At 61.5% G+C, this 220,845-nt stretch carries 235 protein-coding genes, 5 tRNA genes, 1 pseudogene and 2 riboswitches (2 of these 243 only partly in view); of the genes and pseudogenes, 116 read left to right on the top strand and 125 right to left on the bottom strand.

Annotation, left to right across the window (positions count from 1 at the left end; genetic code table 11):
- Together holA and K3762_RS01990 are read left to right on the top strand one after the other, a co-directional pair.
- Positions 1-730, top strand: the 3' portion of a protein-coding gene (gene holA, locus K3762_RS01995; protein ID WP_132444113.1) for a DNA polymerase III subunit delta. It extends 269 nt beyond the left edge of the window; 730 of the gene's 999 nt are visible here — the last part of the coding sequence; its start codon lies off the left edge, out of view; its stop codon occupies positions 728-730.
- A 19-nt stretch (positions 731-749) separates the two neighbouring features.
- The gene (locus K3762_RS01990; RefSeq protein WP_067624420.1) at positions 750-1,343 is read left to right on the top strand and encodes a glutathione S-transferase family protein; all 594 of its coding nucleotides are present in this window, start codon (positions 750-752) and stop codon (positions 1,341-1,343) included.
- Here the strand turns inward: K3762_RS01990 and K3762_RS01985 are convergent.
- Positions 1,340-2,518, bottom strand: a complete 1,179-nt coding sequence (locus tag K3762_RS01985; RefSeq protein ID WP_132444112.1) for a TIGR03862 family flavoprotein — start codon at positions 2,516-2,518, stop codon at positions 1,340-1,342. The genes K3762_RS01990 and K3762_RS01985 overlap by 4 nt on opposite strands.
- Positions 2,519-2,639: 121 nt before the next feature.
- Between K3762_RS01985 and K3762_RS01980 the strand changes: the two genes are divergently transcribed.
- A complete protein-coding gene (locus K3762_RS01980; RefSeq protein WP_240791559.1) occupies positions 2,640-2,945 on the top strand; it encodes an HNH endonuclease in 306 nt (101 codons plus the stop codon).
- On the opposite strand, the gene K3762_RS01975 is transcribed toward K3762_RS01980, so the two are convergent.
- Positions 2,942-3,556 (bottom strand): enoyl-CoA hydratase/isomerase family protein, encoded by a 615-nt coding sequence (locus tag K3762_RS01975; protein WP_132444111.1) that lies wholly within the window; start codon positions 3,554-3,556, stop codon positions 2,942-2,944. The genes K3762_RS01980 and K3762_RS01975 overlap by 4 nt on opposite strands.
- Complete coding sequence (locus tag K3762_RS01970; protein ID WP_260011209.1) at positions 3,553-4,302, bottom strand: SDR family oxidoreductase; 750 nt, start codon at positions 4,300-4,302, stop codon at positions 3,553-3,555. The genes K3762_RS01975 and K3762_RS01970 overlap by 4 nt, the downstream gene beginning before the upstream one ends.
- 143 nt (positions 4,303-4,445) lie before the next feature.
- On the opposite strand from K3762_RS01970, the gene K3762_RS01965 reads away from it, so the two are divergent.
- The 6 genes from K3762_RS01965 to lpxK all read left to right on the top strand — a co-directional run bounded on the left by K3762_RS01965 (position 4,446) and on the right by lpxK (position 10,733).
- Complete coding sequence (locus tag K3762_RS01965) at positions 4,446-5,975, top strand: DUF2125 domain-containing protein (protein ID WP_260011208.1); 1,530 nt, start codon at positions 4,446-4,448, stop codon at positions 5,973-5,975.
- A 112-nt stretch (positions 5,976-6,087) separates the two neighbouring features.
- Positions 6,088-7,434: a TldD/PmbA family protein gene (locus K3762_RS01960; RefSeq protein ID WP_132444109.1), complete on the top strand. Its 1,347-nt coding sequence runs from the start codon at positions 6,088-6,090 to the stop codon at positions 7,432-7,434.
- Positions 7,427-8,203, top strand: coding sequence for a 3'(2'),5'-bisphosphate nucleotidase CysQ (locus K3762_RS01955; RefSeq protein WP_132444108.1), 777 nt, complete (start codon positions 7,427-7,429; stop codon positions 8,201-8,203). Before K3762_RS01960 ends, K3762_RS01955 begins: the two co-directional genes overlap by 8 nt.
- A gap of 63 nt (positions 8,204-8,266) precedes the next feature.
- Entirely contained in the window at positions 8,267-8,509 is a 243-nt protein-coding gene (locus K3762_RS01950) for a DUF4170 domain-containing protein (protein WP_132444107.1), read from the top strand.
- A 6-nt stretch (positions 8,510-8,515) separates the two neighbouring features.
- Positions 8,516-9,760, top strand: coding sequence for a 3-deoxy-D-manno-octulosonic acid transferase (locus tag K3762_RS01945; RefSeq protein WP_067624444.1), 1,245 nt, complete (start codon positions 8,516-8,518; stop codon positions 9,758-9,760).
- Positions 9,747-10,733 (top strand): tetraacyldisaccharide 4'-kinase, encoded by a 987-nt coding sequence (gene lpxK / locus K3762_RS01940; RefSeq protein ID WP_260011204.1) that lies wholly within the window; start codon positions 9,747-9,749, stop codon positions 10,731-10,733. Before K3762_RS01945 ends, lpxK begins: the two co-directional genes overlap by 14 nt.
- Here the strand turns inward: lpxK and K3762_RS01935 are convergent.
- Genes K3762_RS01935 through K3762_RS01925 form a run of 3 tightly spaced genes read right to left on the bottom strand, consistent with a single transcriptional unit; the run spans position 10,730 to position 13,081 of the window.
- Positions 10,730-11,848, bottom strand: coding sequence for a CaiB/BaiF CoA-transferase family protein (locus K3762_RS01935; RefSeq protein ID WP_132444105.1), 1,119 nt, complete (start codon positions 11,846-11,848; stop codon positions 10,730-10,732). The genes lpxK and K3762_RS01935 overlap by 4 nt on opposite strands.
- Positions 11,848-12,534, bottom strand: coding sequence for a DsbA family protein (locus K3762_RS01930; RefSeq protein ID WP_067624454.1), 687 nt, complete (start codon positions 12,532-12,534; stop codon positions 11,848-11,850). The genes K3762_RS01935 and K3762_RS01930 overlap by 1 nt, the downstream gene beginning before the upstream one ends.
- Positions 12,535-12,571: 37 nt before the next feature.
- Positions 12,572-13,081, bottom strand: a complete 510-nt coding sequence (locus K3762_RS01925; protein WP_132444104.1) for a DUF721 domain-containing protein — start codon at positions 13,079-13,081, stop codon at positions 12,572-12,574.
- An 82-nt stretch (positions 13,082-13,163) separates the two neighbouring features.
- Here K3762_RS01925 and mutY point away from each other — a divergent pair, with 82 nt between their 5' ends.
- The 3 genes from mutY (at position 13,164) to K3762_RS01910 (ending at position 15,937) form a co-directional block, all read left to right on the top strand.
- Complete coding sequence (mutY, locus tag K3762_RS01920; RefSeq protein ID WP_260011197.1) at positions 13,164-14,228, top strand: A/G-specific adenine glycosylase; 1,065 nt, start codon at positions 13,164-13,166, stop codon at positions 14,226-14,228.
- A gap of 66 nt (positions 14,229-14,294) precedes the next feature.
- On the top strand, positions 14,295-15,443 hold the full coding sequence (locus tag K3762_RS01915; protein WP_132444103.1) for an alkane 1-monooxygenase: 1,149 nt from the start codon (positions 14,295-14,297) through the stop codon (positions 15,441-15,443).
- A gap of 68 nt (positions 15,444-15,511) precedes the next feature.
- Positions 15,512-15,937 (top strand): response regulator, encoded by a 426-nt coding sequence (locus K3762_RS01910; RefSeq protein WP_120349989.1) that lies wholly within the window; start codon positions 15,512-15,514, stop codon positions 15,935-15,937.
- Between the two features lie 114 nt (positions 15,938-16,051).
- On the opposite strand, the gene K3762_RS01905 is transcribed toward K3762_RS01910, so the two are convergent.
- The 3 genes from K3762_RS01905 to K3762_RS01895 form a co-directional block, all read right to left on the bottom strand.
- Positions 16,052-17,152 (bottom strand): site-specific DNA-methyltransferase, encoded by a 1,101-nt coding sequence (locus K3762_RS01905; protein WP_067942027.1) that lies wholly within the window; start codon positions 17,150-17,152, stop codon positions 16,052-16,054.
- 88 nt (positions 17,153-17,240) lie between these two features.
- On the bottom strand, positions 17,241-17,870 hold the full coding sequence (locus K3762_RS01900) for a ribonuclease HII (RefSeq protein WP_132444102.1): 630 nt from the start codon (positions 17,868-17,870) through the stop codon (positions 17,241-17,243).
- A 127-nt stretch (positions 17,871-17,997) separates the two neighbouring features.
- Complete coding sequence (locus tag K3762_RS01895; RefSeq protein ID WP_067942030.1) at positions 17,998-18,579, bottom strand: hypothetical protein; 582 nt, start codon at positions 18,577-18,579, stop codon at positions 17,998-18,000.
- A 216-nt stretch (positions 18,580-18,795) separates the two neighbouring features.
- On the opposite strand from K3762_RS01895, the gene K3762_RS01890 reads away from it, so the two are divergent.
- The 3 genes from K3762_RS01890 (at position 18,796) to K3762_RS01880 (ending at position 20,911) form a co-directional block, all read left to right on the top strand.
- The gene (locus K3762_RS01890; RefSeq protein WP_120349986.1) at positions 18,796-19,104 is read left to right on the top strand and encodes a hypothetical protein; all 309 of its coding nucleotides are present in this window, start codon (positions 18,796-18,798) and stop codon (positions 19,102-19,104) included.
- Position 19,105: 1 nt separating this feature from the next.
- Positions 19,106-19,780: a hypothetical protein gene (locus K3762_RS01885; RefSeq protein WP_082849503.1), complete on the top strand. Its 675-nt coding sequence runs from the start codon at positions 19,106-19,108 to the stop codon at positions 19,778-19,780.
- 108 nt (positions 19,781-19,888) lie between these two features.
- A complete protein-coding gene (locus tag K3762_RS01880; protein ID WP_067623574.1) occupies positions 19,889-20,911 on the top strand; it encodes an aspartate-semialdehyde dehydrogenase in 1,023 nt (340 codons plus the stop codon).
- Between the two features lie 80 nt (positions 20,912-20,991).
- Here the strand turns inward: K3762_RS01880 and K3762_RS01875 are convergent, their stop codons facing one another.
- A complete protein-coding gene (locus K3762_RS01875) occupies positions 20,992-21,642 on the bottom strand; it encodes a carbonic anhydrase (protein ID WP_067942032.1) in 651 nt (216 codons plus the stop codon).
- A gap of 155 nt (positions 21,643-21,797) precedes the next feature.
- On the opposite strand from K3762_RS01875, the gene K3762_RS01870 reads away from it, so the two are divergent.
- The 3 genes from K3762_RS01870 to K3762_RS01860 all read left to right on the top strand — a co-directional run bounded on the left by K3762_RS01870 (position 21,798) and on the right by K3762_RS01860 (position 24,400).
- A complete protein-coding gene (locus K3762_RS01870) occupies positions 21,798-22,175 on the top strand; it encodes a hypothetical protein (protein WP_120349985.1) in 378 nt (125 codons plus the stop codon).
- A gap of 63 nt (positions 22,176-22,238) precedes the next feature.
- Positions 22,239-23,621: a M17 family metallopeptidase gene (locus K3762_RS01865; RefSeq protein WP_132444101.1), complete on the top strand. Its 1,383-nt coding sequence runs from the start codon at positions 22,239-22,241 to the stop codon at positions 23,619-23,621.
- A complete protein-coding gene (locus K3762_RS01860) occupies positions 23,618-24,400 on the top strand; it encodes a C40 family peptidase (RefSeq protein ID WP_260011190.1) in 783 nt (260 codons plus the stop codon). The genes K3762_RS01865 and K3762_RS01860 overlap by 4 nt, the downstream gene beginning before the upstream one ends.
- On the opposite strand, the gene K3762_RS01855 is transcribed toward K3762_RS01860, so the two are convergent.
- Positions 24,397-24,744 carry a DUF2794 domain-containing protein gene (locus K3762_RS01855; protein WP_067622201.1) on the bottom strand — a complete coding sequence of 116 codons (348 nt, stop codon included), beginning with the start codon at positions 24,742-24,744 and terminating at the stop codon, positions 24,397-24,399. The genes K3762_RS01860 and K3762_RS01855 overlap by 4 nt on opposite strands.
- 130 nt (positions 24,745-24,874) lie before the next feature.
- Here K3762_RS01855 and paaI point away from each other — a divergent pair, with 130 nt between their 5' ends.
- Together paaI and paaK are read left to right on the top strand one after the other, a co-directional pair.
- Positions 24,875-25,312, top strand: coding sequence for a hydroxyphenylacetyl-CoA thioesterase PaaI (gene paaI / locus K3762_RS01850; RefSeq protein WP_067942039.1), 438 nt, complete (start codon positions 24,875-24,877; stop codon positions 25,310-25,312).
- A complete protein-coding gene (gene paaK / locus K3762_RS01845; RefSeq protein ID WP_132444099.1) occupies positions 25,312-26,622 on the top strand; it encodes a phenylacetate--CoA ligase PaaK in 1,311 nt (436 codons plus the stop codon). The genes paaI and paaK overlap by 1 nt, the downstream gene beginning before the upstream one ends.
- 14 nt (positions 26,623-26,636) lie before the next feature.
- On the opposite strand, the gene K3762_RS01840 is transcribed toward paaK, so the two are convergent.
- Complete coding sequence (locus tag K3762_RS01840; RefSeq protein ID WP_132444098.1) at positions 26,637-27,116, bottom strand: I78 family peptidase inhibitor; 480 nt, start codon at positions 27,114-27,116, stop codon at positions 26,637-26,639.
- A gap of 155 nt (positions 27,117-27,271) precedes the next feature.
- On the opposite strand from K3762_RS01840, the gene mbfA reads away from it, so the two are divergent.
- From mbfA to K3762_RS01810, 6 genes are read left to right on the top strand one after another with little or no spacing between them, the layout of a single operon-like run.
- Positions 27,272-28,246, top strand: coding sequence for an iron exporter MbfA (gene mbfA / locus K3762_RS01835; RefSeq protein WP_067622184.1), 975 nt, complete (start codon positions 27,272-27,274; stop codon positions 28,244-28,246).
- Between the two features lie 55 nt (positions 28,247-28,301).
- Complete coding sequence (locus K3762_RS01830) at positions 28,302-29,231, top strand: AEC family transporter (RefSeq protein WP_093927832.1); 930 nt, start codon at positions 28,302-28,304, stop codon at positions 29,229-29,231.
- Positions 29,232-29,259: 28 nt separating this feature from the next.
- Positions 29,260-30,093 carry an S-formylglutathione hydrolase gene (gene fghA, locus K3762_RS01825; protein ID WP_132444097.1) on the top strand — a complete coding sequence of 278 codons (834 nt, stop codon included), beginning with the start codon at positions 29,260-29,262 and terminating at the stop codon, positions 30,091-30,093.
- A gap of 3 nt (positions 30,094-30,096) precedes the next feature.
- A complete protein-coding gene (locus K3762_RS01820) occupies positions 30,097-30,549 on the top strand; it encodes a YaiI/YqxD family protein (RefSeq protein ID WP_067622176.1) in 453 nt (150 codons plus the stop codon).
- Positions 30,550-30,581: 32 nt separating this feature from the next.
- A complete protein-coding gene (locus K3762_RS01815) occupies positions 30,582-31,202 on the top strand; it encodes an HAD family phosphatase (protein WP_132444096.1) in 621 nt (206 codons plus the stop codon).
- Complete coding sequence (locus K3762_RS01810; protein WP_132444095.1) at positions 31,199-32,113, top strand: ornithine cyclodeaminase family protein; 915 nt, start codon at positions 31,199-31,201, stop codon at positions 32,111-32,113. The genes K3762_RS01815 and K3762_RS01810 overlap by 4 nt, the downstream gene beginning before the upstream one ends.
- On the opposite strand, the gene K3762_RS01805 is transcribed toward K3762_RS01810, so the two are convergent.
- The gene (locus K3762_RS01805; protein ID WP_120349975.1) at positions 32,110-33,351 is read right to left on the bottom strand and encodes an MFS transporter; all 1,242 of its coding nucleotides are present in this window, start codon (positions 33,349-33,351) and stop codon (positions 32,110-32,112) included. The genes K3762_RS01810 and K3762_RS01805 overlap by 4 nt on opposite strands.
- 124 nt (positions 33,352-33,475) lie before the next feature.
- Here K3762_RS01805 and K3762_RS01800 point away from each other — a divergent pair, with 124 nt between their 5' ends.
- Positions 33,476-33,907, top strand: coding sequence for an Lrp/AsnC family transcriptional regulator (locus K3762_RS01800; RefSeq protein WP_132444094.1), 432 nt, complete (start codon positions 33,476-33,478; stop codon positions 33,905-33,907).
- 1 nt (position 33,908) lies between these two features.
- Here K3762_RS01800 and K3762_RS01795 read toward each other — a convergent pair whose 3' ends face one another.
- The 4 genes from K3762_RS01795 to K3762_RS01780 are packed head-to-tail and all read right to left on the bottom strand — an operon-like array spanning position 33,909 to position 36,872.
- Entirely contained in the window at positions 33,909-34,862 is a 954-nt protein-coding gene (locus K3762_RS01795) for an OmpA family protein (protein WP_120349974.1), read from the bottom strand.
- Positions 34,859-35,428 carry a peroxidase-related enzyme gene (locus K3762_RS01790; protein WP_067939608.1) on the bottom strand — a complete coding sequence of 190 codons (570 nt, stop codon included), beginning with the start codon at positions 35,426-35,428 and terminating at the stop codon, positions 34,859-34,861. Before K3762_RS01790 ends, K3762_RS01795 begins: the two co-directional genes overlap by 4 nt.
- An 11-nt stretch (positions 35,429-35,439) precedes the next feature.
- Entirely contained in the window at positions 35,440-36,156 is a 717-nt protein-coding gene (locus tag K3762_RS01785) for a GNAT family N-acetyltransferase (RefSeq protein ID WP_132444093.1), read from the bottom strand.
- A complete protein-coding gene (locus tag K3762_RS01780) occupies positions 36,153-36,872 on the bottom strand; it encodes a molybdopterin-binding protein (protein WP_120349972.1) in 720 nt (239 codons plus the stop codon). The genes K3762_RS01785 and K3762_RS01780 overlap by 4 nt, the downstream gene beginning before the upstream one ends.
- Positions 36,873-36,920: 48 nt before the next feature.
- Between K3762_RS01780 and sfsA the strand changes: the two genes are divergently transcribed.
- Both sfsA and map read left to right on the top strand, forming a co-directional pair.
- A complete protein-coding gene (gene sfsA, locus K3762_RS01775; protein WP_132444092.1) occupies positions 36,921-37,628 on the top strand; it encodes a DNA/RNA nuclease SfsA in 708 nt (235 codons plus the stop codon).
- A gap of 51 nt (positions 37,629-37,679) precedes the next feature.
- Positions 37,680-38,510: a type I methionyl aminopeptidase gene (gene map / locus K3762_RS01770; protein WP_120349970.1), complete on the top strand. Its 831-nt coding sequence runs from the start codon at positions 37,680-37,682 to the stop codon at positions 38,508-38,510.
- Positions 38,511-38,539: 29 nt separating this feature from the next.
- Here map and K3762_RS01765 read toward each other — a convergent pair whose 3' ends face one another.
- From K3762_RS01765 to K3762_RS01730, 8 genes are all read right to left on the bottom strand, one after another.
- Entirely contained in the window at positions 38,540-39,616 is a 1,077-nt protein-coding gene (locus tag K3762_RS01765) for a DUF1513 domain-containing protein (RefSeq protein ID WP_260011175.1), read from the bottom strand.
- Positions 39,616-40,602, bottom strand: coding sequence for an imelysin family protein (locus tag K3762_RS01760; protein WP_260011173.1), 987 nt, complete (start codon positions 40,600-40,602; stop codon positions 39,616-39,618). Before K3762_RS01760 ends, K3762_RS01765 begins: the two co-directional genes overlap by 1 nt.
- Positions 40,602-42,143, bottom strand: a complete 1,542-nt coding sequence (locus tag K3762_RS01755; protein ID WP_409202462.1) for a di-heme oxidoredictase family protein — start codon at positions 42,141-42,143, stop codon at positions 40,602-40,604. The genes K3762_RS01760 and K3762_RS01755 overlap by 1 nt, the downstream gene beginning before the upstream one ends.
- A 51-nt stretch (positions 42,144-42,194) precedes the next feature.
- The gene (bfr, locus tag K3762_RS01750) at positions 42,195-42,680 is read right to left on the bottom strand and encodes a bacterioferritin (protein ID WP_067628967.1); all 486 of its coding nucleotides are present in this window, start codon (positions 42,678-42,680) and stop codon (positions 42,195-42,197) included.
- Positions 42,677-42,925, bottom strand: coding sequence for a bacterioferritin-associated ferredoxin (locus tag K3762_RS01745; RefSeq protein WP_067628965.1), 249 nt, complete (start codon positions 42,923-42,925; stop codon positions 42,677-42,679). The genes bfr and K3762_RS01745 overlap by 4 nt, the downstream gene beginning before the upstream one ends.
- 61 nt (positions 42,926-42,986) lie before the next feature.
- Complete coding sequence (locus tag K3762_RS01740; protein WP_132444090.1) at positions 42,987-44,249, bottom strand: imelysin family protein; 1,263 nt, start codon at positions 44,247-44,249, stop codon at positions 42,987-42,989.
- A 130-nt stretch (positions 44,250-44,379) separates the two neighbouring features.
- Entirely contained in the window at positions 44,380-44,937 is a 558-nt protein-coding gene (gene rsmD / locus K3762_RS01735; protein WP_132444089.1) for a 16S rRNA (guanine(966)-N(2))-methyltransferase RsmD, read from the bottom strand.
- Positions 44,934-46,139 (bottom strand): NAD(P)/FAD-dependent oxidoreductase, encoded by a 1,206-nt coding sequence (locus K3762_RS01730; protein WP_260011167.1) that lies wholly within the window; start codon positions 46,137-46,139, stop codon positions 44,934-44,936. Before K3762_RS01730 ends, rsmD begins: the two co-directional genes overlap by 4 nt.
- Positions 46,140-46,227: 88 nt before the next feature.
- Here K3762_RS01730 and K3762_RS01725 point away from each other — a divergent pair, with 88 nt between their 5' ends.
- Positions 46,228-46,716, top strand: a complete 489-nt coding sequence (locus tag K3762_RS01725; RefSeq protein ID WP_132444087.1) for a peroxiredoxin — start codon at positions 46,228-46,230, stop codon at positions 46,714-46,716.
- A gap of 76 nt (positions 46,717-46,792) precedes the next feature.
- Here K3762_RS01725 and K3762_RS01720 read toward each other — a convergent pair whose 3' ends face one another.
- The 8 genes and pseudogenes from K3762_RS01720 to K3762_RS01685 form a co-directional block, all read right to left on the bottom strand.
- A complete protein-coding gene (locus K3762_RS01720; protein WP_260011163.1) occupies positions 46,793-47,638 on the bottom strand; it encodes a mechanosensitive ion channel family protein in 846 nt (281 codons plus the stop codon).
- Between the two features lie 12 nt (positions 47,639-47,650).
- Positions 47,651-47,959 (bottom strand): 4a-hydroxytetrahydrobiopterin dehydratase, encoded by a 309-nt coding sequence (locus K3762_RS01715; protein WP_132444085.1) that lies wholly within the window; start codon positions 47,957-47,959, stop codon positions 47,651-47,653.
- Positions 47,956-49,143 (bottom strand): GNAT family N-acetyltransferase, encoded by a 1,188-nt coding sequence (locus tag K3762_RS01710; protein ID WP_132444084.1) that lies wholly within the window; start codon positions 49,141-49,143, stop codon positions 47,956-47,958. The genes K3762_RS01715 and K3762_RS01710 overlap by 4 nt, the downstream gene beginning before the upstream one ends.
- Before the next feature lie 48 nt (positions 49,144-49,191).
- The gene (locus K3762_RS01705) at positions 49,192-49,953 is read right to left on the bottom strand and encodes a glycerophosphodiester phosphodiesterase family protein (protein ID WP_120349961.1); all 762 of its coding nucleotides are present in this window, start codon (positions 49,951-49,953) and stop codon (positions 49,192-49,194) included.
- Positions 49,950-50,408: a RidA family protein gene (locus K3762_RS01700; RefSeq protein ID WP_132444083.1), complete on the bottom strand. Its 459-nt coding sequence runs from the start codon at positions 50,406-50,408 to the stop codon at positions 49,950-49,952. The genes K3762_RS01705 and K3762_RS01700 overlap by 4 nt, the downstream gene beginning before the upstream one ends.
- Before the next feature lie 91 nt (positions 50,409-50,499).
- Entirely contained in the window at positions 50,500-51,810 is a 1,311-nt protein-coding gene (locus K3762_RS01695; RefSeq protein ID WP_132444082.1) for an HlyD family type I secretion periplasmic adaptor subunit, read from the bottom strand.
- Positions 51,807-53,542, bottom strand: a pseudogene (locus K3762_RS01690) (type I secretion system permease/ATPase). The gene K3762_RS01695 and the pseudogene K3762_RS01690 overlap by 4 nt, the downstream one beginning before the upstream one ends.
- A gap of 115 nt (positions 53,543-53,657) precedes the next feature.
- Entirely contained in the window at positions 53,658-55,913 is a 2,256-nt protein-coding gene (locus tag K3762_RS01685) for a transglycosylase domain-containing protein (RefSeq protein WP_201722071.1), read from the bottom strand.
- Between the two features lie 271 nt (positions 55,914-56,184).
- On the opposite strand from K3762_RS01685, the gene amt reads away from it, so the two are divergent.
- Entirely contained in the window at positions 56,185-57,492 is a 1,308-nt protein-coding gene (amt, locus tag K3762_RS01680; protein WP_132444080.1) for an ammonium transporter, read from the top strand.
- Between the two features lie 59 nt (positions 57,493-57,551).
- Here the strand turns inward: amt and K3762_RS01675 are convergent, their stop codons facing one another.
- The 5 genes from K3762_RS01675 to K3762_RS01655 form a co-directional block, all read right to left on the bottom strand.
- Positions 57,552-59,276, bottom strand: coding sequence for a histidine kinase N-terminal 7TM domain-containing protein (locus K3762_RS01675; RefSeq protein ID WP_260011153.1), 1,725 nt, complete (start codon positions 59,274-59,276; stop codon positions 57,552-57,554).
- A gap of 200 nt (positions 59,277-59,476) precedes the next feature.
- Positions 59,477-60,658, bottom strand: coding sequence for an amino acid aminotransferase (locus tag K3762_RS01670; RefSeq protein ID WP_260011149.1), 1,182 nt, complete (start codon positions 60,656-60,658; stop codon positions 59,477-59,479).
- Positions 60,659-60,691: 33 nt separating this feature from the next.
- Positions 60,692-61,546, bottom strand: coding sequence for a 3-mercaptopyruvate sulfurtransferase (gene sseA / locus K3762_RS01665; protein ID WP_260011146.1), 855 nt, complete (start codon positions 61,544-61,546; stop codon positions 60,692-60,694).
- Positions 61,547-61,805: 259 nt separating this feature from the next.
- Complete coding sequence (gene smpB, locus K3762_RS01660) at positions 61,806-62,294, bottom strand: SsrA-binding protein SmpB (RefSeq protein WP_067266812.1); 489 nt, start codon at positions 62,292-62,294, stop codon at positions 61,806-61,808.
- 47 nt (positions 62,295-62,341) lie between these two features.
- The gene (locus tag K3762_RS01655) at positions 62,342-63,160 is read right to left on the bottom strand and encodes a sulfotransferase family protein (protein ID WP_132444077.1); all 819 of its coding nucleotides are present in this window, start codon (positions 63,158-63,160) and stop codon (positions 62,342-62,344) included.
- Between K3762_RS01655 and K3762_RS01650 the strand changes: the two genes are divergently transcribed.
- From K3762_RS01650 to K3762_RS01640, 3 genes are all read left to right on the top strand, one after another.
- On the top strand, positions 63,069-63,266 hold the full coding sequence (locus K3762_RS01650) for a hypothetical protein (RefSeq protein ID WP_260012847.1): 198 nt from the start codon (positions 63,069-63,071) through the stop codon (positions 63,264-63,266). The two genes, K3762_RS01655 and K3762_RS01650, sit on opposite strands and share 92 nt — an antisense overlap.
- 63 nt (positions 63,267-63,329) lie before the next feature.
- Positions 63,330-64,907, top strand: a complete 1,578-nt coding sequence (locus K3762_RS01645) for a DUF5928 domain-containing protein (protein ID WP_132444076.1) — start codon at positions 63,330-63,332, stop codon at positions 64,905-64,907.
- Between the two features lie 109 nt (positions 64,908-65,016).
- Positions 65,017-65,529 (top strand): PepSY domain-containing protein, encoded by a 513-nt coding sequence (locus K3762_RS01640; RefSeq protein WP_165935542.1) that lies wholly within the window; start codon positions 65,017-65,019, stop codon positions 65,527-65,529.
- A 116-nt stretch (positions 65,530-65,645) separates the two neighbouring features.
- Here the strand turns inward: K3762_RS01640 and K3762_RS01635 are convergent, their stop codons facing one another.
- The 3 genes from K3762_RS01635 to K3762_RS01625 form a co-directional block, all read right to left on the bottom strand.
- Positions 65,646-68,156 carry a cation:proton antiporter gene (locus K3762_RS01635; protein ID WP_260011140.1) on the bottom strand — a complete coding sequence of 837 codons (2,511 nt, stop codon included), beginning with the start codon at positions 68,154-68,156 and terminating at the stop codon, positions 65,646-65,648.
- Positions 68,157-68,232: 76 nt separating this feature from the next.
- Complete coding sequence (locus tag K3762_RS01630; RefSeq protein ID WP_120349950.1) at positions 68,233-68,862, bottom strand: DUF1523 family protein; 630 nt, start codon at positions 68,860-68,862, stop codon at positions 68,233-68,235.
- A gap of 128 nt (positions 68,863-68,990) precedes the next feature.
- Positions 68,991-69,779, bottom strand: coding sequence for an alpha/beta hydrolase (locus K3762_RS01625; protein ID WP_260011136.1), 789 nt, complete (start codon positions 69,777-69,779; stop codon positions 68,991-68,993).
- Between the two features lie 91 nt (positions 69,780-69,870).
- Between K3762_RS01625 and K3762_RS01620 the strand changes: the two genes are divergently transcribed.
- The gene (locus K3762_RS01620; RefSeq protein ID WP_260011133.1) at positions 69,871-71,346 is read left to right on the top strand and encodes an NAD-dependent succinate-semialdehyde dehydrogenase; all 1,476 of its coding nucleotides are present in this window, start codon (positions 69,871-69,873) and stop codon (positions 71,344-71,346) included.
- Positions 71,347-71,404: 58 nt separating this feature from the next.
- On the opposite strand, the gene K3762_RS01615 is transcribed toward K3762_RS01620, so the two are convergent.
- The 9 genes from K3762_RS01615 to K3762_RS01575 form a co-directional block, all read right to left on the bottom strand.
- Entirely contained in the window at positions 71,405-71,662 is a 258-nt protein-coding gene (locus K3762_RS01615; protein WP_260011131.1) for a DUF6525 family protein, read from the bottom strand.
- Between the two features lie 15 nt (positions 71,663-71,677).
- A complete protein-coding gene (locus tag K3762_RS01610; protein ID WP_260011128.1) occupies positions 71,678-72,352 on the bottom strand; it encodes a metal-binding protein ZinT in 675 nt (224 codons plus the stop codon).
- Positions 72,353-72,538: 186 nt separating this feature from the next.
- Positions 72,539-73,093: a hypothetical protein gene (locus K3762_RS01605; protein WP_260011126.1), complete on the bottom strand. Its 555-nt coding sequence runs from the start codon at positions 73,091-73,093 to the stop codon at positions 72,539-72,541.
- A gap of 247 nt (positions 73,094-73,340) precedes the next feature.
- Positions 73,341-73,811: an Hsp20 family protein gene (locus K3762_RS01600; protein ID WP_067631156.1), complete on the bottom strand. Its 471-nt coding sequence runs from the start codon at positions 73,809-73,811 to the stop codon at positions 73,341-73,343.
- Positions 73,812-73,960: 149 nt separating this feature from the next.
- Complete coding sequence (locus tag K3762_RS01595; RefSeq protein WP_409202461.1) at positions 73,961-74,791, bottom strand: trypsin-like serine peptidase; 831 nt, start codon at positions 74,789-74,791, stop codon at positions 73,961-73,963.
- Positions 74,792-74,840: 49 nt separating this feature from the next.
- Positions 74,841-76,169, bottom strand: coding sequence for a glycolate oxidase subunit GlcF (gene glcF / locus K3762_RS01590; RefSeq protein ID WP_132444068.1), 1,329 nt, complete (start codon positions 76,167-76,169; stop codon positions 74,841-74,843).
- Positions 76,170-76,182: 13 nt separating this feature from the next.
- Entirely contained in the window at positions 76,183-76,551 is a 369-nt protein-coding gene (locus K3762_RS01585; RefSeq protein ID WP_132444067.1) for a hypothetical protein, read from the bottom strand.
- On the bottom strand, positions 76,548-77,666 hold the full coding sequence (locus K3762_RS01580) for an FAD-binding protein (RefSeq protein ID WP_132444066.1): 1,119 nt from the start codon (positions 77,664-77,666) through the stop codon (positions 76,548-76,550). Before K3762_RS01580 ends, K3762_RS01585 begins: the two co-directional genes overlap by 4 nt.
- Positions 77,663-79,114 carry an FAD-linked oxidase C-terminal domain-containing protein gene (locus K3762_RS01575; RefSeq protein WP_132444065.1) on the bottom strand — a complete coding sequence of 484 codons (1,452 nt, stop codon included), beginning with the start codon at positions 79,112-79,114 and terminating at the stop codon, positions 77,663-77,665. The genes K3762_RS01580 and K3762_RS01575 overlap by 4 nt, the downstream gene beginning before the upstream one ends.
- A 184-nt stretch (positions 79,115-79,298) precedes the next feature.
- Between K3762_RS01575 and K3762_RS01570 the strand changes: the two genes are divergently transcribed.
- Positions 79,299-79,655, top strand: coding sequence for a hypothetical protein (locus K3762_RS01570; protein WP_132444064.1), 357 nt, complete (start codon positions 79,299-79,301; stop codon positions 79,653-79,655).
- A 23-nt stretch (positions 79,656-79,678) separates the two neighbouring features.
- On the opposite strand, the gene rlmH is transcribed toward K3762_RS01570, so the two are convergent.
- From rlmH to K3762_RS01555, 3 genes are all read right to left on the bottom strand, one after another.
- The gene (gene rlmH / locus K3762_RS01565) at positions 79,679-80,149 is read right to left on the bottom strand and encodes a 23S rRNA (pseudouridine(1915)-N(3))-methyltransferase RlmH (protein ID WP_067940986.1); all 471 of its coding nucleotides are present in this window, start codon (positions 80,147-80,149) and stop codon (positions 79,679-79,681) included.
- Between the two features lie 23 nt (positions 80,150-80,172).
- Complete coding sequence (rsfS, locus tag K3762_RS01560) at positions 80,173-80,544, bottom strand: ribosome silencing factor (RefSeq protein WP_067631153.1); 372 nt, start codon at positions 80,542-80,544, stop codon at positions 80,173-80,175.
- A gap of 184 nt (positions 80,545-80,728) precedes the next feature.
- Positions 80,729-82,084, bottom strand: coding sequence for a mechanosensitive ion channel family protein (locus K3762_RS01555; protein ID WP_120349938.1), 1,356 nt, complete (start codon positions 82,082-82,084; stop codon positions 80,729-80,731).
- A 278-nt stretch (positions 82,085-82,362) separates the two neighbouring features.
- Here K3762_RS01555 and leuC point away from each other — a divergent pair, with 278 nt between their 5' ends.
- The gene (gene leuC, locus K3762_RS01550; protein WP_067940991.1) at positions 82,363-83,769 is read left to right on the top strand and encodes a 3-isopropylmalate dehydratase large subunit; all 1,407 of its coding nucleotides are present in this window, start codon (positions 82,363-82,365) and stop codon (positions 83,767-83,769) included.
- A gap of 38 nt (positions 83,770-83,807) precedes the next feature.
- Here the strand turns inward: leuC and K3762_RS01545 are convergent, their stop codons facing one another.
- The gene (locus K3762_RS01545) at positions 83,808-84,023 is read right to left on the bottom strand and encodes a DUF2945 domain-containing protein (protein WP_067268510.1); all 216 of its coding nucleotides are present in this window, start codon (positions 84,021-84,023) and stop codon (positions 83,808-83,810) included.
- 80 nt (positions 84,024-84,103) lie between these two features.
- Between K3762_RS01545 and leuD the strand changes: the two genes are divergently transcribed.
- The 5 genes from leuD (at position 84,104) to K3762_RS01520 (ending at position 88,246) form a co-directional block, all read left to right on the top strand.
- Positions 84,104-84,709, top strand: a complete 606-nt coding sequence (gene leuD / locus K3762_RS01540) for a 3-isopropylmalate dehydratase small subunit (RefSeq protein ID WP_120349936.1) — start codon at positions 84,104-84,106, stop codon at positions 84,707-84,709.
- Positions 84,710-84,984: 275 nt separating this feature from the next.
- Positions 84,985-85,815: a hypothetical protein gene (locus K3762_RS01535; protein ID WP_120349935.1), complete on the top strand. Its 831-nt coding sequence runs from the start codon at positions 84,985-84,987 to the stop codon at positions 85,813-85,815.
- Positions 85,698-86,804 (top strand): endonuclease/exonuclease/phosphatase family protein, encoded by a 1,107-nt coding sequence (locus tag K3762_RS01530; protein WP_132444062.1) that lies wholly within the window; start codon positions 85,698-85,700, stop codon positions 86,802-86,804. The genes K3762_RS01535 and K3762_RS01530 overlap by 118 nt, the downstream gene beginning before the upstream one ends.
- A 70-nt stretch (positions 86,805-86,874) precedes the next feature.
- Positions 86,875-87,981, top strand: a complete 1,107-nt coding sequence (gene leuB / locus K3762_RS01525; RefSeq protein ID WP_067939242.1) for a 3-isopropylmalate dehydrogenase — start codon at positions 86,875-86,877, stop codon at positions 87,979-87,981.
- A gap of 188 nt (positions 87,982-88,169) precedes the next feature.
- Positions 88,170-88,246: transfer RNA gene (locus K3762_RS01520), tRNA-Pro, on the top strand.
- A gap of 52 nt (positions 88,247-88,298) precedes the next feature.
- On the opposite strand, the gene K3762_RS01515 is transcribed toward K3762_RS01520, so the two are convergent.
- Both K3762_RS01515 and K3762_RS01510 read right to left on the bottom strand, forming a co-directional pair.
- Positions 88,299-89,057, bottom strand: a complete 759-nt coding sequence (locus K3762_RS01515) for a MauE/DoxX family redox-associated membrane protein (protein ID WP_132444061.1) — start codon at positions 89,055-89,057, stop codon at positions 88,299-88,301.
- Positions 89,058-89,203: 146 nt separating this feature from the next.
- The gene (locus K3762_RS01510; RefSeq protein ID WP_132444060.1) at positions 89,204-90,601 is read right to left on the bottom strand and encodes a sensor histidine kinase; all 1,398 of its coding nucleotides are present in this window, start codon (positions 90,599-90,601) and stop codon (positions 89,204-89,206) included.
- Positions 90,602-90,819: 218 nt separating this feature from the next.
- On the opposite strand from K3762_RS01510, the gene queC reads away from it, so the two are divergent.
- The 5 genes from queC to K3762_RS01485 all read left to right on the top strand — a co-directional run bounded on the left by queC (position 90,820) and on the right by K3762_RS01485 (position 93,935).
- On the top strand, positions 90,820-91,521 hold the full coding sequence (queC, locus tag K3762_RS01505; protein ID WP_120349931.1) for a 7-cyano-7-deazaguanine synthase QueC: 702 nt from the start codon (positions 90,820-90,822) through the stop codon (positions 91,519-91,521).
- Positions 91,521-91,874 carry a 6-carboxytetrahydropterin synthase QueD gene (gene queD / locus K3762_RS01500; RefSeq protein WP_132444059.1) on the top strand — a complete coding sequence of 118 codons (354 nt, stop codon included), beginning with the start codon at positions 91,521-91,523 and terminating at the stop codon, positions 91,872-91,874. Before queC ends, queD begins: the two co-directional genes overlap by 1 nt.
- Entirely contained in the window at positions 91,871-92,578 is a 708-nt protein-coding gene (gene queE, locus K3762_RS01495; RefSeq protein WP_132444058.1) for a 7-carboxy-7-deazaguanine synthase QueE, read from the top strand. Before queD ends, queE begins: the two co-directional genes overlap by 4 nt.
- A gap of 15 nt (positions 92,579-92,593) precedes the next feature.
- Positions 92,594-93,058 carry a preQ(1) synthase gene (gene queF / locus K3762_RS01490; protein WP_067624216.1) on the top strand — a complete coding sequence of 155 codons (465 nt, stop codon included), beginning with the start codon at positions 92,594-92,596 and terminating at the stop codon, positions 93,056-93,058.
- A 211-nt stretch (positions 93,059-93,269) separates the two neighbouring features.
- Positions 93,270-93,935: a L,D-transpeptidase gene (locus K3762_RS01485; RefSeq protein WP_067624211.1), complete on the top strand. Its 666-nt coding sequence runs from the start codon at positions 93,270-93,272 to the stop codon at positions 93,933-93,935.
- Positions 93,936-93,981: 46 nt separating this feature from the next.
- Here the strand turns inward: K3762_RS01485 and K3762_RS01480 are convergent, their stop codons facing one another.
- Both K3762_RS01480 and K3762_RS01475 read right to left on the bottom strand, forming a co-directional pair.
- Positions 93,982-94,254: a hypothetical protein gene (locus K3762_RS01480; protein WP_120352118.1), complete on the bottom strand. Its 273-nt coding sequence runs from the start codon at positions 94,252-94,254 to the stop codon at positions 93,982-93,984.
- Between the two features lie 109 nt (positions 94,255-94,363).
- Positions 94,364-94,440: transfer RNA gene (locus K3762_RS01475), tRNA-Arg, on the bottom strand.
- Between the two features lie 172 nt (positions 94,441-94,612).
- On the opposite strand from K3762_RS01475, the gene K3762_RS01470 reads away from it, so the two are divergent.
- Both K3762_RS01470 and K3762_RS01465 read left to right on the top strand, forming a co-directional pair.
- Positions 94,613-95,650 (top strand): LacI family DNA-binding transcriptional regulator, encoded by a 1,038-nt coding sequence (locus K3762_RS01470; RefSeq protein WP_311198986.1) that lies wholly within the window; start codon positions 94,613-94,615, stop codon positions 95,648-95,650.
- On the top strand, positions 95,647-96,861 hold the full coding sequence (locus K3762_RS01465; RefSeq protein WP_260011108.1) for a winged helix-turn-helix domain-containing protein: 1,215 nt from the start codon (positions 95,647-95,649) through the stop codon (positions 96,859-96,861). The genes K3762_RS01470 and K3762_RS01465 overlap by 4 nt, the downstream gene beginning before the upstream one ends.
- Here K3762_RS01465 and K3762_RS01460 read toward each other — a convergent pair.
- Positions 96,858-97,553: an aspartate/glutamate racemase family protein gene (locus K3762_RS01460; protein WP_120349928.1), complete on the bottom strand. Its 696-nt coding sequence runs from the start codon at positions 97,551-97,553 to the stop codon at positions 96,858-96,860. The genes K3762_RS01465 and K3762_RS01460 overlap by 4 nt on opposite strands.
- 163 nt (positions 97,554-97,716) lie before the next feature.
- Here K3762_RS01460 and K3762_RS01455 point away from each other — a divergent pair, with 163 nt between their 5' ends.
- The 8 genes from K3762_RS01455 (at position 97,717) to K3762_RS01420 (ending at position 105,363) form a co-directional block, all read left to right on the top strand.
- Positions 97,717-98,958, top strand: coding sequence for an FAD-binding oxidoreductase (locus K3762_RS01455; RefSeq protein ID WP_260011107.1), 1,242 nt, complete (start codon positions 97,717-97,719; stop codon positions 98,956-98,958).
- Between the two features lie 38 nt (positions 98,959-98,996).
- Complete coding sequence (locus K3762_RS01450) at positions 98,997-99,986, top strand: TRAP transporter substrate-binding protein (protein WP_120349926.1); 990 nt, start codon at positions 98,997-98,999, stop codon at positions 99,984-99,986.
- A 76-nt stretch (positions 99,987-100,062) separates the two neighbouring features.
- Positions 100,063-100,587, top strand: coding sequence for a TRAP transporter small permease (locus K3762_RS01445; RefSeq protein ID WP_067631297.1), 525 nt, complete (start codon positions 100,063-100,065; stop codon positions 100,585-100,587).
- 4 nt (positions 100,588-100,591) lie between these two features.
- Entirely contained in the window at positions 100,592-101,908 is a 1,317-nt protein-coding gene (locus tag K3762_RS01440) for a TRAP transporter large permease (protein ID WP_120349925.1), read from the top strand.
- 6 nt (positions 101,909-101,914) lie between these two features.
- The gene (locus tag K3762_RS01435) at positions 101,915-102,850 is read left to right on the top strand and encodes a hypothetical protein (protein ID WP_260011106.1); all 936 of its coding nucleotides are present in this window, start codon (positions 101,915-101,917) and stop codon (positions 102,848-102,850) included.
- Positions 102,843-103,571, top strand: a complete 729-nt coding sequence (locus K3762_RS01430; protein ID WP_132444052.1) for an allophanate hydrolase subunit 1 — start codon at positions 102,843-102,845, stop codon at positions 103,569-103,571. The genes K3762_RS01435 and K3762_RS01430 overlap by 8 nt, the downstream gene beginning before the upstream one ends.
- A complete protein-coding gene (locus K3762_RS01425; RefSeq protein ID WP_260011104.1) occupies positions 103,568-104,599 on the top strand; it encodes a biotin-dependent carboxyltransferase family protein in 1,032 nt (343 codons plus the stop codon). Before K3762_RS01430 ends, K3762_RS01425 begins: the two co-directional genes overlap by 4 nt.
- Positions 104,596-105,363, top strand: coding sequence for a LamB/YcsF family protein (locus K3762_RS01420; RefSeq protein WP_132444050.1), 768 nt, complete (start codon positions 104,596-104,598; stop codon positions 105,361-105,363). The genes K3762_RS01425 and K3762_RS01420 overlap by 4 nt, the downstream gene beginning before the upstream one ends.
- Here K3762_RS01420 and K3762_RS01415 read toward each other — a convergent pair.
- Complete coding sequence (locus K3762_RS01415) at positions 105,360-106,229, bottom strand: branched-chain amino acid aminotransferase (protein WP_132444049.1); 870 nt, start codon at positions 106,227-106,229, stop codon at positions 105,360-105,362. The two genes, K3762_RS01420 and K3762_RS01415, sit on opposite strands and share 4 nt — an antisense overlap.
- Before the next feature lie 171 nt (positions 106,230-106,400).
- On the opposite strand from K3762_RS01415, the gene K3762_RS01410 reads away from it, so the two are divergent.
- The 5 genes from K3762_RS01410 to dxs all read left to right on the top strand — a co-directional run bounded on the left by K3762_RS01410 (position 106,401) and on the right by dxs (position 110,825).
- On the top strand, positions 106,401-106,913 hold the full coding sequence (locus tag K3762_RS01410; RefSeq protein ID WP_120349920.1) for a MarR family winged helix-turn-helix transcriptional regulator: 513 nt from the start codon (positions 106,401-106,403) through the stop codon (positions 106,911-106,913).
- Complete coding sequence (locus K3762_RS01405; RefSeq protein WP_067628577.1) at positions 106,910-107,611, top strand: response regulator; 702 nt, start codon at positions 106,910-106,912, stop codon at positions 107,609-107,611. Before K3762_RS01410 ends, K3762_RS01405 begins: the two co-directional genes overlap by 4 nt.
- A 108-nt stretch (positions 107,612-107,719) precedes the next feature.
- Positions 107,720-107,962: an exodeoxyribonuclease VII small subunit gene (locus tag K3762_RS01400; protein WP_067264990.1), complete on the top strand. Its 243-nt coding sequence runs from the start codon at positions 107,720-107,722 to the stop codon at positions 107,960-107,962.
- A gap of 8 nt (positions 107,963-107,970) precedes the next feature.
- A complete protein-coding gene (locus K3762_RS01395) occupies positions 107,971-108,855 on the top strand; it encodes a polyprenyl synthetase family protein (RefSeq protein ID WP_132444048.1) in 885 nt (294 codons plus the stop codon).
- Between the two features lie 41 nt (positions 108,856-108,896).
- Complete coding sequence (gene dxs / locus K3762_RS01390) at positions 108,897-110,825, top strand: 1-deoxy-D-xylulose-5-phosphate synthase (protein WP_132444047.1); 1,929 nt, start codon at positions 108,897-108,899, stop codon at positions 110,823-110,825.
- Here the strand turns inward: dxs and K3762_RS01385 are convergent.
- The 8 genes from K3762_RS01385 to K3762_RS01350 form a co-directional block, all read right to left on the bottom strand.
- Positions 110,822-111,418, bottom strand: a complete 597-nt coding sequence (locus K3762_RS01385; protein ID WP_120349917.1) for an exopolysaccharide biosynthesis protein — start codon at positions 111,416-111,418, stop codon at positions 110,822-110,824. The two genes, dxs and K3762_RS01385, sit on opposite strands and share 4 nt — an antisense overlap.
- A gap of 26 nt (positions 111,419-111,444) precedes the next feature.
- Positions 111,445-112,299, bottom strand: coding sequence for an SDR family oxidoreductase (locus K3762_RS01380; RefSeq protein ID WP_120352116.1), 855 nt, complete (start codon positions 112,297-112,299; stop codon positions 111,445-111,447).
- A gap of 51 nt (positions 112,300-112,350) precedes the next feature.
- Positions 112,351-113,049, bottom strand: a complete 699-nt coding sequence (locus K3762_RS01375; protein WP_260011085.1) for a YjbF family lipoprotein — start codon at positions 113,047-113,049, stop codon at positions 112,351-112,353.
- Positions 113,046-114,656: a YjbH domain-containing protein gene (locus K3762_RS01370; RefSeq protein WP_260011082.1), complete on the bottom strand. Its 1,611-nt coding sequence runs from the start codon at positions 114,654-114,656 to the stop codon at positions 113,046-113,048. Before K3762_RS01370 ends, K3762_RS01375 begins: the two co-directional genes overlap by 4 nt.
- On the bottom strand, positions 114,610-115,215 hold the full coding sequence (locus K3762_RS01365) for a YjbH domain-containing protein (RefSeq protein WP_260011079.1): 606 nt from the start codon (positions 115,213-115,215) through the stop codon (positions 114,610-114,612). Before K3762_RS01365 ends, K3762_RS01370 begins: the two co-directional genes overlap by 47 nt.
- A 153-nt stretch (positions 115,216-115,368) precedes the next feature.
- Entirely contained in the window at positions 115,369-117,252 is a 1,884-nt protein-coding gene (locus tag K3762_RS01360) for a nucleoside-diphosphate sugar epimerase/dehydratase (RefSeq protein WP_067628587.1), read from the bottom strand.
- Between the two features lie 242 nt (positions 117,253-117,494).
- Positions 117,495-118,106 (bottom strand): sugar transferase, encoded by a 612-nt coding sequence (locus K3762_RS01355; RefSeq protein WP_067942490.1) that lies wholly within the window; start codon positions 118,104-118,106, stop codon positions 117,495-117,497.
- 10 nt (positions 118,107-118,116) lie between these two features.
- Positions 118,117-119,001 (bottom strand): NAD(P)-dependent oxidoreductase, encoded by an 885-nt coding sequence (locus tag K3762_RS01350; protein WP_165935539.1) that lies wholly within the window; start codon positions 118,999-119,001, stop codon positions 118,117-118,119.
- A gap of 152 nt (positions 119,002-119,153) precedes the next feature.
- Here K3762_RS01350 and K3762_RS01345 point away from each other — a divergent pair, with 152 nt between their 5' ends.
- The gene (locus tag K3762_RS01345) at positions 119,154-120,272 is read left to right on the top strand and encodes a polysaccharide biosynthesis/export family protein (RefSeq protein WP_120349913.1); all 1,119 of its coding nucleotides are present in this window, start codon (positions 119,154-119,156) and stop codon (positions 120,270-120,272) included.
- 6 nt (positions 120,273-120,278) lie between these two features.
- Here the strand turns inward: K3762_RS01345 and K3762_RS01340 are convergent, their stop codons facing one another.
- Positions 120,279-121,523 (bottom strand): glycosyltransferase family 4 protein, encoded by a 1,245-nt coding sequence (locus K3762_RS01340; RefSeq protein WP_132444044.1) that lies wholly within the window; start codon positions 121,521-121,523, stop codon positions 120,279-120,281.
- 123 nt (positions 121,524-121,646) lie between these two features.
- On the opposite strand from K3762_RS01340, the gene ade reads away from it, so the two are divergent.
- The 6 genes from ade (at position 121,647) to msrA (ending at position 127,668) form a co-directional block, all read left to right on the top strand.
- Entirely contained in the window at positions 121,647-123,449 is a 1,803-nt protein-coding gene (gene ade / locus K3762_RS01335; protein WP_132444043.1) for an adenine deaminase, read from the top strand.
- Entirely contained in the window at positions 123,446-124,909 is a 1,464-nt protein-coding gene (locus K3762_RS01330) for an AMP nucleosidase (protein WP_067624625.1), read from the top strand. The genes ade and K3762_RS01330 overlap by 4 nt, the downstream gene beginning before the upstream one ends.
- Positions 124,910-125,036: 127 nt before the next feature.
- A complete protein-coding gene (locus tag K3762_RS01325) occupies positions 125,037-125,324 on the top strand; it encodes an HU family DNA-binding protein (RefSeq protein ID WP_007118569.1) in 288 nt (95 codons plus the stop codon).
- Between the two features lie 439 nt (positions 125,325-125,763).
- Complete coding sequence (locus tag K3762_RS01320) at positions 125,764-126,633, top strand: DMT family transporter (RefSeq protein WP_120349910.1); 870 nt, start codon at positions 125,764-125,766, stop codon at positions 126,631-126,633.
- 79 nt (positions 126,634-126,712) lie between these two features.
- Complete coding sequence (msrB, locus tag K3762_RS01315; RefSeq protein WP_067624619.1) at positions 126,713-127,162, top strand: peptide-methionine (R)-S-oxide reductase MsrB; 450 nt, start codon at positions 126,713-126,715, stop codon at positions 127,160-127,162.
- Positions 127,159-127,668 (top strand): peptide-methionine (S)-S-oxide reductase MsrA, encoded by a 510-nt coding sequence (msrA, locus tag K3762_RS01310; RefSeq protein ID WP_067942613.1) that lies wholly within the window; start codon positions 127,159-127,161, stop codon positions 127,666-127,668. The genes msrB and msrA overlap by 4 nt, the downstream gene beginning before the upstream one ends.
- A gap of 29 nt (positions 127,669-127,697) precedes the next feature.
- Here msrA and K3762_RS01305 read toward each other — a convergent pair whose 3' ends face one another.
- From K3762_RS01305 to K3762_RS01255, 11 genes are all read right to left on the bottom strand, one after another.
- Positions 127,698-129,704 (bottom strand): hydantoinase/oxoprolinase family protein, encoded by a 2,007-nt coding sequence (locus K3762_RS01305; protein WP_260011071.1) that lies wholly within the window; start codon positions 129,702-129,704, stop codon positions 127,698-127,700.
- A gap of 11 nt (positions 129,705-129,715) precedes the next feature.
- The gene (gene queG / locus K3762_RS01300) at positions 129,716-130,780 is read right to left on the bottom strand and encodes a tRNA epoxyqueuosine(34) reductase QueG (protein ID WP_132444041.1); all 1,065 of its coding nucleotides are present in this window, start codon (positions 130,778-130,780) and stop codon (positions 129,716-129,718) included.
- A complete protein-coding gene (locus tag K3762_RS01295; protein WP_067624607.1) occupies positions 130,780-131,448 on the bottom strand; it encodes a glutathione S-transferase family protein in 669 nt (222 codons plus the stop codon). The genes queG and K3762_RS01295 overlap by 1 nt, the downstream gene beginning before the upstream one ends.
- A gap of 58 nt (positions 131,449-131,506) precedes the next feature.
- Entirely contained in the window at positions 131,507-132,235 is a 729-nt protein-coding gene (gene mtgA, locus K3762_RS01290; protein ID WP_132444040.1) for a monofunctional biosynthetic peptidoglycan transglycosylase, read from the bottom strand.
- Between the two features lie 7 nt (positions 132,236-132,242).
- A complete protein-coding gene (locus K3762_RS01285; protein ID WP_132444039.1) occupies positions 132,243-132,947 on the bottom strand; it encodes an SGNH/GDSL hydrolase family protein in 705 nt (234 codons plus the stop codon).
- Positions 132,948-133,196: 249 nt separating this feature from the next.
- On the bottom strand, positions 133,197-137,729 hold the full coding sequence (gltB, locus tag K3762_RS01280; protein ID WP_260011068.1) for a glutamate synthase large subunit: 4,533 nt from the start codon (positions 137,727-137,729) through the stop codon (positions 133,197-133,199).
- Positions 137,726-138,160, bottom strand: a complete 435-nt coding sequence (locus K3762_RS01275; RefSeq protein WP_067942620.1) for a GFA family protein — start codon at positions 138,158-138,160, stop codon at positions 137,726-137,728. Before K3762_RS01275 ends, gltB begins: the two co-directional genes overlap by 4 nt.
- Entirely contained in the window at positions 138,157-138,630 is a 474-nt protein-coding gene (locus tag K3762_RS01270) for a GFA family protein (RefSeq protein ID WP_165935538.1), read from the bottom strand. The genes K3762_RS01275 and K3762_RS01270 overlap by 4 nt, the downstream gene beginning before the upstream one ends.
- Before the next feature lies 1 nt (position 138,631).
- Positions 138,632-140,065, bottom strand: coding sequence for an NAD(P)-dependent oxidoreductase (locus tag K3762_RS01265; RefSeq protein WP_120349902.1), 1,434 nt, complete (start codon positions 140,063-140,065; stop codon positions 138,632-138,634).
- Positions 140,066-140,224: 159 nt separating this feature from the next.
- Positions 140,225-141,031: an undecaprenyl-diphosphate phosphatase gene (locus tag K3762_RS01260; protein WP_120349901.1), complete on the bottom strand. Its 807-nt coding sequence runs from the start codon at positions 141,029-141,031 to the stop codon at positions 140,225-140,227.
- On the bottom strand, positions 141,031-142,017 hold the full coding sequence (locus tag K3762_RS01255; protein ID WP_260011062.1) for a complex I NDUFA9 subunit family protein: 987 nt from the start codon (positions 142,015-142,017) through the stop codon (positions 141,031-141,033). The genes K3762_RS01260 and K3762_RS01255 overlap by 1 nt, the downstream gene beginning before the upstream one ends.
- A gap of 168 nt (positions 142,018-142,185) precedes the next feature.
- Here K3762_RS01255 and K3762_RS01250 point away from each other — a divergent pair.
- Positions 142,186-142,271, top strand: a tRNA-Leu gene (locus K3762_RS01250).
- 144 nt (positions 142,272-142,415) lie between these two features.
- Here K3762_RS01250 and K3762_RS01245 read toward each other — a convergent pair.
- From K3762_RS01245 to K3762_RS01220, 6 genes are all read right to left on the bottom strand, one after another.
- On the bottom strand, positions 142,416-143,729 hold the full coding sequence (locus tag K3762_RS01245) for a hypothetical protein (RefSeq protein WP_260011060.1): 1,314 nt from the start codon (positions 143,727-143,729) through the stop codon (positions 142,416-142,418).
- A gap of 2 nt (positions 143,730-143,731) precedes the next feature.
- Complete coding sequence (locus K3762_RS01240) at positions 143,732-144,016, bottom strand: hypothetical protein (RefSeq protein ID WP_260011057.1); 285 nt, start codon at positions 144,014-144,016, stop codon at positions 143,732-143,734.
- A 212-nt stretch (positions 144,017-144,228) separates the two neighbouring features.
- On the bottom strand, positions 144,229-144,723 hold the full coding sequence (locus K3762_RS01235; protein WP_260011053.1) for a hypothetical protein: 495 nt from the start codon (positions 144,721-144,723) through the stop codon (positions 144,229-144,231).
- A 70-nt stretch (positions 144,724-144,793) separates the two neighbouring features.
- Positions 144,794-145,306: a hypothetical protein gene (locus tag K3762_RS01230; RefSeq protein WP_260011050.1), complete on the bottom strand. Its 513-nt coding sequence runs from the start codon at positions 145,304-145,306 to the stop codon at positions 144,794-144,796.
- Positions 145,303-145,722, bottom strand: a complete 420-nt coding sequence (locus K3762_RS01225; RefSeq protein ID WP_260011049.1) for a hypothetical protein — start codon at positions 145,720-145,722, stop codon at positions 145,303-145,305. Before K3762_RS01225 ends, K3762_RS01230 begins: the two co-directional genes overlap by 4 nt.
- 55 nt (positions 145,723-145,777) lie before the next feature.
- A complete protein-coding gene (locus K3762_RS01220; protein ID WP_260011046.1) occupies positions 145,778-146,359 on the bottom strand; it encodes a hypothetical protein in 582 nt (193 codons plus the stop codon).
- Between the two features lie 106 nt (positions 146,360-146,465).
- Here K3762_RS01220 and K3762_RS01215 point away from each other — a divergent pair, with 106 nt between their 5' ends.
- Together K3762_RS01215 and K3762_RS01210 are read left to right on the top strand one after the other, a co-directional pair.
- Positions 146,466-146,702, top strand: a complete 237-nt coding sequence (locus K3762_RS01215; RefSeq protein ID WP_260011043.1) for a helix-turn-helix transcriptional regulator — start codon at positions 146,466-146,468, stop codon at positions 146,700-146,702.
- Complete coding sequence (locus tag K3762_RS01210; protein ID WP_260011041.1) at positions 146,699-146,938, top strand: hypothetical protein; 240 nt, start codon at positions 146,699-146,701, stop codon at positions 146,936-146,938. The genes K3762_RS01215 and K3762_RS01210 overlap by 4 nt, the downstream gene beginning before the upstream one ends.
- Positions 146,939-147,422: 484 nt before the next feature.
- Here K3762_RS01210 and K3762_RS01205 read toward each other — a convergent pair whose 3' ends face one another.
- The 14 genes from K3762_RS01205 to K3762_RS01140 all read right to left on the bottom strand — a co-directional run bounded on the left by K3762_RS01205 (position 147,423) and on the right by K3762_RS01140 (position 157,312).
- Positions 147,423-148,040: a Fic family protein gene (locus K3762_RS01205; RefSeq protein WP_260011038.1), complete on the bottom strand. Its 618-nt coding sequence runs from the start codon at positions 148,038-148,040 to the stop codon at positions 147,423-147,425.
- Entirely contained in the window at positions 148,037-148,225 is a 189-nt protein-coding gene (locus K3762_RS01200; RefSeq protein WP_260011035.1) for a hypothetical protein, read from the bottom strand. The genes K3762_RS01205 and K3762_RS01200 overlap by 4 nt, the downstream gene beginning before the upstream one ends.
- A gap of 418 nt (positions 148,226-148,643) precedes the next feature.
- On the bottom strand, positions 148,644-148,874 hold the full coding sequence (locus tag K3762_RS01195; RefSeq protein ID WP_260011032.1) for a hypothetical protein: 231 nt from the start codon (positions 148,872-148,874) through the stop codon (positions 148,644-148,646).
- Positions 148,875-148,922: 48 nt separating this feature from the next.
- On the bottom strand, positions 148,923-150,692 hold the full coding sequence (locus tag K3762_RS01190) for a hypothetical protein (protein WP_260011031.1): 1,770 nt from the start codon (positions 150,690-150,692) through the stop codon (positions 148,923-148,925).
- Positions 150,685-151,023 (bottom strand): hypothetical protein, encoded by a 339-nt coding sequence (locus K3762_RS01185; protein WP_260011030.1) that lies wholly within the window; start codon positions 151,021-151,023, stop codon positions 150,685-150,687. The genes K3762_RS01190 and K3762_RS01185 overlap by 8 nt, the downstream gene beginning before the upstream one ends.
- Entirely contained in the window at positions 151,020-151,457 is a 438-nt protein-coding gene (locus K3762_RS01180; RefSeq protein ID WP_260011029.1) for a DUF5681 domain-containing protein, read from the bottom strand. The genes K3762_RS01185 and K3762_RS01180 overlap by 4 nt, the downstream gene beginning before the upstream one ends.
- Positions 151,454-152,284 carry a hypothetical protein gene (locus tag K3762_RS01175; RefSeq protein ID WP_260011028.1) on the bottom strand — a complete coding sequence of 277 codons (831 nt, stop codon included), beginning with the start codon at positions 152,282-152,284 and terminating at the stop codon, positions 151,454-151,456. Before K3762_RS01175 ends, K3762_RS01180 begins: the two co-directional genes overlap by 4 nt.
- 103 nt (positions 152,285-152,387) lie before the next feature.
- Positions 152,388-152,678 carry a hypothetical protein gene (locus K3762_RS01170; protein WP_260011026.1) on the bottom strand — a complete coding sequence of 97 codons (291 nt, stop codon included), beginning with the start codon at positions 152,676-152,678 and terminating at the stop codon, positions 152,388-152,390.
- Positions 152,679-152,863: 185 nt separating this feature from the next.
- Positions 152,864-153,043 carry an AlpA family transcriptional regulator gene (locus K3762_RS01165; protein WP_260011024.1) on the bottom strand — a complete coding sequence of 60 codons (180 nt, stop codon included), beginning with the start codon at positions 153,041-153,043 and terminating at the stop codon, positions 152,864-152,866.
- Between the two features lie 698 nt (positions 153,044-153,741).
- Complete coding sequence (locus tag K3762_RS01160; RefSeq protein WP_260011021.1) at positions 153,742-153,921, bottom strand: AlpA family transcriptional regulator; 180 nt, start codon at positions 153,919-153,921, stop codon at positions 153,742-153,744.
- A 73-nt stretch (positions 153,922-153,994) separates the two neighbouring features.
- Positions 153,995-155,182, bottom strand: a complete 1,188-nt coding sequence (locus K3762_RS01155) for an integrase arm-type DNA-binding domain-containing protein (RefSeq protein WP_260011018.1) — start codon at positions 155,180-155,182, stop codon at positions 153,995-153,997.
- A gap of 267 nt (positions 155,183-155,449) precedes the next feature.
- Complete coding sequence (locus K3762_RS01150; protein ID WP_132444034.1) at positions 155,450-155,845, bottom strand: PleD family two-component system response regulator; 396 nt, start codon at positions 155,843-155,845, stop codon at positions 155,450-155,452.
- A 75-nt stretch (positions 155,846-155,920) separates the two neighbouring features.
- On the bottom strand, positions 155,921-156,100 hold the full coding sequence (locus K3762_RS01145; protein ID WP_120349893.1) for a hypothetical protein: 180 nt from the start codon (positions 156,098-156,100) through the stop codon (positions 155,921-155,923).
- 129 nt (positions 156,101-156,229) lie between these two features.
- Complete coding sequence (locus K3762_RS01140; RefSeq protein WP_132444033.1) at positions 156,230-157,312, bottom strand: NAD(P)/FAD-dependent oxidoreductase; 1,083 nt, start codon at positions 157,310-157,312, stop codon at positions 156,230-156,232.
- Between the two features lie 253 nt (positions 157,313-157,565).
- Between K3762_RS01140 and K3762_RS01135 the strand changes: the two genes are divergently transcribed.
- Genes K3762_RS01135 through K3762_RS01120 form a run of 4 tightly spaced genes read left to right on the top strand, consistent with a single transcriptional unit; the run spans position 157,566 to position 161,904 of the window.
- Positions 157,566-158,657 carry an ABC transporter ATP-binding protein gene (locus tag K3762_RS01135; protein WP_132444032.1) on the top strand — a complete coding sequence of 364 codons (1,092 nt, stop codon included), beginning with the start codon at positions 157,566-157,568 and terminating at the stop codon, positions 158,655-158,657.
- A 60-nt stretch (positions 158,658-158,717) separates the two neighbouring features.
- The gene (locus K3762_RS01130; protein WP_120349890.1) at positions 158,718-159,761 is read left to right on the top strand and encodes an ABC transporter substrate-binding protein; all 1,044 of its coding nucleotides are present in this window, start codon (positions 158,718-158,720) and stop codon (positions 159,759-159,761) included.
- 60 nt (positions 159,762-159,821) lie between these two features.
- Complete coding sequence (locus tag K3762_RS01125; RefSeq protein WP_132444031.1) at positions 159,822-161,051, top strand: ABC transporter permease; 1,230 nt, start codon at positions 159,822-159,824, stop codon at positions 161,049-161,051.
- A 4-nt stretch (positions 161,052-161,055) separates the two neighbouring features.
- On the top strand, positions 161,056-161,904 hold the full coding sequence (locus K3762_RS01120; protein WP_120349888.1) for an ABC transporter permease: 849 nt from the start codon (positions 161,056-161,058) through the stop codon (positions 161,902-161,904).
- 63 nt (positions 161,905-161,967) lie between these two features.
- Here K3762_RS01120 and K3762_RS01115 read toward each other — a convergent pair.
- Positions 161,968-162,043: transfer RNA gene (locus K3762_RS01115), tRNA-Ser, on the bottom strand.
- 170 nt (positions 162,044-162,213) lie between these two features.
- Here K3762_RS01115 and K3762_RS01110 point away from each other — a divergent pair.
- From K3762_RS01110 to K3762_RS01050, 14 genes are all read left to right on the top strand, one after another.
- Positions 162,214-163,506: a tyrosine-type recombinase/integrase gene (locus K3762_RS01110; protein WP_260011013.1), complete on the top strand. Its 1,293-nt coding sequence runs from the start codon at positions 162,214-162,216 to the stop codon at positions 163,504-163,506.
- Complete coding sequence (locus tag K3762_RS19665; RefSeq protein ID WP_409202460.1) at positions 163,503-163,682, top strand: helix-turn-helix transcriptional regulator; 180 nt, start codon at positions 163,503-163,505, stop codon at positions 163,680-163,682. The genes K3762_RS01110 and K3762_RS19665 overlap by 4 nt, the downstream gene beginning before the upstream one ends.
- Positions 163,675-164,385 carry a hypothetical protein gene (locus K3762_RS01105; RefSeq protein ID WP_260011010.1) on the top strand — a complete coding sequence of 237 codons (711 nt, stop codon included), beginning with the start codon at positions 163,675-163,677 and terminating at the stop codon, positions 164,383-164,385. Before K3762_RS19665 ends, K3762_RS01105 begins: the two co-directional genes overlap by 8 nt.
- A gap of 85 nt (positions 164,386-164,470) precedes the next feature.
- On the top strand, positions 164,471-164,734 hold the full coding sequence (locus K3762_RS01100) for an AlpA family transcriptional regulator (protein WP_260011008.1): 264 nt from the start codon (positions 164,471-164,473) through the stop codon (positions 164,732-164,734).
- A gap of 106 nt (positions 164,735-164,840) precedes the next feature.
- On the top strand, positions 164,841-165,209 hold the full coding sequence (locus K3762_RS01095) for a hypothetical protein (RefSeq protein ID WP_260011004.1): 369 nt from the start codon (positions 164,841-164,843) through the stop codon (positions 165,207-165,209).
- Positions 165,210-165,312: 103 nt separating this feature from the next.
- Positions 165,313-165,534: a hypothetical protein gene (locus K3762_RS01090; RefSeq protein ID WP_260010999.1), complete on the top strand. Its 222-nt coding sequence runs from the start codon at positions 165,313-165,315 to the stop codon at positions 165,532-165,534.
- Positions 165,531-165,926, top strand: coding sequence for a hypothetical protein (locus K3762_RS01085; protein ID WP_260010995.1), 396 nt, complete (start codon positions 165,531-165,533; stop codon positions 165,924-165,926). Before K3762_RS01090 ends, K3762_RS01085 begins: the two co-directional genes overlap by 4 nt.
- A complete protein-coding gene (locus K3762_RS01080; RefSeq protein ID WP_260010992.1) occupies positions 165,926-167,104 on the top strand; it encodes an AAA family ATPase in 1,179 nt (392 codons plus the stop codon). The genes K3762_RS01085 and K3762_RS01080 overlap by 1 nt, the downstream gene beginning before the upstream one ends.
- Positions 167,105-167,291: 187 nt before the next feature.
- Entirely contained in the window at positions 167,292-167,738 is a 447-nt protein-coding gene (locus K3762_RS01075; RefSeq protein ID WP_260010989.1) for a DUF5681 domain-containing protein, read from the top strand.
- A 223-nt stretch (positions 167,739-167,961) separates the two neighbouring features.
- The gene (locus K3762_RS01070; protein WP_260010987.1) at positions 167,962-168,237 is read left to right on the top strand and encodes a hypothetical protein; all 276 of its coding nucleotides are present in this window, start codon (positions 167,962-167,964) and stop codon (positions 168,235-168,237) included.
- A gap of 90 nt (positions 168,238-168,327) precedes the next feature.
- A complete protein-coding gene (locus K3762_RS01065) occupies positions 168,328-168,720 on the top strand; it encodes a hypothetical protein (protein WP_260010986.1) in 393 nt (130 codons plus the stop codon).
- Positions 168,720-170,450 (top strand): hypothetical protein, encoded by a 1,731-nt coding sequence (locus K3762_RS01060; RefSeq protein ID WP_260010985.1) that lies wholly within the window; start codon positions 168,720-168,722, stop codon positions 170,448-170,450. The genes K3762_RS01065 and K3762_RS01060 overlap by 1 nt, the downstream gene beginning before the upstream one ends.
- Complete coding sequence (locus K3762_RS01055) at positions 170,447-172,975, top strand: hypothetical protein (RefSeq protein WP_260010978.1); 2,529 nt, start codon at positions 170,447-170,449, stop codon at positions 172,973-172,975. The genes K3762_RS01060 and K3762_RS01055 overlap by 4 nt, the downstream gene beginning before the upstream one ends.
- A 2-nt stretch (positions 172,976-172,977) precedes the next feature.
- A complete protein-coding gene (locus tag K3762_RS01050; protein WP_260010975.1) occupies positions 172,978-173,310 on the top strand; it encodes a hypothetical protein in 333 nt (110 codons plus the stop codon).
- Between the two features lie 39 nt (positions 173,311-173,349).
- On the opposite strand, the gene K3762_RS01045 is transcribed toward K3762_RS01050, so the two are convergent.
- The 3 genes from K3762_RS01045 to K3762_RS01035 all read right to left on the bottom strand — a co-directional run bounded on the left by K3762_RS01045 (position 173,350) and on the right by K3762_RS01035 (position 175,667).
- Positions 173,350-173,868 carry a hypothetical protein gene (locus tag K3762_RS01045; RefSeq protein ID WP_260010973.1) on the bottom strand — a complete coding sequence of 173 codons (519 nt, stop codon included), beginning with the start codon at positions 173,866-173,868 and terminating at the stop codon, positions 173,350-173,352.
- A 104-nt stretch (positions 173,869-173,972) separates the two neighbouring features.
- Positions 173,973-174,809: a hypothetical protein gene (locus tag K3762_RS01040; protein ID WP_260010972.1), complete on the bottom strand. Its 837-nt coding sequence runs from the start codon at positions 174,807-174,809 to the stop codon at positions 173,973-173,975.
- A gap of 573 nt (positions 174,810-175,382) precedes the next feature.
- A complete protein-coding gene (locus K3762_RS01035; protein ID WP_260010970.1) occupies positions 175,383-175,667 on the bottom strand; it encodes a hypothetical protein in 285 nt (94 codons plus the stop codon).
- Positions 175,668-176,056: 389 nt separating this feature from the next.
- Between K3762_RS01035 and K3762_RS01030 the strand changes: the two genes are divergently transcribed.
- From K3762_RS01030 to K3762_RS01015, 4 genes are all read left to right on the top strand, one after another.
- Positions 176,057-176,674: a hypothetical protein gene (locus K3762_RS01030; RefSeq protein ID WP_260010968.1), complete on the top strand. Its 618-nt coding sequence runs from the start codon at positions 176,057-176,059 to the stop codon at positions 176,672-176,674.
- Positions 176,652-177,341, top strand: a complete 690-nt coding sequence (locus K3762_RS01025) for a hypothetical protein (protein ID WP_260010967.1) — start codon at positions 176,652-176,654, stop codon at positions 177,339-177,341. Before K3762_RS01030 ends, K3762_RS01025 begins: the two co-directional genes overlap by 23 nt.
- Positions 177,338-177,850 (top strand): hypothetical protein, encoded by a 513-nt coding sequence (locus K3762_RS01020; protein ID WP_260010965.1) that lies wholly within the window; start codon positions 177,338-177,340, stop codon positions 177,848-177,850. Before K3762_RS01025 ends, K3762_RS01020 begins: the two co-directional genes overlap by 4 nt.
- Positions 177,851-177,920: 70 nt before the next feature.
- Positions 177,921-178,418 carry a hypothetical protein gene (locus tag K3762_RS01015; RefSeq protein WP_260010963.1) on the top strand — a complete coding sequence of 166 codons (498 nt, stop codon included), beginning with the start codon at positions 177,921-177,923 and terminating at the stop codon, positions 178,416-178,418.
- A gap of 732 nt (positions 178,419-179,150) precedes the next feature.
- Here K3762_RS01015 and K3762_RS01010 read toward each other — a convergent pair.
- Positions 179,151-179,768 (bottom strand): DUF3800 domain-containing protein, encoded by a 618-nt coding sequence (locus tag K3762_RS01010; protein ID WP_260010962.1) that lies wholly within the window; start codon positions 179,766-179,768, stop codon positions 179,151-179,153.
- 166 nt (positions 179,769-179,934) lie between these two features.
- Positions 179,935-180,010 (bottom strand) — tRNA-Lys (locus K3762_RS01005).
- Between the two features lie 104 nt (positions 180,011-180,114).
- Here K3762_RS01005 and dapF point away from each other — a divergent pair.
- The gene (dapF, locus tag K3762_RS01000; protein WP_132444180.1) at positions 180,115-180,948 is read left to right on the top strand and encodes a diaminopimelate epimerase; all 834 of its coding nucleotides are present in this window, start codon (positions 180,115-180,117) and stop codon (positions 180,946-180,948) included.
- Positions 180,945-182,198: a tRNA (N(6)-L-threonylcarbamoyladenosine(37)-C(2))-methylthiotransferase MtaB gene (gene mtaB / locus K3762_RS00995; RefSeq protein ID WP_120349886.1), complete on the top strand. Its 1,254-nt coding sequence runs from the start codon at positions 180,945-180,947 to the stop codon at positions 182,196-182,198. The genes dapF and mtaB overlap by 4 nt, the downstream gene beginning before the upstream one ends.
- 253 nt (positions 182,199-182,451) lie before the next feature.
- Here mtaB and K3762_RS19635 read toward each other — a convergent pair whose 3' ends face one another.
- The 5 genes from K3762_RS19635 to K3762_RS00970 form a co-directional block, all read right to left on the bottom strand.
- On the bottom strand, positions 182,452-183,846 hold the full coding sequence (locus tag K3762_RS19635) for a cytochrome c1 (protein ID WP_276321493.1): 1,395 nt from the start codon (positions 183,844-183,846) through the stop codon (positions 182,452-182,454).
- A gap of 11 nt (positions 183,847-183,857) precedes the next feature.
- Entirely contained in the window at positions 183,858-185,201 is a 1,344-nt protein-coding gene (petB, locus tag K3762_RS00985) for a cytochrome b (protein WP_067265773.1), read from the bottom strand.
- A gap of 15 nt (positions 185,202-185,216) precedes the next feature.
- Positions 185,217-185,777, bottom strand: coding sequence for a ubiquinol-cytochrome c reductase iron-sulfur subunit (gene petA, locus K3762_RS00980; protein WP_007118534.1), 561 nt, complete (start codon positions 185,775-185,777; stop codon positions 185,217-185,219).
- A gap of 190 nt (positions 185,778-185,967) precedes the next feature.
- Positions 185,968-186,576, bottom strand: coding sequence for a glutathione S-transferase (locus tag K3762_RS00975; RefSeq protein WP_120349884.1), 609 nt, complete (start codon positions 186,574-186,576; stop codon positions 185,968-185,970).
- 60 nt (positions 186,577-186,636) lie between these two features.
- Positions 186,637-187,251, bottom strand: coding sequence for an FMN-binding negative transcriptional regulator (locus K3762_RS00970; protein ID WP_260010956.1), 615 nt, complete (start codon positions 187,249-187,251; stop codon positions 186,637-186,639).
- A gap of 59 nt (positions 187,252-187,310) precedes the next feature.
- A riboswitch (FMN riboswitch) is annotated at positions 187,311-187,448 on the top strand.
- A 76-nt stretch (positions 187,449-187,524) separates the two neighbouring features.
- Here K3762_RS00970 and K3762_RS00965 point away from each other — a divergent pair.
- Positions 187,525-188,007, top strand: coding sequence for a 6,7-dimethyl-8-ribityllumazine synthase (locus K3762_RS00965; RefSeq protein ID WP_132444028.1), 483 nt, complete (start codon positions 187,525-187,527; stop codon positions 188,005-188,007).
- Here K3762_RS00965 and K3762_RS00960 read toward each other — a convergent pair.
- The 3 genes from K3762_RS00960 to thiB are packed head-to-tail and all read right to left on the bottom strand — an operon-like array spanning position 188,004 to position 191,192.
- Positions 188,004-188,696: an ATP-binding cassette domain-containing protein gene (locus tag K3762_RS00960; protein WP_260010948.1), complete on the bottom strand. Its 693-nt coding sequence runs from the start codon at positions 188,694-188,696 to the stop codon at positions 188,004-188,006. The genes K3762_RS00965 and K3762_RS00960 overlap by 4 nt on opposite strands.
- A complete protein-coding gene (locus K3762_RS00955; RefSeq protein ID WP_260010938.1) occupies positions 188,683-190,239 on the bottom strand; it encodes a thiamine/thiamine pyrophosphate ABC transporter permease ThiP in 1,557 nt (518 codons plus the stop codon). Before K3762_RS00955 ends, K3762_RS00960 begins: the two co-directional genes overlap by 14 nt.
- Positions 190,215-191,192 (bottom strand): thiamine ABC transporter substrate binding subunit, encoded by a 978-nt coding sequence (gene thiB / locus K3762_RS00950; protein WP_260010937.1) that lies wholly within the window; start codon positions 191,190-191,192, stop codon positions 190,215-190,217. Before thiB ends, K3762_RS00955 begins: the two co-directional genes overlap by 25 nt.
- 34 nt (positions 191,193-191,226) lie before the next feature.
- Positions 191,227-191,328: riboswitch (TPP riboswitch) on the bottom strand.
- A gap of 92 nt (positions 191,329-191,420) precedes the next feature.
- On the opposite strand from thiB, the gene aroC reads away from it, so the two are divergent.
- The 3 genes from aroC to cobO all read left to right on the top strand — a co-directional run bounded on the left by aroC (position 191,421) and on the right by cobO (position 194,155).
- The gene (gene aroC / locus K3762_RS00945) at positions 191,421-192,530 is read left to right on the top strand and encodes a chorismate synthase (RefSeq protein ID WP_132444024.1); all 1,110 of its coding nucleotides are present in this window, start codon (positions 191,421-191,423) and stop codon (positions 192,528-192,530) included.
- 10 nt (positions 192,531-192,540) lie between these two features.
- Positions 192,541-193,479: a DMT family transporter gene (locus tag K3762_RS00940; protein WP_067935337.1), complete on the top strand. Its 939-nt coding sequence runs from the start codon at positions 192,541-192,543 to the stop codon at positions 193,477-193,479.
- Between the two features lie 70 nt (positions 193,480-193,549).
- A complete protein-coding gene (gene cobO / locus K3762_RS00935; RefSeq protein ID WP_132444023.1) occupies positions 193,550-194,155 on the top strand; it encodes a cob(I)yrinic acid a,c-diamide adenosyltransferase in 606 nt (201 codons plus the stop codon).
- A gap of 59 nt (positions 194,156-194,214) precedes the next feature.
- On the opposite strand, the gene K3762_RS00930 is transcribed toward cobO, so the two are convergent.
- The gene (locus K3762_RS00930) at positions 194,215-195,762 is read right to left on the bottom strand and encodes an alkaline phosphatase (protein WP_260010925.1); all 1,548 of its coding nucleotides are present in this window, start codon (positions 195,760-195,762) and stop codon (positions 194,215-194,217) included.
- 207 nt (positions 195,763-195,969) lie between these two features.
- Between K3762_RS00930 and pcaF the strand changes: the two genes are divergently transcribed.
- The 15 genes from pcaF (at position 195,970) to K3762_RS00855 (ending at position 208,604) form a co-directional block, all read left to right on the top strand.
- Complete coding sequence (gene pcaF, locus K3762_RS00925; protein WP_132444021.1) at positions 195,970-197,175, top strand: 3-oxoadipyl-CoA thiolase; 1,206 nt, start codon at positions 195,970-195,972, stop codon at positions 197,173-197,175.
- Positions 197,176-197,203: 28 nt separating this feature from the next.
- Complete coding sequence (paaA, locus tag K3762_RS00920; protein ID WP_132444020.1) at positions 197,204-198,196, top strand: 1,2-phenylacetyl-CoA epoxidase subunit PaaA; 993 nt, start codon at positions 197,204-197,206, stop codon at positions 198,194-198,196.
- A 5-nt stretch (positions 198,197-198,201) separates the two neighbouring features.
- A complete protein-coding gene (paaB, locus tag K3762_RS00915) occupies positions 198,202-198,546 on the top strand; it encodes a 1,2-phenylacetyl-CoA epoxidase subunit PaaB (RefSeq protein WP_260010921.1) in 345 nt (114 codons plus the stop codon).
- 32 nt (positions 198,547-198,578) lie between these two features.
- Positions 198,579-199,301, top strand: a complete 723-nt coding sequence (paaC, locus tag K3762_RS00910; protein ID WP_240791568.1) for a 1,2-phenylacetyl-CoA epoxidase subunit PaaC — start codon at positions 198,579-198,581, stop codon at positions 199,299-199,301.
- Positions 199,295-199,843 carry a 1,2-phenylacetyl-CoA epoxidase subunit PaaD gene (gene paaD / locus K3762_RS00905; protein ID WP_132444019.1) on the top strand — a complete coding sequence of 183 codons (549 nt, stop codon included), beginning with the start codon at positions 199,295-199,297 and terminating at the stop codon, positions 199,841-199,843. The genes paaC and paaD overlap by 7 nt, the downstream gene beginning before the upstream one ends.
- Positions 199,844-199,850: 7 nt before the next feature.
- The gene (locus K3762_RS00900; protein ID WP_132444018.1) at positions 199,851-200,915 is read left to right on the top strand and encodes a 2Fe-2S iron-sulfur cluster-binding protein; all 1,065 of its coding nucleotides are present in this window, start codon (positions 199,851-199,853) and stop codon (positions 200,913-200,915) included.
- A gap of 10 nt (positions 200,916-200,925) precedes the next feature.
- Positions 200,926-202,950 (top strand): phenylacetic acid degradation bifunctional protein PaaZ, encoded by a 2,025-nt coding sequence (paaZ, locus tag K3762_RS00895; protein WP_132444017.1) that lies wholly within the window; start codon positions 200,926-200,928, stop codon positions 202,948-202,950.
- Complete coding sequence (locus K3762_RS00890; protein ID WP_132444016.1) at positions 202,940-203,719, top strand: PaaX family transcriptional regulator C-terminal domain-containing protein; 780 nt, start codon at positions 202,940-202,942, stop codon at positions 203,717-203,719. Before paaZ ends, K3762_RS00890 begins: the two co-directional genes overlap by 11 nt.
- Before the next feature lie 55 nt (positions 203,720-203,774).
- Complete coding sequence (locus K3762_RS00885) at positions 203,775-204,389, top strand: ribonuclease D (RefSeq protein ID WP_067630549.1); 615 nt, start codon at positions 203,775-203,777, stop codon at positions 204,387-204,389.
- Positions 204,386-205,354, top strand: a complete 969-nt coding sequence (locus tag K3762_RS00880) for an SIS domain-containing protein (protein WP_132444015.1) — start codon at positions 204,386-204,388, stop codon at positions 205,352-205,354. The genes K3762_RS00885 and K3762_RS00880 overlap by 4 nt, the downstream gene beginning before the upstream one ends.
- Positions 205,355-205,360: 6 nt before the next feature.
- Positions 205,361-205,969 (top strand): LPS export ABC transporter periplasmic protein LptC, encoded by a 609-nt coding sequence (gene lptC / locus K3762_RS00875; protein WP_120349867.1) that lies wholly within the window; start codon positions 205,361-205,363, stop codon positions 205,967-205,969.
- A gap of 26 nt (positions 205,970-205,995) precedes the next feature.
- The gene (lptA, locus tag K3762_RS00870; RefSeq protein ID WP_386283852.1) at positions 205,996-206,469 is read left to right on the top strand and encodes a lipopolysaccharide transport periplasmic protein LptA; all 474 of its coding nucleotides are present in this window, start codon (positions 205,996-205,998) and stop codon (positions 206,467-206,469) included.
- The gene (lptB, locus tag K3762_RS00865) at positions 206,466-207,224 is read left to right on the top strand and encodes an LPS export ABC transporter ATP-binding protein (protein WP_120349865.1); all 759 of its coding nucleotides are present in this window, start codon (positions 206,466-206,468) and stop codon (positions 207,222-207,224) included. The genes lptA and lptB overlap by 4 nt, the downstream gene beginning before the upstream one ends.
- A 308-nt stretch (positions 207,225-207,532) precedes the next feature.
- Positions 207,533-208,099 (top strand): ribosome hibernation-promoting factor, HPF/YfiA family, encoded by a 567-nt coding sequence (hpf, locus tag K3762_RS00860; RefSeq protein ID WP_067630564.1) that lies wholly within the window; start codon positions 207,533-207,535, stop codon positions 208,097-208,099.
- Between the two features lie 40 nt (positions 208,100-208,139).
- The gene (locus K3762_RS00855; protein ID WP_067630567.1) at positions 208,140-208,604 is read left to right on the top strand and encodes a PTS sugar transporter subunit IIA; all 465 of its coding nucleotides are present in this window, start codon (positions 208,140-208,142) and stop codon (positions 208,602-208,604) included.
- Positions 208,605-208,656: 52 nt separating this feature from the next.
- On the opposite strand, the gene K3762_RS00850 is transcribed toward K3762_RS00855, so the two are convergent.
- The 7 genes from K3762_RS00850 to K3762_RS00820 all read right to left on the bottom strand — a co-directional run bounded on the left by K3762_RS00850 (position 208,657) and on the right by K3762_RS00820 (position 217,579).
- On the bottom strand, positions 208,657-211,788 hold the full coding sequence (locus tag K3762_RS00850; RefSeq protein ID WP_120349864.1) for an efflux RND transporter permease subunit: 3,132 nt from the start codon (positions 211,786-211,788) through the stop codon (positions 208,657-208,659).
- Complete coding sequence (locus K3762_RS00845) at positions 211,785-213,026, bottom strand: efflux RND transporter periplasmic adaptor subunit (RefSeq protein ID WP_260010916.1); 1,242 nt, start codon at positions 213,024-213,026, stop codon at positions 211,785-211,787. The genes K3762_RS00850 and K3762_RS00845 overlap by 4 nt, the downstream gene beginning before the upstream one ends.
- Positions 213,027-213,068: 42 nt before the next feature.
- Complete coding sequence (locus K3762_RS00840) at positions 213,069-213,539, bottom strand: GbsR/MarR family transcriptional regulator (protein ID WP_067939715.1); 471 nt, start codon at positions 213,537-213,539, stop codon at positions 213,069-213,071.
- A 128-nt stretch (positions 213,540-213,667) separates the two neighbouring features.
- Entirely contained in the window at positions 213,668-214,234 is a 567-nt protein-coding gene (locus K3762_RS00835; RefSeq protein WP_067629471.1) for a membrane integrity-associated transporter subunit PqiC, read from the bottom strand.
- Between the two features lie 3 nt (positions 214,235-214,237).
- A complete protein-coding gene (locus K3762_RS00830; RefSeq protein ID WP_120349862.1) occupies positions 214,238-216,322 on the bottom strand; it encodes an intermembrane transport protein PqiB in 2,085 nt (694 codons plus the stop codon).
- Positions 216,315-216,974 (bottom strand): paraquat-inducible protein A, encoded by a 660-nt coding sequence (locus K3762_RS00825; RefSeq protein ID WP_201722075.1) that lies wholly within the window; start codon positions 216,972-216,974, stop codon positions 216,315-216,317. Before K3762_RS00825 ends, K3762_RS00830 begins: the two co-directional genes overlap by 8 nt.
- The gene (locus K3762_RS00820) at positions 216,932-217,579 is read right to left on the bottom strand and encodes a paraquat-inducible protein A (protein WP_132444012.1); all 648 of its coding nucleotides are present in this window, start codon (positions 217,577-217,579) and stop codon (positions 216,932-216,934) included. Before K3762_RS00820 ends, K3762_RS00825 begins: the two co-directional genes overlap by 43 nt.
- A gap of 157 nt (positions 217,580-217,736) precedes the next feature.
- Between K3762_RS00820 and K3762_RS00815 the strand changes: the two genes are divergently transcribed.
- On the top strand, positions 217,737-218,297 hold the full coding sequence (locus tag K3762_RS00815; protein ID WP_132444011.1) for a type 1 glutamine amidotransferase domain-containing protein: 561 nt from the start codon (positions 217,737-217,739) through the stop codon (positions 218,295-218,297).
- Positions 218,298-218,348: 51 nt separating this feature from the next.
- On the opposite strand, the gene K3762_RS00810 is transcribed toward K3762_RS00815, so the two are convergent.
- The 3 genes in view from K3762_RS00810 to K3762_RS00800 are tightly spaced (at most 17 nt apart) and all read right to left on the bottom strand, a layout consistent with a single transcriptional unit that may run on beyond the window.
- On the bottom strand, positions 218,349-219,452 hold the full coding sequence (locus K3762_RS00810; protein WP_132444010.1) for a CaiB/BaiF CoA-transferase family protein: 1,104 nt from the start codon (positions 219,450-219,452) through the stop codon (positions 218,349-218,351).
- A complete protein-coding gene (locus K3762_RS00805; protein WP_132444009.1) occupies positions 219,449-220,420 on the bottom strand; it encodes a C45 family autoproteolytic acyltransferase/hydolase in 972 nt (323 codons plus the stop codon). Before K3762_RS00805 ends, K3762_RS00810 begins: the two co-directional genes overlap by 4 nt.
- 17 nt (positions 220,421-220,437) lie before the next feature.
- Positions 220,438-220,845 carry the end of a biotin carboxylase gene (locus K3762_RS00800; protein ID WP_067629482.1) on the bottom strand. Its footprint extends 1,050 nt past the window's final position, so only the last 408 of its 1,458 coding nucleotides appear in the window; its start codon lies off the right edge, out of view — the gene reads right to left on this strand; it ends in the stop codon at positions 220,438-220,440.

Here is a 220,845-nt window from a genome sequence, read left to right as displayed (position 1 = left end):
AAATGACAATATCGCCAAAATCCTGCTCGACGCGCTGAAAGACTGGCAGCCGGGCGACGCGCAGATCATCGTCACGGCGGGCGATCTAAAAAAAACCTCCAAGGTGCTCAAAGCCTTTGAGAGCCACCCCAACGCCTATGCCACCGCGATCTATGATAACCCGCCCGACCGGGCCGAGATCGAACAGATGCTAAAGGATGCGGGCCTCACCCCCGAGGCCGACGCCATGGCCGCGCTCAGCGATCTGGCCCGCACCCTTGATCCGGGTGATTTCCGCCAAACGCTAGAGAAGATCACGCTCTATAAACTGGGCGACAGCACCCCCATCGGGCTGGAAGACATTGCCGCCTGCGCCCCCACCTCAACCGAGGCTGAGGTCGACGACATCCTGCATGTCGTCGCCGAGACCCGCGCCGCCGAAATCGGCCCGGTGATGAGCAAGCTTCAAGGCCAAGGTGTGAACCCGGTGACCCTCATCATCATGGCGACCCGGCATTTCCGCACCCTCTACCGCATCGCCGCTAACCCCGGCGCGCCGATCTATGGCGTGCGCGACCGCGACCGCGCCATGCGGCAGGCGCGCAACTGGGGCGCGGTGAAGCTGGAAACCGCGCTTGCGGTGCTGACCGAAACCGACCTCAAGCTGCGCTCTGCTGGGCAGCACGCCCCGGCGCTGGCTTTGGTCGAGCGGGCCTTTATCCGTCTGGCGATGCTGGGCGCACAACGTTGATTTTGGGAGAGGAAATTCAATGTATACTGTCATCGGCGGCACCAAATCCCGCGCTTTTCGCGTCATGTGGATGCTCGAAGAATTGGGCCAACCCTACGCGCTGAACCCCGCCGCGCCGCGCTCGGAAGAGGCGCGCAAATACAACCCTTCGGGCAAGATCCCCGCGCTTGTGGACGGCGATGAGGTACTGACCGATTCCCTCGCGATCATGACCTATCTGGCCGACAAGCACGGCGCGCTGACCGCCCCTGCAGGCACGCCCGAACGCGCGCGGCAGGACGCATTGACCTTTTGGCTGATCGACGAGTTCGACGCGATCCTCTGGGCGGCGGCAAAACACAGTTTCATTTTCCCCGAGGAAGCGCGCGTGCCCGCGATCAAAGACAGCCTCAAGGCCGAGTTCGAACGTGCGGCCAAAAACCTGTCTGACCGCCTGGAGGGGCCGTTTCTGATGGGCGATCAGATCACCGTCCCCGACCTGCTGGCGGTGCATTGCATCAACTGGTCCATCGGCGCGAAATTCCCGCGCGTGGATGATAAACTGAACCTCTGGGCGAAATCCCTGCGCGAACGCCCTGCCTTCGTCGCCGCGATGGCCAAGGAAAACGGTTAACGCCGCGCCCATTCCACAGCATGGCGGCCCGCCCAATGGCCGGTCGCCAGACAACCGTTGATCAGATAGCCGCCCGTGGGCGCTTCCCAATCCAGCATTTCCCCGGCGGCAAAGACGCCCGGCACCTCGCGCAGCATCAGCCCCGCATCCAGCGCGTCGAGCGCTATCCCCCCCGCCGTCGAAATCGCCTCATCCATCGGACGCAGCCCGGCGTGGGCGATGGGCAGGTCTTTCAGCAAGGCGGCCAGCGCCTCGGCCTCCTGCGGCAGCGGGCGCGCCATCTCTTGCAGCAGCGCGATCTGGGCGGGGGTCAGTTTCAGCCGCTTGCGCAGATGGTTGGCCTGACTGTCCTTGTCGCGCGGCTTCGCCAAACGTGCCGCGACATCGCGGACCTGCAAGTCCGGCAGCAGATCAAGCGACAGCCCCTGCCCTTCGCGCAGCCCGCGCGAGACGCTGTAAATGCCCCCGCCCTCCAGCCCACGGGCCGAGATCACCGCCTCCCCACGTGAGGTGTAGGGGCCAGCGCGCCATGCCACACCCTTGAGCGCCGCGCCGAAATGTCGGGTCATATGCGGCGACCAATCGACCAGCAGCCCGACGTTGGCCGGGGCGAAATCGCGCAGGGCCACGCCGCGCTCGGCCAGCAGGGGCGCCCATGACCCCGTCGCGCCAAGCCGCCGCCAACTTGCACCGCCAAGGGCCAATACCGTCACATCGGCCTCGACCACTTCCCGCCCGCCGGGCGTATCGAAAACAAAGGCATCCCCGTCCCAGCCCTGCCACTGCCAGCGGGTGTTGATCGTCACCCCGCATTCCGCCAGCCGCGCAAGCCAAGCCCGCAGCAGCGGAGAGGCTTTCATCGCACGGGGGAAAACCCGCCCCGTCGAGCCGGTAAAGACCTCTTGCCCCAATCCTTCGGCCCAGTCCTGCACCGCTTGGGTATCGAAGGCTTCCAGCATCGGGCGCAAGGCGGTCTGCGCCTCTTCATAGGCGGCGAGAAAGGGCGCGAACGGTTCGGACTTGGTCAGGTTCAACCCGGATTTGCCCGCCATCAAGAACTTGCGCCCGACCGAGGGCTTCGTCTCACAAAGCGTGACCGACAGCCCCGCCTTTGCCATGGCCTCGGCCGCCATCAGCCCTGCGGGGCCGCCCCCGATGACCAAGGCGCGGGTCACGCGGCGCGCCCTTCGGTCTGATTTTCTGACGGGGAAGCCATCGGCCTGTCCTTGCCTTGGGGAGGATTTGACACATCCTCTTGCCTGCCGTGGCCCTGCAATGCAAGCGAAAGGGAGGACCGTGACCGAAGGCGAGGACTTACCAGATTGCCCGCTCTGCCACCGGCCCATTCCTCGGGATGTGCCACAGAGCCTGCATCATCTCATCCCCAAGCTGCGCGGCGGCAAGGGGGGGCCGACGGTGCTGATGCACCACATTTGCCACCGCGAGGTGCACGCCGCTCTGACCGAGACTGAGTTGGCGCGGCACTACAACACGCCTGAAGCGCTGCGTGGCCATCCGAGGCTGGCCAAATTCGCCGCATGGGTGGCGAAACGCCCGCCCGGTTTTCGTTCCAAAGTGCCGGGTGGCACGCGCAAGCGTTAGGCGGGGCTGCACATCCGTTTGATTTCCTGCGCGATTTCGGGCCGCGCAGCCAGCGTATCGGCGGCCAGCGCCAGCGCGTGATCCTGCAGTTCTTCCGCCTCGACAAGGCGGTCGATCAGGCCAAAGGTCAGCGCCTCCTCCGCCGTGATCTTCTGCCCGCCCATCAGCAAAAGCTTGGTCCGCGCAGGGCCGATCAGCGCCGCCATCCGCGCCGGGTCCGAGGGCTGCGGCAAAAACCCGAGCTTCATCACCGGATAGAAGAATTTCGCCCCCGGCACCGCGATGCGCAGATCGCAGGCCAGCGCCATGCCCATCGCACCGCCCGCCAGCGTGCCATTGAGCGCGGCAATGCTCAGCCCCGGCAGGGCAGCCACTGCGCCCGACAGACGCTCCCAAACATCCGATTTCGCCAATCCCGCGCGGGCTTCGTCAAGATCGGCCCCCGCGCTGAACACCTTGCCGCGACCGGTCAGGATCACCGCGCGGGCGGCCTGTGCCTCCTCCATGATATCGGCGAGTTCGACCAGCATGGCATGGGTCAGGGAATTGGCCTTGTCGGGGCGGTTGATCGTGACGGTCCAGATGTCGCCCGCGCGGTCAAGCTCGATCATATGAGGCCCACCGCCTTGCGGATGCCCTCATCCCGCAGGGAAATCTCATCGCCGAGGAAACGATCCGCCTCGGGGCCGCACATCCACAGCAGCGTGCGCGCGGGCCAATCGGCGGGGATATGCACGTCCCAGTCAAGCTGGCTGACTGGGTTCACGCCGCTGTCTTTGATGTCGCGCTGCATGTCGGTGGCCACGGTGCCCGGCGACAGACCGATGGCGCGGATGCCGTTGCCGCCCTCCTCGTGGTGCAAACACTGGGTCAGCATATTCGCCGCCGCCTTGGAGGCGCAGTAGTGGCTCCATGCCTCCACCGGGTTGTGCGCGGCCCCCGAAGAGATCGTCAGCACCGTGCCGCCGCCGTTTTCCTTCATCAGTGGCAGAGCCGCGCGCATGCCGTGAAAGACGCCAGTCACGTTGATGTTGATCGCCTTGGCCCAATCCGACGGATCGGCCTCTGCCATGAGCGAGATCGGATCGATCACGCCTGCATTGTTGATCAGCACATCCAGCCCGCCAAACGCCCGGCGCGTTGTCTCAACCGCAGAGGTCATCTCGTTATAGCGGGTCACATCGCAGGGGATGGCGATGGCGCGATTGCCCAACTCTCCGGCCAATTCGGCGATGGCATCCTGACTGCGCGCCAACAGGGCGACATTGGCGCCTGCCTCGGCGAAAACCCGCGCGGCGGCGGCGCCGATGCCCCGGCTGGCACCGGTAATCATGATCGTCTTGCCTGTCATGTCCATGGGGTGATCCTTCCGCTAATTTTGTACATTACTTGGAGGCTGTGGTAATCTGCCGATCAACCCGGGTCCAGCCTCGCGTCGCTTGACCCTGCGCGGGGATTGGCAGACCCTATGCACAACTCATTGCCGAAAAGGATTTTCCGATGTCTCGCATCCCCACAGCGTCGCTGCTTCTCGCCCTGCCGGTCACGCTGGCCTCGACGCCCCTCTGGGCCGACCTGACCCCTGCCGAAGTCTGGGGCGATTGGCGCCAGTATATGCAGAGCATGGGCTATCAGGTTGAGGCGAGCGAAGCCTTTGACGGCGCGGACCTAACCGTCAGTGATGTGACCCTGAAGATGGACATGGCCGAAGAGGGTGGCGATTTTTCCCTGTCGCTCGGCACGCTGCGTTTCGAGCCGGAAGGTGACGGCGCGGTCAATATCCGCATGCCCAATGTCATGCCGATGACGATCAACGTCGCGCCTGAAACGCCCGAGGATGAACCGGTGTCGATGGTGTTGAACTATGCCCAGACCGCCCCGGTGATGCGCGCCAGCGGCAGCGCTGAGGCGCTTCAGTATGACTATGCCGCCGACAGCATCTCGCTCACGCTTGCGGGGCTCAAGGTCGGCGAAGAAAGCTATACCGAAGAAGAAGCCAAGTTCACCCTGACCGGCAGCGGCGTCAGCAGCCGGACCGAAATGACCGGGACCGATACGCGCCGCTACGACCAGTCGGGCCGCATCGACAGCCTGCAATATGACGTGGTGATGAAAACCCCCGAGGACCCTGCCCGTGTCGCCGTGAAGGGCGGCGTGGATCAGGTGGTCTTTGACGGCAGCGGCACGCTGCCGATGATTGACGCAGGCGCGGACGTGGCCGCGATGATGCGGGAAGGTCTGACCTTTGGCGGCAGCTTTACCGCTGGCGCAGGCCGCACCGACATGCAAGTCTCTGACCCCGAAAATGGGGAATTTCAGCTGGCCTCAAGCTCAACCGGGGCGAAGCTGGGCGTGGCGATGGGGCCCGAAGGGCTCTCCTATGACGGTGGCCAGCAGAACATCGAGGTCAGCGTCACCGCCGCCGACATGCCCTTCCCGATCCAGTTCAGCATGGCGGAAAGTGCGTTTAATCTGAAAATGCCGGTGATGAAGTCCGAAGAGCCGCAGGACTTTGCCTTTGGCGTCAAGCTCGACAGCTTCAAGATGTCGGACATGATCTGGGGCATCTTTGACCCCACCGGCCAATTGCCTCGCGACCCGGCAACTTTGGTCGTGGACCTGTCGGGCAAGGCCAAGCTGCTGTTTGAACTGATGGACCCCGAAGTCACCGCCACCATGGGCGATGAGGCACCGGGCGAAATTCACGAATTGAACGTAAACGAAGTCACGCTTGACGTAGCAGGGGCCGAGTTCGATGCCACGGGGGCGATCACCTTTGACAACGAAGACATGCAAACCGTGCCCGGCATGCCAAAGCCCGTCGGCGCGCTGGACCTGTCGTTGATCGGCGGCGTGGCCTTGCTCGACAAATTGGTGACCATGGGGCTGATCCCACAGGAGCAGGCACTGGGCGCGCGGATGATGATGGGGCTCTTTACCGTCCCGGGCGAAGGCGAAGATTCCCTGACCTCCAGAATCGAGTTCACCGAAGAGGGCGGCATCCTCGCCAACGGTCAGCAGATCAAATAACAACCGGCGCGGCCTTGGTCTGCGCCCTTTCCGCGTGGGAAAATACAGCGCGGCCCTTGCCCCTCTCGGGGCGGGGGATTACCCCTTTTCCAACCCCAAAAGGAGCCAGACCATGCCAGACGCCCTTGATGCATTGACCAAGTCCCTCCTTCAGGCGGCCACCAAGGCCGGTGCGGATGCGGCCGATGCCATGGCGATCACGGCAAGCTCCGTCTCAATCGAAGTGCGCGGCGGGGCGCTGGAACAGGCCGAACGCTCTGAAGGAACGGACATCGGGCTGCGGGTCTTTGTCGGGCAACGCTCGGCCAATGTCTCGGCCTCCGATACCTCCGCGCGCACGATTGAAGAGATGGCCGAACGCGCCGTCGCCATGGCCCGCGAAGCACCCGAAGACCCCTATGCGGGGCTGGCCGATCCCGCTCAACTCTCTGCCCGCCGCGATGCGGAAGGGCTAGAGCTTTGCGACCCCGCGCCAGAGCCTTCCCCCGAAGCCCTGCAAGATGACGCTGCCCGCGCCGAAGCCGCCGCGCTGGCCGTCGAAGGGGTGAGCCAAGTGCAATCCGCAGGCGCTGGCTATGGCGCACAGAAAATCCATCTCGCGGCGACCAACGGGTTTGAGGGCGGCTATGCCCGCAGTGAACGCGGGCTGTCCTGCGTTGCCATTGCGGGCAGCGGCACGGGGATGGAGCGGGACTACGACGGCGACAGCCGCATCTTTCAGGCCGACCTGCGCGACGCGCAAGAGATCGGCACCCGCGCGGGCGAACGCGCGCTGGCGCGGCTGGATGCGCGCAAGCCGCCCACCGGCAGCTATCCGGTGCTGTTTGACGAACGCATCGCCGCGTCGCTGATCGGGCATCTGCTGGGCGCGATCAACGGTCAGGCGATTTCGCGCGGGGCGTCATTCCTGCGCGATGCGATGGGTGAACAGGTGCTGCCCGAAGGTCTGTCCCTGATCGAAGACCCGTCCCGCATCCGTGCCACCGGCTCACGTCCTTTCGATGCCGAAGGGTTGCCGACCCAGCAACGCGCCATCGTTGAAAAAGGCATCCTGCAAGGCTGGACGCTCGACCTTGCCACGGCCCGCAAGCTGGAGCTTACCCCCACCGGCAACGCCGCGCGGGGCCCCGGCTCTGGCCCGCAGCCCTCGAACTGGAACATCGCGCTGACCCAAGGTGAGGCCAGCCGCGACGATCTGATCGCTGAGATGGGCACCGGGCTTTTGGTGACCTCGATGATCGGCAGCACGATCAACCCCAATACGGGCGACTATTCGCGCGGAGCTTCGGGCCTTTGGGTCGAGAATGGTGAGATCACCCATGCAATCAACGAATGCACCATCGCGGGCAATCTGCGCGACATGCTGCGGGCGATGATCCCCGCCAATGATGCCCGCAGACATCTCAGCCGTGTTGTTCCCTCTCTGCTGGTACCGGGAATGACCCTTGCCGGTGCCTGAGGACGACCTCTCCCTTTTGATCGACGCCGCCCTTAAGGCAGGTGCGGTCGCGCGCGGCTTTGTCGGGGCCACGGCAAAACGCTGGGACAAGCCCGACAACGCAGGCCCGGTGACCGAGGCCGATCTGGCGGTGAATGACCTGCTGCTGGCGGAACTGCGCGGCGCACGGCCCGGCTATGGCTGGCTCTCTGAGGAGACTGAGGACAATACCGACCGACTGGGGCATGAACGGGTCTTCATCATCGATCCGATCGACGGCACCCGCAGCTTTGTCGAAGGCTCTGACACATGGGCGCATTCACTGGCGGTGGCCGAGGCGGGCGAGGTTACGGCGGCGGTGGTCTACCTGCCAATGCGCGACATGCTCTACGCTGCCAGCCGGGGCGGTGGGGCCACGCTGAACGGCACGCCGATCCGCACCTCAGAGATCGGCGATCTGGCCGAGGCGACCGTCCTCGCCGCGCGGCCCGCGCTGGTGGCAGAACGTTGGCACGGCGGCGCACCGCCTGTGTTCAAACGCAGCTACCGTCCCTCGCTCGCATACCGCATGGCACTGGTGGCGGATGCATCGTTTGACGCGATGATCACCCTGCGCCGCACGTGGGAATGGGACATCGCCGCTGGCACCTTGATCGTGGCCGAGGCGGGCGGCACCTGCGCCACCGCCACGGGCGCGCCGCTCAGGTTCAACAATCCCGACCCGCGCGTGGATGGTATCGTCGCGGGCGGCCCAATGGTGCAGCGCGCGCTGATCGACGCCCTTGCGTGACCGGCCCCATCTGCTAGGCACTATGCGCAGCACCGCAGCTTTGACAGATCAAAGGACAGCTCCATGACCCAACGCCTGCACCTTGTTTTCGGTGGCGAACTTGTCGATCCGACCAAGAACGCTTTCAAGAACGTCGACGACATCCATATCGTCGGGATCTTCCCCAACTACGCCAGCGCCTATGACGCATGGAAATCCGAAGCGCACCGAACCGTGGATAACGCCCATATGCGCTATTTCATCGCGCATCTGCACCGCCTGCGCGACGAGGAAACCTCGGCCTCGCCCACCGAAGAGCTGGAATAAACCACCATGGCGGCGCGGTCGCTGGGGCTTGCAGCCTATCGCGCCCTTGTGCGCCGGGGCGGGGCCGAAGACGCAGCGCCCTATGCCGCGCGCCCCGAGGGTGAGCTGGTTTGGATGCATGCCGCCGAGGCGGGCAATGTCTTGGCCGTGCTCGACCTTGCCAAACGTCTGATGGCGATGCGCGACCGCGTCGCGGTGCTGGTGACCCTTTCGGAGAGCGCGGCCACCCAAGACCTCCCGCCGACCGACACCCGCGATCTTTTCATCCTTCCCGCCCCCAGTGAACATCCCGAGAATGTGGCGCGGTTCCTTGACCATTGGCGCCCCGGCTTTTGCCTGTGGACATGGGGTGGGCTGAGGCCCAATCTGGTGTTGGAAACCGCGGCGCGCGGCTGCCCGATGATGATGATCGACGCCGACAGCGCTGGTTTCGATGGTCGCCGGGACCGCTGGATGCCCGATGTGACCCGACAGTTGTTGTCCGCCTTCGATCAGGTGCTCACCCGCTCTCCGGCCGTGCTGCGCCGTCTGGTGCAACTGGGCCTGCCGCGCAGCAAGGGAGAGGTGACTTCGCCACTGCTGACGGGCGGCCAAGCGCTGCGCTGCGCGGAAACGGATCTGGCGGATATGTCGGCATGCCTTGTCGGTCGCCCGGTCTGGTATGCGACACAAATCCTGCCCGAAGAGATACCCGTCGTGCTGACCGCTCACCGCCAAGCGCTGCGTCTGTCGCACCGGTTGCTGCTGATCCTGCACACCCATGACTACCCTACCGCCGATATCGCCTATGAACGCGCCCGCGCGCGGGGATTCACCGCGATGCGGTGGGGGGATGATCCCTACCCCGATGAAACCACTCAAGTCATGGTGGCCGATGACCCCGGCGACCGGGGGCTGTTTTTCCGCGTCGCACCCGTGTCGTTCCTTGGCTCTTCGCTGGTGTCGGGCCATGGCGGCTGCGATCCCTTCGAGGCGTCAGCGCTTGGATCTGCGGTGCTCTATGGCCCCAAGGTGCGGAACTTTCTGCCGTCCTACGGGCGGCTTGCCACAGCAGGGGCAGCGCGGATCGTCAACGATGCGGGTGCGCTTGGCAATGCGGTCTCGCGGTTGATCGCACCGGATCAGGCGGCGACCATGGCCCACGCGGGCTGGGACGTGATCAGCGAGGGGGCCGAACTGGCCGATAGGGTGATCGAATTGATCCAAGACAGCCTCGACGACCATGCGGGGGCCTCAAATGCACGCGCCTGATTTCTGGCATCAGCCCCGACCCGATTGGCGTGCACGGTTGCTGCAGCCACTGGGCGCGCTTTATGCCGCTGCCACCGCGCGGCGGCTGGCCACAGGTACGCCGCTGCGCTTGGATATCCCGGTGATCTGCGTCGGCAATATCAACGCGGGCGGCACCGGCAAGACGCCCACGGTGATGGCGGTGCTGCAATATCTGCTAGAGCGCGGCCATCGCCCGCATGTCGTCTCACGCGGCTATGGCGGCACGCTGGAGGGGCCGGTGCGGGTCGACCCCGTACAGCACAGCGCCGAGAAGGTGGGGGACGAGCCGCTGCTACTGGCCGCATTCTCGGATGTCTGGGTCGCCCGCGATCGTGCCGCGGGTGCGCAGGCGGCAGAGGCTTCGGGCGCCACTGTCGTGGTGCTGGATGACGGCTTTCAGAACCCCGCCTTGGCGCAGGATCTGAGCATCGTCGTGGTGGACGCGGTCAAAGGTTTCGGCAACGGCCTGTGCCTGCCCGCCGGGCCGCTGCGCGAGCCTGTCGCGGCGGGGCTGGCGCGGGCTGACCTGCTGCTTTCCATCGGGGATGAAGCGGCGCAGACCCGTTTCGCGGCAGGGCTACCGAACACCGATCTGCCCCATGCACGCGCCGAACTCGCGCCCCTGCAGACCGGGATGGATTGGTCGGATTCCCAAGTGCTCGCCTTTGCAGGCATCGGCCACCCTGAGAAGTTTTTCGCCACGCTGCGCGGGCTGGGGGCTACGATCCTCCATGCCGAAGCGCTGGAGGATCACCAGCCGCTGACGCCACGGCTGATGCTCCGGCTAGAGACCGAAGCCGCGATGCGCGGCGCCCAGCTTGTCACCACCGAGAAAGACGCCGTGCGCCTGCCGATGGAGTTCCGCGCCAAGGTGCTGACCCTGCCGGTGCGCCTGTCCCTGCCCGAAGGCAATGCGCTGCACGCCGCGCTGGACAGGCTGCCACCGCCCTAGGCCTTGTTGTCTTCGCCCAATTTCGGTGCAGGGCGGTGCAACGAAAGCTCGGCCCCCGAAAAGGTGAAGGGCGAGCGCAGCCCCGGCACGCCATCAAGCTCGATCTGCATGCCCCGCGCCACGACCTGCGGATCGGCCATGACATCGGCCATGTCGTTGATCGGCCCGGCAGGCACGCCATGCGCCTCGCAAGCGGCCAGCAGATCATCCCGGCTACGCAGACGGGTTGCCCCGGTCAGGCGGCGGATCATCTCGGGCCGGTTGGCTACACGGTCGGCGTTCTTGAGGTATTCCGGCGCGGTGGCCATATCCTCAAGCCCCAGCAACTGACACAGCCTCTGGTACTGCCCGTCATTGCCCGTGGCGATGATGAGATGCCCATCGGAACATTCAAACACCTCGTAGGGCGTCAGGTTCGGATGCGCATTGCCCATCCGTGTCGGCGCCTTGCCGGTGGTCAGATAGTTCATCGCCTGATTGCCAGTGATTGCCACCGCACAGTCCAGCAGCGCCATGTCGATATGTTGCCCCACGCCGGTTTGGTGACGCTGGTGCACAGCGGCCAAAATCGCGGTGCTGGCATAGACCCCCGTGAAAATATCGGTGATCGCCATGCCGGATTTCTGCGGGAGGCCGTCCGGCTCGCCGGTGATCGACATCAGTCCGGACATGCCTTGGATGATGAAATCATAGCCCGCGCGGTGGGCGTAAGGACCGGTTTGGCCGAAACCCGTAATCGAGCAATAGATCAGCTTGGGGAACTGCGCAGACAGGCTGGCATAGTCCAACCCGTATTTCGCCAATCCGCCAGTCTTGAAATTCTCAATCAGGATATCCGCGTCGGCCAAAAGTTCCTTGACCTGCGCCTGACCTTCCTCGGTCCGGAAATCCACGGTGACAGAGGCTTTGCCCCGGTTCGTCGAATGGAAATAGGAAGCGGTCACATCCTCGTCACGGGTGACGAAGGGCGGGCCCCATTGGCGGGTGTCATCCCCCGCCGGGCTTTCCACTTTGATCACCTCGCACCCGAGGTCCGACAGTGTCTGACCGGCCCAAGGGCCGGCCAGAACACGCGCCAATTCGACGACTTTCAGTCCTGCAAGCGGGGCGGTCATTAGCCCGCCAGCGCGTCGTCGAGGAGTTCTTTCATGTCGGCATAGGACATGTTCGAGTGTTTCTTGCCGTCGATGACGAAGCTCGGCGTGCTAGAGATATCATCCTCTTTGGAGTTCTCGGTGTACCATGCCACCAGCGCCTCGGCTTTGGCGCCGTCTTTCAGGCATTCGTCCAACGTCTCGTTATCAAGGCCAGCCAGACGGCCAATCTTGCGCAGCTCGTCGACGATGGCCGCAGGCTCGCCCGCGCGGGTCCACTCACTTTGCGATTTGTAGATCAGGTCAGCGATGCCAAAGAATTTCTCTTGCCCGCCGCAGCGCGCCACCATGGAGGCCCAGAGGCCGTAGCGGTCGAAATAGACTTCGCGGTAGATGAATTTCACTTTGCCGCTGTCGATGTAATCAGCCTTCAGCTTTTTGAAGGTGTCGTTGTGGAAGGTCGCACAATGCGGGCAGGTGAAGGAGGCGTATTCGATCATCGTGACCGGCGCGTTTTCATCGCCCATGACCATCTCGGTGATGCCTGAGGTATCCACATCGCCTTCAGTCGTCTGGGCATTCGCGGCACCAACGAAAGGTGTCAGCGCGGTGCTGCCGAGGGGGGAGGAGCCGAAGCTGCTTGCGGCAAACCAGCCACCGACGCCGAGTGTGGCGAGACCGCCAAGGATTACGTTTCTGCGATTCATGAGGTGTTCCTTTGTCTGTTACGTCAGCTTTAGGTGGTCAGCTTTGGTTCTTGTTCAATATGTTCTCGCCCAGACGTGCAAGGGCTTCGCGCAGCCCTTCGTCGGCCACGGGCTGAGCGGCTTCGGCTGCTTTGCGTTGCAATGCAGGGCTCGGAGCGGCCTTTTCGGCCTTGGGCTTATGGTCAAACGCCACCTGCCCTTCGGCAAAGCCGGTCGCCGCCGTCTGGGTGATGCGCACCCGCGCGATCGCGTTATAGCCATAGACCGCGTTGACCCGCGCGCGCAGTTGCTCTTTCTGCATCTCCAGCATGGGCGCATTGGCCCCGGTGGTCAGCAGGGTCAGCGTGGCGCCGATGCCTTCCTTGCGGCCATAGCTGACCTCAACCGGGCGCGAGATGGCGGCAGTTGCTTCGCCTGCGATCTCGGTCCAATGGGTCAACAAGCGCGATTGCGCAAAGCCACGGGTCTCGCTCGCCTTGCGAATCTGCTGCGAGAGCAGGCTGTCGGTGCGTTTAAACCCTTTTGTAGTCGTACGACGTGGCGGCATGGCTTTGTTTCCCGAATATGCTGACATACATAACCATTTGCCCCAGCGTCACCAGCCCCTGCCCTGTGGAAAGGCCTAAACATTGCGTGAGAATACATCCGTCAGCAAGCTGCCGCCGATCCTGCTGGAATGGTACGACACCCATGCCCGCGCCCTGCCGTGGCGGGTGCCGCCGCACGACCGGATGGCAGGTGTCACGCCCGATCCCTACCGCATCTGGCTGAGCGAGGTCATGTTGCAGCAGACCACCGTGGCCACGGTAAAGGATTATTTCGCGCGGTTCACCGCCCGCTGGCCGGATGTGGCGGCCCTTGCTGCGGCTGAAGATGCCGATGTGATGGCCGAATGGGCGGGGCTTGGCTATTACGCCCGCGCCCGCAACCTGTTGAAATGCGCGCGTGTGGTGGTGGCAGACCATGGCGGCAGCTTCCCTGCGGATCATGATGCGTTGCTGAAACTGCCAGGAATCGGGCCCTATACGGCAGCGGCGATCTCTTCCATCGCATTCGATCTGCCCCACGCGGTGCTCGACGGCAATGTCGAGCGGGTGATGGCGCGGGTCTATGACATCCACACGCCGCTGCCCGCTGCGAAGCCCGAGTTGATGGCGCGGGCCGTCGCGCTGACCCCGCAGGACCGGCCCGGAGACTATGCCCAGGCCGTGATGGATCTGGGCGCTACAATCTGCACGCCAAAGTCCCCCGCCTGCGGCATCTGCCCGTGGCGCGAGCCCTGCGTCGCGCGGGCAGAAGGCACAGCGGCGCTGCTGCCAAAGAAAGCCCCGAAAAAGCCGAAACCCGTGCGGCACGGCACGGTCTACCTCGCCCAGCGCGAGGACGGCGCATGGCTGCTGGAAACGCGCCCTGACAAGGGACTGCTTGGCGGGATGCTAGGTTGGCCCGGTTCTGACTGGGTCGACACGTCTGAGCCGCGCCCCGAAGGGACCCCGCCGCTAACAGCCGATTGGCAGCCTCTGCCCAGCGAGGTGCGCCATACATTCACCCATTTTCACCTGATGTTGACCGTGCAGCACGCGCGTGTCAGCCATGATACCGCGCCGCAAAACGGTGAATTCATCGGCCAAAACCAGTTCAGCCCCAGCGATCTGCCCACCGTGATGCGCAAGGCTTTTGATCTGACCCGCTAGCGCCGCGTCAGGCTTTGTACCCCCGGCGATCTGCGGTATATCTGGCGCACAACAATGAGGTGCCCCATGCCGAACCGCATCATCGCCCCACAAGACCTTGCCCGCCTCAGTCGCGCCCTGCCGTTTTGGCTGTCGCTGCTGCTGATCCCGCTGGCGTGGTTTTGTGCCCTGCAAGGCGGCTGGACCATCGCGCTGCTGCCGCTGGTGACGTGGTATCTCTTTTCCCTGCTCGACGCGGTGCTGGGGCTGAACCTCGACAACGCTGATCTGGAGGCGACGGAGGATGATCTCTATTGGTATCGCCTCGTCACGCTGATCTGGACACCGCTGCAATTCCTGACCGTCTTTGGTCTGATCTATTACGCCACGCGGGCCGCGCATCTGGATGCGGCAGAGCGTATTCTCCTGTTCTTCGGCGTGGGCGTCATCACCGGCACCATCGGGATTAACTACAGCCATGAATTGATGCACCAGCGGAACAAGACCGAACGGCGGCTAGCGGATATTTTGCTGGCCATGGTGCTCTATTCTCACTTCCGGTCGGAACATCTGCTGGTGCACCACCGCCATGTCGGCACCCCGCGTGACACGGTGACGGCGCGCTATAACGAAGGGTTTCAACGCTTCTACCCGCGCGTGCTGCGCGAGTCGCTGACCTCGGCCTTTCATGCGGAAAAGAACATGCTGGCGCGCAAGGGGCTGCCGTGGACCGATCCGGGCAATCCGTTTTTCAAATACTGGGCGCTGCAAGCCGCCTTTCTGTTGCTAGCACTGGTGCTGGGCGGATGGAGCGGCTTGGGCCTGTTCCTCGTGCAGGCCGGGGTCGCGATCTGGCAATTGGAACTGGTCAATTACATCGAACACTATGGGCTGACGCGCAAACATCTGGGCGGCGGTAAATATGAGCACGTTCAGCCACGCCACTCTTGGAACGCGGCCCATAAAGCGTCGAACTGGCTGTTGATCAACCTGCAACGCCATTCCGATCACCACTACAAACCCGATCGGCGTTTCCCGGTCTTGCAAACCTATGGTACGGGCGACGCGCCGCAGCTGCCCTATGGCTATCCGGTGATGACGATGGCCGCGATGGTCCCCCCGCTGTGGCGGCGCATCATGAACCCGCGCGTGCGCAAATGGCGCGAGATGTACTACCCTGAGATCACCGACTGGAAAGCCTACAACAAAGCCAGCAATCCCCTGCCCCGTCTCTGAGCGCGGCAACGCAAAGTTAAACTTTGCCTGTCACATAGGCTGCGATTGTTACCAGTGGAGTGGTATTGATGCAGCAACAGCAAGCGCCCTCGGGGGCGGCGTATGATGGCACCTGTCTGATCGTCGAGGACAGTGAGTTTGACAGAGAGAGGCTGCGCCGCGTTCTGGCCCGCGCCTATGGCGGGATGCGGGTGGAGTTCGCCCCCAGCATCGACGCCGCGCGCAAGGCGCTAAGCGCGGGGGACAAGGCGCTGATCCTGCTCGACAACAACCTGCCCGACGGGTTGGGCGCGAATTTCGCGCTGGAACTGGCCTGCGACGACCGCCATGCACAGACGCCGGTGATTATGGTCAGCGATTGGCCCTCCCCCGGCATGTGGGAAAAAGCCGCCTCTGCCGGGGTGCTCTACGTGGTGAATAAATCCGATTTCGATGCCCGCTATATTGACGCCGTGCTGCGTGAGTTTCAGGCCCGCAAGCGGTGGGTGAATTAGGCCGATCCAACAAAAAAACCCCGCCGTGGGGCGGGGTCAAGGTAGGCACCCGTGTGGCTGCCCCTCACGCAGAGGGGCCACGGGTGCCGGCGGTGTTCGATTGTTCGGAGTAGATCAGTTGGCCATCTCGGCCCTGATCTGCTGACGCAGAATGTCGATGGGGACATTCTTGCCGTCTTTCTTGTAGCACCAATAGGTCCAGCCGTTGCAGCTTGGCGCTTTCTCATAGGCCGCGCCCACCTGATGGATCGACCCTTTGACATCGCTGCCAATGAGGGTGCCATCGGCACGGACCTTGGCCTTGTGGCGGCCATTCATGGAATAGAGGTTCTCACCCGGGCGCAGCATGCCGCGCTCGACCAACTGGCCGAAGGGCACGCGCGGCTCGGCACGTTTGGAGGTGGTGGTTTGCAGCGCTTCGTTGTCGAACTTGCGCACCATCGAGATGCGTTTCTCGGCCACCTTGCGGTAAGCTTCCTCGCGCTCGATGCCGATAAAATCACGGCCCAGCATCTTGGCGACAGCGCCGGTGGTGCCGGTGCCAAAGAACGGATCAAGAATCACATCGCCGGGGTTGGTCGAACCAACGAGGATGCGGTGCAGCAGGCTTTCGGGCTTTTGCGTCGGATGCGCCTTGTCGCCTGCTTCGTCCTTCAGACGCTCATGGCCGGTGCAGATCGGCAGCACCCAATCGCTACGCATCTGAATGCCTTCGTTCAGCGCCTTCAGCGCTTCGTAATTAAAGGTGTATTTGCTGTTCTCGCTCTTGCCGGCCCAGATCATCGTCTCATGGGCATTGGTGAAACGCTTGCCGCGGAAGTTCGGCATCGGGTTGGACTTGCGCCAAACCACGTCATTAAGGATCCAGAAACCTTGATCCTGCAGCGCTGCGCCGACACGGAAGATGTTGTGGTAGCTGCCGATCACCCAGATCGCGCCATCGGGTTTCAGCAAACGCCGTGCGGCTTTGAGCCAAGCGCGGGTAAAATCGTCATAGGCCTTAAAGCTGGCGAATTGGTCCCATTCGTCATCAACTGCATCGACCTTGGAGTTGTCCGGGCGATGCAAATCACCTCGCAACTGCAAGTTGTAGGGCGGATCCGCGAAGATCAGATCTACCGACTCTGCTGGGAGGGCGTTCATTGCCTCAATGCAATCGCCCGCAACAATAGTGTTCAAGGGAAGCGCCGCAGCGCCCTTTGTCATCGTTTTCATATCTCTGCCTCATTACCCGGCGCTTAAGCGCTCATTGGTTGTGGATAAAATGGGCCATCAGAGATTCGTGGTCAATTTCTTTTTTGAATCAATCGGTTAACAAATTGGCTTGATACAAGATATTGTGTACCGGCTTGAACAAACGTCTATGGTGTGGGGTCACACCAAGATCCTGCAGCGCGGCCATGTGGCTTTTCGATCCGTAGCCCATATTGGTTTCCCAACCGTAACCCGGATGCTGTTGCGCCAAATCCACCATGAGGTTATCGCGCACGGTCTTGGCCACGATGGAAGCCGCCGAAATGGACAGGCAGCGCGCGTCCCCCTTCACCACAGGTTGCGCAGGCAGCGCCAGATCGCGCGGGAGCATATTGCCGTCAATCAATGCGTAGTCCGCCGCACAGGCCAATCCGGCCAGCGCGCGGGTCATCGCCAGATGGCTGGCACGCAAGATGTTGTGTTCTTCGATCTCTTCGACGGTGGCATGGGCCACGCAAACCACGGCCACCGACATGATCTCATCATAGAGCCGTTCACGGGCGCGGGCGGTCAGCTTTTTGGAATCGTTCAGCCCCTCGGGGATCTGCCCTTCGGTAAAGACCACGGCGGCGGCGGTGACCGGCCCGGCAAGCGGGCCCCGGCCCACTTCGTCCACCCCGGCAATGGTGCGAAAGCCGCGGGCAGCCGCGCCGCGTTCAAATTCAAAGTCAGGTATCATAGGGCGAGGTGAAACCGCATGCGCCGAAAAGGTGCAACCAAAAAAAGAGAAAGGGGAGGCGCCCGAACACCCCCCCTTTCAACACCCGAGCGACAGGGACGTGCCGCTCGGTCAAGGCACGCCGGATTTACCGACGGGCCAAGCTGTAACCCGAGTCGCGCAGGCAGCGGGCATCATAGCCGTAGCGTGCGCCGTCCGCCGTCTTCACGCGCTTGGCGCAGTAGTTGGGCAGTCGGTCGACTTGGGAATAATTCTTTTCAAGGCAGGGCTCGCCAAACATCATCACCTTGCCGTCTTCGCCGTCATAGCTGCGGAAGCACTGCTGCGGCAGCAGCTTGCGGTCCACCCGCTCTGGCAGGGGGCGCACTTCGCGCTCGGGGTAGGTGGCGCGGTCGCGCTCTGGGTAGGTCCGGGCGCTGCGGTGCGGCTCGGGGCGCGGATCGATATAGGGGCGCGGGTGTGGCCTCTTGGAAACCGTGGGGTAATAGCGCGGCGCCTCATAGACGGGGGCGGCACGGCGGCGGGTGACCGTCTCACGCTCGTTGCGCTCTTTGTTGTTGTCGTAGATCATCTTGCCCACGATCGCGACGCCCGCAATCGCGGCGAGGGTGCGCAACACTTCCTTTTCATCGGCGGCGGCAGGGCGGGCACCAAAAGCGGTGATGGCAACCGCTGCGGCGGCGATGGTAGCAATGAACTTGCGGTACATGGGTCTGGTCCCTTCTCGTTTATCGGCGCGTTGCTGCGCCCTTGATCCTCTGCGGTCATAACTCGGGGACCGCGTATCGGTTCGTGTGTCTGTTGGTGCCACCAAATTGGGGTGAGGGCCTAAGACAGGCAATAACAGGGGGGCGTTATCCAATAACAAGGCGCCCAAAACGCCTTGGTTATTGAATAACAGCGGGCGAAAGCGCATTAAAAACATATGAAAAACCCATGTCTCTCAAACCCATGTCTCTCCTTGCTGACCGCGCTGGCGGTCATACTGGCCCTGCCCGCTGCGGCAACGGCTGGATGCTTTGCCGATTACAAGGCCAAGCAAGACAATCCGCTGCGCCTCCATTACGGGGTGGCGCAGATTTCCGGGGCCTGTGAGCCAGCCTCCGCCGAAACCGAACTCACGCCGCGTCTTGCAGCGGAGGGCTGGACATTGTTGAATGTGCTGTCTGTCTTCGGTGACGAAGGCTTGGATCAAAGGAAAGACAGTGCAGGAACATTCTACCTCCGCTTCTGACATGCGCAGATTTGGCGGGCGTTTCGTGATCGGTGGCATCGCCGCCGTGGTCGCCGTGCTTTTGGTCGGGGCGCTTGTCCTGCTTTGGGCGCTGCCGGATGCGAACGTCTTTAATGCTCGGGTTGAGCGGATCTTTATCGAGAATGACGATCTGACCACCCAAGCCGAGATCAAGCTTCTCGAAATCCTCGCCCAGTCCGGCACCGCCTTTTCTGAGACTTTGGCCAGTTACCGCATCGTGATCGTCGTGCTGCTGGTCTTTGCCAGCGCCATGCTGGTCGCGGCGATGGTGTTTTTGTTCATGCTGGTCGGCTTTAACCGCCGCATGGCGCAGATTGAGCGGACCGGCATTCAGGTGAATTCCCTGCTGATCAGCCGCGAAGAGAATACCGTTTACCTTAACAACCTCGGTTTCAAACTGACCGCAGCGGCGATGGAGACGATGTCTGTCTTGGCCGAAGCGCGGATGGACGATGACGTGCTGTCAGGGTCCGAGATCGAAGGCATGATATCGGGCCGCAACGCCGCCGACTGTGATGAGGCCGCCGGGGCCACGCGGATCAAGCGTTTGCGCGACACCTTGGGCAATCAATTGGTGTCGGAACTGCTGGTCAAAAACATCGCCCGGCGTGGCTATATGCTGGCGATCAACAAGGACGTCATCAAGGTTCTTTAACCCCGGCAGAGCGGCGCTCTGCACGGTCTGCGCGCGGCTGGCCCTAGCCAATGCCCCGCAGGCACGTTAAATGGCGTCAAATTTAATTGGACAGACTGGAGTAATCAGATGGGTTATCGCGTCGCCGTCGTCGGTGCCACAGGCAATGTGGGCCGTGAAATGTTGAACATCCTTGCGGAGCGTCAGTTCCCCGTGGACGAGATCGTGGCTCTGGCCAGCCGCCGCTCGCTGGGGTCCGAGATCAGCTTTGGGGACAAGACCCTCAAGACCAAAGACCTCGACACTTTCGACTTCACTGGCTGGGACATGGCGCTTTTTGCCGTGGGCTCGGAAGCGACTAAGAAATACGCCCCTGCCGCTGCCAAGGCGGGCTGCGTGGTGATCGATAACTCCTCGCTTTACCGCTATGATCAAGACGTGCCGCTGATCGTGCCCGAGGTGAACCCGCAGGACGTGCACGGCTATTCCAAGAAAAACATCATCGCCAACCCCAACTGCTCGACCGCGCAGATGGTCGTGGCGCTGAAGCCGCTGCACGATCGCGCCAAGATCAAGCGCGTCGTCGTCTCGACTTACCAGTCGGTTTCCGGCGCGGGCAAGGAAGGCATTGATGAGCTTTGGGATCAGACCAAAAGCATCTACAACCCGACCGATGACAAGCCCGCCAGCAAGTTCACCAAGCAGATTGCCTTCAACGTGATTCCGCATATCGACGTCTTCCTCGAAGACGGATCGACCAAGGAAGAATGGAAGATGGTCGCCGAGACCAAAAAGATCGTCGACCCGTCGATCAAAGTCACCGCGACCTGCGTGCGCGTGCCGGTCTTCGTGGGCCATGCGGAATCGATCAACATCGAATTCGAAGACCACCTCGACGAAGCCGAAGCCCGCGACATCCTGCGCGAAGCGCCGGGTCTCATGGTGATCGACAAGCGCGAAGACGGCGGCTACGTCACGCCGGTGGAATGTGTGGGTGACTTCGCCACCTTCATCAGCCGCATCCGCCAGGACAGCACCATCGACAACGGCATCAACCTGTGGTGCGTCAGCGACAACCTGCGCAAGGGTGCCGCCCTGAACGCCGTTCAAATCGCCGAACTGCTGGGCCGCGAAGTGCTGAAAAAGGGCTGAGGTTCAGCCCCAGTCTAAGAATAAGAAAGGGGGCCAAACGGCCCCCTTTTTCGTCTCTGTCTCATGCGTCTGCGATGGGCTCAAACCGGCTCGAAGGTCTGCGCCTTGGCGTCGTAATATTCCAAGCTTCCCTCGCCGATGTCGGTCCACAGGCCGTGCAAGCTCAGCGTGCCATCTTCGACCTTTTCTTTGATCCACGGGAAGGTCATCAGGTTCTCAAGCGAGGTCATCACCGCCTGACGCTCCAGCAAAAGCTGCTGCTCTGCCGGGTCTTCGACCTTTTCAACCGTCTCGTATTTCGGGCGCAGCAGGTCCATCCAGCGGCCCACGAAACTGTCTTGGTTCTCAAGCTCGGGCGCGTTGCCTTTGCACATCTGGATGCAGCCCGCGACGCCGCCGCAGCTGGAATGGCCCAGCACGATCAGATGCGCGACCTTCAACGCGTTGACGGCATATTCCACCGCCGCCGAAGTACCGTGCTGTTTGCCATCCGGCTCATAGGGCGGGACGAGGTTGGCGATATTGCGGTGGATGAAGAACTCGCCCTGATCGGCCCCGAAGATCGAGGTCACATGCACGCGGCTGTCGCAGCAAGAGATCACCATCGCGCGCGGGCGTTGCCCCTCGGCGGCCAATCGGCGGTACCAGGTTTGGTTCTCGGCATAGCCGGTCGCCTTCCACCCTTGATAGCGTTGCAACAGATACGACGGCAGAGCCTTGGCCTTGTCCATGTGTAAACGTCCCTTAATGCGTGATGTGGTTTTAGCGCAGATAGCGCAAATGCCATACGAATTCGAGAGAAAAGGCACAGCCATCGCAACCCTTTGCACACCTTCCCGCGCCATATTGTCTCAAGGCCGTGGGGGCTGATTGAAGGATGATACCAATGCAACTTATGCAAATACGCCCGACTGAGCAGGTCTATGTCGATCAAGAGCGGCTTGGCCTGCTCTACACGCAACTCGGGGAGGTGGGCGCCGAAGATGTCGTCTGCCGCGCGATGGAGGAATTGGCCCTGCGCCTGTCGCATTGCAAAAAGCTGCACAAGGACCAAGACCGCGCCGGGCTGCGCAAAAGCGTGCACCGCCTGATCGCCATTGCAGAGCAGGTCGGCATGGCGCTGGTCGCACGGGTGGCGGCGGATGTGGTGATCTGTATCGACGCGGGGGATGACACCGCGACCGCCGCCACCCTGTCGCGGTTGATCCGCAGCGGGGAACGGTCGCTCACCGCGATATGGGACTTGCCCGACATCACGATCTGACTGCTTGCGGGTGGCGATGGAAAAGGTAGGCTGCACGCAAATCCAGATTTGCAAAGGTTTGTCATGTCCGCCGAATTCGCCGCCCCCTCCGCCGCCGCCCTGCCGCTTCATGTCTTGAGCGAGGCCGCGCTTGAAGGCTGGCTTGCCGATCAGCCCGGCCCGGTGCAGGCATGGGTCAAGGCCAGCGGTTTTGCGGGTGCTCTTGGTCAGGCGCTTGTGGTGCCGGGGGAGGAAGGCACCCCCGCGCTGGCATTGGCGGGCTACGGCACCGAAGCCGCGCGCCGCAGGGGCCGCTTTCACCTTGCCGCCGCAGCCGCCCGCCTGCCTGCGGGGGACTACCGGATCGAAAGCGGCCTGCCAGAGGACCAAGCCGCGAACGAGGCGCTTGGCTGGCTGCTGGCGGGCTACCGTTTCGACCGTTACCGCGACCAAACCACGCTGGCCGCCCGTCTTGTCGCGCCCAAAAGCATCGACGCCGATCAGATCGCGGCGCTGGCCACGGGTGAAATGCTGACCCGCGACCTGATCAACACCCCCGCCTCTGACATGGGGCCGCCCGACCTGGAAGCCGCCGCGCGCAAATTGGCCGAGCAGCATGGCGCGAAGATCGAAGTCACAACCGGTGATGCGCTGCTAGAGAACAACCTGCCGATGATCCACACCGTTGGCCGCGCCGCCGACCGCGCGCCGCGTTTGATCGACATGGCATGGGGCGACACGGGGCCAAAGCTGACGCTGGTGGGCAAAGGCGTCTGTTTCGACACCGGCGGGCTGAACCTGAAACCCGGTGCGTCCATGGCGCTGATGAAAAAGGACATGGGCGGCGCCGCCGCCGTGCTGGGTCTGGCGCATATGATCATGGCCACCGGCATGGCCGTGCAGCTGCGCGTGCTGATCCCGGCGGTAGAGAATTCGGTCTCCGGCAACGCCTTCCGCCCCGGTGACATCCTGACCTCGCGCAAGGGGCTGACGGTTGAGATCAACAACACCGACGCTGAAGGGCGTCTGGTATTGGCCGATGCGCTGGCGCTGGCGGATGAGGACAAACCGGATCAGATCATCTCGATGGCGACGCTCACCGGGGCCGCGCGGGTCGCCGTGGGGCCTGACCTCGCGCCCTATTACAGCGACGATGCCGCTTTCGTCTCGGCCTTGGAAGACGCCGCTGCGGGGTCTGCCGATCCGGTCTGGCGGATGCCTTTCCATGACGCTTACGAGGCGCTGATCGAGCCCGGTATTGCCGATCTCGACAACGCGCCCAAGGGCGGCTTTGCCGGGTCGATCACCGCAGCGCTTTTCCTGCGCCGCTTTGTGACCGAGAGCAAATATGCCCATTTTGACATCTACGGCTGGCAGCCCGCCGACGCCCCCGCCCGCCCCAAAGGCGGCGCGGGCCAAGGCACCCGCGCGCTCTATGCTGCGCTGCCAGCCCTGCTAAAGCCATGAGCGATCCACGTCTCACCCCGGACCCGGCGCTGGCGAGCCAAAGCCGCGCCGCGCAGGTGGCGGTGCCGGTGGCAGACCTCTTCCGCCGTCCCGACGGCCCACGCGATCGGCAGGTGTTGTTTGGTGAGCCGTTGACCGTGCTGCATGAAGCTTCGGGCTGGGCCTATGTGCAGGCCGAGAAGGATGGCTATTGCGGCTACGTCCTGCAACGCGCGCTGAGCATACCGCGCAAGGCTACGCATCGCGTGTGCGTGCCTGCCACCCATGCCTATACCAGCGCCGATCTGAAATCGCCCGACCTGCTGAGCCTCAGTTTCGGCTCACCCGTCACGGTCATTGCTGAGACCAAGGATTTTGCCGAGACCCCGCAGGGCCATATCCCGCGCGGCCACCTTGCCCCCATCGATCGCCAGGAGGCCGACCCCGCGCAGATCGCGGCGCTGTTCCTCGGCACACCCTACCTTTGGGGCGGCAACAGCCGCTGGGGGATTGATTGTTCCGGTCTCGTGCAGGCGGCGCTGCTGGCCTGCGGCATCCCCTGCCCCGGTGACAGCCACCAGCAGGAGCGCACCGTGGGCGCGCCGGTCGACGGTGACTACCAACGCAACGACCTGCTGTTCTGGAAAGGCCATGTCGCGTTGGTGGTCGATGCCGAAACGATGATCCACGCCAATGCCCACGCGATGGCCGTGAGCTATGAAAACATCACCGATGCCATCGCCCGGATCGAAGCCGCTGGCGACGGGCCGGTGACTGCACATCGCCGCCCCGGCGTTTAATCCACCGACCGGATCAGCTTGCGTTCCAACACCCGCAGCACGGCCTTAAGGTCGTGGCCCCGGCGCAGCACCTGCCCGCCGGTGCCCACCACAGCATACATGCCTTGGCGGTTGCGCAGCTTTGGCCGCTTTTCAATCCGGTAAAGCGGTATCTCCGCCGTGCGCCGAAAGACTGAAAAGACCGCCACTTCTTTAAGGTGGGAAATCCCATAATCGCGCCACTCTCCGGCGGCGACCATCCGGCCATAAAGCGATAGGATCAGCGACAGTTCCGTGCGGTGGAATGCGACCTGTTCCGCGGGGCGCTCGAAGGCCGTGATCGGCGATGGGGGCTCTATGCTCATGGCTTTACAGTTGACCCTGATGGGGGCCAAATCAAGCCCTGACATGGTCGAATGCGCCGCTCAAAATTTCTTGAAAGCGTTACAAAATTGTGCAACCAATCGAAAAAATGAAACACAAAGGCCCGATGGAATGACCCCAGAAGCCCGCGCCCGCAAATGTGCCGAGGTGATGTTCGCCCAAGATTCGGCCTCTGCCGGATTGGGCATGACCATCGACGATGTGACCCCCGGCGGCGCGGTTTTGTCGATGTCGGTGCGCCCGGACATGCTGAACGGTCACGGGATTTGCCACGGCGGATTTATCTTCACACTGGCCGACAGCGCCTTTGCCTTTGCCTGCAACAGCTACAACCAGACCACTGTCGCCCAGCAAAACCAGATCACATATCTCAGCCCCGGCCAGCCGGAGGAGCGGCTGACCGCCACCGCACGCGAAGTGTCGCGCAGCGGTAGGTCGGGCATCTATGATGTGACCGTCACGGGTGAGGATGACCGTGTCGTGGCCCTGTTTCGCGGGCTCTCCCGCAGCATCAAGGGCCAGCTATTTACCGAGGAGGAGCCGACCTGATGAAAGACCTGACCCCCGCGAAGGACACGCTCGACCCGATTGAGATCGCCAGCCGGGACGAGATCAGCGCCCTGCAATTGGACCGTCTGAAATGGTCCCTGCGCCACGCCTATGACAACGTGCCTTTCTACAAGCAAAGCTTTGACGATGCAGGCGTGCACCCCGACGATCTGAAACAGCTTTCCGATCTCTCGCGCTTTCCCTTCACCGTCAAAACCGATCTGCGCGACAATTACCCCTTTGGCATGTTCGCCGTGCCGCGCAATCAGGTGGCGCGCATTCACGCATCATCTGGCACCACCGGGCAGCCGACGGTGGTGGGCTACACCAAGGATGATCTGGCGAACTGGGGCCAAGTCGTCGCCCGTTCCCTGCGCGCGGCGGGGATGCGTCCCGGCGACATGCTGCACAACGCCTATGGCTATGGGCTGTTTACTGGCGGCTTGGGCATTCACCTTGGGGCCGATGCGCTTGGCCTGTCGACCGTGCCAATCTCGGGCGGGATGACCCCGCGCCAAGTGCGGCTGATCGAAGATTTCCAGCCCAAAGGCATCACGGTGACGCCCTCCTACGCCCTGTCGATTTTGGATGAATTCGCCAACCAAGGTATTGATCCGCGCCAATCCTCGCTAGAGGTGGGCATCTTTGGGGCTGAGCCTTGGACCAATGCCATGCGGCTTGAGATCGAGCAGGCCTTCGACATGCATGCGGTCGATATCTACGGCCTCAGCGAAGTCATGGGGCCGGGCGTTTCGATGGAATGTGTGGAGACCAAGGACGGGCTGCACATCTGGGAGGATCACTTCTACCCCGAGATTATTAACCCCGAAACCGGCGCGCCGGTTGAGGACGGCGAGATGGGCGAGCTGGTGTTCACCTCCCTCACCAAACAGGCCTTTCCGATCATCCGCTACCGCACCCGCGATCTGACACGGCTGCTGGCGGGCACCGCGCGCTCCATGCGGCGGATGGAGAAGGTGACGGGCCGCAGCGACGACATGATCATCCTGCGCGGCGTCAACGTCTTCCCCACCCAGATCGAAGAAGCGCTGATGGCCACGCCGGGGCTTGCCCCGCATTTCCAGATCGAACTGTCGCGGCCCGACCGAATGGATCAGATGCGCGTGTTCTGCGAATGCGCCGATGCCAGCGTGACCCCCGACGCCCGCGCCACCGCGATCAAAGCGCTTTCGGCGCAAATCAAGCAAACCGTCGGCATCTCGGTCAAGGTCGAGGTCATGGACGTAGGCGGCGTTGCCCGGTCAGAGGGCAAAGCCGTGCGCATTCTCGACAAGCGTCCGAAGGGCTAGACCGAAAACCTAGCCTAGCCGCAGGTGACCTTGGCGATCTTCCCTTCCGCGTCCAACACGATGTTGGTGCGGTTGGGGTTGGCATCCATCGTCACCGGGTCGCCCTCGGTATAGACGCGCTTGGGCTCGGACACGATGTTTGCCGCCGCGCGGGGACGGCCAATCAGACCCCACCAACTGCCTTCTTTGCAGGATTCCGCCAGTGGCTTGGCAGGCGTGGGCGCTGTAGGCGTGCTGGAACTGCTAGAGTTACTAGACGGCTCATTCACCGCGTCGATCACCGAATTGGGCAGGGGCTTGGGCTTGGTCGTGGAGGCGCGCGCTTCTGTCCGTGCGGGGCGTGGCGCGGTCTGTGTGGGCGGTGTTGTTGTGGCCGCCGGTGGCGTAATCTGCCCCCTCGGCGCAACCGGGGCCGGAATGGGGTTTTGCACCGGCGCTGTCGCCACTTCGGCGCAGCCCGCCACCAATAGGGGTGCCAAGAAAACTAATCTCATGTTCCAAACCTCGTTATTCGCGTGGCGTCGGAGCAAGGGCCGACCATCCCGCAACAGGTAGGTCCATCACGCGCGCCGCCAAGGGCAAGGCGCTTTGCATTTGCTGGAACCCGCCGATGGCCCTACTGTGAGGGCCAGACCACGGAGCCTTCTCGATGCGATTTTCCCTCAACCGCAAACGTTTCAAAGACCTGAGCGAACAAGAGGTGCTGGCGCTGGCCATCTCCTCTGAAGAGGATGACGCGCGCATCTATCGCGACTATGCCGAAAGGCTGCGCGAGGCATACCCCGACAGCGCCGCCGTCTTTGACGGGATGGCCGAGGAGGAGAACGAACACCGCCGCCGCTTGATCGACCTGCACCGCGCCCGTTTTGGGGATGTCATCCCGCTAATCCGGCGCGAACATGTCTCGGGCTACTACGCGCGCCGCCCGGTCTGGCTGATCGAGAACCTGTCGCTAGAGCGTATCCGACAAGAGGCCGCCGCGATGGAACAGGACGCCGAGCGGTTCTACCATGCCGCCGCCGCGCGCACGTCAGACGCGGCGACACGGCAACTGCTGGGCGATCTGGCCGCTGCCGAGGCAGGCCACCACGGCAGCGCGCAGGATTTGACCGAGAAACACCTTAACACCGACAGCCGCAGCGACGAAGACAGCCGCGCGCATCGGCAGTTTTTGCTGACATGGGTCCAGCCGGGGCTGGCGGGTCTGATGGACGGGTCTGTCTCTACCCTCGCCCCCATCTTCGCCACCGCATTTGCCACCCATAACACTTGGACGACCTTCCTCGTCGGCCTTGCGGCGAGCGTCGGGGCGGGCATCTCAATGGGCTTCACCGAGGCGGCATCGGACGATGGGGAACTGTCGGGCCGCGGCTCTCCGATCAAACGCGGGGTAGCCTCGGGCGTGATGACCACGGTGGGCGGGCTGGGCCACGCGCTGCCCTACCTGATCACCGACTTCTGGACCGCAACTGTCGTGGCGATCATCGTCGTCTTTGTAGAGCTTTGGGCCATTGCGTGGATCCAGAATAAGTTCATGGAAACACCCTTCTTTCGCGCCGCGTTCCAAGTGGTGCTGGGCGGCGCATTGGTCTTTGCCGCCGGGGTGCTGATCGGCTCAGGGTAAGGCAAAGAGCCATGCCCCATTGCACCCCAAGGGCGGGCTGGCTAATGCTTGACCCATGGTCGCGATCTTCCTGAAAACCCTGCCGTTCTTTGCGCTGATCGGCCTTGGCTACTGGGCCGGGCGCACGCGGTTTTTCTCAGCCGAAGCGACGGCCTATCTCACCAAATTCGTTTTCTATTTCGCCCTCTCGGCGATGCTGTTCCGCTTTTCCGCCAATCTCTCACTGGCCGAGGTTTGGGACAGCCGCCTTGTCGCCGCCTATCTTTGGGGCACGGCGTTCGTCTATGCCATTGCCAGCCTCGTCGGCTTCCTGCGCGGGCTGGATGTGGCGACCAACGGGATCGAGGCGCAATGCGCCGTGATCGGCAACACAGGGTTTCTGGGCGTGCCGATGCTGACGCTGCTTCTGGGGCCAGAGGCGATCGGCCCCGTGCTGCTGGCGCTGACCGTCGACATGATCATCTTTTCCAGCCTCATCGTGATCCTGATCACCGGCTCCCGCGAGGGGCAGTTGCGGCTGGCGACGCTCAAGATCGTGGGACTGGGGCTGCTGAAAAACCCGATGATCGTCGCCATCACCTTGGGGTTCCTCTGGTCGGGCTTCGGCATCCCGATCCCTGTGCCGCTGAACGAATTCCTCGCCATCCTCGGCGGGGCTGCCACCCCCGGGGCGCTCTTTGCCATCGGCGCTTCGCTGGCTTCCAAATCCGCCGAGCGGATTGAGATCGCAGGCTGGCTGACCTTTTGCAAACTCGTGCTGCACCCGCTTTTCGTGGCCTTTGGTGCGCTGTTTCTTTTCGGCGTCGATCCCTACAAAGCCGGGGTCATCATCGCCGCCGCAGCACTGCCGGTGGCGGGCAATGTCTATATGCTCGCCCAACATTATGGCGTCGCCCCTCAGCGGGTCTCTGCCGCCATTCTCGTCTCAACCACTGTCAGTATCGTGACCGTCAGCCTTGTCGTAGGCTGGGTTTCGGCCCTGTGACACATTCAAGTTCGAAAGGAACGCTGCCATGAAAACCATCTCGGAAAACGCCTGTTTCGGTGGCACGCAGGGGGTTTACTCCCACAACTCCGACGCCTGCGGCTGCGACATGACCTTTGGCCTCTTCCTGCCCGCCGAAGCACAAGACGGCCCGGTGCCGGTGCTGTGGTATCTCTCGGGCCTGACCTGCACCCATGAGAACGCGATGACCAAGGCGGGCGCGCAGCTTTGGGCGGCGGAACATGGCATCGCTGTCGTCTTCCCCGATACCTCCCCGCGGGGCGAGGATGTGGCGGATGATGACGCTTACGACCTCGGCAAAGGCGCGGGGTTCTATGTGAACGCCACGCAGGAGCCTTGGGCCAAACACTACCAGATGTGGGACTATCTGGCCGAGGAACTGCCCGGCCTGATCGGTGAAAACTTCGCCCTCGATATGGAGCGCCAAGGCATCACCGGGCATTCGATGGGCGGCCACGGCGCGCTGACGCTGGCAATGAACCTGCCGGGGCGGTTCCTCTCGGTATCGGCCTTTGCGCCGATCACCCACCCTACGTCGAGCGATTGGGGCAAGAAGCAACTCAGCGCCTATCTGGGGTCGGATGAAAGCACTTGGACGAAACACGACAGCACCCTGCTGATGCGCGAAAAGGGTTTCGACGGGCCGATCCTGATCGACCAAGGCGGCAGCGACCAGTTCCTCGACCTGCTGAAACCCGAAGCATTGGCCGAGGCCATGGCCGCCAAACGCCAGCAAGGCAGCTTCCGTATGCAGCCGGGTTATGACCACAGCTATTTCTTCGTGGCGAGTTTTATGGAAGATCACGTCGCCTTCCACGCCGACGCGCTCTATGCGGGTTAAGCCATGACCGCGCTCTACATCGACGCCGACGCCTGCCCCGTCAAAGCCGAGGCCGAGCGGGTGGCGACCCGCCATAAGGTCAAGATGTTCCTCGTCTCGAACGGGGGCCTGCGCATGTCGCAGAACCCACTGGTCGAGGTGGTGATCGTGCCTGACGGGCCCGACATCGCCGACATGTGGATCGCTGACCGCTGCGGCAAAGGCGATGTGGTGGTCACGGGGGATATCCCGCTGGCCGCGAAATGCGTCGAAGCCGGGGCAAGGGTGCTGAAACATAACGGCGAGGCCCTCACGCAGGCCAACATCGGCAACGTTCTGGCAACCCGCGATCTGATGACCGACCTGCGCGCCGCCGACCCCTTTCGCCAAGGCGGCGGCAAGGGGTTTACAAAGGCCGACCGCTCCCGCTTCCTAGAGGCATTGGAGCGGGAATTGCGCGCGGCAGCGCGGGGTTAGCCCCGCGTTAAGGAATTGATAGGGCAAGTGATATGACACCTCAGGCGGTCGTTTTCGACATCGGCAACGTATTGATCGAATGGCAACCCGAACGCTTTTACGACAGCGTCATCGGCGCAGATCGCCGCCGCGCCATGTTCGATGCCGTCGATCTGCACGGCATGAACGACCGCGTCGACAGCGGCGAAAACTTCCGCGACACGATCTATGCCATGGCCGAGGCGACGCCCGAGTGGGGCGACGAAATCCGCCTCTGGCATGACCGCTGGATCGACATGGCCGCGCCGGTGATCGACCACTCCCTGCGGCTGATGAAGGCGCTTCAGGCGCGCGGCGTGCCGGTCTTCTCGCTCACCAACTTTGGCATCCAAAGCTATGATCTTGCCGCCACGCACTACCCTTTCCTGCGCGAGTTCGACCGCGATTTCATCTCGGGCCACCTGGGCATGATCAAACCGGTGCCATCGATTTATGAGGCCGTGGAGCAGGGCAGCGGCCTGCCGCCCGAAGCGCTGCTCTTTACCGACGACCGCGCCGACAACATCGCCGCCGCCGCCGCGCGCGGCTGGCAGACGCATCATTTCACCGGGCCGCAGGGCTGGGCCGACCGTCTTGTCGCCGCTGGGCTGCTGAGCCGGGAGGAGGCCGCATGACCGACATCCCCAACATCTCCTTCGACGAAGGCGAAGCGCTGCTGGATTGGATCGCCCTGACCGACGCGCTGGCCACGGGCCATGACCTGCCCAAGGCCGAGATTGGCGACACTTTCCTCTATCGCGGCAAGGACACGCTGCTCAGCCGCGCGGCGTGGATCAACGGGCTGGGCATCGCGGTGAAATCCGCCACGATCTTCCCCGGCAATCCCGACCGCGAGGTACCGATGGTCAACGGCGGCGTGTCCCTCTTTGATGACGAAACCGGCACGCTCGCCGCGATCGTGGATTTCCACCTCGTCACCAAATGGAAAACCGCTGGTGACAGCCTGCTGGCCGCGCGGCGGCTGGCGCGACCCGACAGCGAGAACATCCTGATCGTCGGCGCGGGCACCCAAGGCCGCGCCCTGCACGCCGCCTATTCCGCCGCCTTCCCGCAGGCGCGTTTCACGGTCTGGAACCGTACCGCGAAGAACGCCGAGGCGATGGCCGCGGAGCTTAAGATCAACGTGGCGACCGATTTGGAGCAGGCGGTGCGCGCCGCCGATATCGTCACCTCCGCCACCATGTCGACCGACCCGCTGATCAAGGGCGATTGGCTGCAACCCGGCCAGCATATCGACCTCATCGGTGCCTACCGCCCCGACATGCGTGAGGTGGACGACACGGCGCTGTTGCGGTCGCGGGTCTTTGTCGACAGCTTCGACACCACGATCGGCCATATCGGCGAAATCAACATTCCGCTTGAGGCAGGCACCCTCACCCGCGACCATCTGATCGCGGATTACTACGACCTTGAGGTCTTCACCCGCCAAAGCGACGATGAAATTACCCTGTTCAAGAACGGCGGCGGCGCGCATTTGGACCTGATGACCGCGCGCCATATCCTTGAGCGTTGGCGGGCGCGTTAAGCGGTCACCAGCCCCTCCAACCGTTTCTCGCGGATCGGCAGATGGACCACGGCGCTGAACGCCCCCACGGCCACGCCGACCCACCAAACGCCGGTATAGCTGCCATAGATGTCATACATCCGCCCACCCAGCCAAACGCCAAGGAAGCTGCCCAACTGGTGGCTGAAAAAAACGATCCCATAAAGCGTGCCCATATAGCGCAGCCCGTAGATATGCGCGACAAGGCCCGAGGTCAGCGGCACCGTCGCCAGCCACAGCGCGCCCATACCGACGGAGAATAGGATCACCGTCACCGGGGTGATCGGGAACATGATAAAGGCCGCTGCGATCACCGTGCGCCCAACGTAAATCCCCGCCAGCAGGTACTTTTTGGAATAACGCTTGCCCGCCCAGCCCGCCAGCAAGGTGCCCGCGATATTGGCGAGCCCGATGAGCGAGATCGCCACTGCGCCAAGCGCCGAGGTGGTGGTAATGCCGATGTTATGCAGCACACCTCCGGCCAAAATCGGGCCGCACATCTCGGTCACAAAGGCCGGGAAATGCGCGGTGATAAAGGCGAGTTGATACCCGCAGGAGAAGAAGCCCAGAAAGATCAGCGTATAGGACGGATCGCGGAAGGCTTTGCCAAGGATCTGACCCATCGACTCCTCAAGCTCGGCCCGGCTGGCCATCGCAGGCGCGCGCATCATCGGCAGGGTCAGCAACATCGCAAGGATCACGCCCGCGAAGCAGACAAAGGTCATCTGCCACGACATGAAGCTTAGCATCCACTCTGCCACCGGCGCGCCAAAGACCTGCCCCGCACTGCCCGCCGCCGTGGCGATGGCCAGCGACATGGAGCGGTTCTCGTCCGACGCGGCGCGGCCCACCACGGCCAAGATCACGCCAAAGCCCGTGCCCGCGATGCCAAACCCCACCAGCCAAGCATAGGTCTGATGCTCTATCGGAGTGGCGGAATTGGCCGACAAAAGCAGCCCCACCGCATAGACCACCGCGCCGATGATGATCGCCTTTCGGTCGCCGATCTTTTCGGCCAACGCGCCAAAGATCGGCTGCCCGATGCCCCAGGCGAGGTTCTGGATCGCGATGGCGAGGGAAAACTCGCTGCGCGCCCATGCGAATTCTTCGGCAATCGGAATCTGGAAGACACCGAAAGAGGCCCGCACGGCGAAGCTGACCATGATGATGATACAACCGACCATCAGGACCGGTGTGAACAGGGGCGCGCGGCTTTGCATGGAGGAAATCCTTTCCGCGGCAGATTATGGGTTTCCCCGCCGCCGTCAATTGCGCATCCCCAAAGACTGGCCAGCCTGCCCGCGCTGCCGTAAACCCTATTCAACAAAGCAAACGGGATCCCCCATGGACGAGATCGACAACAAGATCATCGCAGAACTGCGGCGCGACGCACGCATGTCCTATTCCGCGCTGGCCGCCTCCACGGGCCTGTCGCGTGTGACGGTCCGCGCGCGGGTCGAACGTCTGGTCAGTTCCGGCGCGATCTTGGGCTTTACGCTGATCCTGAAAGAAGACATGCGCCACAGCCCGATCCGGGGCCATACGCTCTTGGCCATCGAAGGGGCGGGCACCGACCGGATCAAGCGTATCCTCGCGGGCATGCCCGCCGTGCAGGCGATCCATGCGACCAATGGCAAATGGGATTTGATTGTCGAGACGGGGACCGAAACCGTCGAAGAGTTGGACAGCGTGCTGGGCCAAATCCGCCGCATTCAGGGGGTGAGTTCCAGCGAGACGAACCTGCTGCTGGCCACCCAGATGACGGTCACGAAATAGCCTACTCGGCAGAGAGCACCACCACCTCAACCCGGCGGTTCTGCTCGCGGCCCGCTTCGGTTAGGTTGCTGGCCCGCGGCGCGAGATAGCCGGCACCCTGCGCCTCGACCCGGCCGGGGGCTACGTCATAGCTCTGCACCAATCGGTCCCGCACCGCCTCGGCCCGTCTGCGCGACAGGGCGGTGTTGGCATCCAGACTGCCCACCGCGTCGGTATGTCCCACCAGCGCCACGCGCAGATCCGGCTCGGCCTTGAGCAACTCGGCAAGCCGCTCAAGTGTGGCAAAGGGGCCGGGGCCAAGCGCGGAGGTGCCGGTCTCGAACTCCAGCCGGTTGAGGACCAGATGGCCGTCGACCTTCAGGGTTTCTGCGAAATCGCCCGTCGCAGTGGCAAGCGGCACCTCGGCAGTCGCCTCTGGCGTGATGGGGGTGCTTTCCCCTTCGGGCGCGTCGCCGCTGCGGGCTTGGATGATCTGCACATAGGCCGAGGTCGCCGCCGTGCTGGCAAGGATGCTGATCGCCTCGGTCGGCGTTCCGTCCTCGCCCCGGCGCAGGGCGGTGATGAAGTGGAAAGCCCGCAGGTTCACATACATGTTCGGCCCCGGCAGCACCTCCACCGCAAAGCGAAAATCAAAGCCGCCGCATTCCCGCGCAGCACAGTCGAGCACGACGTCAAAGCCCGCCTCGCCCAGCTGCCGCCGCAGCGGGCGCATCACCTGCAAGGCGGTCAGCCCCGGCGTGTCCATCCGCCACGCAGCGCGGCGCACGCTGCCATCCACATTGACCCGCGCCACCTGCCCTTCGGCATAGACACCCACGGGCGCGGCATAGCGGTCCGGCGCGGTGTTACGCTCTGCCGTCAGGCGCGCGGTGCTGGGCAGCGCCAATTCAAGCGCCGCCGCGGGAGCCGCCAGCAGCACCCCGAGCAGAGCCGCAGCAACCCGCGCCCGGCTCATCGCGCCTGCGCGTGGTAATCGTCGTTCGGGCGCATGTCGGTGGCACTGGCCACCCGGTTGGTCATGTTGAAGAACCCGGCCACACTGGCGATGTCAAAGATATCCCGGTCAGTGAAACCCGCATCGCGCAGCGCCTGACGGTCGGCCTCCTCGACCTTGGCGCTGGCCTCGGTCAGCTTTACCGCGAAATCCAGCATGGCCCGTTGTTTGGCCGTAATCTTGGCCACGCGGTAGTTCATCACCAGCGCCTCGCCCAATTGCGGATCGCCCGACATTTCGCGTACTGCAGCCCCATGGGCCACAAGGCAGTAGTAGCATTTGTTGACCGAGGACACCGCCACCGCGATCATCTCACGCTCAAGCTTGCTGAGCGCGCTATCGCCCAGCATCAGATCGTTATACATGCCCGCAAAAGCGTTCAGCTTGTCGATGTCAAAGGCATAGGCCCGCAGAACATTCGGCACCATCCCGAGCTTTTCCTGACAGATGTCGAAATACTTCTGCGTCGCTTCGGGCAGCGGATCGACCATCGGCAGATCAAGGGCGGTGGGCATGTCGTTGGCCATGGTCTTATCCTTCACTCGGTGTTTTGACGGTAATGATAGTGCCCGACCGGGGCAAAGCCCAGTTTGGCGTAAAGCGCCTGCGCGCGGGCATTCGTATCCACGCAGAGCACCGAAAGCCGCTTAGCCCCTTGGGCCTGCCCCCAATGGGCGGCGGCGCGCATGATCCAAGTGGCCACACCTTGGCGCTGTTGATGCGGCAGCACTTCGACGGCGTGCACCATGCAGATGTCCTCGTGCACCCCGGCAAAGGCCACGCCCGCCGGTTTCTCGTTCCAGCGCGCAAGGATGCCTGTTTTGGTCGCCGCGCGGTCCATCACGGCAAGACGCGCAGGGCCGACCCCTCCGGCGGCCCAGACCTCGGCCATGATCGCCAGCGGCTCCCAGATGCAAAAGGCGGTGACCGGGGGCATCGGCACATCTGTCAGCCGGGTAATCGGCGCGCTCAGCACCGTGACCGGATCGACCACGCCGTAGCCCCGCGCGGCCAGCAGCGCGTCGAGATCATCTTCGCCCGCACGCAACATGAAAAGCGGGCGCTGCTCCATCTTGCGCATCGCCGCTTCGGCGGTCGGAATGTCGGCGTCGGTTATCGCCCCACGCGCTGTCGCCGCCGAGACCCGTTTCCCGCCGCCCTGCCCTTCGCGCAGGGTCCATGGCCCGTGATCAAACCGCCGCGCGGCGGGCCATGTCGCGTCACCCGCGTCGAAAAACGCCTGCGCCTCGCTCATGCGAAGGCGGCCTTGAGCTTGACCATCGCCGCTTCGACCATCCCCGGATCGCTGCCGCGGATCACCACATGCGCCCCAAAGATGCCGTCTTTCTGAAACGGGTAGCTGCCCATCGACAAATGCGGATATTCCTCAGCCAGCGCGCCCAGTGGTCCGGCGATATCGCCCTCGCCCCGGTCGATGCGCAGCGTCTCACTGATCAGGGGTTGGCCGCCTGTGAGCCCCGGCAGGACGCTGGCAACCATCGCCTGAAAGACCGTCGGCACCCCGGCCATGACATGCACGTTCTCAACCACAAAGCCCGGTGCGGCAGAGACCGGGTTTTCGATCAGCGCGGCGCCCTCGGGAATGCGCGCCATGCGCAGGCGGGCGTCGTTCATCTGGGTGCCCGCGCGGGCGTAGTGTTCGGCCAAAATCTCGCGCGCATCGTCGCGCACGTCGATATCACGGTTAAAGGCGGCGGCGATGCAATCGGCGGTAATGTCATCATGCGTGGGCCCGATGCCGCCCGAGGTAAACACATGGGCATAGGCACCTGAGAGCGCCTGCACGGCGGCGATGATCGCGCCATGATCGTCCGACACCACGCGCACCTCCTTGAGGTCGATCCCCACTTTCGTCAACTCCCCCGCAAGGTGATGCATATTGCTGTCGCGGGTCCGGCCCGAAAGGATTTCGTCGCCGATGACGATCATCGCGGCGGTGGGGTTTGACATGGGGGCGGCTCCTTGAGGATGGCGTCCCTTCGGTATAGGCCGCGCCTCATGCGCTTTCAAACCCAACTTGTCCCCGCCCGGCTGATCCGCCGCTACAAACGCTTTCTGGCCGATTGCACGCTTGAGGAAACGGGCGAGGAAGTGATCGCCCATTGCGCCAACCCCGGCTCGATGATGGGGCTGGCGGAACCGGGCAGCCGGATTTGGCTCGAGCCGAACGACGATCCGAAGAAAAAGCTGAACTACGGCTGGCGGCTAGTTGATCATGAAAATGGCCATTTCACCGGGGTCGACACCGCCCTGCCCAACCGCGCGATGAAAGCGGCGCTGGTCGCGGGTGAGGTGATGCCACTGGCCGCCTATGCCGAGGTACGACCGGAGGTGAAATACGGCGAAAACTCCCGCATCGACTTTCTGCTGCGCGGTGATGGCCTGCCCGATGCCTATGTCGAGGTGAAATCGGTCACCCTCTCACGCGAAACGGGTCTGGCCGAATTCCCCGACAGCGTCACCACACGCGGGGCGAAACATCTGGGCGAACTGGCGCGGATGGCGCAGGCCGGGCACCGCGCCGTGCTGCTGTATCTGGTGCAGCGCACCGATTGCACGCAGATGACCCTCGCCGCCGATATCGACCCGACCTATGCCGCCGCGTCCCAAGCCGCGCGGGCGGCGGGGCTGGAAATCTACGCCATCGGCACTCATATCACGCCCCAAGCCGTCACACTGGCGCAACCGATCCCCTTTACGGGCTGAGCTGCACTGGCCCTTGCCGGAAAGCCACGCTAAATAGGAGCGAACAAAAGGATGGAGAGAGCGGTGAACAACGCACACCGAGGCCGCCAGACACGCGACGGCATTCGCATTTACGAGCCTTCGGATCACGCCGGGATGCAAGCGGCGGGCCGTCTGGCCGCCACGATCCTCGACGAGATCGCAGAGCATGTCTTCCCCGGTCAGACCACCGGAGAGCTTGACCGCCTGATCGAAGAGAAGGTCAACGCCGCCGGCGCGAAATCCGCGACGATCGGCTACAAAGGCTATCAGCACGCCAGCTGCATCTCGGTGAACCATGTGGTCTGCCACGGGATCCCCAGCGACAAGAAGCTGAAAGACGGCGACATCCTGAACATCGACGTGACCGTGATCGTCGATGGCTGGTTCGGCGACACCAGCCGCATGTATGTGGCGGGCAAGCTTTCGCGCAAGGCCGAGCGGTTGATCAACGTGACCCACGACAGCCTGATGCACGGGATCGAGGCGGTGAAGCCGGGCAATACCTTTGGCGACATCGGCCATGCCATCCAGACATTTGTCGAAGGCCACCGCATGTCCGTCGTGACGGATTTCTGCGGTCACGGTCTGGGGCAGGTCTTTCACGCGCCGCCCAACGTGCTGCACTATGGCCGTCCGGGCACCGGTGCTGTGCTAGAGCCGGGCATGTTCTTTACCATTGAGCCGATGGTGAACCTTGGCCGGGCCGAGACCAAGACACTCGCCGACGATTGGACCGCGGTGACCCGCGACAAATCCCTGTCGGCGCAGTTTGAGCATTCGGTCGGCGTGACCGAAGACGGGGTTGAGATCTTTACCCTCTCGCCCGGCGGGCTGTTCCACCCGACGTATAAGACCGACTAAAACCCGGTGGGGGCAGTGCCCCCGCCCGCCTATCCGTCGATGGCAACCAGATGGTTGTCCCAGGCCCGCGCGGCGGTAGTGAGCCGCGACAGCGCCGCCTCTTGCAGCGACAGGATACCGCCCAGCCCATCCGTGGCGACGAAACCGCCCCGCCCCGGCGCCAACCCGCAGACATCGGCACGGCGGTGACTGGCAATGAAACCACCCTCACTATCAAACAGATGCAGTCGCCCGCCGCGCGGTGACGTGATCCCGACCGCCCCGCCATCTGCCGCGAATGCCACGCTGCCCGCGTAGCCCTGCATCGCGATTTGCTCGGCCAGATCGGCCTCGGCCAATACCGGGTTTTGCCCGCGCCGGTGGAGGCCCAACAACGGCACGGCGTCGTTCGGCTCCCCCTGCCATTGCATCGCAAAGGCCACCTGCCCGTCCGGCGCCAAGGCCAGATGACGGATCGAATTCATGCGCAGATCGTCGGGCAATGTGACCTGCTCCAAAACCTCGCCCGAGAGGCTGACATAAGACAGATTGGGCCGCATATCGTCGATGTTCAGCTTCTCCCGGCCGCTGTCGGGATGGGTGCGGATGCCGCCATTGGCCACCACCAGCACATCCTCGGCCAAGCGGCGGATTTCATGCGGGCCGACCCCGCCTGAGGCGATCTCTCCGATCCGGGCATAGCCCTCGGCACGGGACCACAGGCCGATGCGCCCTTCGCCCGTGTCGATCTCATTCTCGCTGGTGGCGAGGATGGCCCCGCCCTGCAAAAACGCCCCATGTCCGTAGAAATGCCGCCCCTCCGGCGCGTCGAGGCGGTGGGCGACACGGCCCTTCACGCAGTCGATCACCAGTGCAAACCGCCCCGGGCGGCGGGCAAAGGCCACGGCCTCGGGCGCCGTGGGATGCGCGGCGGCGGCATGGCCCCGGTCGGGCAACGGAATCCGGAAAATGTCGTGGCCCGTCCCGTCCAGCCCGAAAAGCGCATAGGCCCCCGAAGGGGCACGCGCGGCGGCAAGGTAGGCAGGGCTGCCAGCGGCGGCCCAACCCATCGCCGGCAAGCTCGACGCGGCGGCGAGACCCGCAAGGAAGTGGCGGCGCGAGGGCATCAATCGCCGTCCGCCGAGTTGAACCCGACGGAAACGCCAAGCGCCGGGGCGATCTCAGCGCTCACGGCCTCGGCAATGGCCCGCACATCATTTTGCAGCGCCTCGACCCGGATACGGCTTATCGGGTCGGCCACCCCGGCAAAGACGGGGTCCTCCAACACGCGCGCGGCGCTCAAGGCGCGGTCGAATGCGGCGTCGGTTTTGGGGGTAGCGGCGTCCGACAGCGTGTCGGCTAGACCCTGCAATGCTTCGAGTGACAACACCACATTGCGCAGGCTGCGGCCCGAACGGCGCGCCTCGGCCACCTGCGGCTTCGGCGCATCAAAACTGCCCATCGGGCGGCCTAGACGTTGGTCCGCGACAAATTCGAGCCCGGTTGCCAAAGCCGTGTAAAGCGCCTGCGATGCCTCGCGCGGGCTGAGGAAACGGTCATTGCCCGCCTCCCCGGCGCTGCGGAGCGCGGCGGCGAAATCCTCTCGCCAAGCGGTGTCGACCTCGCGGCCCAAATTGGCCAGGTCGGCCGCCATCGCGCGGGCCAATGCGCAGCTATAGCTCTCGGCCCCGTAGCCTGCGAAGTCATCGTCATAAAGCAGCCGTTCCAGCGCAAAGAGCCCCCGCGCGGCGATGGAGACTTCGGCGTAATCCCCGCTTGTCGCGATCGGGTCTTCTTCGGCCACCAGTCGCGCCACGCTGCGCCCTACCATGCCGCGCGTGTCGGGCCAAAAGGCGATGGCCAGCCCGCGCCCGTCCTCCTCTAACGGTCCAAGGGTCAGATGCGCGATGCCCATCCATGCGTCGAACGCCTCCTGATAGGCCGGGCGCAGGGCCGTGTCGGTGCAATTGGCCTGCGCTGCAGCGTCGAGCGCCGCAGTGGCAGAGGCGAAACGGGCGGTGCCGGGCAGCGCGTGGTCTTGGATCACCTCCTCCACCCCGGCGAGGGCGGGGGCGGCGGTCAGAAGGAATGTGGCGGTAAGCAGGCTGCGCATCAGAGGCTCTCCAGATAGCGGATCAGGGCGTCACGGTCGGCTTTGGGCATCTCCACCACGGCATCACGGGCGGGCTGGGCTTCGCCGCCGTGCCAGAGCACCGCTTCGAGCAGCGACCGCGCGCGCCCGTCGTGCAGGAATTGGGTATGGCCGTTGACCTGCTCGGTCAAGCCGATGCCCCAGAGCGGCGCGGTGCGCCATTCGCGCCCATTCGCGCGGCCCTCGGGACGGTTGTCGGCCAGCCCTTCGCCCATGTCATGGAGCAAAAGATCGGTCATCGGCCAGATCAGCTGAAAGCTTTGCTCGGGCTGATCCTCCAGTCGTTCGGTCACGAATTTCGGCTGGTGACAGGAGGTGCAGCCGACCTCATGGAACACCGCCTTGCCGCGCAGCACCTCAGGTGCGCCGACATCGCGGCGGGCCGGCACGGCAAGGTTGCGGCTGTAGAAGGTCACCAGATCCAGCCCTTCGGCGTCGATCTCTGCCCCGCGCGCGTCACCATCCCCATGCGGAGCATCGCGGCAGGCTGTCTGCTCGGTGGTGCAATCGCCCCATGCCGCATCGAAGATGGGGGAGGAAATGCCGATGTCCCCCGCAAAGGCGCTGGCGGATTGTTCGCGGATCGTCGGTGCGCCGGATTTCCAGCCGAAACGGCCCAACATCGGGCGCGCGTGCTCAAAGGACCAGACGATCTGCGCCCGACCAGAGATGCCATCGCCGTCGGCGTCTTCGGGGTCCGCGAGGGCCAAGATATCTGCGACTGGGATCGCTTCGAGCAGGCCCAAACCGATCATCGGCGGGGCTACACGGGGGCTGAGCATCGCGCCCTCGGCCAAGGGGCCATACCCGAGGTCTTCGGCACTGTAGGTCGGGCGGCGCAGGCTGGCGATCTCTCCCTCGGAGAGCGCGACCTCCACCTCTTCATAGCGCAGGCCCAGCCGGTATTCCGCCGGATGCCCCGCCACCCCGAAATCCTGCAATTGCCCGCCATAGACCGGATCGGGCCGCGTGCGCGGGGTGGTATCGCCCACCGAAAGCAGGAACGCCTCGATCTCGCTCATTGCCTCTTCGGGGGCGGTGGGGACCGAGATGCGCAGAAACATCGACACCGCGTCATCCTCCGGCCCCTCGGGGGGATGGCCGCGCCCGTCTTTCAGGTGGCAGCGTTGGCAAGAGCGCGCGTTAAAGAGCGGCCCCAGCCCGTCAGAGGCCAGCGTCGAAGACGGCGACGACACCCAGAGCTTTTTGAACAGCCCATTGCCGACCTTGAAATCCAACTCACGCTCAAAGGGAATGTTGCCCGAGGGCAGCGAGAACGCATCGGCATTGCCGCGCGGGCGGACCGTGGCGGCGCCTGCAGGATTAATCTCAAACGGCTCGGGCTTATCAAACTCTTTCGCGGGGGCGATGACCTTGGCGATCCGGGCGGTCTCTTCTGCGGTGCGGGGGATCACCTTGAGATGCGGTTCCTCCAGTGCTTGCGGGGCGGCGGCGGCCATGCTCGCGGCGGCCGCCGTGAGCATCGGAATGAGGAATCGCATGGGGAATGCCTTGGATAGCGGCAGGCCCAAAACCGGGCCTGCCAGTCGAAGTTACTTGCTGTCGTCTGTCGGCTTGGCTTGAAGCTGGCCATAGACGGCCTCGCCCAGTTCGGCCTGAAGCGACAATTGAGTTTCGAGGAAGTCGATATGCCCTTCCTCGTCGGCAATCAATTCCTCGAACAGGTTCTTTGAGACGTAATCGCCCACCTGATCGCAGTGATTGCGCGCCTCAATGTACAGGGTGCGGGCCTCATGTTCGGCGGCCAGATCGGACTCAAGACATTCCTTGACCGTTTCACCGATGCGCAGCGCGTCCAGCTTTTGCAGGTTGGGGTGCCCTTCAAGGAAGATGATCCGTTCGATCAGCTTGTCGGCGTGGTTCATCTCTTCGATGCTTTCCTCGCGCGATTTATCGGCAAGCCGACCATAGCCCCAGTCTTCTTGCAGCCGGTAATGCAGCCAGTACTGGCTCACGGCTGTCAATTCGCTGCGCAATGCCGCGTTGAGATATTCGATGACCTTGTCGTCGCCCTTCATGAACCTGTCTCCTTGTTTGGTTTTGCCTGACTTAGAGTGGTTGTCAGCACAGGCACGGAAAAGTTGCCATTTCCGCGCATGGTAGACAAGAACAGAGGCATGCAACCGCCACAATCGGCTGCTTTGCCCAAGGCACGGTAGATTTTGCCCGCAGTAATGACCGTGCGCGCATCAGAGGCGCGCATCCAGTCGATGGCATTGTTGATGTCGCGATCGGTGATGTTCTGACAGTGACAAACAATCATGGTTTTGCGTATTCCTTGGCTGGCCCCGGGCCGCCGCAGCGGCCCAGAGGAAGGGTTAGGATTACTGGAAGACCGCCTCCGGCGCGTCGAGGCTGTCGGACCCTTCAAAGGCGATTTCGTCACCGCCCAGAACCGTCACGGCACGCTCGATGGCGCGGGTCTGGTTCACCAGCGCATCGACCGCGCCCATGATCAGCGCTTCGCCTTCGGCATTGCCGCGCTCAAGCATCATGTCATAGCTGAAACCCGCTTCGGCGGCGGTTTTGATCTGGCCCAGTTCCACCATGGAGGCGTTCAGCTTGGCGCGCAGGTCTTCGTTGACGGTGGCATCGGCGCTGGCCACGAGGTCAGCCAGCGATGCGCCGGAAACCACGCGGCCATCGACGCGCAGGTATTCGCCCAGATAGACGTTCCGCACGCCCAAACCGTCGTAATAGTGGCTGTTGTGTGTGTTGTCGGAGAAGCAGTCGTGCTCTTCTTCGGGGTCGTTGAGCATGACGCCCAGCTTCATCCGCTCACCCGCCTGCTCACCGTAGGAGAGCGAGCCCATGCCAGTCAGGATCGCGTCGATCCCGGCGTCTTCGTCTGCCAGCACGGCGGCGCGTGCCTCACCGCCTTCGGCCCATTGAGCGGCCATCCATTCCAAATCTCTGACCAGCAGATCGGTCGCGGCTTTCAGGTATTGCCCACGGCGGTCGCAGTTGTCGCCGGTGCAGTCTTCCCCGGTTGCGTAGTCGGTCCAAGGGCGGTTGCCCGCGCCATGCTCAGTCCCGTTCAGGTCTTGGCCCCAGAGTAGGAATTCGATGGCGTGATAGCCGGTGGCGACATTGGCCTCGACCGCGCCCGCCTCATGCAACTGCCCTTCGAGGAGCGCAGGCGTGATCTCGGTGGCGTCCACCTTTTCCCCGCCCAGCGTGAAGGTCGGGTTGGCGATGACGTTCAGAACCGCCAATTGGTTTTCATCCGTCTCGCCGCCATAGGAGGCGTCGACATAGTCGATCAGACCTTCGTCCAGCGGCCAAGCGTTTACCTTGCCTTCCCAGTCATCGACGATGGCGTTGCCAAAGCGGAAAACCTCGGTCTGCTGGTAGGGCACGCGGGCGGCCAGCCATGCGGTTTTCGCAGCCTGAAGCGCATCGGCCGAGGGGGTGGCGATCAGCGTCTCGACGGCGGCTTGCAGCGTCTGCGCGGTAGTCAGGCTGTCTTCGTAGCCCGCCTGCGCGATGTCGGCATAGGTGCCCAGCACCTCGGCCTTGTCTTGTGCAAATGCCGGAGCGGCGGCGCATGTGATCAGCGCAATGGCCGTGGTCGCTTTGAGGCGCATCGAATGTCCTTCCTTGAAAATCACCTTGGTCCCGACGCAGGGCGCGCCGGGCCTTCGGGCAATAGGTGACTTATTCTGTCGGAAAAGACAAGGATCAACCTGAGAGGGGATAGCGCTCGGCAAAAAGCCGTTAGCTTGCAGACCGTTGCAGCAGCGTCACATGGGTATCGCCGTATTTGCGCGTGTCGATCCGGGCGAATCCCTCGGGCGCGTGCATGGGTGCGCTTTCCTCCCAAACGATCATCGCGCCGGGTGCAAACCAGCCGCCTTCGGCTGCCGCAACAAGCGCCTTTTGTCCCAAGGATTTGCCATAGGGCGGGTCAAGGAAGACCAGATCGAAAGGGTCCTGTGCGCATGGCCCCAGCCGCGTCGCGTCATTGCGCAGCAGCCGCGTTTCCGCCTCTGCCTCTAGTTTGCGCATGTTCTCCCCGATCAACTGCTGACCTGTCCGGCCATTCTCAACAAAGCAGACCGACACAGCACCGCGCGACAGGGCCTCGAACCCAAGCGCGCCGGTGCCTGCGAACAGGTCCAACACCCGCGCGCCCTCGATCACATCGTGATGGGTCAACATCGAAAAAAGGCTCTCGCGCACCCGGTCGGAGGTCGGTCGCAGATGCGCCCCGGCGTCGCCCTTGCCAAGCGCGGCAAGCGGTCGGCCACGGTATTTCCCAGCGATAATCCTCATGGTTTCAGCAATGCCTTTAGGTCTGTCTGAGACTCCGCGACCAAAGCCGGGTCTGGCGATTTTCCCGCTTCGATCAGCCGTTTGCCCACCATATAGCCGCGCGGATCGTTCGCGGCATCGACGGCCAGCAACGTTTCGCCAAGGTAGTACCAGAACGACGCGCTGCCTTCGCCAAGGCGGGTGATCACGCGGTCATAGCCTGCGTTCAGCCCGGCGATTTGCAGTTTCACGTCATATTGGTCCGACCAGAACCACGGTTTGGCGATGTATTCCTTACCCGCGCCGAGGATATTTTCAGCGACCACCTCGGCCTGATCGATGGCATTGGGCACGCTTTCCAACCGGATACGCCCGCCGCGATAGGGGAAAGAGGTGCAATCCCCCGCCGCCCAGATGCCCGGCACACTCGTGCGGCCCTGCGCGTCGACCTTGATGCCGTTGTCGATCTCGATCCCTGCTGCTTTGGCCAACGCGATGTCGGGCTCGATGCCCACGCCGGTGATGACGAAATCGGCGGCAATCTCTGTCCCATCGCTCAGCCGTGCGCCGGTGACGTGGCCTTCGCCCAAGAGCCGCTCAAGCCCCACGCCTTCGCGCAGGGTCACGCCGTGGCCTTCATGCAGGGCGCGGAAATAATCACTGGTCTCGGGCGCTGCGACGCGCTGCAGGATGCGGTCGGCCATTTCCACCAGCGTGACCTCTAGCCCCAGCTTGGCCGCGACAGCCGCGGCTTCCAGCCCGATGTAGCCACCGCCGACGATCAGAACCTTCGCGCCCTTCACGAAACGCGGCGCCATGGCATCCACATCCGCCAGATCACGCACGGTAAAGACGCCTTTCAGATCCCCGCCAATCGCCGCTGGCAGCCGACGCGGGAGGGAGCCGGTAGCGAGCACCAGTTCGTCATAGGCGACCTCGCCCTCGGTCGTGCTCAGAACACGCGCCTCGGGGTCAAGCGCGGTAACGCGGCAATCGGTCTTGAGCGCGATCCCTTGGTCGGCATAGAAGGCCTCGGGCCGCAGAAACAGCCGCTCCAGTGTCATATCGCCTAGCAGGTACCCTTTAGACAGAGGCGGGCGTTGGTAGGGCGGGCAAGGCTCGGCCCCGATCAGGGTGATCTTGCCCTCGAACCCGCCATTGCGCAGTTTGGCCACGCAAGAGGCCCCCGCCTGCCCGGCTCCGATCACCACCACATGCTGCATTTGCCTACCCCCGATTGATCTGGTCTCAGTCGCGGTCAAAGCCTATATCTGGCCCCAAGACAACCGCAATGACAGGAGAGACTATCCCATGACGATTTCTCAAGGTTCGACGCTGCCGGACGCGAAACTGGTTCAGATGGGCGCGGATGGGCCCGAGCCGGTGCAGATGGCTGACAAGCTCAAGGGCCGCAAAGTGGTGATCTTTGCCGTGCCGGGTGCGTTCACGCCCACCTGCCACTCTGCCCATGTGCCGAGCTTCGTGCGCACCAAAGATCAGTTCGACGCCAAAGGCGTGGATGAGGTGATCTGCGTCTCCTGCAACGACCCTTTCGTGATGAAAGCGTGGGGCGAAGCGACCGGCGCGAGTGAGGCCGGGATCACCATGTTGGCCGACGCCAGCAGCGCATTCACCCGCGCCATCGGCATGGAGTTCGACGCCGAAGGTGCCGGGCTGGTCAGCCGGTCCAAACGCTATGCGATGCTCGTCGAAGACGGCAAGGTGACACTGTGGCAGCCCGAGGAAAGCCCCGGCACCTGCGAGATTTCCGGCGGCGAAGCACTGCTGGACAATATGTAAAATGCGAACGCCCGGCCAGATTGGCCGGGCGTTTTACTGATGGGGGTGCCCCGTGAAGGGCCACAGACGCGAAGGCCTATTCCGTAGCCTGCACGATGGTGCGTGTGGGGAACGGAATATCCACCCCGCCTTCATCCAACGCCTCTTTGACCTTGCGGGTCATATCGGCCTTGAAGGCAAAATAATCCCCCGCGCTGCACCAGACCCGCACAAGGAAATCGACCGAACTGTCGTTGAGATTGTTCACCTGAATGAAGGGCTCAGGATCGGCATGGGCGCGTTCATCCGCCATGATCGTGCTGCGAATGATCTCTTCGGCGGTCTTGAGGTTCGCGCCATAGCCCACGCCAAAGGTCCATTCCGCACGGCGGGTCGGGTTGACGGAATAGTTGGTGATGACATTGCCCCAAACCTCAGAGTTCGGCACGATGACCTGCACATTGCTGAGGTCGGCCAGCACGGTGTAGTTCAGGTTGATCTGTTTGACCGTGCCCATCTCGCCCGCGATCACAACGAAATCGCCGATCTTGATCGGGCGAAAGAGGATAAGCATGACCCCGGCGGCCACGTTCGACAGGGTGCCCTGCAGGGCCAGACCAATCGCCAGACCCGCCGCACCGATAACCGCCACGACCGAGGTCGTCTTGACCCCGAAAGTGTTGAGCACGAACAAAACGGTAAAGCCCAGCACCACATAGCGCACGATGGAAGCCAGAAATTCGAACAGCATCTCGTCGAGGTGCTTGTTCCGCTTGCCAAGGTTTTCGACACGGTGTTGCAGCCAACTTGAGATGACCCACCCCAGCAACAGGATCACAATCGCGCCGATCACCGAGCCTGCCGCGCTGGCAAGAAACTCCAGTGTCAGCAGATCGGCAATCGTCTTGCCCTGCCACAGTTCCGTTTCAAACAAATCTTGCATCCGGTCTCTCCGTCAGTCTTTCCCGGCCCCAAAGAGACCATCCATCTTGCGCGCCAATTTCGCGTCGAGCGAGCTTAGCCCATCCACGTCATGGGTGATCAACGTCACCTCCACGCGGTGGTAAACATTGCTCCATTCGGGATGGTGATTCCACTTTTCCGCCCAAATAGCCACCCTTGTCATCCAGCCAAAGGCGTCGGCGAAATCCTTGAACTTGAACGTCTTGTGGATCGCATCCCGGCTTTCGACCATCTCCCAGCCGGTATTGAACAGCGGTTGCAGCAGCGTCTTACGGGTCTCGATGCTTAATCTCTCGGTCATTCTTGTTCCTCGATCGTCGTCTTTTTGAAGGGGCCGTAGTCGGTCAGCACGCTGATTTCCTCATCCACGGCGTCGCGTTCGGCCTGCAGATACTCCCCCACGGCAGAGGCAAAGCCCGGATCGCGCATCCAATGCAGCGACCATGTGGGTGACGGCAGATAGCCACGTGCGAGCTTGTGTTCGCCCTGCGCACCCGCCTCGACACGGGAAAGCCCATGGGCGATGGCGAAATCCATGGCGCGATAATAGCACAGTTCGAAATGCAGAAAGGGGTGGTGTTCGGTACAGCCCCAGTAGCGGCCAAAGAGCGTTTCTGCCCCGATGAAGTTCAGCGCCCCGGCAACCCAACGCCCCTCTCGTTCGGCCAGCACCAGCGCGATATCGTCGCGCAGGTTTTCTTGCGCGTGGTCAAAGAATTCCCGCGTGAGGTAAGGCGAGCCCCATTTCCGCGCGCCGGTGTCTTGGTAGAACTGCCAAAAGGCATCCCAATGCTCGGGCGCGATCTGGTCGCCGGTGAAGGTGTGGATCGTGCCGCCAAAATCCTGCGCCTGTGCGCGTTCTTTGCGGATGTTCTTGCGCTTGCGCGAAGACAGGCTGGCGAGGAAACCGTCGAAATCCGCATAGTCGCGGTTGTGCCAGTGAAACTGCTGGCTTTTGCGGCTCATCAGGCCCAGTGCTTCGGCCCGGGCGACCTCCTGCTCGGTGCAAAAGGTCACATGGAGCGACGACAGCGCGTTATTATCGGTCAGCTGCACCGCGCCTTGAACCAGCGCGGCGGTGCCCGCCTCTTCAAACTCGGGCCGCACCAAAAAGCGGCGCCCGGTGGCGGGGGTGTGGGGCACGGCGATCTGCAGTTTGGGGTAATACCGCCCGCCCGCGCGCTCATAGGCATGGGCCCAGTTGTGGTCGAAGATATATTCGCCTTGGCTGTGCGATTTGGCATACATCGGCGCCACGGCGATCACTTGGCCCGCAATCCGCGCCACCAGATACTGCGGCTGCCAGCCCGTGCCGGGGCCGACCGATCCGCTCTGCTCTAGCGCCGACAGGAAACGATAGGTCGTGAACGGGTCACGCGGACGGCCCCCGCCCGCGGCCTCGGGACAGGCGCAGGCGTCCCAGTCCTTTTGGCCGATCTGTGCCAGTTCTGGCACCACGGTAATCTCGATTTCCTGCGCGTTCATCTGAGCCTTGCCTGTCTTGCGTCCTATGTGTGGCCTCGGCCTCGCAGATCAAGAGCGCGGACGCGGCAGATACCCCTCAAAGGTCACGTTCTGCGCCACCTGACGCGCGATGTCTTCCTCAGCTTGGCTGCGGATCGTCCAACAGAGCACCGCCGCCCCTTCGGCCTTTAGCTCAGCCACACGGGGGCGGTTCAGGTCATCGGCCTCATGGCTGATGAAACAGGAGCCGGTGTCGGCATAGTCGGGTATGCCCCGCAGCCGATCGCAGGTGGCTGCGGGCAGCGGCCATTCATCGGGGCGGTAGGCGCTGGTGGTCAGACCGCGTGGCACGTCGGGCAAAAGATGGGCAAGTGCGCGGACCGAATGCGGATTGAACGACATGACCGCCAAATCGCCCCGGTAGCGGCCAAGCAGTTCGGCGGCGGCGGTCTCAAGCGGGCCCCCGTTCGGCCCCATGGCGCCGTCTTGATCCTTGAACTCCACCAAAAGCGGCACGCGCCCAGCGATGAGGTCGAGGATTTCCTCAAGCGTTGGAATCCCCTCGTCGCCGCCCTTTAGCGGGATGGCGGCAAGGGCGCTGGCCTCACGCAGCCGGACCGCGCCGCGCTCTGGTGTCAGCCGCTCCAAAGCATAGTCATGGAACACCATCGCCTTGTTATCGGCGCTGAGTTGTACATCAATCTCGATGCCGACACCTGCATCGACAGCCGCCCGCACGGCGGCGCGGCTGTTCTCGGGCCGCCCGGCAGAGAGATCATGCAGCGCGCGATGCGCCAGCGGAATGTCCAGAAAGGCGGCGGGAAGGGTCATTCGATCTCAAAAATGCCTTCGATTTCGACGGCGACACCCAGTGGCAGTGATGCGGCAGAGACCGCCGAGCGGGCGTGGCGGCCCGCGTCGCCCAAAGCCTCGACCATGAAGTCGGAGGCCCCGTTGATGACCTTGGGCTGGTCAGTGAAATCGGCGGTTGAGTTCACGAAGCCCGTCAGTTTCACAACCCGTATGAGACGGTCCAGATCGCCTCCGCAAGCAGCGCGGACCTGCGCCAAAAGGCTCAGCGCACAGCTGCGCGCGGCGGCGGCCCCGGCGTCGACATCCATACCGTCGCCCAAACGCCCGGTGATCAACCCATCCGGCCCGTTGGAGATTTGGCCCGAAACATAGACGGTATTGCCGGTGACCACAAAGGGCACATAGTTCGCGGCCGGTGCGGGCGCGTCGGGCAGGGTGATGCCGAGATCGGCAAGGCGGGCGGTCAGGGACATGACGGGCTTCCTTTGGTTGCGGGTTCAAGCGGACGCTAACCGCCCTCCGCCCCGAGGAAAAGCCCCTTTGCCGCCCGCCCGGCGCCGCGCATCAGCTTTCGCGGAACGCGCGCGCAAAATAGTCGGCCATCGGTTTCAACAGATAGGCCATCGGAGAGCGTTCGCCGGTGCGGATAAACGCCTCAACCGGCATGCCGGGCAGCAAGATCGTGCCCTCTTCCAGCTTGTCGATCTCGCCGGGGTTAAGCGCAATCTCGGCCCGGTAATAGGTTTGCCCGGTCGCGTCGTCGTCAATGGAATCGGCAGAGACCTGCAAGACCTTGCCCACCAGTTCCGGCGTGGTGCGCTGGTTCAACGCCGAAAGACGCAGATTGACCTCTTGGCCCACGGCGACCTGATCGATGTGGATGGTCTGGACCCGCGCGGCGATGACCAGCGGGCGATCTTGGGGGACGAGGTACATCAACGGCTCCGCCGCGCGCACGACCGACCGCGGGGTTTGGATCTGCATCCCATAGATCACCCCCGACACCGGCGCGCGAATATCAAGCCGGTCAATCTCGGCCCTGAGCGCGCGGCGCTGTTCGGCCATCTCCAACTCGCGGTAGCGCAGGTCGCGCAACTGGGTGATCGCCTCTTCCCGCCCGGCGGAGCGCAGTTTCAGCCGCTCGATGTCAATCTCTGTCACCCGCTCTTGGGATTGCGCCTTTTGCGCCGACAACTCGCCGATCTGGCCGCGCAGACGGGCCTGCTCGCGCATCAGCGTCAAGACGGCAGAGGCCTGCGTCAGGCCACGGTCCAGCAGCGACTGCTGATTACCCAACTCCTCTTCGATCAGCTCCAACTGGCGCGATAGCGCGGCCTCTTGCGCATCGACCCCGCGGATTTGCGCGTTGATCTGCGCCCGGCGTTTGCCCAATTGCTCAAGCTCTTGGGCCACGCTGACGCGGCGCGCGTCAAACAGGTTGCGCTGGCCGTCCACCAGTTCCTGCACGTCGGGATTTTCGGAGGCAGCGGTTCGCAACTCTTCGTCAAAGGTGACCGCCTCGACTTCATCGCGCTGCGCTTCCAGACGGCTGCGGCGGGCCATAAGCTCATAAAGCTGGCCCTCGACGATGGCCAATTGCGAGGTCAGCTGCTCTGCATCCAGACGCAGCAAAGCGTCACCGGCGGCGACACTGTCGCCCTCATCCACAAGGATTTCGGCCACCACACCACCGGTTTCATGCTGGACGATCTGCCGGTTGCGGTCGACTTCGATCCGGCCCGAAGCCACCACCGCCCCGGCGATTTGGCTGGTCACGGCCCAAGTCCCAAAACCGCCGAAAAGCAAGATCAGCCCGAAGAACCCAAGGATCAGGGGCCGGGTTGCCGACCAGCGTTTGTCGCCGTGATCGGTCATACCACGCCCCCCGACCGCGGGGGGGCCTGCTGAATCTCGCGGTGGTTTTGCACCATCCCGGCAAGCACCTCATCCTTGGGACCAAAGGCTTGCGGATGCCGTTATCGAGAACCAGCAGCGTGTCACATTCCTGAATGGCCGCTGGGCGATGTGCCATGATCAGCACCGACCGCCCGCTCGCCTTCATCTGCCGGATTGCGTGGTTCAACGCCTGAGAACCGGTATTGTCGAGGTTCGAATTCGGCTCATCCAGCACCACGATCACCGGGTCATCATAAAGCGCCCGTGCCAGCCCGATGCGCTGCATCTGTCCGCCAGAAAGCCGCACCTGCCCCGCGCGAATGGGCGTGTCATAGCCTTGGGGGAATTCGAGGATCATCTCATGCGCCGCCGCCAATTTGGCGGCCTTGATCACTTTGGCATCGTCGGGGTCGGGGGACAGCCGGGCGATATTCTCGGCGATGGTGCCATCGAACAATTGGACGCGCTGCGGCAGGTATCCGATATGCCGCCCCAAGGTTTCGCTCCCGTAATGCTCAAGGGCGGCCCCATCCAGCCGGATCGATCCGCCCGCAGGCGGCCAGACCCCGGTGAGCGTGCGCGCCAATGTCGACTTCCCCGCCCCCGACGGGCCGATCACGCCCACCGCCTGCCCCGGCTCGACGGTAAAATTGATCGACTTGAGCGCCGCCTGTTTCTCGCCCGGTGCCACGACGGTCAGCGCCTTGGCGACCAGCCGCGCTTTGGGCTGCGGCAGCGCGGTGCGCGGGGGTTCTTCGCTCAAGGCGCCGAGAAGCTGCGCCAGATTGGCCCAACCGGACCGCCCCCGCTGCACCACCGGCCATTGATTCAATGCCAGTTCGACCGGCGCCAGCGCCCGGCCCAGCAGGATCGAGCCTGCGATCATCGCGCCCGGCGTCATCTGGTTTTTCAAGACCAACCACGCGCCGAGCCCCAGCATGGCGGACTGCAGAAACAACCGCAGCGTCTTGGTCATCGCGGTGAACGTGCCGCCCACGTCGGTCGATTTGACCTGCTGCTCCAACGCCTGACCCCGGGCCTGTTGCCAGCGCGAGAATGCCGCGTCACGCATCCCCATCGCTTGCACCATCTCAGCCTCGACCCTGATCTGGTCCGACATTGCGTTCGCTGCCTGCCCCGAGAGGTTTGCACGCGCTTGGCTTTCGCGCGACAGCAACTGGTTGGCAATGGTGATCACCACCAGCACCGCCGCGCCGCTCACCGCCAGCCACCCCAGCATCGGGTGGAACAGAAAGATCGCCGCGAAAAAGATCGGCGTCCAAGGTGCATCGAAGGCGGCCATCAGAACCGGCGATGTCATCAGCCGTTGCACGGCTTCAAGATCGGCAAGGCCCGCGTTGGTCTTCACATCCGGGGCCACGGCGGATTTGCGCACCACCGCGTCGAACACCCGCCGGTCGAGATCGGATTGAAACCGCGCGCCCACCCGCGCCATGATCCGGCCGCGCGTGTAATCCAAGAGCCCCATCACCGCATAGAGAAAGACCACAAGAACCGAGAGGGCGATCAGCGTCTCTTCGGAGCCGGAGCCGAGCACCCGGTCATAGACCTGCAACATATACAGCGGGCCGGTAAGCATGAGCATATTGGCGAATAGGCTGAACAAGGCCACAGCCCAATAAAGCCCACGGCTGCGCCCGCGCACGCGACGCAGTTCGGACAGCCCCCTGTTCACCACATCGCTTTGCATCAATCCCTTTCGAAGCTGCCCACACAGAACCCGACACGCTTCCCGCTTATGGGGAATTGATAATGATTTTGATAACCCAGTGCCATTTTTTTCTCGGGCCGCCGCCCCGACCGCCTTAGCGGTCGAGGAAACTGGGTGCAGGCGCGCTGGCGCCACTGCCGCTGCTGCCGCCGCCAAAGATGTCACGCAGAACGCGGTCGATCACATTGTCCGCGCCGCCGCCCCCCTGATTGCCCCCGCCCTGCGGTTGCTGCGGCTGTGGCTGCGGTTCGGGCTGCGCTTCGCTCAGGTTGCTGGGCGGGGCGGGCGCCTGCATCGGCAACTCCTTGAGGGGCAGCCCATCATGCACGCGGCTCATGGTTTCGCGCCAAATCTCTGCGGGCAGGCCACCGCCTGTGACCCCGGTGAGCGGCGTGTTGTCATCATAGCCCATCCAGACCCCGGCCACATAATCCGCCGAAAAGCCGACGAACCAAGCGTCTTTGTTGGCCGAGGTGGTGCCGGTCTTGCCTGCCAGTTGACGGTCGCCAAACTGGGCGCGCTGGCCGGTTCCCTCCGAGATCACCTTCTCCATCATATAGACCAACTGGCGCGCGGCATCTTCTTGGATGACCCGTTCGTTGATACCGCCGCCGGTGCCCATCAGCGGCTCCGTCTCGCCCAAAAGGCGCAGATCGACCAGCCCGTAGGGGGTCACCGAAGAGCCGCCGTTCAGGATGCCCGCATAGGCGCCCGTCATCTCGAGCAGGGTGCTTTCCGATGCGCCAAGTGCCAGCGCCGGGCCTGCGGCCAGATCGCTTTTGATGCCGAACTGCGTGGCGACCGCACTCACCGTCTCGCGGCCTACGCTTTCCGAGACTTTGACCGCCGGGATATTCAACGAGTCTTTCAGCGCGTCTGTCAGGGAGACCGGGCCTTTGAAGTTCTTGGTGTAGTTCTTGGGGCACCACTCACCCGAACCGGGGATGTTCAGGCAGTAGGGTTCGTCCACGATGATGTCTTCGGGCGAATAGCCCAGATCAAGCGCCGCGGCATAGATGAAGGGTTTGAACGCCGACCCGGTCTGGCGCATCGCCTGCGTGGCACGGTTGAACGCGCCCGCGACCTTGGTCTTGCGCCCGCCGACCAGCGCCCGCACCGCCCCATCAGAAGACATCACCACGATGGCCGCCTGCGCTTTGGAGGTGTCGCGCACCTTGTTTTCAAAGACCCATTTCAGCCCCTCCTCTGCCGCGCGCTGGATGCGCTGGTCGAGGGTGGTTTTGATGATGACATCTTCGGTGGTGTTGCGGGTAAAGAACTCCGGCCCCGAGGACATGACCCAATCGGCGAAATAGCCGCCCGCCTCGGCCTCTGCCGCCTCGGACAGTTGCGCGGGATTGGCGATGGCTTCGTCAGCCTCGGCTGCGGTCAGATAGCCCTGATCTTCCATCAGGCGGATCACCGTGGCGGCACGGCTTTGCGAGCGATCCAGATTGTTGGTGGGCGATAGGGTTGTGGGCGCGGTCAAAAGACCGGCCAGCATCGCGCCCTCAGACGGCGAAAGCGCCGCGGCGGGCTTGCCGAAGAATCGCTGCGCCGCGGCCTCTGCGCCAAAGGCACCGCCGCCCATGTAGGCACGGTTCAGATAGATCGAAAGGATGTCGCTCTTGGAGTATTTAATCTCCATTGCGACGGCAAAAAGCGCTTCTTTGGCTTTGCGGCCCAAGGAAGAGCGACGGCATTCCGCCTCATATTCCTTTTCCGTCATGCCGCTGCTGGGGTCATAGGGCTCGCCCAGGCAAAGCAGTTTGGCCGTCTGCTGGGTGATGGTCGACCCGCCATGGCCGGAAAGAGGGCCGCGGCCCTCGCTTAGGTTGATCCGCACCGCCGAGGCGATGCCCCGGGGGCTGACCCCGAGATGGTTGTAGAATCGCTTGTCTTCGGTGGCGATGACCGCGTTTCGCAGATGTTTGGACACCGAGTCTGCCGAGACCACGCCGCCAAACTGGTCGCCGCGCCAGGCAAAGACCTCTCCCTCCCGGTCGAGCATGGTGACAGAGCCGCGCGCGCGGCCATCCAACAGCGCTTCGAGCGGCGGAATGGTGGTATAGATATAGCCGACAGCCAAGGCGAGAACGAGGAAGGCCACAAGGCTCACGCGCCATGTGATCGTCCAGATCAAACGCCAAATCCAACGGGCCAAGCCAGCAAAGAAACCAATGATTCCCCCGCGCCGAGGGCGTTTGGTGCGCGCGGCCTTGCGGCGGGCCGGTGCTGCCTTGCGCGTGGCCGGTTTGGCCCGCGCAGAGGTCTTGGGCTTGGGTTTGGCCTTGCCCGGATACCGCCTGTCGGCGACCAGAGGGCGTTTGCGCTTGTTCTTGTCAGTCATAAAATCGCCTGCTCGGCCCTATTTTTCGCCACTTTAGCCTGACTGCAGCGGTTTGTTTAGCGCTGCAAGGTCCAATCGGCGTCAAATGTCTGATTAATTTATAGGCAGATTCCAGCCGGCGCCCGCTTTTTAGGCAGCACTGCCAAGCAATGGCGCAAATATGGCAAGCAAACCTGTCCAAGAGCGCCCGATATCCGGTTTTCTCATGCTGCACGGGCAGCCGCCCGCTTCGGTAAGCACGCATTCGGACCCGCAGACAGGAAACGACCATATGAAACCCACCTTAATACTTCCCCTCGCAGCGGCGGTCATCGCCCTGCCCGGGCTGGCGCTGGCACAGGACGCGGAATACGCGACGCTGGCGGATACGACCTTCATCTTCAACACCCTGCTTTTCCTGATCGGCGGTTTCCTCGTCTTTTGGATGGCGGCGGGTTTCGCCATGCTGGAAGCCGGACTTGTCCGCTCCAAGAACGTCACAACGCAGTTGACCAAGAACATGGGCCTCTTTGCCATTGCGGCGGTCATGTATTGGCTGGTGGGCTACAACATCATGTACCCCGGTGACGGCAATTGGATCATGGAAGGCGTCTTTGGCACCTTCGCCACCAAAGACATCAAGACCGAGATTGACGCAGGCGGCTATTCCAACGCTTCCGACTTCTTCTTTCAGTTGATGTTCTGCGCCACCACCGCCTCCATCGTGTCCGGCGCGCTGGCCGAGCGGATCAAACTCTGGCCCTTCCTGATCTTCGTGGTCGTGCTGACCGGCTTCATCTACCCGATCGAAGCATCTTGGCAGTGGGGCGGCGGTTTCCTTTCCGCAATGGGCTTTAGCGACTTTGCCGGGTCGACCCTTGTGCACGCCGCTGGTGGCTTTGCCGCCCTCGCTGGTGCCATCGTACTGGGGCCACGTTTGGGCAAATACGGCAAAGATGGCCGCGTTGTGCCGATGCCGGGTTCCAACCTTGCGCTCGCCACTTTGGGCACGTTCATCCTGTGGATGGGCTGGTTCGGCTTTAACGGTGCGTCGCAGCTTGCCATGGGCACAATCGAAGATGTCGACGCCGTGGCGCAGATCTTTGCCAACACCAATATGGCCGCTGCCGCCGGTGCTGTTGCTGCGCTGATCCTGACACAGGTGATGTACAAAAAGGTCGACCTGACCATGGTGCTGAACGGCGCGCTGGCGGGCCTCGTCTCGATCACTGCCGGGCCGCTTGACCCGACATTGTTCGGCGCGCTTTGGATCGGTGCCGTGGGTGGTGTCATCGTGGTCTTCACCGTGCCCATGCTCGACAAGTTCAAGATCGATGACGTGGTCGGCGCGATCCCGGTTCACCTGATCGCTGGCTTCTGGGGCACGCTGGTTGTGCCAGTCTATACCGAGGGCACATCCTTCGTCACACAGATCATCGGCTTTGCCGCGGTTGGCCTCTTTGTCTTCGTCGTCAGCTTCGTTGTCTGGCTGATCCTGAAAGCTGCCGGTGGCATCCGCGTCAGCGAAGAAGCCGAGATCACCGGTCTGGACATGTCCGAACTGGGGATGGAAGCCTACCCCGAGTTCGCCAAGGGCTAAGCCCAAGCCACATCGCCAAGCAATTGACCGCCCGGCCAGCAATGGCCGGGCGGTTTGCGTTAGGCCACCAAGGGTAAAGAAATCGTAAAGGTCGTGCCGACACCCGGCGCGCTGACATAGCGGATACTGCCGCCGTGCCGGTCCAGAATTTGCCGCGTGATATGCATCCCCAGACCGCTGCCATAGGCGGTTTTCGTGTCGGAGCCGTCAAGCTGCGAGAAACGGGCAAAGACCTGCTCTTCCGCCCCCGGAGGAATGCCGCAGCCGCTATCGCTTACCTGCACCAGCGCCATGCCTTCGGCTTGCTCAAGGCTGACTTCTACCAAACCGCCAGGCAAAGAGAACTTCACCGCGTTCGAAAGCACATTGCCAAAAACCTGACCCAACCGCTCTGCATCCGCCTGCACGGTCAGGGGGGCATCAGACAACGCGCAGGTGAAACGGATATCCTTGTCGGGTTGCAGGCTTTCCGCGCGCGCCACAGCGCCCTGCACCAGAGGGCCAAGTGCCACAGATTGAAGGTCAATGCTGAACGCCGCACTGCTCAGGCTTTGCGTGTCGATCAGATCGTTAACCAGCGTCGTCAGCGTCTCGGAACCGTCTGTGGCCTTTCCAAGCAAACGGGCCTTTTGCGCATCGCTCAGCTTTGCGCCGCCCTGTGACAGCAGGCCAAGCGCGCCGTTGATCACCGTCAGTGGGGTCCGCAACTCATGGCTCACCGTGGCAAGGAACTGCATCTGCATCTGCTCGGCGGCGATCGCTTTCTGAGCGGCGATCTTTTGCACCGTCACATCCAAGAGCGCCACCGCCCAACCGACCTGTTTTTGCCCGACACCCAAGGAAATCGCATGAGCGCGTACGGCGAAATGGCGGTGGCCCAACTGGATATCGGTCACGTCCGGCAGGCTACCGTGGGCCGCGAGATGGCGAATGACTGGCCCCAGCTCTCCGAACTCGCTCAGCGGTGCTTCGGGCTCTGCGCCGCGGCGCAACAGGTCGGCCGCAGCCGGGTTCGTCTCAATCGCAACCCCTGATGGGTCGACCACGAAAACCGGGTCGGTGCTGTTGTAGAACAACAGCTCCCGCGCGATCGCGTTGACATCGATCCAGCGGTTGTCAGCCACCAGCCAAACCACCAGCGTCAGCGAAAGCGCAAAGGAAAAGGGCGTCGGATCGGTGTGAAACAGCGTGATCCCGCCCAGAATATAGCCCAGATTGGCCACCATGGGGATCAGCGTCGCGGCGAAGAGCTTTAGGAAAAAGCTGCGCACCGCGGGGTTGGCCGTCCGTACGGCACGGCCCGCCACCACCGCCGCAGCCACGATGACCATGTAAAGATAGGCAATCGCGATAAAAAAGAGCGGGCCATGGTCAGATTGGACGTAGGCCCCCTCTTCGCTCAAAATCCACTTGGTTTCCGGCCCGTAGAATTTCTCATGCCAGCCGCTTGTCACTGCCGCGAGGGTGATCAGCGCCGGCGCAACCCCGGCGCAGATCGGCACCAGAAACCGCGGCACCTTGGCCCCGAGCGCATATTCGTAGAGGAAAAAGGCCCAGAAGGTCGGCAGCAGCACAAAGCCGATCCATGCCCAACGGCTCACTCCAAAGGCACAGGCCGCCGTGGTGGCCGAAAGCTCGACCCCGACTGAAAGAAGCCACATGTCCATGGCCAAGATCGCCAGCAAGAACCAATGTTTGCCGGGCAGACTGCTGTGGCCACGCACCCAATAGCCCAAGACGGTGACAACCGATGCCGTCACAATTACGAGCTGTACGGCTGGCATGCCAACATCCAACCGAATGCATTGAAAAATTGATTCTAAAATTTGCCTGACCTTAAGTTTTCGCTCAAGGTACTCAATCCGGGCAATCGGACCAAGTTCTGTTTTAATGTAGACATTACGGGGGCATAGTGCCCAGTTATGTTATCAACGCTTGGGTCGGCAGGATGTTCGGGCCGCGGCAGGCGCGGCCCGAAATAGCGTTAGATGCCTACGTCGATGATCGCGCGGGCCAGAATTGGCACGCTGTTTTGGTTCAACCCTGCGATGTTCATACGGCTGTCACCAACCATGTAGATGCCATGCTTTTCGCGCAGCGCTTCGACCTTGTCCGGGGTGGTGCCAAGGCGCGAGAACATGCCCCGGTGCTGGGCGAGGAACCCAAAGCGGTCCGACCCGGACAGGCGCTGCAATTCACCGGCGAGCTGCTCACGCAGGGCAAGCATGGCGTTGCGCACGTCTTCCAACTCGGCCTGCCAGTCGGCCTTGAGCGCGTCATCGGTCAGGATGGTCGAAACGATCCGCGCGCCGTGGTCGGGCGGGAAGCTGTAGTTCTGGCGGTTGAGAAAGGCCAAGGTGGCTTGGTTCAGCCCTTGGGCCGCCTCAGAAGCGACCAGCATCAGGATGCCGGTCCGCTCTCGGTAGATACCGAAGTTCTTGGAACAGCTTGCCGCGATCAGGCATTCGGGCACCGAAGACGCCACTTTGCGGGTCGCGGCGGCATCGGCTTCCAGCCCGTCGCCAAAGCCCTGATAGGCGATGTCGATCATCGGCACGGCACCGGTGCTTTGCAGCACTTCGATCACCGCGTCCCATTCACTGCTGTTAAGGTTCGCGCCGGTTGGGTTGTGGCAGCAGCCATGCAGCAGCACCACATCGCCCTTTTTGGCGGTTTTGAGATCTTCGATCATCCCATCGAAGTTCACGCCGCCGGTCGCGCTATCGAAATAGCGGTAGTTGACCACTTCTATGCCCAGATAGGACAGGATCGACAGGTGGTTCGGCCATGTCGGGTCAGAGACGAAAACGCGCGCTTCGGGGTTGGCCATGCGCACCAGTTCAAACGCCTGACGCACCGCGCCGGTCCCGCCGGGGGTGGCGGCGGCGGCAATCGCACCGCGCGGCACGGCATCGCCCAGCACAAGCGCGGCCATCGCGTTGGTATAGGCCGGATCACCAGCCAAACCGGTGTAGACCTTGGTGTCTTGGTTTTCCCAGATGCGCTGCTCGGCGGCTTTGACGGCGCGCATCACCGGGGTGTTGCCGCTGGCGTCTTTGTAAACGCCGACGCCGAGGTCGATCTTCGTGTCACGCGGGTCTTCGCGGTAGGCCTGTACAAGGGCGAGGATCTTGTCAGCGGGTTGCGCCTTGAGCGTCTCGAACATGGGGTTCTCCGGTTGGAAGGTAACTAAAAAGGGTTAAGCCGCGCCGGTGGCGACGGGCACGGTGGGGAACATGCCCCACTCAGCCCATGAGCCATCATAGAGCGACCATTTGCGGTGACCCACCCGCTCCAGCGCCAGCGCCAGCACGGCGGCGGTGATGCCCGACCCGCAAGAGGTGATGACGGGTTTGGCAAGGTCCACGCCCGCCGCCTCGAAAATGGCGCGGGTCTGTTCGGGGGTCTTCATCGTTTTGTCGTCGTTTAGCAATTCGGTGAAGGGCACATTGCGTGCGCCGGGAATATGGCCTGCGCGCAGCCCTTCGCGTGGCTCTGGCGCATCGCCGCGGAAGCGGGCGGCTGCGCGGGCGTCCACGATCTGCGGATCGCCGAGTTTCGAGGCATGGGCGACCTGCGTCACATCGCGCACCAACTGGTTCTGAAAGCGCACGGTCATGTGGCGGTCGCGCGGCACGGGCGGCATATCTTCGGTTTCGCGCCCCTCGGCCTGCCATTTGGGCAGACCACCATCGAGCACGGCGACATTCTCCTGCCCCATCAGGCGGAACAGCCACCAGACACGCGCCGCCGACATCAGCCCGGCGCCGTCATAGACCACCACCTGATGCCCATCACCCACGCCCATCGCGCGCAGGCGCGACATGAATTTTTCGATCGGCGGCGCCATATGCGGCAGGTCCGACCGCGCGTCAGAGATCTCTTCAATGTCAAAGAACCGCGCGCCGGGGATATGGGCGGCGTCATACTCGGCCTTTGGGTCGCGTCCGGCGTCGGGCAGATACCACGAGGCATCAAGGATGCGCAGGTCCGGGTCTTTCAGGTGCTGAGCCAACCAGTCGGTTGAAACCAATGTCTTGGGATCGTCGGCCATCGGGGCCTCCTTCGTCGCGGGCGTTGCCCTTGACTATAACCGGTAGGGGATGCTGGCAAGTGGAAGGGGGTTTGAGAGGTGTAAGGAGGGCCATCGCCTGCCCGTGGGGTGGCGATGCTACGGGCTGTTGGCACCATTTTATGGTTCAGCTTTGATGTGTGCCGTCAAGGAGGCGCCCGCCTCACCAAATCGCCAGCCCGCCGGTACGGGCAGGCGATGGCCCGGCGCCTGCGGCTTGATTCCGGGCCTGCCGTGCGTATCAGCCATGATCCTTCAACAACCGCTGCTTCTGCCGCGACCAATCACGTTTCGCCGCCGTCTCGCGCTTGTCATGCAGCTTCTTACCCTTGGCCACACCGATCTTGATCTTCGCCATGCCGCGATGGTTAAAATACATCACCAGCGGCACCAGCGTCATGCCCTTGCGCTGCGTCGCGTTCCACAGGTCCGCCAATTGCTTGCGGCTGACCAGCAGCTTGCGGCGGCGGCGTTCCTCATGCTGAAAGGTCTTGGCCTGCTTATAGGGCGCCACGTAAGAGTTCACCAACCACAGCTCGCCATCCTCCACGGCGGCGTAACTCTCGGCGATATTCGCCCCGCCTTCGCGCAGAGATTTCACCTCGGACCCTTCAAGGATGATGCCGCATTCGATGTCTTCTTCGATAGCGTAATCAAACCGCGCACGGCGGTTTTCGGCGATCACCTTGTAGTTCGGATCGGATTTGGAGCTGGATTTGACCTGTGACATGCCAAAGCATGTAGAGCGCCCCCCGCCCCGGTGCAAGATGCAGCCGCTCAGTCACCCAGTTTGGCGTGCACCTCATCAAGATCAATCTCACCCACGGGCAGCTTGTTCCCCGGATTGTCGAAGTCATATTTGAACAGATCGAAGTCGCGCTTATAGATCTCGCGCATCAGATGCATCGACAGATCGTCAAAGTAATCCTCAACCGGATGCGCCCGCTTGGGCCCGTGGCCCTCGCTTTCGTTGAACCGGGGGATCGCCGCCAGATCAACCTTATGCGGCGTGTCCACGGCATCGAGCACCTGCTGCATGCCGTCGTTAAACTGCTCGGTCCAAAAGATATTATCGTAGGTGCCACCGTTGATGATGAAGGTGCTGACGTGCCCCGACACCGCAGACCAGTGAATGTCCGGGTCCATCGGCCGCCGCCAACGAATGGTATCACGCGCAAACAGCAAGAAACGCCGGAAACTCGCGATCTGGTCAAACTCCTGCTTGCCGTCATCGCCGCCCACGTCGATCCCGTATTTCTGAACCAGCAGCGGCACCAAATTGCCGCGATACCGCCGCCCATTGCGCTGGATGCCGCAAATCTTGTCAAAAAAGGACGACAGGACCCGCGTGTAGGGATTGCGCACGCAGGTAAAGGCATAGGACTTGCGCGCCGTCACATTATCGGTGATCGGCCCCTGCGATGCATCCAAGGCCCATTTGTGGATGCCTGCCTTGGCATCATGGATGTCGCCGTCAAAGAATTCGCCATGATCGGAATAAAACATGATCTGCCCGATGGTCGAACAGGCGCATTTGGGCACCACCCGGTACACCATGCTCTCGCTCTCCGTCATCCATGTTCCGGGAAAACCCATGCTCACTCGCCTCCTGCTGGCGCTGACTGTTTTAAGCAACAATCTGGCCTTCGCGCAAAAAAGCAAAGAAATGCTGTTTATTCAATCGGTCTTCACGATTAACTAGGTAAGTGATCCACGACAAAAGGCCGATGCAAGCGGGCCGCGACAAGGACATTCGGTATCCTGCATGGCGAAAATTGCCTATATCCTGCTGTGCCACAAGGATCCGGAGGCTGTTATCCGGCAGGCCGAGCGGCTGACCGCCGTGGGCGACTATATGGCGATCCACTTTGACGCTTCCGCCAGTGCCGAGGATTACGCCCAGATCACCGCCGCCCTTGGCGACAACCCCAGCGTCACCTTCCCGCGCAAACGCACCCGCTGCGGCTGGGGTGAATGGTCTTTGGTGCAGGCCACGCTGGATACGCTCACCGCCGCACTGCAAAGCTTCCCCCGCGCCACGCATTTCTACCTGATGTCCGGCGATTGCATGGCGATCAAATCGGCAGAATACGCGCATCAGTTTCTTGATGAGAATGACACCGACTTCATCGAAAGCGTGGATTATTTCGACAGCGATTGGATCAAGACCGGCTGGAAAGAAGAGCGGCTGATCTATCGCCACTGGTTCAACGAGCGCACACAGCGCAAGCGGTTCTACGCGATGTTCGAGGCCCAGAAACGCCTTGGCCTCACCCGCAAAATCCCCGCCGACCTTCAGGTGCAAATCGGCAGCCAATGGTGGTGCCTGCGCCGCCGCACCATCGAGGCGCTGATGGCATTCACCCATCGCCGCCGCGACGTGATGCGCCTTTTCCGCAGCACATGGATCCCGGATGAGACCTTCTTTCAAACCCTCGTGCGCCACCTCGTCCCCGAGGCCGAAATCTCCAACCGCAGCCTGACCTTCCTGCTGTTCTCCGACTACGGCATGCCGGTCACATTCTACAACGATCACTACGATCTGCTGCTCGGTCAAAACCACCTCTTCGCGCGCAAAATCAGCCCCGAAGCGCTGGACCTCAAACGCCGCCTCGGCCTGCTCTATGCCGCCCAAGGCGTGCAATTTCAGATCAGCGACGAAGGCCGCAACCTATTCGACTTCCTCACCGCAAGGGGCCGCATCGGCCGCCGCTTCGCCCCCCGCTTTTGGGAGACCGAAGCCAGCCTTGGCCGCGAGCGTGAATTGCTGATCATCCTCGCCAAGAAATGGCATGTCGCCAAACGGCTCGTCGGTCGGATACGTCAGGAAACCGGCCTCCCGGCGGTGGATTTCCTCTTCAACGAAGAAGACACCCCCCTGCCCGATCTCGGCGGCATTCAAACCTCGCTGGAAAAACGCACCCGCCACCGGCGCGCCTTGATGCGGATGCTTTATGACTACTACGACAGCAGGCGGCTAATCGTCTGCATTGATACATCCAACCTCGACCTGCTGCGCGATTTCGCCTCAGATCGCGCACAGGTGCGCATGCTCGAAGTCGAATGCAAGCTGACAGATGCCTATCTCACCGGCCACGCCCTGCGCATCGGCCTGACCGGGGAACAGACCTCGCAGGAAAACCTCTCGCGCCTGCTGCCTACAATCCGGGGGAACATGCTGCATGAGGTCGACCAGATCCGTGACGCGCAGTTTGAAAATTATACGCGCCTCTCTGAATACGCCGACACCGAAACGAACGCCGCAGCCCTCGCGCGCTTTCTCAACGTGAGCGAGGACAAGGCCCGCGCAATCGCCCAGAGCGACAACCTCTTCGCGGATTAACGCGGGCCTCCCTGCCCCATGGAACACCCCGCTTTGCCAAGCGTTGAACCGCGAACGCCGTCGCCCAATAGGGGGCCGGCAAACCGCAACACATTTCATGAGGTTTCCCATGCCACATAAGTTCACCGCCCTTGCCGCATCTCTCCTGATCGCCCCCGCTGCGCTCTTCGCCCAAGAGACCGCCCCAGAGGCCGAGCGCGTCAGCATGTCCCAGGCCATCAAAGCCGCACAAAGCAGCATCGACGGCGGCGTACTGGAAGCCGAGATCGAAACCGAAGGCGACGCGCTGGTCTATGAAATTGACCTTGTCCGCGGCGAGGCTGTCTACGAAATCACCGTCAACGCCGCAACCGGCGAGGTGATCTCGCAATCCGAAGAACAGCTCACCAGCTTCCTCAGCGGCCTCTTCCAAGAAGATGAACTGCGCGCCGCTGGCACCTCCCGCGATGTGCTGATGAAAGCGCTGGCCGAACTCGAAGGCCAAGACGGCACGAGGATCGAGGAACTCTCGCTCGACGATGAAGATGACCGCATGGTCTATGAGGTCGAACTGACCGATGCGACAGGCGAACGCGAGGTGCTGATTGACGCCTCCACCGGCGAAATCACCCAAGACGACTAACCTCACCCCCAAGGTGCGGCCGCCCCTACCGGCCGCACCCCCCCTATCTTCATCCTTTTTCAAATACCGGTGCGCAACACCGGCCCCAAACACCCCGTCCGCGATTGCCAAGCAGCCTATCCAGCCCCGCCCCCCGAAATCAAATCCACCGGATCGATGCCGCGCTTTTCTGCGCTGGCCCGCACCGCGTCGCGCAGTGCCGCACTCCGTTCCAGCAGGCGGCGAAAGCGGTCTTCGTCCAGCACCAAAAGCGTTGTCGGTGCGATGGCGCGGACGTCCACCCGGCGCACACGGTTCGTCAGGATCGCCATCTGGCCAAACATCTCCCCCCGACCCAATCGCCAAGTCTGACCTGCACTTTCCAACTCGACCGCGCCCGAGGCGATGAAAAACACGCTGCGTGCAGGGCTTTCCTTGTGCAAAACCACATCGCCGATATCTACATAGCGGGTTTTGAGCACCCGACCGAGCCGTTTGAGCGCGCCCTCACCCAGATCCGTAAACAGCGGAAACTGTTCGATAAAAGCGCCGCGCCGCACGGCAAGGTCAAGGCCCGGACGCCCCTCTGCCGCCGTGCGCCGCGTGGCCAATTCCTGCATCAGCGCGGTATAGACCTCAGCCCCGAACAGCCCGTCTTCGCGCATCAACGTGTATTCACGTTCTTCCAGCCGCAGCGCTGTACGGCGGATGAAACGCCGCTCAAGTTCCTCGGCATAGCCCGGATACTGCAGCCGCAGCCCCTCTAGCGCGGTTTCGATGCCTTCGATGCGGCGCGCCAGCAGATCGTGCAGCAATTCCGCCACCCGCCGCCCGTGAATGCGGCGAATACGCCCATCGATAAAGGTGCCCAGATCGCGCAGGATCAGCCGCTGCGACAGCAGCATTTCAAAGCGGTCCGCCGTCATCCGCGCCAAGGGCCCCGAAACGCCGTAGCGCCCGTGCAGCACCGCCGCCGCGCGAAAGGTGCGCCCATAGGCCACGCTGCGCCGCGCCGCGCGCTGGTACCCGCTGCGGCCTTGGGTCCGCGCCCCTTCGATCAGCCGGTCCGCATCCGAGAGCACCAGATCAGCCATCCGGGCCGAGATCGTCCGCTCCCGCACCCGCGCGAGGATCGTGTCGCGCTCGTGCCCTGCCAGCGCGATGAGACCAAGCGCGATCCGGTCCCGGTCAAGGATATCGGTCGCCTCCTCCGCGGTCTTGACCGCCGTCTCAAGCCGTTCGCCAAAGCGTTTGGCTTCGGAGCGCACGATATCCCGGTTCAGATCGTAATTCTCGGTCGTTTGGGCCACGTCTTCGCGCACGGTCTGCAGGGCCACGGCGATCACCTGCCGCGACAGCGCGTGATCGATGGGCGACAGTTGATCCAGCCCCAGCCGCCCGATGATCCAACGCAGCGTCGTACCTTGGGCCAGCAGGGTAAAGAGCGTAAAACCGGTGGCCAAGATACCCACGATCCGCTGGATATCATCCGGCACCCGCACGCTTTCCGTCACCGCCAGCGCCAGCGCCAGCGTAACCGCCCCGCGCAGCCCACCCCAAAGGATCGCCGCGCGGTACGGCCGCTCAACTGGCGGAGAAAGCTTTGCCGCGGTCAGCAAGGGTAGCAGACCAAAAAGGATCACCGCGCGTGCGAAGATGGCAGCCATCACAACCATGGCAATGAGGAAAAAGTCCTCTAGCCGGACTTCCTCCAGCAGACGCGGGATCAGCAGGGCAGCGAGGATAAAGATGAGCGCCCCCGCCCAATGGGCCAACACATCCCAAAGCTCACGCAGGTTGGTCAGCGCCTGCGGCGGCAGCCGTCCCGGCGCGGTCAGGTTCAGCGTCAGCCCTGCCGCGACCACGGCGATCACCCCAGACGCACCAACGCTTTGCTCCGCCACGATATAAGCCAGATAGGGCAACGCGACCGAGATCGACTGCTGCGCCAATTCATGCCGTGCGAACAGCGCCATGACCCAAACCGCGACCCGCGCGCCCAGCCAGCCCACCAGTGCCCCGCCCGCGATCAACATCGGAAATTGCGCAAGTGCGCTGCCCAGTTCCGGGTCGGGAATGCCCAGCATGACATAGCCCATGAACAGACCGAAAAGGGCGATGGCGGCGGCGTCGTTCAGCAGGCTCTCACCCTCAATGATCCGCGCCAACCGCCGCGGGGCCGAGATCGAGCGAAAGATCGAGACCACCGCCGAAGGGTCCGTGGTCGAAACGATCGCCCCGATCAGGAGGCAGGCCGCCAGCGGGATGGCACTGACCCAAAACAGCGCGTAGCCAATGCTAACGGTCGCCACCACCACGGCCACCACGGCCAGCACGAGAATGGGCACCCAGTCATCCACCATGCGCCGCAGGTTCATCCCCAGCGTCGCCTGAAACAAAAGCGTCGGCAGGAAGACATACAGGAAGACGTTAGACCGGATCGGCAGCCCCAGAATGGCCGCCGCCATCGGATTCAGCGCATCCGTCAGATCGGTGCGCAGGAAAAAGATCGCCGAGGCCCCGATGAGGATCCCCACGACCGCAAGGATCACGCTGAATGGCAGTTGCAACCGCGCGGCAAAGGGTTCCGCCAAGCCGATAACGACAAAGAGCGACGCAATGATTGTGGTGACGAGGATGATGTCCATATAGGATGGAATACCAGAATTTAGCTGAATGCGGGACGCTACCTGCCCCGCTCAGCGTTTACAGTTCTTGGTGAGGTTACTTCCGCGCGCGTCGTTCGGCACGCCACCGGGCAAAGCGCCCTCGGCGCGCGGCGAAGTCATCCTCGATCGCCTCGATCCTTGGGTCCAACCGCGCGCGGCGGAACCGCCGCCAGCGCACCCAGATGGCATAGAACAGGGCCGCCACGAGGGTCAGCACGATGATGGTCACAAAGGGGATACCCTTGCTCGCCTCCGGCCCCTCGACCGCGCGGAGCGAAATGGCATTGGGGTAGATCGACAAAAGCTCACTGCGCCAACCGTAATGTTTCAGCGCATAATACTGCGGCGCGCCGGTGGTGCTGCGGGCATCCGCCGCCTCGGCCTGAAGGTTGGCGGTGTCGAATTTGAAATAGGGCGGCCAGCCCCAGCCGGTGTCTTCGTTGCGGTAAACCATGACATCGCCCTTGGCGCGGCGGGTCTGGATGAAAAAGACATCGCGGTTGACCGCTAGCCCGGCACTATCCGTCGCAGAGCCGGCCCAGAAGATCGAACTGTTGCCGAAGTCGATCCGCTTTTCATAGGTGTCCGTGACGCGGACGATATCGGTCTGCGGCAGGGTATAATGGAAGAACGCCGCCACCAGCACCCAGACGGTCACCCAGAACACCCATTTAACGATTCTCATCTTCGGCCCTTTCAATTGCGTCGCGTGGCCGAACAGGGGCCTTTGCCCCTCTGACATAGTGTTTCTGCGGCACTGCGGCAAATGCCTTACGTGCATTAACGCAGGGCATCTGCCGTAAAATTTGGGGCTTAGCTGCCCAATAGCGCTTTGGTCAGACCGCTGTCCGGCTCGGCCAGCGGGTCGATCACGTCAAAATGGTGCTTGCCCTCGGCCACGACCTGTTTCGCGCCCCAACTGCGGGCGAAATTCTCGGCCTGTTCAAGGAAGGCGGGCCGCTCCTGAGCGCCCACCCAGACGGTGACATCAACGCCGTGCGGCGGGGTCATGTTCATCGGGCTTTCGGCCTCGGCCTCGGCCTCGTCCAGCCGCAGGGTGTCGTTCATCTGGGTCTGTAGCAGCGGGGCAAGGTCAGCCACGGGCGAGATTGGCACGATCCGCGTGATCCGGTCGCGCACCTCGGCCCCGAGCAGCAGGGGGTCGGTCATGCGCGCCACCAAATGCCCGCCCGCCGAATGGCCCGACAGAACGATGGTGCCCTGTGTGCGGTTCGCCACTTCGGTCAGCGCAGCGGCGATCTGCGTGGAGATCTCAGAGATACGCACATCGGGGCAAAGGTCATAAGACGGCATCGCCACGGCATAGCCCCGCGCCAGCGGACCGGCGGCCAGATGCGACCAATAGCTCTTGTCGAAGGCCTTCCAATAGCCGCCATGCACGAAAACCACCGTGCCGCGCGAGACGCCCTCGGGCTGGAAGAAATCGAACTTCTGACGGTCCGAGGGGCCGTAGCGCACATTCAACTGCGCCCGCGCCCCCAATGATGCGCGGAATGCCTCCGCCTCCTTTTCCCAGCGGGGCGGAAAGCCGTCGGCCCCGTCGATATTGGCAGCATTTGCATAGGCGTCATCTAGCATCATTTGGGTCTCCCACCCCGGATTTGATCAAACTGAACTGGACAATCATACTCGTTGTTGCTTTGGAGGCTATAGAGAATAGCGGAGAGATGACATGACTGATGCTAAGACGGATCTGAAATCACTGCTGAAAGACCCCAGCCTGCTTGAAACCCGCGCCTATATCGGTGGCCAATGGGTCGACGGTGAAGACGGCACCTTTGACGTGACCAATCCCGCGCGGGGCGATGTCATCGCACAGGTCGCCGACCTCAGCCGTGCACAGGTCGCGGGTGCGATTGCCCAAGCCGAAAAGGCGCAAAAAGACTGGGCCAGCTGGACCGGCAAGGAACGCGCGGCAGTGATGCGCAAATGGTTCGACCTGATGATGGAGAACCAAGACGATCTGGGCACCATCCTGACCGCCGAACAGGGCAAACCGCTGGCCGAAGCCAAGGGCGAGATCGCCTATGGCGCCTCCTTCATCGAGTTCTTCGGTGAAGAAGCCAAGCGCGTCTACGGCGAGATGATCCCCGGCCACCAGCGCGACAAGCGCATCATGGTGATGAAGCAGCCCATCGGCGTTGCCGCTTCGATCACGCCGTGGAACTTCCCCAATGCGATGATCACCCGCAAGGCGGCCCCCGCGCTGGCGGCGGGCTGTTCCTTCGTGGCACGTCCGGCGGCTGAGACACCGCTCTCGGCCATCGTCATGGGTGTGCTGGCCGAACGTGCGGGCATTCCGGCGGGCGTGTTCAACGTGCTGCCGTCCTCCTCGTCTTCGGCTGTGGGCAAGGAATTCTGCGAGAACCCCGCCGTGCGCAAGCTGACCTTCACCGGCTCCACCGAGGTTGGGCGCATCCTGCTGAAACAGGCCGCCGATCAGGTGATGAAATGCTCCATGGAACTGGGCGGCAACGCGCCGTTCATCGTCTTTGACGACGCCGATCTTGATGCCGCCGTCGAAGGCGCGATCATGTGCAAGTTCCGCAACAATGGCCAGACCTGCGTCTGCGCCAACCGGATCTATGTGCAGGCGGGCGTCTATGACGAATTCGCGGCCAAGCTGAAGGACCGGGTGAGCAAGATGAAGGTCGGCGACGGCCTCGAAGAGGGCACTGACCTTGGCCCGCTTATCAACCCCGAAGCCTCGGACAAGGTACGCGAGCACATCAAGGATGCGGTCGACAACGGGGCCGAGATCATTTTAGGTAGCGCCAAGGACGACATGGGCGGCAACTTCTTCGGCCCGACCATCGTGACCGGCGTGACGCAAGACATGAAGGTCGCCAAGGAAGAGACATTCGGCCCCCTCGCGCCGCTGTTCAAGTTCGACGATGTGGACGACGTGATCGCCATGGCGAACGACACGATCTTTGGCCTTGCCTCTTACTTCTATGCCAAGGACCTCAGCCGCGTCTACAAGGTGGCCGAGGCGCTGGAATATGGCATCGTTGGCGTGAACACCGGCATCATCTCGACCGAGCTTGCGCCCTTTGGCGGGGTCAAGCAATCCGGCCTTGGCCGCGAAGGCAGCCACCACGGGATCGAAGACTACCTTGAGATGAAATACGTCTGCCTGTCGGTCTAAGCACCTGAGACGATTGATAGAACGGGGCGTGCCTAGGGCGCGCCCCGTTTGTTTTTGCTCAGTTCTGCAACCGGTCCTGCGCCAGCATCCGGTGCTCTGCGCGGCTTAGGTGGAGGTCGGCCCCCACCGCATCGCCTTCGCAACGCTGCAAGGCCCGACACCACAGCCGATGGGCTGACTGCGGCGACCATGGCAGCGCCGCCTGCGCCAGCCATGCCCTAAGCGGGGGCGGCAATCGGTCATAGGCCGCCATCGGATCCCCCTGACGCCGCCGCTGTTTCAGCCCGCTTCGCAGGTTTCGCTTTCTGCCAGACATGCTGGATGGCCGCCCTTAATGCGCTTGCATATCCGCCGCGATCTCAGACGCGCTCATCTCGGCGGGGAAATAGGTCGGCCAATTTGTCAATTCCTCTAGAACCTTGGCGCGATCGTCACCCCAGTAGAGGTGGTAGTGATCGGCCTTTTGCGGTGCGATGATGTGGTCGCTGAACTGGATAAAGCCCGGCGCTTCGGCATCGCCACCCTCTTTGGCAAAGACATAGCGCACGCCGCGGTTGCCCTTTTCGTAGGTCAGCACTTCGTAGCCATCACTGGCATAGCGCCCCTGCACCGGATCCCCGTCCCGAAAGAAGGTCACGGCGTTGCCCTCGATGGTGATGCGGTCCACATCCGTGGCATAGCCGACATCGTAATAGGCTTTGTACTCCGCCGCTGTTTTGTCGCTGTCTTCGGCCTTGTGCTGCATCACCTCGTCCAGCGCGCCCTGCTGCAAGAGCGGGTAGACCGATTGCCATTCACCCGCCCAATCTGACAGGGGCCGGTCCTTGATCTGTGCGTCATCGAAATAGCCTTTGTAGATGTCGTCTTGGCCGTGGGCATGGTCATGCGCATGGGAATGGTCGTGGTCATGCGATGCCTCTTTCGTATCGGAGAAGGCGGGGGCCGAAAGGGCAATGCCAGCGCTGAGCGTCAGAAAGAAAAGCGGGGATGCGGATGTGTGGGGCATGTCGTTCTCCGTGATGTAACGTGGGTCATGATTCGATATGTTATATCATAACTATTGCGAGGTACCCGCCCCCCAAGACATTTGCAAGCCGACAAGCACCCTGCCCCGGCACATAAAAAAGCCGACAGCACTTTCGTGCTGCCGGCCTCCGGGCGGGGGAGAGAAACGCCCTGGGAGTGACCCGTCTTAGTTGGTCCGGGTCTGCGCCGCGTTGCCCGCATTCACTTGCTGGGTCAGGGCTGCGGCGAATTCTTCGCCTGTCATGCCGATGACAAGTTGGCCTTCGGCGTCAACATCTTGGTCGATCTGCACGACTGCGCGGTCGCTATCGGCAGCGAAATCATTGGCCAGATCGATGGAATAGCGCACAGAGCCATCGGCCTGTGGTTCCGCATTGGAAATCGTGCCAATGACAGTGTCGTCCGACGCGACGGCCACGGTGCTGCCATCCAGCGCGATATCGACATCCGTGTCGCTCTCGCCCGGCATGCTCTCAGCGACCCGGTCTTCGACGTTCAGATCGGTGTCGGCCGAGATGGCGCTATCGGCGCCCGCCGCGACACCAGCACCGGTCGCAGTGTCGGCCATATCGGCGCCTACACCGGCGTTTGCTTCGGCATTCACATCAGCGCCAACGCCGACATCGGCGGTCTGAGCCTGTGCAGCAATCGGGGCGGCCATAAGCGCCGTGACAGCCGTGGTCAGGGTCAGCTTGCGTAGGGAATTTGCATAGTTAGTCATGGTTCTTCCTTTCATTGCGCGTGCGGTACTCTGCACGCTGTTGCCCGAGCACGCCTGCCCGGTCCCCCACTCAACCCGACAGCTTTCGCATGGTTTCCCCCGCCCTGCTGCGCAGCAGAAAGCCGCCGTTTTCGCGCCCCACCTTCGGCAGATATTCTCCCACGAAGGGGCCCCCTCAAGCGCCGTTGCCAACAAAAAAAGGCCCGCTGGATAGCGGGCCTTCATAAAGCTCGGCATGGAACCGGGCTTAGTTCACGGATTTGGCGTCAACCACGTCCTTGTCGATCGACTTCACCTCGGAAGAGATGGCGATCTGGCGTGGTTTCAGGGCCTCAGGCACCTGACGCTCAAGCTCGATATGCAGCATGCCGTTGGCATGGGCCGCGCCGATCACCTGAACGTGGTCCGCCAAATGGAAGCGGCGTTCAAAGGCGCGGGTGGCGATGCCACGGTGCAGGTAGGACTTGGCCTCATCCTCATCAGCCTTGCGGGCCGAAACGATCAGCGCCTTCTCACGGACTTCGACGCTCAGGTCGCTGTCGGAGAAACCAGCCACGGCGATCGAGATGCGGTAGGCATCGTTATCAAGCTTTTCGATATTATACGGGGGATAGCTGGGGGTGGCCCCATCATTTGTCAGAACCCGGTCCATCATGTTGGCGATCTGGTCAAAACCAACGCTGGAGCGGTAAAGGGGTGCGAAATCAAAACTACGCATGTGTTCATCCTCATCAGTGAGCGATTGACATATCGGGCCTTCCACCATTGGACAGACCCGGTTTTTCAAGTGCCGAAGCCCTATTGAGGCACCTCGGCAAAGCTCATGTGGGATGGGTTCTGCGCGCTTTCAAGTCTTGGGCCACAGATTTACGGGCGGATGAATTTCGCCCCGGTGCCACGCTCTTCTCCGACCCGGATGCGTTTGCCTGCCGGGTTGGAATCCAGAAACACACCTTTGCCCGCCACCAGTTCCGCTTGCAGCAACGCCAAGGGCGCGCCCAGAGCGGTGCCAAGGGATACCTGCGTGCCCTCGACCTCGGCCTTGGCCGAAACGACTGAGACGATATGCGCCTCACCTGCGACAATGCTAAAGATCGGCGCGCCGCTGGAGCCGAAATCGACCGCGCAGGAGGTCACCAGAACCCCTTCCTGCTGGGCCAGCACCTTGCAGACCTCTTGCAGGGACGGCGCCTCGGCCCGGTCGCGGGCATAGCTGACCACGCCCACGTTGTCGCCGGGACGCGGACGTGCGGCGGTGCCAAAGGGCCGGATCGTCGTGTTGCGGATGGGGCGGGAGAGTTCCAAGAGCGCCAGATCGTTGCGCACCCGGCCCGAGGAGACCTCACCATCATAGACGTAGTCGGGGTGCACCACGGCGCGGCGGATATCGCGGTAGGCACCGGCGCGGCCATTGCGCCAACCGGCAAGGAATTGCACCTCGCCATGGTCGATCCGGGCCTTGGTTTCGCGGTCAAACAGGCAATGCGCGGCGGTCAGCACCAGACGCGGAGCGATCAACGTGCCGGTGCAAAACCCGGTGCCGCCGATGTCGAGACGGCCCACGGCCTCCCAAGCGGCGGCGTCCACACCGTTGTCAAGCGCCTTGAGCGCACTGTCTTGGGCCAGCGCCGCCGTGGCGAAGGTAAATACGCCGAGAATAGCCGCCAACAATTGTCGCAAAATGCACCTCAAAACCATGTCCACTTTGGCGGATATAGGGGAGTTGCGGCGAAAATACGGCGTAGGCTTAACGCAAACGCGGCACCTGCGCGGGCGCATCGGGATCACGGCTGAGCGCGGGTGGTTTTGGCCCACCGCAGGCCCAATCCAGCAGTTCGACGCTATGCACCACAGGCACCCCGGTGCCCGATCCGATCTGCATCATGCAGCCGATGTTGCCCGCCGCGATGACGTCTGGGGATTTCGCCTCTAGCGTCTTGATCTTGCGTTCTTTCAGCTTTGCCGAAATCTCGGGCTGCATCAGGTTATAGGTGCCCGCCGAGCCGCAGCAGAGGTGACTGTCCGCCGGTTCTACCACCGTAAATCCCGCCTGTTTTAGCAGCGTCTTCGGCGTGGCCTTGATCTGTTGCCCATGTTGCAGCGAACAGGCCGCGTGATAGGCGACGACCATGCCCTGCTCAGCCGGTTCGACAAAGGGCAGGTCCAACTCCGCGAGCAACTCCGTCACATCCTTTGCCAAGGCCGAAACCCGCGCGGCATCCTCTGCCAGTGGGTCATTGCGGAACATATGGCCGTAATCCTTGACCGTGGTGCCGCAGCCCGAGGTGTTGATCACGATGGCATCCAGCCCCTTGCCGTCCATCTCAGCACACCACGCGCGGATGTTGCGGGCGGCATGGGCGTGGCTTTCATCGGTCCTGCCCATGTGATGGGTCAGCGCGCCGCAACAGCCCGCGCCTTCGGCTACCACCACTTCGCAGCCCGCGCGGGTCAGCAACCGGATCGTGGCGTCATTAATATCGGTGTTCAGGGCCTTTTGCGCGCAGCCGGTCATCAGGGCCACACGCCGCAGCGGTTTGCCCTGAGCCGGGAAGCTTTGCGGATCGTCATTGCGGCTGACCGGAGGGATCGTTTTTGGCGCCATCTCAAGCATTGCGCGCAGCCGGGCGTCGGGCATCAGCCGCGCGAAAGGCCGCCCGATCTTGGCCCCCAATAGCGCCAGTCGAAAGCGTGTCGGATAGGGCAGGATCCGCGCCAGCATCCAGCGCAGCGCGCGTTCGCCTAGGGGCCGTTTATACCGTTCCTCGATATAGCTGCGGGCGTGATCGACCAGATGCATGTAATGCACGCCCGAGGGGCAGGTCGTCATACAGGCAAGGCAGGACAGGCAGCGGTCGATGTGCTGGACCGTCTTTGGGTCAGGATCACGGTCATTCTCAAGCATGTCCTTGATCAGGTAAATACGCCCGCGCGGGCTGTCCAACTCATCGCCCAAGACCTGATAGGTCGGGCAGGTCGCCGTGCAGAAACCGCAGTGCACACAGGCGCGCAGAATGTCGTTGCTGCGCTGCGTGTCAGGATCCTGCAATTGCTCGGGGGTAAAGGTGGTTTGCATGGATGCTCCGTTACTATGTGCTGCGCATCAGATTGGCGAGGACAAGGCCGAACCAAGGAACCGTCGTGCCTACGGCCCCCAAAACCCCGCTCCACCGGCGCATGGCGGGGCGCGGATCGGCGCGGCGCAGTGCTTGGACCACCAGCGCGATCACCCCGATCCAAGCGGCCCAGAGGGTGAGGGCGATGACCCCCAGCAACCACGGGCTGTCGCTCCAATAGCGCAGCAGTCCATAGCGCAGGCCGGTGGCGAATAAAAAGGCGGCCAAGACCATCGCCCCCAAGGTGCGGACGGCCCGCAGGGAAGGCGGCACGGCGATCAACGCCTTAAACAGAAACGGGCCGATCAGAAAAACGATGAGAAAGACCAGCATCAATGTCATGGGGTCAGCGCCAAGGCTTCGGCGTTGAAGATGCCGCGCGGGTCGAACTTGGCCCTCAGCCCCGCCGTCAACCGCGCCACGCCCGGCGCTTCGGGTTCCTGCCGGGGCAGCAGAGTCTGCGCCGCGCTTTCGGCCCGCAATAGGGTCGCGTGACCGTCATACCGCCCCAACCGCGCGCGCAGGTCGGTGCCGGGCGCCATGCGCAGCCAGATCAGCCCCCCGGCCCAGTCATAAAGATGTGCCTCGGCCCCGGCTTTTGCCGCCAGCGCGGGGGCCTCGGTCGGGCGGCAGTGCACCCGCCAGACATCCCCCGCCGCCCCATGAAAGGTCGCAACATCGCGCAAATCGCGCCAGAGGGTCGCGGAGGGCTCTGCGTCCAGCACCTCAAGCTCGGCCCCCGTTGCGGCCAGCAAATCCTTCAGCCGCCCCGTCCGGTAGGAGACCGAGGTCTCAAACCCCTCCAACCGCAGAAACGACCGCCCCTGCGCCGGATCATGTGCCGCGCCGGTAACCTCAAAGGGGCTGCGCATGGCCAGCGCCATGGCGGCGATGGCAGCGGCGTCGTCCAGCCCCGAAAGCACGAGCGTTGCGCTGGTTTCCGGGGTGGGCAGCACCTTTAGCGACACCTCGGTCACGGCCCCCAAGGAACCGCGCGACCCGGCCATCAGCTTGACCAGATCATAGCCCGTGACGTTCTTCATCACCCGGCCCCCGTTCTTAATAACGTTCCCCTGCCCATCGACAAAACGCACGCCCAACAGGAAATCCCGCGCGGCCCCCACAGCAAGCCGCCGCGGGCCGCTAACGTTGGCCGCAAAGACCCCGCCGATGGTCGGCGTGCCACTGCAGCCCATAAGCGCGCGGTGGTCCATCGGTTCAAAGGCCAGCCGCTGCCCTTCGGCGGCCAATGTCGTCTCAATCTCGGAGACCGGCGTGCCTGCCTGCGCCACCAGCGTCAGCGCGCCCGGCTCATAGAGGCTGATGCCCCGCAATCCGGCAAGCGACAGGTCCGCCCCCGGCCCGGCCATGCCGCGCGTATTGCCGCCCCGCAGGGACAAGGGCGCCTGCGCACTGCGGATCGCCTCGACCAATTCTGCCTCAGAGGTTACCGTCACGCAGCCACCGATGCGCCGCTGCCACGCCGCCCTTCCGTGACATCCAACGGAAAGACCTTGGCCGGGTTCAAAAGCCACGCCGGGTCAAACACATCTTTCACCGCCAACTGCGCCTCAAGATCCGCCGGGGCATATTGCACATGCATCAGATCGCGCTTTTCGATGCCCACGCCATGCTCCCCGGTCAGACAGCCGCCCGCCTCGACACAAAGCCGCAGGATATCCGCGCCGAAGGCTTCGCATTTTTCCAAATCGCCTGGTTTGTTGGCGTCAAACAGGATCAGCGGGTGCATATTGCCGTCGCCTGCGTGAAAGACGTTGCCGACTTTAAGGCCATAGCTGTCCGACATCTCGCCAATGCGTCGCAGCACCATCGGCAGTTCGTTCACCGGGATCGTGCCATCCAGACACATGTAGTCGTTGATCTGCCCCATCGCGCCAAAAGCCGATTTGCGCCCCAGCCAGATCGCCGCGCTTTCTTCGGCGCTGGTGCTTTCGCGCAGTTCCACCGGGTTGTGGCGGCGGGCGATCTCGGTGATCAGGGCAAGCTGGTGATCAATCTCGGCGTCGGAGCCTTCAACCTCGACGATCAGCAGCGCCTCGCACATCGGGTAGCCTGCATGGGCGAAAGCCTCCGTCGCCTCGATACAGGGGCGGTCCATGAATTCGATCGCAACCGGCAGCACACCCGCCTTGATGATGTCGCTGACACAGGCCCCCGCCACGGCGTTATCGTCAAAGCCCATCAGCACGGGCCGCGCGCCTTCGGGTTTGGGCAGGATGCGCAGGGTGGCTTCGGTCACCACGCCCAGCTGTCCTTCGGAGCCGCAGACCAGCCCCAGAAGGTCCAGCCCGCCTGCATCCATATAGCCGCCGCCGATTTCAACCACGTCGCCATCCATCATCACCATCGTGACGCCCAGCAGGTTGTTCGTGGTGACCCCGTATTTCAGACAATGCGCCCCGCCTGAATTCATCGCGATATTGCCCGCGATGGCGCAGGCCAACTGGCTGGAAGGGTCTGGCGCGTAGAAGAACCCATCCTCCTCTACCGCGCCGGTCACGCTGAGATTGGTGCGCCCGGTCTGCACCCGCATGAGCCGGTTGTCATAGTCTACCTCAAGCACCTCGGCCATGCGGGCCACCCCCAGCACAACACTATCGGCTGTGGGCAGCGCCCCACCGGCGAGCGAGGTGCCCGATCCGCGCGGCACGACAGGCACGCCCTCCTCATGACATATCCGCAGCACGGTGGAGACTTCTTGGGTGCTGGCCGGAAGGGTCACGGCCAAAGGGGGGCATTTATAGGCTGTGAGCGCGTCGCATTCATAGGCGCGGGTCTCATGCGGGTCGTCAATCACGGCATTGCGGGGCAGCGCCGCACGCAGCCGCGCCACGACTCGCGCCTTGCGCGCAATGATCCCGGCATCCGGTGTTGGCATCTGCATCGCGGTCCCTCCTCTTACCCGCAGCATAAAGACTATGCCACAGGTTTGACCAGACTGCCGCGCGCTTGGTGCAATTGCACCACTAATTTGCAGCCTCACGGTGAATTGCGCGGAGCCGCGCTGTGCTTACCTTGGAACCCATCCGAAATGCGCTATATTCAGTTTGTTGTTTTATTGGTGCCACATGTTCAAACGCAGCCTCATTCTCATCCTATTGGCTCTTGCCATGCCGGCCTTGGCCGATCCGCCAGACATTTTGAATGTCACGGTCGATCGACAGGGGGATCTGTGGAAATTTGACGTTACCATCCGCCACAACGACAGCGGTTGGGATCACTATGCCGATGCTTGGCGCATTCTGGACCCCGAGGGGGAGCCTTTGGGCACGCGCAATCTGGCGCATCCGCACACCAAAGAGCAGCCTTTCACCCGTTCGCTGTCGGGCGTGCGCATCCCGGATGGGATGACTGAGGTGAGCATTCAGGCGCGCGACAGTGTGAGTGGCTGGTCGCCGGAATTGGTGACGATCCCGCTGCCCTGACCCCGCCCCTTGATCCCTAAGCCTCAGACCCGGTGATAAGGCCCGCCCGATAGTATCGCGGCGGCGCGGTATAGCTGTTCGGCCAGCATGACCCGCACCAGCATATGCGGCCAGACCATCTTGCCAAAGGACAGCGCGTGATCCGCCTCGGCGCGGAGACTGGGATCAATGCCATCCGCCCCGCCGATGACAAAGGCCAAATCGCCCCGCCCGGCATCACGCCATGTGCCAAGACGTTCGGCGAAAGCGGGGGAGGTTTCGACCTTGCCGCGCTCATCCAACACGCAGATCACCGCCCCTTGGGGGATGGCGCGCCGCAGCAGAACGGCCTCGGCAGCCATGCCGCCGTTTTTCTTATCTTCCATCTCGACCACACGCGCAGGACCAAGGCCCAGACCGCGCCCGGTCCGGTCGAACCGGGTGAGATAATCATCGACAAGAGTTTTTTCGGGACCGGCGCGAAGCCGGCCCATGGCGCAGAGATGTACCCGCATGGCTTAGTCCCGCAAAAGCAGGATCAGTGCGGCATGACCGCAGCCGCGTCTTCGCCGCCCAGCCACATCTTTTCGAGCTGGTAGAACTCACGCACTTCGGGGCGGAAGACATGCACAACAACGTCGCCTGTGTCGATCAAGACCCAGTCGCCGGTTTCGCGGCCTTCCATCTTGGACGTACGTCCGGTGGCGTCTTTGACGGCCTGCGCCAGCTTTTCCGAGATCGCCGAAACCTGCCGCGTGGAGCGGCCCGAGCAGATCACCATATAGTCGCCGATGGCCGTTTTGCCGCGCAGATCGATCTGCACGATGTCTTCGGCCTTGTCGTCATTCAGCGAGGAAAGGATAAGCGCCAGCAGGTCGTCGCTGGTTGCGATTTGCGAGGCGGCAGTCATTGCGGCCCCATGGTCAGCAGCCTGCGCTGCGTCAACGTTAAGAGACAGGACATTGTCCTCCTTCGTAATGCACCGCCAATGCTGAACGCTTGCCCCGGTGCCGAGCCCCCCTAATTTAGCGATATAGGCCAGATTTTTCAATGGACCCTATGCGCTCCGCGTGAACCGGGGCGCAAATCCCCGCCTAGTCAGGCAAATTCTCCGCCGCCGCCACCCTTGAGAGCGCCAATTGACTGTCTTCGATGACTTTCACCTCGCGCTGCGGGAAGGGGATGGAAATGTCGTTTTCCTTGAACGCATCCCAAAGCGCCAGATAGACATTGCCGCGAATGTTGGTCAGCCCGCCGGTCGGATCCTTGATCCAGAAGCGCAGGATGTAATCCACCGACGAATCGCCAAACCCGACGATATGGCAAACGGGCGCCTTGTAGCTTAACACCCGGTCGACGCCCTTGGCCGCATCGACCGCCAGTTTGCGCACCACATGCGGATCATCCGAATAGGCTGTGCCGAAATAGATATCGAGGCGCACAAAGTCATTGGAATGAGACCAGTTCACCACCTGCCCGGTGATCAGGTCTTCGTTCGGGATCAGGTATTCTTTGCCGTCCCGCGTGACCACAGAGGCATAGCGCGCGCCCAGTGTCTGGATCCAGCCAAAGGTCTCCCCCAGACTGATCACGTCGCCCGGTTTGATCGACTTATCGAGCAGAATGATCACGCCCGAGACGAGGTTCGACACGACCTTTTGCAGACCAAAACCAAGGCCCACACCGATCGCACCCGAGAGCACCGCCAGCCCCGTCAGATCAATCCCCACGGCCCGCACACCGATAAAGAACGCCAAACCATAGAGCAGGATCTGCACGCCCTTTACCGCCAGCACTTGCATCGACGGGCTGATGTCTTCGTTTTTACGGATCGTCGCGGCGGTTGTCGTGCTGGCAAGCCGCGCCATGGTCAGCAACGCGCCGACCACCACCAAAGCCGTCAGGACGGTCAATACCGACAGCCGGAACTCCCCAATCGTCAGCGCCACGTCATCCAGAAACACCGCCACATCGTCCGCGACATTCAGCATGTAGAGCGTGGCATAGATCCACAGCCCCCATGTCACCATGCGCCGTAGGGGGCGGTTGCGCACCAGACGCGCGGCAAAGGCGATGCCGACATAGATCGCCGCCAATGTCGCCGCCAAGCCGATAAGATAAGACCGGGATGGCCAAGTGACGTTCTGCATCACCTGATACAACAGCCCCGCCAGCAGCGCGAACCACATCAGCCCCAGCCGCCGCTTGACCTGCACCACCACCCGCAACTGCCACTTGGACCACCCTTCGCGCGAGCGGACCCAGTTTTGCAGCATCACGCCGGTGACCCGATGCAGGATCCACGCCAGCGCAACCAAGGCCAGCAAGATCAAAATCTGGTTCTGCCGCCAACCGGGGCTTAGGACGCTCTCACCAAAGCCGAGCACCCCATCGAACAAAGCCTGAAGCGATAGAAGGAAGTTCGAGAAAGGGTGGGACTCAGGGATCATGTACGGCCTTTGCAACTCAGGAAGATCACGGTTGCACAGGCTCCTCGCCAGAGCAAGAACCGCCGCGCGACCGGCCCCGCACACCGCCCCACGATGCCACCTTGCGAGACTCGCTCAGGGTCTATATCCAAGGCCCCATGATACTGGTGTTTGATCTTTGCGACCGTGCGCGTCTGCGCGAACGCTTTTTCGGCGCGACGCATAGCGTTCTGGCCCGACTATAAGCCAGCCCTCTCAGCCACACCCATAGCCATTCCAAACCACGGGAGAGGACCATCATGTCCCCCAAGACGCTTTACGATAAAATCTGGGACGCCCATGTCGTCCACGAAGCCGATGACGGTACCTGCTTGCTTTATATCGACCGTCACCTCGTCCACGAAGTGACCAGCCCGCAGGCCTTTGAAGGGCTGCGCATGTCGGGCCGTACCGTGCGCGCGCCGGACAAAACCATCGCCGTGCCGGATCACAACGTGCCAACCACCGAAGGCCGCGAAGACCCCGAGGCGATGACCGAGGACAGCCGCATTCAGGTTTCCGCGCTCGACAAAAACGCGCGCGAGTTCGGCGTGCATTATTACCCCGTCTCGGATGTGCGCCAAGGCATCGTGCATATCGTCGGCCCCGAGCAGGGCTGGACCCTGCCCGGCATGACCGTCGTCTGCGGCGACAGCCACACCGCGACCCACGGCGCTTTCGGCGCTTTGGCCCATGGCATCGGTACATCGGAGGTTGAGCACGTTCTCGCCACCCAGACGCTGATCCAGCGCAAGGGCAAGAACATGAAGGTCGAGATCACCGGCAAGCTGCGCCCCGGCGTCACGGCCAAGGACATCACCCTTTCCGTCATCGGCGCCACCGGCACCGCGGGCGGCACCGGCTATGTCATCGAATATTGCGGCGAAGCGATCCGCGACCTGTCGATGGAAGGCCGCATGACCGTCTGCAACATGGCGATCGAGGGCGGCGCGCGCGCGGGGCTGATCGCGCCAGACGAAAAGACCTTTGAGTATTGCAAAGGCCGCCCCCACGCCCCGAAAGGCGCACAATGGGAAGCGGCGATGGACTGGTGGAAAACGCTCTTCTCTGACGAAGACGCCCATTGGGACAAGGTCGTGACGCTGAAAGGCGAAGACATCGCGCCGGTCGTCACGTGGGGCACCTCGCCCGAGGACGTGCTGCCGATCACTTCGGTCGTTCCTGCGCCCGAGGATTTTAAAGGCGGCAAGGTCGACGCGGTGAAACGCGCGCTGGAGTATATGGACCTGACACCGGGCCAGAAACTGACCGACATCCAGATCGACACCGTCTTCATCGGCTCCTGCACCAATGGCCGCATCGAAGACCTGCGCGCCGCTGCCGCCGTGCTGAAAGGCAAGAAGATCAAAGACGGTTTGCGGGCCATGGTCGTACCCGGCTCAGGCCTCGTGCGTGCGCAGGCCGAAGAAGAAGGTCTGGCGGACATCTTCCGCGAGGCCGGTTTCGAATGGCGTCTTGCGGGCTGTTCGATGTGTCTGGCGATGAACCCCGACCAGCTTGCCCCCGGCGAACGCTGCGCGGCCACATCGAACCGCAACTTCGAGGGGCGTCAGGGCTATAAAGGGCGCACGCATCTCGTATCGCCCGGCATGGCCGCGGCGGCTGCTCTCACCGGTCATTTGACCGACGTGCGCGAATTGGCGTGACCGACCGGGGCGTGGATACCGGGCGCGTTGCGCAGGGCTCAGTCGGCCTTGCGCAACTCGCTGCCAGACTTCAGCACTTCGCTGCCGTCGTCCTGTTCGATCTTATAGGCCGGTTCGTCATCGCTCGCTTTGCGGGTCACCTCGCTGCCCTGCAGCTTCAGCGTGATCTTCTGCGTGTATTTCTTGACGATCTTGCCGGTCCCGGTGCCATTGCCCCAGTCCCATTCCACTTTCGTGCCAGTTTGGTACGACATGCCATGCCCTCCTGATACCCCATTTGCCTAGAACGCGCCGGTCAGCGGCGCGGTTCCCGCAATCTCCGAAGGATAACCCGATGGAAAAGTTTACAGAAATCACCGGCACCGCGGCTCCCATGCCGCTGGTGAACATCGACACCGACATGATCATCCCCAAGGTCTTTCTCAAAACGATCAAACGCTCGGGCCTTGGCGTGAACCTGTTCGACGAAATGCGCTATGACCGCGAAGGCAACGAAATCCCCGATTTCGTGCTGAACCAACCACAATACCGCGACGCGCAAATCCTTGTCGCAGGCGACAACTTCGGCTGCGGCTCCTCGCGCGAGCATGCGCCCTGGGCGATCAAGGATTTCGGCATCCGCTGCGTCATCGCGCCCAGCTTTGCGGACATCTTTCACAACAACTGCTTCAAGAACGGCATCCTGCCGATCGTTCTCCCGCAAGAGCAAGTCGACGTGCTGATGAAGGACGCCGAGAAGGGCTCCAACGCGCGGATGACCATTGATTTGGAAGGCCAGACTGTCACCACTTCGGACGGTGAGAAGTTCCCCTTCGAAGTCGATGCCTTCAAAAAGCACTGCCTGCTCAACGGTCTGGACGACATCGGCCTGACGCTTGAAAAGGGCACGGCGATCGACACCTATGAGGATTCGCTCAACCAGAGCCGTCCTTGGGTCTAAGGGCCATTTCTAAACTCAACTTGTGGGCGTAAATCCAGCGCCCACAAGATGTTGCGGCCTGCCATCAACCTGCCACGAAATTGATGCAAGAACGCACCACCCTTTCCCTCAAAATACCCCATAACCCTGCTCTTCTCCACGCGGAGCCTTGAGGCGCGCGCGGAAAGAAGGCAAAAATTGGACAATAATGAGGCGAGCCCCAGCAACCGGGGCCATCAAGTTGGAACAAGCACGCGGCAATGTATCGCGTCTGGCCAGTTTGGAAGGGCAGAGCAGTGATCGGACGAATGACAGGCGCGGCGACGCGTGGCCTATTGGTGGCGCTATTGATAGCCACACCTGCGCTCCTTTTGCCGGGCGCCGATGCGGAATCGAGCCAGATCACCCTGCTCCTCGCCTGTATCGCGTCGATTTTGACCTTCATGGAATACAACTCGCGCCAACCGAGCATCGTCGAATTTCGCGATGCGCCACCCTTCAATCGGCTGCGCTTCATCAGCCTGCTGTTCACCATCGTCGTTCTGTCACTGATCGCACGGGGCCAAGCGGCCCCCACCCTGCTGACAGGCGCACTGACCTCGCTCGGCGTGATCTTGGGCAACGCGCTCGATTTCCCTTATTCTCCGGTGCGGCTGGTCGTGCTGATGATGCCCGCCGATGCCCCCTATGAGGCGGTCAATTTGATCCGCACGGCAGCGGGGCTGGCCTACCTCGTTTCGCTCATCGCATTGGCGACCTTCGTGGTGCTGGTGCGGGTCATGGGCTGGCCCGCCCGCCAAGGCGCCTTTAACGTCTGGGTGAATCTGCCGCTCTTTGATCCGACCGCCGGGGGCGACGTGCTTTACCGTCTGCAACGCGATGCACGGATCAACATCGCGCTTGGGTTCTTGTTGCCCTTCATCATCCCCGCAGTGGTCAAAGCCACTGCCGATCTGCTAGATCCGATCTCACTCAGCAATCCGCAAACCATGATCTGGACAATAAGCGCATGGGCATTCCTTCCGGCCAGTATGATTATGCGGGGCATCGCCATGGGGCGCGTGGCCGAGATGATCCACGACAAACGCCGCCGCGCCTACGCCGAAGCGCATATGCAGGCCGCCTGATCAGACTGCTGCTGGCGTTTTTCCTGCTGACTGGTTTCGCACAGGCCGAGCCGCTGCGCATCGCCACCTTCAACACCGAATTGTCACGCAAAGGGCCGGGCATTCTGCTGCGCGACATCCTGCGCGGCGATGACCCAAGCATCGCTTCGGTGGTGCAGACCATCGCCGCCGCCGATCCCGATATCATCGCCCTCCAAGGCATTGACTACGATCTCGAACGCAGCGCCCTTAATGCCCTCGCCGATGCCCTCACCGCCGCAGGCGCGCCCTACCCCCACCGCTTTGCCGCACCCCCCAACGCAGGCCGCCAAAGCGATGTAGATCTGAACGGTGACGGCAAGCTCGGTGGCCCGCGCGACGCCCAAGGCTATGGCCGTTTCTTTGGCCAAGGCGCCATGGCGCTCCTCTCACGCCACCCGATCCTGACAGAAGACCTACAGGACTTCAGCACCCTCATTTGGCGCGACCTCCCCGGCTCGCTCTACCCGATGATCGACGGCAAGCCCTTCGCCGGAGCCGAGGCCCACGCCACGCAACGTCTGTCGTCCAACAGCCACTGGGCCCTGCCCGTCCAGCTGCCCGACGGCCCAGTCACCCTGCTGACCTACCACGCCACCCCACCCGTTTTCGACGGCCCCGAAGACCGCAACGGCCGCCGCAACCACGATGAAACAGCCTTCTGGTCTCACCACCTTGCCGGAGTGATCGGCACCCCGCCCCAAGATGCTTTCATCCTCCTCGGCGATGCCAACCTTGATCCTACGCGCGGTGAAGGACGCGGTGACGCCATCGCCAGGCTGCTCGCTCACCCCACCTTGCAAGATCCGCTGCCCGACCAATCTACAGTCGACTGGTCGCAAACCGGCCCGATGCGCGTCGACTACATCCTGCCCTCCCGCGACTGGCAGGTGCTCGACGCTGGCCTCATTTGGCCCGAGGGGGAAGACGCCAGCCGCCATGCACTGGTCTGGGTCGACCTCACCCGCTGACGCGCCGCTATCTTGACCCTCCGGAACCCGCAGGCTACCCAATCTCCAACCGTATTTTCAGGAGTTTCCCATGGCCAACCCATCCTTGCTCATCCTCCCCGGCGACGGCATCGGTCCCGAGGTTATGGCGCAGGTCACGCGCATCATCGATTGGTTCGGCGAAAAGCGCGATCTGGCCTTCGACGTAGAGCATGATCTGGTCGGCGGTGCGGCCTATGACAAACACGGCACGCCCCTGCACGACGACACGATGGCCCGCGCCCTCGAAGTCGACGCGGTGCTTCTGGGCGCCGTCGGCGGCCCGAAATACGACGACCTCGACTTCTCGGTCAAACCCGAACGCGGCCTTTTGCGCCTGCGCAAGGAAATGGACCTCTTCTCCAACCTGCGCCCGGCACAATGCTTTGACGCGCTGGCCGATTTCTCCTCGCTCAAGAAAGACATCGTCGCGGGCCTCGACATCATGATCGTGCGCGAACTGACCTCCGGCGTCTACTTCGGCGAACCGCGCGGCATCTTCGAGGAAGGCAACGAGCGCGTCGGCATCAATACGCAGCGCTACACCGAAAGCGAGATTGAGCGCGTCGCCCGCTCCGCCTTTGAACTCGCCCGCCGCCGGGGCAACAAAGTCTGCTCCATGGAAAAAGCCAATGTCATGGAAAGCGGCATCCTGTGGCGTGAAGTCACCCAACGGGTTCGTGACGCCGAATATCCCGATGTCGAACTTAGCCACATGTATGCCGACAACGGCGCCATGCAACTGGTCCGGGCCCCCAAACAATTCGACGTCATCGTCACCGATAACCTCTTCGGCGACATCCTCAGCGACTGCGCCGCCATGCTCACGGGCAGCCTCGGCATGCTGCCCTCCGCCAGCCTCGGCGCGCCCAATGCCGATGGCCGGCCCAAAGCCCTCTACGAGCCCGTCCACGGCTCCGCGCCCGACATCGCGGGCCAAGGCAAAGCCAACCCGATCGCCTGCATCCTCAGCTTCGCCATGGCGCTGCGCTATTCCTTCGACCAAGGCGAAGAAGCCGCGCGCCTGGAAAAAGCCGTCGAACAGGCACTGGCCGACGGCGCCCGCACCCCCGATCTGATGGGCCCCGAAGGCGGCACTCCCATCACGACCGAAGAAATGGGTAACGCGATCCTCAAAGCGCTCGACGCGAGCCTCTAAAGAACCGCGGCGGGGTTCACGCCCCGCCGCTTCCCCCTTCATTCTTTCTCAAATACCCGCGGGGGAGCAGCCAAAGGCTGCGGGGGCAGCGCCCCCAACTGCGCCCGATCTCCCCATCCGCACCGCAAAATCCCTACAACTGACCAATTGCCAATTACGCCACGCTGCGCTATGCGCTGCACATCGGTCGGGCTGTAGCGCAGCCTGGTAGCGCACCTGCTTCGGGAGCAGGGGGTCGGAGGTTCGAATCCTCTCAGCCCGACCAGATATCCCCCTGATACCAGCCTACGCCCAAACCTCGGCGCGCCCCGTTCCGCTTAGCCGTAGACCTTGATTAACATCCAAATCCCCATGCCCAGCATCATAACGTTCTCGGTGAGCGAGACGAACCCAAGCGGCACATTGCTTGAGCCACCCACACAGGCGCATTTCAGCTCGCGCTTGTCGACATAGACCGCCTTGATCACCGACACCGCGCCGATCGCGCCGATGACAATCGCGACGGGGGCCGACAGCCATGTCAGCGCGCCGGCTGTCATCAGGATACCGGCCAGCGCCTCGCCAAAGGGGTAGACCTTGCCATAGGGCACCCAACGCTGCGCCAGCAGGTCGTAGTTCAGGAACATCGTGGAAAAGCTCTCGATGTCCTGCAATTTTTGTACGGCGAGGAAACACATCGAGATCGAGATGAACCATTCAAATGCCCGCAGGGTGAAGATGCTGTCGAAGGCGTACCAAGAAAGGCCCAGTGCCATCAGGAAGGCCACGCCGAAAATGGCGATGACGGGCTGATAGCTGGTGTCCGACTGTTCTTCCTTGGGCTTGTCCAGACCGAAATGCACACGCAGATCGTCGTAGCCGCCTATCCGCTCACCATCGATAAAGGTCTGCGGCGTGGTTTCCACACCCTCTTTTGCCATGAAGGCGTCGGTCTCTTCGCGCGTGGTAAGGTGGTGATCTTCGACGTGATAGCCCTGCCGCTCCAGCAGGTCTTTAGACTTCAACCCAAAGGGACAGAGGTGCTGCTCCATCACCATGCGGTAAAGCTTTGCGGTCTTGTCCTGTCCTTCGGCCATCCTAGCCTCCTATTGCTTTTCCAAACGACGTGTCTGGGGAAGGAACAAGTTTCCAGCGCAGGAGAGTTCCGCAAAAGCGCCATTTTGCGCCACCGGGAACGGCCCTTGCGGGCATACATCCCCCGAGGAGCAAGGTTTCGTGACCTTCAGGTCACCTTGACAAGATGCGCGGCGGGGATCGTCACGGTCCAAGTCAGCGCGTCTTCACTGGTCACCGTATCCGCCGAGCCATTGACCATGGCGGGGGCCAATACGGAAAGCACCTTGCTGCCAAAGCCAGACGCTTTTTTGGCGGAAGAATCAAATGTGATGCCGGTCTCGACCCACTGGAAACGCAGACCGCCCTTTTCGGTGTGCGACCAATGGCACCGGATATCGCCGCGCCCGCCGCTCATCACACCGTATTTGGTGGAATTCGTCGCCAGTTCATGCAGCGCCATGCCGATCAATTGCAAAGCCTGCGGCCCCAATGCGACGGTGGGGCCTGCCACATCCACCCCCTTGCCTTGCAAATGCAAGAAGGGGTCCAATTGCGCCCGGACCAGTTGTGCAAGGTCCACAGAGGACCATCCACCATCAACCAGCAAATCGGTTGAACGGGCCAGCGCCTGAATACGGTCCCCGAAGGATTTGTTGAACTCCGCCAGCGAGGCGGCCGAACTCGCCGTTTGACGCTGCATCGCAGTCACCAAAGACAGCATGTTCTTGGCGCGGTGGATGACCTCGCGCGAGACGAGATCGCGCACCTCTTCGGCTTTGCGCGTCGCGGTCACATCGTGGTGGATATTCGAGATTGAAACGATATCCCCCGACAGCGTCCGGATGGGCGTGCAGGCGATTGTGACATGCCGCTCGGTGCCGTCCTTGGCGACCCGCACCGCATCGAACTGGCGCAACTTACCCGCCATAATCTGATCGCGATATTCAAGCACCCGTGTCGGCCAATCCAGCGGATACAAAAGCTCGACCGACCGGCCCAATGCCTCCTCTTCGGTATAACCATAAAGCCGCTCGGCGGCGGGGTTCCAGCTGATGATACGGCCATCCATATCATAGGTCAGGATCGCTTCACCCGTGGTGGCGACGAGGGCGGCAAAGGTTTCAGCACGCACATGGGCACGCTCGATATCGTCATGGGCCATGCGGCGCGTGGTGACATTGCGGTGCTGCAAAAGCAGACAGGGCGCGCCTTGGATTGTCATGCGGTTGGCGTTCAGCTGAAACCAGCGCCGCACGCCCGGCCCATCACAGGGGTATTCCCCCTCAAAGGCGGCACCGGTTCTCAATGCCTGTCGCAGCCCGTCCAGAACGGTTTCCGCCTGCACCACGGAATCCATCACCGCCGCTTTGCAGATGTCAAAGTAATTGGCCCCGACATAATGCGACCCGGCGTCCCCGCCGTTCTCTTCGCAAAAGATCTTCCACGCCATATTTACCGCGACAATCTCGCCGGTGGCGTCAAGGATGACCACTTCGTCGGTCATCGCCTCGATCAATTCATAATGGCTGGCGTCAAGCGTGACGCTTTGGCTGCTTTTCAACATATCCTCACCTTAGCGCGGATTCGGACCTGGCTAAAGTTAACTTAGGTTTAATCGTTAAGGCCAAATCCCTTATTTTAACGGGCTCCGACAGCGACCCTCCTGCCCTTATGCCTGCGACCCGGCGCCGCTGCCCGGAAGCCTTGCAATCTCTGAAAATTCTGAAATAAGCCCCGCCATCCGGTCGCAGCCTACCCGGACATCAAAACAAGGGCCCCAGAATGAAAACACTTGTCATCTGCTCAGGCGGACTCGATTCCGTGTCGCTTGCGCATATCACCGCCGCTGAGCATCACCTCACCCGGCTTGTCTCTTTCGACTATGGTCAACGCCACCGCAAGGAGGTCGACTTCGCCGAAGCCGCCGCCAAACGGCTTGGCGTGCCGTTCCACCTGATCGACATGCGCGGCATCGGTGCTGCGCTGTCAGGCTCCGCCCTGACCGATGATATCGACGTGCCCGATGGGCATTACGCCGAAGACACGATGAAGATCACCGTCGTGCCAAACCGCAATGCGATCATGCTGTCGATCGGCTTTGGCATCGCGGCAGCGCAAGGCGATGAGGCCGTGGCGACCGCCGTGCATGGTGGCGACCACTTCATTTATCCTGACTGCCGCCCCGGCTTCACCCGCGCCTTCGACGCGATGCAGCAGGCCGCACTCGACGGCTATGCCAATGTGCGCCTGCGCACGCCCTTCGTCGAGCAAAGCAAGGCCGAGATCGTCCGCCAAGGCGCGCGCCATACCACGCCTTTCGCCGAGACGTGGTCTTGCTACAAAGGCGGCGCGGTCCATTGCGGGCGCTGCGGCACCTGTGTCGAGCGGCGCGAAGCCTTTCATTTGGCCGAGGTCACCGACCCGACGGTTTATGCCGACCCGGACTATTGGACCACGGCACTCGCCACACGAGGGGAAGGCTGATGTTCCGTATTCGCAAGGAATTCCACTTCTCCGCCAGCCACCAGTTGACCCACCTGCCCGACGACCACCAATGCGCGCGGCTGCATGGGCACAACTATATCGTCGTGGTCGAACTGGCCGCCGAGGCGCTGAATGCCGATGGCTTCGTGCGCGATTATCACGACCTGAAGGCGCTCAAGATCTATATCGACGATCACTTTGATCACCGGCATCTGAACGATGTCATGAATGGCCCCTCCACCGCTGAGAACATGGCAAAACACTTCTATGATTGGTGCGCTGCACGCTGGCCTGAGACCAGTGCCGTGCTGGTCAGCGAGACCCCCAAGACATGGGCGGAATACCGGCCATGAGCCTGCGCATAGCCGAGATTTTCGGCCCCACCATTCAGGGCGAAGGCGCGCTGATCGGGGAACCGACGGTATTCGTTCGCGCGGGCGGCTGTGACTATCGGTGTAGCTGGTGCGACAGCCTGCACGCCGTCGACAGCCAATACCGCCATAGCTGGGCCCCCATGTCCACCGAGGATATCTGGCGCCGGATCCGCAAACTCTCCAAGGATCAACCGCTGACCGTTTCCCTTTCCGGAGGCAACCCGGCAATTCAGGATTTCGGCCCGCTGATCCGGATGGGGCAGGCCACGGGCTACCGTTTCGCCTGCGAGACCCAAGGCTCCATCGCGCGCCCATGGTTTGCCGATCTTGATACGCTGGTGCTCTCTCCCAAACCGCCCTCAAGCGGTGAGACTGTCGATTGGGATGCCTTCGACGCCTGCCGGGCCTTCGGCGCTCAGGCGCGCCAACAGGTGATGAAGATCGTGATCTTCGATGAGATCGACTACCACTGGGCCCGCGAAGTGCATGCGCATCACCCCGATATCCCGCTCTACCTCCAGCCCGGCAATCCCGAGGTCGACCCCGCCACGCCGGTTGACCCGCAGGCGCTGGCCGACCGTCTTGGTTGGCTGACCGACCTTGCCATGACCGATCACTGGTTCGCCCCCCGCATCCTGCCGCAGCTTCATGTCCTGATCTGGGGCAACAAGCGCGGCGTCTGACCGATGGAGACACCTATGTCCGAAGACATCTACAGCAATCTCAAACAACTCGGCGGTGAGACCCGCATTCCCGCCAGCCCCGAAGAGGCCGAGTTGGAGCGGGTGCCGAACCCGCAGGCCGATGTGGCCTATAACGTGCGTTTCACCGCGCCCGAGTTCACCTCGCTCTGTCCGATGACCGGCCAGCCGGACTTTGCGCATCTGGTGATCGACTATGTGCCCGGCCCGTGGCTGGTGGAATCCAAATCGCTCAAACTCTTCCTGACCTCGTTCCGCAATCACGGCGCTTTCCATGAGGATTGCACGGTCTCCATCGCGCGCCGCTTGGCCGATTTCCTTGATCCGCAATGGCTGCGGATCGGCGGCTATTGGTACCCGCGCGGCGGCATCCCCATCGATGTGTTCTGGCAGACCGGCCCCCTGCCCGAGGGCGTCTGGATCCCCGATCAGGGCGTGCCGCCCTACCGGGGCCGTGGCTGAGCGGGCACCGCCAACCCCACCCTCACCCCCAGTGCCTTCGGGGCGCGCGGCCCCCTGCGCGCCCCTGTTTTCGTGAAAACCGTGTGTTTTAGATCACATTCTCTTTAGCAACGGCCTTCTTCCTTGAACCTCCGGCGGGGAAAGGCCGTTAGTCTTTCATACACGCATACGACCCTGCCCTGCGCAGAGAGGTCAACCACGGAGCGACCACATGCTGACAAGACGTCATTTCATCCAGACCACCACAGCGCTTTTTTCCGGCGCGATTGCCACTCCTTTGATGGCACGCACCCGCCCCAGCGAAGCGGAGAAAGCCGCATGGGACGCGCGGATCACCCCGACAGGGTTTGATCCGGCGACCAGCAACCCTTGGGGCGTCCACCCGCGTTTCCTGCCTCAGCGGGTTGTGGCGAACGACAATCTGCGCGTCGGTGACGTTCACGTCGATGCCGTTGCACGCTATGTCTACCATATCGAAGAAGGCGGCACCGCGATGCGCTACGGCGTGGCGATTGCGCGCGGCAACCTTTATGAGCCGGGCACCTATACGATCAAGCGCAAGGTGGAATGGCCGCATTGGACGCCCACCCAGAACATGATCAAGCGCGATCCCGAGCTTTACGCGGGCCTCGAAGACGGCGTGCCCCCCGGCCCTGAGAACCCCCTCGGTTCACGGGCGCTTTATCTATTCGAAGGCAACCGTGACACCTATCTGCGTATCCACGGCACACCCGAGCCGCGCAGCATTGGTGGGCGGGCCAGCTCTGGCTGTGTGCGGATGATTATGGCGCATATTAACCAACTCTACCCGAATGTGCGGACCGGCTCGACGGCCTATCTCTATTCGGCAGAAGAAAGCGTCGTCGCGCGCAGCTAAGCCGCGACGCAGGACGGGGACCGCGAACAGGCGGTCCCCGTTCTCATTAGGCTTGACGTTTGGTGCAGATCGGATTGCCGCCCACCGCCCGCAGCGGCACCATCGTCGTCTCAACCGGACCGCTGTGCTGATACCAATAGCAGCCATCTTCGGGCAGCAAACGCGCCGTGGATAGGTCTTGGTTCGGCGCGGCAAGGCGCACCACCGACTCTGGCAGATTGCCCACCCGTGCCGACCCGCCCTGTGGCGCGGTCGCGGGCACCGTACATCCGGCAACAGCCAGCAAGGCCGCCCCGATCACAAAAGTTCCTGTTTTCATCAAAGCCTCTGCCATTCCTGATTATATCCCGCGCAATCTGACAGACCGGTTGGGGATTTCAAGCAACAACGGGGTGAATGGGGCAGATGTTGGCATCGCGCAAGGCGCATGGTGACCCCGGCAGGATTCGAACCTGCAACCTGCCCCTTAGGAGGGGGCTGCTCTATCCAGTTGAGCCACGGGGCCGACAGGGGCGGTTTAGCGCAAGCAGGGGGCGATGTCATCGGCAGAATGGCCACCGATTGGTGCGGCGCCCCGGCCCGACTGCACGACCTGACTGCACGGCCAGACTGCGGCAGTGCTTGATCGCGCGTCCCGCTTCGCGCTACCTATGGGTGAGGCAAACAGGAAAACCAAATTGACCACACCCCCCAAACGCCCGTTGACCCTACGCGATGTGTCCGATGCTTGTGGCGTTTCCGAGATGACGGTCAGCCGTGTCCTGCGCAAACGCGGCGACGTGTCAGAGGCCACCCGCAACCGTGTTCTCGCCGCCGCCAAGGCGCTTGGCTATGTGCCCAACCAGATCGCCGGATCGCTGGCCAGCCAGCGCGTGAACCTTGTGGCGGTGGTGATCCCGTCACTGGGCAATATGGTGTTTCCCGAAGTCCTGAACGGCATCAATCAGGTGCTCGAAGACACCCCGCTGCAGCCGGTCGTGGGGGTGACGGACTACCTCCCCGAGAAGGAAGAGCGGGTGCTCTATGAGATGCTCTCGTGGCGGCCTTCGGGGGTGATCATCGCGGGGCTGGAACATTCCGACGCCACCCGCGCCATGCTGCGCAATGCAGGCATTCCGGTGGTCGAGATCATGGACACCGACGGCAAACCCGTCGATGCGATGGTGGGTATCTCACACCGTCGCGCGGGGCGCGAGATGGCGCAGGCGATCCTGCGCGAAGGCTATGAGCGGATCGGTTTCATGGGCACGAAAATGCCGCTGGATCACCGCGCCCGCAAACGGTTCGAAGGTTTCACCGAAGGGCTCGCTAAGGCAGGGGTGGAGATCGAAGACCGCGCCTTTTACTCCGGCGGCTCCGCGCTGGCCAAGGGTCGTGAGATGACGCAAGAAATGTTGGAACGCTCACCCGACCTCGATTTCCTGTATTACTCCAATGACATGATTGGCGCAGGCGGGCTGTTGCATCTGATCGATCAAGGCATCGATATCCCCGGTCAGATCGGGTTGGCGGGGTTCAACAACGTCGAACTGTTGCAAGGTTTGCCGCGTCAATTGGCGACGATGGATGCCTGCCGGAACGAGATCGGTCAGGCAGCGGCGCGGATCATCCTCAACCAGACCCAGCCCGAGCCGGACCCGGAAATGCAGACCCAGATCACCCTGACCCCGACGCTGTCGCTGGGCGACACCCTGCGCCGCCCCCGTCAGGGGTGAGCCGCCCAAGGCTCGCCAATGCCGCCGCGCGGCGGTTGTTTTTGGCGCGTCACCTGCTGTCCGACCCGCCGCAGGGCCCGGCCAAGGGCGCGGCACTGCTCAAGTTGATCCATGACTTGGGGTTTGTGCAGCTCGACAGCATCAATACCGTGGCGCGGGCGCATGATCTGATCCTCTTTGCACGGCGTCCTCGGTATCGCCCCGCCGCCCTGAAACGGCTCTATGAAAAAGACCGCGCGCTGTTTGAGCATTGGACTCATGACGCCGCCGTCATCCCGATGGAATTCTACCCCCAGTGGCACCTGCGCCGCACCCGCGATGCGGCAAAGCTGCTGGGCCGTTGGAAGGACTGGCAGCGCCATGATTTCGAAGCGCAGATGCAAAGCGTGCTGGCGCAGGTCCGGGCGGAGGGCAGCGTAACCTCATCGGATGTGGGCCGGGACGAGCCGCGCAGCAGCGGAGGCTGGTGGCAGTGGCATCCGTCGAAAACCGCGCTGGAGTATCTGTGGCGCAGCGGCGCGCTGGCGGTGACCGGACGCGAGGGGTTTCGCAAGCGCTATGATCTGACCGAACGGGCGGTGCCTGCCGTGCTGCACGATCCGGCCAATGCTCCCGGCACGGGGCAGACAATCGACTGGTGCTGCGATCAGGCGCTGGCGCGTTTGGGCTTTGCCACGGCGGGGGAATTGGCCGCCTTTTGGGCCCATATCTCTCCCGCCGAGGCGCGCGGATGGTGCGCGGCCGAACAGGCCGCCGGGCGGTTGGAGGAGATCGATATCGAGGCCGCCGATGGCAGCCTGCGCCCTGCCTTTGTCCGCCCCGGTTGGGCCGAAGACCCCGCCCTCACCCGCGACCCGCCCAAACGTCTGCGCGTGCTCAGCCCCTTCGACCCGGCCCTGCGCGACCGCAAACGCGCGGCACGGCTTTTCGGGTTTGACTACCGGATCGAGGTCTTCGTGCCCGAGGCGCAGCGTAGATACGGCTACTATGTTTTCCCCTTGCTACAGGGCGACCGGCTGGTGGGCCGCGTTGATATGAAAGCGCATCGAGACGCGGATGAGCTGCGCATCACTGCGCTGTGGCCCGAGCGTTGCATCCGCTGGGGCAAGGGGCGGCAGGCGGCGTTTGAGGCGGAAGTGCACCGGCTCCTGCCCCTCGCCGGGGTGAACAAAGTTCGCTTTGCCGACGGCTGGCTGCGCGCGCCGCTTTAGGCGAAACGGGGCGGCAGCAACCCTGCGTGAAACCAGTTGAGATAACTGTGGATCGAATGCACGGGCCGCCCGGTCGCCGCCGCGATGTCGGGGGCGTATGGCACCATATTAGTGCACTCCAACAGGATCGCGCCGACATCTGCCTGGGCCTCCACCAACTGCTGCGCCGCCTGCACCATCTCGGCCCGCGCCTGCGGCACTTCAAGGTCGGGCAAATTGCCAAGGATCGTCCGGGCGAAACTGCTGCCTTCCAACCCCATCACTGGGCTGCCTTCGGGCACGCCCGCCGCGCGCAGATGGGCGGGCGAAAGCGTGGCGGCAGAGATCGTTAAAATCCCCACCCTGCGCCCGGGCGGCAGGCAAGCCGCGATCTGCCCGGCCTGCTCTAACGCCGAGGCCGCAACGGGCACGTCCAACGCCTCGGCCAGACGGGGCCGGATCAGGGCCAAGAACCCGCAGGTGGTGGCGATGCCGGAGCAGCCTTCGGCGACCAAGTCCCGCCCCACCGCGATGAATGCCTGCACAAAGGGTTCGATATCATCGCAAACGATGGCTTCGGGCGTGGCCCCCGGCACAACTGCATAGCGCACCGGAAACGACCAACTCCCCGCATTGCCGACATCGCCCAGAATGCGGGGGAAGCGCGTGTCGAGCATCAGTATCCCCAGCCGCGCGCCTGTCTCGTTCGCCATATGCCCTCCGTTTGGGCGCAGGGTGCCTTTGCGGGCAGCGGGAGACAAGTGAAACTCGAACGATGACATTTTATCAGCATTTTGTTGACGTGGTGATTTTTTGTGTAAAGATGCTCCAAAGGAAACAAGCCATGACCCAACGCGAAATCGAAAGCCGCCACCCATGAGCCAGCATGTCGTCGTTATCGGTGCCGGGATTGTCGGCGTCTCTGCCGCGATCTGGCTGCGCCGCGCCGGGGCCGAGGTGACGCTGCTGGACCGGTCTGAGCCGGGGCGCGGCACCTCGCATGGCAATGGTGGGGTGCTGGCGGCGGCGGGCGTCGCGCCGGTGACCGGGCCGGGCCTGATGCGGAAATCGCCCGGCATGCTGCGCGACCCCGAGTTCCCGCTGTTCCTGCGATGGACCTATCTGCCCCGCCTGCTGCCGTGGCTGCGCCGCTACATGGCCCACGCCAATGATGCCGACACCCGCCGCATCTCTGCCGGGTTGGCGCCCATCGTCGGTGACAGCGTGGCGCAACACAAAGCCCTCTGTGCCGATCTGGGTCTGGCCGATTGGGTCCACGACAGCGACTATTGCTTTGCCTATACCAGCCGCGCGGCCGTTGAGGCCGAAGCCTACACATGGGCGTTGCGCCGCGATGCGGGCTTCGTGCCAGAGATCATCGAAGGCGGCGCGGTTCAGGAATTCGACCCGGCCTATGGCCCGCAAATCACCTGCGTCGCCCGGTTGGCCGACCACGGTTTCATCGCCGACCCCGGCGGCTATGTCCGGGCGCTGGCCAAGGCGTTTGAGGGGATGGGCGGCACTATTAAACGGGCCGAGGTTGAGGACATCACGATCCTCGATGAAGAGGTCACTTCGGTCCTAACCGACCAAGGCCCGCTGCCCTGCGACGACGTGCTGCTGGCCACCGGCGTCTGGTCGAAACCGCTGATGCGCAAGCTTGGGATCAATGTGCCGCTGGAGTCCGAACGCGGCTACCACATCGTCTTCAAGGATGCTGAGGGCGGCCCGTCGCGCCCCACCATGATGGCAGCGGGCAAATTCGTGGCCACGCCGATGGCCGAGGGGCTGCGCTGCGCCGGGATCGTCGAATTCGGCGGGCTGAAGGCGGGCGCATCCAAAGCGCCACTGGCGCTGCTGCGCCGTCAGGCCAAGGCCGCCTTTCCCAACCTCACCGCCGAGGAAGAGATCGAATGGCTGGGGCACCGACCCGCCCCCAGCGACTCGCTGCCCCTGATCGGGCAGATCGGGACGAGCCGGGTCTATACCGCCTTCGGGCATCACCACATCGGGTTGACGGGCGGGCCGAAAACGGGCCGACTGATCGCCGGATTGATCACGGGGCAGCCGCCAAACACGGATCTGACCCCGTATCACCCCCAGCGCTTTGACAGATAACGCCAAGCGCGCACGCAAATAAACAAGGGAGAAACCAAATGACACTGACAGCAAGACTGATGGCCGGCGCGGCGATGACCGCCCTGACACTCGGCACCGCCATGCCTGCCTTCGCGGCCGAGAAATGGGACATGCCGATGGCCTATTCGGCCTCGAACTTCCATTCCGAGAACGGCATGCAATTCGCCGAATGCGTGACCGAAGCCACCGGCGGCGAGATCGAGATCACTGTGCATCCGGGCGGCGCACTTTTCGCTGGGGCCGACATCAAACGCGCGATCCAGACCGGTCAGGTTCAGATCGGGGAGCGTCTGCTCTCTGGCCACCAGAACGAGAACGCGGTCTTCGGCTTTGACTCCATCCCCTTCCTCGCGCCTTCTTTCGAGGCGAGCGCGAAGCTCTGGGAAGCCGCCAAGCCCAAAGTCGAAGCCGTGCTGGAAGAGCAGAACCTCGTCCTGCTTTATAACGTGCCATGGCCACCTCAAGGGCTCTACTTCAAGAAAGAAGTCGGCTCGGTCGAGGATATGAAGGGCGTCAAGTTTCGCTCCTACAACAACACCACCGCGCGTTTGGCCGAACTGACCGGCATGTCGCCCGTCACCATCGAAGCCGCCGAAGTCAGCCAAGCCTTCGCCACGGGCGTTGCGGAATCGATGATCTCGTCGGGGGCCACCGGCTATGACCAGAAGGTCTGGGAAAGCCTGACGCATTTCTACGAGGTCGACGCTTGGCTGCCGCGCAACTACGTGATGGTGAACGCCGATGTCTGGGCCGAAGTCACGGACGCCAACAAAGAGGCGATCACCACCTGCGCCACCGAGGCCGAAGAACGTGGCCTGCAAGCCTCCAAGGACTACACCCAGTTCACCTATGACGGGCTGCGCGAAGGCGGCATGAACGTGGAGCCTGCCAGCGAAGAGCTGATGTCCGGCCTGCGCGAAGTGGGTGAGACCATGACGCAAGAATGGCTCGAAGCCGCGGGCGAAGACGGTCAGGCGATCGTCGACGACTATAAGGCGATGCAATAATCACGAAACCTGCGGCGGTCCGTTATTCGGGCCGCCGTTCTCATGCCGGGGCATGACTTGACTGAGGGAGAGCCAGATGAAGGCGCTGCGCAGACTATTGGACGGACTTTACATCGGGGCGGGGGCGCTGGCGGCGCTCTGTCTGGTGGCCATCCTCACCTTGATCGTGGCCCAGATGGTCGCCCGCTGGACCGGCAATGTCTTTCCGGGCGCGGCCAGCTATGCGGGCTATGCCATGGCCGGGGCAAGCTTCCTCGCCTTTGCCAATGCGCTGAACCGCGGCTCGCATATCCGCGTGTCGATCCTGCTCAATGCGCTGAGCACGGGCGGGAAGCGGCTGCTTGATATCTGGTGTTTCGCCGTGGCGGCGGCGGTCGCGTGGTACTTCACCTATTACGCCTATTGGTTCGTCTACTGGTCGTGGAAGTTCAACGAGGTTAGCCAAGACCAAGATGCCACCGCGCTGTGGATACCGCAATCTGTCATGGTCATCGGCGGCGGCATCCTCGCCATCGCGCTGACGGACAACCTTTTGCATCTCATCTTCAAGGGCGACCACCGCGTCACCCGTGACCTAGTCGATCAAAGCTTCGGGGAATGACGCCATGACCGAGATCTATGCCATTGCCCTGTTCCTGATCGTCCTCTTTTTCCTCCTCGGCACCGGTGTTTGGGTCGGGCTCGCCCTGATGGGCGTGGCTTGGGTCGGGATGGAGCTTTTCACCACCCGCCCCGTCGGCGACGCGATGATCACCACCATCTGGGCCAGCTCCTCTAGCTGGACCCTGACCGCGCTGCCGCTCTTTGTCTGGATGGGCGAAATCCTTTACCGCACGCGATTGTCGCAAGACATGTTCCGCGGGCTGTCGCCGTGGCTCGCGAAACTGCCGGGCGGGTTGGTGCATACCAATATCGTGGGCTGTACCGTGTTTGCCGCCGTCTCCGGCTCTTCCGCCGCGACGCTGACGACCGTGGGCAAAATGTCGATCCCCGAACTTCGGGCGCGCAACTATCCTGAGAAGATGATCATCGGCACGCTGGCCGGGGCCGCGACACTGGGCCTGATGATCCCGCCCTCGCTGGCGCTGATCGTCTACGGGGTGACGGTGAACGAAAGCATCACCAAGCTCTTCTTTGCCGGCGTCATGCCCGGCCTGCTGCTGGCGCTGATGTTCATGGGCTATGTCGCGATCACCAGTAAGCTGTCGAAAGACTGGAACCCCGATATCGAGACCGACATGAGCTTTGCCGACAAGCTGCGCAACTCGCGCTTCCTGCTGCCGGTCTTTGCGCTGATCTCGGTCGTGATCGGCTCCATGTACCTCGGCTTTGCCACGGCGACCGAAGCCGCCGCGATCGGCGTGATCGGCTCCCTGACGCTGGCGCTGTTCCAAGGCTCGCTGAACTGGCACAGCTTCCGCGAAAGCCTGATGGGCGCGATGCGCACCTCCGCCATGATCGCGCTGATCCTTGCGGGCGCGGCGTTCCTGAAACTGTCGATGGGGTTCACCGGCCTGCCCCGTGCCTTGGCCGACGGAATCGCGGCGATGGAGCTGTCACGGTTTGAGCTGCTGATGGCGCTTTTGGTCTTCTATATCGTGCTGGGTATGTTCCTCGACGGAATTTCCTCGGTCGTGCTGACCATGGCCGTGGTGGAGCCGATGGTGCGCGGCGCAGGCATCGACCTGATCTGGTTCGGCATCTTCGTTGTGGTCGTGGTTGAGATGGCGCAGATCACCCCGCCGATTGGCTTTAACCTTTTCGTGCTGCAAGGCATGACCGATCACGAAATGGGCTATATCACCAAGGCCGCGCTGCCGATGTTTGCGATCATGGTTTTCATGGTTTTCGTGCTGATCTGGTTCCCCGAAGTGGCGACGTGGTTGCCTGAAAACCTGCGCAGCGGCCCGGCCAGCGGGTGATCCATCATGCTGCATATCCTCAGACTGGCCTCGCGCCATGCGCGGGCCTGCCTGATCGTGGGGCTGCTGGCGGGGCTGGGACTACCCAACCTTGCGGCGGCGCTGGCCGAGTGGTTGCCGCAGATGGTCGCCGCGCTGCTGACGATCACCGCGCTCAGGATCGGGCATCGCGCGGCCCTTGGGGCTGTACGGGATCTGCTTTGGGGATTGGCCTCGGTACTGGCATTGCAGACGGCACTGCCGCTGGCGCTGCTTGGGGGCTTCGTGCTGGCCGGGCTGGGGCAGACCCCCGCCGCACTCGCGGTGACGCTGGCCGCCGCGGCCCCGGCGCTGACGGGCAGCGTCAACCTTGCCCTGTTGCTGCGGCTCGACGCCGGGCGGATGATGCAACTGATGGTGCTGGGCACCGCGGCTTTTCCGCTGACGGTACTGCCGGTCTTGGCCTTGCTGCCGCAACTCGGACCAGCCTCGGACGTGGCCCAAGCCGCGCTGCGTCTGTTGGCGGTGATCCTTGGGGCGACGGGCTTGGGCTTTGCCCTGCGCCATGTCCTCTTGCCGCGCCCCTCAGCGCGTCAGATCGAGGCGCTCGACGGGGCGTCGGTGCTGGCCTTCTCGGTCATCGTCATCGGGCTCATGGCAGCACTCAACCCCGCGCTGCGGAGCGATCCTTGGGCGGTGGCGGGCTGGACGGTGCTGGCCTTCGCCCTAAGCTATCTGTTGCAGGCGGGCACATTGCTTCTGACGCGCCGTGGCCCCCTGCATGCCGTGGCCGGCCCGCTGGCGATCGGCGCGGGCAACCGCAATATCGCGCTGTTCCTCGTCGCACTCCCGCCCGAGGTTCTGGCGCCCTTGATGATCTTTATCGGCTGCTGGCAACTGCCGATGTATCTGACCCCGGTGCTGCTGCCGCGCCTTTACGAAAGGATGCTCTCCAATGACTGACTGGCCCCGCATCCGCAGCGTCGGTCTCTCTGGCCTGTTGATCACCTTCGCCGAGAAGATGTCCGAACCGGCCAACCGCGCCGCCCTCGCCTTTCGCGCGGCGGTCGAGGAACAGGACTGGCCCGAGGTGCGCGAGACCAGCACCTCGCTGGTATCAACCTTCGTGCAGTTTGAGGTCAGCCAAGACGCCATCACACAGATGACCGACCGCCTGCGCAACTTGCTTGAAACCCGCGATTGGTTCGCCGAAGCCCTGCCCGCCGGGCGCAGCCTGTGGCATGTGCCGACCGTCTATGGCACCGACCTCGCCCCGCAGTTGGAGGAAGCCGCCGAGGCCGCGGGCCTCGACCCCGACGCGGCCATAGCCGAGCTGTCGCAGGCTCGCGTGCGCGTCCTCACCATCGGCTTTGCCCCCGGCCAGCCCTATATGGGTGAACTGCCCTCGCATTGGGACATCCCGCGCCAGCAGGGGCTGACAAAATCCGTGCCCTCCGGCGCGCTGGTCGTGGCGATCCGGCAGTTGATCATCTTCACCAATGCCTCCCCCACCGGCTGGCGGCACATCGGCCAGACCGCCTTTCGCACCTTCCGCCCCGGCAGCGACATGCCCTTCCCCCTGTCGCCGGGCGATGAGCTGATTTTCCCATCCATCACCCGGCAAGAGTTCGACCGTATCGCCGATGACCCCACCGGCGGGGCCGAGCGGGAGGCGCAGACATGAGCGGCACGCTGACCATCCTCCAAGCTGGCCCGGCGATGACGGTCCAAGACCTTGGCCGCCCCGGCTACCGTGCCCTTGGCCTGACCCATGGCGGCGCGGCGGACCCGACCGCCCTGCACGAAGGGGCCGCCCTGTTGGGGCAAGACCCAAACTGTGCCGCGCTTGAGATGGCGGGCAGCGGTGGCAGTTTCCAAGCCGATGTAGACATCCGCATCGCGCTGACCGGGGCGCAGATGCAAGTGAGCATCGACGGCGAGCCGATTGCATGGAACGCCAGCCACCTGCTGCCTGCGGGGGCCAAACTGACCATCGGCGGTGCGCGGGATGGGGCCTATGGTTACCTGCATGTGGGCGGCGGCTTTGATGTTGAGCCGGTGATGGAGTCGCGCTCCAGCCATCTGGCCGCTGGCATCGGCACCCTGCTGCAAAGCGGGGAGACCCTGCCGCTGGGGGCGGGCAAGGGCGGAGAGACGAACCTGACCCTGCCCCGTGACAGCCGCTTTGGCGCGGAGCGTGTGCGCATCGTCGTCTCCATGCAGACCGACGCCTTTGACGAGGCAACCCGTGCGCGCTTTACCGATACCACCTTTCGACGTGACGCTCGCGCCAACCGCATGGGCGCACGGATGGATCACGAGGGCGAAGGTTTCGCCACCGGCGGGCAGTTGACCATCGTCTCAGAGGTCATCACCCCCGGCGATATCCAGATTACCGGCGATGGCGCGCCCTTTGTGCTGATGTGTGAATGTCAGACCACCGGCGGCTACCCCCGCATCGGCACGGTGATCCCCTGTGACCTGCCCATCGTGGCGCAGGCGCAGCCCGGCGCTGCGCTGCGGTTCGAGTTCATCGACCTCGACGAAGCGCTGGCCGCCGAGACACGCCACCGCGCCGACCTCGCCGCCCTGCCCAAACAACGTCAGCCGCTGCTGCGCGATCCCGCACGTATCCGCGACCTGCTGGCATACCAATTGATCTCCGGCGTGGTTTCGGCCACCGCCGACCCTTTCGAAGAGGACAAGACATGACCACCGTCGATCTCAACGCCGACATGGGCGAAAGCTTTGGGCCATGGAAACTGGGCGACGACGCGGCGCTGTTGCAGGTCGTAACTTCGGCCAACATCGCTTGCGGCGGCCATGCGGGCGATGCGGATGTGATGGCGGCGACCATGCGCATGGCGGATGAAAACGGCGTCGGCATCGGCGCGCATCCGGGATTCATGGATTTGGTTGGCTTCGGGCGCAACCGCCTCTCGGTGCCGCGCGGGACCTTGCAGAACCAGATCCGCTATCAGGTCGCCGCCAGCACCGGCATGGCCCGAAGCGTCGGAGCCGAGGTGAGGCATCTGAAACTGCACGGGGCGCTGGCGAATATGGCGTCCGAAGATGAGGGACTTGCCCGTGATCTTTATGAAGCGGCGCTCAGCGTGGCCCCTGACCTCATCGTCATGGTGCTGGCCGCCACGGCGCAGGAACAGGCGGTGAAATCACTGGGCTGCAAATGGGCCGGAGAAATCTTCGCCGACCGCGCCTATAACGACGACGCCACGCTGGTCGATCGCAGCAAACCGGGCGCGGTGATCCATGACGCCGATCACGCCGCCGCCAGAATGGTCGAGATGGTCAAAGCCGGCGCGATCATCACCGAAAGCGGGAAACACATCCCCACGCGGATCGACACGATCTGCCTGCATGGCGACACTGCAGAGGCCGTTCAAATCGCAACCGCCGTCCGCAAGGGTTTGCAGGACGGCGGGGTAACTTTGGCAAAGTTCGGCGGCAGCGTTTAGCTGCGCACCAGCTTTTCATAGTCCAAGGCGATTTCGCGCGTGATCGCGCCCACCTCGAATTTCCAGTCGCCGATCTGGCCCACCGGGGTCACTTCGGCGGCGGTGCCGGTCAGCCAGCACTGCTCGAAACCTTCGAGTTCCTCGGGCATGATGTGGCGCTCGTGGACTGTAATCCCCTTGTCCTTCAGCATGCCGATGACGGTCTGCCGGGTGATGCCATTAAGGAAGCAATCGGGCGTCGGCGTGTGCACTTCGCCATCCTTGACGAAGAAGATATTCGCGCCCGTCGCCTCGGCCACATAGCCGCGGTAGTCGTACATCATCGCGTCCGAACAGCCCTTCGCTTCGGCGGCGTGTTTGGACATGGTGCAGATCATATAGAGACCTGCCGCCTTGGCGTGGCTCGGGATCGTCTCTGGTGAGGGGCGCTTCCATTTGGAGATGTCGAGCTTGGCGCCCTTCATCTTGGCGTCACCGTAATAGGCACCCCATTCCCATGCCGCGATGGCCAAGCGCACCGGGTTGCGGGCCGAGGCGACACCCATGTCTTCGCCCACACCGCGCCATGCGACCGCGCGCACATAGGCGTCTTGCAGGCCAGAGGCGGCGAGGACTTCGGCCTTGGCGGCTTCGATCTCATCAATGGTGTAGGGGATCTCAAAATCGATCATTTCGGCCGACCGCTTCAGGCGCTCGGAATGCTCGCGGCTTTTGAAAATCTTGCCGTTATAGGCGCGCTCGCCCTCGAACACCGAAGACGCATAGTGCATCGCATGGGTCAGGATGTGGACATTGGCCTCGCGCCAGTCCACCATTTTGCCATCCATCCAGATGTGCCCATCTCGGTTGTCATATCCGCCTGCCATGGTATTTCCCTCCCAAATGACGCGCTATCTTTTCAAAAATTGCGCAAAAATCGGCATATGCAGACATTTAATTGCGCGAAACACGGGATTCGATAGCCTTTCACTATTGGAATGTCAACAACGCTGACGTAAACTGATCCCCAACAGGCCCGAGAGAGAATGAGAGATACTATGGCTGACGGGCGGATGATGGCCCCAAGCAGCGGCGACAGCCTGCTGTTTTTGACCGACGAACAACTGCGGCAAGGGATCGAGGCGATGTTCTTTGCCTATCGCGGCTTCACTGCCGATCCCGACAGGATTCTGGCCGATATGGCCTATGGCCGCGCACATCACCGCGCCATCCACTTTATCAACCGCGCCCCCGGCACAACGGTGAACAACCTGCTCAACATCCTCGGGGTCACGAAACAATCGCTCAACCGTGTCTTGCGCACGCTGATCGCCGATGGTCTGGTGCAAAGCAAGGTTGGCCGCAATGACAAGCGCGAGCGGCATCTGTTCCTGACCGACGATGGTCGCAAGCTGGAACAAGAGCTTTCCGATGCTCAGCGCGCGCGCATGCGGCTGGCCTTTCGCACCGCCGGGCCCGAAGCCGTGGCAGGTTTCAGAACGGTATTGGAGGCCATGATGGACCCCGAAATGCGCCAGAGCTTTGACCGGCTCCGCGAAAGCGCCCCATGAACGAGCTTGACGCGCACCTGTTGGTTGTCGACGACGATGAGCGCATCCGCAGCCTGCTAAAGAAATTCCTGATGCGGAACGGCTTTCTGGTCAGCACGGCCCGCGACGCGGCCCATGCGCGCCGGGTGCTGGCGGGGCTAGAGTTTGATCTGATCGTGCTCGACGTGATGATGCCCGGCGAAGACGGCATGGCGCTGACCCGATCCCTACGCGAAACCCTGCAAACGCCGATCTTGCTGCTGACCGCCAAGGGCGAGACCGACAACCGCATCGAAGGGTTGGAGGCCGGGGCGGATGATTACCTGCCCAAACCTTTTGAACCCAAAGAACTGCTGCTGCGCATCAACGCGATCCTGCGCCGTATGCCCGACACCTCAGCCGCCGACGCCGCGCCAAAAGTCCTGTCGCTCGGCGTGATCCGCTATGACATGGAGCGGGGTGAGATGTGGCAGGGCGACGATCTGGTACGTCTCACCGCGACCGAAGTGCAACTGATGAAGATTTTCGCCGCGCAGCCCGGTGTCGCGCTCAGCCGGTCAAAACTTGTCGAAGAATTGGGCCGCGACCGGGGCCAAGCGCAGGAACGCGCGGTTGATGTTCAGATCACCCGCCTGCGCCGCAAGATCGAAAGCGATCCGAAACAGCCGCAATACCTGCAAACCGTGCGCGGCGCGGGCTATATGCTGGCCCCGGACTGACCCGGCCCTTTTAGCGAAACACATAGGTAAAATTCATAATGCCAGCCCGCTGGCAATGCCCGGCGCGAAGCACTATTGTCGCGCGAAATTCCGACAACGAGGCGCGCAATGTCTGACACACCCGTAGAAGAGATGAACTTTGAGACCGCCATGGCCGAGCTTGAAAAAGTGCTGGGCCAACTTGAAAATGGCAATGTCGCGCTGGACGAAAGCATTGCGCTTTACGAACGCGGGGCCAAGCTTAAGGCGCGCTGCGAGACCAAGCTGAAAGAGGCCGAAGAAAAGGTCGCCGCGATCACTCTTGATGGCGATGGCAACCCCAATGGGCTGAAACCCGTCGAAGGGCTTTGACCGCCTGCATGACCTTCCAGCCCACCCCCCTTCCCTTGGCAGAGGCGCTTGCCCATGCCCGTGATCTGGCGCAAGCGCAGATCGAAGCGGCCTTGGCCGAGCGCCAGGGCCCGGTGGCCGAGGCGATGCGCTATGCCTGCGGCGGCGGCAAGGGGCTGCGCGGCTTTCTGGTGATCGAATCTGCGCGGCTGCATGGCATCGCCCCCGGTATGGCTGCCCCAGCCGCTGCGGCCATTGAGGCGCTGCATGCCTATTCGCTGGTGCATGACGATCTGCCCTGTATGGACGACGACGATCTGCGCCGGGGCCAGCCCACGGTGCACCGCAAGTGGGATGAGGCGACCGCCGTTCTGGCCGGTGACGCGCTGCAAACGCTGGCCTTTGAATTGCTCGGGCAAGCGCCCTGCCCTGCAGAGGCGCGTCTGACCCTGATGACCAGCCTTGCCCAAGCGGCAGGTGTGGGCGGCATGGTCGGCGGCCAAGCGCTGGACATCGCCGCCGAAACCGCCTCCGCGCCGCTCTCGCTGGCCGAGATCACGGCGCTTCAGGCCGGTAAGACCGGCGCATTGATCGAATGGTCTGCCATGGCCGGGCCACGGATGGCCCGGGCCGATGCCACCGCCCTTGGCGCTTATGCCAAACACCTCGGCCTCGCCTTTCAGATCGCCGATGACATCCTTGACGTCGAAGGCGACGCTGAAACGGTCGGAAAGGCCGTCGGCAAGGACGACGCGGCGGGCAAAGCCACGTTTGTGTCCCACCTCGGTCTGGCCGGGGCCAAAACCCGTGCCGCCGAATTGGTGGACATGGCCTGTGACGCTCTATCTGAATATGGACCAGAGGCGCAGAGCTTGCGAGCCGCTGCCGCCTTCGTTATTGCCCGCGACAGCTAGCCGGGCGGCACATGCGCCAATGCGGCACCAGAGAGGCCCCGATGAGTGACAAACCCGCCACCCCCCTGCTTGATCAGGTCACCCGCCCTGCGGACCTGAAACGCCTGTCCGATGCCGAACTGACCCAAGTCGCGCGCGAGTTGCGGGCCGAGACGATCTCGGCCGTGTCGGAAACCGGCGGACACTTGGGCGCAGGGCTTGGCGTGGTGGAGCTGACCGTGGCGCTGCATGCGGTCTTTGACACCCCGCGCGACAAAATCATCTGGGACGTCAGCCACCAATGCTACCCGCATAAAATCCTCACCGAACGCCGCGACCGTATTCGCAGCCTGCGGATGAAGGACGGGCTGTCGGGCTTCACGAAACGCAGCGAATCCCCCTATGACCCCTTCGGCGCGGCGCATAGCTCGACCTCGATCTCGGCCGCGCTCGGCTTTGCCGTCGGCCGCGATCTGGGTGGCGTGATCCCCGAAGGATTGGGCGACGCGATTGCCGTGATCGGCGACGGCGCGATGAGCGCGGGCATGGCCTATGAGGCGCTTAACAACGCGGGCGACCTGAAAAAACGGTTGATCGTCATCCTCAACGACAACGAGATGTCCATCGCCCCGCCCGTCGGCGCAATGTCGAGCTACCTCAGCCGCCTCTATGCCGAAGCGCCGTTTCAGGACTTCAAAGCCGCCGCCAAAGGCGCGGTGAGCCTGCTGCCCGAACCGTTCCGCGAAGGCGCCAAACGCGCCAAGGATATGCTCAAGGGCATGGCCGTCGGCGGCACCCTGTTCGAGAACCTCGGCTTTTCCTACCTCGGCCCGATCAACGGGCACGACATGGACCAGTTGCTGCCCGTGCTGCGCACCGTTCATCAACGCGCGACGGGGCCGATCCTGATCCATATCCAGACGCAAAAGGGCAAGGGCTATGGCCCTGCCGAAGCCGCGCGTGATCGGGGCCATGCCACGGCAAAGTTCAACGTGGTGACCGGCGAGCAAAAGAAAGCCCCCTCCAACGCGCCGAGCTATACCCGCGTTTTCGCCGACAGCCTGCTGGCCGAGGCCGCCGAGGACGACAAGATCTGCGCCGTGACCGCCGCCATGCCCGATGGCACCGGGCTTGATCTTTTTGCCGAACGCTACCCCAGCCGCTGTTTCGACGTAGGTATCGCCGAACAGCATGGCGTGACCTTTTGCGCGGGGCTTGCGGCGGCGGGGATGAAGCCCTTCTGCGCCATGTATTCAACATTCTTGCAGCGCGGCTACGATCAGGTCGTGCATGACGTCGCGATCCAGCGCCTGCCGGTGCGTTTCGCCATCGACCGCGCCGGGCTGGTGGGGGCTGATGGGCCGACCCACGCGGGCGCATTCGACGTGGCCTTCCTTGCCAACCTGCCGGGTTTCGTGGTGATGGCCGCCGCAGACGAGGCCGAGTTGCGCCATATGGTCGCCACCGCCGCCGCCCATGACGAAGGCCCCATCGCCTTCCGCTATCCGCGCGGTGAAGGGCGCGGGGTCGAGATGCCAGAGCGCGGCACGCCACTGGAAATCGGCAAGGGCCGGATGATCCGGGAAGGCAGCAAGGTTGCGCTCTTGTCCTTTGGCACGCGGCTCGAAGAAGTTGAGAAAGCCGCCGAACAGCTTGCGGCCAAGGGCATCACCCCCACCATCGCCGATGCGCGTTTTGCCAAGCCGCTGGACCGCGACATGATCCTGAAACTGGCCGCAGACCACGAAGCGCTCATCACCATCGAAGAGGGTGCCGTGGGCGGCTTTGGCAGCCATGTGGCGCAACTGCTGGCGGATGAGGCTGTTTTTGATAAGGGGCTAAAATTCCGCTCCATGGTGCTGCCCGATACTTTCATTGATCAGGCCAGCCCGGCGGATATGTATGCGGTGGCCGGGATGAACGCGGAACAGATCATCGCCAAAGTGCTTGAGGTGCTCGGTATCGGCGATCTGGACGCGCAGCGCGCCTAGCTGCTGGCGGCGGTCAACACCAGCAGGGCGCCCGCGCTCAGCGTGATCGCCACGCAGAGATAGCCCAAAAGCACGAACAGCCCGTCGCGAGTGAAAAGGCCGAAAACCAGTAACGCCACGGTGCCAGCGCCGAGCGACGACATCATCGGCAAGACCTCCATAAAGGGCCAGCCGAGCGGGATGATCGTGACCACGACAAGCGTGATGAAACGCATCGGACCGGTGGTGAGGAACTGAAGACGCGGCTTGCAGCGCCCGTCGACAAAGGCGCAGGGACGACGCAAAAAGCGCACGCAGCCGCTTAACCGATGGCCCGCCACTTCGCGCCGCAGCAAAAACTGCGGCATCCAAAGCCTGCGCCGCCCGGTAACGGCCTGCACCGCCAAAAGGATGATCGTCACCGCCGCTAGGGTCGAGACGCCGGGGATTCCCGACAGGGGCGAGACCAGCAGCAAGGCGACAATCAGGATCAGCGGTGTGATGGAACGGTCGCCGATCTCATGCAGCACATCGTTGATCGACACCGTCTCCTTCTCTGCCGCGCGCTCCATACTGTCGAGCAGATAGGCCAACGTGTGTTCGTCTTGACGCATTCGGTGCCTCGGGCGGTGCCACGGGTTCAGTCATCCGCCCCCAGCAGCGCGGCCAGACCCGAGCGATAATCAGGGTAGATCGGTTGCCAGCCCAACGCCGCCTTGGCGTGATCGTTCCGGACCTTCTTGCTCTCCGCATAAAAGCTGCGGGCCATGGGGGTCATCTCGGCCTCGTCGAAGTTCACCGCCGGGGGTAACGGCAGGCCCAAAAGCGCGGCGGCATGGCCGATCACATCTTGGGGCGGAGCGGGGTCGTCGTCGCACAGGTTGTAGATCGCCCCCGGCTGCGGTTTTGCCAACGACAATTCCAGCGCTTGAGCGATATCCTCCACATGGATCCGCGAAAAGACTTGGCCCTGCTTGATGATGCGCCGCGCCGTGCCCTTGCGCACCTTGGCAAATGGCCCGCGTCCGGGGCCGTAGATGCCCGCCAGCCGAAAGATATGTAGCGGCAGATCGGGGATCGCGCCCCATGCCGCCTCGGCCTGCACCCGCGCCGCGCCGCGTCGGGTAGAGGGGGCAAGCGGCGTGGTCTCATCCACCCAATCGCCGCCGTGGTCGCCGTAGACGCCAGTGGTCGACAGATAGCCCACCCACCGCAGATGCGGGGCGGCGGCGGTGATCTGATCCTGCAACTCCAGCAGAACCGGATCGCCCTGCGGCCCCGGCCCGGCAGAGACCAGCAGGTTCGGCACCTCTTGCAAAAGCGCGCTCAGATCGTCGCCGGGCCAGAGCATCGGCTCCACCCCCGTCGCGGCAATCTCTTTAAGCTTTTCGGGGCTGCGCGTGGTGCCGATGATGCGCCAGCCCTGCGGGATCAACCGGGCGGCCAATGCGCGTGCGCTATAGCCATGCCCAAGGGAAAGAAGCGTTTTATCCATCTCGCCAAATTGGCCCGCGCGGGCTGCGATCACAAGCGCCAAGCAGGGATTTTAATCTTTCAGAAGGTCGATCACCATATAGCCGAATTGCGGCCCGGCCCATTGCCGCGAACGGCGGAGTTTGCCGGTGCCGACCTCGGCCCAATAGTCATTGCTGAAGGTCGTTGCGCCATAAACGCAGTCCTCACGAAAATGACGCACGGACAGGCGACGGTCCACGATCTGGATCGTTTCCGGACCCAGATGGGTCACATCGCAGGCAAAGGGCACCGTCTGTGCCGTGCCATCCAGCCGCGCCAGCGTGATCAGCCTTTCGCCGCCGCCGCCCTGCCCGTCCAGCGCCGCAATCACCGTTTGCGCTTGGGCCGAGCGCATATCGCCACCAAGCCCCTTGGTGCCGACCAGCACGCCTTCGCGCAGGACGATCTGAGCCTGATCCGTGGATTGCCAGACCTCAACCATCCCCGGCGTGCCATCAGACCGCCGAGCGACACGTTTCAGAAAGTCCTGCAGCCCGGTGTTTTCCGGCACCACCTGCATGACCGCGCCGGGCGTCTGATCCAGCAGCGTGCGGGTCACTGTCACCCGCCCCTTGGCTGGCGCATCGGGCCCGGTGCGGTCTTTGAGAATGCTAAACAACGTGCTGCCCGCGCTGAGCAGCGGGCTGCGTTCCTCTTCGCGCCCTCCGCCCGCACAGGCGCTCAAGGTAAGGCTGGCGATCAACAAAAGGCCGGTTGCAAAATGCTTCATTCCCAGACCCTCGACCATTGATCTTCCAGTGAATTGCGATGGCCACTGCGCACCTGTTCATAAAGCCGGCCCGGCACCTGAAGCCGCGCCCCGCCATCCCGCTGGATCGGTCGGATCGTGGTAGACAAGCTGCGTTTGTCCGGCTCACCCAAGAACCAACCGATGGGGATCGTCAGGTTGATGCCCTTGTCAAAAGACCCCTCGCCAAACTCTTCGGCCGAGACATCCGTGATGGTGAAAAAGCCGCCGACCTTCCAGCCGTTGGTAAATTCGCGCGTCAGGGTCACGGTCGCACCGACATCACCGGCCAGATAGCGGCCCACGTCCAATTGACCATGATAGCCGCCGCCAAAGGCGTAATAGGCCGAAACATGGCCCGTCGCCACGCTGTAATCGAGAAAGCCCAGAGCACCGTCATAATCGCGCTGCTTCACGTAATTCGCCTCAACCCCAAGAGCGAGATTGCTGTTGACAGGCTTCCACAGCAATTCGGCCGAGACGCCCCCGAACATCCGTTCAAGATAGCCTGCTGTGACCCGCGCATAGAGGTCATTGCCGGGCTTCCATTGCTTGCTCACATAGGCATTGTCGATGATCGTCTCGCCTTCGCGGGCATAGCGCGGCCCCTCGGTGCGGACGGTCGGAAGCCTTGAATTGCTCGGCGTCGTCTTATCGCCCACTGAGCCAAAAAGACGGTGCTTCAGACCGCCTGCGACGGTCCAGCCCGGCGCGGGGCGATAGCTGGCCGTGACCTCCACGCCGCCATCCAGTCGGACCGGCTCTTCCGGGTCGAAATAGCTGGGCGACAGATAGGGGCCGATGGACCAGGCGAAATCCGGGTAGAGGTCGTCATTTTCCATCGCGCCGGGCAGCCGGGGAGTGGCCTCACCGATGCCCGCCACCGCCAGCAGCGCGTCGGCGGCCTGCGGGTCAAACTCCAAAGCCTCAAGGTCAGAGCGGCGCAGGGTCACGGCGGATTGCGCCAAACCCTCTTCGACCAAGACGATGCGGAAGGTCTCAACCGAGGCGGGCAGCACCCAAGCCAGCGCGCGCGCACCACGCCCCACAGCAACCGCCGGGGCCTGATACCGGTCATTGCGCAACCGCAACTCGGCCTTGGCGGAATCAAGCGTCAGCGCCACGAGGGAAAGACCGCTGGCATCCAACACCTCTTTCACCTGATCGCGCAGGCTGCGCTGCTGGTTGGTGCTGGCGGCCCATTGCGTATCCCAAGCCGCCGGAGAGGTCGCGCGGCTGGGGCGTACCTTGAGCGGCGCGACCGGGGTAATCTTGACCGGCGTCAGCGGCTTGCGGGGGTTCAACTGGTATTGCAGGTTCACCCCGATCTCGGACCCATAGAGATAATAGGCCCCCAACCGCAGCCCGTCGGAATATTGGTATTCGGTGCCGAAGTTGAACTGCGATTTACGGGTAAAGATCTCGCGCGAGCCGTCTTCGGTCTCATAGGCGTCGGAACTGTATTCCGCCTTGAGGGTCCAACGGTCATTCACCGCCCACTCTACCCCGGCGAAGGGCGCAGCCGACCCGCGAAACCATTGATCAAACGAAGGTTTGCCCCCCCGTGCTGCCTCCAACAAAGGAGCCACGGTTGCCACCAAAGGGCGCACCGATGCTGCCGTAGCTGCCCAGACGCCCCCAGCCCAGACCACCGGTCACCTTGACGCGCCCGGGCAGCAGCGTGTTGTCGAAAGTCTTGGTCGCGACGACATATTCGCCCGCGTAGATCCCAGTGCCTGCGAAATCCTGCAAACCTACGGTGATCGCAGGCCAGAAAGCGCCTTCCTTTTTCAGCATATAGCGCAGGTCAAAGCTTCGGTCGCGATAGGTATCGAAATTGCCGGGAACGACATCGGTCCAATCCCGAATTCCAACGTAGCGAAAGCTGGCCGACAGGCGCGGTGTGGCCTGAAAGGTCAAGGTGGTGCGCGTCATGCCTGCAAAGTTTGAGACCCCGATGGCAAGCTGCCCATCCGGCAGTGCATGGGCGGTTGGCATATCGACCAGCCCCGGCGAGCCGTAAAAGTTGAGCGAAGGACGCTCGAGGGTTTCAAAGATGTCGTAAGTCGGATCAGCCAGCGCAACACCGGGCAGCGCCACCCCCGCCAAGAGCATCGACACCAGCGGCCCACGGTTCAGCCTACGCATTCCTAATTTCGTCCGCTGATCCACAAAGCGCCCCTTACCTGCGATATTGTTGGCTAGATTTGGCACGGACAGCCCCTGCAAATCAATCTCTGTCCCGCCACCGTTTTGCCGCGCGCCGCGACCGCGGCAATATCGCGACATGTGACGGTCCGGTCAGGAGGATTTTCTCAGCGCCTCGGGCGGGGCGAAGCCTTCGACCCAGCGGTAGACAACCTGACGGGCCAGATCTTCGTCATTGGCAACAAGTGCTTCGCGCAAGTCCCGCAGGACCGAGGCGATTTCCAGTTCGTTCAATCCGTTTTCCCGCGCGGAATAGATCTTGGGATGCGCCGTGTTGATGAGCAAACCGCTCAGCGTTAACTCCTCTGTCATCTTCTCGCCGGGGCGCAGGCCGGTGATCTCGATCTCGATATCGCCATCGGGGTTGTCTTCGTCCCGGACGGTATAACCAGCCGTTTCAATCACTTGCCGCGCAAGTTTCAAGATGGGCACGGGCTTGCCCATGTCCAGAACAAAGACCTCGCCTCCTTGGGCCAGCGATCCAGCCTGCAAAACCAGACGCACGGCCTCTTCCACCGTCATAAAGTAGCGCGCCACGCCCCGATCCGTCACCGTCAACGGGCCGCCGCGGCTAACCTGTTCTTGAAACAGCGGCACGACAGACCCGGACGACCCCAACACATTGCCAAAACGGACCATCGAAAAGATGACACCGCCCTCGCCGCCATATTTGCGCGCCATATCCTGAATGACGAGTTCGGCAAGCCGCTTGGACCCACCCATGATATTTGTCGGGCGCACGGCCTTGTCGGTTGATACCAGAATGAAACGCTCCACGCCTGCGCGGGCGGCCTGCTCGGCCAGCGCCTGTGTGCCCAAAACATTGTTCACCAGCCCCGAAAGCGGGTTCGCCTCGACCAGCGGGACATGCTTATAGGCGGCGGCATGAAGGATCACATTGACCCCGTGCTGCGACAGCACTTTGCGCAGCTGCCGGGTATCCGTGACCGTACCCAGAACCGAGACGATTTCGATGTCGCTGCCCTCGGCCAACTGCCGGATCTCCATGTCGGCGTTGTAGAGGGCCAGTTCGCTCAGTTCGAAAAGCACCAGTTTGGTGGGCCGACAAAGCAGAACCTGACGGCAAAGCTCCGACCCGATGGAGCCGCCCGCACCTGAGACGAAAACTACCTTACCGGCATAGCTCTCTCCGCCTTCGTTGATCAAAGGGGTGATTTCATCGCGGTTCAGGAACCGACGCGGAGAAACGGGGGAAAGCTTGTCGACCAAAGCCTCTTCCCCGATCAATTGCGCGAAGGACGGAAGGGTTTGCACCTCCAGACCCAGCTTCTCCAGCCGTCGGGCGATCTGCGCCTGCTTTGGGGTGCTTAGCGAGGGCACGGCCAGCAACACGCGGTCGATCTGTTTCTCGACGACAAGTTCAGCAATGCCGCGCGAGGAATAGACCGGCAGTTTTGAGACGTTGAGCCCTTGCAGCGCAATGTTATCATCGACAAAGGCAATAGGCTCAATCGTTTCATGGCCGCGCAGCGCCGAGACCAGCTGTGTCCCCGTGGTGCCCGCGCCATAAATCAGGACACGGCAGCGCGCGTCGCCGGTACGGTAGATTTGCAGCACGATATGCAACAAGATTACCCGCGACAGCACCACCAGAGAGAAAAAGATCGCCCCGAACATGATATGCACGCCCAGCGGGAAATCCAGCCCCAGAAGGGAAGCGCCCAGCAGGGATACGCCCGCCAGGGTGGTCCCCAAAATAGCGGTGCTACCGACCGCTGCGGTCTCATAGGCGTTCAATTGTGTGCTACAGACCCCCAAGCGGATCGATACGAGCACACCAACAATCAGGGTAAGAGGTAATACCGGGGCATAGTTGGCGAGTGTTTCGAGAAGATGCTCAGGCAGCCCGCGCACAGCCAAGGCGGCAATCGTGGAGACAACGATTAAAAGGGAGTCGAGCGCCAACATGATCACGCGCTTTTGCCGTTTGGTCAGCGACTTGATGATGCTCAGCATGCGCCGTCTCCTGTCTACGTGTATATTAGCGACCGCGATGCGCCCGAAACGTATTAGTAGCTCTCTTTCGTCCATGGAGCTCTTTCTGAGCACCAGCAAGCGTAAAAACAGTAAATAGCGCTCAATGTGTCATCAATCGAATCTGGATTCGCTTAAATTTTCAGCAAACAATGCCACGATTTTGTAAAAAACACCAATTTTTAACTATTTGCCCCCGGTCACGCCGCGGGCCACCGCCACCTTCATCTGCGTCTAAAAAGGTTGCTGATAGTTTGAAACACCAAATCGAAGTCGTAACATGTGCTTTGATGGCGCTGATAAATCAGATCTAGTTGGGCTTTGCGCGGGACGCAGATACGACAATAGACACGGTCGGTCTCTTCCGGGGTCTCGCAGCGCGACAGCAGCCGTTCTTCATGTTTGTGAAACCGGATCGTGGCCAACCCGGTCACGCCGGGCCGGGATTTCAGAACCTCGGCATAGACCTCGGGAAAACGCTCCACATATTCGCGCAGCGGCGGACGCGGGCCGACAAAGCTTAGATCGCCGCGCAGGATATTCCAAAGCTGGGGAAACTCATCCAAGCGCCGCGCCCTGAGCCATGCGCCGGTGGGGGTGATCCGCGCGGCTTTGTTGCCGCCCGATACGCCCTGATCCTTCTCTGCCACGGTCATCGTACGCAGTTTCCAAAGGTTGAAACTCTGCTCAGGCGTTTTCATCCGCTCGGCCACATGAAAAAGCGGCCGCCCCTCTTTCAGCAGCAACCAGACCAGCAACCCCAGCAGGATCGGCCCCAAGATGATGACAAGCAGGCTGGCGAAGAACAGATCGAAGATGCGCTTGCGCCACGTCATTGAAGGGTCTTCATCGTTTGTTCATATCCTGCTGCCATTCACGTACCATACCGGCGGGCGTTTGAGTTTCTGGCGTGAAATCGACGTGGCATTCAAGCGCATTCGTATCCAGCCGCACCTCAGGAATGGCGGTGGCCGGGGCCGGTTTGGGCTGCCACGCCAGCCCCGCCGCATCGAGCAGCGCCCCCATTTGCACCGCGCCGGGGGCCGCGATATTCAAAACAGGCGGCAGGTCGTCCACATGGCAGAGCGTGCAGAGCACCCGCGCCAAGGTCACCGGCCCGATATAGCTGCGGCTTGGCGTGGCGCCATCGGGGAAGCGATCAATCTGCATTTTCGGTTGCCAGCCGCCAAGGATCGCATCCGCGCCGGCCACATTGCCGATCCGCAGCGCGGTGATGGCGGTCTTGCCTTGTGCTTCTCGCACCGCCTGCTCCATCGCCAGCTTCTGCCTGCCGTACTCCGAAAGCGGAGCGCAGGGCATATCCTCTCGCAGCGGACCGTCTTGCGCGCCATAGACCGCTGCCGAAGAGGCGACAAAAAACCGGGGGACCGCCGCCGCCTCTGCCAATTTCAGCGCGGCGAGGGCGAGGGTGACGTTGTCCTCCAACGGTGCGCCGCAGGCCCCCGCCCGGGCCGGGGTCACCCCGGCCAAAGCGATCACCGCCCGCGCCCCACGCGCGGTGGATATCGCCGCATCACTTGGCCCCTCTCCCGCTGCTGGCAGATCGAAATTGTAAAATCCGGGTCGAGGCTGCCGCGACTGGCTGCGCAGAGCCTGCGGTTCAGGCCAATGACGGCGCAGCATGCTGCCCAAACGCCCCGTCGCGCCCAACAAGAGAACCCCGTCAAAATCCGCCGGGCCGCTTGAAACCGCGCTGTCTTTTGTAGTCATTGACGCCATAGGTTCAGCCTCTATCCTGAGGGGCTAGAATTTCGGATGGGGGCCGGGTTTACAACATCCTTTGCAAGCCGCCAATTAACACTGCATACAGGCACAAGTACCCCGGTTTACCGGTGAAACACCAGAAAGCGACTGCGCATCTCATGAAGCACCTGAGCAAACTGTTCCTCTTGGCCCTGATGACCTTCTCGCTGGCGGCATGCAGCAACCTTCCGCGTGGTGCAGCCATCCAAAAAGAGGTCACAGAGGAAGCGGCCGCGCCGGATGCCGATATCGCCGTTTATCCCGTCACCCGTGCCTTTCTGCCCAGTGTTGCTCAGTGGCCCCGCACCGGCGAAAGACGCCATGGCTGGATCGGTGCCAGCCGAGGGTCGAGCGCCCAAGTCATCCGCCCCGGTGATCGGCTGGACATTCTGGTTTGGGACAGCAGCGATAACTCGCTGCTGACTTCACCAAGCCAACAGGTTGCCACCCTGTCCGGCATTCGCGTTTCGGAGAGCGGGACGATTTTCATGCCCTATATCGGCAAGGTTCAGGTCTCGGGCCGGACCCCGGATTCAGCGCGGCAATTGCTTCAGCGTCGGCTTGAGACGATCGTGCCCTCGGCACAGGTGCAACTGGCCATGACCGAAGGGCGCAGCAACTCCGTCGATCTGGTGAGCGGCGTGAGCAGCCCCGGCAACATCCTGATGCCCGACAATAACTTTACCGTGCTGGCGGCGATCTCGGCTGGTGGCGGGGTGCAAAGCGGCATCGAAAACCCGCAGGTCAAACTGCTGCGCGGCCCAAACATCTATACCACGTCGATCGACCGGCTTTACGAAAACCCCAGCCTTGATACCCGGCTGATCGGGGGCGACAAACTGATCATCGAGGATGACCGCCGTTACTTCCTGTCGCTGGGTGCCGCCGGAAGGGAGGCACAGTTTCCCTTCAACCGCGATGAGGTCTCTGCTCTGGATGCGCTGGCGATCATCGGTGGGGTAAACGAATCCCGCGCCGACCCCGAGGGCATTTTGATCCTGCGCGAATACCCCGCCAGCGCGGTCAGCGCCGGGGTGCGCGGCCCGCGCCGCACGCGGGTGGTGTTCACACTGGATTTGACCACATCTGACGGGCTGTTCTCGGCGCGGAATTTCCACATTCAATCCGGCGATCTGGTGCTTGCAACCGAAAGCCCACTGTCGGACACGCGCACCATTCTGGGCCTCGTCGGATCGGTCTTTGGGCTGGTGAACACCGCTGGAAACCTTGGCAACTGATCCTCGCTAGCTTATCCGTTTGCTGTCGGGCACCAATGCGTTGATCCGCGCGAGGTGTTCGGGCAGGCAGCGGGTAAGGAAATCGTAATGCTCAACCACATGCGCCCGCGCCGCCGGGCCGAGATGGGCGTGATCCTGCGGATTGGCAAGCACCTCCACCACCTGCGCCGCCAGCGCATCGGGGTCAAAGAAATCCACCAGCAGCCCGGTCTTGCCATGGCTCACCGCCTCGCGCACCGGGGCCACATCAGAGGCCACGATCGTGGCTTGCATCGACATGGCTTCGAGCAGTGACCAAGACAGCACAAAGGGCATCGTCAGATAGATGTGACAGCGGCTGATCTGCACAAGCTTCTTGAAATCGGGGTATGGCACTTTGCCGACGAAATGCACCCGCTCCCAATCGACCTTGCCCTGCAGTTCTGCCGCCATCTCTCCGCGCAACCCGCCGGGATGGTCGCTTTGCTTGCCGTAGGACACCTCATTGCCGCCGACGATCACCACCCGCGCAGAGGGCCGCTCGGCCAAGATACGCGGCAGAGCGCGCATCATCGTGTGAAAGCCCCGCGTCTTTTCCAGATTGCGCGCGACATAGGTAATGATCTCATCCTTGCGCGTCACGGGCTCTGCCAAACGCCCCAACCGCAGGCTGACATCCGGGTCGGGCAATAGTTGATCGGTGCGGATGCCATCGTGGCAGACATAAAGCTTGCGGTGAAAGCTTTCGGGGAAACGGTCGCGTTGCCAATGGGTCGGACAGTGGCCCAGATCGACGGTTTCGATATTGGCCAGCGGCACGATATTGCGCGCATGGTTAAGATAAGGCGCATGGGTCGAAATTTTCTCGGCTGGATCAAAGCCGACCATCCCACCGGTCATGTTATAATAATACTCGAAATAGCCGATGATCGGAACATCGGGCCAAAGCTCTTTGAAAAAGCTTAACTCCCCCCAACCGACGTGGCCGATGATGATGTCGGGGCGAAAGCCCTCTTGCGTTTCGATCTGCCGGGCCGCGCTGACGGCCCCGAAACCATTGCCCGAGGCTTCTTCCCAAACGCGCGAGAGCCCATAGGCTTTGTCGTCGGGCCGATGATGGGGGCGGTAGACCCGGGTTTCGACGCCGGGCAGATTTGGGGCGTTCTGACGCTGGGTCAGAAAATAAATCCGATGCCCGCCCGCCTGCGCCAGCCATTGCACCAACTCCCGGTATTGGCCGGGCATGTTCTGGTGCACAAAGAGAAAATTCATCAGATGGTTCCGTAAATGCCTTGGGCCCCAGTTAGCCGCAAGCGGCGCGTTCTGGCAACATCCCGCGCCCTTTCATATCGCGGGCCCGCTTGAACCTCCCCCGGCCCTATGGCACCTTTGGACATGACAGATAAAACGTTCCCCACTTGGCCCGATGTGGCCGCACAATTGGTCGAGGTCGCCGCCGGGCGGCGCGCGGCCGATACGATCATCACCGGCGGCATTTGGGTGAATGTGCACACCCGCGAATGCCTGCCCGATCACGACATCGCCATCGCCGCCGGGCGCATCGCCTTTGTCGGGCCGGATGCAGGCCATTGCCGGGGCGACAGCACCCAGATCATCGAAGCGAATGGCCGCTATATGATCCCCGGTCTTTGCGATGGGCATATGCATATCGAAAGCACCATGCTCACCCCTGCGGAATTCGCCCGCGCGGTGATCCCGCATGGCACAACATCGGCCTTCACCGACCCGCATGAGATTGCGAATGTACTAGGGCTCACCGGCGTACGGATGATGCATGACGAAGCGCTGATGCAGCCCATTAACATCTTTACCCAAATGCCCTCCTGCGCACCTTCGGCACCGGGGCTGGAAACGACCGGATTCGAGATCACCGCCGAGGATGTGACCGAGGCGATGGCCTGGCCCGGCATCGTCGGCTTGGGCGAAATGATGAATTTCCCCGGCGTCAGCAACGCCGACCCGCAAATGCTGGCCGAGATCGCGGCGACGCAGCGGGCGGGCAAGACCGTGGGCGGACATTACGCTTCCCCCGACCTCGGCCCCGTCTTTGCCGCCTATGTGGCGGGCGGTCCGGCGGATGACCACGAAGGCACCTGCGAAGCCGACGCCGTGGCGCGGATGCGGCAGGGCATGCGCTCAATGATCCGGCTCGGCTCGGCGTGGTATGACGTGAAGACGCAGATCACCGCGATCACCGAAAAAGGGCTCGATCCGCGCAACATGATCCTGTGCACCGATGACAGCCACTCGGGCACCATCACCAACGAAGGGCATATGAACCGGGTGGTGCGTCATGCCATCGACTGCGGCTGCGATCCGTTAATTGCCTTGCAAATGGCGACGATCAACACCGCGACGCATTTCGGGTTGGAGCGGGAGATCGGCTCACTGACGCCGGGCCGCCGAGCTGATGTGATCCTGACATCGGATCTTGCGAGCTTCCCGGTAGAGACGGTGATCGCACGCGGCGACGTGGTGGCGGAAGATGGCAAATGCCTTGTCGATTGCCCGCATTTCGACTGGCCTAACAATGCTCGCCAGACCGTAAACATGGCCCGAGACCTGAGCGCCGATGACTTCGACATCGCCGCACCCGAAGGCGCGAACGCAGTCACCGCCAATGTCATCGGCGTGGTCGAAAACCAAGCGCCCACACGCGCGCTGAAGTTTGAACTGCCCGTGACCGAAGGCCGCGTGCAGGGCACTGGCGAGGTTTGCCAGATCGCACTGGTCGAACGCCACCGCGCCACCGGAACGGTAACCAACGCTTTCGTCTCGGGCTTTGGCTATGAGGGGCGCATGGCCATGGCCTCGACCGTGGCGCATGACAGCCACCACATGATCGTCGTGGGCACCGATACCGAGCAGATGGCGCTGGCCGCCAACCGACTGCGCGAAGTCGGCGGGGGCATCACGATCTTCCGCGAGGGCGAGGAACTGGCGCTTGTCGCCCTGCCCATCGCCGGGTTGATGTCTGACCGCCCCGCCGCTGAAGTCGCCGCCGATGCCGAAGCCCTTGTGCAGGCGATGATCGACTGTGGCTGCAAGCTGAACAACGCCTATATGCAGCATTCTCTTTTGGCCCTTGTGGTGATCCCTGAGTTGCGGATCTCGGACCTCGGGCTGGTCGATGTGCAGAAATTTGAAATCATCCCATTGTTAGAGCCGCAAACATGACAACGATCCTGACCCCGGACACCCCGAACCCGGAAAGCTTCCGCGATGCGACAGCTGCCGTGGACCGCCTGACCGAACTTTATCAGCAGGCCACGACCTTCCTGCATGATGCCTTTGCCAAGGCGATGGAGACTTCGGCCCCCGATGCCCGCGTGCGTGCCTTTTATCCCGAACTGCGGTTTCGCACCTCGTCTTATGCCCATGTCGATACGCGCCTGTCCTTCGGCCATGTCTCTTCTCCCGGCACCTTCGCCGCGACGATCACCCGGCCTGATCTCTTTCGGAACTATCTGATCCAGCAGATCGGCCTGCTGATTGAAAATCACGACCAGCCAGTGATCGTTGGCCCGTCGACCACACCGATTCCGGTACATTTCGCCATGTCGGGTGATAATGCGCTGAACGTGCCCCAAGAAGGGGCCGCCGATTTCACCCTGCGCGATGTCTTTGACGTGCCGGACCTGTCGACCACCAATGATGATATCGTCAACGGGACCTACGTGCCTGAGGACGACGTGCGCCCGCTCGCGCCCTTTACCGCGCAGCGCGTCGATTACTCCCTCGCCCGGCTGGCGCATTACACCGCCACGGACCCTGAGCATTTCCAGACCCATGTGCTGTTTACGAACTACCAGTTCTATGTGACCGAGTTTGAGCAATACGCCCGCGAGATGCTGCGCGACCCCGAGAGCGGCTACACCGCCTTTGTCTCGACCGGCAATGCCGAGATCACCGATCCCGATGCGCCTTTGGCAGAGACGCTGAAGACCCCGCAAATGCCGACCTATCACCTGAAACGCGCCGACGGTTCGGGCATCACACTGGTCAATATCGGCGTGGGGCCGTCCAACGCTAAAACGGCGACGGACCACATCGCCGTGCTGCGCCCCCATGCTTGGCTGATGGTCGGCCACTGTGCCGGGCTGCGCAATACGCAGGCTCTGGGCGACTTCGTATTGGCGCATGGCTACCTGCGCGAGGATCACGTTCTGGATGACGACCTGCCGGTCTGGGTGCCGATCCCGGCGTTGGCCGAGATCCAGATCGCGCTGGAGCAATCGGTGGCGCAGGTCACGCAGCTGGAGGGCTATGAGCTGAAACGCATCATGCGGACTGGCACCGTCGCCACCATCGACAACCGCAACTGGGAACTGCGCGACCAATCCGGCCCGGTGCAGCGGCTGAGCCAATCCCGCGCCGTGGCGCTGGATATGGAAAGTGCCACCATCGCCGCCAACGGCTATCGCTTTCGGGTGCCCTATGGCACGCTGCTGTGTGTGTCGGACAAACCGCTGCATGGTGAATTGAAACTGCCCGGCATGGCCTCGGACTTCTACAAGACCCAAGTCGCGCGCCATCTGATGATCGGCATTCGCGCCATGGAGCTGCTGCGCCGCATGCCGCTGGAGCGGATCCACAGCCGGAAACTTCGATCCTTCGACGAAACGGCGTTCCTATAGGGGCTAAAACAGCGGAAAATCGCATGTTTTCACGTTTAGAGCGCCACAATTCGTTGTGTTATCCCACAACATACCGTTACATTCCGGCCATGAGGCCCTAAAAAGCGGGCAGTCTAAGGAGAATAAAATGGCAAAACCGATGACCAAGACCCAGCTCGTTGCTGCTCTGGCAGAAGAGATGGACACCGACAAGAAATCCGCAGGCGCAGCGCTCGACGCCGTTTGCAACCTGATCACCCGTGAAGTGTCCGCCGGCGGTGCCGTAACCCTGCCGGGCGTTGGCAAAATCTATTGCCGTGAGCGCCCCGAGCGGATGGTCCGCAACCCCGCCACTGGCGAGCAGTTCAAGAAAGACGCCGACAAAGTGGTCAAAATGACCATCGCGAAGGCGCTGAAGGACAGCGTGAACGAGTAAGCCTTGGGCTGAATGTTTGCGAAAGGGTCGCCCTCGGGCGGCCCTTTTTCGTTTGGGGGGAGGAAGGCGCGCGCCAGTACACAGATTAGCGATCTCGCGTTTTCCCGTTTGAGGTTTGCGTTTCGCAGGGCCATCGCCTGCCCGCGGGTCGGCGATCCAACAGACGCTCCATGCACTTTATGGTTCAGCCATAATGTGCGCTTTCAATGTCGTGTCCAGCCTCGCCAAATCGCCTACCCGGTCGCACCAGCGGTGCGCCCGAACTACCACGGCACGCCTCTGGCGTGGCGGGCGGGCAGGCGATGGCCCGGCGCCTGCGGCTTGATTCCGGGCAGTGTCGAATTCCTAAAGCTTGGGTATTCTTCAACTCACCAAACCCACCTTGCCCTCCCCCTTCAAACCCGCCATTGCTTAGCAAGTTCAGCACAGGGGGCATTTCATGGACATCCGCGCAATTCTCATGGGACTGGCCTTTGCCGTGATGTGGTCCTCGGCCTTCACCTCTGCCCGTATCATCGTGATGGATGCCTCGCCCCTGCTGGCTCTCTCTCTACGCTACCTGATCTCTGGCCTGATCGGCGTCGGCATCGCGCTGGCCCTGGGGCAAAGCTGGCGGCTCACCCCCGCGCAGTGGCGGGCGACGATCATCTTTGGCGTGCTACAAAACGCGGTTTACCTTGGGCTTAACTTCATCGCCATGCAGACCATCGAGGCGTCCCTCGCCGCGATCATCGCCTCCACCATGCCGCTTCTTGTGGGCTTCGCCGCATGGGCGTTTTTGGGTGAGAAGCTGCGCCCTTTGGGCATTGCGGGACTGTTTGCCGGTGTCATTGGCGTCGCCATCATCATGGGCGCGCGCCTCGGCGGGCAAGTCGACCTCTATGGTCTCATCCTTTGCGCCATCGGCGTGGTGGCCCTCACCGCAGCCACCCTGTTGGTGCGCGGCGCGACCTCGGGCGGCAACTTCCTCATGGTCGTCGGCTTGCAAATGCTTGTCGGCTGCGTGGCCCTCTCCATCGCCACCCTGCTGTTTGAGACACCCCGCATCGACCCCAGCCTGCGCCTGACGCTCGCCTTCGCCTATACCTGCCTTGTCCCCGGCCTTGCCGCCACCGTGGTATGGTTCTGGCTCGTGAACCGCATCGGCGCCACGCGGGCGGCGACCTTCCACTTTCTCAACCCGTTCTTCGGCGTGGCCATCGCGGCCCTGCTGCTGGGCGAAACGCTGGGTCCGCGCGACATCCTTGGTGTCGCCATCATCGCAGGCGGCATCCTTGCCGTGCAGGTCTCGCGGCAACGCAAGGCGTAACGCCAGTGTGAGCCGCAAACCCTTTGAATTTCACCGCCACACACCATCTAATAGGCCAAGCCCATGAATGGAGGACCCCATGCCCCAATACGAGAAAACCAACGCCGCGATTGATGCGCTGAGCCCCGAAGAATTCCACGTCACGCAGCGCAGCGGCACCGAACGCCCCGGCACCGGCAAATACCTGAACAACAAAGAGCCGGGCATCTACGTCGACATCGTTTCGGGCGAGCCTTTGTTCGCCAGCGGTGACAAATACGAAAGCGGCTGTGGCTGGCCCAGCTTTACCAAACCGATCGTGCCTGCCTATGTCGAAGAGTTGGAAGACGCCTCGCTCGGCATGGTCCGCACCGAGGTGCGCAGCAAACACGGCGACAGCCACCTTGGCCACGTCTTTCCCGACGGCCCACCGGATCGCGGCGGGCTGCGCTATTGCATCAACTCCGCCTCTTTGCGCTTCGTCCACCGTGACGACATGGAGGCCGAAGGCTATGGCGAGTATCTCAACCAAGTGGAGAATGTGACATGACAACCGAACGCGCAGTATTGGCCGGTGGCTGTTTCTGGGGGATGCAAGATCTGATCCGCCGCCGCCCCGGTGTGGTCTCGACCCGCGTCGGCTATACCGGCGGCGATGTGCCCAATGCGACCTATCGCAACCACGGCACCCATGCTGAGGGGATCGAGATCAACTTCGACCCCGAGAAGACCTCCTACCGTGAGCTGCTGGAGTTCTTCTTTCAGATCCACGACCCCACCACGATGAACCGTCAGGGCAATGACCGCGGGATGAGCTACCGTTCCGCGATCTACTATGTCGACGATGAACAAAAAGCGGTCGCCGAAGATACCATCGCCGATGTCGAAGCCTCTGGCCTGTGGCCGGGCAAAGTCGTGACCGAGATCGAACCCGTTGGCGATTTCTGGGAAGCAGAGCCAGAGCATCAGGACTATCTGGAACGTCTGCCCAATGGCTACACCTGCCATTTCCCGCGCGCCGATTGGGTGCTGCCCAAACGCGCAGCGGCTGAGTAACGATGCTGCCCCCGGCACCGCGCCGGGGGTCAGCCCGCCGCCACGCGCGGCCGCCCCGAGGCTTCGACGGTAAGCGCGGCCTCGACAAACACCTCCCGCCCCTCAATCTCGGCCATACGAATATCGCGCGTCACATGACACTCGATTTGTGCGGCCCCGGCTGACTGGGCCCGCGCGCGGGCGGTTTCGGTCAAAGCAGTCTCTGCTTCGGCCAGAGCGCGTTCGGCATTCGGGAAATCCTGTGGGCCATCGGCCAGATGAACGCGAAACACCCCTTCGTGCGGGACGATGACAGTGCCGCTTTCACGCATGGTCACCCGCCCCACCACCGCACCGATGGCATTGGCGACATGGGCGTGGTCGGGCAGGATCATCTCGCTCCCCAGCCTCTCTCCTACCGCCGGGTAATAGGTCGCCGCTGAAGCGCCCAAGCCCACGACAGGCAAGTTCAGACCCGCATCAATCCGCAGCACGCCGCGATGCCCCGACAGGCCACGCTGCATCAAAACATGCCGTGCCAAGGTCTCGGGCGGCAGATCAAAGGCGGGGGATTCTTCGGCAAAAGCAGTCTCTAACAGGGCCAAAGCAGTCTGATCGGTCAGCTGGTCGATGATGATTTTGGCAAGGCTCTCGGGCTCGGGGCAGAACCGCAGGCCCGAGCCGCCGCGCTTGCGTCCGAACAACGCCAACGCCTTATGCGCAGCCGCGCTGTCCCATGCGACAAGATGCCCGGCGACATGGCTCGCATCACTGGGCGTAACCCCCGCCACCTGCACCAGTCCGCGCGCCACCAACCGGTTCAAAGCGCCCTGTTCGACCCGGTTCCGCAGCACGTCGCCCAAGGGCCAGACATCGGTGCCGATCCGCTCCAGCAGTGCCAAGTCGCGCGGGGCCAGACCTTCGACCTCCTGACCCGACACGGCCCGCACAAAACGGCCATCATGCTCTCCCACCACACTCCGCCGCAGTTGGGCGTCCAAGGCTCTATGCACCACCTCGCCCGCCTCCACCGCGAGGAGAGAGACCGGCAGCAGCCGCTTCGGCCCTAGGGTCACGCCCGCGGTCAGACCTTGGGACGTGAAATGCACTTCGCTGTCACCGCCCAAGCCATGGGTCCGCATCGCCACCGCCTCTACCATGGTTCGATAGGGGCCAACCTGCGCACCCGCCGGATCAATCGCCGGGCGACCGTCGCGCAACAGCGCTACATCGGTCGTCGTCCCGCCGATATCCGACACCAGCGCCGTCTCTGCCCCGGTCAACCAGCGCGCGCCCACGAGCGACGCAGCAGGGCCGCTGAGAATCGTCTCGATCGGGCGCTCGCGGGCCTGCGCGCTCGACATCAAGGCACCGTCGCCGCGCACCACCATCATCGGGCCGCTGATGCCCAAGCTGCGCAACTGATCCTCGGCCCGGCCAATCAGCCGATCGATCATGCCAATCAGCCGCGCGTTCAGCAAAGCCGTCAGCGCCCGCTTCGGCCCGTTCAGCTTGGCTGAAAGACTATGAGACGCCGACACCGGACGCCCCGTGACCTCTGCCACCAGTTCCGCGACCCGCTGCTCATGTGCCGGATTGCGCGTGGCGAATTGGCTGGCCACGGCAAAGCCGCTTACATCGGCCCTATGCGTCTCTAAAAAGGCGATTAGGGCTGGCTCGTCCAGCGGCGCAACCTCGGCCCCCGCATGGTCGTGCCCACCAGCCAGCAGCAGGCAAGGGTCACCCCGCAGCGCCTCTGACAGCCCATGCGCCTCAAGATCAGGAGCGCGGAATCCGACATAGATCAGCGCCACGCGCCCGCCCTGCCCTTCGACCAGCGCGTTGGTCGCCAGCGTGGTGGAGAGCGAAGCCATGGCGATCTGATCCGCCGCCACGCCGGACTGCGCCAGCACTGCGCTGACCGCATTGCCCACGCCAACAGCCAGATCGGCGCGGGTCGTCAGCGCCTTGGCCGAAGCGATCACCTCTGACTCATCGCGGATCAGCACCGCATCGGTATAGGTGCCGCCCGTGTCCACGCCCAATAAAACCGCCATGGGCGTGCCTCCTATGCCAACAGCTCTGCCGCCCAACGCGCGGCATCGGCCACGGTGGGGTCAGCATCTTCGGTCAGAGATTGCGCCACCGGGCGCAGCCGCGCCAGCCCGGAATTGCCGATGGCATAGAGCACGTTGCGCACAAAGCGATCCCGCCCGATGCGTTTGATCGGAGAGCCGGAATAGCGCGCGCGGAACGCGGTATCATCCAGCGCCGCCAACTCTGCCAAATCCGCCGGCTGCACAGCGGGGCCGTGATAGCGCATATCACTGGCCGCCACGGCGAATTTGTTCCACGGGCAAGCGGCAAGGCAATCGTCGCAGCCATAGATCCGGTTGCCCATCTTCTCACGTAGGTCCAGATCGACCGGCCCTTTGTGTTCGATCGTCAGATAGGAAATGCAGCGCCGCGCGTCGAGTTGATAGGGCGCGGGGAAGGCATCTGTCGGGCAAGCATCTAGGCAGGCGCGGCATGACCCGCAGTGATCCACCTCTCGCGCATCAGGGGCCAGATCAAGCGTGGTAAAAACAGACCCTAAAAAGGCCCAATTGCCGAACTGCCGGCTCAGCAGGTTGGTATGCTTGCCCTGCCAGCCCAACCCCGCCGCCTGCGCCAGCGCCTTTTCCGGCACCGGGGCGGTATCGACGAAAACCTTCACCTCAGGGTCAGCCGCGCGGGCCTCCTCCATCAGCCAACGCGCCAGCCGTTTCAGCCGTTTCTTGACGATATCGTGGTAGTCACGCCCCTGCGCATAGACCGAGATCGCCCCCTTGTCGGGATGCTCCAACACCGCGCGGGGGTCATGGTCGGGGGTGTAGCTTTCGGCCAGCATGATGACCGACCGCGCCTCGGGCCAGAGTGCTGCGGGATTGCCGCGCCAATGCATCCGCTCTTCCATCCAGCCCATCTGCCCGTGAAACCCCGCCTCGACAAAGCGGGCGAGCCTTTCGGGCATTTCGGGCACGTCTTCGGGGCGGCAAATACGGCAGGCGACAAAGCCTTCCTCAAGCGCCCGAGCCACCACCCGCGCCTTGAGGGCCTCCGGCCCGGGGTCGGCGCGGGGGGCGGCGGGCATCAGAAGTCGAGGTTGTTGTAATGCACCGGCGGCGGAAAGCCCGGCAACTGGTCGGCGAGGATCGACCGAAAGGCGGGACGCGATTTGATCTTGGCGTACCAGTCCTTAACCACGTCAGAGCGGTTCCAATCCACGTCCGAGATATAGTCGAGCGACGACAGATGCGCGGCGGCGGCGAAATCGGCCAGCGTCATCACGTCACCCGCCAGCCAGCGGCGGTGATCCAGCAGCCAAGCCATATAGTCGAGGTGATATTTGATCGCCTTGGCCCCGGCCTTCACGTTCTTGCTGTCCGGGTAGCCCTGTTTGGTGACCTTCTTGTTGACCCGCTCGTACAGCAGTTTCGAGGTCACCTCGTCGTGGAATTTGTCGTCGAACCAGCTGACCAGACGGCGCACTTCCAAGCGCTGCACCGGGTCGCTGGGCAGCAATGACGCCTCTGGGCGGGTCTCTTCGATATACTCACAGATCGCGGCGCTTTCCGCCATCATGATCCCGTCAAGCCGCAGCACAGGCACCTTGCCCGCCGGATTGCGGCGCAGGAAATCGGGGTCTTGCTCCCAATAGCGCTCCTCGACCAGTTCCACCTCGATCTTCTTCTCCCCAAGGCTAAGCCGCACCTTGCGACAGAAGGGGGACAAGGGAACGTGAAACAAGCGAGCCGTCATATAAAGTCCGTGTGGTTAAAGGGATTGCACTCTTCCATGCCTGCTGGCGGGAGGATTTTCAACTCTCGAAACAAGCGGCACGACCGTCCGCGCGGATGGTCGCCGCCCCGTCCATGATCTGGGCCGTGCGCTTGCGGGTAAAGTCACCGGGCCGGGAGGCGGAACGCTCTTTCGGGTCGGGCAGGATCGCGGCAAGCCGGGCGGCCTGCGTCGGGCTCAGGTCTGCTGCCGCGACGCCAAAGTAATGCGGGGCCGCAGCACCAACGCCAAAGACACCTTCGTCGAACTCGGCCACATTCAAATAGACCTCGATGATCCGGCGCTTGGGCCAAAGGGTTTCGACCAGCGGGGTCATCCCGGCCTCAAGTGCTTTGCGCAGCCACGAGCGCCCATGCCAAAGATAGACGTTCTTGACCGTCTGCTGGCTGATCGTGGACGCCCCGCGGGCAGAGCCATTTTCAATCGCGGTGCGGATCGCCTGCATGTCAAAGCCCCAGTGGTTGCAGAAATTCGCATCCTCTGCCGCGACAGCCGCGCGGGCCATCACGGGGGCGATCTGCTCAAGCGGCACCCAGTCGCGCTGCACCCCACCCAGACGGCGCGATTCCGAAAGCATGTAGACCCCAGTGGGCGGGTTGACGAAGCGGAACAGCAACACCAGCAGCACAGCCAAGACAAAGGCCAGCGCCAAGGCACGCACCACCCAGCGGCCCGCGCGTTTCTTCAACGGGGGGCTTGCCTTGCTCGATTTCTTGCCCTTGGGGGCGGTCTTTTTCCGTGTCGCCATGGATCAGCTATAGGCCGTCTGCGGGTTTTTGTGAACGGTTCTCGCGCGCGGTGATTTCTTGGGCGAGGTAGGCACCGATCCAGGCAGAGCCACGGGCGGAGGGATGCACGTTGTCCCCGGCGAATAGACCGCGGTCCCCCCGGTCGATCACGTCTTCGGAATCAACGAAATGGATCCCCGGGCGGCCTGCGGCAAAAGTGGCGATGCGGGATTCGATTTCGACCAGATCATCGCGGCATCCGGCAAAGGAGCCTGTGCCGGAGCCTGCGTAATAGCCCATCCACATGACCTGTGCCCCGGTCTGGGCACGGAGGCGTTGCAAGAAGGCGGGGATGCTGCCGCTTTGACCGTCCGGTGCGATCAGCGCATTCACCGAGGCCCCGCAGGCCCCGCAGCCGCAATCGGCGCTCAAATCGTTGGCACCGCCATTCACCACCACCCAGTTCCAGCGCCCGCCGGGGAACTGCTGCTGGATATCAAAGCCAACGGCAGAGGCGATGGTCGAGCCATTGTCGAACTGCGCGCCGGGCACGGCACGGCTGGTGACGCTGCGGCCCGTTTGGTTGGCAATGACATCGGGGATGGAGCGGCCTCCATTCCACGCCATGATGGAATCGCCCAGCACGAGGATATCGCCCCCGCCACGCGGTGCGGTGTCGGTGCAGGCGCTGAGGCCTGTGACTATCAGCAATACCGCTAGAATTTCTCGCATGATCTGCCTCCCGTGGAGAGGCAGAGGTAGCGCAGACACTTTTGAATACCACCCCAGCCCGGAATCAAGCCGCAGGCGCCGGGCCATCGCCTGCCCGTCCCGGCGGGCTGGCGATTTGGTGAGGCTGGGCGAACCTTCGCGAACACACATCATCGCTGCGCCATAAAGTGGCCCGAAGCGGCGTTTCAATCGCCACCCCACGGGCAGGCGATGTCCCTCCCGCGCGGCCGAAGCCGCGCGGGGGATAACTTACTCCGCTGGAACTGCTGTCTCTTCCACCGACAGCGGCGCGGGCAGATGCACCAGCATCTCCTTCGGGCAGACCTGCAGGAAGTTGTGCTTCTCAGTCTCCCAATGCTGAAGAATATCGGCGGCCTTGCGGCTGTTGGTCTCGGCGACATGACGCTCCAGCAGCCCGTGCAACTGGTCCAACCAATGCTCGACGCTGACCGGGCAGGTCACGATTGTTTCGGCATTCATCAGCTTCGGCGCCAGCCCGTCGGGGTCATAGAGATAGGCCATCCCCCCGGTCATCCCGGCGGCAAAGTTCGCGCCGATCTCGCCCAAGATCACCGCCACACCGCCAGTCATATATTCACAACCGTTGCTGCCGCAGCCTTCGATCACCACATGCGCGCCCGAGTTGCGCACCGCGAAACGCTCGCCCGCCCGGCCCGCGGCAAAGAGATAGCCCGCCGTCGCACCATAAAGCACCGTGTTGCCGATGATCGTATTCTCCGACGCCACCACTGGGCTCGCCATCGAAGGCCGCACCACAATCGTACCGCCCGACAGACCCTTGCCGACATAGTCGTTGGCATCGCCCGAGACTTCGAGCTTCAGCCCCGGTGCCGCGAAGGCGCCGAGCGATTGTCCGGCACTCCCGGTCAGCTTCACCGTCAAGTGGTCCGGCTGCAGGGAATTGCGCATACCGAAGCGTTTCACGATATGGCTCGAAACCCGCGTGCCGACCGTCCGGTGCGTGTTCTGCACGGCGTAGGACAGCTGCATCTTCTCACCATCCTCAAGGAAACGCGCGGCATCCCGGACGATCTGCGCATCAAGCGTATCAAGCACCACCTGACGCGGTTTGTCGCGGTCATAGACGTTCTCATGTGCGCCATCGACGGTGATCAACAGCGGGTTGAGGTCCAGATCATCCAAATGCGCCGAACCTCGGCTGACCTGCGTCAGCAGGTCTGCCCGGCCAATGACTTCATCAAGGCTGCGCGCCCCGATGCTGGCCAGAATCTCGCGCACTTCGGTGGCATAGAAGGTGATGAGGTTCACCACCTTATCCGCATTGCCGGTGAACTTGCCACGCAGAGCTTCGTCCTGTGTGCAAACACCCACGGGGCAAGTATTCGACTGGCACTGGCGGACCATGATGCAGCCCATAGCGATCAGCGCGGCGGTGCCGATGCCATATTCCTCGGCCCCCATCATCGCAGCCATGACGATGTCGCGTCCGGTGCGCAGGCCACCATCGGTGCGCAATGTCACCCGGTCGCGCAGGTTGTTCATCGACAGAACCTGATGCGCCTCGGTGAGGCCCATCTCCCACGGCAGACCCGCATATTTGATCGAGGTCGCAGGCGAGGCCCCGGTGCCACCGTTATGGCCCGAGATTAGGATGATGTCGGCCTTGGCCTTGGCCACGCCCGCAGCAATCGTGCCGACACCGCTCGACGCCACCAGCTTGACCGTCACCTTGCAGCGCGGGTTGATCTGCTTGAGGTCATAGATCAGCTGCGCAAGGTCTTCGATCGAGTAGATATCGTGGTGCGGCGGGGGCGAGATCAGCGTCACGCCCTTGGTCGAATGCCGCAGCCGCGCGATCAGATCGGTGACCTTCATGCCGGGAAGCTGCCCACCCTCACCGGGCTTGGCACCCTGTGCGACCTTGATCTCCAACTCTTCGCATTGGTTCAGATACTCCGCCGTCACGCCAAAGCGGCCCGAGGCGACCTGTTTGATCTTGGCGCTTGGATTGTCGCCGTTGCTTTCTGGCACGAAATGCGCCGGATCTTCGCCGCCCTCGCCGCTGTCAGATTTCGCGCCAATACGGTTCATCGCCACGTTCAGCGTCTTATGCGCCTCTGGGGAAAGCGCGCCCAGCGACATGCCCGGCGTTACGAAACGCTTGCGGATCGAGGTGATGCTCTCCACCTCCTCCAATGGCACCGGCGTGCCCTTGGGCTTGATGTCGAGCAGGTCACGCAGATGGATCGGCGGGTTGCTCTGCATCTTTTTCGAATACTGCTGCCACATCTGATAGGACGCCTTGTTGCAGGCCATTTGCAGCATATGCATGCTACTCGCTTCCCAAGCGTGTTTTTCGCCCGTCTTGCGCTGCTTGTAGAAACCGCCAATCGGCATCACGACCCCGTCGCCCTGCCAGCCTTTGGCGTGGACCTCTTCGGCCTTGCGCTGAATGCCGACGACACCGATGCCGGAGATGCGGCTGGTCATGCCGGGGAAATACTCGGCGCACATGGCGCGCGAAAGGCCCACGGCCTCGAAGTTCAGGCCGCCGCGATAAGACGAGATCACGGAAATCCCCATCTTCGCCATGATCTTGAGCAAACCTTGGTCAATCGCCTCACGGTATTTCTGCACCGCCTGCGTCAGAGTCATGTCCAAGAGCCCGCGCTCGATCCGGTCGGCCAAGGAATCTTCGGCCAGATAGGCGTTCACCACGGTCGCGCCGCAGCCGACCAACACCGCAAAGTAATGCGGATCGACACATTCCGCCGAGCGCACGTTGAGCGAGGTAAAGGTCCGCAGACCCTTGCGCACGAGGTGACTGTGCACCGCGCTGGTCGCAAGGATCATCGGCATCGCGACCCGGTCGGCCCCGCTGTGCTGATCGGTCAGCACCAGATGGCCCGCGCCAGAGCGCACGGCGTCTTCCGCCTCGGCCCGAATCCGCGCCAGCCCGGCGCTGAGATTGCCGTTGCCCGCCTCAAATGTGCAGTCGATGGAGACGGTATGCACCTTGAACTGCGCCATCAGTTCTTCGAATTGCGCATTGCCGACGAAGGGACTGTCGAGCACGAGGATCTCGGTCTGGGAGCTGTCTTCGTCGAGCACGTTCTTGAGGTTACCGAAGCGCGTCTTGAGGCTCATCACCCGGAATTCGCGCAAGGAATCGATCGGCGGGTTGGTGACTTGGCTAAAGTTTTGACGAAAGAAGTGGCTCAGCGGGCGGTACTGGCCGCTCAGGACCGCCGAGGGCGTGTCATCGCCCATCGAGGCCAGCGTCTCTTTCCCATCCTCGGCCATAGGCGCGAGGATCTGTTCCAACTCTTCGATGGTATAGCCCGCAGCCACCTGACGGCGGCGCAGTTCGGCCCCGTCAAACAGCGGCTTTTCGGTGACGCGGCCAAGGACATCATCCATCTCGGTGATCTTGCCGACCCATTCGCCGAAGGGCTGGTTTGACGCGAGCTTGTTCTTGATCTCGGTATCGTTGAAGAGTTTGCCCTCTTCCATATCGACCGCGATGATCTGCCCCGGGCCAAGCGCGCCTTTGCGCACGACCCGCGCCTCGTCCAGCGGCACCATCCCGGCCTCGGACCCGGCGATCAACATGCCGTCGGAGGTTTCCACATAGCGCATCGGGCGCAGGCCGTTCCGGTCAAGCCCGGCGCAAACCCAGCGGCCATCGGTCATCGCCAATGCGGCGGGGCCGTCCCACGGCTCCATCACGGAGTTGCAGTAGGAATACATGTCGCGCCATGCTTGAGGCAGTTCCACCGCCTGTTTCGACCACGATTCCGGCACCAGCATCGTCTTGGCCATCGGCGCGGAGCGGCCCGCGCGGACCAGCACCTCGAACACGGAATCCAGTGCGGCAGAGTCGCTGGACCCCGAGGCCACGATCGGTTTGATGTCCTCGGCCATGTCACCAAAGGTGGCAGAGGCCATACGGATCTCATGGCTCTTCATCCAGTTCATGTTGCCCTTGAGCGTGTTAATCTCGCCGTTATGGGCCAACATGCGGAAGGGCTGTGCCAGCCACCACTGCGGGAAGGTGTTGGTGGAGTAACGCTGGTGATAGATCGCGAAGGCGCTGATGAACTTGTCGTCTTTCAGGTCGGGATAGAATTCGGCCACCTGTTCGGCCAGCATCATGCCCTTGTAGATGATGCTGCGGCAGGACATCGAGGCGATGTACATCTGCGGCACCTGCGCGGCGATGGCAGCTTTTTCGATGCGACGGCGGATGACATAAAGCTCACGCTCAAAGGTCTCTTCGTCGACACCTTTGGCGTTGGAAATCAGGATCTGCTCAATCTCGGGCCGGGTCGCGTTGGCCTTTTCGCCCAACACGGAGATGTCCACCGGCACATGCCGCCAGCCGTAGATGTAATAGCCCATGCGGAGCACTTCGGTCTCCACGATGGTCCGGCAGGTTTCTTGCGCGGCAAAGTTGGTGCGCGGCAGGAAGACTTGGCCCACGGCGATCAACTCGTTCTCGCGCGGGGTGTGGCCGGTGCGGCGGACCTGCTCATAGAAGAAGGGCACAGGGATCTGCACGTGGATGCCCGCGCCATCGCCGGTCATCCCATCTGCGTCAACCGCGCCGCGGTGCCAGATCGCCTTGAGCGCGTTGATCCCGTTCAGCACGACCTCGCGGGTCTTCTCACCGTTGATGTTGACCACAAGGCCCACGCCGCAGGAAGAATGCTCTTCCTCGAAACTATACATGCCCTTATCGGCCATCATCGCGCGTTTGGCTTCTTCGCGGGCCACCCAGGCGTCATCATATTTGGTCATGGCTTGGTTCCTTCCACAAACGCCGCAAATCCTGCTTCGACTTCGGCCTTGGTTTTGATCTCGTGGTCCCCGGCAAAGGCATAGCCGTCGGGCTTCACATCTATGTAAATCTCGGTCTTGAGCGGCAGGCCGCCCGCATTCTCCACCAATCCGGCAGAGAGTGAGTAATAGTCATGCCCCGGCAGCGTGAGGTGATACCAAAGCGTGCTGCCGCAACTGTCGCACCATGCCCGCTCAGCCCAGTCCGAAGAGGCATAGGATTTCACCGGGCCGTCATAGGTCAGGCTGCCCGGTTTCGCGTCAATCTCAAGGAACGCACTGCCGGTCCAACGGCGGCACATCTCGCAGTGGCAGGCACCAAGCGCGTCTTTCAACGGCTCAAAGCTGACCGTGACCGCCCCGCAAAGGCAATGACCGCTCAAAAGGCTCATCGCTTGTCCTCCACATGCAGGGCGCGGGCCTCGTAATCGGCTTTGCTCACCCGCTCCAGTTCTCCGGCCAGGGCAAAGTTGCTTGGGGCGCGATCGGCATAGACCACACGCGCCAGCTTTGCCCCGCCAAACCCGTCGAAGAGCCCCGGAGCCAGTTCCAGCAGCTCCGCGTTCTCGCCTTCGGTATCGGCAAACCAAACCGCCGTGCCGCAGGTCTCGCACCACGCCCGCTCGGCGAAGGAGGATGAGGCATAGGTCCGGATCGGCCCCTTGTAGGAAACCCGCGCGCGTGGCACTTCGATCCCCATTTGGACAGAGCCGCTCCACCGGGTGCAGAGGTCACAATGACAGGCCGAAATCGCAGCCAACGGCCCGGTCACATCCACCGTGACCGCGCCACACAGACAGTGGCCGTGGTGTGCTTCACCCCCCATGGCGTTGTCCGCTTTGATGGCTGCACCAGCACTCATCTCATTCCGCAGCGATGCGCTGCGCCCCGTTGAAATCATCAAGGATCGCCTGCGCGCAGTCGCGGCCATCCTTGATGGCCCAGACCACAAGGCTGGCCCCGCGCACGATGTCGCCCACGGCATAGACACCATCAAGCGCCGTTGCCCCGGTGACGTAATCGGCTTTGATCGTGCCCCAGCGGTTCACCGGCAACTCCGGTTCGTTCCAAAGGGTCGGCAGGTCTTCTGGCTCGAACCCAAGCGCCATGATGACGAGGTCGGCGTCTTCGACGTAATCCGCGCCTTCGATCACCTCGGGGGCCTGACGGCCAGTGACATCCGGCGCGCCGAGGCGCATCTTTTGCACCATGACCCCGGTCACCGGATCGCCGACAAAGCCCTTGGGCGCGCTCAGCCATTCAAATATCACGCCTTCTTCCTCGGCGTTTTGCACTTCGCGTTGGCTGCCCGGCATATTGGCCCGGTCCCGACGGTAGAGACATTTGACGCTCTCCGCGCCTTGGCGGATCGAGGTGCGCACGCAGTCCATCGCGGTGTCGCCACCGCCGATCACGACGACTTTCTTGCCCGCAGCGTTCAGGCGACCGCTTTCGAATTCATCGACCGAGTCGCCAAAGCTTTTGCGGTTGGAGGCGGTGAGGAAGTCGATCGCCCGCTCCACGCCGAAACCACCCACACCGGGGGCTTCGATCTCGCGCGTTTTGTAAACGCCGGTGGCGATGATCACCGCGTCATGTTTGCCCCGGATCGCGCCAAAGCTAAGGTCGACGCCCACATCGCAGTTCAATTCAAAGGTCACGCCACCTTCGGCAAGCTGCGCATTGCGGCGCTCGACCACGTCTTTCTCAAGCTTGAAGCCGGGGATGCCATAGGTCAGCAGGCCGCCCGCACGGTCGTAGCGGTCATAGATGGTGACCTGCACGCCCGCGCGGCGCAGCATGTCCGCCGCTGCCAGACCGCCGGGGCCGGCGCCGATGATGCCAACGCTTTCAGCGCGCTCTTCGCGCGGGGCGGCGGGTTTGACCCAGCCCTGCTCCCATGCGGTGTCGGTGATGTATTTCTCGATCGAGCCGATGGTGACGGTGCCATGGCCCGACTGCTCGATCACGCAGTTGCCTTCGCACAGGCGGTCCTGCGGGCAGATGCGGCCACAGATCTCGGGGAAGGTATTGGTCGCCTGACTGATCTCATAGGCCTCTTGCAGACGCCCTTCTGCAGTCAGGCGGAGCCAGTCGGGGATGTTATTGTGCAAAGGGCAATGGGTCTGGCAGTAGGGCACGCCGCATTGGCTGCACCGGCTGGACTGTTCAGCCGCTTTCGCATCCGCATATTCGGCATAAATTTCGTCGAAATCCGTCCGGCGCAAATCAGGCGGGCGTTTTTCGGGCATATCCCGCGCAACGTCTGTAAATTTTAGCATGACCTGCTTCGCCATATACCCGTTCCTTCGACAAATTCCGTCAGAAGGCTCGTATACGAGAGCGCCCAAGTAAATAAAAGACAGTAGCGCTGACCTATTTACCTCTTTCCGGGCAAATGGAACGCCCGGAGGTCATTTTTATGCGTCATTTAAGGTCCGATGCGGACCTAACTATCAAAACCCCGCCCAAAGCGCGATGATCACGACCCCACCCACAAGGATTCGCCACCACCCAAAAAGCGCGTAGCCATAGCGGCTGATGTAATCGAGCACCCAACGCACCACGAAGACGGCAGAGATAAAGGCCATGACAAAGCCCACGGCGATCTCGCCCATGGCAGAGGCATCCAGCACGTCGCGGTTCTTGTAGATGTCATAGGCAAAGGCGCCCGCCATCGTCGGCATCGACAAAAAGAACGAGAATTCCGCCGCGGCGCGCTTGCTGGCCCCCAGCAACAGGGCGCCAACGATCGTCGCCCCCGACCGCGAGGTGCCCGGCACCATGGCAAGACATTGGATCACGCCGATCTTGAACGCCATGGAAAGGGGGAATTTGGTCGCGTCGGAATAGGTCGGCGCAGGTGCGATGCGATCCACGATCAACAGCACCACCCCGCCCAGCACCAACATGATGGCGATCAGCAGAGGTGTTTCGAACAGGACCGTCTTGATGAAATCATGGGCCAAAACCCCGATGAACACCGCAGGCAGAAAGGCCAGAAGCACCGACCAGATAAACCGCCGCGCCTGCGGATCATGCGGCGCGGCCGAGAATACCGCCCAAAGCCGTGCGGAATAAACCGTCAGGATCGCCAGCACCGCGCCCAATTGGATCACGACTTCAAAGGTCCGCCCGGCGCTCTCAAAGCCCAAGAAGTGACCGGCCAACAGAAGATGCCCGGTCGAAGATACGGGGATGAACTCTGTCAGCCCCTCCAGCAAACCCAGAAAGGCGGCGATCAGAGTGGTCGACTGTTCCATTATCCCTGCCGCAGGTTACGTGCCGATGCTTTGATGGCGTCATATTGCCCCGAGGGTCGGAACCGCCAGAGATAGTCGGGCAGCACCGCGTCCATCGCGGTGGGGGTGATGCCGAGCTCGGTAAAGCCGCGCGCCCCTTCTGCCACAACGTTGTCATTGCGCAGGTTTTTGACCTGATCGCGGGTCAGCATCTTGTTGGTGAAAAGACCAAAGGTTGCGGCCTGCACCATGTCGAACCCAAAGGCGACGATCTTGGCTAAGAACCACGGCATGTTGAGCACCAAACGCCGACGGTGAATCACCTCAAGCATACGCTGCATCAGGCCGCGGAAAGTATCCACATCAGGGCCACCAAGCTCATAGACACCCGCGGGGGCCTGCCCCTCCAGAGCCTTTTCGGCCGCTTTGGCAACGTCATCGACAAAGACCGGCTGGAACCGGGTAGAGGCACCGGCGACCGGTAGGATCGGGCCGGTGCGGGTCATGCCCGCAAAGCGGTTAAAGAACTCATCCTCGGGGCCAAACATGATCGAGGGGCGCAGAATCACGGCCTCAGGCATATGTTTGAGAATGGCGGCCTCGCCCTCGCCCTTGGTGCGGGCATAGTCGCTCTCGGCCTCCATATCCGCGCCGATGGCAGAGACATGCACGAAACGCGCAACTCCTTCGGTTGCGGCCATATGGGCGATACGCTCCGCCCCTTCGGATTGCACCGCGTCAAAGCTGTTCTTGCCGGTTTCGACCAGAATGCCGACGCAGTTCACGACCGCGTCCGCCCCACGCAGAGCGTCGCGCACGGAGCCATCGTTGCGAATATTGCACAAAACAGGTTCGACTTGGCCAACCACACCATAGGTCCGCACAAAGAGCGCTTCGTTGGGGTGGCGCACCGCCACCCGTACCCGCCAACCAGCTCTGGCCATGCGATACGCGATATAGCGTCCGACAAACCCCGAACCGCCATAAATCGTGACCAGCTTAGACATTCTGCCGCTCCTGTAGATAAATTCTCTGACAGGATGTACCCGTGCGCCGCCGCTGTCACAAGGCCAAACCCCCGGTTGTAGCGATCCCCGCGCAGGATTTTCTAGATTTCGCTCAAATTGCGATTGACAGTCACCCGGCTGAGCCTTAGAGCACCCCACACGATACGTGCCCAGGTGGCGGAATGGTAGACGCGCTAGCTTCAGGTGCTAGTACTGGCAACGGTGTGGAGGTTCGAGTCCTCTCCTGGGCACCAATATTCCCCGATAAGTGATTGAAACCACGCTGCTTTTAGGAAGCAGGCAGAATTCAATCCACCCGTCTATCCCCCCCTTGGATATCGTTTAATTTCCCCTATCAACGTAATATCGAACCAGTACGAACTACTGATGTTAGACGGTTAAGCGCGACTCGGGGTTAGCCACTGCATAGGAACCTCGCTTTCGCTCAATGCTGCGCTCGCAGCCACTACGAGTCCGATTAAGCTAAGAATTAGCACTACTAGCGCCGCTATGACCAAGCGCCGTTGAGGCGTTAAGGAGATGGCCACTCGAAGGCAATCATGCAGAAAATCGCTTGAGCGAAAGCGCTCCACCACCTGCGATGATAACCCCAAAACCAGAGCAAAAGAGATCAGCGAAAAAAGTGTGCCTACGATGTTCCTATTGACCCACATCGCTGCAAGTCTGACAAATTCTTGCTGGTAACTAGGGTTTGGACCCGGGTCTCCTACATATAGTGGAGTCAGTACTGCGATCAGGATCGCGAATATAGGAATTACTCGACTATAAAATCTTGCGGAGATGCTAGGCTTCGCCAACTTGTCGCTCAGAGCCTGAATGCTCGCATCCACTGAGGCCATTGTTGTGTGGTAATTGTAGCTCGGGTATGTTGACCGAACTTGAGCAGCATCCTTAAGCCTACCTGACCGGTAATATTTCGGAGTGCTAAGCTGGTGAATGCAGTGAACTTCTTCAAACGCTTTAGCATATGCAAGAACCCCTTTGCAGTTCATCAACTCACTTAGGGACTGGTCACGCTTCCGGTGTATAACCCAACGGTACAGCGAATAGACTGTTTCCCTTTTCCAGGCCTCAACTCCCTCTGTCACAGGTGTTACGTCTAGGATCGTGTCAGATGTTGGAGCATGATGCTGATGTCGATGAGCTATATCTCTAAGAAAAAAGAAAACCTGCGAGGCAATCCGTTTCTCGACTTCTGGTTCGACCCTATCATCCTCAGCAAAGGTAAGTTTAGCTTGACCATTCCGGCACATACAGACCGCACAGAACGACCCTTGACGAACAGCAGCTTCGTTGAGGAATTTCTCTGCTAGTTCTGTGAACTTTTTTTCGACTTCGGCGTCATCCTTGAAGTCTTTCAACGCCTGCAATTCGCCCTTCAGCGCGCTAAACCGGGATACCGAAAGCTCTAAGCAAGGCCCACGTAAGGTATCATATCCATCCGTGGAGTTCGTCTCTCCGAAGAATACAAAGACCGAAAAGCTTTCGCGGCGGCGAAGCCAGTTAAGAAAATCTCCCAGCCGTCCGAATGCCGCATCTGTGGTTCGCCGTCTCTGAGCGACAACGACGAAACTGCGCTCTCCTACTGCGCGAAGATACTTAAATTCTTTTGGCGGACTCTTGCCTGTTCCAACTGTCGAAAATGAGAGCCGTCCCGTGATTGTGGGAATCCAACCGAAATAACCGTGCAAACCTAGCCAGCCAAACCGTTCAAATACTCATCAGAAAGCTTTCCTTGGGGAAGCCAGTTTTGGGTCGCCTTGTCCCAAACCTTACCCTTGGCGATCCGAGGGTCACGAAGCCCGTTAGGATCAGACTGAACCTCGCCATACAGAACCTTTTCTGAGGAACCAGACAGTTGATTGGCCTCTGTCCAGCGGCTCGACGGTACAGAAAGCACGATGCGTAAAAAACCGATCACGCCAGCAATCAAAAATAGCCCAATGATAACAACGCTAACGAGAAACATCGTGCCCATTTAAACTACTCCCCTGATTCGATGAATATGAATCTTCAGATCACTCGCGTCAATCTTCTTCGGCTCGCGTCTATGTTTATTACCAACGCGTGACAACAGCTTTAGTTCGAGTTGAACCGTCTTAGCGACGTTAATCAAGTGAGCTTAGGCACTTAGAGTGGTGCATTTGATGGCTTCAAAGTAGCAGCCCTACAGAGCCAAGTCTGCGAATCTTACCTCGAACAGGCAACCACCAAAGGCGGATCAGCCGGGAACGACCTCAGATCAAACCACTTGAACCGGGTCCCGTCTGCGTTCCGCTGGTCGCCCATGACAATCTGCGGGGCGTTCACCCGGTTGCGAATGAGCGCAGCACGGAATGCCCGCAGATCAATCAGCCACCACGCCTCCAAGCCCGTTTGACCAGCGTTAGAATGGCCGTAGAACATCCAGTCACCATTGCCGTTCACAATCTTGGAAAGCTCTGTCTGCGCGCCTGATGCCACCGCTGAGCGTATGGTGAACTGATAGGGGTAGCGCTGAGCATAGCCGGGACGCCTTACCCTTGCCGCAACGCGCATGTCGCGGGCATCCAGCATCATGAGGTCGGTGGCTTGGATGTGGTCAAATGGGTCGGCAGCGGTTTCCAAAAGATAACCGCCGATCAATTGCTTTATTTCAGGCAAGAACCTGTCGGACCAGTTCCGGTTGTTGGTGTAGCAGTTCATTTGCTTACAGTCTCCAATGCGGCCCCCACCGCGTTGCCCACGCCCCGGCAGAGGGGCGCAGGCGGGTTCGTTAGGCCTTAGCCCGCAGGTATTCGATCACGGTCTTCTGAGCGCGGGGATACTGCTCGCACAGCAACTCCCCGGCGCAGTCCTCCACACACCATTCCAGCATGGCGGCTGCGTCCGCATCTGACTTCGGTTGATAGTTGGAAACCTGTTCGGCCAACCGCTCAATCGCTACGTCGAGAGCGCCCAATTCGGCAGGCTCTGCTTTCTGCTCAGACGGTATAGACTGCATCAGTGTATCCCTGCTTCGTCTGGCCGCTTTCCATTGATCCAGCAGGCCGACAGCATCAGTTCTGGCCTTGGCATCCTGCGCAGGGCGTTCGCGACGCAACTCAATCTGCTCAAGCGTACTGATAAGATCACCGGCCATGTTGCCCGCCATCTTAACCGTGTGCGCTGTGGCTTCCCCGTCTCCGGGCTGATCGGGCGCATCCCCTTCAAGTGAACGGACACAGACGCGCAGAATGCTGCTGAGGTCGTATGCATTGGCGATTGCGGTTGCGAGGTTCGTGTTCATTGGTTCGCCTCCAGTTGCGCCTTCCGTGCGTTAGGGGTGGCATCCACCAGACTGGACAAGTCAGCGGCCAAGCGCTCGCTCTTGCTGATCACCTCTTGTGCCAAGGCATGAGCGGCGTTCGATGCAGGGGATGACACGCTTTCGGATTCACTGACCAGAAGCTCGAGGCCCTGCAATAAGCCGTGCAAAAAGATTGCGTCGAATTCGACATCGGCCAGCAAGGGGGCTTTGGGCTTGCGATGGGTCGGACCATTCCCCAAGAGCGCCCAGTCGAGCGTCAGGTGGTGCTTATCGCAGTAATCAATGATTTCCCGGTTTGGTGCGCCATCTGCGCTTAGGATCATCGAAGGCGCGGTATCCCCTGCGCTCTCTGCGAAATGGTTGAGCCGGAAGCGGATGGTTTCAAGGTCGTTCATGGTAGTCTCCTTTGATTTTAACTGACGGAGCATCAGCCCCGCCAAGCTTGCGTGTTCAGGCGCGGTATTCGTGGACAACCCCATCAACCGCGATGCGTGAGGTGGTCGCCAGATTGACGGAGCGGGGCGCGTGGGCCTGCGCGTCCCAAACGGGCATCAAGTGAGGGTGGCGGGCTTTACGCGTCTCTACGGCTCGTTTTCCAGCCTCTGTGGCAGCATCGCCTTTGACATGGCGCTGCAAGCGTTCGGTGCCGTCAGCCTTTGTGAAGGTGACAGCGCAGAAACGGCCACCGGCAGAGGCGATCAGGTCGCGCTTGGAGGCATAGTCCGGGGCAGCGGCCTCATGCTCCTGTGCGGCCCTCAGCGCAGCGCGTAGGACGCCAATACGGGCATAGTCGGGCTGCTCCCAGTGGGTCTTGCTTTCGAGGATGGCAATTTCGTTCTGAATGCGGGTCACTTCGGGCGATGCCAGCTTTTGCTTTTCCTGCCGCGCATTCATTGCCCGTTCGTGCTTGGCATTAGACCATGCGGCTTTCAGGGCGCGGCGCATGATTACTCGGAACCCGTACAGGGCCACGTTGGCTTTGCGAACGATTTCCCAAGCGGCGGTCATAATGGCTTTGCGGTTGTAGGTCATTTGGCATCCCTTCCTTGCGTACGTAATGTCGTATCGATACACTGTATATATAGACACACACACGGTGCGGTCAATACCTAGTATCGATAAAAGGGACATTGTAGCGATGAATGGCAGTCAGGCACGGATGGCGCGCGCTCTAGTTAAGCTTGGGGTGCGCGAAATTGCATCAGCAGCGGGCGTAACGCCGAACACAATCTCAAGGATAGAAAACGGGTCTGATGCAAAACAGTCGACCATCAACGCTGTCCAGACGGTCTATGAAGATATGGGCGTCAAATTCTTGGCTGCCGGTGACGTGACAACCTCGGCATCAATCTGCATGGAGGAGCAATTAAAATGAGCGCCGATCCGGATGGCAGAATACAAGAAGTAAGGCGGCTTGCGCGGGAGCGCGAATGGATTCCCGTGATACTTGCGCTAGGGGCTGCTGCTGTCGGCTACTGGCGCAATGAAGGGTTCCAGACACCTACGGCTATGGACGCAATTATTGTTGCGGGCATGTTCGGCGTCCTGTGGAGCGTCCTCGACATCAGAGTTATGTTAGCGCGCCACCATTGGGCCACTCTACAGAAGTAGCTTCTGAACATAGTGGGTGGCGATGCAGCCACAAAAAAGACTCGTGACTAGTCTGTACGGCTTCTCCCCCCGTTACTCCCGCGTTTGAGTACGACAACACCGGAGGAATGTAACACAACATCGGAAGCCGGATTTCTCCAATGTTGCGATACTTTTCTCCGGTGTCCTACTAACCAGATTCCAGAAAGGTGTTACATTTCCCTGCTAGCACATCTGAAGGAACGAGAGATTCCGCACCTCTGCCCTAGGTTGCCTCTGGTCAATACATCACAGGTTAACTATCCCCCACGGCATGGGTGATGACATGAAATTCATACGTTTGTATTTTGCAGGAGTAGCAGCCTTGGTGTCTTTAGTGTTGTTGCTAAAAGACGCGGCATAAAGAGCAGCCTTCGCTACCTGTGTTCACTGAGTGGAGCAGGTGCCAAATTGTGGGCAACGGATCGACGACGCTCGGTTTGATAGGTTAGCTAGATGACTTCGCTCACCCGGCTTGGTTCGCCGCTTCGGTTTGCTCCAATAGTAGCCGCTGAAGGAAGTCGACGAGAGGTTGCAATTCCATTTTTCCTCCGTCAGCAGACGCATCTATATCTTGCAATATCTTAATATATTCAGCCCTATTGGCGCGTATCATTTCCGGTAAAATTGGGGCGTATGGAAGCCACCCCCCCGCTGATACACATATAACGAACAGACATGCTGCTCTAGCTGTCCTGCCGTTGCCATTGATGAAGGGATGAATCCGGTTAAGCCGCCATAGAACAAACGCAGCCAAAACCAATGTATCAGTCTCTGCCCACTTTCTGTTAACGTGATTAACGAAATCATCCATTAAGTCCGGCAATTGCCAGTGCGCAGGAAAGTCCTCTTTAGCGCCGACCATGATCGGGCAAGGGCGGTAAACACCAGCATTCGGGTGCAAGCAGGCGATTGCATGAAAGTTGAGAGCTTTAAGCACTGTTTGAGATAGAAAGCCGCGATCAGTGGCAATCGCGGCCTCTACTACAGATTTCAGAAAGTCATAGTGTCGCAGACCATTGGAAATTTCCAACTTCTGATAATTGGGGTCGGCTTCGTTACCTGTCAGGTCGTGCAGGATCAAGCGGCCTGTCCCTCGCTCTCGTCAATCATGCGCTCGACATCAGCACGTGTGATGCCATTCTTCTCGTCGACCGCGCTCATCACAAACGAGACCTTCTGAGACCTGATCTGCGCCTTTGTCATTTTTGCGCCGGCAGCGGCACGGAGGACCTTCATGAGGGCCTCATCTGATCTAATTTCTGTCATTTTGCTTCTCCTAACTGAACAACCCGTTTTTCCGGGATGTTGTTCCCCCCAAGTGTCAGCAGTGATTTAGCGTAACACACAAACTGTTTCTGTCACGTTAATTATGGACGATGGGGGCTTCAGCGTTGGCAGGCAATATTGCTCCTCCCGCAACATTGCAACATAAAAGCATCCTTTGGCCGTCTCGGCTCAACTTTCCCAATCCGAGCTGCTGCTAACACGCTAGCAATAGCATCGAGTGCCACCTACATTTATCAAAACAACCGGAGGAATTGCATCATGCGAAGCAAGATAGCCCAATGGCTTCAAGCGAAAGCTGCCCCGGACGCTACTACGAACCCCTACTGGATAGGTGTATTCTACGTCGTCTGGATCGGGGCAGTTTGGTACTTCGACTGGGGCTGGAACCTCTGGTAACCTAGGCTCCCGGCTGAGAGGCTTCGTACTCGACCTCGCACATGCCTTTTGCCTCAGCCATACCCATTTGCACTTCTGAGACCATTGTATCTGGGCCAAGTTCGCCCAGCGCATCATAGATATTCCAAGTCAGGCAGATCAAATATTCCTCGAACGATTTGCAGTGCTCCGCAATTGCTCGCCCCACAGGATCGGCAGCAAGGGCCTCTGCGGCCTGTTGAATGGCATCCACCCGATCAGGCCGCATTGGTCGTTCAAAAAGGATCTCTCCCTGTGTGCATCACTTTGCCACCGCCCCAGACAGGGCGCGCACCACGGCGCTTTGGTCACTTTCAGCACCATAGGCAGGCATGAGGGCTTTCTGCGCCATCAGGGCGGCTATAACGCGGCTCTCAAGGTCGCTGGTAGTTTTCTTGGGCAGAGGTTTGCCGTTGCGGATTAACTCGCCCAGCGCCGCGATTTTTTTGCGAGAGCTACGTTCGCCCAGATATTTTGCGCTTTGGCCAACTGCGGAGGGTGCAATGAACAGCGGGTTCCCGGTCGCACCGGCTGCGCCTGCGGCACCGGTAAAGCCACCAAACGGGAGCGCACCGGCACTTGGAGCGAGGCGACCAACGAGGCGCAATGCGTTCTGAGTGGGCGTCCCGTCTGCAATGTCACGCATGGCTTGCAACTCGGTTTCATTGAACCCCCTGCGCAGCTTCGGGTTTTCCAGCACCCTGCGCACGTTCTGGCGGATTGCGTTGATCTCGTTGCCCCCGGTCCCGGTAGTGGCAGCACGACGCAACCCTTTTGCCACCAAGCCGGTGTCCTCAGCTTCGAATAGCTGCGACTTGTGAACCCGCCGCGCCTTCTCACGCGCTCCAGTCAGCGCCTCTACTACCTCGTTCGTTCTATTGGTCCCGGTAACGTCGCCGGGCTGCAACTGATCTAGGTGGCTATCAATTGCGTCTTTCATCATCGCGCCAAGGCGGCGTTCGCCTGCCTCGTTGGAACCAGCCACGTTATCGCCGATCCACTGGCGTGCCTCATCCACCTCAGCAATTGTTGGCGGACGCTGGCGCATATCTCCGGCCAATTCCTCTGCCGCAATCGCTGCCTTGGGGTTCATTCGCCGCGTAGCTGGGCGGGTGCCGAACGTGCCTTCAATGCCGCCTGCCAAAGCATCAGCAGACTGCGGGCTGAGCGTGGCACCGGATTCCCGCACAGCGTCATAGCCAGCGTTACTCTGCGTCTGTAGCTCTTCAAGCGTGGGAGCCTTAGGGCTTGGACGCATTGCCCGACTTGCGGCCACCGGAGACAGGCCACCAGCAAGGGAGGCAATGAAGTCAGCGGTATCGTTCTCAGGCGCAATCTCACGTGAGGTTTGACCTGCAATGCCCGATCCAACCGCACTCGCCGCTTCACCACCAGCTACGGCCAGAGGGGCTTTGGCACCGCGAAGCATGATGCCGCCCGGCACGGCCATCGCGCCAACTTCCATGCCAACGCGCCTGCCGAACCGTTCTGCTGCATTCTGCGGTTCAGCCACTGAAATGGTGGGGGCAAGCAAGTCTCGGAATGTACCACTGCCGCCGACCGGGTTTTCAGTGGGTTTCAAGTCTGTGCCCGCCAAGGCATTCACACCCTGCTTGCCCATGTTGATCGCGCCGGTCATCAGGTCCACAGGCGCGCCGAGAATACCGGCAATGCCCTCATTAACGCCGCTCATGGTCTGCCCAACCATACCAGTCTGCTGTCCGCTATCATCCGCGTGTCGCGTCCAAGGACCATCAGGGACAGGAGATAGCGACCTGCCTTCAATTGCAGCCATGGCCTCGGCCTCAAGCAAAGCAGTCAAAGCCGCATTGCTCATCCCAGACATTTCAGCAGCACGGCGTCGTTGCTCAGCCTTCGCGATTGCCATCCGGCGTTGCGCGGCTTTAATCGCAGCCTGCTTTTTCGGTGAAAGCTCTGTCTGCGCCTGACCCTGTGCGCCTTCTTTCAAAGCCTTCTGCCTACGGGCCTCTGCTGCTTGTCGTGCCAGCTTTTCATAATCTTGGTCACTCATTTTCATGCCCTTTTTCCATGGTTGATTTTATATCAAATCCGTTACGTTCCAAAGTGTTAACTTCCCTATCTTGGCCGAAAGACGGCGACTCTTCCGGGCCGATTTCTCCTTGAGATATGGCTTGGCAGTGAGCTTCAAACTCTTCGAATGTTTCGGTGCTCTGCCGCTTTACAAATGATCCCGCGTGAGGGCCGGTGACAACCGAGGCGTTCCAAATCTCGCCCTCAATGCCGCCATCCTTGGCTTCGAAGACTGTTCGAAAATACACGATGAGGTAATCTAGACCTCCCGACTTTCGCTCCATCGCTTCAAGGCGTCGTTTGATGTTCACTTGCTAGCCTCCAAAGCCGTGATCCGGCGTTCAATCTCTGTGGTTTCCAAGGTGCGGCGAAACTGCTCAACCACGGCCATGACGGTTGCTGCCTCCAATGGGGTCACGTCACCCTCTGCAATTGCTCTGAGAATGGCCCGTGCGGCCTTCGCCGCGTCCTCTGCCGTTTCAATCTCTGGCAGGGCAAAGGAAACTGGCGCATCCTTGCGGGCGGGTGCGATACGGTCGAGGCAGAGGCGCAGAGCCGTGACATCGCCTTCCAGCGCCCTGTCTATAGCTGCCTGCGTCAATGCCTCCTGCTGGCCCTCTAGCATCGCCTCAATGGCCTGTGTGACCTTGTGGCGCGCACCTCGTGGCCTGCCGGGGTTACCGGGGGCAAATGTGCCATCTGGATTCCGCTCATCCGTTTTCTGCCCGTTGTTACGGTTCTTCATGGGATCGCTCCTATGCGTCTTGCTGCTTCGATAGTTTCTGAGTGAGGCCCTTGAGCCTTTTTCCCTTTCTCAGCACCTCTGACCTCTGCCGAACTCGGTGCCGTGAATGGCTGGACATTTTCCGCCGAAAATTGGTCCGTGTAGTTTTCGTCTTTTCTCGTTTTAGTCTCGTCTAAGTGTCGTCTCGTCTTAGTGTCGTGTGCCCCCACGGTGTGGGCAGGGTGGCGGCAGGGTGCCTCGAGATGATGCTGCAAGGAGGGGATGAGCGCGCAAAGTTCGACTTTCACCGCACGGTTTTGCCCATTGAGTTGACCCGCTAACGCTTCGTGTAGGTCGTCTTCGTAGTTGTGGCGCATCCCTGCCAAGAAGGGCTTGAATACGTCGCGGAGCTTCGACCATTCCACACTGTCGGGCTTCCACCGCTGCGCGCGCTTGACTGCGCCCACTGTGAACTCTGCCGCCGATTCCAGTAACATCGCATCCGGCGCGTCGAGGTCCGCATAGTCAGCCGCAATAGAGGCCATCCGGCTAGCGTTCTCAGGCGCGTTCTTCTTAAGAAACCAGCTATGAATCCGAACGAAGTCTTCATCTTCATCGAATGTCAGCAGACCAGCTTCCGCCATCTTGTGAATAGCAGCATCAAGCTCTGTTACCGAAAGGTCAGCATCATCAGCCCAGACGGCCTTGGGATACCGGAACAGGCCGATGTATCCGCCCAGGGGCGTGAGGTGGGCGCAGAGATACGCCCACCTTTCCTTATGGTTTAGCTGCCGCAGCTTCCGAGAGTGCGGCAGTGTGGTTTCAATTTGGGCGAAGGTTTTGGTCACTACACGCCCTCCCCGTAGTGCAGGCCAGCGACAAGGCGGGCTTGGGTTGCGGTCAGGCCATAGAGGCGCTGCAAGCGGGCAATCTGGATTTTGAGGGCCATAATCACGCTGCACCCCCGTCGATCCGGCGAACCATGCCGCTGAGGAAATACACACCGAACCTCGCCCGGTCTGTGGCAGTGTCGTTGGAGTACATTTCCTTCGTGATCGGCACACCGTAGTCGCGGCGCAGGATACACACCCGGTCGGAGATGCGCACTGGGCTGGCGCAGTAGACGGGCTGCTGGATAAGGGCATCAAGGGTGATCCGGTTGCCCTTCGCCAAGGTGAAGGTCTTTGTTGTCCCGTCTTCGGCCACAACCTCATAGCGGGCCGGAGCTGTGCCGTTAGGCATGTCGCTCCACTTTTCCACGCGTAAAGCGTTTGAAGGTGGCTGGTCGGTGCTTCCACCGAAGTTTGTTTTGGTGTTCATTGCCGTTTTCCTTTCTTGTTGAAAGGACGGGCCAAACGCGCTATCTCTTGTTCACCGCTGAAAAGAAATTTCGCCCCGGCTCGTCCTCGTACGGCTGGGGTTTTCTCTTAGGCGGCTTGCTGTTGTGCTGTGGCGATAGCGTCATCTACAGCGCTCTCGACCCAATAGAGGCGACTACCGAGCTTAAGCGGCTTGGGAAGGCGCTCGTTTTCGACATCGCGATAGATGGTGGTGCGTCCGCGACCACCAAGCTTTTCTTGCAGCTGCGACATGGTGAGATACTTCATGGCTTGACCCTTTCGGTTGCTCCGATGGGTACCAATGTGCGCCATTACACCATTCGCTCAATTCAGCCTGTAAAGTTACAGACTGTACGAACCCGCACGAGGGTCGGACGCTTAGTCTTGTGAATAGATTTTACTAAGTTCGTCCCAATATCCTTTTATCGTTCTCGCGGAGAGGGTAATGCCCTGCACTTCCAGTAGCTCACTGACTTCTCCTGACGATTTTTCTATTGATGTACCTAAGTGAATTCTTTCCCTCATGTGCCGCAGAACCGTACCGATCAGGGCGGGGTCGATACTACGTACATTGTCGCGTCTCTTGATGTGGAGGGTCCGGTCGCTGCCAGCCAGCCCCAACTCTGTCTGTGTGCTGTCTGTCCGAAATAGATGTTCCCCAACCTTTCGCGAGGTCCTTGTGTCCTTCGCATCCGGCGCAATGGCGACCGCAAGAAGGTCTAAGATTTCCTGCGGCGCGTCACCGTCAATCAAGAGCTGCGCGAGCGCACGTCGGCAGTCTCGATCCTGCTCAGTGAATTCCTCCACTCGCCTCGTTATCAATACACCATCGAGGTCTCTAAAGTACCCACTAAGCCAAGCGCGTGACTTGATAATATTCTGAATTCGCTCACTCATTCTGCACCCAGCGACCATATAAGGCTATTTGGGTAAAGCCTAAACCGATGGCGGTTTTATCATGCCCTTCACCCATCACATCGCCCCTCTAACCAGTCGGCGACAGCGCTCTGGCGCCACCCGATGGCGCGTACACCCAGCTTGGTAGCCTTCGGGAAATCGTCCCGGTTCATCATGCGGTAAATCGTGGACCTGCTGAGGCCTGTCACCTCCTGTACGTCCCGGCAGCGTAGAATTTTATCAGTCATCGTTATCTCTTTGTTAAATGATTGATGCCATTCGTAGCAGGTTGCGGTTAAGGCAAAATTTAAGGAACGGGACTTACGCAATTCTAATCACCTCGCTGGCGTTCTTGCCGGTGACGTGATCCGCCCATCGCGCCATGAGCGGGCGGCGGCGTTCTAATAGGTCTGTTCGACGGTAGGAGCGCTTGACCTTGTTGCCATCGACATGCGCCAATGACGTTTCAACAACCACTTCGGGTACGTCGGTGGTTTCTTCGCACCAGGTCTTGAAGCTTGATCGGAACCCATGTGGACGAGCCTCCAACCCCTGCCGCTCCATATGGCGGCTCATCGCTGCATCCGAAATCACTCCTTTCCGAGCACCGGGGAACAGGTATCCATCCCGCGCCAGCGGCTTCGCCAGTTCTATCACGGCGAGAGCCTCTTTCGATAGCGGCACTCGGAAGTCAGTTACGGCCCCCACCTGCCCCTTCATGTTATCTTCGGGTACGGTCCATACGTCACCTTCAATTTGATCCAAATGACAAAAGCGAACTCCATATGACCGAACCGTTGTCAGGATCAGCAGGCGCAATGCAAGATGGGTGGGCGTCTGCTCAGTGAGGCTTGCGTAGAACGCGGGCACCTCAGGCCACGGCATGTAAGGAATGTTCTTCGCCTTGTGGCGCGTCTTCCCCAGAAGCGCTTTCGCTTTCATTATTGCCTGAAGATCCACATTGAGGCCCATTGCCGCTGCATGCTCCAGGGTGATGTTCAGACGGTTCATTGCTTTGCGGGCCGTGTCCGCCTTCTCATGCCAGATGGGTTCTAATGCGTTCTTGATGTCCTGCTGATCAATTTCCTCAACAGGGACCTTACCAATTTTTGGAAGCACATGGAGTTCGAGCGGAGAAAACCAGCGACCAGCCTTGCCGTCACCCTTAAGCTGAGACTTGCGAGCTTCGAACGCCTCGCGAGCAACAGAGGCCAGAGTGTGATCTTGCCGCTCTGCTAGCCGCCGCTGCCGGTCACGCTCTTTGATCGGGTCACTGCCCTCGCGAACTACAGCGCGCCACTTCTCTGCCGCTGCTCTCGCCTCTTTCAAGGAAACATCCTGAAGGCTTCCGATGCCCATCTCACGCCGCCGCCCGTGAATAGTAACGCGCAGCACCCACTGCGCGCCGCCGTCATCACGCTTAACGAGCCATAGCCCTCCCCCGTCCGAGTATTTGCCGGGAGGGGCGGTTCTGACCTTGGCCGAAGAAAGCTTGTTCAATGCCGCCAAATTTCCATCCCCCTCTCAATCCCCCCCCATATGTAGCATAGCACGGGACCGAGTGAAACAGGATGATACAACCAAGTCTAACAAAAACAGTAGTTTGATGATTTATTGGAACAGGCTGGCACTAGATGATACGTTAGTTCAATACCTCTCCTGGGCACCAATATTCCCCGACAGATGATTGACTGTAGATCAGGTCTTAACCGACCCCGATGATACGCGCCCCGCAAGGGGGCGTTATGCCGCCCAGTCTGCGTGCAGACGCACCCCCTATTGCACGGCAATGCCTGCGTTTTTCAGACATATCTGCAGCCGTCTTTCAAGCTCTGGCAGACTAAAAGGCTTTTTCAAACAGTCGCTTGCCCCCGCGGCCAAAGCGCGGCGCAGCAGATCTGCGTCTTTTCGAGTTGAGATCATGACGACCGGAACGCCGTGGTAGAATGGCAGACCTCTGACATGGCTACAGAACTCAAGCCCGTCCATCGCGGGCATCATGAAATCCGTGATGATCACGTCTGTCGCGATCCGCTCCTTCGCCAGCGCATCCAAGGCTTGGGCGGGGCATCCATAATCCGCCACGCATGAAAATCCGACTTCGGCGAGGGACGCCTGAATGAACTGCCGCGCAATCTCTGAATCGTCGATAACGATAGCATTCCAGTTCATTTCACCGCACCTTACATTCTAAATAACGCCCCGAGGGCCACCGTAGCGGTGCGGCACTTAATATCGTGTGAATGCTTAAATGCGTTTGCCGACAAACAGCGCAGTGTCGGAACGGATGCAGGCGATCTCACCCTTTTGCCAGACAAGCTCCCCCTGCGCGGTCGCGTATTTGCCCATGCTGACGCAGGCGGTGATCGGGGTCATCTCTGTGACGTTTTGGGCGGCATCGAAACTGTGGCTGAACTGAATGGACATGGCTTGTGCTCCTGAGTTGACGTTAATCAACCTTCACACATGTCGCCGCTCAATGCCTGCTGGCGTCAGGATAACGGCCCTATTCTTAGGTATATGCCACGTCACTTTCAGACCACGAAAAGCGCCCCGTCAGCGACGGTTCAGCAGCTTTTGGTACTTTGGCACGAACAGATCCGCGCCTTTCACCTTTTTCGTTATCCAATCGCCTGCTGTGAACAGCATCAAAAAGCTATTGCCGCGTTCCGGCCCCAAGGGCAGCACGATCGGCGCCTCCGTGCCCCACGGGCGATAGGTTTTCATATCCGCCAGTTTGCGGCCCGTGATCAGCCCGGTGAGGGTCTTTTTCAACCAAGGCAATTGCCGGCTGACCGCGACGATGGTCATGTTGTCACCGGGGTCCGCCACGTCCCCGGCGGCAAAGACGTTGGGCAAGGACGAGGGGCGCAGATGGCCATCGGTCTTGATCCGCTCTGCGGCGGTGACCTCTGCGCCGGGCAGGTTCTTCAGCAGGTCAGAACAAGCGCGCGCCCCCAACACGGGAAAGATCAGATCGAATGCGCGCTCAGGTCCCCCTTCGAGGGTCACACTGCCCGCATGCGGCTCTGTCATAGAGGCGAGCCCTTCGACCTTTTTGCCGAGGATAAGCTCCACCCCGCTGGCCTTTAACTTCTTGCTCAGCGAAACCCCAAGGCTGTCCGGCTTGGCCGCAAAGAGCTTGTCGTCCATGGTGATCACGGTGATCTTTTTGTCGGGCATGGCCTCGGCGATCTCGCCCGCAAGCTCAACCCCCACAGCCCCGGCGCCGATGATGCCGACGGTCTTGGCCGCCTGCAGCTTTTCATGCGCGGCTTGGCTCGCGGCCCGCAGCCCGTCGATGTCTGCGCCTTTGGGCTTGAAGGGTGCGGCATAGTTTGAGCCGGTCGCGACGACGATGTAATCTGCGTCGACCCGCGCGCCGCTATCGAGGGTCACACCCTCCCCATCCACACCCGTCGCCCGCGCCGCAACGACGCGGCCGCGCTTCAGCAAGCGGTCATAGGGGATCAGCGAGTCCTCGACCAAACCGGGCTGGACCACGGCGCGGATCATCGCAGAGGCATGCACAAAATGGCTGCGCGGTTCGATCAATGTGACATCGGCGATGTCGTCCATCGCCTTGGCCAGTTCCGCCCCCAGATACCCGCCCCCTACGATTGCGATACGTTTGCCCATCGGTGCTGTCTCCTTGTGGTCATCCCAGTCTGCCGGACAATCTTGCCCTTGCGGTTGGCTATCCACATAGGCGCGGGTGCATAAATTTCCCGCCCGGGATGCCAAAACCCGCCGACTGTGCCGCCAAAATGGTCACATGATCACCCGATAAGCGCTCAAAGCGCGGGGCCGATTCTCTTAAACGATACAAGATATTGTTTAGAATCATCGCACCTGCTTAACTCCCCCCAGCGACAGGGAGAGCCGCGACACAATGAAAGACACCAAAGCAGAGACTTTTCTGCGTTTTGACAACGTCAAGAAGAGCTACGATCAGGAAAACCTCGTCGTCAAAGGCTTCGACATGGATGTGCAGGAGGGGGAGTTCATCACCCTTCTTGGCCCCTCCGGGTCGGGCAAAACCACCGTTCTGATGATGTTGGCGGGGTTTGAAAGCGTCACCTCGGGCGATATCGCCATCAACGGTAAATCGATCAACAAGACTGCGCCCAACAAACGCAACATCGGCATGGTGTTCCAAAACTACGCGCTGTTCCCGCATATGACGGTGGCCGAAAACCTCTCCTATCCGCTCAGCGTGCGCAAAATGTCCAAGGCGGATATCAAGGAGCGCGTGGCCGAATATCTCGCATTGGTCGAGCTTTCGGCCTTTGGCGACCGCCGCCCCGGTCAGCTTTCCGGCGGCCAACGGCAGCGTGTGGCGCTGGCCCGCGCGATGATTTTCCAGCCGACGCTCATTCTGATGGATGAACCTTTGGGCGCCCTTGATAAGAACCTGCGCGAACAGATGCAGTTTGAAATCACCCGCCTGCACAAGCAGATCGGCTTTACCGTGATCTACGTCACCCACGACCAAACCGAAGCGCTGTCGATGTCGGACCGGATCGCGGTCTTCAACGATGGCGTCGTGCAACAATGCGCCCCACCGGCGGAGTTGTATGAGCGCCCGGTCAATGCCTTCGTGGCCGAGTTCATCGGCGAGAATAACTTCGTGCAGGGCAAGGTCAGCAAGATCGATGGCGACCTTGCCAAGGTTGAGACAGACACCGGCACCATCACCACCCAGACCTCCGAAGGGCTGACCGAAGGTGCACAATGCCGCGTGTCGATCCGGCCTGAGAAGCTGTTCATTCACCCCACGACCCACGCCCATGACAACGCGCTGACGGCGACCTTTGTCACGCGCATCTATGTGGGCGATTTCATCCGCTATTATTTCCGCCTGCCCGACGGCACCGACATTATCGTCAAAGTGCTCAACGATCTGTCCGCGCCAGAATTCGAAGACGGCGCGACGGCGCAGCTGTTGTCCCTGACGAAAGATTGCATCGCCTTTGCCAATTAAAGGCGACCGAGGGCAAACCGGGGCCCCGCAAAAGACCTGGACACAACAAGGAGAGACCCGATGAAGAAACATCTGACGTATCTGGCCACGACGGCGCTGCTTGCCAGCCCTGTTCTGGCCCAGGATCTGACAGTGACATCTTTTGGCGGCGCCTATGGCGCGGCACAGATGGAGCACATGATTGAACCCTACATGAAGGAATCCGGCACCAACGTGCTGTTCGAAGACTACGGCGGCGGCGTGGCCGAGATGAAGGCGCAGGTCGAAGCTGGCAACATCCTGTGGGATGTGGTCGACATCGAAGTGATCGACCTCGAGCGCGCCTGCGCCGAAGGCTATCTGGAAGTGATCGACCAATCCGTCCTGCCCGATGGCGACGATGGCACCGCAGCGGCGGATGACTTCATCGAAGACGCGCTGGCCAATGAATGTGGCGTGGGTAACATCGTTTGGTCCGTCGTCTTTGCGGTGAACACAGAAAACGGCGAAGGCCCGAAAACCATCGAAGACTTCTTTGACACCGAAGCCTTCCCCGGCAAACGTGGTCTGCGCAAACGCCCCCAAGTGAACATGGAATGGGCGCTGCTGGCCGATGGCGTTGCCCCCGAGGAAGTCTATGAGGTGCTGGCCACCGAAGAGGGCCAAGCCCAAGCCTTTGCCAAGCTCGACACCATCAAGGATGAGATCACTTGGTACGACAGCTGGTCTCAGGCCCCCGTTCTGCTGAACGACGGCGGTGCCACCATGGTGCAATCCGCCAACGGTCGTATCTTTGCCGCGATCAAGGACGATGGCGCCCCCTTCGAGATCGTCTGGGACAGCCACATCTATGACCTCGACGTCTGGGCGATCATGAAAGGCACCGAGAAGAAAGAAGAGGCGATGGAGTTCATCAAGTTCGCCACAGGCACCGTGCCGCTCTCGGGGATGCAAGACGTGGCCTACGGCCCGACCCGCGCCTCTGCTCAGGCGCTGCTGCCCGAAGAGGTCAAGAAAGACCTGCCCACGGCGCATCTTGATGAGGGCGTGAAGGCCGATGGTATCTTCTGGGCCGACTATGGCGAAAGCCTTGGCGAGAAGTTCAACGAATGGCTGCTGCAATAAGCACCCTGCCCCGCGCCTTTCCGGGCGCGGGGACCCCACACCTTACAGATGAGTAATCGCGTGCCCAGCCTCAGTTCCGAAGACGCCGCCAACGCCCGTCGCCAATTGCGCAGACGCCGCACGCAGGCGTTTTTGTTCGTGGTGCCGCTGCTGGTCTTTATCCTCTTTGCCTTTGTGGCCCCGATCACCACGATGCTGTTTCGCAGTGTCTATAACCCGACCGTCGCCGAACTGGTGCCTGAGACGCTGACCATGCTGGAAGACTGGGAGGGTGAGACCCTGCCCGATCCGGCTGTGGTGACGCAAATGGCCATCGACATGAAGCGCATGGCGGGCAACCGCACCTCCGGCAAATTCGCCGATGAGATCAACCGCGCCCTGCCGGGCATGTCGAGCGTGATCAAATCCACCGCCCGCGGTCTGCGCCGTGCCGATGATGCGGAACTCGCCGCCAACGGGGCCGAGATGCTGCTGGCCGAGAATGACCGCTGGGCCAAGCCCGCCACATGGCGCGCAATCCGCAGCGCCGGGCAGGCCTATACCTCGAGCTATTATCTTACCGCCGTCGATCTGGAGTACGATGCCGAGGGCGAGATCGTCATGCGCGACACGCAGATCTACAAACAGCTCTATACCAAGACGCTGAAGATGGCGCTGATCATCACCGGGCTGACCATGTTGCTGGGCTATCCGCTGGCGTTCTATATGTCCCAAGCCTCTCCGGCGACGGCGAACTTCCTGATGGTCTTTGTGCTACTGCCGTTCTGGACCTCGCTTCTGGTGCGCACCACCGCTTGGATCGCGCTGTTGCAAGCGGGCGGCGTGGTGAACTCTACGCTCATCTGGGCGGGGCTGATCAATGAGCCGATTGAACTGCTCTACAATGAGTTTTCTACGATCCTTGCCATGACCCACATCCTGCTGCCCTTCATGGTGCTGCCGCTCTATGCGGTGATGCGCGGGATCGACGCGAGCTTCATGCGCGCCGCGATTTCGATGGGCTCGAACCCCATCGGCGCGTGGTACAAAATCTACCTGCCGATGAGCCTGCCGGGCTTGTCTGCCGGGGCGCTGTTGGTCTTCATCATCTCGGTCGGCTACTACATCACCCCGGCGCTGGTGGGCGGCACCGATGGTCAGATGATCTCCAACATCATCGCCTTCCACATGCAGGTCTCAAACAACTGGGAACTGGCGGCGGCGCTTGGCTCGCTCCTCTTGATCCTGATCCTTGTCCTTTACTGGCTGTTCGACCGTTTCGTCGGCACCGACAACCTCAAGCTGGGATGACGCCATGAGCCCATTGCCCGACTATTACACGATCTGGCACAAAGCGGGCCACTACGGCCTGCGCGTCATGGCGGCCTTGGTGCTCATCTTTCTGATGCTGCCGATCCTCGTGATCATGCCGCTGTCGTTCAATGCCGAGCCGTTCTTTACCTTTACCCAAGGCATGCTGTCGCTCGACCCCGACGCCTATTCGACGCGCTGGTATCAAGAGATTGTGGATGACCAGAAATGGCGCATCGCGATCCGCAACTCCTTCCTTGTCGGCATCGCTGCGGCAAGCATCGCTACGGTGCTGGGGACACTGGCCGCCGTCGGCCTCGCCTCGCCTTGGATGCCGTTCAAACGGGTCATCACCGCGCTGCTGCTGTCGCCGATGATCGTGCCATTGATCATCATCGCGGCGGGCATGTTCTTTTTCTACACGCAGTTCAATCTGGTCGGCACCTTCACCGGGCTGATCATCGCCCATGCGGCGCTCGGCGTGCCTTTTGTCATCATCACCGTCACCGCCACGCTCAGCGGCTTTGACCGCTCACTCTTCGTGGCGGGGCTGAGCCTTGGGGCCTCTCCGATCAAAGTGTTCTGGGACGTGGTGATACCACTCATTCGCCCCGGCGTGATCTCGGGCGGGCTTTTTGCCTTTGTCACATCCTTTGACGAGGTGGTGCTGGTGCTCTTCCTGGCAGGCCCCGAACAGCGCACGATTCCGCGACAGATGTTCTCGGGCCTGCGTGAGCAAATCAACCCGACGATTCTAGCGGTGGCGACGCTGCTGGTGGTGCTCTCGGCGACGATGCTTTTCGTGCTGGAAGCCCTGCGCCGACGCTCGGCGCGGCTGCGCGGTCAGGAATAGGCGAAACCGCCCGCGGGCGGCACCAAACACCTGATCCACAACCATATTCGGGGGGAGGATGAGTGGTGAGCCGTGATGGGTTCGAACCATCGACCTACTGATTAAAAGTCAGTGTACCCAGCCTTTCCCATTCAATCTCAATCGGTGTCAGCTATTGTCACGCCGCATCGAAAACACTATAAATAACTGAACAGGCTGCCGTTTTCTTCGTATCAGACCAAATCAAAGGGCAGCAATACACATCAGGCTAGCGCAAAAGCAATGTCCCCCAAGTGTCCCCCAAGATTTTGACGTCTTAGAAGGGTTACGATGCCGCAGAACTTCACGGAAAGCTTTCTCCGCAACATCAAGCCGCCAGAGGCGGGGCGGGATGAATATTCGGACAGCGTCAGGCAGGGGCTTAGGCTACGCGTAACGCCTTCCGGCAGGCGAACATGGATGTATGAGAAACGGATTCGAGGCGGAATGAAGCGAAAGCACACCCTTGGAACCTACCCCGGAATCTCCCTTAAGGACGCCCGCGCAGCCGCTCTTGAATTGCAAGTTGAAGCTGAGCGCGGTTTTGACCGCGTTCTGGCAGCGATAGAGGCTGAGAAAGAGCGTGACATAATACGCAATGATCAAATGCCGGTCCGCGAAGCACTCAGATTGTATGATGAACTTCAATGCTCGTCTTTGAAATCTCGATACGATGTTATGCGGGCACTTAACGAGGCCCTTGCCCCCTACATGGATGTTCCGCTTGAAAGCCTCACGAGAGCTGACCTGCAAGCCTTTGTAGACAACAAGGCCAAAACCGCCCCAACTCAAGCCAACAGAAGCGCGTCTTATCTTCATAAGTTCTCTAAGTTTGCATGGAACCGAGGGTACCAGAGTGAGCATATCGCGCTTGGCATTGAGAAGCCCACTAAGGAGAAGCCCCGAGATAGAGTTTTGTCACTGGATGAAATGAAGAGAATACATCGCGCTTCTTATGAATGTGGCACACTCTGGGGGCCTCTGCTACGATTACTGATTTTGACAGCACAGCGTCGGCGTCAGATTGGCAACCTGAAGTGGCGCGAAGTCGATTTTGACGCCCAGACCATTACGTTCGGAGTCTCGCGAACAAAGAACAACGAGTGGAACCATTTCGTCCACATTCCAAGCCTTTGCATGCATGAGCTTCGCAGACTACGACAAATTTCGCTTGAGAAATGGGGAGAAACTGGGCTGCGAGACCGTCATGTTTTCACGTCCACCGGCACCACGCCCCCATCCGGCTATGGAAAGTTCAAGGCTAGACTGGACAAGATGCTTGGATCAGATTTTGAGCATTGGACTTTTCACGACCTGAGGACTGGGTTCGCCACGATTATGTGCGAGGAAGGTTGCGACGAAGAAATCGTGGATCGCATACTCAATCACGCCGCGAGCTCATCCGCCAGCAGCGCAGTCTCGCGCATCTACAATCGGTCACGGCACCTAGATGAACGACGCAGTGTGATTGAAGACTGGGAGGAGATTCTTACCGAATTACCTTCCGACAGCGATATCTCCTATGGCGATGAAACGATACGCATTCTTGCCCCAAAGATAAGTTTGGGAAAGGTCTCCAAATGACATACAGGATACTTCGCAGTCGGGCAGTCATGGATGTTTTCGGCTTCAGTAGACACACAGCATATCGCATGATGAACCGACCCGGGTTCCCGACACCAATCAAGCTAGGAGTTCGCGCCATTTGGTGGCGACAGAGCGTTGTGGCCGAATGGATTGAGAGGCGGCACGATGTCTAATCAAGAAACGATGGACATTCCTATTACCTCGAACGGACAACTCAAGCCTGAAGCCGGGATGTTAATCTTGGGCTACATGATCCATCCAAACTGCGAGCGAAGCGCTAATCAATTTGCCCAAATCATCGCGGATGAAACTCTTGCAAAGGCTCATGATGCAGACTGCCGTCCAAGCCAAATTTTTGCGGCATTGGTGGACAGCAAACTGATCAATCGCTTGCTTCTTACGGGGGAGGTAGCCCTTAAGGTTTGTGCGAACTACGCCAGAACAGGAAACCCTGATTTTTCCAAAGCAGCACACGTTGTTTCGGAACTGAATTCAACAATCAAGACCACCGACGGCAAACCCCTACCCACAGCTGAAAGGCGGCTTCGCGATACATTCACAGAGTATCAATCGGTAATGCCTCTTTGGGCGGCAGCCAGCATAGGCTATCAACATGAAGATGGTCGTTTAATTTCGGGGTGGGATGCGCTTGCAGAGATGCATGTTCGATATGAGTTCCTCGGACGTTTCCTGAACGCCGCCAGACAGTTCGAACTCATTCTTGCGAAAGCAAAACCCTCCGATTTAACTTGGTCCGCGACAGCATGTGCTACCGAAATATGGGACTTTGACGCTTTCCCCACTATTGCACTCGGGGATGAGCCCGAAGCAGTGAAGGCCGCACTTTCCAGCTACAGTAGCCGGAAAAAATCTTAGGGCGGGCAATCTTTTTTGCCCACATTACGACAGCTGAAGCGATCATTTAACCTCATCCCAACGCAATAAGGCGAAAGGATGAGCAATGACCCTCACTGCAGAATTCACCAATCAGAACGGGCCTCACGAGAATGGCACCGTTTGCTCGCTTGTTGCCAAGGACCCCCTGATCCGGGACGCCGATGGAGCGTTCATGATGGGTTGCTCCAAGGCAACTTTCTGGCGTCGCGTCGCCGATGGCACTGTACCAGCAGCAATCAAGATTGGCGGAATGTCACGCTGGAGGTTGAGCGACATTGAAGCTGTTATCAGCAAGGCCGAAGCAAATAGAGCGCCCTCAGCTGCCTAAGAAAAACCCCAGCCGTACAAGGACGAGCCGGGGCGAAATTTCTTTTCAGCGGTGAACAAGAGATAGCGCGTTTGGCCCGTCCTTTCAATAAGAAAGGAAAACGGCAATGCACCTGCAAACACACTTCACGGTCGGCAACGACCGGCCTCCCGCAAATGCCCTGCGCGTAGAGCGTTGGAGCGACATGCCCAAAGGCACCGCCCCGGCGCGCTATGAGGTCGTCAGCGAAGACGGGAAGACCAAAACCTTCACCTTGGCTAAGGGCAACCGGATCATCCTTGATGCGCTGATCCAGCAGCCTGTTTACTGCGCCAGCCCGGTGCGCATCTCGGACAGGGTGTGCATCCTGCGCCGCGACTATGGGGTGCCGATCACGAAGGAGATGTATTCCAACGACACCGCCACAGACCGGGCCAAGTTTGGCGTCTACTTCCTGAGCGGGACAGTTCGTCGGATTGACGGGGGTGCAGCTTGATTATGGCCCTCAAAATCCAGATTGCCCGCTTGCAACGCCTTTACGGCCTGACCGCAACCCAAGCCCGCCTTGTCGCTGGCTTGCACTACGGGGAGGGCGTGTAATGTCCAATGTTTCCAAACTGCCCACGGCAGCGACCAGCTACTACACGGTGAGCAAGTCGGGCCGCTACTCCGACGTGGTGCTGGTGACGCCAAGTGATGGCATGAAGCCTATCAAGACGCGCCTCTATCGTTTCACTGATCGGGATGCAGCAATCCAGCACGGCAAGGATACTGCTGCTAAGGTCCACCGCCCGTTCAAACTGCGCGGGGTAACGGGATGAGCAAGACCCTCAGTAAATACATGCCAGACGCTTATAAGCGTGTTGCCCGCACGGTGGGCTATTCGCTGCTGCTAACTGACGCTGACGCATGGCATGGCCTGACGGTGGTGCTAACGGCACGTCTGACACCTCAAGAGCGGGCCGCTATGGCATGGGCCGTTCTGCGGTCCCTGACACCTGAGCAGGTTGTTGACGTGGCTCAAGCGGTCCTGCTCAAAGGAGTAGGCGCGCCGATTGCCCCACTAATCAACCATATGGATGAAGCGGCATTCTGGGCCGATATGGCCGCGCCTGATGAGCGGGAAGCCTATTGTCTCGCCAGCTTTAAGGCGATGCCATATGAGCGTCAGGCAGCCTTCCTCGACTTTGTGCAAGGGAGGCTGGCAGCTTGATGCGCGATTTCACAGCAATGGCCGTGCAATTGGATCAGCACCGGGCGGAACACCCGTCCGGTGCAGACCGCTTGCCGACGCCTTTCATCTGGCAGGACCCTAATAGCCTGCCCCGTCGCCCATGGGTCTATGGGCGGCACCTTCTTCGTAAGCAGGTCGCGGTCACCGTCGCCCCCGGTGGCGTGGGTAAGTCATCCCTGACCATCGTTGAGGGGCTGGCGATGGTCTCTGAGCGTGAGTTGCTGGGGGAGTGGACAGCCAAGGGTTTGAACGTCTGGCTCTACAACCTCGAAGACCCGCGCGACGAGATGAACCTGCGGATCACAGCAGCTATGCAGTACCATGACGTGCGCCCTGATGAGGTCGAAGGGCGCTTGTTCGTCGATACCGGGCGCGAGCGAGAGCTTTGCACGGCGGTGCAGTCTCGCGAGGGCGTCGTCATCGTGAAGCCTGAAATCGAAGCGCTGGCGCGGGAAATCAATGAACGGCAGATTGATGTGATGGTCGTTGACCCGTTCGTGTCCTCCCATCAGGCGGGCGAAAACGATAACGTTGCGATTGATCTGATTGCCAAAGAGTGGGCGCGTCTTGCCGACCGGTGCAACTGTGCGATTGAACTGGTTCACCATACGCGCAAGACCAACGGCGTAGAGGCCACCTCAGAAGACAGCAGAGGCGGCTCTGCGCTTCTGGCGGCTGCACGGTCAGGGCGGGTTCTCAACCGCATGACAGCGGACGAGAGAGAGCAGGCGGGCATTCAGCCCGATGACCTGACCACCTATTTCACTGTGACCCGCGACAAGTCCAACCTCGCACCCGTGGGAAAGCGCACATGGCGGCGCATGGTTTCGGTCGAACTGGCGAACGGTGAAAGTGTCGGCGTGGCTGAAGCTTGGGAGTGGCCGGATACCTTCGACGGCTTCACTAGCAAGGACCTATTGGCAGTACAGCATGCCATTGAGGGTAAGCAACCGCGATACTCGGATCAGGCTGGCAAAGATTGGGCCGGGGTCATTGTTGCCGATGTCTTGGGGCTGGATGCTGGGAAGGACAAGCGTCGGATCAAGAAGATGATCGAGGCGTGGCTACATTCGGGCGCGCTGGTGAAGGGGACTAAAACCGGCCCCATCAGGAAGCCAGTTCCGACGATTGAAGTCGGCGAGTGGGCTACCGAATGATGTGCGTCACCACCCCTAAAAAGCAGGTGACGCAAGGTGACGCAAACACCCCCCAAAACCACTGCGTCACCACCCCTCCCCCTAAAGGGGGGGAGGGGGTGGTCACGCGCTCAGTTGGTTCTCGCGAGGTGGTGACGCAAACCGACCTGTCTCAGCAGCAAGAACGTTCTCAGGAAAGGCATTCGGCATGAGCAAAAAGAGCGACCGAAACAGCGGCGTGAAAACGGGAGGTCGGAACGCTGACGGCACATTTGCGCCCGGCAATCCCGGCAAACCCAAAGGATCACGGCACAGAGCCACACAGGCCATCGAAGCAATGCTGGAGGGCCAGCAGGAAGCTCTGACGAAGAAGGCAATAGACAAGGCGCTAGAAGGTGATGTGACGGCTCTACGCCTTTGCCTCGACCGCATAGCGCCTGCACGGAAGGATTCGGCGGTCTCGTTTGATCTGCCGGATATCGAGACAGCGGACGATGCCGCCAACGCTGCAAGGGCCATTCTCAAGGCAGTAGCTGATGGTGAGGTAACCCCGCTTGAGGCCGCATCTGTCATGGCGGTGGTCGAGCAGTTTCGCCGCACCTTGGAAACCACAGAAATTGAACGCCGGATCACCGCACTGGAGACAGCGATATGAGAATGCAGAACCGTAGATTAACAGACCTCGAAACCAAGGCCGGGACAGGTGTCGATACGATCACTTCTGTCGTGACTGAGTTCTTTGTGCCCTCTCCAGGTGGCCCCTTATCGACGGGTCAGTTTCGTGGTCGCCGGATTGGCATGAATGAAGAACTATCCAGCCGCCCGGGTGAAACCAGAGGTGCCTTTGAGCGCCGAGTCATGGAGCAGGAGATTACACGATGAACCGTACTGTGATCACGCGGCGCATTGAGGCGCTAGAAGGCAAATCAGTTGCCGGGCTTAGTGCGATTGTTCGCCTGCCTAAAGAATGGGGAGAGGTACAGAGAGCCGAGGCGCTTGCGGACTTTCGAGCAAGTGAGGGGCTAAGCCCAGCGACGGAAGTGGAGGTCAAAGAATGCGATAAAGCGGCAGGACTAGAGGTGCTGTTTGCTGGGTGCATGGCCGACGTACTGGATCACGTCGCCAAACACGGAAAACGCATAGGTGAGGACTGAAAAATAGTGCAACGGACGCAAACAGGGGGTGCAGTGATGCGCCAAATGAGGTACTATAATACCGCAAGTGTAACGCCGAAAGGAAGCGTGATGGGGCTACTGAATATGATTGCAGGGCATAACGCGCCTAGCGGAAACCGGGCTACCGGTTTTAACCCACGCTACAATTCTCCGGCGCTCAACAGCCAAGGCATGGCGGCGTTACAGCAAAGCAACCCGGCGTTGTTCGACGCACTCCAGCAGTTGATGGCCAACCAAGTGCAGCCTCAGGAACAACCCGACTTCGGTGGTTTCAACAACGTTATTGATATGATCGACGGTGGAGGGCCGGGCGCGTCCGGCTCCACCTTTTCCGGTGGGTTCAGGGGCTACAGCAACATCAAAGATATGTTCGACGGCGGTGGCATGGGTAAGTCGGGCGATAAGTTCGAAGGCGGTGGCAAGCTGTCAGCAATTGGCAATCTTTTCCGAGGCAAAAAATAATGGGCTGGCTGCGCTACGCAAACCAAGGCGCGGTGAGGAGCCAGCCGCTTTCTGAGGATCTTCTGACCGCGCTTTCCTTCATCCCTGAATTGGGTCTTGAGCTGGAAGTGTTCTCAGGCGGTCAGCCCGGCAAGGGATCAGGTAAGCCGCGCGTAGGGTCTACCCGTCACGACCACGGCGACGCAGCAGACGTGTTCCTACGCAAGGACGGGAAGCGGCTGGATTGGGCAAACCCGGATCACCAGCCCATCTTTCAAGACTTCGTGCGGCAGGCAAAAGCCAACGGAGTGACAGGCATCGGGGCTGGCGATGGGTATATGCAGCCCGGCTCCCTGCACGTTGGCTTTGGAACCCCGGCAGTATGGGGCGCAGGCGGAAAAGGCGCTAACGCGGCAGGCTGGTTGCGCGAAGCATACCACGGCGAACCCGGACACAATCACCGCCCCGGCGACGAAGACCAAGCCATTGCCAAGGACGCTATGGCAGCAATCGGCAAAGCGTCAGTCAGACAGTCTTCAGGCAGCGGCGGGGCCACAACAGTTACAGGCGGAAGTGGGGCAGACACCATGGCAGAATCAGGCGGACTTCTTAGCAAATTTGCGCGAACCGAAGATCAGGTTGGCGGGCTTCTGGGAATGCTCTTCAAAAACATCACGCCGGACCGTGCGGACAGTATCCGGGCGGGACTGGCAAGCATGCAAGGTATTGGCAATCAGGGCGTCTATAACGCCGCACAGGGCCGCATGCAGGGGCGTCGCGATGCCCGGTCGCAAGAACGCGGATTCGAGCAGGATCAGGCCCTACAGCAGCAGCGTCTCGATGCGCAGAATGCAAGCCGCCAACAGGAAGAACAGGCCGAAGCCACGCGGCGAGAGCGCATGCGGCAATGGGTGGCCCAAAACGCGCCTGACCAGCTTCACGCATTCGAAGCTGGCGTGGTTGGTGGTGGCGATATCTACAAGGCGGCTACCGGCGGGGGCGACTTGAGCGCCAAAGAGGAACAAATTGGCCGCTTGATGGAAACCGGATTGGACCGGACGCAAGCGGTCGGGGTTGCTGACGGGCGCTTCGTCGTTTCTCGCGACCCGATGGATGGCACGGCGGTGGTGGTCGATAAAGGTACAGGCCAGATTGTCGGCGGAACAGCGGGTCAAGGTCAGCCGATAGCGCCCTCACAGACCGCCGCGCCTGTCTCTCAGCCTGCTCCGGGTAGCATGAGTGCGCCGCAAGATGGTTTCAGCTCTATCGATGTCGGCAGCAATGCTGAGGATGCTTTCGGGATTGAAGGCAAAATCAAAGGCGCTGCAAATGCAGTGACTGATGCGATAGGAATGGATCAGCCTTTCCCCGAGGTTGAGAAGGTCACCCGCAACTTCAATGCTCTGAATGAGAACATCCTCTCTGATTTGGCGAACGGCTATCAGCGCCAGCCCCCGGTTATCATCATGAAAGCCTTGCAAGAGTTGCAGCCACGTCCCGGCGAGTTGTTTGAAGGTGCCTCCTCAGCGCAAGCAAAGCTGAGCGCCCTACGCACGAGCATCAAGACAGAGGCGCGTTCGGTGAGTGAGAGTCTAAACCGCCGCCAAACACCGGTTAATCGTCAGGAATACGAGAAGCGCGCAGCGGCATTGGATGCGGCGCTTGCCCGGATCGATGCAATGTCCGGTGCATTCGGTTCAGGCGAAAGCCAGACGACCAGCGGCGGCGTGAAGTGGAGGATCGTGGAATGAACACAGTCACACTGGAAGTTGAAGGCCAAAAGGTCGAAGTTGACCGCGCTTTTCTTGATATGTCGCCGCAGGATCAAGAGGCGACCATTACTGAAATTGCCGATAGCTTTGAGCCGCGTCAGACGTTCATGGGCAACGTGAACAAGGGCATCGCAGAAGCGATGGGTGGGGTTGTAGACCTGCTCAACCCGTTTGATGTCCCTCACAGCCTCAACCCGTTCGAAGGCGGCACCGGGTCGGCTGTCAGCGGGCTTGAAGCTGCAATGGAAGCAGGCGGGGTGAATGTTGCGCAAGGTGAGCCGGACAGTCTGGTCAACTCATTTGCGCGCGGCTCTGGCAACGCAGCGGGCGCAGCACCTCTTGGACTGGGGTCGATGCAGGCGGCGGCTAGACTTCCGGGATTGCTGGGCATGGTTGGTAAAGACGCGGCCAAATCTATGTCTACAACAGGCGGATTGATCGGCGAATTGATTGCTGGCGGTTCTGCACAAGGGTCCGCAGACTTGGCGAAAGAAGCAGGGGCAGGCCCAATGGCGCAAATGCTGGCTGGCATCGCAGGCGGCGGCGCTACAGCGGCCATTCCGGGCATAGTTAGGGCCTCCCCGACCACGACGCTCGCGCGCAGGGCTGTAGGCACTGTGAAGCGAGCCGCATTGCCCTACACCGAAGCTGGAGGCCGCGAGGTGGCCAAGGCACGAATGCAGAGCCTAGCAGGGGGTGAGGACCGCGCCCGCGAACTGGCACAGCGCATTCAACCCGGCGAGCTTGGTTTGACCCCGGCCCAATTGACGGGCGACCCCAACATGCTTGCAATTGAGCAGGAAGCCGCGCGCATGAACCCGAACCTCCGTGAACGTTTGGCGGCTCGTGCAACGCAATCACAGGAAACCGCTGGCCAGACAATAAGCGGGATGGGTGGCGACCCAGCCGAAGCACAACGGTTCTTCGCTCAGCGACGAGGACAAGCCCGTGAGAGCATCAAAGGGATGATTCAGAGGGCAGCACAGCGCGACCTTGATGCAAGGCCGTCAGTGAGGCGCACAGAGGCTGAAAACAGCCAAACCGTTGTCGCCAACCTCCTAGATGCAGAAGCAGAGGCGCTGGCAACAGAGCGTGACCTGTGGGCTCGGGTGCCACATGGTACCCAGATTGATACGCTGGGCGCTCAAAGAGCCGCGAGAGCAATCATTGAGGAGACACCGGGGCCAAGCCGCAAACATATCCCGCAAGATATCCTGACTTACTTTGACGGGCCAAGCGGCTTTGGGGATGTTGAAAGCGTCAGCGAGCTTCACGCGCTGTACTCAGAGCTGCGCCAGACTGCCCGTGAGGCTATGGCGCGCCCTGTGCCCAATAAGCGGCAAGCAGCAATGGCAAACAGCGTTGCAGAGGCGATCCTAGATGATCTGGGGGCCGGTGGCGGTAGTTCTGAGGTGGGGCAGGCCATCGACACCGCCCGAGCTTTCAGCCGAGAGATGCATGAAGTCTTCGGGCAAGGCCCAGTTGGCACCGTGCTTAAGCGTACCGTAAATGGTGGCGACCGCGTAGACCCGCAAGCAGCCCTGCAATCGATCATGGGCACAGGCGGCGTAAAGGCCAAGGTTGGCGCAGAAGGCGTAATGCGGGCATCTGACACGGATGCAACTGAAGATGCCTTGCGGGACTTCATGGCAGGCAAGTTCAATGAGAATGTGTTCAGCGGGGGCCAGTATCGAGATAGCGCCGCCCGCTCATTCATGCGCCGCTTTGACCCTGCACTAGAGGCCATTCCGGGCATGCGAGACGAGCTTGCAGGGTCCATCCGAATGGCTGAGGGCGCGCAGCGGGCTGCACAACGCGGCAATGCTGCGCTAAAGTCGATTGATAGCAACGCGTCAGTGAGGGCCGGGTTTGAGCAAGCGCCAAGCAATAAGGCAGCGCAGGCAGTATTCAGCGCGCAGCGACCCTCGACAGCCGCGCAGGAACTGGCAAGAACCGCGCGCAAAGACCCGACTGGGCAGGCTATGGCAGGTCTTAAAGGTTCTTTTCTTGATCACCTGAAAGCCACTACGAAAATGGACGGCGACAAGATGCTTTCCGCGCTAGCTGATCCAGAGACTAAACAGGCCCTTTCAACTGTCTTAGAGCCTGATGAGTTCCAGCGTTTGGCCACTATTGCTGATGAGCTTAGCAGGGCTGGTAAAGCAAAGGGTCAGACGCCGGATATTGGCAGTCTATCGGCTGCCTCCCCGAACCGCTTGATAGAGAACGCCGCCCGTATTTGGGCCGCGAACTTCGGGGCTAACCTCGGTGATAATGGAGCATCGCTACAAACTGCTCAAATGGCGTCGGGCCAAGTGAAGCGCCTTTTGGGTCGATTGCAGAACGACAAAGCTGAGCAGATGCTGATGGATGCGGTAGAGGATGCAGAGCTGTTCAAGATGCTTCTCAGCGACCCTCAGGCAGTGAAGATCACCCCAGAAACACGCAGCCGCCTTGCTCCTTACTTTGTAGGGACCGGCGCGGCACTCGGGGCAAAGGACTGATCATGCAGGAGCTAAGCCTAAAGAAAGCAAAGAACGTGCTGAAATTCTTCGGGTCGGAACGCACTGGCCCCTATCACTGCCGTCTGATGGCCCGCTATCACAGCGAGATTCCCAGTTTGGAGGATGATGCTGATTATACGAACTACACGGCGCAGTTCGACACAACGGTTGAGCGGGCAACGAAGTCGGAGGCAAGCTACCTGTGGTTCCATGCGCTAGCGCTTCGTATGCTGGAGTATGAGCTAGAAGAGGGTTTTGAAGGCGTTGTCAGTCAGCTCCTGATTCCGATAGCAACTGATAGGGCTCGGCCTTCCCATGAGGGTCGCGCGCACTGATGCATTTGGCAGGGATCAATCCAAGAAAAAGTACATTTTCTACCCGCCTTTGCGACTTACACTGTAACCAACTCCGACAACATCGGCCATAAACGTCGCTTCCGGAGTGATACAGAATATCTTAAACTTTTTATCCAAATCCATGAGGCGCTCATTGTTCTTCTCGACTGTGCCTTTCACATAACCACTATGTTTGAAGAGAGTGGCAAAACCACTAATGCCAGAAAACGGCGTTCCATCTTGCACGTTAGCTGCTCGCCGAATCTCTGAGATTGCTTCAATACAAACGGCCTCCGCGTTCATTTCTTCATTTGGGAGGTCGAACAAGAATATTCGTATTTCATTGGAATCCCAATGGTAGGCTGCAAAGCCGCTACCTAATTTATCCCGGATTAGTAAAGTCAACCTAAATACGCCCAAGTCCATCAAGTTGACTGGGGTGTTCATTAGGTAGTTGGTGGTATCGTCAGGCCCCGCGAATGCGGAGGATGAACCAAAGGCTAGGAAAGCACAGAGCGACAATCGTTTCATGAATTTGGGCGCTCGTTTCGAAATCATACCGAAAAACCTCGAGAAATATATGGGCGACTAAAGTATCTAAAACATTGAAATATGCACAGGACTAAATGGAAGGTTATCTGACGGGCTCGACCTTAAAAATCCTAATATTCCGGAAGTTGACTAATAAATGCCTTCGAGACCACCCAGAATCCTTGAATCAGAGGAACTGCGAGAAATGCGAATCCTAAGACAACTAGGACGACACAGAAAGGCCTCGCTATTGTTTTCGAGAAGTTTAGCCAATCGATGAACTTCCATAATAGGATGCTCGTCAATAGCTTTTGATCTTCATTTTCCTCTCCCGTCAACTTCGTTGATCTTAAGTACGTTCCCGTCCCTGGTATCTCACGAACATGGGCTCCCGCCGCTTTTGCTTGGAGAGGGTTCAGGTCAGATTCATCTTCCCAATGTTGCCCGACAAGGTTGTTTTCGCCAGTCAGCTCAAACAGAAAACGATTCAGCCGAAGGCCCTCAGGACTCATCCTGTTCACCTTTTTGATGCTAGAGAGATAGTCTGAGGCATAGTCCCTGACGAGCTCAGCTGTAACCCCATCTGAAGCCGCAGAGGCTGACGAACCGTATTTTCGAATAAATTCTGGGCAGTATGCGACATAGATTAGCCGCCCAAGGCCAAAGGATGCGGCTGAAAAGTAAAGCAAATACCAGTTAAACGGTATGTTTAGCACGAATGGCACGTCTTCTTTGCCGCCAAAGGGATTAGCGTAGTACCGATCAGGAAGTTCCGAGGAAAACGTTATAAGAATTGGGACCAAAACGAGCCAGAGCGATGCTGCCCTTACAGCCTTCGCGTCTAATACTGAACGCAAAGTAGACCACGACAACCAATCATGTCCCGACCACTCATCAGGGCCTGCTTGAAGCTTTTTTAGTCCCGAAGAAAGGGTGTCCCATTCCTCATCTGTGAATTTATATGCCATTTTTTGGTCAATCAACAAGCCTTTAGCTATACATTGTGTCGGGTTCCGCCTTTCGGGTCCAGCTAAAGATGCTCGATTTGACCTCAATTTGGGTCTGCGTATCATAATTTGACATGCTAGTTGGGGAATGTAGCAACAAGGCTGTATCACGAAGCGCTACCCGTTGTCCGCAGTGCAACTCCCCGCCGCAGCAGTAGTAGCCCACGGGGTCATGTCAGACCGCGCGGTGGCGCTTATTCGATCACTGCAAGCGGAAGAAAGAACTACGGCGGATGCTAGTACTGACCAACTGAGTAACACTTTTTGGGAAACTGGTTAGAAGAACACCGGAGAAGAGTTTCGCAACATCGGAGAAAGCCCGCTTCCAATGTTGTGTTACATTCCTCCGGTGTTTTCGTACTCAATCTAGGGAGTAACGGGGGGAGACGGCTAAGAATAGCTAGGGGGCCTCTAAGCCTTTCTGTCGATTACAAGTTAGGCGCTCCGGCGGCAATGGTACCGTTAGCATCTTAGTAATTCTGTATAACCTTGCAATATTATCGGCTGCGAATCTTTAGGAACAGGCCCGAAACATTAGTCACCAGAGCCAGGAAAATCTATTACTTCACCATACCTTTCCGCATTTTGGCGAGCGCGCTTCTCTATGGCGCTGATTTCGTCAGAGGCGACCAATCCCTTCTCCACCAATAGAAGTTCTAAGTATTGCGTCCGAAGCAGCAGTAATGTGTTTGTCTGTATAAGCTCGGCATGGCCTTTGAGGGCCTCAGTTGAGGCTTCGGCGGTCTGAACCGATTGCGCTGCAAGCCTTGCAAGCGCTTCAACCCGTTTTTCGAGTGCTTCTATTCGCTTCTCAATCATTCGTCGGTATCCTTTATGATACGCCACTGGTTCCTTCACCCGAAGGTACTGGGTCTCGCAGGCGAACCCCCGGACCACCCCCGTTCTGGGGGATTAAGACAACGCCAGCCCCCGTCAATGCGGCTTCAATTAGCGCCGCATTGTTCTCTCTGATCGAACCGCCTCGCTCGAATGCGGTGATGGCAGTTACACTCAATTTACCGCCAGCAGCTTCGATTGCCTTAGATAGATCAGCTTGTTTCCACCGTAGCAGCGCTCTGCCTGCTGAGCATTGGGTGGCTGTTATCATGGTTAACCTCAAAAAAATTCAAGTTAGTTGTTGACGTAATGGCTGCCATAACTTAAATATATTTCAAGTTTAGGGAAACGGCAAGCCTCGGAGTTACGCTATGACTATTGCAACCCCATACAATCTCAAAACAATCATGACCGCAGCTTGGGAAATAGTCCGCAAGGCTAACGTGGTCTTATACGGGTTCCGGGTGATCATGCGCCGCGCCCTGAAAGCCGCATGGGCCAATGCCAAGCACGAACGGGCGATGGAAGCGCGACAGGAAAAGCAGGAGCAGGCATCGCCCGAGGTAGCCCGCATTCAAAGCGAGATTGCCATCCTCGAAAGCAAAACCCATTGGGAGCAGCCCGACTATGCCCGCATTGGCGTCCTTCGAGCCGCGCTGAGGGCCGCTCAGGAGCATGAAGCTGCTGCCCCGGACTACGCCGCCAAGCGTGAGCTGATCGCTTCTGCCGGTGGCCGCTTCTGCGCTGTCACATTCACCAAGGCTGATGGGACTGAGCGCACCATGCAGGTGCAGCCAGCGACCTTGAAGCGTCATGTGAAAGGCGATGCCGCCACAGAGGCAGGGAAACAGGCCGTACAGACGCGCAAAGCCCGCCACCCTCATCTGCTGCCGGTATGGGATGCAAAAGCCCACGCGCCGCGCTCCGTGAATTTGGCGACCATCTCACGCATCGCGGTTGACGGAGTTGTCCACGAATACCGCGCCTGACCTGCCCGAAAACAAACAACAGTGGCCGAACGCCACACGAACGGAGGAAGTACCCATGTCCAACTTCACGAATGCTCTACAGGCTGTCTACGACGCCCGGAAAGCCCACGAGACTGCGATTGCAGCCAGCGATACCTACCAGAAGGTCAATGGCGGCAAGACGTCGTCTGCAAAGGAAGATGCAGTCGGGGATGCCGCAGAGGCGGTGGGCAAAGCTGAACGCGCCCTCATGGCCATTGAGCCGCAGACCCCGATGGATGCCTTGCGCAAGGTAAAAGCTCTGATCTGCGATGGCATGCTCGATGAAGCCATTGCTGCCCTTCGCGCCGATGCTGAACGGCTTACAGAGAGCAGCCGCGACCCACTGGTTGACCTAGACGCCCGTTGCCGTCCACTGCGCAAACTGATCAACAGCGTGGACGGCAGCGACCCGTTGCTTGATGACATGATCGAAGAACTGCACCGCCTCGAAGCTGAAATGTTGAAGCATGTGCCGACGACCGCTGAGGGGTTGGCCGCGCTGGCAAACATGCATTGGCAGACCGAAGGGCCGGTCTCGCACATGGGGTCGCCTGATTGGCAGGCCTCTATGAGCAACCCAGCCTACATTGCGATGCTCAACTTGCGCACCGGCGCACGTCGTCTGGCAGGGGAGGCAGTACAATGAACACGAACCTCGCCACCGCAATCTCCAATGCATACGACCTCAGCAGCATTCTGCGCGTTTGTGTGCGCTCCCTTGAAGGGGACGCGCCCGAGCAACCGGGAGATGGAGAGGCAACAGCGCACACGGTCAAGCTGGCGGGGAACATGGTTGGTGACCTGATCAGCACCCTTGAACTGGTTGAGCTTAGAAGGGAGCAACCGGAACAGGATGCCAGCCAAAGAACCGGTGCCGTTCAGCTGCTGGATAAATGGAAGGCAGCCAAACGCAGCAGAGACGCGCTGATGCAGGCGCAACCTACCGAACAGGTATCTGAACCTGCGGAACTGGCCGAGCTTGATCAGAACATCGAATGGTATGCTGAGCGCATTTCCTGCTTTGAGCCAAAGTCAGATGCGGATGCCGCAGCTATGCTGGAGTGGTGCGTTGAGGACTGCGCCGGAGAACTCCTTTGTGAGCAGTACCCGCGCGCCCAGAAGGCCGTGATCGAATACTTGCGGGCCAAGGCCTGACGAACCCGCCTGCGCCTCTCTGCCGGGGCGTGGGAAACACGGTGGGGGCCGTATTGGAGACTGTAAGCAAATGAACTGTTACACCAACAACCGAAACTGGTCCGACAGGTTCTTGCCTGAGATTAAGCAGTTAATCGGCGGCTATCTACTGGAAACTGCAGCTGACCCTTTCGATCACATCCAGGCCACCGACCTTATGATGCTGGATGCCCGCGACATGCGGGTTGCTGCACGGGTAAGGCGTCCCGGCTATGCACAGCGCTACCCCTACCAGTTCACTATACGCTCAGCGGTGGCATCAGGGGCGCAGACAGAGCTTTCCAAGATTGTGAACGGCAATGGTGATTGGATGTTCTATGGCCACTCCAACGCGGACCAAACGGGGTTGGAGGCGTGGTGGCTGATCGACCTGAGGGCGTTTCGCGCTGCGCTCATCCGCAACCGGGTGAACGCTCCGCAGATTGTCATGGGCGACCAGCGCAATGCAGACGGTACGCGCTTCAAGTGGTTCGACCTGAGGTCTTTCCCAGCCGATCCGCCGTTGGTTGTGGCGCGCTCCTGCAATTGACAGGCGCTACTCAGGCCCATGAATCTTCAGTTTCAGCAAAGGCGAAATCAGTCTTCACCATCCCGTAATAACGGGTTGCAATGCGCAATAAAAAATGATTCAAGTTGGGTTAGACGCCAGTCGTCTTAGCTTATCCAGTCCTTAGTCCGCAAAAACTAGTCAGGACGGGAGCGAACGGCAGTGAGAAACTACCGCTTCCCACTTCCCGTGCCGAAATCGGATATATGAGCTTACGCTCACCGATTTCGGCCAACTACAAATCACCATAATATGGCTCCTTTTGTGTCTGCCGGGGAAGGCCCGGCCCACTGGGAGCACCCCATGCGCCCCAGATACTATATGTAGGGTGCGGAGCTATATATGGTGACGACTGGCGTCTGATACTCATTAACCCGATTTGAGACAGCGGAGTCAACGCTAACTTTAGCCATAATCGCCTGTAGTGGCCCTCAGGTTGCCAATCGAAAATTCTGGCCCAAACCCCAGTCGATGCCAGCAGGGATGCTGTAAGGGGCTAATATCCGCGCCGCTGCAAGAGTTCACCAAGCGTTCCCCCTCTTGGGCCTGTCGCTGTGAATTCAATTCTCTTACCGTATAGCCCCACAGACTTAGAGCCTTGACAAGTTCGAACGTGGCTCCTACCTCTAAGGAGCAAGCCGCCTCTGGTTCCCGAATTGTCACCGTATGGTGTGCGTTCCACTCAATCGGGTGGATAGGGACCGAGGCGCACAACTATCTGAACTCCCATACATTTTCTATTTGACCATTTCGTTGCAATGCCGAGCGCCAGCGGTTGCTGTCGGCTCTTTCGGGTTTGTAGGAGCGAGCAATAGCTCCAGCCGCCATGTCGGCAAGTTGCACTAATGGATCTTTCACCGAATCTTTCAATTCTACTTTGCTCACAGCGTCGGCATCTAGGTGCTTGCGTAGATACGACCGAAAGGCTCTTTTAAATGCCCTATCTCCAGAACCATCTATGATCACCTTAGCATTGCGCAGCGCGCCACCATCATGCTCCAACATGTTTCTGATGAAAAATTTATAGAAGCTTTCTTTAACGGTCCTTAGCGCTTCAGAATAGATCAAATCTTTCTGGACGACTATTGACCTAGTTCTGAAGTCAAACTCAGATATTTCATCGAAAAACGTGTCGCGGTGCGGACCATACAATTTGCTAAACTTGAACTCAGGCTTCACACGGAGCTGCCCTTTCAGCTTCGAAATCCTAGTTTGGCAAGCTTTCGCCTGTGAGTAATCATCAAAAATTACCATGGTGGTAACAAAATTCGGCGATGACCCCTTGGTAAGTTTGAACCCCGGGTCTCCCGATTCATCAATAAATACGAGCATCTAAAACAAATATTTGGCAGCACAGAAAAGCGCAACCTTCTCGGAGAAGTCGACGACACATCGAGTGGAAACTAGTAAACTTGTCCCCCATATGTCCCCCGGAACGGGACAGGCGGAGCCGGTATTTAGATACCGCACCACAACCTCTTGTAGAAAAAGGAGAAAGTGGTGAGCCGTGATGGGTTCGAACCATCGACCTACTGATTAAAAGTCAGTTGCTCTACCAACTGAGCTAACGGCCCACTAGGCGGGTAACTAGAAATTACGGGCGGCAGGGTCAAGCCCTTAATCGCGAAAATATTGCGAGATGCTGGATTAGTTTTCATGCCGGGGTTATATGCCCCGAATGTACAGCGATCAGACCCCCGGATTGCCCTTCATGAAAATGCATGGGCTAGGCAATGACTTCGTCGTGTTTGACGCACGCGCGGAGGCAATCGACGTGACCCCGGCGATGGCGCAGGCCATCGGGCACCGGCAATTTGGTGTGGGATTCGATCAGCTTGCGGTCATCACGCAAGGCACGGGCGACGCGCATCTGACCTTTTACAATTCCGACGGATCCCTCTCTGCTGCCTGCGGCAATGCCACCCGCTGCATCGCGCGCTACCTGATGGATGAGTCGGGGCGCGATTCGCTGCATTTGACCACCGCGCGGGGCGATCTGGCAGCGAAAGACGCCGGGGGCGGCCTGACCTCCGTCAACATGGGCCACCCGCAGTTGAATTGGGACGAGGTGCCACTGGCGCGCGAAATGGACACGCTGCACCTGCCGATAAACGGCGACCCCGTCGCCACCGGCATGGGCAACCCGCATTGCACCTTCTTCGTCGATGATGCCGAGGCGATGGACCTCTCCGATCTCGGCCCCCGCGCCGAGCATGATCCGCTTTACCCTGAGCGCACCAATGTGCAAGTCGCGCAGATCGTCGGGCCGGATCACATCCGCATGCGCGTTTGGGAGCGCGGCGTGGGGGTGACGCTGGCCTCGGGCTCGTCCTCTTGCGCCACCGCCGTGGCCGCCGCGCGCCGGGGCCTGACGGGCCGCGCCGTGCGTATCGACCTCGACGGCGGCACACTGCACATCGATTGGCGCGAGGATGGCGTCTGGATGACGGGGCCGACCGCCCATGTCTTTTCCGGCACCTTCACCCCCGACTTTCTGGAGAGCCTGACATGAGCGCCCCGATCTTCAGCACCATGGGCTGCCGTCTCAACGCCTATGAGACCGAGGCGATGAAGGAACTGGCCGAACAGGCCGGGTTGCAAGACGCCGTGGTGGTCAACACCTGCGCCGTCACCGCCGAGGCCGTGCGCAAAGCGCGCCAAGACATCCGCAAGCTGCGCAAGGCGCACCCCGATGCGCGGCTGATCGTCACCGGCTGCGCCGCACAGACCGAGCCCGAGACCTTTAACGCCATGCCCGAGGTCGACGCCGTGATCGGCAACACCGAAAAGATGCAGGGCGCGACATGGCAGGGCATGGCCGCCGATTTCATCGGTGAGACCGAGACCGTGCAGGTCGACGACATCATGTCAGTCACCGAAACGGCAGGCCATTTGATCGACGGATTCGGCACCCGCAGCCGCGCCTATGTGCAGGTGCAAAACGGCTGCGACCACCGCTGCACTTTCTGCATCATTCCTTACGGTCGCGGCAATTCCCGGTCGGTCCCCGCAGGGGTCGTGGTGGATCAGATCAAGCGGCTGGTCGACAAAGGCTTTAACGAGGTGGTGCTGACCGGGGTCGACCTGACATCATGGGGGGCCGATCTGCCCGCCACGCCAAAGCTCGGCGATCTGGTGATGCGAATCTTGCGTCTGGTGCCCGATCTGCCGCGGCTGCGGATTTCCTCGATCGATTCGATTGAGGTGGATGAGAACCTGATGCAGGCCATCGCGACTGAGCCACGCCTGATGCCGCATCTGCACCTGTCGTTGCAGCACGGCGACGACATGATCCTCAAGCGCATGAAACGCCGCCACCTGCGCGACGATGCGATCCGTTTCGCCCAAGAGGCCCGCGCCCTGCGTCCCGACATGACCTTCGGCGCCGACATCATCGCCGGTTTCCCGACTGAAACCGAGGCGATGTTTGAAAACTCGATGAAGCTCGTCGAGGAATGCGACCTGACGTGGCTGCATGTCTTTCCCTATTCCGCCCGCCCCGGCACCCCCGCGGCGCGGATGCCCGCGGTGAACGGTGCTGCGATTAAAACCCGCGCGGCACGGCTGCGCGCGGCGGGAGAGCGGCAAGTGCAGCGGCATCTGGAGGCGCAGGTGGGGCAAACGCATGATGTGCTGATGGAGAACCCTCACATGGGGCGCACGGCGCAGTTCACCGAGGTGAGTTTTGCCGCGCCACAGGTCGAGGGCGACATCGTGCGGGCCGAGATCACCGGAATTTCAGGCGCGCAGCTGACCGCCTAGCGCGAAGGGCATCGCCCTCCCTGGGGGGCGATGGAACGAGGCTGTCGTCGGAACGGCTGCCGTACTCGAAACGACTCCGCATCATGAAACCTCGCTAAATCGCCCTCCGGGGGGAGGGAGGGCGATGCCCGGTGTGCCACCGGGGGGACCCTATTGAGAGGTTTTTGGCCAAATGGCCGCCGTCATTACCCATGGCCAAAAAAAGGGCGCCGGTTTCCCGACGCCCTTCTCATTTCCAAAAGCCGTGGCCCGATCAGTCGTCCTTGCGGCGGTTCTTGACCGGCGCCCAGAGCTTTTTGTTGGTCAGGTACAGCAGCACCGACAACAGACCCAACAGCACAACCCCGGCAAAGCCAGCCTGCTTGCGCGCGCCCAGTTTTGGCTCGGCGGTCCACATCAAGAAGGCAGAGACATCCTCGGCCATGTGCTGCACGTCGTTGGCATGCTCATCCGCAAACTCGACGAGCTCATCCGACAGCGGGGGCGCCATGGCGATCCAGCCGCCGGGGAAGACAGTGTTCTCATAAAGAACCGTGCCTGCTTGCTCTTTCTCTTCGCCAGTATAACCGGTCAGCAGCGCGGTGATATACTCCGGCCCGCCGATCCCTTTCAGGAACTGGTTGATGCCCAGACCGTAGGGGCCGTGGAACGCGGCGCGTTTCTTGGCCATCAGCGAGAGGTCAGGTGCGTTCGGCAGGTTGGACCCGGGGAAGTGGTCAACCGGGGTGCCGGGGCGGGTATCGTCCAGCTCGGCGTCATAGACGTCATAGCCTTTAGCGTATTCGATCACCTGCTCTTCGGGCATATTCGGACCGGTTTCGTCCGACAATGTCCGCATCGCGACATACTCCAGACCGTGGCAGGCCGCGCAAACCTCGGTGTAGATCTGCAGACCGCGCTGAAGCTGGTTTACGTCATAGCCGCCGAACGGACCATCGAAAGAGAAATCGATGTTGTCGATATGCGGTGTGGCGTGGGTATCGCCGCCGTGGTCATCGTCACCGGCATGATCGTCCGAGGCGTGCTCTTCGCCGTGATCATCCGCTTCCATGACGCCAACGTTGGGGTCATCGCCATGCGCTTGGCCGTCGACGTCGTCTTCGACGATCACTTCGTTTTCAGCGTTTTTCTCGGCTGTCGATTGCGCTTCGTCCGAGGCTTCGACTTCCTCGGCAGGTGCTTCTTCTGCGTCTTCGGCGGAAACCTCTTCGGGCACTTCCTCGGTGGCAGCATCCTCAGTGGCGGTTTCTTCGGCCGGGGCCTCTTCCGCTACTGGTGCTTCCTCGGCAGGCACCGTTTCAGCCGGAGCTTCCTCGGTTGTCGCCTCTTCAGCTGGAGCTTCTTCAACCGGAGCCTCGGCAGCAGGTGCCTCTTCGGTTGCGGTGTCCTCAGCAGGAGCTGCCTCAACCGCGGGTTCCTCTGCCGGGGCCGCGTCGACCTCGGGTTCGGCTGCGGTGGTGTCAGCTTCGGCAGGTGCTTCTTCCGCCGCTGGCGCTTCAGCAGGCGCGGTTTCGGCTTCGGCCTCCGGCGTTTCCGCCGGAGTTGTTAGCAGTTCTTCTTCTGTCGCTGTGTCCTGCGCCAGCACCGCCGTTCCCGGCAGGGCAAGGCCCAGAGTTACCACGGCAGAAAGGAGGTTGGTCTTCATCATGGTCATGATCCTTATTCCGCCGGGTTCACAAGCGTCTTGGTGCCGCCTGCCTTGGGCGCGTAATGCGCGTCAAAGTCGGCTTCGATGGTTTCAGGCTGCGCCAGCGGCTTCTCGATCACGCCCAAGAGGGGCAGGATCACGAGGAAGTAGGCGAACCAATAGGCCGAAGCGATCAGTGAGAAGCTCGCATAGGGCTCTTCTGCGGGCATCGCACCCAGCCACATCAGGGCGAAGAAGTCGATCACCAGCAGAGCGAACCACCATTTGAACATCGGACGATACCGGCCCGAACGCACAGAGGATGTGTCCAGCCACGGCACCAGCGCCATCACGGCAATCGCACCGAACATCGCCAGCACGCCGAAGAACTTGGCGTCGATGATGCCACCGGTCACGAAGGACGCAATCTGCACAACCCAAACCTCAGACGTGAAGGCCCGCAGGATCGCGTAGAAGGGCAGGAAGTACCATTCCGGCACGATGTGTGCAGGCGTCGCCAGAGCGTTGGCTTCGATGTAGTTGTCCGGGTGGCCCAGATAGTTCGGCATGAAGCCAACAACCGCGAAGAACAGCGTCAGGATCACGGCCAGCGCGAACAAGTCCTTGATCACGAAGTAGGGCCAGAACGGCAGCGTGTCTTTCTTGGCGTCTTCCTTCGAGGTGCGGCGCACTTCGACCCCGGTGGGGTTGTTGTTGCCGGTCGTGTGGAAGGCCCAGATGTGGAGAACCACAAGACCCGCAATCACGAAGGGCAGCAGATAGTGCAACGAGAAGAAGCGGTTCAGCGTCGCGTTATCAACGGCAGGTCCACCCAGCAGGAATGTCTGCAGTGTTTCACCGACGAAGGGCACCGCGCCAAAGAGGCCGGTAATCACGGTCGCGCCCCAGAAGGACATCTGACCCCAAGGCAGAACGTAGCCCATAAAGCCGGTGGCCATCATCAGCAGGTAGATCAGCATGCCAATGATCCATGTGATCTCACGCGGGGCTTTATAGGAGCCATAGTAGAGACCACGGAAAATATGCGCATAGACCGCGATAAAGAACAGCGACGCGCCGTTCATATGCAGATAGCGGATCATATAGCCGCCATTCACGTTGCGCATGATGTGCTCAACCGACGAGAAGGCCAGATCGACATGCGGCGTGTAGTGCATCACCAGAACGATGCCGGTGATGATCTGCAGTGCCAGACAGAAAGTCAGCACGATGCCCCAGATCCACATCCAGTTCAGGTTCTTGGGCGTGGGGATCATCAATGTGTCGTACAAAAGGCCAACGATGGGAAGGCGGCGGTGCAGCCACTTTTCGCCGTTCGAATTCGGCTCGTAATGGTCGTGAGGAATTCCAGACATCTCTCTTCCGCTCCCTTAACCCAGTTTAATCGTGGACTCGTCCACGAATTCGGCGACAGGCACCGGCAAGTTGCGTGGGGCCGGCCCCTTACGGATGCGGCCTGCGGTATCGTAGTGCGACCCGTGGCAAGGGCAGAACCAGCCGCCAAAGTCACCCGCATCACCCAAAGGCACACAGCCAAGGTGCGTACAAACGCCCATCTGAACCAGCCATTCACCAGTTTCATCCAGCGCGCGGTTCTCATCCGTGGCAGGCACGTCGCCGCTAAGGTTCTCGTTCTGCGCGATCGGATCGGGCAGCGTCGATACATCGACGGCTTTCGCCTCTTCGATCTCGGCTTCGGTGCGGCGCCGAATGAACACCGGCTTGCCCAGCCATTTCACAGTCAGCTGCGTCCCGACTTCAACGCCGGACACATCCACACGAATGGACGACAGCGCCTTTACGTCGGCAGAGGGGTTCATCTGGTTGACCAGCGGCCAGACGGCGGCACCAACGGCGACGGCACCTGTACCGGCTGTCGCGTAATACAGGAAATCCCTCCGGGTGCCTGCGTGTTCTTCTGCTTGGGACACGGGTTTACTCCAATTCTTGGCCAAATCTGGCCGTCAGACATAGGGGTGGCGTCACCTTGCCACCTGACTTCTCGCCGCTATCTACCGGGATGGACCGCGCCCGTCCAGATGTCAAAGCCGCGCATCTGGGATCAACCGCGCCACAACGCGGCAAAAATACCGCGATTGTGGCAATATCATTACGGCCCGATTACTGCGGCGGCGCCGTATGCATCATCGCGGGACGCGAATCAAAGGCATCGAACCAGGCCGCCAGATCAGGGTTTCCAGCACGCCAATCGCGTGCGCCATGGCGGAAATCGACATAGCCCAACGCGCAGCCAATCGCGATTTGCCCCATATCCAATGGCCCCGCCAAATGCGCTGCCCATTGATTGTTCAGCGTCTTGCAGGCGCGTTCAACCTTGCCCCACTGGCCCTCGACCCATTCCGCCATGCGTTTGTTTTCGGGGCGCAGCTTGCCTTCGTAGACCATGGCGAGCGCTGCATCGAGCATCCCGTCCGCCGTGGCCTCCAGCGTCAAAGTGTCCCACCTGCTTGCGCCTTGGGGGTAAAGCCCCGCTCCGGCGCGGTCATCCAGATAGGCGCAGATCACCCGGCTGTCATAAAGCGTGCATCCGTCCGGTCGCTCCAGTGCGGGCACTTTGGTCAGCGGGTTGCGCACGGCAAAGCCCTCGGCCGGGGCCAGCGGCGTGCCCGAGGTTGGCTCCAGCGCGACATCATCAAGCTGGCCAGTTTCGTGCAGCAGCACCATGACCTTGCGGACATAGGGCGAGGTTTGAGAATAAAATAGTTTCACGTGAAGTTCCCCCTTGGTTGCCCGCACTATTCAACGGGGCCGCGCCTGACGCAACGGCGTTCAAGCGCCCCGCATCAATGCCGCCATCACCGCAGGCTCTGTCCCGAACCCATGCGCCGCCATCTGATCCGCCGCCGCCAGACGCACAGCCTCATCCTTGTTCTGGCCCAGCTTCCACGTGCCATCGATCCCGGTGACGCGGATCTGGCAGGGCACGATCATACGTAGCATCTTGTCGCGCGCCTCGGGGGTCATCTTGTCCATCGTCCACGGGGTCTTGGGGGCCAGCCGCGCCTCATAGACTGCCGACTGCCGCGCCAGCAGATCAAGCAGTTCCTCTGCCGGGCGCACCTCTAGCATCCCGGTCAGATGCACGGCGACGTAGTTCCATGTCGGCACTTGGTCTTCGATGCCGTACCAATCGGGCGAGACATAGCTGTCGGCCCCGGTCACTGCCAATCGCACCGGCTGCGGGGCCTTCAGCGCCCGCGCGATGGGGTTTGAGCGCACCAGATGCAGCTCCGCCAGATCCCCGGCAGCGTTCAGAATGAAGGGCACATGCGCCATCAGCGGCCCGTCGGCGGCGTTGATCGCCAGCACGCCAAAGCCCATGTCGCGGGCAAAAGCGAGGTTCCTGTCTCGGCCCTCTTTGCGGTAGATCGGGTTGGGATGCATGGCGGCTCCTCGGGCGTTTCTTTTGGTATTGCAGAGCCTTCCCCAACTTGGCAACCTAGCATCATTCTCAGGGCGGGGCGAAATTCCCCACCGGCGGTAAGCGGTTCCCGCAAGCCCGCGAGCGGCCCCACGGGGTGTCAGCAGATCTGGTGCGACTCCAGAGCCGACGGTCACAGTCCGGATGGAAGAGAATGCGAACAGATGTGGGGCCTTGGCCCTGCCTATGCTCGTGATCGCCTTGGGTGGACGTGTCTGAACCTAAAGGAGATCACCATGACACAAGATCGTTCCGCCCGTTTCGCCTTTGTGCGCGCAAGTTGGCATGCGGATATCGTCGACCGCGCCTATGACGGATTTACCGAAATTATCGACGCCGCGCAGGTCGACAGTTTTGCCGTTCCCGGTGCCTTTGAATTGCCGCTGATGGCACAGCGCTTGGCCAAAACGGGGCGCTATGACGCCGTGGTCTGTGCGGCCTTCGTTGTCGATGGCGGTATCTACCGTCATGACTTCGTGGCGCAGACCGTGGTCGATGGGCTGATGCGCGTGGGGCTGGACTGCGACCTGCCGGTGCTGTCGGTCTCGCTCACCCCGCATCACTATCAGGAAACCGACCACCACAACGCGATCTACCGCGCGCATTTTGTCACCAAAGGACGCGAGGCCGCCCAAGCCGCCCTCGGCATGACCCAAGCGCTGGAGGTGTTTTCTTCAAAAGAAAACGCCCCGGAAATTTCAAAAATTTCCGCCGCCTAACCCAGATAGGCACGCAGGGCCGGGGGCGGGTTGTCGAGCAATTCCGCCGCTGGCCCCGGCGCATGAGCGCGCCCGCCTTCGACAAAGATCACCTCATCCGCGATGCGCCGCACGTCATCGGGCGCATGGGTTACCATGATCAACCCCGCCCCGGTCTCTCGGGCGAGGTCTTGGACAAGGTCCAACATCTCAATCCGCAGCGCGGGGCCAAGCGCGGCAAAGGGTTCGTCCAACAGCACCCAAGGCCGCGCCTGCACCAGCACCCGCGCCAGCGCCACGCGGCTTTGCTGCCCGCCCGACAGCGCGCCGGGGCGTTTGGAGGCGTGATCGCTCAGCCCCACTCGCGCGAGGGCAGCATCGATCCGCGCTTGATCCGCCGCCTTCAGCCGCAAGTCAGGGCGCAGCCCAAGGCCGACATTCTGACGCACGGTAAGATGTGGGAACAGGTTATTATCCTGAAACAGCATCGTCATGCCGCGCTGGCCGGGATGCTGTTCGGTGATGTCTGCGCCATCCCGCAACAACCGCCCCGCCGCCACCGGCACAAACCCACAGATCGCCGCCAGCAACGTCGACTTGCCCGACCCAGAGGGGCCGATCACCGCATAGCTGCGCCCCGGTGCGAGGGTCATATCGGCGACAAGGCTGAATTCGCCCCGCTCTATGCGCATCTTTTCAAGCGTCAGCATGCCAGCGCCCCCATTTGTCGCAGATGAAAAACACCGCCAGCGCCAAGACCAGCAGCAACAGCGCCGCACCTGCTGCGGCCTCCATCCGGTAAGCGCCCATCAGACGGTACATTTGTAAGGGCAGCGTCGCACGGTCCTGATCGGCGAACAGCGCGATCACGCCGAGGTCACCCACCGACAGCGCCCCGGTCAGCCCGGCGGCAAAGCCCAGTTGTGGACGCAAGCGCGGCAAGACCAGCAAACGCCAAAGCGCCCAACCATTCATGCCGAGGGTCTGCGTCAGCGGGCCATAATCCTGCAACGTCTCACGCAGCCGCGGCACCAGAATGCGCAGCACGAAAGGCAGCGCCATCAGCGCGTTCACGAGGGCCGTAACGGGGAGGCTCAGCCGCGCGGGATCCAGCACCGGGTTGATCATGATGAACCACCCCGTGCCGATCATCAGCGGTGAGGCGGCCAAACCCATCAGGCCAATTGCCTCCACCCCGCCGCGCCGCCGGGTGGCGATCCAACCCGCCATCGGTAAGGCCAGTGTGGCAAGTACCATCACGCTGAGGCCCGCAACCAGACTGCTATTCAACGTGGCCTGCCAAACCGAGGGTGGCAACTGCCCTACCCCCGCCAAACCACGCAGCACCACAGCCCCCAGTGGCAGCAGCAGAAACAGCGCCGCCAACGTGATAACGACGATATCCAACGCTCGCTGCCCCCCGCCCCGCGCATCCCAGCGGCGCAGGGGGCGGTCCAGCCCGCCGCCCAGGCTGATCGGCGGGATCAGCCAAAGTGCCGCAACCGCCGCAGCACCGGCGAGCACAAGCTGCACCACCGACAAAAGTGCCGCCCGCCCAAGGTCAAAATCAAACCGAAACGCCTGATAGATCGCCAGCTCGATCGTCGTCGCGCGTGGCCCGCCACCCAGTGTCAGGGCCACGGCAAAACTGGTCAGACAAATCACGAAGATCAGCGCCGCCACGCCGGGCAGCACCTGCCGCAGCATCGGCCATTCCAGCGCCAGAAACAGCGCCCGCGGCGTCATTTGTAGCTGCCCGGCCAGTCGAAACCGCTCGGACGGTATGCTCTGCCAGCCTTGCAGCAAAAGCCGTGTCGCCAGCGGAAGATTAAAGAAAACATGGGCCAGAACGACGCCATGCAGCCCGTAGATCGACACGGGCGGCAGGCCCAGAGCCGCGCCAAATTGGTTCAGCACGCCCGAGCGGCCAAAGACCGTCAGCAGCCCCAGCACCGCCACGATCACCGGCAGGATAAACGGCGCGCCGAGCAATGTGATCAACGCCCCACGCCCCCAAAACTGCCGCCGCGCCAAGGCGCGGGCCACCGGCACGGCCAGCAGCACAGACAGCACCGCCGACCAGACCGCCTGCGTCACGGTAAAACGCACCGCCGCCCAGTCCGCCGCGCCGAGCCCTGCCCCCACATCGGCCGCCATGAAAACGGCGACCAGGGCGGCGAGGATCAGGCCCGCGACCAGAGCGGCGGCGAAAAGCCCCGTCTTGCTGCTTAGCGCGACAGCGCGGTCAGCCATTCGTCCAAAGCCTCTTCACGGAGCGCGGGGACTTCGCCGTTCGGCACCAACAGCGCCTTGCCGGGCTGGATCATCCCGTCAAACCCTTCGGGCAGACCGCCTTCGGGCGTCACGGCGGGGTACATCCAGTTGGTCGTCGGCAGCACCGATTGCGCGGCGTCAGAGACGAGGTATTGCAGAAACTGATCGGCCAGCTCCGGCTGATCCGACCCCGCGAGCTTCCCCGCCACTTCGATCTGCATGTAGTGGCCTTCGTCAAACAGCGCCGCTGTCTTGCTGTCATCCTCCTCTGCGATCAGGTGATAGGCGGGGGATGTGGTGTAGCTCAGCACCATGTCGGCCTCGCCTTCGAGGAACAGGCCGTAGGCCTCGGACCAGCCCTTGGTGACGGTCACGACGTTATCCGCCAGTCCTGCCCAAACCTCGGGCGCCTCATCGCCATAGGCCGTTTTGACCCACATCAGCAGACCCAGACCGGGGGTTGAGGAGCGCGGGTCTTGGATGACGATCTTCAAATCGCTCTCGGCCAGCGCTTTGAAATCGGTGGGCGCGGAGAGGTCCGTGCCATGGACAAAAGCGAAGTAGCCCCAGTCATAGGGGACGAAGACGTCATCTTCCCAAGTGATCGGCAGATCATAGTCAGCCTGCAACCCGCTCGGCGCGAACAGCTCAGTCTCCTTCGCCGCCGCGACAAGGCTGGTGTCGAGCCCCAGTACGATATCCGCGTCAGAGCGCGCGCCCTCAAGCTTGAGCCGCGCCAGCAGTGCCGCGCCATCGCCCATGCCAACGAATTTCAGGTCGCAGCCGCATTCGGCCTCGAACCCCTCTTCGATGGCCGGGCCGGGGCCCCATTCGGTGACGAAACTGTCGTAGGTATAGACCGTCAATTCAGGCGTTTCGGCCCATGCAGCCGATGCGCCCAAGACGCCCGCAGCAAGTGTAAGATACTTCATTGCATCCTCCTTTTGCGGCGAAAGGTAAAAGGTGGATGTCTGTCCGGACCTTCCCTCCGCCGGTGTTAACCGGTTCAGGTTCAACGGGTCCGCACAACACGTACATCTCAGCCCAAAGGCCCCCCGAGGTAGCGTCAGGGGTAGATGCCCCCCACACAATTGGCAAGGCAAATCCCCTTGAGGCAGGGCGCTGCCCCGGCTAAGGGTTTGACAACAGGAGGTCCGCCCATGTCGATCAACAGCTTTGGCCATCTTTACCGGGTCACCACATGGGGCGAAAGCCACGGTCCCGCCCTTGGCGCCACGATTGATGGCTGCCCCCCCGGCGTGCCGATTGACGAGGGCATGATCCAGCAGTGGTTGGACAAGCGCAAACCGGGCCAGAACAAATACACCACGCAGCGGCGTGAGGCGGATGAGGTGCGGATTCTGTCGGGCACCTTTGAGGGCGTCACGACAGGCACGCCGATCCAGTTGATGATCGAAAACACCGATCAGCGCTCCAAAGACTACGGCGATATCAAGGACAAGTTCCGCCCCGGTCATGCCGACATCACCTATTTCCAGAAATACGGCATCCGCGACTATCGCGGGGGTGGGCGTTCCTCGGCGCGCGAAACGGCGGCGCGGGTGGCGGCGGGCGGTCTGGCGCGCGAGGCGATCAAGGCGCTGGCCCCGAACCTGCAGATCACCGGCTATATGGTGCAGATGGGTCCGCATAAGATCGACCGGGATGCGTTCGATTGGGACCAGATCGAGCAGAACCCGTTTTGGGTGCCCGATGCCAAGGCGGCGGACGACTGGGCCGCGTATCTCGACGGGCTGCGCAAGTCCGGCAGCAGCGTGGGTGCGATCATCGAAGTCACCGCGCGCGGCGTGCCTGCGGGGCTCGGCGCGCCGGTCTATGGCAAGCTCGACACCGATCTGGCCGCCGCGATGATGAGCATCAATGCCGTCAAAGGCGTGGAAATCGGCGAAGGCATGTCAGCCGCGATGCTGACCGGAGAGCTGAACGCGGACGAGATCACCATGGGGCCAGAGGGGCCGGAATATTCCTCCAACCATGCGGGCGGCATCTTGGGCGGGATCAGCACCGGGCAGGATGTGGTCGTGCGTTTCGCGGTGAAGCCGACCTCAAGTATCCTGACCACGCGGCGCACCATCACCAAACAAGGCGAAGAGACCGAGATCATCACCAAAGGCCGCCATGATCCCTGTGTTGGTATCCGCGCGGTGCCGGTGGGCGAGGCGATGATGGCCTGCGTGCTGCTGGATCACCTGCTGCTGCACCGCGGTCAGATCGGCACTAACCGCGGACGGATCGGCCCCGAAGCATGAGGACCAGAGCATGAAAGTCGATGATTTCTCCGCCCGCCCCGCCCTTGGCGTCGGGCTGAAGATCACGGCGATCCTGCTCTTTACCTGCATGTCTGCGATCATCAAATCGCTGGCCGACGATGTGCCCGCGGGCGAGTCGGTCTTCTTCCGCTCCTTCTTTGCCATTCCGGTGATCCTGATCTGGCTGGCGCAACGCGGCAAACTGAAAAGCGGGCTGAAGACGAAAAACCCGATGGGCCATGTCTGGCGCGGGCTTTTCGGCACCACGGCAATGGGGCTGACCTTTACCGGCCTTGGCCTGCTGCCCCTGCCCGAGGTCACCGCCATCGGCTTTGCCACACCGATTTTCACTGTGATCCTTGCCGCCGTGTTGCTGGGCGAACAGATCCGTCTGATCCGCGTGACTGCCGTGGCGATCGGGCTGGTCGGGGTGATGATCATCCTCTGGCCGCGTTTCAGCAGCATCGGTACGATGGAACAGACAGCCACGATTGGTGCGCTGTTGATCCTGATGGCGACGATGGTGCGCAGCCTTGTGCAGATCCACATCCGGCAATTGGTGCAGAACGAAGACACGGCGGCGATCGTCTTTTACTTTTCCGTCACTGCATCGGTCTTGGCGCTTTTCACCCTGCCCTTCGGCTGGGTCATGCCTGATCTGCAAACCTTTGGCTTGCTGGTGTTGGCAGGGTTAATCGGCGGAGTGGCGCAGATTCTTATCACCTCGGCTTATCGCTTTGGCTCGGCTTCGATGCTGGCGCCATACGACTATACCTCGATGCTCTTTGCCATCTTGCTGGGCTACGTCTTCTTTGCCGAACTGCCGACGATGATGATGCTGGCAGGCGCGGCGCTGGTGATCAGCGCGGGCGCGCTGGTGATCTGGCGCGAGCGGCAGTTGGGGATGGAGCGCGGCAAAGCGCGGTCTGTCACCGATCCCAAGGCGTGATTCATTGCGGGCTTTCGCCCGGCTCGCCCTCTCCCTATGGTGCCCCGAAACCGGATAGAGGAGATGACCGATGAGCGACGCGGATCCGCAAGACCACAAGGAAAAGATGCAGCAGCGTCAGGCCGAACAGCGCGCCAAGGTGGCCGAGCTGCAAGACCCTGACAAGGGTCTTGTGCTGGTCCATACCGGGCCGGGCAAGGGCAAATCCTCCTCTGCTTTCGGGGTCGTCGTACGCGCGCTTGGCTGGAAACAGCGCGTCGGTGTGGTGCAGTTCATTAAGGGCAAATGGAAGACCGGCGAACGGCTGTTCTTTGAACAACTCGATGAGGTGACATGGCACACGATGGGCGAAGGTTTCACCTGGGACACCCAAGATCGCAACCGCGACATCGCCGCCGCCGAGGCCGCATTTGGCAAGGCGCGCGAGATGATGGCGAGCGGGGACTATGACCTCGTGGTGATGGATGAGATCAACATCGCCATCCGCTATGAATACCTCAAGATCGAAGACGTCATCGCCGGGCTTGATGCCCGCGACAAGCGCACAGCGGTCGTGCTGACAGGCCGCGACGCCCGGCCCGAGCTTTGCGACTATGCCGATCTGGTGACCGAGATGTCAGAGGTCAAACACCCGTTCAAAGCAGGCATCAAAGCACAGCGCGGCGTCGACTACTGAAACGAAAAGGATCGCCCGCTTCTGGGCGATCCTCTCAATCCGACCGCTCAAACGGGTCTTTAGATCGCGGCCCCCTTGGGGTCGAGCGTCACCGAGTAGAGCTCGGTGTCGGCACGGTCCATCAGGCGCACTTTCATCTGCTGGGTCTTGGCGTCGATATCGACCAAGCCAAAGAATTGCAGACCAGCAGAAGGCGGCAGGTTCACCTGACCCTCCTCCGGCGCTTTGACGTATTTCAACTCGGGGCCAAAGGTGCCGTCCAATTCGTTCGGGCCAAACGTGCCTGCGTGCAGCGGGCCCGAGACAAACTCCCAAAACGGGTCGAAATCCTGAAACTGCGCCTTGTCGGGGTTGTAGTAATGCGCGGCGGTGTAATGCACATCTGCCGTGAACCAGACGACGTTGTCGACCTGCGCGGTCTTGATGAAACGCAGCAGCCCCGCGATCTCTTGCTCGCGCCCCTTGGCGGCACCGTTGTCGCCATTGGCTACCGCTTCGGCCCCGCCGCCGACGACCAGTCCGATGGGCATGTCGCAGGCGATGACCTTCCATGTGGCCGACGAATTGGTCAGTTCCCGCTTGAGCCATGCCATCTGCTCGGCCCCGAGGATCTCTGTGGCCTGCGACATCTCGGTCTGCATGTTCTCGCTGTTCGGCCCCCGGTAGCTGCGCAGGTCAAGGAAGAAGACATCCAGCATCGGACCGTAGTTGATCTTGCGGTAAACCCGGCCCGGCTCGGCGGGGGTGATACGCAGCGGGGTCATCTCGTGAAAGGCCTGCGAGGCGCGGGCGGCGAGGACGTGGATCGACTTTTCGCTATAGCGGTCGTCTTCCATCAGGCTGCGCGAAGAGGACCAATTGTTCACGACTTCATGGTCGTCCCACTGCATGAAGGTCGGCACATGGGCGTTCATCTCGCGCACATGATCGTCCATCAGGTTGTATTTCCACTGGCCGCGATATTCGTCCAGCGTCTCGGCCACTTTGCGTTTCTCATCGATGATCGTGGTGTTTTTCCACAGCGTGCCATCCTCAAGCTGCACCTCATCCTCAAGCGGGCCATCGGCATAGATGGTGTCACCGGAATGCAGGAAGAAATCGGGGCGGTGTTTGGCCATGGTCGCATAGGTGCGCATGCCCTCATCGTCGATGCCCCAGCCCTGACCGGCGGTATCGCCCGACCAGGCAAAGCGCACGTCGCGGCGCGCGGTGGGCGCGGTGCGGAACTGGCCGATGATCGGCTCTGAAGTGGCGTTGATGTCGCTCAGGTCGGCAGCGGTGAAGCGGTAAAAGATATCCTGATCCGACGGCAGCCCTTCGACCAGACGTTTCACGGCCAGATCGTGGTTCGGCAGCGCGTTCATCGGTGCAAGCTGCCGGGCGTTGGCGAAGCTTTCGGTTGTAGAGATTTCAACCTGCACCCGTGCCGGGCGGTCGGTGCGGGTCCAGATCATGCCGGATTGCGTGTCGACATCACCCGATTGCACCCCATGGGTAAACACCGGGCGCGAGGCGGCACGGCTGAGGCTGGGCATGGCAAGGCTTGCGGCAAAGGCGGTGGAGCCCGCCAGCACAGCGCGACGGGTCGGGCGGATCAATTTGGTCATCTTTGGCTTCCTCTGAGGGTGGCGATGGCCGCACAGAACCCCCGCCGCGTGACAGAGCGCCGACAGATGCGTGACTCTTTGGCAAAGCTTTGGCGACAGCGCTGTAACGTGTTACCGAAATTAACTCCGCAATTCTATTCAGTAACATTTTGATTGAAACGAATCGCCCTGATGTGTAAATTGTGGGGCAACAACAGGAGCACCCCCATGCAGGCATTCATCTGCGACGCGCAGCGCACCCCCATTGGCCGTTACGGCGGCGCACTCTCTTCGGTTCGCGCCGACGATCTGGCCGCGACCCCGTTGAAGGCGCTGATGGAGCGGAATCCTTCGGTGGATTGGGCGCGCGTCGATGATGTCATCATGGGTTGCGCCAACCAAGCGGGCGAAGACAACCGCAACGTCGCGCGCATGGCCGCCCTGCTGGCCGGTCTGCCCGTCGACGTGCCGGGCGCCACGATCAACCGCCTCTGCGCCAGCGGCATGGACGCCGTCGGTGCCGCTGCCCGTGCGATCCGCGCGGGTGACATGGATCTGGCCATCGCAGGCGGGGTAGAGAGCATGTCACGCGCACCTTTCGTCATGCCCAAGGCCGAAACCGCCTTTTCCCGCAACAACGCCGTCTATGACACCACCATCGGCTGGCGCTTTGTGAATCCCAAAATGAAGGCGCAGTTCGGCGTCGATTCCATGCCCGAAACCGCCGACAACGTCGCCGCCGACCATGATGTGTCGCGCGAGGACCAAGACGCTTTCGCCGCCCGCAGCCAGCAACGCTGGGCCGATGCGGATGAGAAAGGCATCTTTGCCGAGGAAATCGCCCCCGTTACCATCCCGCAGCGCAAAGGCGATGATGTGATCGTCGACCGCGACGAACACCCCCGCCCCGGCTCCACGCTGGAAAAACTCGGCAAACTGCGCGGCATCAATGGCGCTGACCTGACTGTGACTGCAGGCAATGCCTCGGGCGTCAACGACGGCGCGGCGGCGATGCTGCTGGCGTCAGAGGCAGGCGTGAAGGACCACGGACTCACCCCCGTCGCCCGCGTCGTCGCCATGTCTGCCGCAGGTGTCGAGCCCCGCGTCATGGGCATCGGCCCGATCCCGGCGGTGCGCAAGGTGTTGGATCGCGCGGGCCTCACCATCGAGCAGATGGACGTGATCGAACTTAATGAGGCTTTCGCGAGCCAAGGCCTCGCCACCCTGCGCGCCTTGGGCGTGGCAGACGACGCGCCCCATGTGAACGCCAACGGTGGCGCCATCGCCATCGGCCACCCCTTGGGCATGTCCGGCGCGCGTCTGGTGATGACGGCGGCGCTGCAACTCAAGCGGACGGGCGGCAAATACGCGCTATGTACAATGTGTGTGGGCGTGGGTCAGGGCGTTGCACTGATCCTCGAAAACGCAGGCTGAGACTTCTTTCCGAGAAAGGAACAGAACGATGTATGCACAGATGATCAAATCCACCGGCAAGGGCATCAAATCCCTCGACGAGATGGACCCCGAAGAACGCGCCTTTCAGGAGCGCATCAATGCGGGCGGCAAGATCGAGCCCAAGGACTGGATGCCCGACGGCTACCGCAAGAACCTGATCCGCCAGATCGGTCAGCACGCGCATAGCGAAATCGTCGGCCAATTGCCCGAGGGCAACTGGATCACCCGCGCGCCCACGCTGGAGCGCAAGGCAATCCTCTTGGCCAAGGTACAGGACGAGGCGGGCCACGGGCTCTACCTCTATTGCGCGGCCGAGACGCTGGGCGTGACCCGCGACCAGATGACCCGCGACCTGCTGTCGGGCAAAATGAAGTACTCGTCAATCTTCAATTATCCGACCCTAACATGGGCCGATATGGGCGCGGTGGGCTGGCTGGTCGATGGCGCCGCGATCATGAACCAAGTGCCGCTGCAGCGGACCTCGTACGGTCCTTACGCCCGGGCGATGGTGCGGATCTGCAAAGAGGAATCCTTCCACCAGCGGCAGGGCTTCGACATCATGATGAAGATGGCCAACGGCACAGAAGCGCAGCGCAAAATGGCTCAGGACGCACTGAACCGCTTCTGGTTCCCGGCGCTGATGATGTTCGGCCCCTCAGACAAAGATTCGGTCCATTCCGCGCAGTCGATGGCGTGGAAGATCAAGATGAACACCAACGACGAGCTGCGCCAGAAGTTCGTCGACGAGACGGTGCCGCAGGCCGAATACCTCGGTCTCACGATCCCCGACGAAACCCTCAAGTTCAATGAGGAAACCGGCCATTACGATTTCGCCGAGCCGGATTGGGAAGAGTTCTTTCAGGTGCTCAAGGGCAATGGCCCCTGCAACACCGAACGGCTGGCGGCGCGCAACAAGGCTTGGGACGAAGGCCGTTGGGTGCGCGAGGGGCTTTTGGCCCACGCCGAGAAAAAGCGCAGCAGACAAATGGCAGCGGAGTAAGCGACATGAGCAGCCCTGAATCCAGTGAATACGACGGCACCGAAGCCGCCCCGCACGGCAAGGCGCGGACCACCGAATGGCCCCTGTGGGAGATCTTCATCCGCGGCCAGCACGGGTTGAGCCACCGCCATGTCGGCAGCCTGCATGCGGCGGACGCGGAAATGGCGATCAAGAACGCCCGCGATGTCTATACGCGCCGCAACGAAGGCGTGAGCATCTGGGCGGTCGAGGCCAGCGCCATCGCCGCTTCCTCGCCCGAGGAAAAAGGCGCGCTTTATGAGCCTGCCAACGGCAAGGTCTACCGCCACCCGACCTTTTTCGACATTCCCGATGAAGTGGGGGCGATGTGAGCACCGATCCTAAGTTCGAATTCCTCTGCCGGATGGGGGACAACGCGCTGGTTCTCGGCCACCGCGTCTCCGAATGGTGTGGCGTGGCCCCGGTGCTGGAAGAAGACATCGCGCTGGCGAACGTGGCGCTCGACCTGATCGGCCAGACGCAGTTGTGGCTGGGTCTGGCGGGCGAGGTTGAGGGCGAAGGCCGCGATGCGGACAAGCTCGCCTTTCACCGCGACGTTTGGGATTTCCGCAATGTCCTGCTGGTGGAACAGCCCAACGGCGACTTCGGCCAGACCATGATGCGGCAGTTCCTCTTCGACGCATGGCATCTGGCGCAGCTGACCGCGCTGATCGATTCCAGCGACAAGGAAATCTCTGCCATCGCCGAGAAATCGGCGAAGGAAGTGACCTACCACCTCGAACGCTCCTCGGACACGGTGATCGGCCTTGGCGACGGCACCGAGGAGAGCCACCGCCGCATGCAGGCGGCGCTTGATCTGCTCTGGCCCTATGTCGGTGAGATGTTCCTTGGTGATGACGTCGACGCGGCGATGGTCGAGGCGGGCATCGCGCCCGAACCGGAAAGCCTGCGCGCGAGCTATGACCAACTCGTCGGCGACACGCTGGTAGCCGCGACCCTGACCAAACCCGAAGACGATTTCGCCCACAAAGGCGGGAAAAGCGGCGCACGGCACAGCGAACATCTCGGCCATATGCTGACCCAGATGCAATGGCTGCAGCGCGCCTACCCGGACGCCACATGGTGAAACCCAGCCCCCACAGCCGGCCGGCCCCCGCGCCGGTGCCGGGGGTGGTGCGCGATACCGCCCCGCGCGGTGCCGCGTTGGCCGGAAAGCCCACGTTAGAGACGGTTTGGGCATGGCTTTCGGCGATCCCGGACCCGGAGATCCCGGCCATTTCGCTTACCGATCTCGGCATCATCCGCGATGTGGCGTGGCAGGGCAACTCGCTGGTCGTGACCATCACGCCGACCTATTCGGGCTGCCCGGCCACCAGCATCATCAACCTCGATATCGAGATGGCGCTGCACGGCCATGGGATCGAAAAGCTGGAGTTGAAACGCCAGCTTTCCCCGCCCTGGACCACCGAGTGGATGACCGACACCGGCCGCGCCAAGCTGGAAGCCTACGGCATCGCGCCACCCCGTCCCGCCGGTGGGCCGCAACATTGTCCGCATTGCAAATCTACCGCGGTGGAGCGGATCAGCCAGTTCGGCTCGACCCCCTGCAAGGCGCAGTGGCGCTGCACCGAATGCCGTGAACCCTTCGACTATTTCAAATGTATCTGAGGCCCCGATGAGCCAGTTTCACCCCTTATTAGTGACTGATATCCACCACACCATCCGCGACGCGGTGGTGCTGACGCTAAAGCCGGAGGACCCCGGCGCCTTCGCCTTTACCCAAGGCCAATACCTGACCTTCAAGCAGGATTTCGACGGCACCGAGCTGCGCCGCAACTATTCGATCTGCGCCGGGTTGGACGATGGCGAGCTAAAGGTCGGCATTAAGCGCGTCGATGGCGGGGCATTCTCGACCTATGCCAATACCGAATTGAAGGTCGGCGATACGCTCCACGCCATGCCGCCGCAGGGCAAATTCTTCACCGCGATCGAGCCGGAGGTGGCGAAAAACTACCTCGGCTTTGCGGGCGGGTCGGGCATCACGCCGGTGCTGTCGATCCTGAAAACCGTGCTGAAACGCGAGCCGAACTCGACCTTCACGCTGGTCTATGCCAACCGCGCGGTGAACACGATCATGTTCCGCGAGGAGCTGGAGGATCTGAAAAACCGCTACATGGGCCGCCTGACGGTGATCCACATCCTCGAATCCGGTCAGGATATGGAGTTGTTTGAGGGCCGTATCGATCAAGCGAAATGCGATGCGCTGTTTAAACATTGGATTCAGATCGACAATATCGACACCGCCTTCATCTGCGGCCCCGAACCGATGATGCTGGCGATTGCCGAGGCGCTGAAGACCAATGGGCTGACCGACGAACAGATCAAATTTGAACTCTTCAGCGAAAGCCAGCAGGGCCGTCTGGCCAAACAGGAAATGGCCAAGCGCAGCGAGGGCCAAAGCGGCACCGAAATCACCGTCATCATCGACGGCGCGCGGCGCAGTTTCACCATGCAGAAGGGCCAATCGGTGCTGGAAGCCGCACTAGAGAACGGGCAGGAAGCGCCGTTTTCCTGCAAGGCCGGGGTTTGTTCGACCTGCATGGGCAAGGTGCTCGACGGTGAGGTTGAGATGCTCTCGAACCACGCGCTGGAGGATTACGAGGTCGAGCGCGGCTATGTGCTGACCTGCCAGAGCTACCCGCTGAGCGACACGCTCACCATCGACTACGACACGCACTAAAGGAGCCGACATGCGCGATATTCACAGTTACGCGGCAGGCGAATGGCTGGCCCCGGGCGCGGGCGCCCGCAACATCGCCAGCGCCATCACCGGCGAGGTCATCGCGCAGGCCGGCAACGATGCGCTCGACGCGCAGGCCATGCTCGGCTTTGCCCGCGACCACGGTGGCCCCGCCCTGCGCGCCATGACCTTCCACGACCGCGCGCGCATGCTGAAGGCGCTGGCGCTGCACCTGATGGAGCACAAGCAGGCGCTTTATGATCTGAGCTACGACACCGGCGCGACGCTGTCGGACCACAAGATCGACGTGGACGGCGGCATCGGCACCATGCTGGTTTTCGCCTCCAAAGGCCGGCGCGAGATGCCGGACGCGCATGTCTATCTCGACGGTGCGCCCGAGCAACTGGGCCGCGCCGGGCAGTTTATGGGGCGGCATATCTGCACCCCGCTGCAGGGCGTGGCGGTGCATATCAACGCCTTCAACTTCCCGGTCTGGGGTATGCTTGAGAAGCTCGCGCCCACGCTGCTGGCTGGCGTGCCCGCCATTGTCAAACCCGCCACCGCAACCTGCTACGTCACCGAACATTGCGTGCGGCTGATGCTCGACAGTGGGCTGCTGCCGAAGGGCGCGCTGCAACTGGTCAGCGGCGGCTTGGGCGACATGCTCGACCACCTCGACTGTCAGGATGCCGTGGCCTTTACCGGATCTGCCGATACCGCGCTGAAACTGCGCAGCAATCCCTTGTTGCTGCAGAACTCCGTGCGTTTCACCTCGGAGCAAGACAGTCTAAACGCCTCGGTCCTTGGCCCCGACGCCGTTCCCGGCACGCCAGAGTTCGACCTCTTCGTCAAGGAAGTGCAGCGCGAGATGACTGCGAAGGCGGGGCAGAAATGCACCGCCATCCGCCGCATCATGGTGCCGCAGGCGCAGGTCGACGCGGTGATCTCTGCTCTGTCAGAACGCCTCGCCAAGACCACCATCGGCGACCCCCGCGCCGAGGATACGCGCATGGGCGCGCTGGTCTCGGGCAGCCAAAAACGCGATGTGCTGGAAAAGGTGGGGCTGCTGAGTGCCGAGGCGGAACGGGTCTTTGGCGACCCCGACAACTTTACCGTCAACGGCGCCGACAAAGACAAAGGCGCCTTCCTGCCGCCGATGCTGTTCCACTGCGCTGATCCCGACAGCGCCGAGCGCGTGCATGACACCGAGGCTTTCGGCCCCGTTTCCACCCTCATGCCCTACCGCAATCTGGCCCATGCCTCGCAGTTGCTGAACCGCGGCCAAGGCTCTCTTGTCGCCTCGATCATCACCAATGACGGTGAGGTGGCGCGCGAGCTGACGATGGGTTCGGCAGCCTTCCACGGACGGCTCTATTTCAACAACCGCACGTCGATGGGGGAGGCCACGGGCCACGGCTCGCCGCTGCCGCATATGGTGCATGGCGGACCGGGCCGCGCAGGCGGCGGCGAGGAACTGGGCGGCATTCGCGGCGTGATGCATTACATGCAGCGCACCGCCATTCAGGGCAGCCCCGACATCCTCACCGCCATCGGCAAACAGTGGGTTCCGGGGGCGGAAGAGATCACCGACCGCGCGCACCCCTTCACCCGCCGTTTCACCGAGCTGGATCTGGGCGAGACCTTCAACTCGCCCACCCGAGAAGTCACACTGGAGGATATCGAGACCTTCGCCCATTTCACCGGCGATACTTTCTACGCTCATATGGACGACGAGGCTGCCGCCGCGAACCCCTTCTTTCCGGGCCGCGTGGCACACGGCTACCTCTTGCTCAGCTTCGCCGCGGGCCTTTTCGTGCAGCCCGACCCCGGCCCGGTGCTGGCCAATACCGGGCTCGACAGCCTGCGCTTTCTTGAGCCTGTCTCGGCAGGCGACAGCATCAAGGTGCGGCTCTCGGTTAAGCACAAGACGCCGCGCAACGAGGAATATGGCGAGGTGCGCTGGCATGTGACCCTGACCAACCAACGCGAGGAGGCGGTCGCGGAATATGAACTGCTGACGATGAATGCCCTCTGATCCCTCCCTTCCCGTCATCGCGGCCTTTGCGGGCTTGGGGGGCCAGCGCGTCTGGTCGCTGATGGTCAGCCTTTTCGGCGATCTGGCGCAGGGAGAGGGTGATGCGATCGACGGGCCGGTGCTCTCGACGATCATGGGCGCGCTCGACGTGCGGCCAGAGGCGAGTCGCGTGGCGCTGCACAGGCTGCGGAATGACGGCTGGTTGCAGTCCCATAAAGTGGGCCGGATCAGCCAGCACAGCCTGACCGCCCAAGGCCGCGCGGAAAGTGCCGCCGCCAGCCCCCGCATCTACGCCACGCCGCCCGACCTGTCAGAGCCATGGCAGATGGTGGTGACCGAAGAGAACGGGCGCGAGACCGACAGCGCCCTGCGGGGCGCGGGTTTTATCGCCGCCCTGCCCCGCGCCTATGTCGGGCGGGCCGATAGCGCGGTGCCCAAAGGCTGTCTTGCCCTGCCCGGCACGCCGCCGCCCGACTGGCTGCGCCGCGCGGTGGAGCCTGCTGAGCTTGAGGCCGACTATGCCGCGCTGCTGGCTGCGCTTTCTACCTTGGACGCCAAACTGCCGGATGCAGACAGGTTGAGCGCCTTGGATGTCGCGGTTCTGCGCTGTCTGATCGTGCACAACTGGCGGCGGCTGGTGCTGAAACACCCCGCCCTGCCCGGCGGGTTGATCCGCCCCGAGTGGTCCGGCTACCGGTGCCATCTACTGGTCGACCGCTTGCTGCGCCGCTATCCCCGCCCCGCATTGCAGGATCTGGCCACCGCCTGACCCGGGGCAAAGCCTCCGCTTTCCCATGCCGGACAAGCACGATATAGACGTGCTCATGACAAATTTCCTCTATCAGAACGACCTGCCGGATGACCTCGACCTTGGGCCGATGGTCGCCATTGACTGCGAAACGATGGGGCTGCATCCGCATCGCGACCGGCTCTGTGTTGTGCAGCTTTCGGGCGGCGATGGTCACGCGCATCTGGTGCAGGTCGCCAAGGGCCAGACCGAGGCGCCGAACCTCTGCGCGCTGTTGGAAGATCCGCATGTGCTGAAACTGTTCCACTACGGCCGTTTTGACATCGCCGCGATGCGCAACACCTTTGGCGCCACCGCAGCGCCGGTCTATTGCACCAAGATCGCCAGCCGTCTGGTGCGCACATATACCGACCGGCACGGGTTGGCGAAGCTGTGCCAAGAACTGCTGAGCGTCGACATCTCGAAACAACAACAATCCAGCGATTGGGGGGCTGAAAAGCTGACCCAAGCGCAGATCGACTATGCCGCGTCGGATGTGCTCTATCTGCACCGTCTGCGCGATGAACTTAACAAACGCCTGATACGCGAAGGTCGGATGGACATGGCGCAGGCCTGTTTCGATTTCCTGCCGATGCGCGCCCGGCTGGATCTGGAGGGATGGCCGGACACGGACATCTTCGCACACGCATGAACACACCTTTCCTCGACACTGCCCGCCGCGTCATCCGCTGCGAATCCGAGGCGCTGACGCTGCTGGCCGACAGCCTTGATGACCGCTTTCGCGCCGCGGTCGATCTGATGCGCGCCTGCAAGGGCCGCGTGATCGTCACCGGCATCGGCAAATCGGGCCATATCGGCAACAAGATCGCGGCGACGCTGGCCTCTACCGGCACGCCCGCGCAATTCGTGCACCCGGCAGAGGCGAGCCACGGCGATCTGGGGATGATCACTGCGGCTGATGTGGTGCTGGCGATTTCAAACTCGGGCGAGGCACCGGAACTGGCGAACCTCATCGCCTATTCGCGCCGCTATGCGATCCCGCTCATCGGCATCACCAGCCGCCCCGACAGCAGCCTTGGCCGTCACAGTGACGTGGTGCTGGAACTGCCCCGCGCGGCAGAGGCCTGCGGCACCGGCGTGGTGCCGACCACCTCAACCACCTTGACGCTGGCGATGGGCGATGCGGTGGCCGTGGCCCTGATGGAAAACCGCGCCTTCACCGCCGAGCATTTCCGCGACTTCCACCCCGGCGGCAAACTGGGCGCAAGGCTGAGCCGCGTGGCCGATCTGATGCATGTGGGCGATGCCCTGCCGCTGGTCGCAGCCGACGCGCCGATGCCCGACGCGCTGAGCGAGATGAGCCGCAAGGGCTTTGGCGTGGTCTGCGTGACCGATGGCGCTGGCGCACTGGCCGGGATCATCACCATGGGCGACCTCGCGCGGCACCTTGACGGGTTGATGACCATGACCGCGCGTGAGGTCATGACCCCGGCCCCAGTTACCATCGGCCCCGACGAACTGGCCGAGAAAGCCGTGGGCGTGATGAACAACCGCAAGATCACTTGCTTGGTCGTGACCGACCCTGTGCAGGACGACGGCAAATCGCCCGTGGGCCTGCTGCATATCCACGACTGCCTGCGCGTTGGGCTGGGGTAGCCTGCGATGAAGGGTGACCGCCACTCTCGCGTCGTCTCTTGGCTGAAAGTGCTCTTTCCGCTGATCGCGCTGGCGCTGCTGTCGACCCTGTTTTTGCTGTCGCGCGCGATTGAACCGCAGGCGGTGATCCCCTTTGCAGATAAAGAAGTGCAAGAGCGGCTGCGCGACCAGCAGATCACCGGCCCCTTCTATTCCGGCACCACGGCGGAGGGCGATCTGATCTCATTCTCGGCGGAAAAGCTGACCACCCCCGGCGGGGAAACCGGCACCAACGAGGCCGAAGAGATCGAGGCGACGCTGGACCTGCAGGGCGGTGCCAAGATCACTCTGCAATCCAACAGAGGTCGGTTTGACACCGGCGCGGAAGAAGCGGAACTGGCGGGCGATGTGCGGGTTAGCACCTCAACCGGCTACCAGATTCTGTCGGACCGGATGACTTCGAACCTCACCACACTAGATCTGCTATCACCCGGCCCGGTCAAAGCCACCAGCCCCGTGGGCGAGATCACCGCCGGGCGCATGGCCATCACCAACCGCCAGAACAGCGCCGGATCGCAATTGCTTTTCACAAAGGGTGTGAAACTGATATACACGCCGCAAGCAACGAAAGAGTAACTGCCTTGAGACATTTGATTATTTTGATGCTGCCGCTGTTTCTCGCGCTGCATGCCGCCCCTGTCTCTGCCCAATCTGCCGATGTGGCCTTTGGCGCGCTAGAGCAAGATACCAGCCTGCCCGTCGAAGTGACCGCCGACAACCTATCGGTCGACAACGCCACGGGCACCGCGGTCTTTACTGGCAATGTGTTGATTTCGCAGGGCGAAATGACCCTGTCCGCCGGCAAGGTCGAGGTGATCTATCGCGCGTCGGATCAAGGCATCGCCAAGTTGGAAGCAACCGGCGGCGTGGTCTTGGTCGCGGGTGAAGACGCCGCTGAATCGCAGCGGGCCGACTATGATATCGACGCAGGCACCTTGGTAATGAGCGGCGATGTGCTGATGACCCAAGGCCCAAGTGCGCTGAGCGCGCAGGAAATGACGGTAAACCTAAACGACGGCACGGCGCAGATGTCAGGCGGCGTGAAGACCATTTTGCAGCCCGGCAGCGGCAACTGATGCCGCCCGAGCTTAAAGTCGCCGGGGGCGAATCCGGCCTGCGCATTCAGCATTTGCGCAAGTCTTATCGCAAGAAAGCGGTAATCCGCGACTTTTCGATGGAGCTTGACCGGGGTGAGGTCGTGGCGCTGCTGGGGCCGAACGGGTCGGGCAAGACCACGACTTTCTACGCGGTGGCCGGGCTGGTCACGCCCGAAGGCGGGCGCGTCACGGTGGATGGCAAGGATGTCACCACCCTGCCGATGTACCGCCGCGCGCAGTTGGGAATCGGCTATCTGCCGCAGGAAATGAGCATCTTTCGCGGGCTGTCGGTGCAAGACAACATCAGCGCGATTCTCGATATCCGGGTCAAACACCGTCACCAGCGCCGCGAACGGCTCGAAGAGCTGCTGACCGAGTTTTCCATCGAACACCTGCGCCGCGCGCCTGCGCTGGCCCTGTCGGGTGGGGAGCGTCGCCGGGTCGAAATCGCCCGCTGTCTGGCCGCCAATCCCAACTATCTGCTGCTTGACGAACCCTTTGCCGGGGTCGATCCAATCTCAGTCGGGGACATCCGGCAATTGGTTGCCGACCTTAAAAAACGTGGCATCGGCGTGCTGATCACCGACCACAACGTCCGCGAAACCCTAGAGATCGTGGACCGCGCCTATATCCTGCATGAGGGCAAAGTTCTGATGTCCGGAACGCCCGAAGAAGTTGTGCAAAACGAGAATGTGCGCCGCGTCTACCTTGGCGATAACTTCCGTATTTCCTAAGACTTAGCGCGTTTCGCCCGGCCTTTCAGCCCTCGGCAGGGCCCTGCCTGCACTTTGCGGAAAACCGCTCTGATTGTAGCGATAAAAGAATGGCGGGTGCATCGGCGCCATTGACTTTCAAACGGAAACGCGGCCTCATTGACCTATGGTGACATCGCGTTCCTGTTTGATCCTGCATCGCCCTTCCCGCGAAGGAACGGTTAAAATCATCCTGGTCGCAGCACCATTCCTCCATATCTGAAAGTTGTCGCGCTCCACGCATGTGGACCGTTTGGCAATGTTCGGAACAAGAAAGACAAGGAGACGATATGCGGTATCAGATCAGTGGCAAACAGATCGACATTGGCGATGCGCTCCGGACACATGTCCGGACCGAACTGGACGAGGCGGTCAGCAAATATGCTGAACGCCCGACAGATGCTCTGGTGGTGTTTTCCAAAACAGGTCACGAATTTGCCTGCGAGGCCACCGTGCATCTTTCCACCGGTCTCAATGCGTCGGCCAAGGCCAAGGCGACAGAGATCTATGCCGCCTTCGATAGCTGCTGCGAAAAGATGGAAAAACAGCTGCGCCGCTACAAGCGCCGCCTGAAGGACCATCACAAAGAACGCGCCGAACCGGTTGAACTTTTGGGTGCGTCCTCCTATATCCTCGCGTCAGACAGCGATTCAGATGCGCAGGAACCTGATACCCTCCAACCCATGATCATTGCAGAGATGCAGACGAAGGTGCCAACTTTGTCTGTCGGTGAAGCGGTGATGCAGATGGAATTGTCGGGCGACCCGGTGCTGCTGTTTCGCAAGGAAGGCCAGGAAGGGATGAACGTCGTGTACCGTCGAGAAGACGGCAACATCGGCTGGATCGACCCTTCGTAACCCACGGCGGTAATATCCGCCAAAGAGCAGGGCGAGCGGAATGGATTTCGGCAAACTCCTCAAGCCAGAGGCCGTGAAGGTTTTGACTTCGGCTTCGAGCAAGAAGCGTCTGATGCAGGATATCGGCGAACTCGCCCAGCAAGCCTATGGGCTGCCGGCCGGCCAAGTGGTGGATGCGCTGATGACGCGCGAAACCCTCGGGCCGACCGGTGTCGGCCACGGCGTCGCCCTGCCCCATGCGCGGATGGACGGGATCGACAAGGTTGTCGGTGCTTTCGTGCTGCTGGACAAACCGATTGATTTCTCTTCGGTCGATCGTCAGCCAGTCGATGTGGCCTTTGCCCTCTTCGCCCCCGAAGATGCGGGGGTGGAGCACCTCAAGGCGCTGGCACTGGTGGCCCGCACGCTTCGCGACACCAGCATCTGCACCAAGCTGCGGTCGAACCCCGACCCGGCCACGCTTTACACCATCCTGACCGAGGACAAGGCCGACAAGGCCGCCTGATCTTGGGCCGCCTGATCTTGGGCCGCCTGATCTTGGGCCGCATGACCTTGGCTTAGATCGCGACCGGTTCCGGCTCTTGCGGGGTCGGCTCGGCGCGTTTCGCTTTCTTTTCTCCCAACATCAGCATCGCCGGTGTCACCACCAGCGTCAGCACAGTGGCCACCACCAGACCGCCCGCGATGGCCGAACTCAGCTCGGTCCACCATTGGGTAGAGGGCGCGCCATAAACGATCTCACGGGTGAAAAAGTTGATGTTGAGGCCGATCACCATGGGCATCAGGCCAAGCGCCGTGGTGACCGAGGTCAGCACCACCGGACGCAAACGCTGCGCCCCGGTGCGCAGCGCGGCCTCCAGCGGCGACAGCCCCGCTTTTTTGAGGTCATTATAGGTGTCGATCAAAACGATGTTATTGTTCACCACGATCCCCGCCAAGGCGATCACACCGATCCCCCCCATGACCACCCCAAAGGGCCGCCCGGTGATCAACAGGCCGAACAGCACCCCGGCAATCGAAAACACGATGGCCGACATGACGACAAAGGCTTGGTAGAAGCTGTTGAACTGGATCACGAGGATCACGAACATCAGGAAAATCGCGGTAATAAACGCCCCCGCGAGGAAAATCATCGATTCCTGCTGGTCCTCCGCCTCCCCGGCGAAGGAGGCTTCGACACCCGGCGGCAGGTCCATCGCGTCAATCGCGCTGCGTAGGGCGACGGTTTGGTCGTTCACCAGAACGCCCGGTGCGACATTGGCCTCAATCGTCACCACCCGCTCTTGATCCACCCGCGTGATCGTACCGGTGCGGGGGCTTGGCTCAAAGGTCACGAAGTTCGAGATCGGCACCAGCCCCGCCGAGGTCGGCACCCGCAGCGATTGCAACTCTTCCAGCGTGCGCTCATCCGATGGAAAGCGCACGTTGATGTCGATGGACCCTTCGGCATCATCGGGCCGGTAATCCGCCACGGTGATGCCCCGCGTCAGCAGTTGCACAGCCTGCCCCAGTGTCGAGATATCGGCCCCAAACCGCGCCGCCTCAGAGCGGTTCACCGCGATGCGCCATTCCACCCCCGGCAGGGGGCGCGAGTCGGTCACGTCGGTAAAGCCGCCGATATCGGCCATCTTTTCGCGGATTTGGTCGACCACCTGTTGCTGCACCTCAGGATCATGGGCTTGGACCCGCAGATTGACCGGCTTGCCCGCCGATGGGCCGTTCGAGGCGGTCTGCACCTGTACGTCGATCCCCGGAATGGCCGCCATCTCGGTCCGGATTTCTTCGCCGATCATGGCAGCGGTCCGCCGTTCGTCCCATTCGGTGAACTCAACCTGAATGGTGCCGATCAGGTCGGCGCTGTCGCGGTTGCTGCTGCCGGTGCGGGCATAGACGCTGGCAATCTCGTCGTAGGCAAAGAGACGTTGCTCGACCTGCCGCACCAGCGCGTCTTGTTCGTAGATCGAGAAATTGTCCCGCGCGCGCACCTGTACCTGCGCAAAATCAGGCTCTACCTCAGGGAAAAAGGTGATGCCGTTGCCAAATTGCGCATAGGCGGTGAAGCCGCCCATCAGCATGGCAATGGCAAGGATCAGCGTCATCCATGGCCGCAGAATGGCGAATTGCAGCAGTTTGACATAGCCGCCGGTGAAGCCCTTCAGGTCACGCGGATCCCCCTGTTCGGCGGCATAGAGCGTGGCCTTATCCTTAGCGGATTGCGGGGGCCGTTTGCCGATGATCCCGCCAACCACGGGAATGAAAACCAGCGCCATGAAAAGCGATGCGGTCAGGGTCAGGATCACGGTGATGGGCAGGAACTTCATGAACTCCCCCACCGTGCCGGTCCAAAACAGCAACGGAAAGAACACGCTGAGCGTCGTGGCGGTAGAGGCGATGATCGGCCATGCCATGCGCTTGGCGGCATGGGCATAGGCAGCGCGGGGCGCATGCCCCTCTTGCAGGCGGCGGTCGGCCAGTTCGGTGGTCACGATGGCCCCGTCCACCAGCATCCCCACCACAAGGATCAGCGAGAAGAGCACCACAAGGTTCATCGTATAGCCCATGACCCAAAGCGCCGTGACCCCAGCCAAAAACGCCCCCGGAATCGCCAGCCCCACCAGCAGCGCCGAGCGGACGCCCAAGGCCCAGACGATCACGATCATCACAAGGATCACCGCCGCGATGACATTGGCCTCAAGATCGCTGAGCATGTCTTGGACCTGCTCGGATTCGTCTTGGGTGTATTTGACGGTGATGCTGTCGGGCCATTCCGCGCGCATCTCGTCGATCAACTCACGCACGGCGGCGACTGTTTCGATAATATTCGCGCCGGAGCGTTTCTTGATCTCAAGCGCCAGTGCGGGCTGGCCGTCGATACGGGCAAAACCGGTGGGGTCTTTGAACGTCCGGCGGATCGCGGCGACATCGGCGAAGGTCACCACCGTATCGCCACGCACCTTGATCGGCAGCGACATGACATCTTCGACATTCTCGATCAGCCCCGGCACTTTGAGCACCAGCCGCCCCGCGCCGCTTTCAATCGCCCCCGCCGCAATCAGGCGGTTGTTGCGGTTGATCTGGCTGATCAGCTCTTCGAAGGAGATGTTGTAGGTCTCGAACACTGTGGGGTCGATCAGCACCTCCAGAAGTTCCGTACGCTCACCGCCGACATCGACCTCAAGCACGCCTGACAGCCCCTCAATCGCGTCCTTCAACTCCTCCGATATGGTGTTGAGCGTCCGTTCCGGCACCGGGCCGGACAGGATCGCGGTCAGGATCGGGAAAAGCGCGGTGTTGATCTCGGTCACGACCGGATCGGTGGCGTCTTCGGGCAGGTCCGACTTGGCCCGGTCCACGCCTTCGCGCACCTTGTCGAGCGCCTCGTCGGAATCAAAACCCGGCTCGAACTCCAACTGCACCGAGGCATGACCTTCGGCGCCGTTGGAGGTGATCTGTTTCAGCCCGGTAATGGCACTGAGTTCGGTCTCAAGCGGTTCGACCAATAGCCGTTCGCTATCTTCCGGAGAGATACCTTCGAGCGAGGTCGAGACATAGAGTGTCGGGATCGGAATCTCGGGCGAGCTTTCCTTGGGGATGCCGATATAGGCATAGGCACCGACGGCCAAGATCATCACCAAGCTCAGGATCACCACGCGGGCGCGGCTGAAAGCGGCGTCGATCAGCGCGTTCATTCCGCCTGCTCCGGCTGGGCGGCTTCGGCGCTGCCGGTGATCTGCCCATCACCGGCTGGCTGTTCCTCCAATTCGTCAATCTCAGGCACGCCCGCCATCGGCTGCCCCTCGGGGCTTGAATCCGTGCCGGTTTCGGGCTGGGGGTTAACGGTCTCTCCGTCATTCACGAAACCCTGCCCGATGGTGATGATTTCGGCCTCATCCGGCAGGCCCGCAATCCAGATACCATCGGTCTGGGCACGCACGATCGCGATCTTGTTGAAAACGACCTTGTCCTCGTCATTCACGGTTTTGACACCCAATGTGCCATTGGTGTCCAAGGACAGGATCGCCGGAGAAACGAAATGCGCACGGGTCTCGCCCGTAGGAATACGCACGCGGGCCGAGATACCGGCAGGAATCGCACCATCGGCGTTTTCGACCCTAACCTCGGCGGTAAAGGTCCGGGTTTCGGCGCTGGCGCTGCTTGAGACGAATTGCACCTTGCCCTGCGCCTCTGTCCCGGTGATGAACACGACCTCGGCGTTCTGCCCTTCCTTGATGTCTTTCAGCGACTGCTGAGGCACCTGCACTTGGATCGTCAGCGGTGTGTTGTCGACCAGACGTGCGATTTCCTCACCGGTGGAGACGAACTCTCCGGCAGAGATATCCAGCATCTCTAACCGACCGGGAAAGGGGGCGCGGATTTCGGTGTTGTTCAGCGCCTCTTCGGCTGAAGTGACCGACGCCTGCGCGGCGGCCAAGGTCGCCCGCGCTTGGCTGACCCGGTCCACGGTCGAGACGCCCCGGTCCAGTAGGGCTTCGGCATTGTCGTATTCCCGCTGTGCGCGGCTTAATTCCTCGCGGGCGCGGGCCAGATCGGAATCCCGCGCCGTGGTGCTGAGACGCGCGATCAACGTACCCGCGTCGACCACATCGCCCTTGGCTACCAGCACCTCGGCGATTTCTCCGCCTGCTTCGGCGCGGACCATCGTGTCGCGGTCCGGCAGGGCCTGACCTTCGGCCACAAAGACCTGCGTCACACTTTTGGCTTGAGAGCCGCGCACGGCCACTGTCACCGCCTCGGGCGAGAGGGGGGCAGGTGCGGCTTCCTCGGTTTCTTCGGCGGGAATGATATAGCCGCTGCCCATCCAAAGTCCGATCAACAGCGCGATTCCACCGGCGATGTATTTCGACCGTTTCGAGCCAGCGTCGCTGTCGAATGAAAGCGTCTGGCGCTCTTGAGATGTGTCACTCATTGATCGAACTCCATCACCGCGTTCCTGTTTTCAGGTCGCGCGTCAATTCTTGGGTTTGCTCACCCGGGTTGCGACATCATCAAGCGCGGTGCTGATCGCGTCGTAAAACTCGGCAAAGGAATCGAGCCTCGCGCGTACGCCGTCGGCCTCTTCGGGCAGTTTGCTGATCGTGTCGCTAATCTCGGCCTTGGCGTGGCGCGTGCCTGCCAGCGCGAATTTTGTCATCGCGGCATAGGCGTCATCGGCAAGTTGAAAGTAGTCCTGCCGGTCGCCGGTTTTGTTCACCCGCCGGATCAGGCCCCGCTCTTCCAGCACACGGATTGATGTGCTGATCGTGGCGCGGCTGACGGACAAACGGCGCGACAGCGCGCCAAAGGCAATCGGCTCGCCCTCGAAAACGAGCATGGCAAAGACCTGTCCCGACATGCGCGGCAGGCCCTCGCCCATGGCGATCACGCCCATGCGCGTGATGAAATCATCGCGGACTTGGTCGATTTGGTCTGTGGTATCCATCTGTTCCCCGTCAACGACACGCTGCGTTGACGGTAGATAAACAAGGCCCGGCACAAATCAAGTCTATTCAGAAAATTCCGAACAGACTGAACACGACATGCCGCAAGGTCATTTTCGGGCGAACTGCCCTACTTCAACCCGTTTTGCGCGATGTAGCGGGCCAGATCGAGCACAAGCTGGCCGCGCGCTGTGGCGATGGCATTGGCCCCGCCTTCGGGGTTGAACGGCACGCTGAGGTCAAACAGGCCCGAACGCTCCCGACGGTCATCGGGGACGGCCACGAAATACTGACCAGAGGCGCGGAATTCTCCGGCTTCGGTGGCCACCATTTCGGCAAAGCGCACTTCGAGACGGGCATCGGGGAAAGCCTCAAAAGGCCAAGGCTCAGACGCGATGCGCCGCCCGGTCATCCGCGCGAGGTTTTGGCTCAGCTCCAGCGCCACGGCCCGTTCGGGGGCATCGGCCCACAGCACATCGGTCGAACTGACCAGACTGCCGTCGGCCATCTGCAGCGAAATCTCTTCGGCGGCGGCATAGGTTGGCAGGGACACGTCGCGCACCTCAACCGAGCTAAAAGCGATCGAAGTCTTTTCTGTGACCGCCGGGGCGCGCACGGTGAAACGCTCAGCAGCGCCGCCACAGGCCGCCAAGGCCGCCAGCAGGCCGAGGGTGATCAGAGGTCTTGCAACATTCATGCTTTACCGTCCCAGCAATAGAGAATTGGGGTTACGTTCGATGGTCCGCGCCAAAGATGCAAGCGCATCGGCGGCTTTCTGGATGTCGCGCAGGGTGCGCTCGGCGCTGCGGCTTAGCTGTTCGCCTTGGTTATAGCCTTCGATGGTGCGGCTGGCCTGCGCGAAAAGCGCGGTCAAACGTTCGACCACCTGCGGCAGATCGCGGGCCGAGACGGCGATGCTATCCGCCGCATTGCGGGCCGAGGCCAAGGTGCGGTTCACATTCTCAACCGCGCCGCCTTCGCGCAATTCTACCAACGTGGCGTTCACCTCATCCAATGCCCGCTTGAGCGCGCCCGGCAGGGCCACCGCGTCTTCAGTGCCGATCACCGCATCGGCGGATTCGGTGAGGTCCGTCAGCGCGACGACCAACTCTTCGACTTCCAGTGTTTCGGCCTTGGCCGCCACGGCCTGAATGCGCTCTACCAACTCTGGCACGCCCTCAACCGAAGACGATACCGCGTTCGCCGCCTCCGATGCCCCTTCAAGCGCGGTGGACAGGCGCTCGGCGATCCGCTCTTCCTCAAGCTGCGCCACCAGTTCTTCGATCCGCACCAGCGTTCCGTTCAAGGCGACCGGCACGTTCTTGACCTCCTCGGAAGAGACCAACCCCGTCAGTTCACCCAAAAGGGTTCGCACATCCTGCGGCGTTTCGCGCAGGTCTTCGTCTGAGACGAAAGCCTCTGCCGAATTAAGGAAAGTAATCGCACTGTTGAGCAACTCTTCGATCGGCAGGCTGTTGATGCGGGTAAAGACCCCTTCGACCGTGGCCGCCGCATCGGAAACATCGCTTTCAGTGGTCGGCATCAGCGCAAGACCGTTATCAGCCGCTTCCAACGATGCCTCAGGCACGTCTTCCACCGTCACGAACTCAACCTTCAGGCCGCCGGTCAACAAGCTGGCCGAGGCCAGCCGCGCACGCAGGCCGTTTTCCACACGCTCTTGTAAGAAGGCCAGCGCGGCTTCGGCGGTTACGTCGTCTTGCAACCCCAGATGCGCCGGTTGGATCGACAAGATCGCGTTGAGCCGAACCCGGCTATCGCCAAAGCGTTCGAAATCCACGAGGCCCGACAGGGTCTCGACCTCACCGATCTCAAGCCCGCTCATTTCAACCGGGGCGCCGACGATCAGCCCTGAGATATTGTCGTCGAACACAACGCTCAACTTGAGCGGATCCACTTCGGAAGCGTTAAAGACAGAGTTCCGCGCGGTTTCCTTGTCGGGGTAGATCTCAAACACCGTCCCGTCAGACACCTGCGCCCCGCCCGAGACGAAGGTGTCAAAGGTGATGCCGCCGCCCACGAGGGTAGCGAGCGAGGAAAAGTCAATCTCGGCCCCCGCCGGGCCGATGTTGACGCTAAAGCCGGAGGCGTCCCAGAAACGGGTGGATTCATTGATCAGTTGGCGGTGCTCTTCAAAGATCAGCGCCTCAACAATGGCAAAGTTGCCCCGCGGGGCAATCTTGGCATAGCCTACGCGGCCCACTTCGATGCCCTTGTAAAGGATCGGCGCATTGTCGGTCAGCTGGCCATTGGCGGTGGACCGAAAGGCAATCTCAAGCCCGCCCTGACCGCCACGGATCAAAGGCTCGGTCGATGACCCCTGAAAACGCTGCGCCGCCGGGCCGACCTGCTGGTCCCATGACCCTTCGATATAGACACCGCTCAGCACCGTGCTGAGGCCGGTAATGCCCTGCGCGGTGACTTCGGGCTGTACGACCCAAAAGACCGCACCGTTGTCGATATAGGGGGCCACATCTTTGTCGAGCCGGATATGCGCCGTCACCCGGTCCAGATCCGAGGTGAAGCCGACCTTTTCGACCACACCGACCGTCACATCGCGAAAGCGCAATTCGGTCTCTCCAGCAGAGATGCCCGCGCCCTCTTCGAACTCCACAATGATCACCGGGCCGCGTTCGCTATAAGAGCGATACGCCACGAAGAGCGCCACGATCAGGGCAAGGATCGGGATGATCCAGATCACCGACGCCCCGCTGAGGAACATCTTGCGTGTCGGAGAAATCGGTACGTCGGGAGGCGTCTTAGTCATCGGTTTTCAGGCCCTCGTCCTTGGTCTGAGCGTCCCAGATCATGCGGGTATCAAACGCTTGCGCCGCCAGCATGGTAAAGATCACGGAGAGGGCGAAAAAGATGCTCGCGGTACCGGGATTGATGGCGGCCAGTGTCTTGAGTTGCACCAGAGCGGATAAAATCGCAACCACAAAGATATCGATCATCGACCAGCGGCCAATGTACTCAACCACTTCGTAAAGGTAGTGCCGCTGCCGCTGCGAGGTGACAGAGCGCCGTTTGACGCTGATCGCAAGAAAGGCCACGGCCATGAACTTGGCCAGCGGAATGGCAACAGAGGCAAAGAGGATGATAAAGGCGATCCCCCAATTGCCGTATTGCGCCAGTTCCACCGCGCCGCCGATGATGGTGCTTTCCTCGACCTGAAACAGCGTCCGGGTCTTGAGCATCGGGTAGGTGTTGGCGGGGATGTAGCACATCAGCCCAACGGTCCAGAACGCCCAGACACGCTGAAGGCTCAACCGATCGCGTGAGACCAGCTTGCTGCCGCAGCGGCTGCAGGTCTGCGTGCCCATCGGCGCGGGCTTGCTACAACGGGTGCAGGCCACGACGCCCAATTCCCGCGCGCTCAGGATGTCTTGGGATGTTCCAGAGAGTTCCATACAGACCATTTGCATAAGAATCTGTCCTGCGCGATGACGAGGATCACCAGCGCGCCGAACATGTAAAACGCCGGGCCAAAGCCGACATCGGCCAGATCGGCCACTTTAACCAGCGCCACCGCACAGCCGATGGCAAAGACCTCGGCCATCGACCAAGGGCGCAGTTCCTCTGACAGGCGAAAGGCGGCGACGGCATGCCGCGCGGCCGGGCGATCCAGCACCACGGGGATCAACACATAGAGCGTCAGCAATACCCGCAAAAGCGGAATGAAAAAGATCAGCGCCGCCGTGGCCAGCGACAGAAAGATCATCGCCCCCCCTGAAAAGGCAAGCGCCGCATCCAGCACCGACACCGCGTTGCGGGCCCCCGCCGCGTCAATCGTAAGGAAGGGAAAGACCGCCGCCCCGATGATCAACACCATGACTGCAACCGCCACGGCGATGATTTGCAAACCTGCATTCCTGCGCGGCGTGATCAGGGCCGTGTGGCACCGCTCACAAGCCGCGCGTTCCCCATGGGCGGGGCGGCGTAGCCGGTAGACGGCGTCGCATTGCGGACAGACGATCAATTCGTCCATGGGCAGTTCGGCGAGGGGGGTGTCGGGGTGATCCATTCTGAACGCATATATGATGCCGCTCTTGGCTGTATCAACAAATATTCGCGGCCCTGTGGCGCATCTGCACCGGCGGATCACTGCCCTCGCGCGAATGTGAGCGGAACAGGGGACCATGCACATCGTTGGTCCAGCAGAAATCACAAAGGAGAAAGCAATGACCGATATCACCAATGCAAAGATCCTGATCCTCGCCACCAACGGTTTTGAGCAGTCCGAACTGGAAAAACCCCTGAACGATCTCCGCGACCGCGGCGCCACTGTCCATGTGGCCACCCCCGACGGGAATGAGATCAAGGGCTGGGACGAAGACGACTGGGGCAACACCGTGCCCGCAGACCTCGCCCTTCGGGACGTAAATGTTGATGACTACCAAGGCATCGTGCTGCCCGGCGGCCAGATCAACCCTGACCTGCTGCGCGCCAACGATGACGCTGTGGCCCTGATCCGCAAGTTCCACGACAGCGGCAAGACCGTCGCCGCGATTTGCCATGCCCCATGGCTGCTGATCGAAGCGGGCATTATCAAGGGCCGCAAGGCAACCTGCTTTAGCTCCATCGCGACCGACGTGAAGAACGCTGGCGCGCAGTATGAAGACAGCGAAGTGGTGGCCGACCAAGGCATCGTGACCAGCCGCTCGCCCGAGGATCTCGACGCATTCGTCGCCAAGATCGTCGAGGAGATCGAAGAAGGCAAACACGACCGCAAAGCGGCCTAAGCCTGAGCTTTCGTTCCAAGATTGACCCCCGGCCCTCGCGCCGGGGGTTTTTCATGCGCGGTCCAAACGTAGGCCAAGCTCCGCCAGCACCGCATCGGTGTCCGCCCCGATGGCACGCGGGGGGCTGGGCATCTGGGGCGCAGTTGCGCCAAAACGCGGCGCACGGCCCGATTGCAGCACGGCGTCTACCCGCACCACATTGCCGCGTGCCGCCATCTGCGGGTGGTCCGGCGCTTCGGAAAAGCTGAGCACGGGGGCCACGCAGGCATCCGAACCGTCGAAATGCGCGGCCCAGTCATCACGGGCGCGGGTTGCGAATATCGCGGCGAATTCGGCGGTCCGCGCCTCCCAAGTCGCCCGGTCGTTCTGGCTGGCGGCTAGGTCCGCAGGCAGACCCAGCTTCTCCAACAGGATCGCGTAGAACTGCGGCTCCAACGCGCCCACAGAGATGAATTTTCCATCGGCGCAGGTGTAGCAGCGGTAGAAGGGCGCGGCCCCGTCAAGCCAATTGGTAGCGCGTTCCTCGGTCCATGTGCCTTGGGCCAACATGCCGTGGATCAACCCCATCATCGCAGGCACCCCGTCGACCATCGCAGCATCGACAACTTGACCTTTGCCGGTCACCCCCCGCTCGATCACTGCCGAGAGGATGCCAAACAGCAAGAACATCGTGCCGCCGCCGTAATCCGCCACCATGTTCAAAGGCGGCACCGGGGGCGCACCCGCGCTGCCCATGGCGTGCAAGGCCCCTGTTAGAGCCAGATAATTGATGTCATGCCCCGCCGTCTGCGCCCATGGGCCGGTCTGACCCCAGCCGGTCATGCGGCCATAGATCAGCTTGTCAGAGCAATCTGTTGGGCCGAGGCCCAAACGCTCCATCACGCCGGGGCGAAACCCTTCGATCAGCACATCGGCAGAGGCAATCAGCGCCCGCGCTGCCGCGATCCCTTCGGGGGTTTTCAAGTTCACCACCACCGACCGCTTGCCACGGCGGTTGATATCGGACGGGTCCGCCGGGGCGGCTTTGCGGTCGACCGTGATGACATCCGCGCCCAGATCAGCCAGCAGTTGCCCCGCCAATGGGGCGGGGCCGAGGCCGGAGAACTCCACCACCCGCAGCGACGACAGCGGCCCTTTGCGCGCCGCCCTGCTCATGCCGCCCCCGGTACCAAGACCTGCCGCGCGCCTTCGGTGAAATCCGACAGCGACAGCGCCCAGGTCGTGCCGGGCCAGCGCAATTCCATCTCGCGTTTTCGTGGACGGTAAACAGCGGTGTAAAGCGTGCCGAACCCGGCGTTGAATGCCGTGGAATAAAGCGGAGGTTTCAGAAAGGCGCCGATGAATTTCTCTTCCGGATCGCGGTGCAGACGCAGACGTTGCAAAAGATAGCGCTCCCGCTCGACCGTGGCGGTAAAACGGGCGTGGCTGATCCATTCCACATTTTCCTGGTGATTGGTCGCCACCGCGGCGCGGGTGGTGACAGCCGGGCGGTCAGGGGCCATCATCGCGGTCAGGTAGCTCCGCTTCCGATCGAGCACGGTGACGTTATAGCTCATATGCGTCGGCACCCGTGCCAGCACCTCTCCCGCCTCTTGCGCGGTTTCGCAGGTCTGCAGCACATAGCGTAGGATCAGCGGCACGCCGAACCCTTCGCCTACCACACGACGCCCGCCAAAGGTTAGCGAGATCGACAGCCCCGCATCATTCACCCCATCGACCAGCCCCCATAGCCCATCCGATGTGCCCATGACCTGCCGCCCCTGCCAGCCCGAGCGCAGCACCATCGCGTCGAATGCATTGGGATTGTAGTCATAGTTGCGCACCATGACCGGTTCTTTCCCGGCCCAGATCGCCTGTGAACAGGCCGAGAGATAGGGCGGCGGGCAATAGAAGCTCAGAAACCGCGCCGCGTGATCGCCGCCGCCCGCGAGGGTGCAAAGCTCATCATAAAGCGGCAGCATCTCGGGCATATGTTTGCCCAAGGCGCGACGGCATTGGGCATAGGTCGGGCGCGCGGCCTCCCCTTCCTTCAGCCACCATGCATGGTAGTCAGGCCAATAGGCTGCGAAGAGACCGGCCCACTTGGGGCCGGGCTGATCTTCGGACATTGCGCGCCAGTACATCGCGGCCTTTCATCTTGCTACAGGATCTTGAACGCCGGATCAGAAAGCTCCGGACCAGCAGACGCGGTGGGCAGGGGTTTGCCGTCCACACTGCGTTTGATCCCATGGATCCACTTTTTCGCGCGCTCATTCAACTGGAAAGACTTGGTCATCGACCGCCCCCGCGTCACAAGGATGCCGATATCCGCGCCTTCGTAGCGGTAATCACCCGGTTGCAGGATGCGCAGGAAGAAGGCTTCGTTCTCGCTCTCCACCGCGCGGCGGTGATAGTCGAAGCGGTCAAAGACCACGCTGCCGTCTTCCTTCATCTTGTAGATGCCGGTCTCGGGCGCTTCGGTGCAGATGTCGACACTGTCATCGGTGTGTTTGATGACCATCTGGCTCCAACCGTCGATGTTGTCCGGATCGGCCCAGCGGGCGTTCAA

This window comes from Sulfitobacter sp. W074, assembly GCF_025142275.1.
GTDB classification, from domain to species: Bacteria; Pseudomonadota; Alphaproteobacteria; order Rhodobacterales; family Rhodobacteraceae; genus Sulfitobacter; species Sulfitobacter profundi.
The sequence above is the reverse complement of the archived record's forward strand: the minus strand, read 5'-3'. Positions and strand labels throughout refer to the sequence as shown.

Excerpts from the sequence above, each read along its gene's own strand:
- K3762_RS01990 (WP_067624420.1), top strand. The coding sequence starts at position 750 with ATGTATACTGTCATCGGCGGCACCAAATCCCGCGCTTTTCGCGTCATG.
- K3762_RS01975 (WP_132444111.1), bottom strand. The coding sequence starts at position 3,556 with ATGATCGAGCTTGACCGCGCGGGCGACATCTGGACCGTCACGATCAAC.
- K3762_RS01970 (WP_260011209.1), bottom strand. The coding sequence starts at position 4,302 with ATGGACATGACAGGCAAGACGATCATGATTACCGGTGCCAGCCGGGGC.
- K3762_RS01965 (WP_260011208.1), top strand. The coding sequence starts at position 4,446 with ATGTCTCGCATCCCCACAGCGTCGCTGCTTCTCGCCCTGCCGGTCACG.
- K3762_RS01960 (WP_132444109.1), top strand. The coding sequence starts at position 6,088 with ATGCCAGACGCCCTTGATGCATTGACCAAGTCCCTCCTTCAGGCGGCC.
- K3762_RS01950 (WP_132444107.1), top strand. The coding sequence starts at position 8,267 with ATGACCCAACGCCTGCACCTTGTTTTCGGTGGCGAACTTGTCGATCCG.
- K3762_RS01945 (WP_067624444.1), top strand. The coding sequence starts at position 8,516 with ATGGCGGCGCGGTCGCTGGGGCTTGCAGCCTATCGCGCCCTTGTGCGC.
- lpxK (WP_260011204.1), top strand. The coding sequence starts at position 9,747 with ATGCACGCGCCTGATTTCTGGCATCAGCCCCGACCCGATTGGCGTGCA.
- K3762_RS01935 (WP_132444105.1), bottom strand. The coding sequence starts at position 11,848 with ATGACCGCCCCGCTTGCAGGACTGAAAGTCGTCGAATTGGCGCGTGTT.
- K3762_RS01930 (WP_067624454.1), bottom strand. The coding sequence starts at position 12,534 with ATGAATCGCAGAAACGTAATCCTTGGCGGTCTCGCCACACTCGGCGTC.
- K3762_RS01925 (WP_132444104.1), bottom strand. The coding sequence starts at position 13,081 with ATGCCGCCACGTCGTACGACTACAAAAGGGTTTAAACGCACCGACAGC.
- K3762_RS01915 (WP_132444103.1), top strand. The coding sequence starts at position 14,295 with ATGCCGAACCGCATCATCGCCCCACAAGACCTTGCCCGCCTCAGTCGC.
- K3762_RS01910 (WP_120349989.1), top strand. The coding sequence starts at position 15,512 with ATGCAGCAACAGCAAGCGCCCTCGGGGGCGGCGTATGATGGCACCTGT.
- K3762_RS01905 (WP_067942027.1), bottom strand. The coding sequence starts at position 17,152 with ATGAAAACGATGACAAAGGGCGCTGCGGCGCTTCCCTTGAACACTATT.
- K3762_RS01900 (WP_132444102.1), bottom strand. The coding sequence starts at position 17,870 with ATGATACCTGACTTTGAATTTGAACGCGGCGCGGCTGCCCGCGGCTTT.
- K3762_RS01895 (WP_067942030.1), bottom strand. The coding sequence starts at position 18,579 with ATGTACCGCAAGTTCATTGCTACCATCGCCGCCGCAGCGGTTGCCATC.
- K3762_RS01890 (WP_120349986.1), top strand. The coding sequence starts at position 18,796 with ATGAAAAACCCATGTCTCTCAAACCCATGTCTCTCCTTGCTGACCGCG.
- K3762_RS01885 (WP_082849503.1), top strand. The coding sequence starts at position 19,106 with ATGCGCAGATTTGGCGGGCGTTTCGTGATCGGTGGCATCGCCGCCGTG.
- K3762_RS01880 (WP_067623574.1), top strand. The coding sequence starts at position 19,889 with ATGGGTTATCGCGTCGCCGTCGTCGGTGCCACAGGCAATGTGGGCCGT.
- K3762_RS01875 (WP_067942032.1), bottom strand. The coding sequence starts at position 21,642 with ATGGACAAGGCCAAGGCTCTGCCGTCGTATCTGTTGCAACGCTATCAA.
- K3762_RS01870 (WP_120349985.1), top strand. The coding sequence starts at position 21,798 with ATGCAACTTATGCAAATACGCCCGACTGAGCAGGTCTATGTCGATCAA.
- K3762_RS01865 (WP_132444101.1), top strand. The coding sequence starts at position 22,239 with ATGTCCGCCGAATTCGCCGCCCCCTCCGCCGCCGCCCTGCCGCTTCAT.
- K3762_RS01860 (WP_260011190.1), top strand. The coding sequence starts at position 23,618 with ATGAGCGATCCACGTCTCACCCCGGACCCGGCGCTGGCGAGCCAAAGC.
- K3762_RS01855 (WP_067622201.1), bottom strand. The coding sequence starts at position 24,744 with ATGAGCATAGAGCCCCCATCGCCGATCACGGCCTTCGAGCGCCCCGCG.
- paaI (WP_067942039.1), top strand. The coding sequence starts at position 24,875 with ATGACCCCAGAAGCCCGCGCCCGCAAATGTGCCGAGGTGATGTTCGCC.
- paaK (WP_132444099.1), top strand. The coding sequence starts at position 25,312 with ATGAAAGACCTGACCCCCGCGAAGGACACGCTCGACCCGATTGAGATC.
- K3762_RS01840 (WP_132444098.1), bottom strand. The coding sequence starts at position 27,116 with ATGAGATTAGTTTTCTTGGCACCCCTATTGGTGGCGGGCTGCGCCGAA.
- mbfA (WP_067622184.1), top strand. The coding sequence starts at position 27,272 with ATGCGATTTTCCCTCAACCGCAAACGTTTCAAAGACCTGAGCGAACAA.
- K3762_RS01830 (WP_093927832.1), top strand. The coding sequence starts at position 28,302 with ATGGTCGCGATCTTCCTGAAAACCCTGCCGTTCTTTGCGCTGATCGGC.
- fghA (WP_132444097.1), top strand. The coding sequence starts at position 29,260 with ATGAAAACCATCTCGGAAAACGCCTGTTTCGGTGGCACGCAGGGGGTT.
- K3762_RS01820 (WP_067622176.1), top strand. The coding sequence starts at position 30,097 with ATGACCGCGCTCTACATCGACGCCGACGCCTGCCCCGTCAAAGCCGAG.
- K3762_RS01815 (WP_132444096.1), top strand. The coding sequence starts at position 30,582 with ATGACACCTCAGGCGGTCGTTTTCGACATCGGCAACGTATTGATCGAA.
- K3762_RS01810 (WP_132444095.1), top strand. The coding sequence starts at position 31,199 with ATGACCGACATCCCCAACATCTCCTTCGACGAAGGCGAAGCGCTGCTG.
- K3762_RS01805 (WP_120349975.1), bottom strand. The coding sequence starts at position 33,351 with ATGCAAAGCCGCGCGCCCCTGTTCACACCGGTCCTGATGGTCGGTTGT.
- K3762_RS01800 (WP_132444094.1), top strand. The coding sequence starts at position 33,476 with ATGGACGAGATCGACAACAAGATCATCGCAGAACTGCGGCGCGACGCA.
- K3762_RS01795 (WP_120349974.1), bottom strand. The coding sequence starts at position 34,862 with ATGAGCCGGGCGCGGGTTGCTGCGGCTCTGCTCGGGGTGCTGCTGGCG.
- K3762_RS01790 (WP_067939608.1), bottom strand. The coding sequence starts at position 35,428 with ATGGCCAACGACATGCCCACCGCCCTTGATCTGCCGATGGTCGATCCG.
- K3762_RS01785 (WP_132444093.1), bottom strand. The coding sequence starts at position 36,156 with ATGAGCGAGGCGCAGGCGTTTTTCGACGCGGGTGACGCGACATGGCCC.
- K3762_RS01780 (WP_120349972.1), bottom strand. The coding sequence starts at position 36,872 with ATGTCAAACCCCACCGCCGCGATGATCGTCATCGGCGACGAAATCCTT.
- sfsA (WP_132444092.1), top strand. The coding sequence starts at position 36,921 with ATGCGCTTTCAAACCCAACTTGTCCCCGCCCGGCTGATCCGCCGCTAC.
- map (WP_120349970.1), top strand. The coding sequence starts at position 37,680 with ATGGAGAGAGCGGTGAACAACGCACACCGAGGCCGCCAGACACGCGAC.
- K3762_RS01765 (WP_260011175.1), bottom strand. The coding sequence starts at position 39,616 with ATGCCCTCGCGCCGCCACTTCCTTGCGGGTCTCGCCGCCGCGTCGAGC.
- K3762_RS01760 (WP_260011173.1), bottom strand. The coding sequence starts at position 40,602 with ATGCGCAGCCTGCTTACCGCCACATTCCTTCTGACCGCCGCCCCCGCC.
- K3762_RS01755 (WP_409202462.1), bottom strand. The coding sequence starts at position 42,143 with ATGCGATTCCTCATTCCGATGCTCACGGCGGCCGCCGCGAGCATGGCC.
- bfr (WP_067628967.1), bottom strand. The coding sequence starts at position 42,680 with ATGAAGGGCGACGACAAGGTCATCGAATATCTCAACGCGGCATTGCGC.
- K3762_RS01745 (WP_067628965.1), bottom strand. The coding sequence starts at position 42,925 with ATGATTGTTTGTCACTGTCAGAACATCACCGATCGCGACATCAACAAT.
- K3762_RS01740 (WP_132444090.1), bottom strand. The coding sequence starts at position 44,249 with ATGCGCCTCAAAGCGACCACGGCCATTGCGCTGATCACATGCGCCGCC.
- rsmD (WP_132444089.1), bottom strand. The coding sequence starts at position 44,937 with ATGAGGATTATCGCTGGGAAATACCGTGGCCGACCGCTTGCCGCGCTT.
- K3762_RS01730 (WP_260011167.1), bottom strand. The coding sequence starts at position 46,139 with ATGCAGCATGTGGTGGTGATCGGAGCCGGGCAGGCGGGGGCCTCTTGC.
- K3762_RS01725 (WP_132444087.1), top strand. The coding sequence starts at position 46,228 with ATGACGATTTCTCAAGGTTCGACGCTGCCGGACGCGAAACTGGTTCAG.
- K3762_RS01720 (WP_260011163.1), bottom strand. The coding sequence starts at position 47,638 with ATGCAAGATTTGTTTGAAACGGAACTGTGGCAGGGCAAGACGATTGCC.
- K3762_RS01715 (WP_132444085.1), bottom strand. The coding sequence starts at position 47,959 with ATGACCGAGAGATTAAGCATCGAGACCCGTAAGACGCTGCTGCAACCG.
- K3762_RS01710 (WP_132444084.1), bottom strand. The coding sequence starts at position 49,143 with ATGAACGCGCAGGAAATCGAGATTACCGTGGTGCCAGAACTGGCACAG.
- K3762_RS01705 (WP_120349961.1), bottom strand. The coding sequence starts at position 49,953 with ATGACCCTTCCCGCCGCCTTTCTGGACATTCCGCTGGCGCATCGCGCG.
- K3762_RS01700 (WP_132444083.1), bottom strand. The coding sequence starts at position 50,408 with ATGTCCCTGACCGCCCGCCTTGCCGATCTCGGCATCACCCTGCCCGAC.
- K3762_RS01695 (WP_132444082.1), bottom strand. The coding sequence starts at position 51,810 with ATGACCGATCACGGCGACAAACGCTGGTCGGCAACCCGGCCCCTGATC.
- K3762_RS01685 (WP_201722071.1), bottom strand. The coding sequence starts at position 55,913 with ATGACTGACAAGAACAAGCGCAAACGCCCTCTGGTCGCCGACAGGCGG.
- amt (WP_132444080.1), top strand. The coding sequence starts at position 56,185 with ATGAAACCCACCTTAATACTTCCCCTCGCAGCGGCGGTCATCGCCCTG.
- K3762_RS01675 (WP_260011153.1), bottom strand. The coding sequence starts at position 59,276 with ATGCCAGCCGTACAGCTCGTAATTGTGACGGCATCGGTTGTCACCGTC.
- K3762_RS01670 (WP_260011149.1), bottom strand. The coding sequence starts at position 60,658 with ATGTTCGAGACGCTCAAGGCGCAACCCGCTGACAAGATCCTCGCCCTT.
- sseA (WP_260011146.1), bottom strand. The coding sequence starts at position 61,546 with ATGGCCGACGATCCCAAGACATTGGTTTCAACCGACTGGTTGGCTCAG.
- smpB (WP_067266812.1), bottom strand. The coding sequence starts at position 62,294 with ATGTCACAGGTCAAATCCAGCTCCAAATCCGATCCGAACTACAAGGTG.
- K3762_RS01650 (WP_260012847.1), top strand. The coding sequence starts at position 63,069 with ATGATCTGCCCGATGGTCGAACAGGCGCATTTGGGCACCACCCGGTAC.
- K3762_RS01655 (WP_132444077.1), bottom strand. The coding sequence starts at position 63,160 with ATGGGTTTTCCCGGAACATGGATGACGGAGAGCGAGAGCATGGTGTAC.
- K3762_RS01645 (WP_132444076.1), top strand. The coding sequence starts at position 63,330 with ATGGCGAAAATTGCCTATATCCTGCTGTGCCACAAGGATCCGGAGGCT.
- K3762_RS01640 (WP_165935542.1), top strand. The coding sequence starts at position 65,017 with ATGCCACATAAGTTCACCGCCCTTGCCGCATCTCTCCTGATCGCCCCC.
- K3762_RS01635 (WP_260011140.1), bottom strand. The coding sequence starts at position 68,156 with ATGGACATCATCCTCGTCACCACAATCATTGCGTCGCTCTTTGTCGTT.
- K3762_RS01630 (WP_120349950.1), bottom strand. The coding sequence starts at position 68,862 with ATGAGAATCGTTAAATGGGTGTTCTGGGTGACCGTCTGGGTGCTGGTG.
- K3762_RS01625 (WP_260011136.1), bottom strand. The coding sequence starts at position 69,779 with ATGATGCTAGATGACGCCTATGCAAATGCTGCCAATATCGACGGGGCC.
- K3762_RS01620 (WP_260011133.1), top strand. The coding sequence starts at position 69,871 with ATGACTGATGCTAAGACGGATCTGAAATCACTGCTGAAAGACCCCAGC.
- K3762_RS01615 (WP_260011131.1), bottom strand. The coding sequence starts at position 71,662 with ATGTCTGGCAGAAAGCGAAACCTGCGAAGCGGGCTGAAACAGCGGCGG.
- K3762_RS01610 (WP_260011128.1), bottom strand. The coding sequence starts at position 72,352 with ATGCCCCACACATCCGCATCCCCGCTTTTCTTTCTGACGCTCAGCGCT.
- K3762_RS01605 (WP_260011126.1), bottom strand. The coding sequence starts at position 73,093 with ATGACTAACTATGCAAATTCCCTACGCAAGCTGACCCTGACCACGGCT.
- K3762_RS01600 (WP_067631156.1), bottom strand. The coding sequence starts at position 73,811 with ATGCGTAGTTTTGATTTCGCACCCCTTTACCGCTCCAGCGTTGGTTTT.
- K3762_RS01595 (WP_409202461.1), bottom strand. The coding sequence starts at position 74,791 with ATGGTTTTGAGGTGCATTTTGCGACAATTGTTGGCGGCTATTCTCGGC.
- glcF (WP_132444068.1), bottom strand. The coding sequence starts at position 76,169 with ATGCAAACCACCTTTACCCCCGAGCAATTGCAGGATCCTGACACGCAG.
- K3762_RS01585 (WP_132444067.1), bottom strand. The coding sequence starts at position 76,551 with ATGACATTGATGCTGGTCTTTCTCATCGTTTTTCTGATCGGCCCGTTT.
- K3762_RS01575 (WP_132444065.1), bottom strand. The coding sequence starts at position 79,114 with ATGCAGATGCCAACACCGGATGCCGGGATCATTGCGCGCAAGGCGCGA.
- K3762_RS01570 (WP_132444064.1), top strand. The coding sequence starts at position 79,299 with ATGTTCAAACGCAGCCTCATTCTCATCCTATTGGCTCTTGCCATGCCG.
- rlmH (WP_067940986.1), bottom strand. The coding sequence starts at position 80,149 with ATGCGGGTACATCTCTGCGCCATGGGCCGGCTTCGCGCCGGTCCCGAA.
- rsfS (WP_067631153.1), bottom strand. The coding sequence starts at position 80,544 with ATGACTGCCGCCTCGCAAATCGCAACCAGCGACGACCTGCTGGCGCTT.
- K3762_RS01555 (WP_120349938.1), bottom strand. The coding sequence starts at position 82,084 with ATGATCCCTGAGTCCCACCCTTTCTCGAACTTCCTTCTATCGCTTCAG.
- leuC (WP_067940991.1), top strand. The coding sequence starts at position 82,363 with ATGTCCCCCAAGACGCTTTACGATAAAATCTGGGACGCCCATGTCGTC.
- K3762_RS01545 (WP_067268510.1), bottom strand. The coding sequence starts at position 84,023 with ATGTCGTACCAAACTGGCACGAAAGTGGAATGGGACTGGGGCAATGGC.
- leuD (WP_120349936.1), top strand. The coding sequence starts at position 84,104 with ATGGAAAAGTTTACAGAAATCACCGGCACCGCGGCTCCCATGCCGCTG.
- K3762_RS01530 (WP_132444062.1), top strand. The coding sequence starts at position 85,698 with ATGGGCATTCCTTCCGGCCAGTATGATTATGCGGGGCATCGCCATGGG.
- leuB (WP_067939242.1), top strand. The coding sequence starts at position 86,875 with ATGGCCAACCCATCCTTGCTCATCCTCCCCGGCGACGGCATCGGTCCC.
- K3762_RS01515 (WP_132444061.1), bottom strand. The coding sequence starts at position 89,057 with ATGGCCGAAGGACAGGACAAGACCGCAAAGCTTTACCGCATGGTGATG.
- K3762_RS01510 (WP_132444060.1), bottom strand. The coding sequence starts at position 90,601 with ATGTTGAAAAGCAGCCAAAGCGTCACGCTTGACGCCAGCCATTATGAA.
- queC (WP_120349931.1), top strand. The coding sequence starts at position 90,820 with ATGAAAACACTTGTCATCTGCTCAGGCGGACTCGATTCCGTGTCGCTT.
- queD (WP_132444059.1), top strand. The coding sequence starts at position 91,521 with ATGTTCCGTATTCGCAAGGAATTCCACTTCTCCGCCAGCCACCAGTTG.
- queE (WP_132444058.1), top strand. The coding sequence starts at position 91,871 with ATGAGCCTGCGCATAGCCGAGATTTTCGGCCCCACCATTCAGGGCGAA.
- queF (WP_067624216.1), top strand. The coding sequence starts at position 92,594 with ATGTCCGAAGACATCTACAGCAATCTCAAACAACTCGGCGGTGAGACC.
- K3762_RS01485 (WP_067624211.1), top strand. The coding sequence starts at position 93,270 with ATGCTGACAAGACGTCATTTCATCCAGACCACCACAGCGCTTTTTTCC.
- K3762_RS01480 (WP_120352118.1), bottom strand. The coding sequence starts at position 94,254 with ATGAAAACAGGAACTTTTGTGATCGGGGCGGCCTTGCTGGCTGTTGCC.
- K3762_RS01460 (WP_120349928.1), bottom strand. The coding sequence starts at position 97,553 with ATGGCGAACGAGACAGGCGCGCGGCTGGGGATACTGATGCTCGACACG.
- K3762_RS01455 (WP_260011107.1), top strand. The coding sequence starts at position 97,717 with ATGAGCCAGCATGTCGTCGTTATCGGTGCCGGGATTGTCGGCGTCTCT.
- K3762_RS01450 (WP_120349926.1), top strand. The coding sequence starts at position 98,997 with ATGACACTGACAGCAAGACTGATGGCCGGCGCGGCGATGACCGCCCTG.
- K3762_RS01445 (WP_067631297.1), top strand. The coding sequence starts at position 100,063 with ATGAAGGCGCTGCGCAGACTATTGGACGGACTTTACATCGGGGCGGGG.
- K3762_RS01440 (WP_120349925.1), top strand. The coding sequence starts at position 100,592 with ATGACCGAGATCTATGCCATTGCCCTGTTCCTGATCGTCCTCTTTTTC.
- K3762_RS01435 (WP_260011106.1), top strand. The coding sequence starts at position 101,915 with ATGCTGCATATCCTCAGACTGGCCTCGCGCCATGCGCGGGCCTGCCTG.
- K3762_RS01430 (WP_132444052.1), top strand. The coding sequence starts at position 102,843 with ATGACTGACTGGCCCCGCATCCGCAGCGTCGGTCTCTCTGGCCTGTTG.
- K3762_RS01425 (WP_260011104.1), top strand. The coding sequence starts at position 103,568 with ATGAGCGGCACGCTGACCATCCTCCAAGCTGGCCCGGCGATGACGGTC.
- K3762_RS01420 (WP_132444050.1), top strand. The coding sequence starts at position 104,596 with ATGACCACCGTCGATCTCAACGCCGACATGGGCGAAAGCTTTGGGCCA.
- K3762_RS01415 (WP_132444049.1), bottom strand. The coding sequence starts at position 106,229 with ATGGCAGGCGGATATGACAACCGAGATGGGCACATCTGGATGGATGGC.
- K3762_RS01410 (WP_120349920.1), top strand. The coding sequence starts at position 106,401 with ATGGCTGACGGGCGGATGATGGCCCCAAGCAGCGGCGACAGCCTGCTG.
- K3762_RS01405 (WP_067628577.1), top strand. The coding sequence starts at position 106,910 with ATGAACGAGCTTGACGCGCACCTGTTGGTTGTCGACGACGATGAGCGC.
- K3762_RS01400 (WP_067264990.1), top strand. The coding sequence starts at position 107,720 with ATGTCTGACACACCCGTAGAAGAGATGAACTTTGAGACCGCCATGGCC.
- K3762_RS01395 (WP_132444048.1), top strand. The coding sequence starts at position 107,971 with ATGACCTTCCAGCCCACCCCCCTTCCCTTGGCAGAGGCGCTTGCCCAT.
- dxs (WP_132444047.1), top strand. The coding sequence starts at position 108,897 with ATGAGTGACAAACCCGCCACCCCCCTGCTTGATCAGGTCACCCGCCCT.
- K3762_RS01385 (WP_120349917.1), bottom strand. The coding sequence starts at position 111,418 with ATGCGTCAAGACGAACACACGTTGGCCTATCTGCTCGACAGTATGGAG.
- K3762_RS01380 (WP_120352116.1), bottom strand. The coding sequence starts at position 112,299 with ATGGATAAAACGCTTCTTTCCCTTGGGCATGGCTATAGCGCACGCGCA.
- K3762_RS01375 (WP_260011085.1), bottom strand. The coding sequence starts at position 113,049 with ATGAAGCATTTTGCAACCGGCCTTTTGTTGATCGCCAGCCTTACCTTG.
- K3762_RS01365 (WP_260011079.1), bottom strand. The coding sequence starts at position 115,215 with ATGCGTAGGCTGAACCGTGGGCCGCTGGTGTCGATGCTCTTGGCGGGG.
- K3762_RS01360 (WP_067628587.1), bottom strand. The coding sequence starts at position 117,252 with ATGCTGAGCATCATCAAGTCGCTGACCAAACGGCAAAAGCGCGTGATC.
- K3762_RS01355 (WP_067942490.1), bottom strand. The coding sequence starts at position 118,106 with ATGACGTGGCGCAAGCGCATCTTCGATCTGTTCTTCGCCAGCCTGCTT.
- K3762_RS01350 (WP_165935539.1), bottom strand. The coding sequence starts at position 119,001 with ATGACTACAAAAGACAGCGCGGTTTCAAGCGGCCCGGCGGATTTTGAC.
- K3762_RS01345 (WP_120349913.1), top strand. The coding sequence starts at position 119,154 with ATGAAGCACCTGAGCAAACTGTTCCTCTTGGCCCTGATGACCTTCTCG.
- K3762_RS01340 (WP_132444044.1), bottom strand. The coding sequence starts at position 121,523 with ATGAATTTTCTCTTTGTGCACCAGAACATGCCCGGCCAATACCGGGAG.
- ade (WP_132444043.1), top strand. The coding sequence starts at position 121,647 with ATGACAGATAAAACGTTCCCCACTTGGCCCGATGTGGCCGCACAATTG.
- K3762_RS01330 (WP_067624625.1), top strand. The coding sequence starts at position 123,446 with ATGACAACGATCCTGACCCCGGACACCCCGAACCCGGAAAGCTTCCGC.
- K3762_RS01325 (WP_007118569.1), top strand. The coding sequence starts at position 125,037 with ATGGCAAAACCGATGACCAAGACCCAGCTCGTTGCTGCTCTGGCAGAA.
- K3762_RS01320 (WP_120349910.1), top strand. The coding sequence starts at position 125,764 with ATGGACATCCGCGCAATTCTCATGGGACTGGCCTTTGCCGTGATGTGG.
- msrB (WP_067624619.1), top strand. The coding sequence starts at position 126,713 with ATGCCCCAATACGAGAAAACCAACGCCGCGATTGATGCGCTGAGCCCC.
- msrA (WP_067942613.1), top strand. The coding sequence starts at position 127,159 with ATGACAACCGAACGCGCAGTATTGGCCGGTGGCTGTTTCTGGGGGATG.
- K3762_RS01305 (WP_260011071.1), bottom strand. The coding sequence starts at position 129,704 with ATGGCGGTTTTATTGGGCGTGGACACGGGCGGCACCTATACCGATGCG.
- queG (WP_132444041.1), bottom strand. The coding sequence starts at position 130,780 with ATGCCCGCCGCCCCCCGCGCCGACCCCGGGCCGGAGGCCCTCAAGGCG.
- K3762_RS01295 (WP_067624607.1), bottom strand. The coding sequence starts at position 131,448 with ATGACGGCTCGCTTGTTTCACGTTCCCTTGTCCCCCTTCTGTCGCAAG.
- mtgA (WP_132444040.1), bottom strand. The coding sequence starts at position 132,235 with ATGGCGACACGGAAAAAGACCGCCCCCAAGGGCAAGAAATCGAGCAAG.
- K3762_RS01285 (WP_132444039.1), bottom strand. The coding sequence starts at position 132,947 with ATGCGAGAAATTCTAGCGGTATTGCTGATAGTCACAGGCCTCAGCGCC.
- gltB (WP_260011068.1), bottom strand. The coding sequence starts at position 137,729 with ATGACCAAATATGATGACGCCTGGGTGGCCCGCGAAGAAGCCAAACGC.
- K3762_RS01275 (WP_067942620.1), bottom strand. The coding sequence starts at position 138,160 with ATGAGCCTTTTGAGCGGTCATTGCCTTTGCGGGGCGGTCACGGTCAGC.
- K3762_RS01270 (WP_165935538.1), bottom strand. The coding sequence starts at position 138,630 with ATGAGTGCTGGTGCAGCCATCAAAGCGGACAACGCCATGGGGGGTGAA.
- K3762_RS01265 (WP_120349902.1), bottom strand. The coding sequence starts at position 140,065 with ATGGCGAAGCAGGTCATGCTAAAATTTACAGACGTTGCGCGGGATATG.
- K3762_RS01260 (WP_120349901.1), bottom strand. The coding sequence starts at position 141,031 with ATGGAACAGTCGACCACTCTGATCGCCGCCTTTCTGGGTTTGCTGGAG.
- K3762_RS01255 (WP_260011062.1), bottom strand. The coding sequence starts at position 142,017 with ATGTCTAAGCTGGTCACGATTTATGGCGGTTCGGGGTTTGTCGGACGC.
- K3762_RS01240 (WP_260011057.1), bottom strand. The coding sequence starts at position 144,016 with ATGGGCACGATGTTTCTCGTTAGCGTTGTTATCATTGGGCTATTTTTG.
- K3762_RS01235 (WP_260011053.1), bottom strand. The coding sequence starts at position 144,723 with ATGAACTGCTACACCAACAACCGGAACTGGTCCGACAGGTTCTTGCCT.
- K3762_RS01230 (WP_260011050.1), bottom strand. The coding sequence starts at position 145,306 with ATGAACACGAACCTCGCAACCGCAATCGCCAATGCATACGACCTCAGC.
- K3762_RS01225 (WP_260011049.1), bottom strand. The coding sequence starts at position 145,722 with ATGAACGACCTTGAAACCATCCGCTTCCGGCTCAACCATTTCGCAGAG.
- K3762_RS01220 (WP_260011046.1), bottom strand. The coding sequence starts at position 146,359 with ATGACCTACAACCGCAAAGCCATTATGACCGCCGCTTGGGAAATCGTT.
- K3762_RS01215 (WP_260011043.1), top strand. The coding sequence starts at position 146,466 with ATGAATGGCAGTCAGGCACGGATGGCGCGCGCTCTAGTTAAGCTTGGG.
- K3762_RS01210 (WP_260011041.1), top strand. The coding sequence starts at position 146,699 with ATGAGCGCCGATCCGGATGGCAGAATACAAGAAGTAAGGCGGCTTGCG.
- K3762_RS01200 (WP_260011035.1), bottom strand. The coding sequence starts at position 148,225 with ATGACAGAAATTAGATCAGATGAGGCCCTCATGAAGGTCCTCCGTGCC.
- K3762_RS01190 (WP_260011031.1), bottom strand. The coding sequence starts at position 150,692 with ATGAGTGACCAAGATTATGAAAAGCTGGCACGACAAGCAGCAGAGGCC.
- K3762_RS01180 (WP_260011029.1), bottom strand. The coding sequence starts at position 151,457 with ATGAAGAACCGTAACAACGGGCAGAAAACGGATGAGCGGAATCCAGAT.
- K3762_RS01170 (WP_260011026.1), bottom strand. The coding sequence starts at position 152,678 with ATGCCTAACGGCACAGCTCCGGCCCGCTATGAGGTTGTGGCCGAAGAC.
- K3762_RS01165 (WP_260011024.1), bottom strand. The coding sequence starts at position 153,043 with ATGAAGTATCTCACCATGTCGCAGCTGCAAGAAAAGCTTGGTGGTCGC.
- K3762_RS01160 (WP_260011021.1), bottom strand. The coding sequence starts at position 153,921 with ATGACTGATAAAATTCTACGCTGCCGGGACGTACAGGAGGTGACAGGC.
- K3762_RS01150 (WP_132444034.1), bottom strand. The coding sequence starts at position 155,845 with ATGAACTGGAATGCTATCGTTATCGACGATTCAGAGATTGCGCGGCAG.
- K3762_RS01145 (WP_120349893.1), bottom strand. The coding sequence starts at position 156,100 with ATGTCCATTCAGTTCAGCCACAGTTTCGATGCCGCCCAAAACGTCACA.
- K3762_RS01140 (WP_132444033.1), bottom strand. The coding sequence starts at position 157,312 with ATGGGCAAACGTATCGCAATCGTAGGGGGCGGGTATCTGGGGGCGGAA.
- K3762_RS01135 (WP_132444032.1), top strand. The coding sequence starts at position 157,566 with ATGAAAGACACCAAAGCAGAGACTTTTCTGCGTTTTGACAACGTCAAG.
- K3762_RS01130 (WP_120349890.1), top strand. The coding sequence starts at position 158,718 with ATGAAGAAACATCTGACGTATCTGGCCACGACGGCGCTGCTTGCCAGC.
- K3762_RS01120 (WP_120349888.1), top strand. The coding sequence starts at position 161,056 with ATGAGCCCATTGCCCGACTATTACACGATCTGGCACAAAGCGGGCCAC.
- K3762_RS01110 (WP_260011013.1), top strand. The coding sequence starts at position 162,214 with ATGCCGCAGAACTTCACGGAAAGCTTTCTCCGCAACATCAAGCCGCCA.
- K3762_RS19665 (WP_409202460.1), top strand. The coding sequence starts at position 163,503 with ATGACATACAGGATACTTCGCAGTCGGGCAGTCATGGATGTTTTCGGC.
- K3762_RS01105 (WP_260011010.1), top strand. The coding sequence starts at position 163,675 with ATGTCTAATCAAGAAACGATGGACATTCCTATTACCTCGAACGGACAA.
- K3762_RS01100 (WP_260011008.1), top strand. The coding sequence starts at position 164,471 with ATGACCCTCACTGCAGAATTCACCAATCAGAACGGGCCTCACGAGAAT.
- K3762_RS01095 (WP_260011004.1), top strand. The coding sequence starts at position 164,841 with ATGCACCTGCAAACACACTTCACGGTCGGCAACGACCGGCCTCCCGCA.
- K3762_RS01090 (WP_260010999.1), top strand. The coding sequence starts at position 165,313 with ATGTCCAATGTTTCCAAACTGCCCACGGCAGCGACCAGCTACTACACG.
- K3762_RS01085 (WP_260010995.1), top strand. The coding sequence starts at position 165,531 with ATGAGCAAGACCCTCAGTAAATACATGCCAGACGCTTATAAGCGTGTT.
- K3762_RS01080 (WP_260010992.1), top strand. The coding sequence starts at position 165,926 with ATGCGCGATTTCACAGCAATGGCCGTGCAATTGGATCAGCACCGGGCG.
- K3762_RS01075 (WP_260010989.1), top strand. The coding sequence starts at position 167,292 with ATGAGCAAAAAGAGCGACCGAAACAGCGGCGTGAAAACGGGAGGTCGG.
- K3762_RS01070 (WP_260010987.1), top strand. The coding sequence starts at position 167,962 with ATGAACCGTACTGTGATCACGCGGCGCATTGAGGCGCTAGAAGGCAAA.
- K3762_RS01065 (WP_260010986.1), top strand. The coding sequence starts at position 168,328 with ATGGGGCTACTGAATATGATTGCAGGGCATAACGCGCCTAGCGGAAAC.
- K3762_RS01060 (WP_260010985.1), top strand. The coding sequence starts at position 168,720 with ATGGGCTGGCTGCGCTACGCAAACCAAGGCGCGGTGAGGAGCCAGCCG.
- K3762_RS01055 (WP_260010978.1), top strand. The coding sequence starts at position 170,447 with ATGAACACAGTCACACTGGAAGTTGAAGGCCAAAAGGTCGAAGTTGAC.
- K3762_RS01050 (WP_260010975.1), top strand. The coding sequence starts at position 172,978 with ATGCAGGAGCTAAGCCTAAAGAAAGCAAAGAACGTGCTGAAATTCTTC.
- K3762_RS01045 (WP_260010973.1), bottom strand. The coding sequence starts at position 173,868 with ATGATTTCGAAACGAGCGCCCAAATTCATGAAACGATTGTCGCTCTGT.
- K3762_RS01040 (WP_260010972.1), bottom strand. The coding sequence starts at position 174,809 with ATGGCATATAAATTCACAGATGAGGAATGGGACACCCTTTCTTCGGGA.
- K3762_RS01035 (WP_260010970.1), bottom strand. The coding sequence starts at position 175,667 with ATGATTGAGAAGCGAATAGAAGCACTCGAAAAACGGGTTGAAGCGCTT.
- K3762_RS01030 (WP_260010968.1), top strand. The coding sequence starts at position 176,057 with ATGACTATTGCAACCCCATACAATCTCAAAACAATCATGACCGCAGCT.
- K3762_RS01020 (WP_260010965.1), top strand. The coding sequence starts at position 177,338 with ATGAACACGAACCTCGCCACCGCAATCTCCAATGCATACGACCTCAGC.
- K3762_RS01015 (WP_260010963.1), top strand. The coding sequence starts at position 177,921 with ATGAACTGTTACACCAACAACCGAAACTGGTCCGACAGGTTCTTGCCT.
- K3762_RS01010 (WP_260010962.1), bottom strand. The coding sequence starts at position 179,768 with ATGCTCGTATTTATTGATGAATCGGGAGACCCGGGGTTCAAACTTACC.
- dapF (WP_132444180.1), top strand. The coding sequence starts at position 180,115 with ATGTACAGCGATCAGACCCCCGGATTGCCCTTCATGAAAATGCATGGG.
- mtaB (WP_120349886.1), top strand. The coding sequence starts at position 180,945 with ATGAGCGCCCCGATCTTCAGCACCATGGGCTGCCGTCTCAACGCCTAT.
- K3762_RS19635 (WP_276321493.1), bottom strand. The coding sequence starts at position 183,846 with ATGATGAAGACCAACCTCCTTTCTGCCGTGGTAACTCTGGGCCTTGCC.
- petB (WP_067265773.1), bottom strand. The coding sequence starts at position 185,201 with ATGTCTGGAATTCCTCACGACCATTACGAGCCGAATTCGAACGGCGAA.
- K3762_RS00970 (WP_260010956.1), bottom strand. The coding sequence starts at position 187,251 with ATGCATCCCAACCCGATCTACCGCAAAGAGGGCCGAGACAGGAACCTC.
- K3762_RS00965 (WP_132444028.1), top strand. The coding sequence starts at position 187,525 with ATGACACAAGATCGTTCCGCCCGTTTCGCCTTTGTGCGCGCAAGTTGG.
- K3762_RS00960 (WP_260010948.1), bottom strand. The coding sequence starts at position 188,696 with ATGCTGACGCTTGAAAAGATGCGCATAGAGCGGGGCGAATTCAGCCTT.
- K3762_RS00955 (WP_260010938.1), bottom strand. The coding sequence starts at position 190,239 with ATGGCTGACCGCGCTGTCGCGCTAAGCAGCAAGACGGGGCTTTTCGCC.
- thiB (WP_260010937.1), bottom strand. The coding sequence starts at position 191,192 with ATGAAGTATCTTACACTTGCTGCGGGCGTCTTGGGCGCATCGGCTGCA.
- aroC (WP_132444024.1), top strand. The coding sequence starts at position 191,421 with ATGTCGATCAACAGCTTTGGCCATCTTTACCGGGTCACCACATGGGGC.
- K3762_RS00940 (WP_067935337.1), top strand. The coding sequence starts at position 192,541 with ATGAAAGTCGATGATTTCTCCGCCCGCCCCGCCCTTGGCGTCGGGCTG.
- cobO (WP_132444023.1), top strand. The coding sequence starts at position 193,550 with ATGAGCGACGCGGATCCGCAAGACCACAAGGAAAAGATGCAGCAGCGT.
- K3762_RS00930 (WP_260010925.1), bottom strand. The coding sequence starts at position 195,762 with ATGACCAAATTGATCCGCCCGACCCGTCGCGCTGTGCTGGCGGGCTCC.
- pcaF (WP_132444021.1), top strand. The coding sequence starts at position 195,970 with ATGCAGGCATTCATCTGCGACGCGCAGCGCACCCCCATTGGCCGTTAC.
- paaA (WP_132444020.1), top strand. The coding sequence starts at position 197,204 with ATGTATGCACAGATGATCAAATCCACCGGCAAGGGCATCAAATCCCTC.
- paaB (WP_260010921.1), top strand. The coding sequence starts at position 198,202 with ATGAGCAGCCCTGAATCCAGTGAATACGACGGCACCGAAGCCGCCCCG.
- paaC (WP_240791568.1), top strand. The coding sequence starts at position 198,579 with ATGGGGGACAACGCGCTGGTTCTCGGCCACCGCGTCTCCGAATGGTGT.
- paaD (WP_132444019.1), top strand. The coding sequence starts at position 199,295 with ATGGTGAAACCCAGCCCCCACAGCCGGCCGGCCCCCGCGCCGGTGCCG.
- K3762_RS00900 (WP_132444018.1), top strand. The coding sequence starts at position 199,851 with ATGAGCCAGTTTCACCCCTTATTAGTGACTGATATCCACCACACCATC.
- paaZ (WP_132444017.1), top strand. The coding sequence starts at position 200,926 with ATGCGCGATATTCACAGTTACGCGGCAGGCGAATGGCTGGCCCCGGGC.
- K3762_RS00890 (WP_132444016.1), top strand. The coding sequence starts at position 202,940 with ATGCCCTCTGATCCCTCCCTTCCCGTCATCGCGGCCTTTGCGGGCTTG.
- K3762_RS00885 (WP_067630549.1), top strand. The coding sequence starts at position 203,775 with ATGACAAATTTCCTCTATCAGAACGACCTGCCGGATGACCTCGACCTT.
- K3762_RS00880 (WP_132444015.1), top strand. The coding sequence starts at position 204,386 with ATGAACACACCTTTCCTCGACACTGCCCGCCGCGTCATCCGCTGCGAA.
- lptC (WP_120349867.1), top strand. The coding sequence starts at position 205,361 with ATGAAGGGTGACCGCCACTCTCGCGTCGTCTCTTGGCTGAAAGTGCTC.
- lptA (WP_386283852.1), top strand. The coding sequence starts at position 205,996 with ATGCTGCCGCTGTTTCTCGCGCTGCATGCCGCCCCTGTCTCTGCCCAA.
- hpf (WP_067630564.1), top strand. The coding sequence starts at position 207,533 with ATGCGGTATCAGATCAGTGGCAAACAGATCGACATTGGCGATGCGCTC.
- K3762_RS00855 (WP_067630567.1), top strand. The coding sequence starts at position 208,140 with ATGGATTTCGGCAAACTCCTCAAGCCAGAGGCCGTGAAGGTTTTGACT.
- K3762_RS00850 (WP_120349864.1), bottom strand. The coding sequence starts at position 211,788 with ATGAACGCGCTGATCGACGCCGCTTTCAGCCGCGCCCGCGTGGTGATC.
- K3762_RS00845 (WP_260010916.1), bottom strand. The coding sequence starts at position 213,026 with ATGAGTGACACATCTCAAGAGCGCCAGACGCTTTCATTCGACAGCGAC.
- K3762_RS00840 (WP_067939715.1), bottom strand. The coding sequence starts at position 213,539 with ATGGATACCACAGACCAAATCGACCAAGTCCGCGATGATTTCATCACG.
- K3762_RS00835 (WP_067629471.1), bottom strand. The coding sequence starts at position 214,234 with ATGAATGTTGCAAGACCTCTGATCACCCTCGGCCTGCTGGCGGCCTTG.
- K3762_RS00830 (WP_120349862.1), bottom strand. The coding sequence starts at position 216,322 with ATGACTAAGACGCCTCCCGACGTACCGATTTCTCCGACACGCAAGATG.
- K3762_RS00825 (WP_201722075.1), bottom strand. The coding sequence starts at position 216,974 with ATGGTCTGTATGGAACTCTCTGGAACATCCCAAGACATCCTGAGCGCG.
- K3762_RS00820 (WP_132444012.1), bottom strand. The coding sequence starts at position 217,579 with ATGGATCACCCCGACACCCCCCTCGCCGAACTGCCCATGGACGAATTG.
- K3762_RS00815 (WP_132444011.1), top strand. The coding sequence starts at position 217,737 with ATGACCGATATCACCAATGCAAAGATCCTGATCCTCGCCACCAACGGT.
- K3762_RS00810 (WP_132444010.1), bottom strand. The coding sequence starts at position 219,452 with ATGAGCAGGGCGGCGCGCAAAGGGCCGCTGTCGTCGCTGCGGGTGGTG.
- K3762_RS00805 (WP_132444009.1), bottom strand. The coding sequence starts at position 220,420 with ATGTACTGGCGCGCAATGTCCGAAGATCAGCCCGGCCCCAAGTGGGCC.